The organism is Mesorhizobium sp. Root554 (assembly GCF_001427025.1).
GTDB lineage: Bacteria > Pseudomonadota > Alphaproteobacteria > Rhizobiales > Rhizobiaceae > Mesorhizobium.
The window spans coordinates 3,445,642-3,674,897 of sequence record NZ_LMGA01000001.1; the positions used below are offsets into that span (position 1 = coordinate 3,445,642).

Annotated in this window: 205 protein-coding genes, 4 tRNA genes, 2 pseudogenes and 1 riboswitch (2 of these 212 only partly in view); of the genes and pseudogenes, 121 read left to right on the forward strand and 90 right to left on the reverse strand. The window is 61.9% G+C overall.

Annotated elements, in window-relative coordinates; all coding sequences use genetic code 11:
• Nucleotides 1-158 carry the 5' portion of an acyl carrier protein gene (locus tag ASD44_RS16690; protein ID WP_056114493.1) on the reverse strand. Its footprint begins 94 nt before the window's first position, so 158 of the gene's 252 nt are visible here — the first part of the coding sequence; its start codon is at nt 156-158; the stop codon falls past the left edge of the window.
• Nucleotides 159-511: 353 nt separating this feature from the next.
• Here ASD44_RS16690 and ASD44_RS16695 point away from each other — a divergent pair, with 353 nt between their 5' ends.
• Both ASD44_RS16695 and ASD44_RS16700 read left to right on the forward strand, forming a co-directional pair.
• Nucleotides 512-1,717, forward strand: a complete 1,206-nt coding sequence (locus ASD44_RS16695; protein WP_056116407.1) for a glycosyltransferase family 4 protein — start codon at nt 512-514, stop codon at nt 1,715-1,717.
• A gap of 98 nt (nt 1,718-1,815) precedes the next feature.
• On the forward strand, nt 1,816-2,826 hold the full coding sequence (locus ASD44_RS16700) for a glycoside hydrolase family 5 protein (RefSeq protein ID WP_244478792.1): 1,011 nt from the start codon (nt 1,816-1,818) through the stop codon (nt 2,824-2,826).
• Here the strand turns inward: ASD44_RS16700 and ASD44_RS16705 are convergent.
• From ASD44_RS16705 to ilvD, 5 genes are all read right to left on the reverse strand, one after another.
• Entirely contained in the window at nt 2,823-4,151 is a 1,329-nt protein-coding gene (locus ASD44_RS16705) for a hypothetical protein (protein WP_056206858.1), read from the reverse strand. The two genes, ASD44_RS16700 and ASD44_RS16705, sit on opposite strands and share 4 nt — an antisense overlap.
• Nucleotides 4,152-4,167: 16 nt before the next feature.
• Nucleotides 4,168-6,054, reverse strand: a 1,887-nt coding sequence (locus tag ASD44_RS16710) for a GumC family protein (protein WP_210168690.1), incomplete at its 5' end; no start/stop codon positions are given.
• 325 nt (nt 6,055-6,379) lie between these two features.
• Nucleotides 6,380-7,297 carry a DMT family transporter gene (locus tag ASD44_RS16715; protein ID WP_056114505.1) on the reverse strand — a complete coding sequence of 306 codons (918 nt, stop codon included), beginning with the start codon at nt 7,295-7,297 and terminating at the stop codon, nt 6,380-6,382.
• Nucleotides 7,298-7,327: 30 nt separating this feature from the next.
• A complete protein-coding gene (locus ASD44_RS16720; RefSeq protein WP_056114507.1) occupies nt 7,328-8,617 on the reverse strand; it encodes an amidohydrolase family protein in 1,290 nt (429 codons plus the stop codon).
• A 10-nt stretch (nt 8,618-8,627) separates the two neighbouring features.
• Nucleotides 8,628-10,463 (reverse strand): dihydroxy-acid dehydratase, encoded by a 1,836-nt coding sequence (ilvD, locus tag ASD44_RS16725; protein ID WP_056114510.1) that lies wholly within the window; start codon nt 10,461-10,463, stop codon nt 8,628-8,630.
• Nucleotides 10,464-10,743: 280 nt separating this feature from the next.
• On the opposite strand from ilvD, the pseudogene ASD44_RS18810 reads away from it, so the two are divergent.
• Nucleotides 10,744-10,833 (forward strand): annotated as a pseudogene (locus ASD44_RS18810) (VOC family protein); the annotation flags it as partial.
• 102 nt (nt 10,834-10,935) lie between these two features.
• On the opposite strand, the gene ASD44_RS16730 reads toward ASD44_RS18810, so the two are convergent.
• Nucleotides 10,936-14,019: an efflux RND transporter permease subunit gene (locus ASD44_RS16730; protein WP_056114513.1), complete on the reverse strand. Its 3,084-nt coding sequence runs from the start codon at nt 14,017-14,019 to the stop codon at nt 10,936-10,938.
• Complete coding sequence (locus tag ASD44_RS16735) at nt 14,016-15,224, reverse strand: efflux RND transporter periplasmic adaptor subunit (RefSeq protein ID WP_056114515.1); 1,209 nt, start codon at nt 15,222-15,224, stop codon at nt 14,016-14,018. Before ASD44_RS16735 ends, ASD44_RS16730 begins: the two co-directional genes overlap by 4 nt.
• 156 nt (nt 15,225-15,380) lie before the next feature.
• Between ASD44_RS16735 and ASD44_RS16740 the strand changes: the two genes are divergently transcribed.
• The 4 genes from ASD44_RS16740 to ASD44_RS16755 all read left to right on the forward strand — a co-directional run bounded on the left by ASD44_RS16740 (nt 15,381) and on the right by ASD44_RS16755 (nt 20,474).
• Entirely contained in the window at nt 15,381-15,938 is a 558-nt protein-coding gene (locus ASD44_RS16740) for a TetR/AcrR family transcriptional regulator (RefSeq protein ID WP_056114518.1), read from the forward strand.
• Nucleotides 15,939-16,089: 151 nt separating this feature from the next.
• Entirely contained in the window at nt 16,090-17,118 is a 1,029-nt protein-coding gene (locus ASD44_RS16745) for an ABC transporter substrate-binding protein (RefSeq protein ID WP_056114521.1), read from the forward strand.
• Between the two features lie 57 nt (nt 17,119-17,175).
• Nucleotides 17,176-19,398, forward strand: coding sequence for an iron ABC transporter permease (locus ASD44_RS16750; protein ID WP_056116413.1), 2,223 nt, complete (start codon nt 17,176-17,178; stop codon nt 19,396-19,398).
• A complete protein-coding gene (locus tag ASD44_RS16755) occupies nt 19,398-20,474 on the forward strand; it encodes an ABC transporter ATP-binding protein (protein WP_200946429.1) in 1,077 nt (358 codons plus the stop codon). The genes ASD44_RS16750 and ASD44_RS16755 overlap by 1 nt, the downstream gene beginning before the upstream one ends.
• Here the strand turns inward: ASD44_RS16755 and ASD44_RS16760 are convergent.
• From ASD44_RS16760 to ASD44_RS16795, 8 genes are all read right to left on the reverse strand, one after another.
• Nucleotides 20,464-21,258: an inositol monophosphatase family protein gene (locus tag ASD44_RS16760; RefSeq protein WP_056114525.1), complete on the reverse strand. Its 795-nt coding sequence runs from the start codon at nt 21,256-21,258 to the stop codon at nt 20,464-20,466. The two genes, ASD44_RS16755 and ASD44_RS16760, sit on opposite strands and share 11 nt — an antisense overlap.
• 112 nt (nt 21,259-21,370) lie before the next feature.
• Complete coding sequence (locus tag ASD44_RS16765) at nt 21,371-21,724, reverse strand: formate dehydrogenase subunit delta (RefSeq protein ID WP_056114528.1); 354 nt, start codon at nt 21,722-21,724, stop codon at nt 21,371-21,373.
• On the reverse strand, nt 21,714-22,562 hold the full coding sequence (gene fdhD / locus ASD44_RS16770) for a formate dehydrogenase accessory sulfurtransferase FdhD (RefSeq protein ID WP_056114531.1): 849 nt from the start codon (nt 22,560-22,562) through the stop codon (nt 21,714-21,716). Before fdhD ends, ASD44_RS16765 begins: the two co-directional genes overlap by 11 nt.
• Before the next feature lie 204 nt (nt 22,563-22,766).
• Entirely contained in the window at nt 22,767-25,700 is a 2,934-nt protein-coding gene (fdhF, locus tag ASD44_RS16775) for a formate dehydrogenase subunit alpha (protein ID WP_056114533.1), read from the reverse strand.
• 9 nt (nt 25,701-25,709) lie between these two features.
• On the reverse strand, nt 25,710-27,266 hold the full coding sequence (locus tag ASD44_RS16780) for an NADH-quinone oxidoreductase subunit NuoF (protein WP_056114534.1): 1,557 nt from the start codon (nt 27,264-27,266) through the stop codon (nt 25,710-25,712).
• Nucleotides 27,263-27,742, reverse strand: a complete 480-nt coding sequence (locus ASD44_RS16785) for a formate dehydrogenase subunit gamma (RefSeq protein ID WP_056114538.1) — start codon at nt 27,740-27,742, stop codon at nt 27,263-27,265. Before ASD44_RS16785 ends, ASD44_RS16780 begins: the two co-directional genes overlap by 4 nt.
• A 165-nt stretch (nt 27,743-27,907) precedes the next feature.
• Nucleotides 27,908-28,807 carry a LysR family transcriptional regulator gene (locus ASD44_RS16790; RefSeq protein WP_056116419.1) on the reverse strand — a complete coding sequence of 300 codons (900 nt, stop codon included), beginning with the start codon at nt 28,805-28,807 and terminating at the stop codon, nt 27,908-27,910.
• A 95-nt stretch (nt 28,808-28,902) separates the two neighbouring features.
• Nucleotides 28,903-29,202, reverse strand: coding sequence for a hypothetical protein (locus ASD44_RS16795; RefSeq protein ID WP_156459874.1), 300 nt, complete (start codon nt 29,200-29,202; stop codon nt 28,903-28,905).
• A gap of 217 nt (nt 29,203-29,419) precedes the next feature.
• On the opposite strand from ASD44_RS16795, the gene ASD44_RS16800 reads away from it, so the two are divergent.
• The 3 genes from ASD44_RS16800 to ASD44_RS16810 all read left to right on the forward strand — a co-directional run bounded on the left by ASD44_RS16800 (nt 29,420) and on the right by ASD44_RS16810 (nt 32,343).
• Nucleotides 29,420-30,061: a DUF47 domain-containing protein gene (locus ASD44_RS16800; RefSeq protein WP_056114543.1), complete on the forward strand. Its 642-nt coding sequence runs from the start codon at nt 29,420-29,422 to the stop codon at nt 30,059-30,061.
• A 9-nt stretch (nt 30,062-30,070) separates the two neighbouring features.
• On the forward strand, nt 30,071-31,075 hold the full coding sequence (locus ASD44_RS16805; protein WP_056114546.1) for an inorganic phosphate transporter: 1,005 nt from the start codon (nt 30,071-30,073) through the stop codon (nt 31,073-31,075).
• Nucleotides 31,076-31,155: 80 nt separating this feature from the next.
• On the forward strand, nt 31,156-32,343 hold the full coding sequence (locus ASD44_RS16810) for an Mrp/NBP35 family ATP-binding protein (protein WP_200946480.1): 1,188 nt from the start codon (nt 31,156-31,158) through the stop codon (nt 32,341-32,343).
• An 11-nt stretch (nt 32,344-32,354) separates the two neighbouring features.
• On the opposite strand, the gene ASD44_RS16815 is transcribed toward ASD44_RS16810, so the two are convergent.
• The gene (locus ASD44_RS16815; RefSeq protein WP_056114550.1) at nt 32,355-32,804 is read right to left on the reverse strand and encodes a carbon monoxide dehydrogenase subunit G; all 450 of its coding nucleotides are present in this window, start codon (nt 32,802-32,804) and stop codon (nt 32,355-32,357) included.
• A gap of 173 nt (nt 32,805-32,977) precedes the next feature.
• On the opposite strand from ASD44_RS16815, the gene ASD44_RS16820 reads away from it, so the two are divergent.
• Entirely contained in the window at nt 32,978-34,780 is a 1,803-nt protein-coding gene (locus ASD44_RS16820; protein WP_056114553.1) for an IlvD/Edd family dehydratase, read from the forward strand.
• 65 nt (nt 34,781-34,845) lie between these two features.
• Here ASD44_RS16820 and ASD44_RS16825 read toward each other — a convergent pair whose 3' ends face one another.
• Nucleotides 34,846-35,262 (reverse strand): GFA family protein, encoded by a 417-nt coding sequence (locus ASD44_RS16825; protein WP_056114556.1) that lies wholly within the window; start codon nt 35,260-35,262, stop codon nt 34,846-34,848.
• A 132-nt stretch (nt 35,263-35,394) separates the two neighbouring features.
• Here ASD44_RS16825 and ASD44_RS16830 point away from each other — a divergent pair, with 132 nt between their 5' ends.
• Entirely contained in the window at nt 35,395-36,876 is a 1,482-nt protein-coding gene (locus ASD44_RS16830) for an MATE family efflux transporter (protein WP_056114559.1), read from the forward strand.
• A gap of 8 nt (nt 36,877-36,884) precedes the next feature.
• On the opposite strand, the gene ASD44_RS16835 is transcribed toward ASD44_RS16830, so the two are convergent.
• Together ASD44_RS16835 and ASD44_RS16840 are read right to left on the reverse strand one after the other, a co-directional pair.
• Nucleotides 36,885-38,345: a trimethylamine methyltransferase family protein gene (locus ASD44_RS16835; protein WP_244478847.1), complete on the reverse strand. Its 1,461-nt coding sequence runs from the start codon at nt 38,343-38,345 to the stop codon at nt 36,885-36,887.
• 309 nt (nt 38,346-38,654) lie between these two features.
• Nucleotides 38,655-40,145 carry a PLP-dependent aminotransferase family protein gene (locus tag ASD44_RS16840; RefSeq protein ID WP_056114564.1) on the reverse strand — a complete coding sequence of 497 codons (1,491 nt, stop codon included), beginning with the start codon at nt 40,143-40,145 and terminating at the stop codon, nt 38,655-38,657.
• A 266-nt stretch (nt 40,146-40,411) separates the two neighbouring features.
• Between ASD44_RS16840 and pgi the strand changes: the two genes are divergently transcribed.
• The 3 genes from pgi (at nt 40,412) to ASD44_RS16855 (ending at nt 43,502) form a co-directional block, all read left to right on the forward strand.
• Nucleotides 40,412-42,055, forward strand: a complete 1,644-nt coding sequence (gene pgi, locus ASD44_RS16845) for a glucose-6-phosphate isomerase (RefSeq protein WP_056114567.1) — start codon at nt 40,412-40,414, stop codon at nt 42,053-42,055.
• Between the two features lie 6 nt (nt 42,056-42,061).
• On the forward strand, nt 42,062-42,778 hold the full coding sequence (locus ASD44_RS16850; protein ID WP_056114570.1) for an HAD family hydrolase: 717 nt from the start codon (nt 42,062-42,064) through the stop codon (nt 42,776-42,778).
• Between the two features lie 94 nt (nt 42,779-42,872).
• Nucleotides 42,873-43,502: a DUF2239 family protein gene (locus tag ASD44_RS16855; protein ID WP_056114573.1), complete on the forward strand. Its 630-nt coding sequence runs from the start codon at nt 42,873-42,875 to the stop codon at nt 43,500-43,502.
• Between the two features lie 81 nt (nt 43,503-43,583).
• Here ASD44_RS16855 and ASD44_RS16860 read toward each other — a convergent pair whose 3' ends face one another.
• On the reverse strand, nt 43,584-45,287 hold the full coding sequence (locus ASD44_RS16860; protein ID WP_056116423.1) for a long-chain fatty acid--CoA ligase: 1,704 nt from the start codon (nt 45,285-45,287) through the stop codon (nt 43,584-43,586).
• On the opposite strand from ASD44_RS16860, the gene ASD44_RS18915 reads away from it, so the two are divergent.
• The 6 genes from ASD44_RS18915 (at nt 45,280) to ASD44_RS16890 (ending at nt 51,576) form a co-directional block, all read left to right on the forward strand.
• A complete protein-coding gene (locus tag ASD44_RS18915; protein WP_162246434.1) occupies nt 45,280-45,897 on the forward strand; it encodes a hypothetical protein in 618 nt (205 codons plus the stop codon). The genes ASD44_RS16860 and ASD44_RS18915 overlap by 8 nt on opposite strands.
• A gap of 368 nt (nt 45,898-46,265) precedes the next feature.
• Nucleotides 46,266-47,858 (forward strand): ABC transporter substrate-binding protein, encoded by a 1,593-nt coding sequence (locus tag ASD44_RS16870; RefSeq protein WP_056114578.1) that lies wholly within the window; start codon nt 46,266-46,268, stop codon nt 47,856-47,858.
• 110 nt (nt 47,859-47,968) lie between these two features.
• Nucleotides 47,969-48,976 (forward strand): ABC transporter permease subunit, encoded by a 1,008-nt coding sequence (locus ASD44_RS16875; RefSeq protein WP_056114581.1) that lies wholly within the window; start codon nt 47,969-47,971, stop codon nt 48,974-48,976.
• 3 nt (nt 48,977-48,979) lie between these two features.
• The gene (locus ASD44_RS16880) at nt 48,980-49,897 is read left to right on the forward strand and encodes an ABC transporter permease subunit (RefSeq protein ID WP_056114584.1); all 918 of its coding nucleotides are present in this window, start codon (nt 48,980-48,982) and stop codon (nt 49,895-49,897) included.
• Nucleotides 49,898-49,900: 3 nt separating this feature from the next.
• A complete protein-coding gene (locus ASD44_RS16885) occupies nt 49,901-50,746 on the forward strand; it encodes an ABC transporter ATP-binding protein (protein WP_056114587.1) in 846 nt (281 codons plus the stop codon).
• A complete protein-coding gene (locus ASD44_RS16890; protein WP_056116426.1) occupies nt 50,746-51,576 on the forward strand; it encodes a dipeptide ABC transporter ATP-binding protein in 831 nt (276 codons plus the stop codon). The genes ASD44_RS16885 and ASD44_RS16890 overlap by 1 nt, the downstream gene beginning before the upstream one ends.
• Before the next feature lie 18 nt (nt 51,577-51,594).
• Here the strand turns inward: ASD44_RS16890 and ASD44_RS16895 are convergent, their stop codons facing one another.
• From ASD44_RS16895 to ASD44_RS16905, 3 genes are all read right to left on the reverse strand, one after another.
• Nucleotides 51,595-52,275: an RES family NAD+ phosphorylase gene (locus ASD44_RS16895; RefSeq protein ID WP_244478793.1), complete on the reverse strand. Its 681-nt coding sequence runs from the start codon at nt 52,273-52,275 to the stop codon at nt 51,595-51,597.
• On the reverse strand, nt 52,272-52,700 hold the full coding sequence (locus ASD44_RS16900; protein WP_244478794.1) for an antitoxin Xre-like helix-turn-helix domain-containing protein: 429 nt from the start codon (nt 52,698-52,700) through the stop codon (nt 52,272-52,274). The genes ASD44_RS16895 and ASD44_RS16900 overlap by 4 nt, the downstream gene beginning before the upstream one ends.
• Nucleotides 52,701-52,826: 126 nt before the next feature.
• Entirely contained in the window at nt 52,827-53,297 is a 471-nt protein-coding gene (locus tag ASD44_RS16905) for a MarR family winged helix-turn-helix transcriptional regulator (RefSeq protein WP_056114593.1), read from the reverse strand.
• Nucleotides 53,298-53,423: 126 nt separating this feature from the next.
• On the opposite strand from ASD44_RS16905, the gene ASD44_RS16910 reads away from it, so the two are divergent.
• Complete coding sequence (locus ASD44_RS16910; RefSeq protein WP_056114596.1) at nt 53,424-55,202, forward strand: chloride channel protein; 1,779 nt, start codon at nt 53,424-53,426, stop codon at nt 55,200-55,202.
• A gap of 644 nt (nt 55,203-55,846) precedes the next feature.
• Nucleotides 55,847-57,844, forward strand: coding sequence for a DUF262 domain-containing protein (locus tag ASD44_RS16915; RefSeq protein ID WP_156459877.1), 1,998 nt, complete (start codon nt 55,847-55,849; stop codon nt 57,842-57,844).
• Between the two features lie 113 nt (nt 57,845-57,957).
• Here the strand turns inward: ASD44_RS16915 and ASD44_RS16920 are convergent, their stop codons facing one another.
• Genes ASD44_RS16920 through ASD44_RS16945 form a run of 6 tightly spaced genes read right to left on the reverse strand, consistent with a single transcriptional unit; the run spans nt 57,958 to nt 65,365 of the window.
• Entirely contained in the window at nt 57,958-58,281 is a 324-nt protein-coding gene (locus ASD44_RS16920; RefSeq protein ID WP_156459878.1) for a hypothetical protein, read from the reverse strand.
• Nucleotides 58,250-58,990: a SprT family zinc-dependent metalloprotease gene (locus tag ASD44_RS16925; RefSeq protein WP_056114602.1), complete on the reverse strand. Its 741-nt coding sequence runs from the start codon at nt 58,988-58,990 to the stop codon at nt 58,250-58,252. Before ASD44_RS16925 ends, ASD44_RS16920 begins: the two co-directional genes overlap by 32 nt.
• A complete protein-coding gene (locus ASD44_RS16930) occupies nt 58,987-61,956 on the reverse strand; it encodes a type I restriction endonuclease subunit R (RefSeq protein ID WP_056114605.1) in 2,970 nt (989 codons plus the stop codon). Before ASD44_RS16930 ends, ASD44_RS16925 begins: the two co-directional genes overlap by 4 nt.
• Nucleotides 61,953-63,209: a restriction endonuclease subunit S gene (locus ASD44_RS16935; RefSeq protein WP_056114608.1), complete on the reverse strand. Its 1,257-nt coding sequence runs from the start codon at nt 63,207-63,209 to the stop codon at nt 61,953-61,955. The genes ASD44_RS16930 and ASD44_RS16935 overlap by 4 nt, the downstream gene beginning before the upstream one ends.
• The gene (locus ASD44_RS16940) at nt 63,199-64,725 is read right to left on the reverse strand and encodes a class I SAM-dependent DNA methyltransferase (protein WP_056114610.1); all 1,527 of its coding nucleotides are present in this window, start codon (nt 64,723-64,725) and stop codon (nt 63,199-63,201) included. Before ASD44_RS16940 ends, ASD44_RS16935 begins: the two co-directional genes overlap by 11 nt.
• A gap of 7 nt (nt 64,726-64,732) precedes the next feature.
• Nucleotides 64,733-65,365: a restriction endonuclease subunit S gene (locus ASD44_RS16945; RefSeq protein WP_056116431.1), complete on the reverse strand. Its 633-nt coding sequence runs from the start codon at nt 65,363-65,365 to the stop codon at nt 64,733-64,735.
• Nucleotides 65,366-65,527: 162 nt separating this feature from the next.
• Here ASD44_RS16945 and ASD44_RS16950 point away from each other — a divergent pair, with 162 nt between their 5' ends.
• The 6 genes and pseudogenes from ASD44_RS16950 to ASD44_RS16975 all read left to right on the forward strand — a co-directional run bounded on the left by ASD44_RS16950 (nt 65,528) and on the right by ASD44_RS16975 (nt 70,906).
• Nucleotides 65,528-65,782: a hypothetical protein gene (locus tag ASD44_RS16950; RefSeq protein ID WP_056116435.1), complete on the forward strand. Its 255-nt coding sequence runs from the start codon at nt 65,528-65,530 to the stop codon at nt 65,780-65,782.
• Between the two features lie 544 nt (nt 65,783-66,326).
• Nucleotides 66,327-66,545 (forward strand): annotated as a pseudogene (locus ASD44_RS18820) (integrase); the annotation flags it as partial.
• 18 nt (nt 66,546-66,563) lie between these two features.
• A complete protein-coding gene (locus tag ASD44_RS16960) occupies nt 66,564-67,490 on the forward strand; it encodes a tyrosine-type recombinase/integrase (RefSeq protein ID WP_244478848.1) in 927 nt (308 codons plus the stop codon).
• 40 nt (nt 67,491-67,530) lie between these two features.
• Nucleotides 67,531-67,986 carry a hypothetical protein gene (locus ASD44_RS16965; protein ID WP_056206871.1) on the forward strand — a complete coding sequence of 152 codons (456 nt, stop codon included), beginning with the start codon at nt 67,531-67,533 and terminating at the stop codon, nt 67,984-67,986.
• 294 nt (nt 67,987-68,280) lie between these two features.
• Nucleotides 68,281-68,559: a helix-turn-helix domain-containing protein gene (locus ASD44_RS16970; RefSeq protein WP_056114618.1), complete on the forward strand. Its 279-nt coding sequence runs from the start codon at nt 68,281-68,283 to the stop codon at nt 68,557-68,559.
• Nucleotides 68,552-70,906 (forward strand): PriCT-2 domain-containing protein, encoded by a 2,355-nt coding sequence (locus ASD44_RS16975; RefSeq protein ID WP_082542514.1) that lies wholly within the window; start codon nt 68,552-68,554, stop codon nt 70,904-70,906. The genes ASD44_RS16970 and ASD44_RS16975 overlap by 8 nt, the downstream gene beginning before the upstream one ends.
• A gap of 312 nt (nt 70,907-71,218) precedes the next feature.
• Here the strand turns inward: ASD44_RS16975 and ASD44_RS16980 are convergent, their stop codons facing one another.
• On the reverse strand, nt 71,219-71,545 hold the full coding sequence (locus tag ASD44_RS16980) for a helix-turn-helix transcriptional regulator (RefSeq protein ID WP_056114623.1): 327 nt from the start codon (nt 71,543-71,545) through the stop codon (nt 71,219-71,221).
• 124 nt (nt 71,546-71,669) lie between these two features.
• Between ASD44_RS16980 and ASD44_RS16985 the strand changes: the two genes are divergently transcribed.
• Nucleotides 71,670-71,972 (forward strand): hypothetical protein, encoded by a 303-nt coding sequence (locus tag ASD44_RS16985; protein ID WP_056114626.1) that lies wholly within the window; start codon nt 71,670-71,672, stop codon nt 71,970-71,972.
• 6 nt (nt 71,973-71,978) lie between these two features.
• Here ASD44_RS16985 and ASD44_RS16990 read toward each other — a convergent pair whose 3' ends face one another.
• The 4 genes from ASD44_RS16990 to ASD44_RS17005 all read right to left on the reverse strand — a co-directional run bounded on the left by ASD44_RS16990 (nt 71,979) and on the right by ASD44_RS17005 (nt 74,696).
• Nucleotides 71,979-72,701 (reverse strand): hypothetical protein, encoded by a 723-nt coding sequence (locus ASD44_RS16990; RefSeq protein WP_056114629.1) that lies wholly within the window; start codon nt 72,699-72,701, stop codon nt 71,979-71,981.
• A complete protein-coding gene (locus ASD44_RS16995; RefSeq protein ID WP_056114632.1) occupies nt 72,679-73,230 on the reverse strand; it encodes a Panacea domain-containing protein in 552 nt (183 codons plus the stop codon). Before ASD44_RS16995 ends, ASD44_RS16990 begins: the two co-directional genes overlap by 23 nt.
• A gap of 31 nt (nt 73,231-73,261) precedes the next feature.
• Nucleotides 73,262-73,337: transfer RNA gene (locus tag ASD44_RS17000), tRNA-Thr, on the reverse strand.
• A 405-nt stretch (nt 73,338-73,742) separates the two neighbouring features.
• On the reverse strand, nt 73,743-74,696 hold the full coding sequence (locus tag ASD44_RS17005) for a nitronate monooxygenase family protein (protein ID WP_056114635.1): 954 nt from the start codon (nt 74,694-74,696) through the stop codon (nt 73,743-73,745).
• 414 nt (nt 74,697-75,110) lie between these two features.
• Between ASD44_RS17005 and ASD44_RS17010 the strand changes: the two genes are divergently transcribed.
• The gene (locus tag ASD44_RS17010; RefSeq protein WP_056114640.1) at nt 75,111-76,181 is read left to right on the forward strand and encodes a hypothetical protein; all 1,071 of its coding nucleotides are present in this window, start codon (nt 75,111-75,113) and stop codon (nt 76,179-76,181) included.
• Nucleotides 76,182-76,209: 28 nt separating this feature from the next.
• Here the strand turns inward: ASD44_RS17010 and ASD44_RS17015 are convergent, their stop codons facing one another.
• On the reverse strand, nt 76,210-77,805 hold the full coding sequence (locus ASD44_RS17015) for a cisplatin damage response ATP-dependent DNA ligase (RefSeq protein WP_056114643.1): 1,596 nt from the start codon (nt 77,803-77,805) through the stop codon (nt 76,210-76,212).
• A 2-nt stretch (nt 77,806-77,807) separates the two neighbouring features.
• Nucleotides 77,808-78,818 (reverse strand): ligase-associated DNA damage response exonuclease, encoded by a 1,011-nt coding sequence (locus ASD44_RS17020; protein WP_056114644.1) that lies wholly within the window; start codon nt 78,816-78,818, stop codon nt 77,808-77,810.
• Between the two features lie 129 nt (nt 78,819-78,947).
• Here ASD44_RS17020 and ASD44_RS17025 point away from each other — a divergent pair, with 129 nt between their 5' ends.
• The 3 genes from ASD44_RS17025 to pdeM all read left to right on the forward strand — a co-directional run bounded on the left by ASD44_RS17025 (nt 78,948) and on the right by pdeM (nt 83,313).
• Nucleotides 78,948-79,865: a methyltransferase domain-containing protein gene (locus ASD44_RS17025; protein ID WP_056114647.1), complete on the forward strand. Its 918-nt coding sequence runs from the start codon at nt 78,948-78,950 to the stop codon at nt 79,863-79,865.
• 74 nt (nt 79,866-79,939) lie between these two features.
• The gene (locus ASD44_RS17030; protein WP_082542515.1) at nt 79,940-82,603 is read left to right on the forward strand and encodes a ligase-associated DNA damage response DEXH box helicase; all 2,664 of its coding nucleotides are present in this window, start codon (nt 79,940-79,942) and stop codon (nt 82,601-82,603) included.
• On the forward strand, nt 82,600-83,313 hold the full coding sequence (gene pdeM / locus ASD44_RS17035) for a ligase-associated DNA damage response endonuclease PdeM (protein WP_056114650.1): 714 nt from the start codon (nt 82,600-82,602) through the stop codon (nt 83,311-83,313). The genes ASD44_RS17030 and pdeM overlap by 4 nt, the downstream gene beginning before the upstream one ends.
• 10 nt (nt 83,314-83,323) lie before the next feature.
• On the opposite strand, the gene ASD44_RS17040 is transcribed toward pdeM, so the two are convergent.
• From ASD44_RS17040 to ASD44_RS17050, 3 genes are all read right to left on the reverse strand, one after another.
• Entirely contained in the window at nt 83,324-84,112 is a 789-nt protein-coding gene (locus ASD44_RS17040) for a TIGR02186 family protein (RefSeq protein WP_056114651.1), read from the reverse strand.
• Complete coding sequence (locus ASD44_RS17045) at nt 84,112-85,035, reverse strand: sulfite exporter TauE/SafE family protein (RefSeq protein WP_056114654.1); 924 nt, start codon at nt 85,033-85,035, stop codon at nt 84,112-84,114. Before ASD44_RS17045 ends, ASD44_RS17040 begins: the two co-directional genes overlap by 1 nt.
• Nucleotides 85,036-85,221: 186 nt before the next feature.
• Nucleotides 85,222-89,025 carry a peptidoglycan-binding protein gene (locus tag ASD44_RS17050; RefSeq protein WP_056114655.1) on the reverse strand — a complete coding sequence of 1,268 codons (3,804 nt, stop codon included), beginning with the start codon at nt 89,023-89,025 and terminating at the stop codon, nt 85,222-85,224.
• 431 nt (nt 89,026-89,456) lie between these two features.
• Between ASD44_RS17050 and ASD44_RS17055 the strand changes: the two genes are divergently transcribed.
• The 9 genes from ASD44_RS17055 (at nt 89,457) to ASD44_RS17090 (ending at nt 99,434) form a co-directional block, all read left to right on the forward strand.
• A complete protein-coding gene (locus tag ASD44_RS17055) occupies nt 89,457-89,921 on the forward strand; it encodes a MerR family DNA-binding transcriptional regulator (protein ID WP_056116442.1) in 465 nt (154 codons plus the stop codon).
• Between the two features lie 133 nt (nt 89,922-90,054).
• Entirely contained in the window at nt 90,055-90,312 is a 258-nt protein-coding gene (locus tag ASD44_RS18255; RefSeq protein WP_082542516.1) for a hypothetical protein, read from the forward strand.
• 266 nt (nt 90,313-90,578) lie between these two features.
• Nucleotides 90,579-92,375, forward strand: a complete 1,797-nt coding sequence (locus ASD44_RS17060; protein ID WP_056114658.1) for an acyl-CoA dehydrogenase C-terminal domain-containing protein — start codon at nt 90,579-90,581, stop codon at nt 92,373-92,375.
• Between the two features lie 77 nt (nt 92,376-92,452).
• On the forward strand, nt 92,453-93,625 hold the full coding sequence (locus tag ASD44_RS17065) for an acyl-CoA dehydrogenase family protein (protein WP_156459879.1): 1,173 nt from the start codon (nt 92,453-92,455) through the stop codon (nt 93,623-93,625).
• A gap of 32 nt (nt 93,626-93,657) precedes the next feature.
• Nucleotides 93,658-94,866, forward strand: coding sequence for an acetyl-CoA C-acetyltransferase (locus tag ASD44_RS17070; RefSeq protein ID WP_056114662.1), 1,209 nt, complete (start codon nt 93,658-93,660; stop codon nt 94,864-94,866).
• A gap of 23 nt (nt 94,867-94,889) precedes the next feature.
• On the forward strand, nt 94,890-97,109 hold the full coding sequence (locus tag ASD44_RS17075; RefSeq protein ID WP_056114665.1) for a 3-hydroxyacyl-CoA dehydrogenase NAD-binding domain-containing protein: 2,220 nt from the start codon (nt 94,890-94,892) through the stop codon (nt 97,107-97,109).
• A 120-nt stretch (nt 97,110-97,229) separates the two neighbouring features.
• Entirely contained in the window at nt 97,230-97,775 is a 546-nt protein-coding gene (locus ASD44_RS17080; RefSeq protein ID WP_056114669.1) for a thioesterase family protein, read from the forward strand.
• A 90-nt stretch (nt 97,776-97,865) separates the two neighbouring features.
• Nucleotides 97,866-98,519, forward strand: coding sequence for a helix-turn-helix transcriptional regulator (locus ASD44_RS17085; protein ID WP_056114672.1), 654 nt, complete (start codon nt 97,866-97,868; stop codon nt 98,517-98,519).
• Nucleotides 98,520-98,525: 6 nt separating this feature from the next.
• Nucleotides 98,526-99,434, forward strand: a complete 909-nt coding sequence (locus ASD44_RS17090) for a thermonuclease family protein (protein ID WP_056114676.1) — start codon at nt 98,526-98,528, stop codon at nt 99,432-99,434.
• Here ASD44_RS17090 and ASD44_RS17095 read toward each other — a convergent pair.
• Nucleotides 99,397-101,046 carry a lysine--tRNA ligase gene (locus tag ASD44_RS17095; protein ID WP_056114679.1) on the reverse strand — a complete coding sequence of 550 codons (1,650 nt, stop codon included), beginning with the start codon at nt 101,044-101,046 and terminating at the stop codon, nt 99,397-99,399. The genes ASD44_RS17090 and ASD44_RS17095 overlap by 38 nt on opposite strands.
• Before the next feature lie 145 nt (nt 101,047-101,191).
• Between ASD44_RS17095 and ASD44_RS17100 the strand changes: the two genes are divergently transcribed.
• Nucleotides 101,192-101,605: a tellurite resistance TerB family protein gene (locus tag ASD44_RS17100; protein ID WP_056114682.1), complete on the forward strand. Its 414-nt coding sequence runs from the start codon at nt 101,192-101,194 to the stop codon at nt 101,603-101,605.
• A gap of 21 nt (nt 101,606-101,626) precedes the next feature.
• On the opposite strand, the gene ASD44_RS17105 is transcribed toward ASD44_RS17100, so the two are convergent.
• The gene (locus tag ASD44_RS17105; RefSeq protein ID WP_056114685.1) at nt 101,627-102,463 is read right to left on the reverse strand and encodes a transporter substrate-binding domain-containing protein; all 837 of its coding nucleotides are present in this window, start codon (nt 102,461-102,463) and stop codon (nt 101,627-101,629) included.
• A gap of 256 nt (nt 102,464-102,719) precedes the next feature.
• Between ASD44_RS17105 and ASD44_RS17110 the strand changes: the two genes are divergently transcribed.
• The gene (locus ASD44_RS17110; protein WP_244478795.1) at nt 102,720-104,633 is read left to right on the forward strand and encodes a glycosyltransferase family 2 protein; all 1,914 of its coding nucleotides are present in this window, start codon (nt 102,720-102,722) and stop codon (nt 104,631-104,633) included.
• Here the strand turns inward: ASD44_RS17110 and ppk2 are convergent.
• Entirely contained in the window at nt 104,630-105,532 is a 903-nt protein-coding gene (gene ppk2, locus ASD44_RS17115) for a polyphosphate kinase 2 (RefSeq protein WP_056114688.1), read from the reverse strand. The genes ASD44_RS17110 and ppk2 overlap by 4 nt on opposite strands.
• Before the next feature lie 90 nt (nt 105,533-105,622).
• Between ppk2 and ASD44_RS17120 the strand changes: the two genes are divergently transcribed.
• The 3 genes from ASD44_RS17120 (at nt 105,623) to ASD44_RS17130 (ending at nt 108,831) form a co-directional block, all read left to right on the forward strand.
• Nucleotides 105,623-106,900, forward strand: a complete 1,278-nt coding sequence (locus tag ASD44_RS17120; RefSeq protein WP_056116447.1) for an ATP-binding protein — start codon at nt 105,623-105,625, stop codon at nt 106,898-106,900.
• A gap of 119 nt (nt 106,901-107,019) precedes the next feature.
• Nucleotides 107,020-107,745, forward strand: coding sequence for a phosphate signaling complex protein PhoU (gene phoU, locus ASD44_RS17125; RefSeq protein ID WP_056114691.1), 726 nt, complete (start codon nt 107,020-107,022; stop codon nt 107,743-107,745).
• A 78-nt stretch (nt 107,746-107,823) separates the two neighbouring features.
• Nucleotides 107,824-108,831, forward strand: a complete 1,008-nt coding sequence (locus tag ASD44_RS17130) for a magnesium and cobalt transport protein CorA (protein WP_056114694.1) — start codon at nt 107,824-107,826, stop codon at nt 108,829-108,831.
• A 125-nt stretch (nt 108,832-108,956) separates the two neighbouring features.
• On the opposite strand, the gene ASD44_RS17135 is transcribed toward ASD44_RS17130, so the two are convergent.
• Nucleotides 108,957-109,475 carry a GcrA family cell cycle regulator gene (locus ASD44_RS17135; RefSeq protein WP_056114696.1) on the reverse strand — a complete coding sequence of 173 codons (519 nt, stop codon included), beginning with the start codon at nt 109,473-109,475 and terminating at the stop codon, nt 108,957-108,959.
• Nucleotides 109,476-109,827: 352 nt separating this feature from the next.
• On the opposite strand from ASD44_RS17135, the gene ASD44_RS17140 reads away from it, so the two are divergent.
• From ASD44_RS17140 to ASD44_RS17150, 3 genes are all read left to right on the forward strand, one after another.
• A complete protein-coding gene (locus ASD44_RS17140) occupies nt 109,828-111,024 on the forward strand; it encodes an aspartate aminotransferase family protein (RefSeq protein ID WP_056114698.1) in 1,197 nt (398 codons plus the stop codon).
• 13 nt (nt 111,025-111,037) lie between these two features.
• The gene (gene argF, locus ASD44_RS17145) at nt 111,038-111,949 is read left to right on the forward strand and encodes an ornithine carbamoyltransferase (RefSeq protein ID WP_056114702.1); all 912 of its coding nucleotides are present in this window, start codon (nt 111,038-111,040) and stop codon (nt 111,947-111,949) included.
• Between the two features lie 102 nt (nt 111,950-112,051).
• The gene (locus ASD44_RS17150) at nt 112,052-113,053 is read left to right on the forward strand and encodes an Hsp33 family molecular chaperone (protein ID WP_056114705.1); all 1,002 of its coding nucleotides are present in this window, start codon (nt 112,052-112,054) and stop codon (nt 113,051-113,053) included.
• Between the two features lie 26 nt (nt 113,054-113,079).
• On the opposite strand, the gene apaG is transcribed toward ASD44_RS17150, so the two are convergent.
• Nucleotides 113,080-113,472 carry a Co2+/Mg2+ efflux protein ApaG gene (apaG, locus tag ASD44_RS17155; protein WP_056114707.1) on the reverse strand — a complete coding sequence of 131 codons (393 nt, stop codon included), beginning with the start codon at nt 113,470-113,472 and terminating at the stop codon, nt 113,080-113,082.
• Nucleotides 113,473-113,669: 197 nt separating this feature from the next.
• On the opposite strand from apaG, the gene ASD44_RS17160 reads away from it, so the two are divergent.
• Nucleotides 113,670-114,815, forward strand: a complete 1,146-nt coding sequence (locus ASD44_RS17160; protein WP_056114709.1) for a ceramide glucosyltransferase — start codon at nt 113,670-113,672, stop codon at nt 114,813-114,815.
• 28 nt (nt 114,816-114,843) lie between these two features.
• On the opposite strand, the gene ASD44_RS17165 is transcribed toward ASD44_RS17160, so the two are convergent.
• Nucleotides 114,844-116,031, reverse strand: a complete 1,188-nt coding sequence (locus ASD44_RS17165) for an O-succinylhomoserine sulfhydrylase (RefSeq protein WP_056114712.1) — start codon at nt 116,029-116,031, stop codon at nt 114,844-114,846.
• Between the two features lie 52 nt (nt 116,032-116,083).
• Nucleotides 116,084-116,161, reverse strand: a riboswitch (SAM riboswitch).
• Nucleotides 116,162-116,255: 94 nt separating this feature from the next.
• Between ASD44_RS17165 and ASD44_RS17170 the strand changes: the two genes are divergently transcribed.
• Together ASD44_RS17170 and ASD44_RS17175 are read left to right on the forward strand one after the other, a co-directional pair.
• The gene (locus ASD44_RS17170; protein WP_056114716.1) at nt 116,256-117,350 is read left to right on the forward strand and encodes a 2'-deoxycytidine 5'-triphosphate deaminase; all 1,095 of its coding nucleotides are present in this window, start codon (nt 116,256-116,258) and stop codon (nt 117,348-117,350) included.
• A gap of 58 nt (nt 117,351-117,408) precedes the next feature.
• Nucleotides 117,409-118,176, forward strand: a complete 768-nt coding sequence (locus tag ASD44_RS17175; RefSeq protein WP_056114718.1) for an ABC transporter substrate-binding protein — start codon at nt 117,409-117,411, stop codon at nt 118,174-118,176.
• Between the two features lie 51 nt (nt 118,177-118,227).
• Here the strand turns inward: ASD44_RS17175 and ASD44_RS17180 are convergent.
• Nucleotides 118,228-118,301, reverse strand: a tRNA-Gly gene (locus ASD44_RS17180).
• A 211-nt stretch (nt 118,302-118,512) separates the two neighbouring features.
• Between ASD44_RS17180 and ASD44_RS17185 the strand changes: the two genes are divergently transcribed.
• Nucleotides 118,513-118,857 (forward strand): metalloregulator ArsR/SmtB family transcription factor, encoded by a 345-nt coding sequence (locus ASD44_RS17185; protein WP_056114722.1) that lies wholly within the window; start codon nt 118,513-118,515, stop codon nt 118,855-118,857.
• A gap of 9 nt (nt 118,858-118,866) precedes the next feature.
• Nucleotides 118,867-120,135, forward strand: coding sequence for an arsenite efflux MFS transporter ArsK (gene arsK, locus ASD44_RS17190; RefSeq protein WP_244478796.1), 1,269 nt, complete (start codon nt 118,867-118,869; stop codon nt 120,133-120,135).
• A 22-nt stretch (nt 120,136-120,157) separates the two neighbouring features.
• On the opposite strand, the gene phnF is transcribed toward arsK, so the two are convergent.
• Entirely contained in the window at nt 120,158-120,937 is a 780-nt protein-coding gene (phnF, locus tag ASD44_RS17195) for a phosphonate metabolism transcriptional regulator PhnF (protein WP_056114725.1), read from the reverse strand.
• 63 nt (nt 120,938-121,000) lie between these two features.
• Between phnF and phnG the strand changes: the two genes are divergently transcribed.
• The 20 genes from phnG to ASD44_RS18620 all read left to right on the forward strand — a co-directional run bounded on the left by phnG (nt 121,001) and on the right by ASD44_RS18620 (nt 137,869).
• Nucleotides 121,001-121,468 (forward strand): phosphonate C-P lyase system protein PhnG, encoded by a 468-nt coding sequence (gene phnG, locus ASD44_RS17200; protein ID WP_056114729.1) that lies wholly within the window; start codon nt 121,001-121,003, stop codon nt 121,466-121,468.
• Nucleotides 121,468-122,079: a phosphonate C-P lyase system protein PhnH gene (gene phnH / locus ASD44_RS17205; protein WP_056114732.1), complete on the forward strand. Its 612-nt coding sequence runs from the start codon at nt 121,468-121,470 to the stop codon at nt 122,077-122,079. The genes phnG and phnH overlap by 1 nt, the downstream gene beginning before the upstream one ends.
• A gap of 2 nt (nt 122,080-122,081) precedes the next feature.
• Nucleotides 122,082-123,203 (forward strand): carbon-phosphorus lyase complex subunit PhnI, encoded by a 1,122-nt coding sequence (locus ASD44_RS17210; RefSeq protein WP_056114735.1) that lies wholly within the window; start codon nt 122,082-122,084, stop codon nt 123,201-123,203.
• Nucleotides 123,200-124,078: an alpha-D-ribose 1-methylphosphonate 5-phosphate C-P-lyase PhnJ gene (locus tag ASD44_RS17215; RefSeq protein WP_056114738.1), complete on the forward strand. Its 879-nt coding sequence runs from the start codon at nt 123,200-123,202 to the stop codon at nt 124,076-124,078. The genes ASD44_RS17210 and ASD44_RS17215 overlap by 4 nt, the downstream gene beginning before the upstream one ends.
• Nucleotides 124,078-124,893, forward strand: coding sequence for a phosphonate C-P lyase system protein PhnK (gene phnK, locus ASD44_RS17220; protein WP_056114742.1), 816 nt, complete (start codon nt 124,078-124,080; stop codon nt 124,891-124,893). Before ASD44_RS17215 ends, phnK begins: the two co-directional genes overlap by 1 nt.
• Before the next feature lie 10 nt (nt 124,894-124,903).
• Nucleotides 124,904-125,611, forward strand: coding sequence for a phosphonate C-P lyase system protein PhnL (gene phnL, locus ASD44_RS17225; protein ID WP_056114746.1), 708 nt, complete (start codon nt 124,904-124,906; stop codon nt 125,609-125,611).
• A gap of 2 nt (nt 125,612-125,613) precedes the next feature.
• On the forward strand, nt 125,614-126,351 hold the full coding sequence (locus tag ASD44_RS17230) for a DapH/DapD/GlmU-related protein (RefSeq protein WP_082542520.1): 738 nt from the start codon (nt 125,614-125,616) through the stop codon (nt 126,349-126,351).
• 67 nt (nt 126,352-126,418) lie between these two features.
• Complete coding sequence (gene phnC / locus ASD44_RS17235) at nt 126,419-127,267, forward strand: phosphonate ABC transporter ATP-binding protein (RefSeq protein ID WP_056114749.1); 849 nt, start codon at nt 126,419-126,421, stop codon at nt 127,265-127,267.
• Between the two features lie 27 nt (nt 127,268-127,294).
• The gene (gene phnD, locus ASD44_RS17240; protein ID WP_056114752.1) at nt 127,295-128,284 is read left to right on the forward strand and encodes a phosphonate ABC transporter substrate-binding protein; all 990 of its coding nucleotides are present in this window, start codon (nt 127,295-127,297) and stop codon (nt 128,282-128,284) included.
• Between the two features lie 58 nt (nt 128,285-128,342).
• Nucleotides 128,343-129,161: a phosphonate ABC transporter, permease protein PhnE gene (phnE, locus tag ASD44_RS17245; protein ID WP_056114756.1), complete on the forward strand. Its 819-nt coding sequence runs from the start codon at nt 128,343-128,345 to the stop codon at nt 129,159-129,161.
• Between the two features lie 14 nt (nt 129,162-129,175).
• Nucleotides 129,176-129,883, forward strand: a complete 708-nt coding sequence (locus tag ASD44_RS17250) for a DUF1045 domain-containing protein (protein ID WP_056114758.1) — start codon at nt 129,176-129,178, stop codon at nt 129,881-129,883.
• A gap of 1 nt (nt 129,884) precedes the next feature.
• Nucleotides 129,885-131,021 carry an alpha-D-ribose 1-methylphosphonate 5-triphosphate diphosphatase gene (locus ASD44_RS17255; RefSeq protein WP_056114761.1) on the forward strand — a complete coding sequence of 379 codons (1,137 nt, stop codon included), beginning with the start codon at nt 129,885-129,887 and terminating at the stop codon, nt 131,019-131,021.
• 55 nt (nt 131,022-131,076) lie between these two features.
• On the forward strand, nt 131,077-131,664 hold the full coding sequence (gene phnN / locus ASD44_RS17260; RefSeq protein ID WP_244478797.1) for a phosphonate metabolism protein/1,5-bisphosphokinase (PRPP-forming) PhnN: 588 nt from the start codon (nt 131,077-131,079) through the stop codon (nt 131,662-131,664).
• Between the two features lie 143 nt (nt 131,665-131,807).
• Nucleotides 131,808-132,692, forward strand: coding sequence for a dihydrodipicolinate synthase family protein (locus tag ASD44_RS17265; protein WP_056114764.1), 885 nt, complete (start codon nt 131,808-131,810; stop codon nt 132,690-132,692).
• A gap of 11 nt (nt 132,693-132,703) precedes the next feature.
• Entirely contained in the window at nt 132,704-133,378 is a 675-nt protein-coding gene (locus ASD44_RS17270; RefSeq protein WP_056114767.1) for a GntR family transcriptional regulator, read from the forward strand.
• 85 nt (nt 133,379-133,463) lie between these two features.
• Nucleotides 133,464-134,798, forward strand: a complete 1,335-nt coding sequence (locus tag ASD44_RS17275) for an extracellular solute-binding protein (protein WP_056116452.1) — start codon at nt 133,464-133,466, stop codon at nt 134,796-134,798.
• Nucleotides 134,798-135,721, forward strand: coding sequence for a sugar ABC transporter permease (locus tag ASD44_RS17280; protein WP_056114770.1), 924 nt, complete (start codon nt 134,798-134,800; stop codon nt 135,719-135,721). The genes ASD44_RS17275 and ASD44_RS17280 overlap by 1 nt, the downstream gene beginning before the upstream one ends.
• On the forward strand, nt 135,718-136,539 hold the full coding sequence (locus ASD44_RS17285) for a carbohydrate ABC transporter permease (RefSeq protein ID WP_056114773.1): 822 nt from the start codon (nt 135,718-135,720) through the stop codon (nt 136,537-136,539). Before ASD44_RS17280 ends, ASD44_RS17285 begins: the two co-directional genes overlap by 4 nt.
• Nucleotides 136,540-136,541: 2 nt before the next feature.
• The gene (gene ugpC, locus ASD44_RS17290) at nt 136,542-137,600 is read left to right on the forward strand and encodes a sn-glycerol-3-phosphate ABC transporter ATP-binding protein UgpC (protein WP_056114775.1); all 1,059 of its coding nucleotides are present in this window, start codon (nt 136,542-136,544) and stop codon (nt 137,598-137,600) included.
• Between the two features lie 95 nt (nt 137,601-137,695).
• Nucleotides 137,696-137,869 carry a hypothetical protein gene (locus ASD44_RS18620; protein WP_200946430.1) on the forward strand — a complete coding sequence of 58 codons (174 nt, stop codon included), beginning with the start codon at nt 137,696-137,698 and terminating at the stop codon, nt 137,867-137,869.
• Nucleotides 137,870-137,875: 6 nt separating this feature from the next.
• Here ASD44_RS18620 and ASD44_RS17295 read toward each other — a convergent pair whose 3' ends face one another.
• Complete coding sequence (locus ASD44_RS17295) at nt 137,876-138,523, reverse strand: TetR/AcrR family transcriptional regulator (RefSeq protein WP_082542522.1); 648 nt, start codon at nt 138,521-138,523, stop codon at nt 137,876-137,878.
• Nucleotides 138,524-138,657: 134 nt separating this feature from the next.
• On the opposite strand from ASD44_RS17295, the gene ASD44_RS17300 reads away from it, so the two are divergent.
• From ASD44_RS17300 to ASD44_RS17330, 7 genes are all read left to right on the forward strand, one after another.
• Nucleotides 138,658-139,134 (forward strand): (2Fe-2S)-binding protein, encoded by a 477-nt coding sequence (locus ASD44_RS17300; protein ID WP_056114777.1) that lies wholly within the window; start codon nt 138,658-138,660, stop codon nt 139,132-139,134.
• Complete coding sequence (locus tag ASD44_RS17305) at nt 139,131-140,114, forward strand: xanthine dehydrogenase family protein subunit M (RefSeq protein WP_056114779.1); 984 nt, start codon at nt 139,131-139,133, stop codon at nt 140,112-140,114. The genes ASD44_RS17300 and ASD44_RS17305 overlap by 4 nt, the downstream gene beginning before the upstream one ends.
• A complete protein-coding gene (locus tag ASD44_RS17310; RefSeq protein ID WP_056114781.1) occupies nt 140,111-142,426 on the forward strand; it encodes a xanthine dehydrogenase family protein molybdopterin-binding subunit in 2,316 nt (771 codons plus the stop codon). The genes ASD44_RS17305 and ASD44_RS17310 overlap by 4 nt, the downstream gene beginning before the upstream one ends.
• A gap of 1,570 nt (nt 142,427-143,996) precedes the next feature.
• Complete coding sequence (locus ASD44_RS18525; RefSeq protein ID WP_056206874.1) at nt 143,997-144,842, forward strand: hypothetical protein; 846 nt, start codon at nt 143,997-143,999, stop codon at nt 144,840-144,842.
• Entirely contained in the window at nt 144,839-146,944 is a 2,106-nt protein-coding gene (locus ASD44_RS17320; protein ID WP_056114789.1) for a peptidase domain-containing ABC transporter, read from the forward strand. The genes ASD44_RS18525 and ASD44_RS17320 overlap by 4 nt, the downstream gene beginning before the upstream one ends.
• The gene (locus ASD44_RS17325) at nt 146,944-148,065 is read left to right on the forward strand and encodes a hypothetical protein (protein ID WP_056114792.1); all 1,122 of its coding nucleotides are present in this window, start codon (nt 146,944-146,946) and stop codon (nt 148,063-148,065) included. Before ASD44_RS17320 ends, ASD44_RS17325 begins: the two co-directional genes overlap by 1 nt.
• Nucleotides 148,066-148,163: 98 nt before the next feature.
• Nucleotides 148,164-148,427, forward strand: a complete 264-nt coding sequence (locus tag ASD44_RS17330; protein WP_056114795.1) for a DUF6460 domain-containing protein — start codon at nt 148,164-148,166, stop codon at nt 148,425-148,427.
• Here the strand turns inward: ASD44_RS17330 and ASD44_RS17335 are convergent.
• The gene (locus ASD44_RS17335; RefSeq protein ID WP_056114798.1) at nt 148,411-149,319 is read right to left on the reverse strand and encodes a histone deacetylase; all 909 of its coding nucleotides are present in this window, start codon (nt 149,317-149,319) and stop codon (nt 148,411-148,413) included. The genes ASD44_RS17330 and ASD44_RS17335 overlap by 17 nt on opposite strands.
• 151 nt (nt 149,320-149,470) lie before the next feature.
• Here ASD44_RS17335 and ASD44_RS17340 point away from each other — a divergent pair, with 151 nt between their 5' ends.
• Entirely contained in the window at nt 149,471-150,793 is a 1,323-nt protein-coding gene (locus ASD44_RS17340; protein ID WP_056116457.1) for an MATE family efflux transporter, read from the forward strand.
• A gap of 12 nt (nt 150,794-150,805) precedes the next feature.
• Here ASD44_RS17340 and ASD44_RS17345 read toward each other — a convergent pair whose 3' ends face one another.
• Complete coding sequence (locus ASD44_RS17345) at nt 150,806-151,879, reverse strand: quinone-dependent dihydroorotate dehydrogenase (protein WP_056114801.1); 1,074 nt, start codon at nt 151,877-151,879, stop codon at nt 150,806-150,808.
• Nucleotides 151,876-152,226 carry a DUF952 domain-containing protein gene (locus ASD44_RS17350; protein WP_056114804.1) on the reverse strand — a complete coding sequence of 117 codons (351 nt, stop codon included), beginning with the start codon at nt 152,224-152,226 and terminating at the stop codon, nt 151,876-151,878. The genes ASD44_RS17345 and ASD44_RS17350 overlap by 4 nt, the downstream gene beginning before the upstream one ends.
• A gap of 120 nt (nt 152,227-152,346) precedes the next feature.
• Between ASD44_RS17350 and ASD44_RS17355 the strand changes: the two genes are divergently transcribed.
• Nucleotides 152,347-152,766 carry a hypothetical protein gene (locus ASD44_RS17355; protein ID WP_056116459.1) on the forward strand — a complete coding sequence of 140 codons (420 nt, stop codon included), beginning with the start codon at nt 152,347-152,349 and terminating at the stop codon, nt 152,764-152,766.
• A 187-nt stretch (nt 152,767-152,953) separates the two neighbouring features.
• Nucleotides 152,954-153,613 carry a response regulator transcription factor gene (locus ASD44_RS17360; protein ID WP_056114808.1) on the forward strand — a complete coding sequence of 220 codons (660 nt, stop codon included), beginning with the start codon at nt 152,954-152,956 and terminating at the stop codon, nt 153,611-153,613.
• Nucleotides 153,614-153,618: 5 nt separating this feature from the next.
• On the opposite strand, the gene ASD44_RS17365 is transcribed toward ASD44_RS17360, so the two are convergent.
• The gene (locus tag ASD44_RS17365; protein ID WP_056114811.1) at nt 153,619-157,104 is read right to left on the reverse strand and encodes a PAS domain-containing hybrid sensor histidine kinase/response regulator; all 3,486 of its coding nucleotides are present in this window, start codon (nt 157,102-157,104) and stop codon (nt 153,619-153,621) included.
• Between the two features lie 220 nt (nt 157,105-157,324).
• Between ASD44_RS17365 and mscL the strand changes: the two genes are divergently transcribed.
• From mscL to ASD44_RS17380, 3 genes are all read left to right on the forward strand, one after another.
• On the forward strand, nt 157,325-157,753 hold the full coding sequence (gene mscL, locus ASD44_RS17370; RefSeq protein WP_056114815.1) for a large conductance mechanosensitive channel protein MscL: 429 nt from the start codon (nt 157,325-157,327) through the stop codon (nt 157,751-157,753).
• Nucleotides 157,754-157,861: 108 nt separating this feature from the next.
• On the forward strand, nt 157,862-159,028 hold the full coding sequence (locus ASD44_RS17375; protein ID WP_056114818.1) for a pyridoxal phosphate-dependent aminotransferase: 1,167 nt from the start codon (nt 157,862-157,864) through the stop codon (nt 159,026-159,028).
• A gap of 74 nt (nt 159,029-159,102) precedes the next feature.
• Complete coding sequence (locus ASD44_RS17380; protein WP_056114821.1) at nt 159,103-160,188, forward strand: branched-chain amino acid aminotransferase; 1,086 nt, start codon at nt 159,103-159,105, stop codon at nt 160,186-160,188.
• Nucleotides 160,189-160,292: 104 nt separating this feature from the next.
• Here the strand turns inward: ASD44_RS17380 and hemA are convergent, their stop codons facing one another.
• On the reverse strand, nt 160,293-161,570 hold the full coding sequence (hemA, locus tag ASD44_RS17385; protein WP_056114824.1) for a 5-aminolevulinate synthase: 1,278 nt from the start codon (nt 161,568-161,570) through the stop codon (nt 160,293-160,295).
• Nucleotides 161,571-161,839: 269 nt separating this feature from the next.
• On the opposite strand from hemA, the gene galE reads away from it, so the two are divergent.
• Both galE and ASD44_RS17395 read left to right on the forward strand, forming a co-directional pair.
• A complete protein-coding gene (gene galE / locus ASD44_RS17390) occupies nt 161,840-162,835 on the forward strand; it encodes a UDP-glucose 4-epimerase GalE (RefSeq protein WP_056114827.1) in 996 nt (331 codons plus the stop codon).
• Between the two features lie 72 nt (nt 162,836-162,907).
• Nucleotides 162,908-163,168, forward strand: coding sequence for a hypothetical protein (locus ASD44_RS17395; protein ID WP_056206876.1), 261 nt, complete (start codon nt 162,908-162,910; stop codon nt 163,166-163,168).
• A 48-nt stretch (nt 163,169-163,216) separates the two neighbouring features.
• Here the strand turns inward: ASD44_RS17395 and ASD44_RS17400 are convergent, their stop codons facing one another.
• Nucleotides 163,217-163,690 (reverse strand): ferritin-like domain-containing protein, encoded by a 474-nt coding sequence (locus ASD44_RS17400; RefSeq protein WP_056114832.1) that lies wholly within the window; start codon nt 163,688-163,690, stop codon nt 163,217-163,219.
• Nucleotides 163,691-164,013: 323 nt separating this feature from the next.
• Between ASD44_RS17400 and ASD44_RS17405 the strand changes: the two genes are divergently transcribed.
• A complete protein-coding gene (locus ASD44_RS17405) occupies nt 164,014-164,502 on the forward strand; it encodes an SRPBCC domain-containing protein (RefSeq protein ID WP_056114835.1) in 489 nt (162 codons plus the stop codon).
• A 79-nt stretch (nt 164,503-164,581) separates the two neighbouring features.
• Here the strand turns inward: ASD44_RS17405 and ASD44_RS17410 are convergent, their stop codons facing one another.
• The 3 genes from ASD44_RS17410 to ASD44_RS17420 form a co-directional block, all read right to left on the reverse strand.
• Entirely contained in the window at nt 164,582-165,421 is an 840-nt protein-coding gene (locus ASD44_RS17410; RefSeq protein ID WP_056114838.1) for an NAD(P)-dependent oxidoreductase, read from the reverse strand.
• 7 nt (nt 165,422-165,428) lie between these two features.
• On the reverse strand, nt 165,429-167,033 hold the full coding sequence (locus tag ASD44_RS17415; protein ID WP_082542525.1) for a nucleotidyltransferase family protein: 1,605 nt from the start codon (nt 167,031-167,033) through the stop codon (nt 165,429-165,431).
• A gap of 381 nt (nt 167,034-167,414) precedes the next feature.
• Entirely contained in the window at nt 167,415-168,905 is a 1,491-nt protein-coding gene (locus tag ASD44_RS17420) for a hypothetical protein (RefSeq protein ID WP_056114845.1), read from the reverse strand.
• 460 nt (nt 168,906-169,365) lie between these two features.
• Between ASD44_RS17420 and ASD44_RS17425 the strand changes: the two genes are divergently transcribed.
• From ASD44_RS17425 to ASD44_RS17445, 5 genes are all read left to right on the forward strand, one after another.
• Nucleotides 169,366-170,874, forward strand: coding sequence for an alpha-N-arabinofuranosidase (locus ASD44_RS17425; protein ID WP_056114848.1), 1,509 nt, complete (start codon nt 169,366-169,368; stop codon nt 170,872-170,874).
• 25 nt (nt 170,875-170,899) lie between these two features.
• Nucleotides 170,900-171,997 (forward strand): sn-glycerol-3-phosphate ABC transporter ATP-binding protein UgpC, encoded by a 1,098-nt coding sequence (gene ugpC / locus ASD44_RS17430; protein ID WP_056114851.1) that lies wholly within the window; start codon nt 170,900-170,902, stop codon nt 171,995-171,997.
• Between the two features lies 1 nt (nt 171,998).
• Nucleotides 171,999-172,880 (forward strand): sugar ABC transporter permease, encoded by an 882-nt coding sequence (locus ASD44_RS17435; RefSeq protein ID WP_056114853.1) that lies wholly within the window; start codon nt 171,999-172,001, stop codon nt 172,878-172,880.
• Nucleotides 172,881-172,912: 32 nt separating this feature from the next.
• A complete protein-coding gene (locus ASD44_RS17440) occupies nt 172,913-173,728 on the forward strand; it encodes a carbohydrate ABC transporter permease (RefSeq protein ID WP_056116461.1) in 816 nt (271 codons plus the stop codon).
• Nucleotides 173,729-173,806: 78 nt separating this feature from the next.
• A complete protein-coding gene (locus ASD44_RS17445) occupies nt 173,807-175,117 on the forward strand; it encodes an extracellular solute-binding protein (protein ID WP_056114857.1) in 1,311 nt (436 codons plus the stop codon).
• A 327-nt stretch (nt 175,118-175,444) separates the two neighbouring features.
• Here ASD44_RS17445 and ASD44_RS17450 read toward each other — a convergent pair whose 3' ends face one another.
• Entirely contained in the window at nt 175,445-176,353 is a 909-nt protein-coding gene (locus ASD44_RS17450) for a LysR substrate-binding domain-containing protein (RefSeq protein WP_056114860.1), read from the reverse strand.
• A gap of 110 nt (nt 176,354-176,463) precedes the next feature.
• Between ASD44_RS17450 and ASD44_RS17455 the strand changes: the two genes are divergently transcribed.
• The 7 genes from ASD44_RS17455 to ASD44_RS17485 all read left to right on the forward strand — a co-directional run bounded on the left by ASD44_RS17455 (nt 176,464) and on the right by ASD44_RS17485 (nt 182,607).
• Entirely contained in the window at nt 176,464-177,444 is a 981-nt protein-coding gene (locus ASD44_RS17455) for an SMP-30/gluconolactonase/LRE family protein (RefSeq protein WP_200946431.1), read from the forward strand.
• Nucleotides 177,441-178,268, forward strand: coding sequence for an ABC transporter ATP-binding protein (locus ASD44_RS17460; protein WP_082542527.1), 828 nt, complete (start codon nt 177,441-177,443; stop codon nt 178,266-178,268). Before ASD44_RS17455 ends, ASD44_RS17460 begins: the two co-directional genes overlap by 4 nt.
• The gene (locus ASD44_RS17465) at nt 178,265-179,092 is read left to right on the forward strand and encodes an ABC transporter permease (protein WP_056114867.1); all 828 of its coding nucleotides are present in this window, start codon (nt 178,265-178,267) and stop codon (nt 179,090-179,092) included. The genes ASD44_RS17460 and ASD44_RS17465 overlap by 4 nt, the downstream gene beginning before the upstream one ends.
• A gap of 50 nt (nt 179,093-179,142) precedes the next feature.
• Complete coding sequence (locus tag ASD44_RS17470) at nt 179,143-180,213, forward strand: ABC transporter substrate-binding protein (RefSeq protein ID WP_056114870.1); 1,071 nt, start codon at nt 179,143-179,145, stop codon at nt 180,211-180,213.
• A gap of 86 nt (nt 180,214-180,299) precedes the next feature.
• Nucleotides 180,300-181,199: an NAD(P)-dependent oxidoreductase gene (locus ASD44_RS17475; protein ID WP_056114873.1), complete on the forward strand. Its 900-nt coding sequence runs from the start codon at nt 180,300-180,302 to the stop codon at nt 181,197-181,199.
• A 9-nt stretch (nt 181,200-181,208) separates the two neighbouring features.
• Nucleotides 181,209-181,976, forward strand: a complete 768-nt coding sequence (locus tag ASD44_RS17480; protein WP_056114876.1) for a glucose 1-dehydrogenase — start codon at nt 181,209-181,211, stop codon at nt 181,974-181,976.
• A gap of 232 nt (nt 181,977-182,208) precedes the next feature.
• Entirely contained in the window at nt 182,209-182,607 is a 399-nt protein-coding gene (locus ASD44_RS17485) for a hypothetical protein (RefSeq protein WP_056114879.1), read from the forward strand.
• A gap of 290 nt (nt 182,608-182,897) precedes the next feature.
• On the opposite strand, the gene ASD44_RS17490 is transcribed toward ASD44_RS17485, so the two are convergent.
• The 6 genes from ASD44_RS17490 to ASD44_RS17515 all read right to left on the reverse strand — a co-directional run bounded on the left by ASD44_RS17490 (nt 182,898) and on the right by ASD44_RS17515 (nt 188,763).
• Entirely contained in the window at nt 182,898-183,731 is an 834-nt protein-coding gene (locus ASD44_RS17490; protein WP_056114881.1) for an NADPH-dependent oxidoreductase, read from the reverse strand.
• A 65-nt stretch (nt 183,732-183,796) separates the two neighbouring features.
• Nucleotides 183,797-184,708 carry an aldo/keto reductase gene (locus tag ASD44_RS17495; protein ID WP_162246435.1) on the reverse strand — a complete coding sequence of 304 codons (912 nt, stop codon included), beginning with the start codon at nt 184,706-184,708 and terminating at the stop codon, nt 183,797-183,799.
• A 100-nt stretch (nt 184,709-184,808) separates the two neighbouring features.
• Nucleotides 184,809-185,657, reverse strand: a complete 849-nt coding sequence (locus tag ASD44_RS17500; protein WP_056114887.1) for a fumarylacetoacetate hydrolase family protein — start codon at nt 185,655-185,657, stop codon at nt 184,809-184,811.
• Between the two features lie 81 nt (nt 185,658-185,738).
• On the reverse strand, nt 185,739-187,244 hold the full coding sequence (locus tag ASD44_RS17505; protein WP_056114889.1) for a tripartite tricarboxylate transporter permease: 1,506 nt from the start codon (nt 187,242-187,244) through the stop codon (nt 185,739-185,741).
• A gap of 4 nt (nt 187,245-187,248) precedes the next feature.
• Entirely contained in the window at nt 187,249-187,698 is a 450-nt protein-coding gene (locus ASD44_RS17510) for a tripartite tricarboxylate transporter TctB family protein (RefSeq protein ID WP_056114892.1), read from the reverse strand.
• Between the two features lie 87 nt (nt 187,699-187,785).
• Nucleotides 187,786-188,763 (reverse strand): tripartite tricarboxylate transporter substrate-binding protein, encoded by a 978-nt coding sequence (locus tag ASD44_RS17515; protein WP_056114895.1) that lies wholly within the window; start codon nt 188,761-188,763, stop codon nt 187,786-187,788.
• A 247-nt stretch (nt 188,764-189,010) separates the two neighbouring features.
• On the opposite strand from ASD44_RS17515, the gene ASD44_RS17520 reads away from it, so the two are divergent.
• The 5 genes from ASD44_RS17520 to ASD44_RS17540 all read left to right on the forward strand — a co-directional run bounded on the left by ASD44_RS17520 (nt 189,011) and on the right by ASD44_RS17540 (nt 194,728).
• Nucleotides 189,011-190,111, forward strand: a complete 1,101-nt coding sequence (locus ASD44_RS17520; protein WP_162246436.1) for a LacI family DNA-binding transcriptional regulator — start codon at nt 189,011-189,013, stop codon at nt 190,109-190,111.
• A 75-nt stretch (nt 190,112-190,186) separates the two neighbouring features.
• On the forward strand, nt 190,187-192,325 hold the full coding sequence (locus ASD44_RS17525) for an acetate--CoA ligase family protein (protein WP_056114901.1): 2,139 nt from the start codon (nt 190,187-190,189) through the stop codon (nt 192,323-192,325).
• 28 nt (nt 192,326-192,353) lie between these two features.
• Nucleotides 192,354-193,496 carry a hypothetical protein gene (locus ASD44_RS17530; protein WP_056114903.1) on the forward strand — a complete coding sequence of 381 codons (1,143 nt, stop codon included), beginning with the start codon at nt 192,354-192,356 and terminating at the stop codon, nt 193,494-193,496.
• Nucleotides 193,489-193,923 (forward strand): OB-fold domain-containing protein, encoded by a 435-nt coding sequence (locus ASD44_RS17535; RefSeq protein WP_056114905.1) that lies wholly within the window; start codon nt 193,489-193,491, stop codon nt 193,921-193,923. Before ASD44_RS17530 ends, ASD44_RS17535 begins: the two co-directional genes overlap by 8 nt.
• A 25-nt stretch (nt 193,924-193,948) precedes the next feature.
• A complete protein-coding gene (locus ASD44_RS17540; RefSeq protein ID WP_056114907.1) occupies nt 193,949-194,728 on the forward strand; it encodes an enoyl-CoA hydratase-related protein in 780 nt (259 codons plus the stop codon).
• 103 nt (nt 194,729-194,831) lie between these two features.
• Here ASD44_RS17540 and ASD44_RS17545 read toward each other — a convergent pair whose 3' ends face one another.
• The 6 genes from ASD44_RS17545 to ASD44_RS17570 form a co-directional block, all read right to left on the reverse strand.
• Entirely contained in the window at nt 194,832-196,223 is a 1,392-nt protein-coding gene (locus ASD44_RS17545; protein WP_056114910.1) for an MmgE/PrpD family protein, read from the reverse strand.
• Between the two features lie 72 nt (nt 196,224-196,295).
• Nucleotides 196,296-197,354: an Ldh family oxidoreductase gene (locus ASD44_RS17550; RefSeq protein WP_056114913.1), complete on the reverse strand. Its 1,059-nt coding sequence runs from the start codon at nt 197,352-197,354 to the stop codon at nt 196,296-196,298.
• A gap of 31 nt (nt 197,355-197,385) precedes the next feature.
• Nucleotides 197,386-198,354 (reverse strand): tripartite tricarboxylate transporter substrate binding protein, encoded by a 969-nt coding sequence (locus tag ASD44_RS17555; RefSeq protein ID WP_056114916.1) that lies wholly within the window; start codon nt 198,352-198,354, stop codon nt 197,386-197,388.
• Between the two features lie 20 nt (nt 198,355-198,374).
• Nucleotides 198,375-199,577 (reverse strand): CaiB/BaiF CoA-transferase family protein, encoded by a 1,203-nt coding sequence (locus tag ASD44_RS17560; protein ID WP_056114917.1) that lies wholly within the window; start codon nt 199,575-199,577, stop codon nt 198,375-198,377.
• 4 nt (nt 199,578-199,581) lie between these two features.
• Complete coding sequence (locus tag ASD44_RS17565; RefSeq protein WP_056114920.1) at nt 199,582-201,084, reverse strand: tripartite tricarboxylate transporter permease; 1,503 nt, start codon at nt 201,082-201,084, stop codon at nt 199,582-199,584.
• Between the two features lie 10 nt (nt 201,085-201,094).
• Nucleotides 201,095-201,550 (reverse strand): tripartite tricarboxylate transporter TctB family protein, encoded by a 456-nt coding sequence (locus tag ASD44_RS17570; RefSeq protein WP_162246437.1) that lies wholly within the window; start codon nt 201,548-201,550, stop codon nt 201,095-201,097.
• Between the two features lie 189 nt (nt 201,551-201,739).
• Between ASD44_RS17570 and ASD44_RS17575 the strand changes: the two genes are divergently transcribed.
• From ASD44_RS17575 to ASD44_RS17585, 3 genes are all read left to right on the forward strand, one after another.
• Entirely contained in the window at nt 201,740-202,894 is a 1,155-nt protein-coding gene (locus tag ASD44_RS17575) for a mandelate racemase/muconate lactonizing enzyme family protein (protein WP_056114926.1), read from the forward strand.
• Between the two features lie 129 nt (nt 202,895-203,023).
• Nucleotides 203,024-203,893, forward strand: coding sequence for a fumarate hydratase (locus tag ASD44_RS17580; RefSeq protein WP_056114930.1), 870 nt, complete (start codon nt 203,024-203,026; stop codon nt 203,891-203,893).
• A gap of 61 nt (nt 203,894-203,954) precedes the next feature.
• Nucleotides 203,955-204,533, forward strand: coding sequence for a fumarate hydratase C-terminal domain-containing protein (locus ASD44_RS17585; RefSeq protein ID WP_056114933.1), 579 nt, complete (start codon nt 203,955-203,957; stop codon nt 204,531-204,533).
• A 67-nt stretch (nt 204,534-204,600) separates the two neighbouring features.
• On the opposite strand, the gene ASD44_RS17590 is transcribed toward ASD44_RS17585, so the two are convergent.
• The 13 genes from ASD44_RS17590 to ASD44_RS17650 form a co-directional block, all read right to left on the reverse strand.
• The gene (locus ASD44_RS17590) at nt 204,601-205,587 is read right to left on the reverse strand and encodes an NAD(P)H-quinone oxidoreductase (RefSeq protein ID WP_056114937.1); all 987 of its coding nucleotides are present in this window, start codon (nt 205,585-205,587) and stop codon (nt 204,601-204,603) included.
• The gene (locus tag ASD44_RS17595) at nt 205,587-205,853 is read right to left on the reverse strand and encodes a hypothetical protein (protein WP_056114940.1); all 267 of its coding nucleotides are present in this window, start codon (nt 205,851-205,853) and stop codon (nt 205,587-205,589) included. Before ASD44_RS17595 ends, ASD44_RS17590 begins: the two co-directional genes overlap by 1 nt.
• Nucleotides 205,854-206,129: 276 nt before the next feature.
• Entirely contained in the window at nt 206,130-206,954 is an 825-nt protein-coding gene (locus ASD44_RS17600) for a helix-turn-helix domain-containing protein (protein ID WP_244478798.1), read from the reverse strand.
• Between the two features lie 779 nt (nt 206,955-207,733).
• Nucleotides 207,734-207,809: transfer RNA gene (locus ASD44_RS17605), tRNA-Phe, on the reverse strand.
• Nucleotides 207,810-208,105: 296 nt separating this feature from the next.
• Complete coding sequence (gene yacG / locus ASD44_RS17610; protein WP_056116468.1) at nt 208,106-208,315, reverse strand: DNA gyrase inhibitor YacG; 210 nt, start codon at nt 208,313-208,315, stop codon at nt 208,106-208,108.
• 30 nt (nt 208,316-208,345) lie between these two features.
• Entirely contained in the window at nt 208,346-208,975 is a 630-nt protein-coding gene (locus ASD44_RS17615; protein ID WP_056114943.1) for a Maf-like protein, read from the reverse strand.
• A gap of 25 nt (nt 208,976-209,000) precedes the next feature.
• The gene (gene infA / locus ASD44_RS17620; protein ID WP_006200926.1) at nt 209,001-209,219 is read right to left on the reverse strand and encodes a translation initiation factor IF-1; all 219 of its coding nucleotides are present in this window, start codon (nt 209,217-209,219) and stop codon (nt 209,001-209,003) included.
• A gap of 87 nt (nt 209,220-209,306) precedes the next feature.
• Nucleotides 209,307-209,726 carry a low molecular weight phosphatase family protein gene (locus ASD44_RS17625; protein WP_082542582.1) on the reverse strand — a complete coding sequence of 140 codons (420 nt, stop codon included), beginning with the start codon at nt 209,724-209,726 and terminating at the stop codon, nt 209,307-209,309.
• Nucleotides 209,727-209,775: 49 nt separating this feature from the next.
• Nucleotides 209,776-210,261, reverse strand: a complete 486-nt coding sequence (locus ASD44_RS17630; protein WP_056114946.1) for a UPF0262 family protein — start codon at nt 210,259-210,261, stop codon at nt 209,776-209,778.
• Nucleotides 210,262-210,267: 6 nt separating this feature from the next.
• Nucleotides 210,268-211,560, reverse strand: a complete 1,293-nt coding sequence (hisD, locus tag ASD44_RS17635; RefSeq protein WP_056114948.1) for a histidinol dehydrogenase — start codon at nt 211,558-211,560, stop codon at nt 210,268-210,270.
• Nucleotides 211,561-211,563: 3 nt separating this feature from the next.
• A complete protein-coding gene (locus ASD44_RS17640; RefSeq protein WP_056114951.1) occupies nt 211,564-211,998 on the reverse strand; it encodes a DUF2948 family protein in 435 nt (144 codons plus the stop codon).
• A 101-nt stretch (nt 211,999-212,099) separates the two neighbouring features.
• Nucleotides 212,100-213,401 carry a UDP-N-acetylglucosamine 1-carboxyvinyltransferase gene (gene murA / locus ASD44_RS17645; protein WP_056114953.1) on the reverse strand — a complete coding sequence of 434 codons (1,302 nt, stop codon included), beginning with the start codon at nt 213,399-213,401 and terminating at the stop codon, nt 212,100-212,102.
• A 184-nt stretch (nt 213,402-213,585) separates the two neighbouring features.
• Nucleotides 213,586-213,780, reverse strand: coding sequence for a hypothetical protein (locus ASD44_RS17650; RefSeq protein WP_056114958.1), 195 nt, complete (start codon nt 213,778-213,780; stop codon nt 213,586-213,588).
• A gap of 129 nt (nt 213,781-213,909) precedes the next feature.
• Between ASD44_RS17650 and ASD44_RS17655 the strand changes: the two genes are divergently transcribed.
• Nucleotides 213,910-213,984, forward strand: a tRNA-Thr gene (locus ASD44_RS17655).
• On the opposite strand, the gene ASD44_RS17660 is transcribed toward ASD44_RS17655, so the two are convergent.
• Nucleotides 213,963-214,403 carry a DUF427 domain-containing protein gene (locus ASD44_RS17660; protein ID WP_082542530.1) on the reverse strand — a complete coding sequence of 147 codons (441 nt, stop codon included), beginning with the start codon at nt 214,401-214,403 and terminating at the stop codon, nt 213,963-213,965. The two genes, ASD44_RS17655 and ASD44_RS17660, sit on opposite strands and share 22 nt — an antisense overlap.
• A gap of 235 nt (nt 214,404-214,638) precedes the next feature.
• Here ASD44_RS17660 and ASD44_RS17665 point away from each other — a divergent pair, with 235 nt between their 5' ends.
• On the forward strand, nt 214,639-215,952 hold the full coding sequence (locus ASD44_RS17665; protein ID WP_056114961.1) for an NAD(P)H-dependent oxidoreductase: 1,314 nt from the start codon (nt 214,639-214,641) through the stop codon (nt 215,950-215,952).
• 19 nt (nt 215,953-215,971) lie between these two features.
• Here ASD44_RS17665 and proC read toward each other — a convergent pair whose 3' ends face one another.
• Entirely contained in the window at nt 215,972-216,787 is an 816-nt protein-coding gene (gene proC, locus ASD44_RS17670) for a pyrroline-5-carboxylate reductase (protein ID WP_056114964.1), read from the reverse strand.
• Between the two features lie 386 nt (nt 216,788-217,173).
• On the opposite strand from proC, the gene ASD44_RS17675 reads away from it, so the two are divergent.
• The 4 genes from ASD44_RS17675 to ASD44_RS17690 all read left to right on the forward strand — a co-directional run bounded on the left by ASD44_RS17675 (nt 217,174) and on the right by ASD44_RS17690 (nt 221,869).
• Nucleotides 217,174-217,968 (forward strand): WecB/TagA/CpsF family glycosyltransferase, encoded by a 795-nt coding sequence (locus tag ASD44_RS17675; protein ID WP_056114967.1) that lies wholly within the window; start codon nt 217,174-217,176, stop codon nt 217,966-217,968.
• 189 nt (nt 217,969-218,157) lie between these two features.
• On the forward strand, nt 218,158-219,057 hold the full coding sequence (gene folD / locus ASD44_RS17680) for a bifunctional methylenetetrahydrofolate dehydrogenase/methenyltetrahydrofolate cyclohydrolase FolD (protein WP_056114970.1): 900 nt from the start codon (nt 218,158-218,160) through the stop codon (nt 219,055-219,057).
• Nucleotides 219,058-219,168: 111 nt separating this feature from the next.
• Nucleotides 219,169-220,071 (forward strand): GlxA family transcriptional regulator, encoded by a 903-nt coding sequence (locus ASD44_RS17685; protein WP_156459882.1) that lies wholly within the window; start codon nt 219,169-219,171, stop codon nt 220,069-220,071.
• Nucleotides 220,072-220,183: 112 nt separating this feature from the next.
• Complete coding sequence (locus ASD44_RS17690; RefSeq protein ID WP_244478799.1) at nt 220,184-221,869, forward strand: VWA domain-containing protein; 1,686 nt, start codon at nt 220,184-220,186, stop codon at nt 221,867-221,869.
• Nucleotides 221,870-221,926: 57 nt separating this feature from the next.
• Here ASD44_RS17690 and edd read toward each other — a convergent pair whose 3' ends face one another.
• The 3 genes from edd to zwf are packed head-to-tail and all read right to left on the reverse strand — an operon-like array spanning nt 221,927 to nt 225,972.
• On the reverse strand, nt 221,927-223,750 hold the full coding sequence (gene edd, locus ASD44_RS17695; RefSeq protein ID WP_056114978.1) for a phosphogluconate dehydratase: 1,824 nt from the start codon (nt 223,748-223,750) through the stop codon (nt 221,927-221,929).
• A gap of 49 nt (nt 223,751-223,799) precedes the next feature.
• The gene (gene pgl / locus ASD44_RS17700; protein ID WP_056114981.1) at nt 223,800-224,498 is read right to left on the reverse strand and encodes a 6-phosphogluconolactonase; all 699 of its coding nucleotides are present in this window, start codon (nt 224,496-224,498) and stop codon (nt 223,800-223,802) included.
• Nucleotides 224,499-224,502: 4 nt separating this feature from the next.
• Nucleotides 224,503-225,972: a glucose-6-phosphate dehydrogenase gene (gene zwf, locus ASD44_RS17705; RefSeq protein WP_056114984.1), complete on the reverse strand. Its 1,470-nt coding sequence runs from the start codon at nt 225,970-225,972 to the stop codon at nt 224,503-224,505.
• Between the two features lie 236 nt (nt 225,973-226,208).
• On the opposite strand from zwf, the gene ASD44_RS17710 reads away from it, so the two are divergent.
• Both ASD44_RS17710 and ASD44_RS17715 read left to right on the forward strand, forming a co-directional pair.
• Complete coding sequence (locus ASD44_RS17710) at nt 226,209-227,684, forward strand: aldehyde dehydrogenase family protein (protein ID WP_056114987.1); 1,476 nt, start codon at nt 226,209-226,211, stop codon at nt 227,682-227,684.
• A gap of 24 nt (nt 227,685-227,708) precedes the next feature.
• Entirely contained in the window at nt 227,709-228,455 is a 747-nt protein-coding gene (locus ASD44_RS17715) for an SDR family oxidoreductase (RefSeq protein ID WP_056114991.1), read from the forward strand.
• 35 nt (nt 228,456-228,490) lie between these two features.
• Here the strand turns inward: ASD44_RS17715 and ASD44_RS17720 are convergent, their stop codons facing one another.
• Nucleotides 228,491-229,069: a TetR/AcrR family transcriptional regulator gene (locus tag ASD44_RS17720; RefSeq protein WP_056114993.1), complete on the reverse strand. Its 579-nt coding sequence runs from the start codon at nt 229,067-229,069 to the stop codon at nt 228,491-228,493.
• Between the two features lie 47 nt (nt 229,070-229,116).
• On the opposite strand from ASD44_RS17720, the gene ASD44_RS17725 reads away from it, so the two are divergent.
• A protein-coding gene (locus ASD44_RS17725; RefSeq protein ID WP_056114996.1) for a dihydrofolate reductase family protein crosses the window boundary here: on the forward strand, nt 229,117-229,256 show its beginning. It continues 394 nt past the right edge of the window; only the first 140 of its 534 coding nucleotides appear in the window; it begins with the start codon at nt 229,117-229,119; its stop codon lies beyond the right edge, outside the window.

Consider the following 229,256-nt stretch of genomic DNA (forward strand, 5'->3'; position numbering starts at 1 on the left):
AATTCGATGTCGAAGGCTTCTTCGATAGCCAGCATGATCTGCACCGAGGCGAAGGAGGAAAGGCCGGCCTTATAGAGGTCGGAATCGTCTCTCAGTTCGCCGGCCGCCATGGACAGGCCGCCATGCCTGGCCAGCAATTCACGTATCCTCTGTTTCATCGATGCCCCAACCTCTTCAAGGATCGTCTTGCATGGCCCTCAGGCTTGCAGTCGGGACCATACGGCAAGGTTGATAAGATGGGCTAAAGGGGAATGGATAAGGGTCGTTGAAACAAATCGCTAAATTGCTTTGGGTTTGTAGTTTTACCGGGCTTGTATGCCGGCTCGGGGCCGGAAATTTGCCGAATGGATTGAAGTTCGGTTTACCAAACGGTGTAAAACAATTCTGCCCGCTGCTGTGCGGAAGCTATCTTAACCCCACCTTAAGGATGCGGCGCGCGTCGGTGATGGCGAGCCCGCAGCAGTCCTCTGCCGCCTGGGCGGGAGCATGGCCGATTGCACGGACCGAAAAGATGAACCCGAGGCCTTCATTCAAGTCGGAATTCGCCGATAGCCGCCGGCCGCTCGCCGTGCAGGTGGTGCGCCAGTACGCGCCCAATCGCGGCGGTCTGGAAGACGTGGTGGGTAATCTTTCTGCCGAGCTGCGCAAGCGCGGCTACCGCGTACGAGTGGTGACGCTCGACCGGCAATTCACCGCGCTCGACAAGAAATTGCCGGAACGGGAAATGCTGAAGGGTGTCGAGGTGGTGCGCATACCGTTCCGGGGCTCCACCCGCTACCCGCTGGCGCCGGCGGTTTTCCGCCATCTCGCCGATGCCGACATCGTCCATGTCCACGCCATCGATTTCTTCTTCGATGCTTTGTCATGGGGCCGCTTCCTTCACCGCAAGCCGCTCGTCGCCACCACGCATGGCGGTTTCTTCCACACAAGGAAATTCGGCGCGGTCAAGAAAATCTGGTTCCAGACCGTGACGCGCCTGTCAGCCCTGGGCTATCGCTATCTGGTCGGCTGCAGCGCCCAGGACACCCGCGCCTTCCAGGCGATCGCCGGCGAGCGGGTGGTGCAGATAGACAATGGCGTCAACATCGACAAATTCGCCGGCGCCGCATCGGCCTTTCCCGTTCGGCGCATGGTCACGCTCGGCCGGTTCTCGGCCAACAAGCGTCTCGACAATCTGCTCGATACGATGCAGCGGCTCGTCCGGCTCCAGCCAGACTGGCGGCTGGATATTGTCGGCATTCCCGGCGACGTCACCGAGGCCGATTTGCGGCGGATGATCGGAGAGCGTGGCCTGACCGGCAAGGTGGAATGTCATATCGGTCTGCCGGACAGCGCCATCCGCGCGCTTCTCGGCCACTGTTCCTTATTCGCCTCCGCTTCCGAGTATGAAGGATTCGGTCTTGTCGCTGTTGAAGCCATGAGCGCGGGGCTGATGCCTCTGCTCCACCCCAACACCGCTTACAGCGATCTCGCTTCCAGGCATAAAGAGGTCCGGCTCTGCGATTTCGGTGCGCCTGAAAAAGCGGCGGCTTCCATAGAAGCGGCGTTCGCCGAACTGTTCACCGGCGCCAATGCCTATCGCCTGGCCGCGATGCAGGCGGCAGCCGCCTACTCATGGGAGCGCGTCGCAGACCGATACGCCGAACTATACGGACACGTCCTGAAATCCGAGCCAGCGTCCGAGGAGCAGTTGACGCTCCGGCACAAGCGCATCTGAGATCGGTCTTGCAAAAAAGCCCACAGATCGGTTCGGCAGGCGTGCCACGCACGGGCGATCGGTCGCGCCGCCATTTACTGCGGCTGTCGGCAACGATTGTGGCCCTTGCCGTTACGTTCGATGCATCGGCGAGTTGCCTGCGCGGCATAAACCTTTCGGGGGCCGAATTCGGCGAGCCTCCGGGCGTCTACACCAAGGATTATATCTACCCCAGCGACCGCACGATCGAGTATTTCACCGCCAAGGGCTTCAATTCCGTGCGGCTGCCGTTTCTGTGGGAGCGGTTGCAGCCGGAGCTGATGAAGGATTTCGACGGCGCGGAGAAAGACCGACTCGCCTCTGCCGTGGCCGAGCTGAAGACCGCCGGCATGACCGTCATTCTCGATCCCCATAACTATGCTCGCTATCGTGGTCAGGTGATCGGCTCCGACGCGGTTCCGGAAGCGGCCTTTGGTGATTTCTGGAAGCGGCTGGCGGCCCAGTACAAGAACGACAAGTCGGTCCTGTTCGGTCTGATGAACGAGCCGCACGACATGCCGGCGAGGCAATGGTTGTCGGCTGCCAATGCGGCGATAGCCGGGATACGCGAAGCCGGCGCGGACAATCTGGTCCTGGTTCCCGGAACGAACTGGACCGGCGCGCACAGCTGGGAGAGCGGTTCGCTGGAGGAGGCGAACGCGACCGTCATGCTCGGCGTCAAGGATCCTGGCGAAAACTACGCCTACGAGGTCCATCAGTATATGGACGGCAACTTCTCGGGGACCAGCCCGACCTGCGAACGTGCCGGCGATGCGGTGGCCGCGCTGAAAAGCGTGGGTGCATGGTTGGAGAAGAACGGCAAACGTGGCTTTCTCGGCGAGTTCGCCGGCGCTGCCAACACCGAGTGCATGACCGGGATCGCCAACATGGCGGGCGTCGTCAATGCCGACCCGCAGCACTGGGTCGGCTGGACGTACTGGGTCGCGGGCGACTGGTGGCCGGCCACCGAGCCGATGAACATCCAGCCCTCGGAAGACGGTGACAGGCTGCAATTGAAGGCGCTGGAACTAGGCGGCGGCGTGCCCGCGCCATCGGGGGCATGTCCGGCACTGGAAAAGCAGCCGGGCTAGCGCGCCATCGACATTGATTGTGGGCGCGAAGCGCGATGCCGGGCTGCCGAAAGCCTGTCTTCGGCGGTTCGGCTTGTGTTGCGCCGATACGCGTCGGAGCAACCAAGCAGGAACCACAGCAGCGCCGCCGTCTTGATCGAATAGAACGAGTCGCTGATCAGCATCAGGAGCAGCAGATAGACGATCGCCATGGAGTGAAAGCGCCAGGCCCGCGCTTCCGCCAGCGGCGCGTTGACGAACAGCACCCACAGGGCGACGAACCCGCCAATGCCGAAGGCGGTCAGAGAATAGGCGATGCCGGAATCGGCGGTGAACTGGTCGGTGGTTTCGGTGCCCAGCACGACGCCGGCCGAAAGCTTGGTCAGAATGCTGGCGGTCACGGCGAAGCGACCGGAAATATCGTTCGGCCCGCCGCCGGTCACCGAGGTGATGCCATAGATCGCCAACACCGCGAGCAGGATGAAGGGCAGCACGCTCCAGAAGATGCGAGGAATGTAGTTGTAGAACGGGTAGAGCACGGTGATGAGTACGCAGGTGTAGAGGCCGAAGCGGGCGTCAGCCAGCGCGACCACCACGAAGGCGAGGGCGAACACCCACCAGCGCCCGGCAAATTCCCGTCCGCGGTAGAGCGCCCACGAATAGATGATGACGGCGAAGTTGCCCATCGAGACCGGCTCGAGGAACACCGACGAAACCCGGTGCTGGCCGAGGAAGGGCAGGATGGTGCGCGCCTCGGGCCGCACGCCGGAAATGAACAGCCCCTTGGTCTGGCCGTAGAGCTGGTCGACCGTCACCGTGCCGCGTGCCAGATAGTAGCCGATGACGTTGAAATAGGAGATGAAGGTATCGACCGCGAGATATTCGAACAGGCCGATACCGACGACGATCAGCGCGCTGATGACGACAAGCTTGTCGCCGAGCTTTGGATCGCGGATGCGCGTGCCGACAAAGTAGAACGCGATCGGGATCAGGATGTCGCGCACGGATTTCAGGTTGAACTGGCCGCCGCGCAGTGCGAACAAAAAGATCATGTAGCTGACGAAGACGGCGACCAGCAGGTAGAGCGCCGAGCGCCGCGTCATCGCCAGCAGGAACACCGAGCCGACGATCGCCATCTCCGACAGGATGACATAGTTGTCGTTGATGCCCGTGATGCGCGTGTTGACGAAGCACAGCAGGAAGTTGAACACCAGCGCGCCGACGATCAGCAGGGCCGTCAGCAAACGCACGGCCTGAGGCGCGGCCGGGCTCTCGGCATTGGAGAACGATGCCGCAGGAGCGCTGAACGCCGATAAGGTCGTCGCTTGGGCCCAGTCCCGGCTCATGATTGCCGCCGGTTGGTCATGCCGCCTTCCGGGCGGCGACGAGCGTACCGACCAGCTTTTCGCGCCATGGCTCGATTTCGGCCATCAGCATGTTCAGGGTCGTAGGGTCCGCCTTGCCTTGCGAAAGGATGAGGATGCTGTCGGCATATTTCAAAACGATCGGCAGGATTTCCTCGGCCTCGGTTCCCCATGCATCGACGACGAGGAAGGGCTGATTGTTTTGCGGGGCCGCCTCCGGGACGAGCGCCAGCAGTGTCTTTGCCGGACGCGGCTTTTCGCCCAGCCGCGTAAACTCCAGCAGTTCCGTCAATGGATTGAGACCGTAGCGCGTCAGCGGAGCGACCTTGTCGAGGAAGCCGACCGGTTGACGGCCGGTCAGGGACTGGATCGTCTCGAGCCGCAATGTGCCGTCGCTGAAAAACACGTCTTCCCCGGCGCGGTGCAGCGAGCTGGCGATGTCGGCGGCGGCAAGGTAGCCGGCATAGCCTGGTGTCGCGTTCAGCACGGCCACCGCGGTCGCAGAACCGGCTTCGCGGCGGGAGCGCAACAGTTCCATCGTGCGACCGAGGCTGAGTTCGAGCGGTAGGTCGGCCAGCTTTCCTGTTTCAGATGCGCGGCTGCGTTTTAGCTTGAACATCTGCCGGACATTGTGCGCGAAGCCGGCGCTATCCCGCGCTGCGGGAGCTTCGGCAGGGCGTTGTGCCGGCGTTTGCACGACAGTCGCGGCCGGAGCGCCGCCGGATAGCAGGTCCCGCGCCACGGCGACCACGCTGCCCAGCGCAAGGCCGAACAGCAACGACGCGGCAAGGACGAGCGCCTTGGGCGCCTGCACCGGGGTGGAGGACGGGACCGCTGCCGATATGACGCGCGAATTGCTGCTGTTGATATCCTGTTGCCGGCCAAGCTGCTCGGCGCGGGTCAGGAAGGACTGGTAGACCGTGTTGATCGAGGCGGCTTCGCTTTCAAGCTGTGCCAACCTGATCTTGGCCTTGCCCTTGTCGCTGTTGCTTTCGCTTGTTTCGTCGAAACGGTTCTGCAGTGCGGCCACGTTGGCCTTTGCCCGTTCGTAATTGTTGGCTGCGGATTTGCGGATGCGGCCAAGCTCTTTTTCGATTGTCGTGCGCATGCTCGCCACCTGGGAGCGGATGGCGCGCATCTGCGGATGCCCTTCGCCGAGCGTGGTGGAAAGTTGCGCCTGCTGGTCGAGCAATTGCGCGTAGCGTGCGCGCAGACTGGTCAGCCCGGTCGACTGAAGGGCCTCGGCGATGGCGCCAGTCTCCACATCCGAAAGATTGAGCTGGTTCGCCTGTTCGGAGATCGTCTTCTGCTGGTCGGCCACCTGTTTTGCCGCCAGCAACTGCTGGCTCAGTCCTGCCAATTGCTGGTCGCCGACGAGACCTTGCTGGCCGGTGCTGACAAGGCCGTTCTCGGCGCGGAATCGTTCGGCTTCGGCCAGCGCCGCGATCAATCTCTTGCGCAGCTCTTCCGTCTGCACTTGCAGCGCCATGCTGGCCTTGGTGTCGGCGTCGGATTTGGACGTGCTGGATGTGTCAATGTAAAGCTCGGCGATGGTGTTGGCTATTTTCGCCGCCGCGTCGCTGTCACGGTGTTTGACAGTGACCGAAAAGACCAGTGAATCGTCGGCCCGGGCGATGGTCAGGTTTTTGAGCAGCGCATCGACGACGGCATCCGTCCGGTCACCCTCCGCCTGGGGAGCGCGGCCGAAGATCATCTGGCGCAGGCCGCCGCCGCCAGCCAGATAGCTGTCCTTCGTCAGGTCGAGCTTCTTGACCACCTCGCGCAGCAGATCGCGTGATTGCAGGACGTAGATCTGGCTGCCCACAGTCTGTGCGCTGGCCTGCTGGCCGATGCCGGCGTTGCTTTCTGCCCCGATGACGGGGGGNAGGAATGCGAACGCCAGCGCCACGCACAACAGCGTGGTGAGAATCACATAGCCGGCCCGGCGTTTGAGAATCCCGGGCAATTGAAAAATGTCTATGTTCATCGGACGCCGGAAAACCAACAGTGGCCATCCGTTGGGGCTGGCCGGGCGGCGCGAACAGCAGCCGTTGCTTTCATCTCGAATGGAATAGGCTGGCGGCGTTCGCGTCGCCCCAAATCTTTCAACTTATGATTAATAAACTCATAATTCCGCGTCCCGATCTGCGTTTACGGACACGAAGCAAGCTGCTTTGCAGCGGCAAAAGGGCAAGTGGGGGCGAAAAGCCTTAGTTGATGCTGTTCGGCACGTCTGCCGGCCCATCGTCGACCACCTTTTGTCGGTGGAAGATGAACAGCCCGGCGAGCACGATCACCGCCGCTCCGACCAGCACGCGCGGCTCGGGGAATTGCGAGAACAGGAGCAGCCCCAGTATCACCGCCCACAACAGCAGGCTGTAGTGGAGCGGCGCCAGCACCGAAGCTGGGGCAAGCTTCGCCGCGCGCGTGATCAGCAGATGCGCCACGCAGGAAACGACGCCGAGCAACAGCATCATGCCGGTTTCCGGCAGGGTCGGCGTTTTCCAGGCGAAAGGCACGAGGGCGGCGCCGACAAGCAGCGCGCCGATGGTCTGCCAGGTCACCAATGTGGTGTCGCTGGTGTTGCGCAGCCGACGGTTCAGAACCGTCGAGATGGCGAAGGCGATGCTTCCGGCGAGCGCCAGCATCGACGCGGGCGAGAAGGCGGCCGCTGACGGCTTGAGAATGATGATGACGCCGATGAAGCCGATATAGATCGCGGCCTGCCGCCGCCAGCCGACTTTTTCCCCGAGGAAGAAATGCGAAAGCGCCGTCACATAGATGGGGCCGGCCATATAGAAGCTCATGGCGTCGGCTAGCGGCAGATAGACCACCGCCGCATAGAAGAGGCCGGTGTCCAGAGTCGCCATGACGACCCGCAGCAGCTGCAGCCAGGGCTTTTCGACGTGGAAAAGCTTGGCAGCGCTCTGACGGACAAGCATCGGGCCGAGGATGAAGAACGCGCCGGCGGAGCGGATCAACAGCACCTGCCCGACGGAAAAACTGACCACCATGATCTTGCCCATAGCGTCGTTGAGCGAGAACATCATGTCACCCAGCAGCATCAGTGCGATGCCGGCCAGAAGCGTGTTTGTCGTGAACAGGTTGGAGAGTCGGGCAAAAGCCATGTCGGTCGGATACCCGCTAAGACGCGATTGTCAGGTAGTGCCGCCGGCGTCGTGCCGGCGGTTGACGCTGCCGGGCCGCCCGGCGATGGAAAGACTTGTATCGCGTTTTGGCCGTGTGGCGACAATTTTGCCGCGGGAAATGACGCATAGGCGCTCGGCCCGCAGCCGCACGGCTTCCACTGGATTTTCCGCATCCAGCACGACGAGGCTGGCCCGCTTGCCGACTTCGAGCCCCAGATGATCGAGCCCCATGATGGCGGCGTTGACGTTCGTCACCATGTCGAAGCAGCGCGCCATCTCCGCCGGGCTCGACATTTGCGCCACGTGCAGGCCCATGAAGGCGACGTCGAGCATGTCGGCTGTGCCGAGCGAATACCAAGGGTCGAGCACGCAGTCCTGGCCCCAGCCGACACGGATGCCCAGCGCCTGCATCTCCTTCACGCGGGTGAGGCCACGCCGTTTGGGAAACGTGTCGTGCCGCCCCTGCAACATGATGTTGATGAGCGGATTGGGAATGGCCGAAACCTGCGCTTCCGCCATCAGCGGCAGCAGCTTCGAAACATAGTAGTTGTCCATCGAATGCATGGAAGTCAGATGCGACCCCGCCGTCCGGCCTTGCAGGCCGAGGCGCTGGGTCTCGTAAGCCAGTTGCTCGATATGGCGCGACAGCGGATCGTCGGTCTCGTCGCAATGCATGTCGACCATCAGCCCGCGTTTCGCGGCGATCTCGCACAATTCTGTCACCGAGCGCGTGCCATCAGCCATCGTGCGCTCGAAATGCGGGATGCCGCCGACCACATCGACGCCCATGTCGAGCGCCCGCAAGGTGTTTTCCCGAGCTGTCGGCGAGCGGTAGAACCCATCCTGCGGGAAGGCCACCAGTTGCAGGTCGATATAAGGTGCGATCTGCTTTTTGACGTCGAGAAGCGCTTCAACGGCAAGAAGCCGGTCGTCACACACGTCGACATGCGTGCGGATTGCGAGCAGGCCCATCGAAACCGCCCAGTCGCAATAACGCAGCGCGCGATCGCTGACGGCCTCATGCGTGAGCAGCGGCTTCAGTTCGCCCCAAAGCGAGATGCCTTCCAGCAGCGTGCCCGACGCGTTGATGCGCGGGATGCCGTAGGACAGCGTGGCGTCCATGTGGAAATGCGGGTCGACGAAAGGCGCCGAGACAAGGTCGCCAGAGGCGTCGACGACCGTACCGGCTTCGGCCTCGAGCTGCGGCTCGATGGCCGTTATGGTCTCGCCTTCGATCCCGATGTCCGCCGTTCTGCCGTCAGGCAAGACACCGCCACGAACGATGAGGTCGAATGCCATGCGATCCCGCTCAGTCCGGCACTTTGCGCACGGCGCCCTTGTCGGCGCTGGTGGCGAAGGCCGCGTAGGCGCGCAGGGCCTGGGTGACATTGCGCTTGCGCTTTTCCACCGGCTTCCAGCCTGCCTTGTCCTGCGCTGCACGCCGTTGCGCTAGTTCGGATTCGGACACGGCGAGGTTGATGGTGCGGTTCGGGATGTCGATCTCGATGATGTCGCCGTTGCGCACCAGCCCGATCAGCCCGCCTTCCGCAGCTTCCGGCGAGACGTGACCGATCGAAAGGCCGGACGTGCCGCCCGAGAAACGACCATCGGTCAGGAGGGCGCAGGATTTGCCAAGCCCCTTCGACTTCAGATAGCTGGTCGGATAGAGCATTTCCTGCATGCCGGGACCGCCGCGCGGACCCTCGTAACGGATGACGACGACATCGCCCGCCTTGACCTCGTTGCCGAGGATGCCCTTGACCGCCGCGTCCTGGCTCTCGAACACCACGGCGGGACCGGAAAATTTCAGGATGGATTCGTCCACCCCGGCCGTTTTCACCACGCAGCCGTCCAGCGCCACATTGCCCTTCAGCACAGCAAGTCCGCCATCCTTCGAGAAAGGATGCTCGGCGCTGCGAATGGCGCCCTTTTCACGATCCATATCCAATTCTTCCCAGCGCCGGCTCTGGCTGAAGGCCGTCTGGGTGCGCACCCCGCCTGGAGCGGCCTTGAAGAATTCATGTACGTTCTGGCTTTTCGTGCGGGTGATGTCCCAGTGGTCGATAGCCTGGCCGAGTGTTGGCATATGCACGGTTGGCAGGTCGCGGTTGATCAGGCCCGCTTTGTCGAGTTCGCCGAGGATCGACATGATGCCTCCTGCGCGATGGACATCTTCCATATGCACGTCGTTCTTGGCTGGCGCCACCTTGCAAAGCACAGGCACCCGGCGCGACAGGGCGTCGATGTCTTCCATGGTGAAGTCGATCTCGCCCTCATGCGCGGCGGCAAGGATATGCAGCACCGTGTTGGTAGATCCACCCATGGCGATGTCGAGAGACATGGCGTTTTCGAAGGCTTTCTTGGAGGCGATGTTGCGGGGCAGGGCGTTGGCGTCGTCCTGCTGATACCAACGCTGCGCCAGGTCGACGACCACATGCCCGGCCTCGACGAACAGGCGTTCGCGGTCGGCATGTGTAGCCAGCGTCGAACCGTTGCCAGGCAGGGAGAGGCCCAGCGCCTCGGTCAGGCAGTTCATCGAGTTGGCGGTGAACATGCCGGAGCACGAACCGCATGTCGGGCAGGCGTTGCGCTCGATTTCCGTGACGTCCTCGTCGGAAACGCTATCGTCAGCGGCCGCCACCATGGCGTCGACGAGATCCATGGCGCGCGTCTTTCCGCCGAGCACGACCTTGCCGGCCTCCATGGGACCGCCCGAGACGAAGACGGACGGGATGTTGAGCCGCATCGAGGCCAGCAGCATGCCGGGAGTGATCTTGTCGCAGTTGGAGATGCAGACCATGGCGTCGGCGCAATGCGCATTGACCATGTATTCGATGGAGTCCGCGATGAGCTCGCGCGAAGGCAGCGAATAAAGCATGCCGTCATGGCCCATGGCGATACCGTCGTCGACGGCGATCGTGTTGAATTCTTTGGCGACGCCACCGGCTTTTTCGATTTCCCGCGCTACAAGCTGACCAAGGTCCTTCAGATGCACGTGGCCGGGTACGAACTGGGTAAAGGAATTGACCACGGCGATGATCGGCTTGCCGAAATCGGAATCCTTCATGCCTGTGGCGCGCCACAGGCCGCGCGCGCCGGCCATGTTGCGGCCATGGGTGGTCGTACGTGAACGATAGGGAGGCATTAGCTTGTCCTAGCTGGGGTCAACACGCCTTGCGTGGAACCAGAAAACGAGGCCTTATATACGCGACAGTGCGGCCTTGCCACGGTTTAATTTCACTATCCGTTTTAACGGAATCGACGATTTGCCCTGTGGCCAGTGCGACTGACGTGAAATCGCCCAGTCCGAACAGCCGGCCCGAAAAAAACCGGGACATGCATATGTCGTTCGTCCCTGGCACAACGGCGGCATCTCGCGCTTGTTCCATCGAGTGTCGCCGCAACCGCTTCGGACAGATTCGAGAGACAAGGCGAAAGCCGGCCGGGTGATGGCGGCGATGATGAGGATGGTCAAGGTCGACGTCGCCAAGATCGAGGAAGCGGCAAAAGGATAAGCCGTCATTTGCACGGGCAGCAGATCAGTCCCCCGGACAAAAAAGGCGGTGGATCGCTCCACCGCCTTTATCTTTTCTGGCCGGAAAGTCGGCCGGCGGGACTTAGTCGTGCGCAGCCGGCATCAGCTTGGGATCCGGCTTTTCCGCATGGTGAGGCAAATCCTTGCTGGCGATCAGCGTGTAGAACATCGGCACGACGAACAGCGTGAACATCGTTCCGATGAGGATGCCGGTGAAGATCACCAGGCCCATCGAATAGCGCGCTGCCGCGCCGGCGCCGCTCGATGTGATCAGCGGCACCACGCCGAGCGCCATGGCGGCCGTAGTCATCAGGATTGGCCGCAGGCGCACCTTGGCAGAGGCGATGATGGCGTCGCGCCGGCGCATACCGTGAACGTCGCGCTGCTGGTTGGCGAATTCGACCAGCAGGATGCCGTGCTTGGTGATAAGGCCGATCAGCGTGATCAGACCCACCTGCGTGTAGATGTTGAGCGTGCCAAGGCCGAGGTTAAGCGGCACGATGGCGCCGAAGATCGATAGCGGCACCGACATCATGATGATCAGCGGGTCGCGGAAGCTTTCGAACTGCGCCGCCAGCACCAGGTATATGACCAGAATAGCTGCGCCGAAGGCGATCAGGATCGTATTGCCTTGCTCCTTTTCCTGCCGCGACTGGCCCGAATAGTCGATGAAGAACGAGTCATTCAGGGTCTGGTTGGCGATGTCCTCGATCGTCTTGAGGCCATCGCCCGTCGTCACGCCGGGAAGCGGCAGCGCTGAAATGGTCGCCGAGTTGAGCTGGTTGAACTGCTCGATCGCAGCTGGCGCCGAATTGGTCGAAATTTTCACCACAGCTGAAAGCGGCACCATGTCGCCTGAAACGCTGCGAACGAAATAGTCGCCGAGCTTTTCGGGGTTGTTGCGGAATTCCTGCGGCACCTGCGTGATGATGTCATAGCTGTTGGAATCGCGGTCGAACTGCGCCACTTCGGCTCCGCCGACCAGCAGCGTCAGCGTCCGGCCGATATCGGCAATAGGCAGGTTAAGCGCCGCGGCCCGGTCACGGTCGATCGTTACGGTGACCTGTGGCGCGTCGTAGGACATCGAGTTCTGCACAACGATGAAGCGCCCGGAGGCCTGCGCCTTGTTCTTGATCTGCTCGGCAGCCTCAAAGACTTGCGACGCATCGCCTGTCGATCTCACCACCATGGTGATCGGCAGGCCGCCGCCTGAACCCGGCAAGGTCGGTGGAGCGAAGACGAAGGCCTCCACACCGGCCACATTGCCGAGGCGGCCCTGGATGTCCGCCTGCAGTTCCTTCGAGCTGCGGGTGCGGTCGGCCCAGTCCTTGAAGGCGAAGCCGACGAAGGCGCTATTGGTTGCGCCGCCAAACGCGACAGCCGAGAACTGAGCCCGGGTTTCCGGTATGTCCTTCACCAGGCCGAGGATCTGGTTGACGTAGGTTGCGGTATAATCCGAAGTCGCGTAGCGGGGCGCGGTCACCAGGGAGAGCAGGAAGCCCTGATCTTCTTCCGGTGCCAGCTCGCTGGATGTCTTGGTAAACATGAACCCGGTCACGGCAACCAGCGCGATGACGATCATCAACGTCACCGGACGATACTTCAGCGACCCGCTCACCAGCCGTTCATAGCGGTTCTCGACGTAACCGAAGGTGGATTCGACGATCCGCTGGAACCGGCCCTGCTTGCCATGCTTGAGGATACGTGCCGACATCATCGGCGTGATCGTGACGGCCACGATGCCGGAAATGACAACGGAACCGGCCAGCGTCACGGCGAACTCGCGGAACAGCGCGCCGGTCAAGCCGCCGGTGAACGCGAGCGGTGCGAAGACCGCGGCGAGCGTCAGCGTCATCGCGACAATTGCCGAGGATATTTCGCGCATGCCGTTGAACGCCGCCTGCATGGGCGACATGTGGTCTTCTTCCATGTGTCGGTGGACGTTTTCCACAACCACGATGGCGTCGTCGACCACCAGGCCGATGGCCAGAACCATGGCCAGCAGCGACAGCAGGTTGATCGAATAGCCGACTGCGAACAGAATGAAGCAGACGCCGATCAGGGCCAGCGGAATGGTCACGATCGGCATCAGGACCGACCGGAACGAGCCGAGGAAGAGCAGGATGACGACCACGACGATCGCCACCGCTTCGGCGATGGTCTTGTAGACCTCGTCGATGGAGGCGCTGATCTGCTCGGTCGAATCGTAGACGATCTCGATCGTCATGCCTTGCGGCAGGCTTTCCTGGATCAGTGGAACGATGTCATGAATTGCTTCCGCCGTCGTCAGCGGGTTCGCCGCCGGCGTCGGGAAAATGGCGAGGAAGGTGCCAGGCTTGCCGTTGAAGGTAACCCTGGTGTCCGTGCTTTCTGCTGCCAGCTCGACCTTCGCGACATCGCGCAACCTTACGACATTGCCGTCTTTCGAGCTCAGGGGCAGGGCGCCGAACGCCTCGGGGGTCTGGAGCGTGGAGCGGACAGTGATCGAAGAGACCACGAATTCGTTTTCCACCTTGCCCGGAGCGGACAGGAAGTTGGAAGAGTTGATGGCGGTCAGCACGTCCGACGCGGTGACCCCGCGCGAGGCAAGCTTCACCGGATCGATCCATACCCGCATCGAATAGTCCGCGGCGCCGAAAATCTGCACTTCCGCGACGCCTTCGACGGTCGACATGCGCGGGCGAATAACGCGCTCGATGTACTCGGTCAACTGCTCCGGCGTCATGTTCGGATTCTGCATCGAAATGTACATCATCGCGAACGAGTCACCGGTCCCCTTGACGATGACCGGGTCCTTGGCCTCTTCCGGCAATTGGCCGCGCACGCCCTGCACCTTCGACAGAACTTCCGTCAGCGCCACGTCCGGGTTGGAGCCGAGCTTCATCTGCACGGTCACCGTGCTGGCCGAGGGGCGGCTGCTGGAGGTGACGTAGTCGATATTTTCCGTCGATGCGACCGCACGCGCGATCGGCGCGGAAATGAAGCCCTGGATCAGGTCCGCGCTGGCGCCTGGATAGGCAGTTGTTATCGTGATCGCGGTTTCATCGACCTTGGGATACTGGCGGATCGACAGGTTGAAGATGCCCTGGAAGCCGAGCAGCAGGATCATGCAGGCCAGAACGGTCGAAAGCACCGGCCGGCGAATGAAGATATCGGAAAAACTCATTTCGCCGCACCCTGCGGTTTGGAAAGATCGACGGTATTGTCGACCTTGACGGGAGCGCCGTTCGAGAGACGGTTCTGGCCCGCCGTGACGACTTCGTCGCCGCCGGCAACGCCTTCGGTGATTTCAACCATGCCGGCAAAGCGGCGGCCGGCCTTGACGAAGACCTGGTAGGCGGCGAGCGACGGTCCATCAGCCTTCGGAGCCGCCTGTTCCGCGGGTTTCGCCGCCTCGGGTTTTGCCTCAGCGCTTTTGGCATCCGTCGGGGCCGGCGCCTGCGCTGGAGCTTCAGCCTGTTTGGCCGGACGCACCACATAGACGAAATCCCCGTAAAGGCTCGTCGTCAGCGCTGTCTGCGGAATGGCGATGACGCCGTCTTCCTTGGGGAGCTCTACACGAACCTGGAGGAATTGGCCCGGGCTGAGCTGTCCGTCCGGATTTGAGACGTCGGCTCGCACCGACACCAGCCTGCTGGCCGGGTCGACCTTGGGATCGATACCGGTGATCTTTCCCCTGAAGGTAAGATCGTTGGTGGTCCTGCCGAAAGCGACCGGCTGGCCGATCTTCAATGAATTGAGCTGTTGCTCGGGGACCGTGAAGTCAGCCCGCATCGTATCGAGGTCCTGCAGAGTCGCGACGATGGTTCCAGGCGCGATATATTGTCCCTGCTCGATCCTCGGGATGCCGAGGGTGCCGGAGAAAGGCGCATTGAGCAGTTTCTGATCCGCCAGCGCCTGCAACTTCACAACCTGCGACTTGGAAGTCGAAGCGGCGGCGCGCGCCGTATCGAGCGTTGCGTCGGAGCCGACTCCGCGCCTCTGCAATTCGACCGCGCGGTCGAGCGCCTGCTGATCGAGGGCCGCCTGCGTCTTGGAAGCAGCGAGGTCTGCCTGTTCGACCGCGTCGTCGAGTCGCACCAGAAGCTGTCCGCGTTCGACGTGCTGGTTGGCCGAGAACAGCAGTTCCTTGATGATGCCCGTCGTCTCGACGGTCAGGGCGACGCCGCGTGAGGCTGCCACCGTGCCAATCGCCTCGATGCCGGGGGTCCAGGGCGCGGGTTCCACCTTCGCGGTGGAGACCGTCAGCTGATTGACCGGCATATTGGCGAAAAACTGCGAAATCGCATTGTCACGGAAGATGTTGAAGCCGACGATGCCGCCGCAAATCAGAACGAGCAATACGAAGGCGATAATCAGGCGCTTTATCACGATGGTCCCCTCTCGGCCGGTTACCCGGTTTGGTCTTCCGAACCCGGCTCGGAGTCGGTTTCGGACGTTCGTCTAACTGTACCGTCCGGACGGTCTTGTCAACGGCACCAAAGCTACTGTAGGTAGTCTTGGCTTGCAGACCGGTCACGGAGCGCAATGAAAGTCCAACGCACGAACTCACGGGAGAAAATCCTCGCCGCCGCAGCCGATGTCGCGCGTGAGACGGGGCCGGGGAGTCTCTCTCTCGATGCCGTCGCCGCCCGGGCGGGCGTTTCGAAGGGTGGACTGCTTTACAATTTTCCGACCAAGGCGAAGCTCCTTCAGGCCCTGGTCGAAGACTATCTCTATGATTTCGATCAATCTCTCGAAGAGGCTGCGTCCAACAGCGACGGCAAGGAAAGCCTGCTGTCGCTCTATGTCAGGCTCTCGGCCAGGGAATGCGAGGAGAACGTCTCCTGTCCGTCATGGATATTTTCTGCCGTCGCTGAGGATCCCGATTTCCTTGAACCGATCAAGATATTCAGACGGCAGCTTTTTAATCGGCTGAAATCCGAAACGCCAGACCTCAAGGTTCTGCTGGTGACATATCTGGCCATCGAAGGCCTGCGAAGCATGAACCTCTTCGATTCCAAGGTTCTTTCCGGCGAAGAACGGAAGCTTCTCGTCTCGTCGCTTATATCGATCGCGGAGTCGGCTGGACCCAATCTCCAGTAGCGCTGTCCGCTGAAATGGGCAGAGATCGGTGGAATGGAAAAAATGTTCCACCGAGAGTCTCCTTTGGAATTGCAATTCCCTTAAAATCCCATCAGATTGTTTGTTTCCGGCGTGCTTTTTAGTAAGTCGGCAAATGACAGGGAGGAATATAATGACCAGCAAATCATTGTTGGCTGCCGGTGTCGTCGCGCTCGGACTGTGGGGCGCGACATCTGCGGCGAAAGCGGAAAGCCTGACCGTCTATTGTGGCGTCGATGAAGCCTGGTGCCAACTCATGGCGCGTGCCTTCGAGGAAAAGACCGGCATCACAGTCGATATGACGCGCAAGAGCGCTGGCGAAATCTATGCGCAGCTCCGCGCCGAGAAGGACAATCCCAAGGGCGATATCTGGTGGGGCGGCACCGGCGACCCGCATCTGCAGGCAGCGGAAGAAGGGCTGACCGAGGAATACAAGTCGCCCATGCTCGACCAGTTGCAGCCCTGGGCGATCAAGCAGGCGGAAGCAGCGGGCAATCGCACAGTCGGTGTCTATTCCGGCGCGCTTGGTTTCGGCTACAACAAGGATTTGCTGGCAAAGAACAATCTGCCTGAGCCGAAATGCTGGGCCGACCTGATCAAGCCTGAATACAAGGGGCAAATCCAGGTGGCCAATCCGAATTCCTCCGGCACCGCCTACAACCTTCTCGCCACGATCGTCCAGATCATGGGGGAGGACAAGGGTTTCGAATATCTCAAGGCCCTGCACAAGAATATCAACCAGTACACCAAGTCGGGCTCCGCCCCGATCAAGGCGGCTGGCCTCGGTGAAACGACGATCGGCATCGTCTTCGTCCATGATGCGGTGGCGCAGACCGTTGCCGGCTTCCCGATCGTTCCGGTCATTCCTTGCGAAGGCACGGGCTACGAAATCGGTTCGGAATCGATCATCAAGGGTGCGCGCAACCTCGACGCCGCCAAGAAGTTCTACGACTGGGCGCTGACCGCGGAAGTGCAGTCGCGCGCGCCGGAAGTGAACTCTTTCCAGGTGCCGTCCAACAAGGCTGCAAAGCAGTCCGACAAGGCGCCGGACCTGTCGAAGATCAAGCTGATCGACTACGACTTCAAGAAGTACGGCTCCAGCGAGGAGCGCAAGCGCCTCTTGAAGAAGTGGGACGATGAGGTGGCTTCGCTGCCGCAGTAAAGACCCGTGCGTTTCCGCGAGAACCGCTGGCCGCTCCACCCGACCGTCATCCTCTGGATGGCGGTTGGCTGGGTCGGTTTTGCCCTCCTGCCATGGTACGGGGTCGATGGCTTCTTCGGCCTGTCGTGGCTGTTCGACGGCTATCCGCTCGACAGCGAGGTCGCGCCGGCGCTCTTCCTGAACCTGCAGGGGCAGAAGCTCTGGCTGGCGCCTTTGGGCTTCCTGCTCTTGGCGCCTTTTCTCCTGTGGGGGCGGGCGAAGTCGGACCCACTCTTCGGCAGGCTGCTGATCCTGGTCGGGGCCGCCGGCTTCGGCTGGCTGCTGGTGCAAGGCTTCTCCATCGGCCTGCGCGGCTGGCAGTTCGACTGGCTCAACGGGCTTTTCGGTGAACTTGGCGACCGCCAGTTCGGTATGGGTTACGGCGCGCTTCTGGTGGCCGGCGCTTTCCTGTTCCTGTTTACCCTCGGCGTCGCCGCCCGCGGCGCGATAGGCGGCGATGTCTTCGTCGTCAGTTCCATCGGGTTTGTCGTGACCATGGTCGCGATCTTCATTTTCATGCCGATCCTGCAGATGTTCGCCAATGCGATGGAAACCGACACCGGCTATTCGCCGCTGGTTTTCCTCGGAAAGTTGTTCAGCGAGCGCATCTGGGGGCTGGACTGCGTTTTCGGCGGCACGCGCTGCGGCGTGGCCTGGAATTCGCTGTTGCTCGCAGTCCTGGTCGGGCTGGCGACAACCTTCCTCGGCCTCGTCTTCGCTTTGGTGGTGACGCGAACCGGGTTCAAATACGGCAAGCTGCTCCGCGCCTTGACGGTGCTGCCGATCATCACGCCGGCCTTCGTCATCGGTCTGGCGATCATCCTTCTGTTCGGCCTGTCGGGTGCGGTGACGCAAGGCATCTCCGGCATGCTCGGCATCCAGCCGACGCGCTGGGTCTACGGGCTTCCGGGCTTGCTGATCGCCCAGTTGCTGGCTTTCACGCCCATCGCTTTCCTTGTGCTGATCGGCGTCGTCGAGGGCGTCAGCCCCTCCATGGAAGAGGCGTCGCAGACGCTGCGGGCCAGCCGCTGGCAGACCTTCTGGACCGTGTCGCTGCCGTTGATGCGCCCGGGCCTGGCCAACGCCTTCCTGCTCGGTTTTATCGAGAGCCTGGCCGATTTCGGCAATCCGCTGGTGTTGAGCGGCAATTACGACGTGCTGTCGACGGAAATCTTCTTCGCCATCGTCGGCGCGCAGAACGATGCGGGGCTGGCCGCGATCCTTGCTCTTGTCCTGCTCGTCTTCACGCTGGGCGCCTTTTATGCGCAACGGTTCTGGCTGGGCAAGCGCTCCTACACCACCGTTTCCGGCAAGGGCGATTCCGGCGTGCATCCGCACCTGCCTTCGGCCCTGACGTGGGTGTTGTACGCTATCGCCGGCGTCTGGACCTTCTTCACCGTCGTTGTCTATGCGACCATCTTCTATGGCAGCTTCGTCAAGCTGTGGGGCGTCGATCAGACCCTGACCTTCCAGCATTACATCAAGGCGTTTTCCATCGGCTGGACCGGCTTTGGCCTGCACTGGTCGGGTTCCGCCTGGCAATCATTCTGGACGACGATGGAGATCGCCCTGATCTCGGCGCCGCTGACGGCGGGCATCGGCCTTTTGACCGCTTATCTCTTGGTGCGGCAGAATTTCCGCGGCAAGAACGCCTTCGAATTCGCAACCATGCTGTCCTTTGCCATTCCTGGCACCGTCATCGGCGTCAGCTACATCATCGCCTTCAACGTGCCGCCGATCGAACTGACCGGCACCGGCATCATCCTTGTGCTGTCCTTCATCTTCCGCAACATGCCGGTCGGCGTGCGGGCTGGCGTCGCCTCCATGTCGCAGCTCGACCGCAGCCTGGACGAATCCTCGCTCACGCTGGGGGCCAATTCCTTCCAGACGTTCCGCCGCATCATCCTGCCGCTTCTGCGGCCGGCCATGCTGGCGGCGCTGGTCTATTCCTTCGTTCGCGCCATGACCGCCATCAGCGCCGTGATCTTCCTGGTCAGCGCGCGTTACGACCTGTCGACGAGCTACATCGTCGGCCGCGTCGAGAACAATGAGTACGGCATCGCCATCGCCTATTCGACGGTGCTGATCTTTGTGATGCTTGTGGTGATCGGCCTGATGCAGCTGTTGGTCGGCCGCCGCAACATCGGCCGCAGGGGCGTGCAGAGCAAGGGCGGCTGGAGCGTGCGCACCAATGTCGGCATTCCGACTGGCGGCCAGCAGACGATAGCGGGAGCGGGATGATGGTGGAAATCCGTAGCAACGCGGCTTCGGTGGTGTTCGAGGACGTCACCAAGACCTATCCCGGCGGAACCACGCCTGCCGTCAACGATATCTCGCTGACTATCGAGGCAGGCAAGCTGGTGACGCTGCTCGGTCCTTCCGGCTGCGGCAAGACCACCACCCTGCGCATGATCGCCGGGCTGGAGATGCCGAGCAGCGGGCGCATCCTGATCGGTGGGAAGGATGTCACGCGCTTGCCGGCGACCGACCGCGACGTCTCCATGGTGTTCCAGTCCTATGCGCTGTTTCCGCATATGACGGTGCTGCAGAACGTATCCTATGGCCTGGGATTCTCCGGCTATGATAAGAAGGAAACCACGTCGCGCGCCCATGCCGGGCTGGAGCTGGTCGGTCTCACGGGTTTCGAATCCCGGCTGCCGAGTGAGCTTTCCGGGGGCCAGCAGCAGCGTGTCGCCGTTGCACGCGCGCTGGTTCTCGAACCGCAGGTGCTTCTCTTCGACGAGCCGCTGTCCAACCTCGATGCCAAGCTGCGGCGGCATGTGCGCGAGGAGATACGTGAGATCCAGACCAAGCTCGGCCTGACGGTGGTCTACGTCACTCACGACCAGGAGGAGGCGCTCGCCGTTTCCGACCGCATCATCGTCATGAACCGCGCCGTGATCGCGCAGGACGGCACGCCGCGTGAACTTTACGACGCGCCGAGCAATGCCTTCGTGGCGGACTTCATTGGAGAGGCCAATATCTTCGACTGCGAGATCGTTGCGGTGAACAAGGGTCAGGCCACCGTGAAGCTGGGCTCCGTCGAGCTCAAGATGGCTGCGCGCGATTTTACGCCCGGTCCAGCCAAGCTGGCGATCCGGCCAAGTCGTGTGGAAATCAAAACCGGCGGAGCGGCCAACACAATTGCCGGCAAGCTTGCCAAGGTGACCTATGTAGGCAGCCATTTGGAACTACTGGTCGAAGCCGATATCGGCAACGTCTTCGTGCTATCGCCGGATGTCGATGCATCCTTTGAAGTCGGGCAGGCAGTGGGCGTCGGGTTTCCCAAAGGCGGCCCGGTTCTGATCAAAGCTTGAACGCATCCAGGCTGAACTGCCGAAGTTTCGGGAAGATGCCCTTGCCGGCGCAGATCACCAGCGTTCCGTCCTGAAGGACGGTGGCGGGGTCTGGCTCGACGATGGTCCCGCCTGCCTCTTCCACCAGCAGCAGAGCGGCGAGGCAGTCCCAGGCATTCATGTGTTCTTCCGCATAGCCGAGCAGGCGGCCGGCGGCGACATAGGCCAGCATCAGCGCCCCGGAGGCGTTGCGAAAGAACACACCGCCTTCCGCCATGATGTCGCGCATCAGCGGCAGCACCTTCGCTGCCTCAACTCGATTGGAAAAGCCGATACCGATCGAACCTTCCGTCATGCGGGTGGCCGGGCTGGCGCGCATAGTCTTGCCATTGACGAATGCGCCGCCGCCCTTGCGTCCATAGAAGGTTTCGCCCGAAGAAGGCTCATGTACCGCGCCAACCACGGTCCGGCCATCCTTGGTGCAGGCGATCACCACCGTCCAGGCCGGAATGCCGCGGACGAAATTGGCGGTGCCGTCTATCGGGTCGAGGACCCAGTCATAGCCGGTCGAGCTGGCGACTGGCGCGTGTTCCTCGCCGACGATGCCATCGCCGGGATAAGCTTCATTGATCGCCGCGCGAATGAACAGTTCCAACTCCCGGTCGGCGTTGGAGACGAGGTCCTGGTGTCCCTTGCTCTCGACCGTGAGCTTGTCGACCTCGCGGAAATATTTCATGCCGAGTTCGCCGGCCTGCTTCGCGATATCGACCGCGAATTTCAACCGCGCTTCAAGGTCCTGGCTCATCGTGCTCTCCGCTTCGAGTGCGGAGGCTGATAGCAGAGCGCCGTCATCGGCGGAAGCGATTGCCAGCTAAGAGGATCAGAATCTGCGAGCCGGTGCCACAAATTGCTGTGTGCTATTTTTGTGAGGCGGCGATCTCGGCCTTGGATTCGCCGGCCGCGCTTCCCTTGCCACCGGGCGCGCCGCGTTCCACATCGGCGCCTGCGCCGATGCCCACGCCTTCCGGCGCCGTCGATGGTCGCACCATCGGCGCCGCAGCAAGCACCAGTTCGTCGAAGCCTTTACCGCCTTCATCGAGCAGCTCGAAAAACTGGCGCCGCATTCTCGGCTCCCAGAATTTGTTTATATGCTCAGCGACACCGGCCACGCCTTCCTCGCGCGGTTTCGAACGGAAGAAGGTCGCGATCTGGTTGGCCATGCGAACCAGCTTTTCGGCGGTGCTGGCGGTGTGATGCTCGTCATGCGACATGGTCTGGAACTCCGATGGTCACCCGCTCCGGGTGGGTGAAAAGATCGAAATCGTCGCCGCGCACCAGGGCCGCGAGCGTCATGCCGGCGACCTCGGCGTTGCGGATCGCCAGCGCCGTCGGCGCCGATACCGCGATGATCGCGGGTGACCCGATCGCTGCCGTCTTCTGCACCATCTCGACAGACACGCGCGATGTGACGACGACCGCGCCCGACGCACCGTCAATTCCCGCTTTGGCGAGCGCGCCCGCCAGCTTGTCGAGTGCGTTGTGACGGCCGACGTCTTCTCGCGCCAGCACGATCTCGCCCTTCGAGCCTTTGCCGGGAATGTAGAAACCGGCTGCGTGAACAGCACCCGTCTTTGCATGAAAAGGCTGCTGCCGGGACAGAAGCTTGACCGAGGAAACGATATCGTCGGCGGAAAGCCGAAGTCCCGCCGCGCCGACGGCTCTGACCGAACGCATCGCCTCCTCGATGGATTCGATGCCGCACAGGCCACAGCCGACGGGTCCGGCCAGCCTGCGGCGGCGCACCTCGAAGCGGGTGTTGGCCTTGTCCTTCAGGCGGATCTGGATGTCGATGCCGGCGCCGCCACTTTCACCGGCAAGGTCCTCGATCTCTATGGCTTCGATCTCCTCCGGCAACGCGATGATGCCTTCGGTCAGCGAGAAGCCGAGCGCGAAGTCTTCCAGGTCGGCGGGGGAAGCCATCATCACCGCATGGGTTGTGCCGGCATAGGACAACGCCACAGGTGTTTCTTCCGGGACCATGCGGTCGGCCTGCCTCGTACCATCCGCGCGGTGTGCAAGGCGGGTGGTGGAAGTGAGGGGCGGGCGCATTTTACCCGCCCCCTTGTGGGGGGCCGAAAGACCGGCGGTACCCGTGGCTCGCCCCGGCAAGTTGGCGTGCAAAGCGAAGGCAGTGAGACGGAGTGGAGGGGCAGAAGATCGCACAGGTACGACGCTCGGGTGACAGTGCATCCCTACCCACGGCCTTCGGCGCGACCCTCCCCACCGGGGGGAGGGGGGAACGCTGCGCGCCTGTCACTCCGCCGCCTCGAGATGACCCTTGATGCGGCGGCTGCGGCGGGCAAACTCGTCATACTCTTCCTGCCAGTCGCTCGGGCCGTTGGACGGCGCCACCTGCACCGCGGTCACCTTGTATTCAGGGCAGTTCGTCGCCCAGTCGGAGAAATCCGTGGTGACGACGTTCGCCTGCGTGTCAGGGTGATGGAAGGTCGTATAGACGACACCGGGCGACACCCTGTCGGTGATCAGCGCCCTGAGTGTCGTCTCGCCGGCGCGGCTCTGGATGCGTACCCAGTCGCCGTCGCGCAGGCCGCGGTTCTCGGCATCGTGCGGATGGATCTCCAGCCGGTCCTCGTCATGCCAGACAACATTGCCGGTGCGGCGCGTCTGCGCGCCGACATTGTACTGCGACAGGATGCGCCCGGTCGTGAGCAGCAGCGGAAAGCGCGGGCCGGTGCGCTCGTCCGTCGCGACATATTCGGTGCGGATGAACTTGCCTTTGCCGCGCACGAAGCCGTCGACATGCATGATCGGCGTACCCATCGGCGCCTTCTCGTTGCAGGGCCACTGAACCGACCCGACCTTGTCGAGGAATTCGAACGATACGCCGGCGAAGCTCGGCGTCGTCTGCGCGATCTCGTCCATGATCTGGGAGGGATGGGTGTAGTTCCAGTCCAGTCCGATGGCCTGGGCGAGCTTCTGCGTCGCTTCCCAGTCGGCATAGGTGCTTTTCGGCTCCAGCACCTTGCGCACCATGTTGATGCGCCGCTCGGCATTGGTGAAGGTGCCGTCCTTCTCCAGGAAGGTCGAGCCGGGCAGGAAAACATGCGCGTAGTTGGCCGTCTCGTTGAGGAACAGATCGTGCACCACCACGCATTCCATCGCGGCGAGGCCGGCGGCGACATGCCTGGTGTCGGGATCGGATTGAAGAATGTCCTCGCCCTGGATGTAGATGCCCTTGAACGAACCGTCGACGGCGGCGTCCAGCATGTTGGGGATGCGCAATCCGGGTTCGTCGTCCAGCTTCACGCCCCACAGGCTTTCGTAGATATCGCGAACGGCTTCGCCGGAGATGTGGCGGTAACCCGGCAATTCGTGCGGGAACGATCCCATGTCGCATGAGCCTTGCACGTTGTTCTGGCCGCGCAGCGGGTTCACGCCGACGCCGCGCCGGCCGATATTGCCGGTGGCCATCGCAAGATTGGCGATTGCCATCACCGTCGTCGACCCCTGGCTGTGCTCGGTGACGCCGAGCCCATAATAGATCGCGCCGTTGCCGCCGGTGGCGAAGAGCCGCGCCGCGCCGCGGATGGCCTCGGGATCGACGCCGGCCAGTTCGCCGACAATCTCGGGACTATTCTCAGGCAGTGCCACGAACGAGGCCCAGTCCTGGAATTCGGCCCAGTCGCAGCGCTCGCGGATGAAGGCCTCGTCGAACAGGCCTTCGGTGACGATGACATGCGCCAGCGCCGACAGCATCGCCACGTTGGTGCCAGGCTTCAGCGGCAGATGATACTGCGCCTCGACATGCGCGGAGCGCACGATGTCGGTGCGTCGCGGATCGAGCACGATCAGCCTGGCGCCCTGCCGCAGGCGCCGCTTCATCCGCGAAGCGAACACAGGATGCGCGTCCGTCGGGTTGGCGCCGATGATCATGATGACGTCGCTCTCGTCGACGGAATCGAAATCCTGTGTGCCCGCCGAGGTGCCGTAGGTCTGGCCGAGCCCGTAGCCGGTCGGCGAATGGCAGACGCGGGCGCAGGTATCGACATTGTTGTTGCGGAAACCCTGCCGCACCATTTTCTGCACGAGGTAGGTCTCCTCGTTGGTGCAGCGCGACGAGGTGATGCCGCCGATCGAGGTGCGGCCGTACTGATGCTGGATGCGGCGGAATTCCTTGGCCGTATGGGCGATCGCCTCGTCCCATGATACCTCGCGCCAGGGGTCGGTGATCTTCTCGCGCAGCATCGGGTTGAGGATGCGGTCCTTGTGGGTCGAATAGCCATAGGCGAAACGGCCCTTGACGCAGGAATGGCCGTGATTGGCCTTGCCCTCCTTGTAGGGCATCATGCGGATGACCTCGTCCTGCCCGGCCTCGTTCGCCTTAACTTCGGCCTTGAACGAGCAGCCGACGCCGCAATAGGCGCAGGTGGTGACGACGGAACGTTCCGGCATCCCTTTTTCGAGCACCGATTTCTCGCGCAGCGCGTCAGTCGGGCACGCCTGAACGCAGGCGCCGCAGGACACGCATTCGGATTCGACGAAAGCTTCGTTCATCGAGGCGACCATGCGGCTTTCGAAGCCGCGGCCCTCGATGGTCAGCGCGAAGGTGCCTTGCACTTCCTCGCAGGCGCGTACGCAGCGCGAACAGACGATGCACTGCGCCGGATCGTAAGTGAAATAGGGATTGGATTCGTCGCGCGCGATGTAGTCGATGGCAAGAGAACCGTGCCCCGGCGCTACGCCGCCTCCGGTGGGCTCGACATGGTTGCGGCCCTCGACGCCGTAGCGGTTTTCGGCCAGGCCGACCGATGCCGCCACCGCATCGAACTCGCTGGCGCCGGTGCCGGCCTGTTCGTTCCAGCCCATCGGATGGTCGGAGACGTAAAGCTCCATCACGCCGCGGCGGATGGCATCCAGCCGATCGGATTGCGTGCGCACGACCATGCCCTCGCCCACCGGCGTGGTGCAGGAGGCTGGCGTGCCGTTACGGCCGTCGATCTCGACCAGGCAGATGCGGCACGAGCCGAACGAATCCAGCATGTCGGTGGCGCACAGTTTCGGAATTTCGACGCCGGCTTCCATCGAGGCGCGCATGATCGAAGTGCCTTCCGGCACGGTGATTGACCTGCCATCGACGGTCAGCGTCACCTGCTTCTCGGCGCTGGAGGCTGGCGTGCCAAAGTCGATTTCCTCGACCAGCGATTTGATGTCGGGCATCACGTTCATCTGCCGCTCCTATTCCGCCGCCTGCTGAACCGGCGCTGGTTTGAAATCATCGCCGAAATGGTTGATCGCGCTCATCACCGGGTAGGGCGTGAAGCCACCGAGCGCGCACAGTGAGCCGAATTTCATCGTGTTGCAGAGGTCGGTGACAAGCGCGAGGTTTTTCTCCGGCTCGATGCCGCTGGCGACCTTGTCCAGAACTTCCACCCCGCGCTGCGAGCCGATGCGGCACGGTGTGCACTTGCCGCAGCTTTCGACGGCGCAGAATTCCATGGCGAAACGCGCCATCTTCAGCATGTCGGCGGTGTCGTCGAAAACGGTGATGCCGGCATGGCCGATCAGGCCGTCGCGCTTGGCGAACTCCTCGTAGTCGAATGGCGTGTCGAACAGTTCGCGCGGGAAGTACGCGCCCAGCGGCCCGCCGACCTGCACCGCCTTCACCGGCCGGCCGCTCGCCGTGCCGCCACCGATCCCGTCGACGATTTCGCCCAGCGTCAGGCCGAATGCGACCTCATAAAGGCCGCTGTTCTTGACGTTGCCGGCGATCTGAATCGGGATGGTGCCGCGCGAACGGCCCATGCCGAAATCCTTGTAATACTCCGCGCCCCTGTCCATGATGATCGGCACCGAGGCCAGGCTGATGACGTTGTTGATGACCGTCGGCTTGCCGAGAAATCCCTGGATTGCCGGCAGCGGCGGCTTGGCCCGCACCACGCCGCGCTTGCCTTCGAGGCTGTTCAACAACGACGTTTCCTCGCCGCAGACATAGGCGCCGGCACCGACGCGGATTTCCATGTCGAAGGCGTGGGAAGAGCCGAGCACCGCCGGACCGAGGATGCCGGCCTTGCGCGCGACGTCCACCGCGCGGCGCATCTTGTCGACGGCATGCGGATATTCGGAGCGGATGTAGACATAACCCTTGGTCGCGCCGGTGGCGATGCCGGCGATCGCCATGCCTTCGAGCAACACGAATGGATCGCCTTCCATGATCATTCGGTCGGCGAAGGTGGCGCTGTCCCCCTCGTCGGCATTGCAGACGATATATTTCTGCGCCGCCGCCGTATCGAGCACCGTCTTCCATTTCACCCCGGTGGGGAACCCGGCGCCGCCGCGCCCGCGCAGGCCGGACTCGGTCACCTGAGCAACGATGTCGGCAGGCGGCATCGCCACCGCCTTGCGCAACCCCTTGAGACCGCCATGACGCTCGTAGGAGTCGAGCGACAGCGGATCGATCACGCCGCAGCGCGCGAAGGTCAGCCGGGTCTGGCCGGCGAGGAACGGAATCTTGTCTGGCGAACCCAGCCACCTTTTATGATGCGCGCCAGTTAGGAAGCCGGCGTCAAAAAGGCCTTTGACATCCGAAGGCTTGACCGGCCCGTAGGCGACGCGGCCGTTCGCCGTCGCGACCTCCACCATCGGTTCAAGCGAATACGCCCCACGCGATCCGTTGCGCACGATCCTGGCGTCGATGCCACGCCGGGCCAGTTCCTGCCTGATTGCCGTGGCAACCTTCTCCGCACCGAGCGCCAGCGCGCCGGAATCGTCCGGTATGAAGATGCGCGGGGTCATGCGCGCACCTCGGCAACGATCGCGTCGATCTTTTCGTTGTCGAGCCGACCGATGACCTCGCCATCCAGCATGGCGGAGGGTGAACAGGCGCAAAGGCCGAGGCAATAGACAGGCTCCAGCGTCACTGAGCCGTCCTTCGTCGTTTCGTGAAAGCCGATGCCGAGCAACTGCTTCAGTCGCGCCGCGACCGCGTCCGAGCCCATCGACTGGCAGGCCTCTGCCTGGCAAAGCTTTAGGATGTGCCGTCCGGCCGGCTCACGGCGGAAGTCGTGATAGAAGGTGACGACGCCATGGACCTCGGCCCGCGACAGGTTGAGCGCATGGGCGATGACCGGCAGCGATCCCTGCGGCACATAGCCGAATTCTGCCTGAATGCCGTGCAGGATCGGCAGCAACGGCCCTTCCAGATCCTTCAGATTCTGGACGATGGACGCCGTTCGCGCCTCGATCTCGGTACTTGCAGGCTGCATGGACATGCAGCGCCCTCCCTGGAACCAGTCAATGCCGCGGCCGATGAAGCAGCCGATAGACGGTGCCTTATAAAAGCGCCATCGTTTCGAACGAAAACAGACAAAATCGCATAAATCAATAAAGCCTTTTCGTTGAACGATAGGTTTTTTCTATCAAGGGGCCCTTCTAACTCAATCTTTCACCTTGAAAGCGCCAGCCAGCGTCATCGCCTCTTCCAGAAGCGCCGAAACCAGCGGCGTATGCGGCTCGCGCGAGGCCGCAACAAGACCGACAGCGTGACTGGCATTGGGGTCGACGATGGGAATGGCGCGGATCGGTTCGGCAAAGCCGAAGGTCTCGGCCAGGTTGAGCGGCATGATCGACGACCATTTGCCGGTCCTGATGTGCGAAAACAGTACGATCATCGAGTTCGATTCCAGCGTCGGTCGGACCTCGACGCCGGCTTCGGTCAGATGCTGGTCGATGATGCGGCGGTTCTGCATGTCGGGCGTCAGCAGGCAGAGTGGCAGCCGGCTTACCTCAGCCCATGTCACCCTGTCGCGATCCGAATAGGGGTTTCCCATGGCGGTGATGAGCTGGTAGCGCTCGTTATAGAGCGGCACCCGGCTCACCCGGCCGAGCGGCTCGTTGTCGAGGTAGGTTATGCCGGCATCTATGTCGAAATTGCCGAGCAGCGTCAGCACCTCGATGGAGGTCCGCGACAGGATGGAGAAGGTGACGCCGGGGTGCTTTTCCCGGAAAGGCGTCGTCAGCCGCGCCACCATGGCGAGCGCGGTGGGGATCGCCGCGATGCGGATGTGGCCCGACAGGCCGTGGCGGGCGGCCCGCATCTCTTCCTTCATGGCGCGTGCATCGCCGACGATGCGCTTTGCCCATTGCAGCACCTGCACGCCCTCCGGCGTCAGGCCCTGGAAACGGGAGCCGCGCATCACCAGCATGACGCCGAGCTGGTCTTCGAGCTGCTTGATGCCGGCCGAAAGGGTCGGCTGGGTAATTCCGAGCTGTTCGGCCGCGCGGCCGAAATGCCGTTCCCGGGCCAGCGCAATGAAGAATTCCAGCTTGTCCAGCACGACCCGCAATAGCCCTTGCTCAGTCGGGCCACATCAGCCTGACTGTCCTTACAGTTAACTGCCTTGCTGCGGCGCCGCTAGGTCTGACCCCAGACTCAGCATTCATCCGTGCATATGCCGGGCGGGTCGATATACATGCCCAGGCAATTGCCGTTCTCATCTTCGAAGATCACCACGTCTGGATGCTGCCAGTCGGCCACGAAAAGCGAAACGTCGGTCTTCGCGATGTCCTTGGGGCCGATCTTGAAACGAATGGCGGCTGCCTGGTTTCCGGTTATGCCGGAAACCAGCTTTGAAAGCTGGCTCAGGTTTTCCTTGGCGGCGGCCATATATTTGCGGGCGTTGTCGATATCTGGCGCTGAAAGCTGACGTTGCGATGAACTGGATTGGGCCATCGTCGTTACCATGTGCTGGAGGTCTGGTTACGGTCTGCTGAAAGTCTGCCGGCCCAAAATACCATGGAGGGGGCCGAAATCGTGCATCGTTTTTGCAGTCGGTCCCTCTTGGAAAACGTCTGCATTCCCTTTCTATCCTCAGTTTTCAGCCGGCTATGTGTTTCCCGCATCCATCTGCCGCGCTATGTGCGTAGAACGAAAGTCTGCGGAGAGGGACATGCTGGGCTGGTTTCGGAAACTGCTGCCGCGCGAGGATCGCTTCTTCGATCTGTTCGAGCGCCATTCGCGCACCGTCGTCAGCGGCGCCGAGGCGATGCAGAATCTGCTGGCCGGCGACGATGTCGACCGCTGGTGCGACCGCATCGTCGAGCTGGAGAACGAGGCCGATCTCATCACCGCCGAAGTCCTGCTTGCCGTGCGCCGCTCCTTCATCACCCCATTCGACCGCGGTGACATCAAGGATCTGATCCAGTCGATGGATGACGCCATCGACATGATGCACAAGACCGTCAAGACGGTGCGGCTTTTCGAGAAGCGGGAGTTCGATCCGCTGATGTGCGACATGGGCGTCGTCATCGTCGAAGCCGCCAAGCTGGTGGCCGAGGCAATTCCGCTTCTTTCGAAGCCCGGCGCGAATGCCCCGCGGCTGACGGCGATCGCCGAGGAAGTCATGCGCGTCGAGGGCCGGGCGGATGATCTGCACGACAAGGGGCTCAAGGATCTGTTCAAGCGGCACGGCAAGACCGACCCGATGGCCTATCTGATCGGCTCCGAGATTTATGGCCAGCTGGAGAAGGTGGTCGACCGGTTCGAGGACGTCGCCAACGAGATCAGCGGCATCGTCATCGAGAACGTCTAGGCCGCCGCGATGGATGCCACGATCGCCTTTCCATTGCTGGTCGGCCTCGTCGGCGTGGCGCTGTTTTTCGATTTCCTGAACGGCCTGCACGACGCCGCCAATTCGATTGCGACCATTGTCTCGACGCGCGTGCTCAGGCCGCAATATGCCGTCTTGTGGGCGGCGTTCTTCAATTTCATCGCTTTCCTGTTCTTCGGTCTGCATGTTGCTGAAACGCTAGGCACAGGCATCATCGACGCGAACATCGTGACCCCGGCGGTGATCTTTTCGGCGCTTGTGGGAGCGATCGTCTGGAACATCGTCACCTGGCTGCTCGGCATTCCGTCGAGCAGTTCACATGCACTGATCGGTGGGCTGGTCGGCGCTGGCGTCGCCAAGGCGGGCACCGGCGCCATCGTCTGGGCAGGTCTTGCCAAGACGACCGCAGCCATTGTGCTGTCACCGGCCGTCGGCTTCCTGCTGGCGCTGTTTCTTATTCTTGTCGTTTCCTGGCTGTTCGTGCGCCAGACGCCGTTCGCGGTCGACAGCAGCTTCCGCGTGCTGCAGTTCTTTTCGGCATCGATGTACTCGCTCGGCCATGGCGGCAACGATGCGCAAAAGACCATGGGCATCATCGCGGTGCTGCTTTATTCCCAAGGCATGCTCGGCGACACCTTCTACGTGCCGCTATGGGTGGTGCTGACCTGCCAGTCGGTGCTGGCGCTGGGCACCTTGTTCGGCGGCTGGCGCATCGTCCACACCATGGGTTCCAAGATCACGCGACTCAACCCGATGCAGGGCTTCTGCGCCGAAACCGGTGGTGCGCTCACCCTTTTCGGCGCGACATGGCTTGGCATTCCGGTTTCCACCACGCACACCATCACCGGCGCCATCATCGGTGTCGGCGCAGCGCGCCGCGTCTCAGCGGTGCGCTGGGGCATCGCCGGCAACATCGTCATCGCCTGGGTCGTCACCCTGCCGGCGACGGCGGCCATCGCGGCTGCCACATACGGTTTGACGCGGCTGGCCGGCTGAAGCTGCCGTCTGGCGCTTGGTGCCGCGACGATTCTGTCCTATCTCAGCCGCAGGAAAGCGCTCGAAAGCGCCGAGGAACCATCATGCCCGTCAGCAAGGAAGCCGTCATCGAGAAACTGAAGACGGTGAACGGTCCGGATTTTACCGGCAACATCGTCGATCTCGGGCTCGTTTCGGAAATATTCATCGCCGACTCCAAGGTCTTCTTCTCCATTACCGTGCCTGCCGACCGGGCCAAGGAGATGGAACCGCTGCGCGCCGCGGCCGAACGCGTGGTCATGGCCATACCCGGTATTGCCGGCGCCGTGGTGGCGCTGACGGCTGAAAAGAAGGGTTCGGGCATGGAGGCGCCAGTCCCGCAGCGTCCCGTCCCGCCGCCGCCCGCCGCCCGGCCATCTCCGCCTCCTGCGGCAGCGCGCCCGGCCCCGCACGCACCGAGTTCCCAGACCTCGGGCCGTCGTGGCGTCCCCGGCATCGAGGCGATCATCGCGGTCGCTTCCGGCAAGGGCGGCGTCGGCAAATCCACCACCGCCGTCAACATCGCGCTCGGCCTCGCCGCCAACGGCTTGAAGGTCGGCGTCCTCGACGCCGACATATACGGCCCATCCATGCCGCGCCTGCTCGGCATTCGCGGGCGGCCCGAGACGGTGGACGGCAAGGTCCTGAAGCCGATGCAGAATTACGGCCTCAAGGTCATGTCAATGGGTTTCCTCGTCGATGAGGAGACGCCGATGATCTGGCGAGGGCCGATGGTGATGTCGGCATTGACGCAGATGCTGCGCGAGGTCGAATGGGGTCCGCTCGACGTGCTGGTGGTCGACATGCCCCCCGGTACCGGCGATGCCCAGCTCACCATGGCGCAGCAGGTCCCGCTGGCCGGCGCCGTCATCGTATCGACCCCGCAGGATCTGGCCCTGATCGATGCCCGCAAGGGCCTGAACATGTTCAAGAAGGTGGATGTGCCGCTGCTCGGCATCGTCGAGAACATGAGCTATTTCATCGCCCCTGATACCGGCACACGCTACGATATCTTCGGCCATGGTGGCGCCAGGAAGGAAGCCGAACGGCTCGGCGTGCCGTTCCTCGGTGAAGTGCCGCTGGAAATGGACATAAGGGAGAATTCCGATGCCGGAACCCCTGTGGTTGTGTCCCGGCCGGACGGCGCGGCAGCCCGAACTTACCGCGAGATCGCGACCAATGTCTGGAACCGGCTGCAGGAAGAAAAGACCGTATCCGCAAGTGCGGTTCCGAACATCGTGTTCGAGTAAGGATCGCGAGTCTACCCGCTGACCTTTTCATTGAAAGTGGAGAAGAACTGCCCTGCCAGTTTCTTCGAAGTGGACATGATGAGCCGGCTGCCGAGCTGGGCGATCTTGCCGCCGACATCAGCCTTGGCCGCATATTTCAGGATCGTAGCATCGGGACCGTCCTCGGTCAGGTTCACATCCGCGCCGCCCTTGGCGAAGCCGGCGATGCCGCCCTTGCCTTCGCCCTGGATGGTGTAGGAATTCGGCGGGTTGAGGTTCTTCAGCGTCACCTCGCCGTTGAAGGTTGCCTTGATCGGGCCGATCTTCAGCACCACGATTGCCGCCATCTCTGTGTCGGATTTCATTTCCAGCGACTGGCAGCCGGGAATGCTCTCCTTCAGCACGGCCGGGTCGTTCAACGCTTCCCAGACCTTGCCGATCGGCGCGGCGATGCGCTCCTCACCTTCGATAACCAGAGCCATTGACGCCTCCTTCTGAAATGGTAGCCCACGCCTAGCGCGGCTGAAGGCCTCTGTCCATCGCCCAAAAGTCCACCGCATCGAGGGCACGACCTGTCCGTCCATGCGGCAATCATCGCTCTTGCCGGGCGGACGATGTTGCCATATCCATTTGTCTTACAAATACGGAGTCCAAGATGGCAGGCGCCCCCACCAAGAAGAAGTTCCGCTCGCAGGAATGGCTGGACAATCCAGACAATCCGGGCATGACGGCGCTCTATCTGGAACGCTATCTGAACTATGGTCTGACGCGCGGCGAATTGCAGGCCGGCAAGCCGATGATCGGCATCGCGCAGACTGGTTCCGACCTGTCGCCCTGCAACCGTCATCATCTGGAACTGGCCAAGCGCGTGCGCTCCGGCATCGAGGCTGCAGGCGGCATAGCGTTCGAATTTCCGTGTCATCCGATCCAGGAGACCGGCCGCCGGCCGACGGCGGCGCTGGACCGCAACCTTGCCTATCTTTCTCTCGTCGAAGTCCTCTATGGCTATCCACTCGACGGCGTCGTTCTCACCGTCGGCTGCGACAAGACCACGCCGGCCATGCTGATGGCGGCCGCCACCGTCAACATTCCCGCCATAGCACTCTCCGTTGGCCCGATGCTCAATGGCTGGCACCAGGGCAAGCGCACCGGATCCGGCACCATCGTTTGGGAATCGCGCCAGCGTATGTCTGCGGGCGAGATCGACTACAACGAATTCATGGAGATCGTGTCGTCGTCGGCCCCGTCGGTCGGTTATTGCAACACGATGGGCACGGCCAGCACCATGAACAGCCTGGCTGAGGCGCTGGGGATGCAGTTGCCGGGCTCCGGCGCTATCCCCGCGCCCTACCGTGAGCGGGGCCAGATTTCGTACGAGACGGGCCGACGTATCGTCGAGATGGTGCACGAGGACCTGAAGCCTTCCGACATCATGACGCGCGAGGCGTTCGAGAACGCTATCGTCATCAACTCCGCCATCGGCGGCTCGACCAATGCGCCGATCCACCTCAACGCCATCGCCCGTCATCTTGGTGTGCCGCTGACCAACGACGATTGGCACAAGATCGGCCATGACATACCGCTGCTGGTCAATCTGCAGCCGGCCGGCGAGTATCTCGGCGAGGATTTCCACCATGCCGGCGGCGTGCCGGCCGTCGTGCGCGAACTGATGGACGGCAAGCTCTTGCCGCACCCAAATGCGCGAACCGTCAATGGCAGGACGCTCGGCGAGAATTGTGCCGCTGCACAGAACATGGAAGCCAAGGTTATCCGCACGGTGGCCGATCCGCTCAAGGCGCAGGCCGGTTTCATCAATTTGAAGGGCAATCTGTTCGACAGCGCCATCATGAAGACCAGCGTGATCTCGAAGGAGTTCCGCGATCGCTATCTGTCTAATCCGCGCGACCCGGAAGCCTTCGAGGGCAGGGCGGTGGTGTTCGATGGGCCTGAGGATTATCACGCCCGCATCGACAATCCGGCGGAGCAGATAGACGAATATACTGTCCTGTTCATGCGCGGCACCGGGCCGATCGGTTATCCCGGCGGCGGCGAGGTGGTGAACATGCAGCCGCCGGACTATCTGATCAAGCGCGGTATCCATTCGCTGCCCTGCATCGGGGATGGCCGCCAGTCCGGCACATCGGGCACGCCGTCAATCCTCAACGCCTCGCCCGAAGCTGCCGCTGGTGGTGGGCTGGCGTTGCTGCGGACGGGCGATCGCGTCCGCATCGATCTCAAGAAGGGCACGGCCGACATTCTCGTCACCGACGACGAGATCACCCGCAGGCGGGCCGAACTGCAGAACGAAGGCGGTTACAAGTTTCCAAAAAACCAGACTCCGTGGCAGGAAATCCAGCGCGGCATGGTCGACCAGTTCTCGGAAGGAATGGTGCTGAAGCCGGCGGTGAAATACCAGCATGTGGCGCAGACGAGCGGCATGCCGCGCGACAATCACTAAGGCTTTCCCCGCCCGGCCAGAGCCGGGCTGGAGGTATCAATCGACTGCTTTGTCTTGGGGCTGCCCTACAGATAATTTGTGATCGCCGGTGCTTCCATTTGCTTGTCGCGTTTGCCGTCTTCGTAGATGACCGGCGCGGCGGCGAGTTCTTCTTCTGTGGCGTCGTCCAGGCAGGCAACGTTCACCGCCCAGAAATTGCCGCCCATGAAGTCCAGGAAGCCACGCGAGAACGTATGGGCGCCGCAATGCGGGCACATATAATGGTTGATGTCGCCTTCGGGCCAGTTCGACGGCGTCGCCTGGTAATCGCGCATCGTCTCGCTGCCCTGGGTCACACGTAGCGCCTCATAGCCAGTGAATGACTTCTTGTAGCCGAGCTTCAGGCAGAAGCTGCAATTGCACTTCCTGATGCCTTCGCCAAGATCGAGGTCGGCCTCGAAACCAATTTTCCCGCAATGGCAACTGCCGTGATATGTCTTCATCGCCGATTCCCGCTGTAGCCTTGTTCCTCGGGCTCGAAGTCGAGGGAGGAACCTGCCGTCGATGATGCACATTGAACCCAGCAGCGAAACACGTTTCTCCCTAAAGCCAGTCAGTTCCGATCACATCCTGCCATGACCGAACGATCCCCCGTGCGCCGCCAGACCGTCGATCTCACCAGCGGGCCGATTTCGCGTACGCTGCTGCTGTTCGCCCTTCCCGTGCTCGGCTCCAACGTGCTGCAGTCGCTGAACGGCTCAGTGAATTCGGTATGGGTCGGCCGCTTCCTCGGCGAATCCGCCCTGACCGCCACTTCCAACGCCAATCTCGTTCTGTTCCTGATCCTCGGCACGGTGTTCGGCATCGGCATGGCGGCAACGATCCTGGTGGCGCAGTCAGTGGGCGCGAAAAATCTCCCGGAAGCCAGGAAGATCGTCGGCACCAGCGCCACGTTCTTTTTCCTCATCTCGACGCTGTTCGCGGTGTGCGGGTGGATCTGGGTCGATTCCATCCTCAATCTGCTTGGCACGCCGCCGGACGCGCTGCCGCTGGCGCGGTCCTATCTGCGCATCATCTTCGTCGCCGTGCCGGCTGCGAATTTCCTCAGCTTCGTGATGACCGCCCTGCGCGGCGCGGGAGATTCCCGCACGCCCTTCTATTTCATGCTGCTTGCCGTGGTGCTCGACATCATCCTTAACCCGCTGCTGATCGCCGGTATCGGGCCGTTTCCTGAACTGGGCATCGCCGGCTCGGCGCTTTCGACCCTGATTGGCCAGTCGGTCAGTGTCGTGGCCATCCTCGTCCTGCTCTATGCGCGCAAGCATCCGCTACGGCTGGCTGGCGCCGATCTGATGTTGTTGAAGCCAGATCTGCGGATTTTGAAGATTGTCATCTTCAAGGGCGTCCCGATGGGCCTGCAGATGATCGTTATCTCAGCCGCCGCGCTCACCGTGATGGGGCTGGTCAATACTTACGGCTCGCAAGTCGCAGCCGCCTATGGCATCGCCGCGCAACTGTGGACCTATATCCAGATGCCGGCGCTGGCGATCGGCGCGGCGGTCTCGTCCATGGCCGCACAGAACGTCGGCGCCGGCAAATGGGACCGCATCGGCCGCATCGCGGGGGCCGGCATCGCCTTCAACGTCGTGCTGACCGGAGCGTTGATCAGCCTGCTCTATCTTTTCGACCGGCCTCTGCTGGGCCTTTTCCTCGTGAACGACAGCGCCGCCATCGATATCGCCGCGCACATCAACAACGTCGCCTCATGGTCTTTCGTGCTGTTCGGCATCACCATCGTCATTTTCGCCACGGTGCGGGCCACGGGGGCGGTTATGGCGCCGCTGATTATTCTTATTGTCTCGGTTCTGCTGGTGCGCACCACCTTCGCCTATATGGCCAGGGACTATATGGGGCAGGAAGCGCTGTGGTGGAGCTTCCCGGCCGGTTTCATCGCCTCGGTGATCCTGTCGATTGCCTACTACCGTTTCGGTAAATGGCGGACCATGCACATGATCGAAGGTGAACGGCCTGCCGCCGGTGAGCCGCCGGACACCGGGCTCGGCATGCCGCGTCAGCGCGCGCAGCTCGGCGTGGCGGCGGCCGCAGAGCCGGATTGAAGCTCGCTTCAGCCGCCCATGCTGGCGCGGGGAAGCAGGATGAGATCGCCGAACCGCGACCTTAGCCAGTCGTCCAGCGATCGTGGAATATGCCGCGGGAACCGTTCGGCCAGGATGCGCTGCTTTTGGTCAATGGCGCGCTGCACGATATCCGGTCTGCCAGCCTTCTCCCAGTCTTTCGGCGAGAGGCGATCGGCCAAGGCCGGGCGATGGCCGCGTTCGGGTTCATCGCCGGCTTGCGCATCGCCGCGATAGTGACCTGGTCCACCGAGGCAGACCTCGGCAACGGTGCTGACGCAAAGCGCGTCCTCGCTGACGTCGATGCCGCGCACGCAACGCATGCATTGTCCCAGTATGTCGTTGTCGAGGATCAGGCTTTCCAGGCAGAAGCCCTGCAGGGAGGCATGCATCCCCGCCGCCTCGTAGACCATGTTGAGCCCGGCCAGACCGGCCAGCACATTGCTGATGCCTTTTTCATAGCCGCTTTGAAGGTCCGGCAGTTTCGCATCGGCCATCCCGGCAGGCGAACCGCCTGGAAGATCGTAGAAATGCGCCATCTGCGCGCAGGCGGCGGTCATCAGAGCCTGTTCCGCCGACCCGCCTGCCATCGCGCCGGTCTGCGGATCGGAGGCGAATGGCCAGGCGCCGAAGACCGCCGGATGGCCGGGGCTGATCGCGTTGACGTAGACCAGACCGGCGAGAACCTCGGCCACCGCCTGGGTCACGGCGCCGGCGAGCGATGCCGGGGCGGTGACGCCGGCCTGTACCGCGGACACAAGCAGGATCGGCAAGCCGCCTTCCACACAGGCTTCCAGCACGCCGCAGGCATCTTCGGCGAATTTCATCGGCGGCACGACGAAGCAGTTGGCGTTTGAAACGAATGGCCGCGCCCGGAAATTCGCCTCGCCGCCGGCGATGGCGTAAAGCATTTCGAGCGCCGGCTTCACGTTCTCCCGCACTGTGAACGAAGTGCCGACATGCTTGGCCGTTCCGGATACGCAGGCGTAAAGCGTATTGAAATCCAGCTGCATCGGGTCGGCGATGTCGCGCGCCACCATCGGCCGCTGGAAGAAATGGATGTTGTCCAGCCCGTCGGCGATGCGGGCCGCGTCGTAAATGTCCTGCAGCCGCGATTCCCGATATTCGCGCTTCTCGACATCGACCAAATGCACCGCTGCGCCGGCGGTGCCGTAGTGAACGCGCTTGCCCTGCATCGTCAAATCGTGCCGGGAGTCCTGCCCATGCAGCGAGAAATTGCGGCCGGCCTTGGCGATTGCGTCGAGCACAAGCCGGCGCGGGAAGCGGACGCGGCCGTCGGCGCCTGCAAGCGCGCCCGCCTTCGTCAGCACCGTCTCGCATGAGGGGATGGCATTGGCGAGGCCGACTGTTTCCAGCAGCCGCAATGCCGCATCGTGGATGCGCTCCACATCGTTCTGGCCGAGCGGCCGGTAGCTTCCTCCTTCCGCCATGTCTGTCGCGCGGGAAACGCCTGTCGGAGGTTTGCTGGCGAGCGCCTGCAGCGCATGACGCTCGGCAAGGCGCGGCGGACCTCGGTCGGGCCGCGCCTCCTGCTTCTTGACAGCACCAGGCATCGAACTCATTCCCACTTTTTCGGCAGTGTTCCCCGCGACGGTTATCTCCGTCGTCTAACTGCCCGTTCATTGGAAGACTATGCTGCCATCTCCTGTCAGCTTAAGAGCCAGCATATTTGCGCCGTCTGAGCCAGCAAATGGGACCGGGCGTCGCATGCGCCCGGCTTCCAGGTCCGCCTTGTGCCGTCAGGCCGCCGCGGGCCGCCGCCCGGCCGCCGTCGCCAGTTCGCGGATTCCAGGCTCTATATGCTGCAGCGCGATCGATGAAATGCCGAGCCGCATGAAACGGGAGGGCTGGTCGGTCTGGTCGAAAAAACGGTCGCCAGGCTCGATGATGACGCTGCGGCTGGCAGCCGTGGCGGCAAGTTCACGCGAATCCGTACCGCGCGGGCCTTCCAGCCAAAGCGACGTCCCCCCGGCGGAATCCGTGGAGCGCCATTCGGGCAGGAATGCGGAAAGCGCATGCACCAGCCGCTTGCGGCGTTCCTCGAACGCCGCGGACAGCCGCCGCACCAGCGCTTCATGATGGCCGAGCGACAGGAACAGCGCCACGGCGCGCTGATTGTTGGCCGGCGGATGCCGCAACATGAAGCGGCGCAGCGCCCGCAATTCCGCGATCAGCCCGGCGGAGGCGACGATGTAGCCGAGCCGCAGGCCGGGCGCCAATGTCTTCGACATCGAGCCGACATAGACGACGCGGCCGGACCGGTCGATGCTCTTCAGCGCCTGCTGCGGCGCTTCGTCGAGAAGCTGGCTGTCATAGCCGTCCTCGATGATGATCTGGTTGTGGCGGTTGGCGCGCGCCAGAAGGTCCTGCCGTCGCTCGGCCGAGAGCGGCACCATGGTCGGACAGTGATGGCTCGGCGTCACGAAGACGAAGCCGGCATCGTTGGCGATGGACGAGGTGACGATACCCGACTGGTCCACCGGAACCGGCTGTATGTCTGCGCCGACAAGGCGGAAGATCGACCGCGCGTCGGGGTAGCCGGGGTCTTCCATCGCCACCTTCGAGCCCTTGCTCATCAGAAGCGTCGCCAGCATGTAAAGCGCGTTCTGCGCGCCGAGCGTGACGATGATTTCGTCCGGATTGGCGAAGATGCCGCGCCGTGGCAACAGCCGCGCCTGTATCTGCTCGATCAGCAGCGGATCGTCGCGGTCGACCATGTCGGAGGCCCAGTTGCGGATTTCCAGCACCGCCAGCGCCATGCGGTTGCACTCGCGCCATTCGGCAGTCGGGAACAGCCCCGGGTCGAACTGACCGTAGACGAACGGGTAGGACGATTTGATCCAGTTGTCGTGCTTGGCCGGCGGCGGCATGTCGCTGGCGGCGATCTTGCGCCGCTGCTTCCAGTCGATCTCGTTGGACTGTTCCGGCGTCTTCTGCGGCTTGGCCGGCGTCGTCAGCACTTCCGGATTGACGAAATGGCCGCGCCGCTCGCGCGCCACCAGAAATCCCTGATCGACCAGTTGCTGAAAGGCCAGCACGACGGTGCCGCGCGCCACGCCGAGCTTTTCGGCCAGGATGCGGCAGGACGGCAGCGGCATGGAAGCGGCGATCTGGCGGTCAAGGATCGCGGCAACGATGGCCTGACGGATTTGCGCCTGCAGCGTCTGGCCGGATTCGGCCGATATCCTGAACAGGCCGGACCATATGGCCGTATCGTTTCGCTGTGGCATTGGGGTGCTCCGTCGAGGCTGACCTGCTTGCGCGGCCGATCCATGATTCCGTGGACCAGTCGAATGTAGGCGTGGCCCAAGACATTGCGCCAATCAATAATTCTGATTTTTTCGATTTACGTCGCTGATCCATTGAGGTCGGCCACGTCGTTTCGGATGACGAAAAGCGGTTGAAACGACCGGAATTTCCCACGATAGTCGCGCGCCGTCTCTGCCCGCGCGTCGGGTCGGGCAAAGCTAGTTCGAAATCGATCGCGGAGCCCGCCATGGACCACAAATCTTTCCAGTCCACGCTGTCCGCCCTGCGCGATCGCCGCGCCGGGGCATCAATGAACATGCGCGAGGCGTTCGCTGCCGATCCCAGGCGGTTTGCCGAATTTTCCGCAACCGATGGCGACCTTTTGCTCGATTGGTCGAAATGCGCGGTCGATGGCGAGACCATGCGACTGCTGGAGAAATTGGCCGAAGCTGCCGGTGTTGAGGCAAAACGCGCGGCCATGTTCGCCGGCAAGCACATCAACATCACGGAGGACCGCGCGGTTTTGCATACCGCCCTGCGCGATCTCGACGGCAAGGGGCTTCACGTCGACGGTCAGGACATCAAGAAGGACGTGATGGATGTTCTGGTCGCCATGGCGGATTTTGCCGAATCCGTCAGGGATGGAAAGACCGTCGGCGCCACCGGCAAGAAGATCACCGATGTCGTCAATATCGGCATCGGAGGGTCGGATCTTGGGCCAGCCATGGCTACGCTGGCTCTCGCGCCTTATCACGATGGGCCGCGCAGTCACTACGTTTCCAACATAGACGGCGCACACATCCACGATACGCTGAAGGGGCTCGATCCCGCGACGACACTGTTCATCATCGCGTCCAAGACCTTCACCACCGTTGAGACAATGACCAATGCCGAGACGGCGCGGCGCTGGGTCGAGGCGAAGCTCGGCAAGGATGCCGTCGGCCATCACTTTGCCGCGGTATCGACGGCGCTCGATCTGGTTGCAAAATTCGGCATCCGCGAGGAAAGGGTGTTCGGCTTCTGGGACTGGGTCGGCGGTCGTTATTCGGTCTGGGGCGCTATCGGCCTGCCGGTGATGATCGCGATCGGCTCGGTGAACTTCGATGAATTCCTCGCCGGCGCGCACGAGATGGACGAGCATTTCCGCACCGCGCCGCTGATGCGGAACCTGCCGGCGCTGCTCGGCCTTGTCGGCTGGTGGCATCGGGTTGTCTGCGAGTACCCGGCGCGCGCCGTCATCCCTTACGACCAGCGCCTGTCGCGCCTGCCCGCCTATCTGCAGCAGCTCGACATGGAATCGAACGGCAAGAGCGTCACCATCGAAAGCACGCCGGTGCCGACGCCAACCGGGCCGCTTGTCTGGGGCGAACCCGGCACCAACGGCCAGCATGCCTTCTTCCAGCTCCTGCATCAGGGCACCGACTTCATCCCGGTGGAATTCCTCGCCGCCGCCGTCGGCCACGAGCCGGACCTCAAGCATCACCACGATCTGCTGCTGGCCAATTGTCTGGCCCAGTCCGAGGCCCTGATGAAGGGTCGCACGCTGGAAGAGGCGCGGGCGCAGATGCTGGCCAAGGGCCAGAAACCTGATTTCGTCGACCGGATCGCCCCGCACCGGGTCTTCTCCGGCAACCGCCCCTCGGTGACAATTCTTTACCGCAAGCTCGACCCGCGCACCTTTGGTCGCCTCATCGCGCTCTATGAGCACCGCGTTTTCGTGGAAGGCGTGCTCTACGACATCAATTCTTTCGACCAGTGGGGCGTCGAACTGGGCAAGGAACTGGCGACGGGCCTGCTGCCTGTCGTGGAGGGCAAGCAGAATGCCGCAGGCCGCGATGCGTCCACGGCCGGTCTGGTGGAAACTATCCGCCGGCTGCGTGGATCGGAGTAGGGGCGTTTGGCGGGCATAAAAGGCATCCTGTTCGACAAGGACGGCACGCTTGTCGATTTCAACGCCACTTGGTTCGGCGTCGCGGATTTCATGGCGATGGAAGCCGCCGAAGGCGACCGGCGGCGCGCCGACGAACTGCTTGATGCGGGTGGCTTCGATTTTGCCGCGAAGCGTTTCAGGCCGGATTCCGTCTTTGCCGCCGGCACCAACCGCGATGTTGTCGAACTGTGGTTCCCGCACCTTGCCGGCGACGATTTCGCCGGCACGCTGCGCCACTTCAATGCGACGACAGCATCGCAGGGCGCCGCCATGGCCGTCGCCCTACCGGGGATAGCCGAAGCACTCGCCGCACTGCACGCCAAGCCTTACAGGTTGGGCGTCGCCACCAACGATTCCACCGCCGGCTGCGAGCAGACGCTGCTGGCGCTCGGCGTCGCGCAACTCTTCGATGCGGCTTACGGCTATGATGCCGTGGCGAATCCGAAACCGGCGCCCGATACGGTGGTGTCTTTCTGCGACCTCACAGGGTTGAAACCCGTGGAAATCGCCATGGTCGGCGATAACCGTCATGATCTTGAAATGGCGCGGGCCGGCGGTTGCGGTCTGGCCGTGGCGGTTCTTTCCGGAACCGGCACGCGTGAATCGCTGACGCCGCTGGCGGACGTAGTTCTGGATTCGGTCGCCGAACTGCCGGCCTGGCTCGAAAAGCAGACCCGGGATTGACCGGTTCGGTGTAGTTGCGATCAACTAATTTTATCCGGGTAATATTGACAATGGAATAAAATCCGGGTAAAAACCTCCGAAAGGAGTCCAGAATATGGAAAACACCATCACCGCCTTTTCGGGCGAGCACATGTTCGCGTCCGGCCCCGCCGGCGAAGTGGCGCTGGCGGTCAAGGCGACGCAGGATCTCGACAACGCGACCACGGTTCTGATTTTTGATGACCTCACTGGCCGGCAGGTCGATTTCGATCTGCGTGGCAGCAACGAGGAAATTCTCGGTCGGCTGAAGGCCAAGACACGACAACCCGAGGAAAAATCAGCCGAGGAACAGCCGACCGAAGGGCCGGTCGCAGGTGAATCCCGCCGCTCTTCGGGACGCCCGAAGCTCGGCGTCGTCGCCCGCGAGATCACGCTTCTGCCACGGCATTGGGAATGGCTCGGCGAGCAGCCGGGCGGCGCGTCGGTTACGCTTCGCAAGCTGGTCGACGCGGCGCGCAAGGCAGCCGGCGGGCAAGTCTCGTCCAAGCAGGCGCAGCAGGCCGCCGACCGCTTCATGGGCGCGATGCTGGGCAACCAGCCAGGCTATGAGGAAGCGACGCGCGCGCTTTATGCCGGTAACCGCGACAGGTTCCTGGCGTTGAGCAAAGACTGGCCTGCGGATTTGCGCGACCATGCCCGCAAGCTGGCCAAGCCTGCCTTCGTGGAAGACGGCAGCGCGACCTGATTGGTTCCTCTGACGGACCATTGACCAATGCGAATGCGGCGGCGTTCTTGATCAACCCCTGCCGTCATGACGGGGGCATGACTATCCCCTGAGCTCTCGCCGCAGGATCTTGCCGACCGGCGTCTTCGGAAGTTCGGTACGGAATTCGATGTATCGCGGGCGCTTGTAGCCGGTGAGATTGTCCCGGCAGTAGGCGGTTATCGCTTCCGCCGTCAGCGCCGGATCCTTCTTGACGATGAAAAGCTTCGGCACCTCGCCCGACTTTTCGTCCGGCACGCCGATGGCGGCCACTTCGAGCACGCCCGGATGCTGGGCCACCACGTCCTCCAACTCGTTCGGATAGACGTTGAAGCCGGAGACAAGGATCATGTCCTTCTTGCGGTCGACGATCCTGGTGTAGCCGCGTTCGTCCATGAAGCCCATGTCGCCGGATTTGAAGAACCCGTCCGCAGTCATCACCTTGGCGGTCTCGTCGTCGCGGTTCCAGTAGCCGGCCATCACCTGCGGTCCGCGAATGCAGATCTCGCCGACCTCGCCAAATGGCAGGTCGTTGCCGTCGTCGTCGCGGATGGCGATTTCGGTCGATGGCAATGGCAGACCGATCGTGCCGGTGTAGTCGCCGACGCTGAATTTGTTGGCCGTCGCTACCGGCGACGTTTCCGACAGGCCATAACCTTCCGAGATCGGGCACCCTGTCAGCGCCTTCCAGCGTTCGGCCACCGCCTTTTGCACCGCCATGCCGCCGCCCAACGTCAGGATCAGCGGCTTGAAGTCGAGCTTGCGGAACTCCTCATTGTTCAGCAGCGCGTTGAACAGCGTGTTGAGGCCGGGGAAGATGTTGATCGGATATTTCTTCAGTTCCTTGACGAAGGCGGGAATGTCGCGCGGATTGGGGATCAGGATGTTGTGCGCGCCCTGCTGCATGCCCATCAGCGCGTTCACCGTCAGCGCGAAGATGTGATAGAGCGGCAGCGCGCAGACGAAGGTCAGGTTCGCCGGCTTCGGCTTCACCGTATAGGCGTCCTCCACCCACAGCGCGTTCTGCGCGACATTGGCGACGACATTGCTGTGCAGCAGCATAGCGCCCTTCGACACGCCCGTAGTCCCGCCAGTATATTGCAGGAAGGCGACTTCCTCGGCTCTCGTCTCCACCGCCTTCGGCGTCTGGCCCGCGCCCGCCTTCAGCGCCGCGGCGAATTTCGTATGGCCGGGCAGCGACCATGCCGGCACCATCTTCTTGACCCGCCGCACGACGAGATTGACGATCGCGCCCTTCAGCCCGCCGAGCATCTCGCCCATCGAGGCGACCACCACATGCTTGACCGGCGTCTTGGCGACAATCGCCTCCAGCGTCGCGGCGAAGTTCTCGAGGATGACGATCGCCTGCGCGCCGGAATCCTTGAGCTGGTGCTCGAGTTCGCGCGGCGTGTAGAGCGGATTGACGTTGACCACGATATAGCCGGCGCGCAGCACGGCCATCATGGCCACCGGATACTGCAGCACATTGGGCATCATCAGCGCCACCCGCGCGCCCTTCTGCAACCCCTTGGATTGCAGGAACACGGCGAAGGCCGCTGAGAGCCGGTCGAGTTCGCCGTAGCTCATCGTCTTGCCCATGCAGGTGAAAGCCGGGCGTGTGGAAAACGCCTTGCAGGCATCCCCCAGCAGGTCCCCGATTGAATCGGCCGGCAGCTTTCCAATCTCGGCGGGAACGCCCTTGGGGTAATTGTCCAGCCAGGGCTTTTTCTTCTGGCCAGCGGCGAGCGCGGCAAGGGCCTTGGGCAGTTTCACGGCGACCTTGGCGCTATTTCCGCTCTTTGACGGCACTGGGGACCTTGACGCCGCAGCTTTCTTCGGCGCTTTGACAGTGGCTGTAACCGCCGTTTTCGGTGTTGCCGGCTTTGTCGATGGTTTGGCGGCCGCCGTTTTTACCGGAGCTGCTTTCGCTGGCGCTTTGGCCACCGATGCCTTCACCGCTGGCGCCTTGGATGCTGCGGTGCTTGCTTTTGGCATCAATTGCTTTGCAGCAGGAGGTTTGGCTTTGGCGGCGCTGGTCCTGGTGGGTCCGCCGGTTTTGGCGGAAACCTTTGCAGCAGCGGGTTTGGCGGTCTTCGCCGCCGACGCTTTGGCGGCAGTAGTCGGCTTGGCTGATTTTGTGGCGCTTGTCTTCGGTTCCGCCGCGGGTTTCAGGGCGGACTTTGCGGCGACCGCCACGGGCTTCGCGCTCTTGGCAGGACTTGCCTTGACGGGCCTGGCCGCGATCTTCGCACCTGCTCCAGCCGTTGTCGCGCCTGTCTTCGCCGTGCTGGCCTTGGCCCCGGAGCTTTTCGCCGCATTGCTCTTGGGTGTGTTGCTGGCCGAAGCCGCCGCCGTCTTGCCTGACTTTGCCACCTGATTCCCTCCCTCGATGCCGACCTTGGTCGGTCGGCTCTTTTTGCCGGCGCTTGCCGGACTTTGCGGGGCAAGGCCGAATTCTTGGCCTGGTTCCTCCACTCTATCTATGGCGACAATCCGGGGACAAGCAAGTGGTGCCGCAGGGGTAGCTTGGCAGAGATCCTTGCCGGGGCACATTGTCGGGCATCGATAGCGCTGCCTCGCAGACTCGGGCTTTGCCGGTGGAATGCAATACCCGGTTAAAGGCGGATCGTCGCCGCTGCTTCCGTTAGGGTAAACCGCAGGGTGTTCCAAAGCCAAATGAACGGTGCTTATATGCTGCCTTCACGAGCCTGAAGAGGGGCTTGTAAGAAAATCAGGGAGTGCTCAATGAAAACGAAACTGGCTTTTGCGGCTGCCTTGCTGGCCGCAACCATGCTGGGCGGCGTGGCCAACGCCAAAACGCTCGTCTATTGTTCGGAAGCTTCGCCGGCAGGCTTTGATCCCTCGCCGTGGAGTGGCGGCAACGACTTCGACGCTTCGTCGCGCACCATCTATTCGCGGCTGGTCGAGTTCGACAAGGGCAAGACGACCATCTCGCCGGGCCTTGCCGAAAGCTGGACGGTTTCCGACGACGGGCTGGAATACACGTTCAAGCTGCGTCCGGGTGTCAAGTTCCAGACCACCGACTATTTCACTCCGACCCGCGACCTCAACGCCGACGATGTGAAATTCTCCTTCGAGCGTCAGTGGAAGAAGGACAGCCCCTGGTACGAATATCTCCCCGGCACCGGCTGGGAATACTTCACTGGCATGGGCTTCCCCGACCTGCTGAAGGAAATCGTCAAGGTCGATGATCTGACGGTCAAGTTCGTGCTGACCAAGCCGGAAGTGGCTTTCCTTCCCGACCTTGGCATGGATTTCTCGTCGATCGTTTCGAAGGAGTATGCCGACCAGCTCGAAAAGGCCGACACCAAGCAGCAGTTTACCCAGAAGCCAGTCGGCACCGGCCCTTACCAGTTCGTCGACTATCAGGTCGACGCGGTCATCCGCTACGCTGCATGGGACGGCTATTTCGGCGGCCGCCAGAAGATCGACGACCTGATCTTCGCCATCACGCCCGATCCGGCGGTGCGCGCGCAGAAGCTCAAGGCCGGCGAATGCGATATCATGTCGTACCCGGCGCCCGCCGACATTGAGGGCCTCAAGGCTGACACCAACCTCAATGTCGAGGAGCAGGAAGGGTTGAACATCGGCTACATGGCCTACAACACCACGCTGCCGCCGTTTGACAAGGTCGAGGTCCGCAAGGCCCTCAACATGGCGGTCAACAAGCAGGCCATCATCGACGCGGTCTATCAGGGCGCCGGCCAGGTGGCCAAGAACCCGATCCCGCCGACCATGTGGTCCTACAACGACGCCATCAAGGACGACGAGTACAATCCTGACGAAGCCAAGAAGATGCTCGAGGCCGCCGGCGTGAAGGATCTTTCCATGAAGATCTGGGCCATGCCGGTCAGCCGTCCGTACAACCCGAACGCCCAGCGCGTCGCGGAACTGATCCAGGCCGACTACGCCAAGGTTGGCGTCAAGGCGGAGATCATCAGCTACGAATGGACGGAGTATCGCGAGCGCGGCAAGGCCAAGGACCGCGACGGCGCCTTCCAGCTCGGCTGGACCGGCGACAATGGCGATCCGGACAACTTCCTGTTCCTGCTGGGCTGCTCGGCCATTGGCCAGTCCAACTACGCGATCTGGTGCAACAAGGAGTTCGAGGACCTGCTGCAGAAGGGCAAGGCCACCACGGACCAGGCCGAACGCACCAAGATCTATGAAGAGGCGCAGGTCGTGTTCAAGCGTGAGGCTCCGTGGCTGACCATCGCCCACTCCAAGGTGTTCATGCCGATGAACAAGAAGGTCTCGGGCTTCGTCATGGATCCGCTCGGCATTCACCGGTTCGACGGCGTCGACGTCACCGAGTGACCTTCGGCAATCGAGCGATCGCGGCGCTGGACTCGCGTCCAGCGCCGTTGTCTTATCCGATAAGCGTATCGGTAACGTTCTAGGATTGGTCCTAGCCGGGTTGACTGAACATGTTCCGCTACCTGCTCCATAAGCTGGCGCTGATCGTGCCGACTGTCATCGGCATTTCGCTGGCGGCGTTCGCCTTCGTCAGGCTGCTGCCGGGCGATCCTATCCTGGCGCTCGCCGGCGAACGCGGCGTCAGTCCGGAGCGCTACGCCGAACTGATCGAGCGCTTCGGTTACAACCGGCCCTATATCGTCCAGTACCTCGACTATATCGGCAATGTGCTGACCGGCGACTTCGGTATCTCCATTGCCACAAAGCGGCCCGTGTGGGGCGAGTTCATGGCGCTGTTTCCGGCAACGCTGGAGCTGGCAGTGGTGGCGCTCATCATCGCTGTCGCCATCGGCATCCCGGCCGGCATCTTCGCCGCCGTAAAACGCGGTTCCTGGTTCGACCAGGCCACCATGGGCGTGGCGCTGACCGGCTATTCCATGCCGATCTTCTGGTGGGGGCTGTTGCTGATCATCTTCTTCTCCGGCTATCTCGGCTGGACGCCGGTCTCGGGCCGCATCGGCCTGCAATATTTTTTCCGCCCCGTCACCGGCTTCATGCTGATCGACAGCCTGATCGCCGGCCGGCCCGGCGCGTTCTCGTCCGCCGTCAGCCATTTGATTTTGCCATCCATCGTGCTGGCGACCATCCCGCTCGCCGTCATCGCGCGCCAGACGCGTTCGGCCATGCTGGAGGTACTGGGCGAGGATTATGTCCGTACGGCCCGCGCAAAGGGTTTGGCTCCGCGCCGCGTCGTCGGCCTGCATGCCTTCCGCAATGCGCTGATCCCGGTGGTCACAACCATCGGCCTGCAGGTCGGCACGCTGATGGCCGGCGCCATCCTGACCGAGACGATCTTCTCCTGGCCCGGCATTGGCAAATGGATGATCGATGCCATCGGCAAACGCGACTACGTAGTTGTCCAGAGCGGGCTGCTTATCATCGCGCTGATCGTCATGGCGGTGAACCTGCTCGTCGACATGCTCTATGCCGTCATCAATCCGCGCATCAGGGTGCAGTAGCCAATGACCGATCAGTCCGCAGGCGAAGGCACCGCCGCCACGCTTCCGCCGGAACCGCGCAACCGCGGCCTGGTCGAGTTCTGGCACTATTTCTCGATGAACACTGGCGCGGTGATCGGGCTGGTCGTGTTCACGCTGCTGGTGCTGATGGCGATCTTCGCGCCGCTGGTCGCGCCGCATCTTCCCGACGAGCAGTTCCGCGATTCGTTGCTGACGCCGCCTGCCTGGCAGGAGGGCGGCAAGTCGATGTTCCTGCTCGGCACTGATGCTGTTGGGCGCGACATGCTTTCGCGGCTGATCCACGGCGCGCGCTATTCGCTGTTCATCGGCCTGGTGGTCGTCGTCTTCGCCCTCGTCAGCGGCATCATTCTCGGCGTCCTGGCGGGATATTTCCGTGGCTGGGTCGATGCGCTGATCATGCGGGTGATGGATATCATCCTGGCCTTCCCGTCGCTGCTTCTGGCGCTGGTGCTGGTGGCGATCCTCGGTCCCGGCCTGTTCAACGCCATGCTTGCCATCGCGCTGGTGCTGCAGCCGCACTTCGCCCGATTGACCCGCGCCGCCGTCATGGCCGAGAAGAACCGCGAATATGTCGTCTCGGCCAAGGTCGCAGGCGCCAGTCATCTCAGGTTGATGCTGGTCACCATCCTGCCGAATTGCGTGGCGCCGCTGATCGTGCAGGCGACGCTGTCCTTCTCCAACGCAATTCTGGAGGCCGCCGCGCTCGGCTTCCTCGGCATGGGCGCACAACCGCCAACGCCGGAATGGGGCACGATGCTCGCCTCGGCGCGCGAGTTCATCCTGCGCGCGCCCTGGGTGGTGACGTTCCCCGGCCTTGCCATCCTCATCACCGTGCTCGCTATCAATCTGATCGGCGACGGTTTGCGCGATGCGCTCGATCCCAAGCTGAAGAGGTCGTGAGCGATGCCGCTTCTCGATATCAAGAACCTAACCGTTTCCTTCGACACCTCGACCGGACCGTTCATGGCGGTGCGGGGCATCGACCTGTCGGTCGAGCCACGCGAGGTGCTGGCGATCGTCGGCGAATCCGGCTCTGGCAAGTCGGTGTCGATGCTGGCGGTCATGGGGCTGCTGCCGCCGAGCGCCATCGTGAAGGCGGATCGCATGGCCTTCGACGGCATCGACCTGCTTGGTCTCAGCCCTGCCGCGCGCCGCAAGATTGTCGGCAAGGACATCTCGATGATCTTCCAGGAGCCGATCGCCAGCCTCAATCCCTGCTTCACTGTCGGTTTCCAGATCGAGGAAGTGCTGCGCTTCCACATGGGCATGGACCGGGCCGAGCGCCGCGCCCGCGCCATCGAGCTGATGACGCTGGTCGGCATTGCCGAACCGGAGGAACGCCTGAATTCCTTCCCGCACCAGATGTCGGGCGGCCAGTGCCAGCGCGTCATGATCGCCATCGCCATTGCCTGCAATCCCAAGCTGTTGATCGCCGACGAGCCGACGACGGCGCTCGATGTGACGATCCAGAAGCAGATTCTCGACCTGCTGGTTGGCCTGCAGGAAAAATACGGCATGGGCCTCATCATGATCACCCACAATATGGGCGTCGTCGCCGAGACGGCGGATCGGGTCATCGTCCAGTACAAGGGCCGCAAGATGGAGGAGGCGGACGTGCTGTCGCTGTTCGAGAATCCGAAGAGCAATTACACGCGCGCGTTACTTTCGGCGCTGCCGGAGAACGCTGTCGGCGACCGGCTACCGACTGTTTCGGATATGATGTTCGAACCGGCGCCGGGAGCGGCATGATGGCCAGGATCGTACTCGACGCCCGCAACATTGTTCGGGACTACAACGTCGCCGGTGGGCTGTTCAGAGGGGGGCGCACTGTCCATGCAGTCAAGGGCGTCTCCTTCACGGTGGAGCAGGGCAAGACGCTCGCCATCGTCGGCGAGAGTGGCTGCGGCAAGTCCACGCTCGCCCGCATCGTCACGCTGATCGATGCGCCGACCGCCGGTGACTTGTTCATCGACGGCGAGCAGGTCGATATCGCCCGTCACGGCCTGTCGAAGGAGATGCGCCGCAAGGTGCAGATCGTCTTCCAGAATCCCTACGGGTCGCTCAATCCGCGCCAGAAGATCGGCGACATCCTCGGTGAGCCGCTGAAGATCAACACCGACACCCCGGCGAGCGAACGGCGCGACCGCGCCATGGCGATGCTGAGGAAGGTCGGGCTTGGGCCTGAGCACTACAACCGCTATCCGCATATGTTCTCCGGCGGCCAGCGCCAGCGCATCGCCATTGCCCGCGCCCTGATGCTGAACCCCAGCCTGCTGGTGCTCGACGAGCCGGTCTCGGCGCTCGATCTGTCCGTGCAGGCGCAGGTGCTGAACCTGCTGGCCGATCTGCAGGACGAGTTCAAGCTGACCTACGTTTTCATCAGCCACGATCTGTCTGTCGTGCGCTACATCGCTGACGACGTAATGGTGATGTATTTCGGCGAGGCGGTTGAATACGGGCCGCGCGACGAAGTCTTCTCCAACCCGCGGCACGCCTATACGCAGACGCTGTTCGCCGCCACGCCGCGCGCCGATGTCGAGAGCATCAAGGCGCGGCTGGCAAGGAAGAGAGCGGCCTGACCCACAGGGGCGGGGTCGTCAGACCGTCGTCACCGTGTAGCCGGCCGATCCCGTCCAGGACAATTTCCACCGGGCAGCGGGGCGCACATTCTGCACGACATGCGGCTCGAAGGCGACGAGGCAGGTGCCGCCGCGCCGGCGTACCGATGGATAGACGAGGCCGCGCGACCCTTCGTGCCTCAACTCCCGGGCCAGTTGCTGACCGGCGGGATAGGCCGAGGCCGGGTCAGGACCGAGACAATCCGGCCTTGGCTTCATTTTTCGCAGATCATGAAAATCGCCGATGAACCCGGCGAGCAGCGCCTGGTAGATCGCCTCGTCCTCGAAGCGGCCGATATTGGCGAGTTCGCGGGTGCGGTGAAAGCCCACCTCGGCAATGGCTGTACCCTCATCGAAGGCGGAATACCACGCGCCCCGGTCGCCGCTGTTGAAGCGGTTGCCCTCGGCGCGCGTATAAGTGAAGGCGGCGTTGATATAGGTGCGGCCCCAGGCCTGGAAGATCAGTTCGCGCGGATGCAGCGAGGCGAGACCGGACCGTTCCGCCCGCAGCCGCCGGTTGGTCAAGCCTTCGAGGTCCTCGAGGATTTGCAACTCTTCATCCGTATCGACCAGCACCTTCAGCACCGGAGGCTTGAAGTAGGCGGTCGATATCAGGCGGACGGTGGCCGGCTGGGCGACGGCCGTCAGCGGCGGGATCACACGCCGCCCCGCAGCGCATCGACATAATCGCGCGTTTGCAGGATGGCCGGCAAGCCCGATCCAATCATCACGTCCTTCGGTGTCTGGCCGCCGAAGCTCTGCCCGGCATTGGCCAGCCCAACCCACTCGTCGGCCAGCGGATCACTGAAATAGAGATGCAGTGCCTTGTAGAGCCCGGTGACGCCGCTGATGCGCAAAAGCTGGTCTTTCGACAGGCGTCCCGACCAGTTGCCTGCCTTCATGCGCGCCCAGGTGCGTGGTGAAACGTCGATCAGGCCCGCCGCCTCCTCATTGCGCAAGCGCCATGCGGCGGCAATCCGTGCATAGGCCTTGGCGGCCGTGCCGGCCACCTCCTCTTCGCTCCAGGTAAGGCCCGAGGCAGGACCGTCGAAAGGTTCGCTCCGGGCGGCTCTCGTTGCAGCCAATCGTAACACATTTCTTGCCATGTGGCACAAGATAGCACGCCATATGGCATACTTCAAGCAAAGGCATTCAATCCGGATTTCGCGCCTTCGTCCTCGGGAAATCAAATCCCATGACGGAGGCCGCAATCAAGCGGCCGGCGCGGAACCGTCTTCGTCCCCGTGCCTCAGCAGCCGGCGCAGCATCGGTTCGATGCGGTCTAGTTCGTCGAGATGGGCGGCCGAAAGGTCGGCCAGGTGTTCCTCCGCGCGCGGCGTGAGGTTCAGCACGACGCGGCGGTGGTCGGCCTTGTCCTGATCCCTGGTGATCAGGCCTGCCTCGCAGATGCGGTCGACCAGCTCGACCGCGCTGTGGTGGCGGATGCGCAGGCGCTCCGCCAGCTTGCCCACCGTGACCGGACCCCCGCCGGGATACCCCTTGATCGCCAGCAGCGCCTGGTGGTGGCGTGGGGTCAGGCCGGCAAGCCTGGCCTTTTCCTGGCTGAACTCCAGGAAGAGCCGGATCAGATGCCGGAATTCCGACAGCCTTTCGTAATCCGATTGCCGGATGGCCGGCCGTTTCCTCGAAGGTCTGTCATTCGGGTCCGGTGTATCCGTCATGGCGATTTCCTCGGCAACAAGAGGCTTGAGAATTTATATCGTGTTACGATATAGGTCTACCGCAATGGGCGCGATGCCCGACACCAAACATATGGCCGTTGCGCCTCGAGTAAGAAAGCGGTTTCCATGCAGTCCGGACAATTCAGCCATCGCCGGCTCGGCGATTTCACGACCGACGCCCGTGTCCTGTTCATCGCCGCCATTGCGGTGGTGGTGGCGTCGGTCGCTCTGGTCGCTGGCATCATTCTGTTGAAGCTCATCCAGCTGGCGACCAACATCGCCTATTTCGGGCAGTTCGATTTTTCCGACCTGAAGCCGGGCGACAACCATCTCGGCTATGCAGCCGTACTTATTCCGGTGATCGGAGCGCTGATCATCGGCCTCATGGCGCGCTTCGGCAGCGAGAAGATCAGGGGCCATGGCATTCCCGAAGCCATCGAGGCGATCCTGCTCGGACGTTCGCGGCTCGACGCCAAGGTCGCCGTGCTGAAGCCGCTTTCCTCGGCGATCTCGATCGGCACCGGCGGACCCTTCGGCGCGGAAGGCCCGATCATCATGACGGGCGGCGCCATCGGCTCGCTGATCGCGCAGTTGCTGCCGGTCAGCGACAATGAGCGCAAGACCCTGCTGGTGGCGGGCGCTGCGGCCGGCATGACTACTGTCTTCGGCACGCCGATCGCCGCCATCATGCTGGCGGTCGAACTGCTCCTGTTCGAGTGGACGCCGCGCAGCTTCATTCCCGTCGCGGTTGCGGCCATCGTGGCAGAGGTGGAGCGCACCCTGCTGCACATGCCGGCGCCCCTGTTTCCCTTCGCCGGCAGCATCGACGTCTCGCTCGCCGCCTTGGGCGGCTGGGTCGCCATCGGCGCCGCCGCCGGCCTGCTGTCGACGCTGCTGACGCAGATGGTCTATGCCTGCGAGGATGCGTTCCTGAAATTGCCGATCCACTGGATGTGGTGGCCCATGCTGGGCGGCCTCGTTGTTGGCATCGGCGGCCTGATCGAGCCAGATGCGCTGGGCGTCGGTTACGATAACATTTCGAGGCTTCTGGAGGGCAATACGCTGGTCGCGGCAGCGCTCATGCTGCTGGTGGTCAAGGCCATCATCTGGTCGGTGGCGCTCGGTTCGGGAACCTCGGGCGGCGTGCTGGCGCCTTTGCTGATCCTTGGCGGCGCCATGGGCGCCATGCTTTCGGGCTTCCTGCCCGCGGCCGATCCCGGCCTGTGGGCGCTGCTGGCGATGTCCGCCACCATGGGTGGCACCATGCGCGCGCCGCTGACGGCAACCTTCTTCGCCGTCGAACTGACCGGCAACACGCACATACTGGTGCCGTTGATCGCCGCTTGCGCGACCGCTCATGCGGTCACGGTATTGGTGATGAAGCGATCCATCCTGACCGAGAAAGTGGCGCGGCGAGGTCATCATCTGGTGCGGGAATACCGCGTCGATCCCTTCGCGCTGACGCGCGTCAGCGAAGTGATGACGGCCAAGGTGCAGACGGTTCCAGGCTCCATGACGCTTCACGGCGCGGCGCTGTTCCTGACTGCGCCGGATACGTCGCATCCGAGTTTTCCGGTCGTCGATGACGTCGGCCGCGTGCTCGGCCTGATCGATCCGCCGGCCATCCTGCGCTGGCGCCGCAACGGCCGGCACCGCACGACGACGCTTGCCGAACTGCTTGCCGGCAGCAAGATCATGCTGGCCCATCCGGATGAATATCTCGAGGCGCTTTCGGACAAGCTGCTGACGGCGAATGTCTCGCACCTGCCCGTGGTGTCGCGGGACGATTCCAGGTTGGTCGGCTATATCGGCTGGAAGGACCTGATGCGGGTCCGGTCCCGCCAGCATGAGGCGGAGACCAGCCGTTCGGCGCTGCTCAGCTTCAGAAACCGGAAGGCTGGATAGACATCGGGCGACAATAGCTGGCCTTAGGCGGTCAAGACGTGGAAAGAATTAAGACATCAGCGCTCCGATGGAGAAGCCAAGCGCGACCGGCTCTCCGGTCTGCTGCGTGGAAAGGGAAGTGGTGCCGCTTAGGTGACTCGAACACCTGACCCCATCATTACGAATTGTTTTTCGTAACAATATCAGATGCTTAGACGCTCTACGAAATCGTTGGACCCTACTGGACAAGCCATTGGCCGGAATCCACTTTCAGGAGTTGAGCGATAGCATGGGGTATCACCCTGTTGCCACCCCTTTGATCCCGCGACACTACTAGAAGCCTACAGTTCGCGGTTGGCCCTACTAATCGGCACCGCACCCGCCGGACCTCCCCCCATCAACGGCACTGACAGTTTGGGCCGGGAGCGGGAGTCCGTGGGCGTCGGGATGTCCCGGTTTGTGCGGATTCTTGATCTTGGGGGCTGGTTGCCCAAGGTCGTGAGGTCCGATTGCGAAAGAACCACTTGCCGTCGCAGCCTGCTTTGAACATGTAAGAATCTCTTACACGTTGCCAAACGGGCATTTCCAAGGGGGAGTTGTTGCATGCCGTGCAACAGCTGGTGTGATGCTCTTTCTCCATCGAAGGCGACGGCGGGGAGTTGAGGGTGGCGATTTTAGTGGATTGCGAGCAAGTCATTTGCGATAGACGCGTGAATACTTTTCAAGACGTTGTGGCGCTGGGGGGCGATATGAAGCCGGATAAACTTTCCATCCATGACCTATTTCAGAAAGAACGCAGATACACCGTTCCGCTCTACCAGCGCGCATATGTCTGGAACGAGGATGAACAGTGGCAGCCCCTCTGGGATGATATCGAGCGGCAGGCGGACGCGTGTCTTGCGGCCGACAATGGCGTTCCACGTCGGTCGCACTTCCTCGGTGCAGTTGTCCTAAATGTCCAAAAAATCGTGGGGAGCGCGGTCGCCCGGTCGGAGGTCATTGATGGGCAGCAGCGGCTAACGACATTGCAGGTTTTCGTGGCAGCCCTTCGCGATTTCGCTGATTCCGCAGGATCGGTGCATGCGAACAAGCTCAAACGCCTGACGATCAACGAGGATGAGAAGCCCGGCTCAGAGAGCAGCTTTAAGGTTTGGCCTACGAATGCTGATCGACCACTGTTCCGATCGATAATGATGGCAGGCGGGACCGAAGCCTTGCTCAAGCAGCACGGCTTGACCCAAAAGAGCGAATTGCCGCGATTGATCGGTGCCTATTCGTTTTTTCGACGCCAAGTGGAAAATTACGCGGCGGCCTCCGATGCGGAAGAAAGAGACAGGCGTATTTTCGGGCTACTGCAAGCGCTGAGAACGGGATTGCAGCTTGTTGTCATAGAACTCGAAGAAAACGATGACCCACAAATCATCTTCGAAACGCTGAATGCGCGCGGCCAACCGCTGTTGCCGTCCGATCTAATCCGCAACACAATCTTTCATCAGGCGTCAGTTGATCCTGCACACAGCAGCAATCCGAACTATGCCGACGAATTGTATGAGACCTATTGGCGATCCTTCGACAACGATCGAACCCTTGTGTCCGTCAATGGCGAAGATAGGTATTGGCACACACCTGAACGGCAGGGCCGACTGACGAGGCCGCGCATTGACCTCTTCATTTTCCATTTCCTCGTGATGCAGACTGGACGTGAGCTTTCCATAGGTCACATTTTCCAAGAGTTCCGCGATTGGCGCGACCAGTCAGGCCAGACCCTGGAAGGTTTTCTGGACGAGTTAAAGCGCTACGCGGTCATTTTTCGAGGTTTGATTTCGCCCAATGGCACAGATCAGGTCTCGATTTTTGCGGGGAGATTGCGGTCTCTCGATACGAGCACCGTCTATCCGCTACTGCTTTATGTTCTTGGGCTGCCAATCGAAAAGTTGACCCTTGCTGACCGCAATCAGATTGTTTCGGATATCGAATGCTGGATGATACGGCGCTTTGTCTGCCAACTCACGAACAAGAACTACAATAAGTTCTTTGTTTCGCTCCTTGCTAAGGTCAGAGAAGTTGCCCTTGCGGCAGCGGTCAGCGCTGACGACAAACCTACCAGTGAAAAACTGGCTTCTACCGTACGCGAGGAGCTAACGAGGTCAGACGACGTAACCGTGCGTTGGCCGAATGATACCGAGTTCGAAAAAGGCTGGCTAGAGAAGCCGACTTATGTGAAATCCCGGCCAGATCGAGCAGTCATGCTATTGACGGCCATCGACAACGCGATGCGCACCAACAAGAACGAATACAAGCATGCCCCTGAAGACGTCAGCGTAGAGCATTTGCTGCCTCAGCAAGGAAGCATAATTGACTATCCGTATCCAGCCGAACCGACCGAAACTGACGGGCTGACGCCTGCTGCGAGGCGGCAAAACATCATACATACTGTCGGCAATCTGACCTTGTTAACCCAAGCGCTTAACTCGTCCGTCAGCAACGGACCCTTTATGAAGAAGCGGCCAGCAATAGCGGCGAACAGCGAGCTTCGCCTGAACGCCCGGTTTCAGGATCACGAAATCACGCAATGGCTGGAGCCTGAAATCACCGAGAGGGGGCGTGATCTTTTCGTTTATGCGAAGGGGCTCTGGCCCTTCCCTACTTCATCGGGCAACTGATTTAAGTGCTTGATGCTGTCCGCGCGGCGGGCCTCAAGCCCGTCAACAGGCGAGGCAGATTGCATCCGTGCGGGCGGTTGGCATGCCGCCTTTTTGAGTCAAATCAAGACCCTTTACAGGGCCACCGGTCGATAAATCGACTCCGGCGATATCAAACTTGGAGCGGTAATACCCTTGTCTGGGTTTGACATTCGCAGACCGTATCCCTTTTCCAGCCACGGCAAGATATCCGTCTCCTTGGCCACCCGGACGTAGTCGTCCTCAAAACGGGTTTTCGATACGACGTAGCTGCCGTCTTCGTGCTTGTGGGGGAGGAGAAGCTCTCCCACATTTGCGCCCCGGCTGACGAAGGCATGCAGATGGTGTTTCGGCAATTGGCTGTCCCATTCTTTGCGGTTGTCCCGGTCACCAAATGAACTGGTGCCCCATTCGATCAAGTCTTCTTAGACGATCTTCGTAGTCCGGCATGATCGTTTCCAACGAGCGCCAAAATCGCCGTGAATGATTGTGCTCAAGAACGTGGCAAGCCTCATGGGCAATAACGTAATCAACCAGTGGCATTGGTGCCATGACCAAGCGCCAGTTTAAGCGTATGCGCCCCCGTGCATCGCAACTTCCCCAGCGCTTCGACTGGTCAACGACTTTGACGGTCGGTGTCGGAATGCCAAGCGTCTCTGCGATCATTCGCGCACGGACAGGAAAATGCTGGATCGCATGGGCACGATACCAGTGTCTGAGACCGCTGCGGACAGCAGCGCGTTGAACGGATGCATGACCATTTGGCAGTACCGGCGCGACGAGCGTTGAACCCCTCGCGGCAATTCGGGTCACAACGGCAGTTTCGTCGGGAATGAGCTTCAAGCGATACTGACGGCCCAGATAGTGGAAGGTCTCGCCACTCACAAATTCCTTTGCGACCGGCTGCCCGCCAAGCTCTCTGCACGCCGCCTGTTTGCGAAGCAGCCAAGCGCCTTTCTTGCGAACGATGCCAAGGACGCGATCATCATCCAGGTCCGAGGGTGCGAGGACGCGCACCCCATCAAAGCCAACCGATATCGCTACGGTTTTACGGCGCGATGTCCGCTCAATGAGGAATGCAAACGTTTCGCCGCCAAAGACGATGGAATGATGAGCCGCGTCCGTCATCCCGCATACCGCGCGCGGGCGACATCCATAATCTTTGCCGTCGTGGCTTCGACCTTGTGCGCATCCAATCCCAAGCTGCGCAAATGCTCCTTGATGGATCGGCGCATCTGTCGTTGCACGTCCTCCTTATGATGCCAGTCAACGACCTCGGCATATTCCTCGAGCGCCTTGGTGATACCAGCAGCGCTCCGGGAGCGCTCAGCATCTGGCAGGTCGGTGTCAATGAAGGGCAGGATGGCGACAGCCGTTCCGGTGAGGCCGTCGCTCCTGCCCGCCACGCCCGAACGAATATCTGCGGCTTGCCCCACCATCGCTTCAAGCTGGGTCAACGCGCTGGCGGCGGAAACGCGAGCCTCCCGCCTGTCGTTGACGATCCTCTCTAGCTGTTCCCAGAGAGAAGCGTATGCCGTGGGATTTTCGTCGCGGTGGACGTGGATTTCTTGGCGGATGGCGTGCTCAATCTCAGCCGCCTTTGCATCACTCGACCGAAGGCTTTCCAGATGCGGACGGAAGGCAGGGTCGAGGATGTCAAACTTCACCAGCAACTGTTCGACGCCCGTCACCGAGAGATGGCTGGTGATTATCTCGCCGACTTTCGCGCCGTAGTCTTTGGGGTCAAACGGCTCCTCGTGATAGGCGCGGCGCGCAAGAACACGAATACGCGCGAGCCACTTCAAATCCGAGGGATAGGGCTCTTCCAATGCCTTTGGGTCCGGCAAGACCATGTCCATGGCTTCGGCGAAACGCAGGAAGTCGAGTTCGAATTTGGCCCGGATATCGTCTGGACGCAGCAGTTCGACGCATGCGCCATCATCCTGACGGTCCATTCCTTCGAGCAGACGAATAGCCGCACGATGGCGACTTTCCAGAAGCTGAATTTTCTCGGACAGGGGGCGCAAAGCACTCGCTATGCCGTCCTCGTCAGAGAACATATCCAACGCATCCGAAATACGCCGATTGTCGCCCCAATAGTCGACGACCAACCCATAGGTCTTGCCATCCGCGGTGCGGTTCACGCGGGCGATGGCCTGCAAAAGCGTATGCTCCCGCAGAGGTGCATCGAGATACAAAACCTGTTCTACCGGCGCGTCAAAGCCGGTCAGCAGCATGTCGCACACGACCAATATTCTCAGCGGGTCATCGCGCTTCTTGAACCGGCCAATCAAGGTATCGCGGTCGCGCTTGGATATGTGATGCGCCTGCAACCGGGCGCTGTCGTTGTTGGACGCGGACATGATCAGCGCGCATTCGGGCGCACCAAGCTGCCGCAAAGCTTCGACGTAGGTCACGGCGACGTCTCGGCTGACCGTCACTATTTGGGCTTTGAAACCATTCGGTTCGATAGTGCTTCGATAATGAGCGAGAATATCCCCAGCGATGGCCTCTACACGAACTGGCGCTCCGGCCAGTTTCTCTTGAAGTCGCATGCCGCGCTTCAGCTTCTCAATCTCGTCGTCTGACAGTTCCGGGAACGTGGCCCGAATATCCCGTTCGAGATCGCGCCCATCGATCCGAAGTTGCGCATCGCGCATCTCGTAGTAGATCGGGACGGTCGCTCCATCCTTCACAGCCTGGTCGATCAGGTAGCGGTGCAGGTAATCGCCGAACACCTCACGGGTGCTACGGTCCTTCTTGTCGATGGGCGTGCCGGTGAAGGCGATCATGCAGGCGTTGGGCAGTCCTGCGCGCATCCGGGCGGCGAGCGCGCCATATTGCGTCCGGTGGGCTTCATCGACCATTACGAAGACATTCCGCGCCTTGGAGATGACCGACGAGCGTTTCGGCACGGCGCTGTGAAACTTATGGACGGTCGTCAGAACGGTCGTTCCAGCGCCACCGGACAAAGCTTTGCGGAGCGCGTCTCCGCTTTCGGCCTGTATGGGGTTGGCAAAGCCTGAGCGCTGGAATTGTCCGGTGATCTGGTCGTCAAGGTCGTTTCGATCGGTGACGATAACAATCGTAGGATTTTCGGCTTCGGGCAGGCGACGTAACTTGGTCGCAAGAAACACCATCGTCAGCGATTTACCGGAGCCTTGGGTATGGTGGATGACGCCGCCACGGCGCTGCGGATTGGGTGCGGTCCGGATGCGCTCAATCGCCTTGCCGACGGCAACGAATTGCTGATAGCGCGCCAGCTTCTTGATGCGCCGCCCGTCGATGGTTTCGAACATCACGAAGTTGCGGATGAGATCGAGCAGATTGGCAGGTGCGAGAAGCCCTGCAAGCAAGATGTCCTGCCCGGTTGGCGTTCGACCCAATTGAGCAGCGAGCGCGTCGAGCGTAAGTGGATAGGGGTCTTTCCATTCGGCCCATTGGCGAGCGGGCGTCAGCGTCGTGCCGTACTTTGCTACGTCGCGCGCCAGAGCGATAGAAACCTGCGCCGTCTCGAACAGGCGGGGAGCGCCAAGCCCGGCGAATTCATCGCGGCTTTCATAACGGCGGAACTGACGGATCGCCTCGCCCATCGGATCGGCCAATAACGGCGATTTGCATTCGATAGCAGCGAGAGGAAGGCCGTTCACGTAAACGACGATATCGGGAATGATGTCCTGCCGCGCGCCCTTGATCGCGACTTGCCGCGCGAACTCGAACATATTGGCGGACGGGTTATCGAAATCGAAAAACCGCACATTGCGGTCCTGCCGCCTGCCATCTTCAGTATGGGGGGCAGTCACGCCATAGGTGAGGGCCGTATAGGCGCTTTCATTGGCCTCCATCACATCGACGGCTGTAACGCGCGTGACGGCCGCAACGGCGCGGCGAACGCCATCCTCGCCAAGCCAAGGGTTAAGGCGCTTCAGGCATTCTGAAAGGCGAACCGTCAGAACCGGTTCGGTTGCCAGCCCGTCGCGTAACCGCCGCACCTCTTCTGGAACCAAGAGCTTATAATCGAACAGAACACGCAGCAGATCGACCGCGGGTTCCTCCACCCATTCGCGCTCAAGCTGTTTGCTGGTGTCGCTCATGCCGCTTGGCCGGCTTTGCCGCGATGCCGCGCAATGATGCTGTCTGGAAGGCGAACGCGACCCGAGAGGAGTTCTTGGGCAAGGGACGATTGAGTTTGATAAAGCACGTCTAGTTTTGCACGCTCGGCCGTTAGTCGGGCTTCTATCGTTTCATACAGATCAGCAAAGCTGTCCTGCTCAGCTTTTGGGGGCACCGCAATCGAAAATCGCTTGAGCGTTTTTGAATTGATATTCCATTGAGAAACGCCCGGCGTAGCGAGCGTCTTTAACCTCTCCTGAGTTCGTGGCAGGTTCAAGATGGCATTAAGCCAGTATGGATTTACACTATTTTTCACGACAAGGCGGATCAGATAGCTTGCAAAGACGACCTCCGTGCTTGGGTCATGTCTGACGATCCCTGTTTTGCCAACAAGAGCTTGGCTGTTTGTCCTGTTGAACAGAATGTCACCCTTCTTTATTGAGCATGAGGCGATTTCGGCGGGTGTCACGTCAGTTGACTTCAGCCCGCGGACATCCACGTTTACTTTACCATCCCCGATATCCGGCATCCTCAAGACTGGCACTGTGCCTTTGCCATCCAGTGGGATCGAAAGCCCATATTGGCATTGCCGGACAAGTGAACCGATCGCCTGTACATGCCATTTCGGTTGCTTCTCGCTGCCCTGAAAGTCTCTGGTCAGCTCGTTGCGGCTCTCAACTAATGCCTCAATCAGCGTCCTCGTCTTTGCAATAGCTTCCACCACCACGCCTAAGACCTCGGCAATCGCGCTCTGTTCAGCGAGCGCTGGAAGTGGCATTTGAAATGCCCCCACATCGCGTGGACGAATAGCCGCGTAGTTGGTCGAGCCGACAGCATCGACTTGTCGATGAAGTCGGCCATCCCGAATGATATGATCAAACCAATCCAACACTACCCTGGATTGGTTGATCTCAAATAAGAAGTAGTGACCACTGACAATCGCCCCGTCACTTTCAATTGGTATCAACCCAAAACCACCAACTTTGGCGTCGATTTCCGCAACGAGAAGGTCGTCGGCCCTGCAAAGTTTCTGGCGCTTTGTTTTTATGTAACTCCCAGGCACCTTATCGCGAGGTTCAACGCCTTGGTTTCTCACCCGTGCAGTGACACGGTGATAGTGAGTGCTGTCATCAATTTCGATCCAACTCACGCGTTCGCGAATTACTTCCCGCAGGCGGATGATCGGCCATTCAGCAGCAACCGGGCCAAATCGGGTAAACGCTTTACCCGACATAACCCATCTCCTTTAGAAGGGCGTTCATGCGTTCAGCGGCGGCGTCCCGCGCCTTCTCAGCGTTCCACAGCTTGGTAAGTTCGGCCTGAACATCGATTGGTTTCTCGGGCTCGAGGGTGTCGATGTAGCGCGAGATATTGAGGTTGAAATCATTCTCCTCAATTTCCTTCATATCGACGACGCGACTGAAGCGGTCTTCATCCGTCCAAGCCCTAAAGGCCTCAACGACGCGCGTGATGTTGCCTTCGCCCATGATGTTCTTTTTGGGCCGCTCCTCGAATTCCTTGGAGCCGTTTATGAACAGTACCTTACCCTTACGGGCGGGTGATTTCGCCTTGTTGAGGATCAGCACCGTTGCGGTAATGCCGGTTCCAGCGAAGAGGTTTTCTGGCAGACCAATGATTGCCTCGAACAGATCGGCTTTCAGCATCGCTTCGCGAATGCGGCCATCACCCGATCCACGAAACAGTACGCCATGCGGCATCACCACGCCGCAAAGTCCCTTGGCATTGAGCGTCGCCACCATGTGCTGAACGAAGGCGAAATCACCCATGTTCTTGGGTGGAATGCCATAGATGAAGCGGTTATAGCCCTTCTTCTCGGTGTCGCCTGAAACGTCCTCCGCGCCCCAGCTATCCAATGAGAAGGGCGGGTTGGCGATCACGCGATCATAAAGGAACAGGTTGCCGTCCTGATCGAGGAGGCGAGGATTGCGGATCGTATCGCCCTTTTCAATCCGCGCATCGCGAAGCCCATGCAGCAGCAGGTTCATCTTGGCGATTGCCCATGTGCCAAGGTTCTTCTCCTGACCGTGCAGCGTGATGTTGAGCGCTTCGCCCAGCCGCTTGCCTTCGAGCTTCGCTACATGCTCCGCAACCTGAACCAGCATGCCGCCTGAGCCGCATGTGGGGTCGCTGATGCGCATGCCGGGCTTGGGGTCCAGCAGCTCTACGATTAGCCGCACGACATGATGTGGGGTGTAGAACTCGCCGCCTTTCTTGCCTGCGTCGTCCGCGAACTTGTCGATTAGGTATTCATAGGCGCGACCAAGCATGTCCGGTTCGGACAGAGAGGCATTGGAAAGGTCGATGCGAGAGAAGTGGTCGATCAGACGCGACAAAACGCCTTCGCGGTTTTTGGCATCGCCAAGGCGCGATTCAGAATTGAAATCGATATTGGCCAGCACGCCTTCAATCGAGGGATTGGCGTCCTCAATCGCGGCGCAGGCCTTGTTGAGGTGATCGCCAATGCCGGTCGTCAGCTTTTTGATCGACGACCAACGCGCACGTTCAACCAGAAAGAACTCATGCTCGTCTGGGTCGCTATAGGCGACATCTTCCGGCAGGCCCTGACGGATTACCTCCTTGGCCTCCTCCTCGAAACGATCGGAAAGGCGCTTCAGAAACAGAAAGCCGAAAATGTAGATCTTGTAATCGGAGCTATCGATGGAGCCACGCAGGATGTCGGCGGATTTCCAGAGATGATTTTCCAGTTCTGTGCGCGTGAGTTTGGCCATGTTTTCCTCAATGGTTCTGATTGTCGCCAAACAGGCGAGCGTCAATCAGACGCCGCGCGAGTGAGCGGCGGATTTCGGCAGCCTCTAGGGCGGTGCGGTAGGCGATTTGCGCGTCCTTAACGAGGGCGGCGATGCGCTGCTGTTCGTTCAGCGGCGGCAGATTGATTTCGAGCTTGGCAAGGTCTTTGGGCGACAGGGACAGCAGCGTCGTTGCCCCCCTTCGCAAAACCTCGATCTTTGGGCGAAAGACATCGCTCGATAGGATCGCAAACAGGGCGCCCCCCGTCACATCGGTGCCGGGTCGCACGACGATGATGTTTGCACTGGCGATGGCTCCTGCGGTCTCATCACCCACGAGGCCGAACTTCAACAGCGTCCCGCGTCCGGTGACGAGCACATCGTCGGCCTGAACCGCATAGGTCATAGCTTTGGACAGGGACGAAAAACCGACGGTGTCCAACGCTTCGCGCGGAGCGACAGCGCCGTCCTGAAGGTCGCGCACGCCGATAACCGGAAGCCTTTCCCCCGGACGAACCACCGTTTCCTCGCGCGACACCCCAACCCCGGCAAAAACTTCTGCGACATCGAGCAGGCGCGCGGTTAGACCGATTGGAGTTGCTATTTCTTCGTGTTGGATCATGGGCATAGAATAGCCGTAGCACGCTACCATGTCAAGACAAAATAAAACCGTAACAAGCTACGGCACATGAGTTCAAGATTGGTGGTTGACTATCTGGCGACTCTCCCTCATATAGGGGGGGTCGGGCCTAGAGTCTGGCGTTTGATGAAACAGGAGCAAAGTATGGGATCACGTGCGAGGCCGAGCGGCCTCACAATCAACGAGCGCGACGTGGCGCTTATTCGGGGCATGATCGAGCGGGGCGACCGCCATCACGATATCGCAGCGTTCTTCGGGCTCAATCAGGGCCGGATCGCTGAAGTAAAGGATGGGACGCGGTTTCCGGAAGTTCTGCCGGCGAGTCCAGACGAACTTCCGCCCAAGGGGCCGTATCTCACCCCGAAGGTAACATGGATGGAAAACCGACTGGTCTCGTAAACCAGCCGATTTCCGAATACCTGGGCCGAAGCCCGCTAGGCATGTCTTGAACAACATTACCCTAGCTGGCCCCTCCTTAAAGATCAATGACCCGGCGCTTCGGACGGGTCACATTTCCAGCCCAAGGAGGGCCATCTACATGTTTGAAATCCTTCGCGCGAACGCAGGCGGGTACTTCTGGCGTCTTAAGGGTGCCAATGGCGAAACCCTGTGCCACTCCGAAGTCTACACCTCAAAGCAGTCCGCTCAGACGGGCGTTGATACGGCAAAGAGGGTCGCCCCCCTCGCACAGGTCCACGACCGGACCTAATACATAGGGCACTATCAAGGACGAGCCTCGCGGCCAACGCTGCGGGCTCATTTTCATGCTGCTGGCTAAACTGAACCTGCCGTTGCTCATGTGCGTCTGATCGCGCGTGCGCAGGCGTTGGACGGCGTTTCATCGTGCTGGATCGGGTTGGTAAATGTTATATAAGTATCTGATATTGCTTGTATTTTCAAGATGATTTGGTTAGTTTGAGTTGAGGCCAACAGGAGGTCTCAAATGCCTAGCCTACGTCTTACCCGCCGCGCCATTGACGACATTCCGTTCTCTGCCAACGGCCAAGTCCTCTACCGTGATACGCTGCTTTCCGGCTTCGGTCTTCGGGTCGGCAGCCGCTCCAAGGTCTATTTTGCCGAAGGGCAGGTGAACCGTGACACCCGACGCGTCACCATTGGTCGCGCGGACCTCTTTGCACCGGAGGTGGCCCGCAAGAAGGCGCTCGCCTTGCTGGGCGAAATGGCCGAGGGCCGCAACCCCAATGAAGAAAAGCGCAAGGAAACGGTTGAGCGCGTCACGCTCGCCGTGGCCTTCGAACGCTTTTTCGAGGCGCGCAACAAGCTGTCGCCGCACACCGTCACCAATTACGGGCGCACCGCCAAGCTCTACCTCAAGGCATGGCGCAAAAAGCCCATGAACCAGATCACCCGACAAATGGTGCTGGCCAAGCATCAGGAGATTGCCAAGGCGCATGGCGAGGTGACGGCCAACAATGCGATGCGGCACCTCCGCTCGGTCTATAACTTCATTGCCGCCACCCAGGACGATTTCCCGCCGAACCCGGTGCTGATCCTTTCGCAGGCTCGCGCTTGGTATCGCGAGCGGCGTCGGCAAACTTTAGTCACTGCACTGGACCTGCCCATGTGGTGGCAAGCCGTCATGGCTGAACCGGATTATTCCCGCGACTTTCTGCTCACGGCACTGTTCACTGGCATGCGCCGGGGAGAGCTGATGAAGCTCCGGTGGGACAATGTGGAGCTGCAAGCGCGGACCTTGCACTTGCCCACCACCAAGAATGGCGACCCGCTGAACCTGCCGCTGTCGGCATTCATTGCGGACCTGCTGACCAAGCGCAAGGAGGCGGCGGACGGCTCACCTTGGGTGTTCCCCGGCCCCGGCAAGAACGGTCACCTCGTGGAGACCAAAAAGTTCCTGCTTCGCGTCACCACAGGGTCAGGCGTCAGCTTCACCCTGCATGATCTGCGTCGCACCTTTATCACCATCGCCGAAAGCTTTGACGTTCCCTACTACGCGCTCAAGCGGCTTCTGAACCACCGCGCCAACGGCGACGTCACGGGCGGCTATATCGTGGTCAACGCCGAACGGTTGCGCGTCCCGGTTGAACTGGTTGCGGCCCGGATCTTGGAGTTGGCCAATGTCAGTTAGTGGCTCCACATACCGGACGACCTTGGGCGATGGAACAAGCGTGCTGGAACGTGTTTTGCTCGCCATTATCAATGCCCACACGGATGCCGATACCGAGGGGCGGCAGTGGGAACGGCTGAACGCCGCGATGTCTGCACTAGTCGGGCCAATGACTGCAAAAGAACGCAACCTGGAAAAGGCTTTGATATTCATCGTGCGCGAAAGACAGAGGGACGAATGTGATGTTGAGATACAGGCGATGTGCTCGGGGCCAAGCGCGTCGCGCGCAGAGACACGCTCCGTGCCCACGCTTGCAAGGCTTGCGGCAGTAGAGATTTTAGGCTGCGCAACGCCAGCCGAGAAGGTACCCGCCGTCCATGCGCTCTGTGCAATGTATCAGGACCGATTTGGATTGCATGCTCGGGACTATGATGAGGTCCGCGAAGCTCTCCAATCTGAAGCCGTGCAACACATCTGCGACGAACTGGCGGAATGGGGTATCGCCACCCGAGCATAGTAATCTCAATGGCCTGCTGGCTTTTTGTTTCATTGCCGATTGCCGCAATTGAACGACGGCCAACCTTATGCAATGAAATGTGTGCGGATGAGCTGACATCCATCGCCCGGAGAAGTCCGGTGGCGAGTAACCCCAGGATTGGCGGACATCGCTGAGGCCTGACGGACCATACTCTTGCGGGAGGTTCCTCCCGGCCATGTCAAGTAGCTGAGAACTGAGAACGGGACCGATTGCCTACTCCGGCGTCGTTTTCACCCGTGCGCGCTCAGTCGCGCCATTCAGAAAGCTACTGATATGCAATCAATCAGTCAGCATCGCGCTCGTAAGGGCGCGATCTTTTCTTCGGACCAGCAACCGCAACAGCAGATGGAGCGGTTCCTGACGACCGGGCAAGTGGCCACCCTTACGGGTGTCAGCGAATCCTATCTCGAAAAGGGCCGCATCTACGGCTATGGCCCGCCCTTTATCAGGCTTCGCCCCGGCTCCAAGAGCGGCGCGATTCGCTATCGTCTCAGCGCCGTAATGCACTGGCTTGAAGAACGGCAATGCGACCCGGAGGCGGGTCATGTCTGAGTCGAGCCACAAGACTTTACTCGCCTTCCTTGTCTCCCTTGCCGGTCATGGGCGAACCGACTGCTACAGCCGGTTCAACGTCCGTACTGGCAAGGGGTATCTCTTGGCCGAGGAGGCCCTGAATCAAGATGTTGTCGCCGCTCACCAGAGCGGCGAACAGCCCATCGCCATCTATCTGTTTTCCGGCGAAACAACGCGGCTCGCTGCGCTGGACATCGACAATCATGGTTCGGAACTGGACTGGCAGGAGGTGGCCAAGCGCACCCTGCCGCTTGTCGAGGATTTGCGCTCGCGGGGCATGACGCCTTTCGTTGTGCGCTCTGGCGGCGGTGCAGGCATTCATATTTGGCTGGCATGGCGAGAGCCACAGAATTGTCGGGATGTCCGCCGGCTCCTAGCGCGGATAATGCGCAAGAACGGTTTCAAGCCGGGCACGGGCGGCATAGCCAACGGGGAAATTGAGGTCTATCCGAAGCAGGATACAGTTTCGGCAGGGAAGCTCGGGAATCCCATAGCACTGCCGTTCTCTCGCAGCTCCGTCCCGCTCGATAGCGAGCTTCAGCCACGTTCCCTGAATGGCTATACGCCTGCGGCCATCGCGGAGCTGCATGCGCCGCCTCTCGCAGCGTTGCAATCGGACGATCTTCCGGCTGACGATCAGCCCCGGCCCCTCCGCTATCCTTCGCCGCCGGACGTGGTGCTCAAGGGCGACGAGTCGCAAGCGAACGCCGCCCTTCGGCATGTTTCCGCGAACGACTATGACAACTGGATTCGGATTGGTTTCGTGCTCAAGCACTCTTTTGGCGAAAACGGCTTCCAGCTTTGGAACGAATGGTCGAAGTCGTCTCCGAAATATCCGGGCGAAAGCGAGTGCCGAAAGGTCTGGGACAGCTTCGAGCCCGACGGCACGGTCGGCATCGGAAGCCTGTTCTATCTGGCCCAGCAAGGCGGTTGGAACGGTCCCAGCGAGCCGGAAATCCGTGAGATGAATGCCAAATACGGCATCGTTACCCAGGGCACGAAAACCATGATCGTTGAAAAGCAGATCGACCCCGAGGAGGACAATGCATTCGTGTGGATTTCAAAGGAGGTTCTACGGGATCGACACAGGTCAGAGAGTGTTCTTGTCTCAACAGGCAAAACGGTCGAACAAGTGCCGTTGCCGGTCTATTGGCTCTCCAGTTCCGATGCCGATCACTATAAGCGCATTGACTTTAATCCGAGTCTGCCGCCGGGCCGCAACGGGAATACGTATAACATCTGGACTGGCTTCGCGATCAGGCCGGAACTGGGCGACTGGAGCATCCTCAAGGAACACATCGCGGAGAACATCTGCGACGGTGATGCAGACCTGAATGAATGGCTGCTGAATTGGCTTGCCCTTGGCGTTCAACGACCAGGAGACGTACTTGGAACGGCCCCGGTGCTCTCGGGTCTGCCCGGTGTCGGCAAGGGCATCCTCGCCCATAGCTATGGAAGCCTGTGGGGACGGCACTATACGACCATAACCCAGGAATCGCATGTTAGCGGGCGCTTCAACGCGCATCTGTTCGGACGACGCTTCATCTTCATCGACGAAGGCATATGGGGTGGAAATCGCCAAGATGCCGGGACGATCAAAACGCGGATAACCGAACCCTATATCATGCTGGAGGCTAAGGGCATCGACCCCATTCGCATTCGGAACCGGACAATCTACATGGTGGCCTCGAACGCGGCGTCCATCGTTCCCGCCGATCTTGCGGACCGCCGCTGGCAGATGTTCGAGGTGAGCGACAGGCGGCGCGGCGACCGCGACTATTTTGCGGCTCTGACGGAGCAATTCAACGCCGGTGGCCGGGAAGGGATGCTCTACGACCTGCTGAATCGCGATGTCGCCGCCGGACCGGACCCACGCCGCACGATCAAGACGGCGGGGTTGTTCGACCAGATCCTTCGCGCCCAAGGACCAGAGTTCCGCTACATCTTCCAGATTCTTGATGACGGCTTGCTTCCGCAACCGGACGCCCCCAGCAATGGCCCTGGAGTAACGACCGTGCAAGCGATGTTTAATGAGATGCGCATGACACATCCGGGAGGTCAGTACGTGCATAAGGGCGATTTCGGCAAACGCTTGAGAGCGATCATTCCTGGCATCAAGGATGTGCAGAGCGGCTGGTTCATAGATGGTCACGGGCCGAATGCGACACGGTCGCGGTCAACGCGGTACACCTTCCCCCCGTTGTCCCAATGTCGGCGCGCGTTCGAGGCACATGCCGGCCAGAAAGTACCGTGGTCGAACGATCTCGAAGACTGGCAGGACGGGCGCACAAGCGACTCGGACGGACGCACAAGCGACCCGTTCTGACCCCACGCCGCCAAAAATGGGCGATATGGGCAGCATGGTTGCTTTGCCCATCGCCAGCCCTTGTTGCCGCCGCCCCTAAATGCCCCCCTTTGCCCATACTGACCATATCAACCATATCGGTTGTACTCACTCAGCCGTTGGCCCTGTACCGGGCTGCCACCCGTGGGGCGCAACCTTAGCCACCAACACCTCGGATGGCCTCTGAGCGGCCTTCAGATGCCCGCTGGCGCTGCTTATGCAGTGTGGGGGGGGGCAGCCCCAAGCGCAGGCGTGCTTAGCCTACCTCGGAGGCCATTTGCAGGTGGTGAAACGCTACCCCACAAACGCCTTCAGCATTTTGGCTGCCCGGCCAAGCTGCTCTTCGTTCATCCTCGAAAGGGTGCCGTTGATCTCAGTCAACAGCCGCGCTCTCTCGCCTGTTCCCGGCACGGTGTCGGCACCGAATAGGACTGGCGCGGGAACGTCGAGCACCATCGCTATTTTCTCCGCAGTCTCGAAAAGCGGCGCGGCTACGCCTCGTTCGATTTTGCCGATCGTCTCGCGGGAGACGCCAACCTGACCGGCAAGCTGCTCAAGGGTCCAGCCCTTGGCCTTTCGGTGATGGCGCACATTCGCACCGAATAGTCGCTGAAGCTCCATTGCGCACCTCTTCCTGACGAAAGCGGCAATCGGCTGCGCAAATCGAGAAATGAGAACTTTGCATTCTCACAAACGAGAACTATAACATCCCATATTGCTAAAGTGGGTGTTCTGGTTCTGTATCATGGCGACATTCGACACTCTGGGATATGTCTTCAACTGGCTCTTGCTGATCTTCTTCGGCGGGCAGGCCGTCATCTTCGTGGGCCTCGTGCTGTGGATGGTCTGGACCGACGGCATAAAGCCAAGACTGATCCCCGTTGATGACATCGCGAGCGTGGCCGACGACATCATCGCCCGCTATCCCGACCCCGAGCTTGAGGCTTTCGCCCGCCATGAGCGCGCGTGGTACGATAGCGACGGCGCAGAGCAGACCTATTGGTATCGCGTGCGGAAAGCCGTCAGGCGGCGGTTGGAAGGGCGCTGAGGCGCCTCATCCGAACAGGGGGCCGTGACCACCACCAGCGGCCTTGCGGCGAACCTCGTGCTCGCGTGCCTCGCTGACTTCGCGCCAGATTTCGTAAGTCTCGCTGACCATCTGGTCGAGCTGGTCGAAGCCGAAAAGCTCGACGCCTTCGTCGGTGCTCATCTTCACTGGACGCTGGTCATCAGCGGCGTCGCCGAACTGAACAATGCCGAGCCGAGCGGCGGCGAAGTCGGGATTGGCGACCCGGATATGCTCATGCATCATCGAGAAGACGAAACGCCTCGCCTCTGCCGTCAGGCGCTTGCCGCGCCGGGGATCGATGAAGATCACCAGTGGCGCATCCTCCAGCGCCGTCACCATCGGCAACCAGTACTCCACCTCCTCGCCGACGCTCAGCGACAGGGCGAAGAAAGCTTGAGAGCGGCTGCGCAGCGCATGGGAGCGTGCGAAATCATGCAGCCCCTTGGCGACGAGCAGGTTCGCTCTGCATTCGTCATCGGACGTCGCCTTCGCCCGTATCAGTCGTTCCAGAACCGGCCATGCGGTCGGATCGGCAGTGGCGAACATATCGGGCTGGACATTGAAGATGTCTGCGAACCGGGAGCGTACTGGCTTGTAGGTGATCGTCGGATGCCCGAGCTTGAAATGCTCAAGGGCGCGGCGCTTCTGGTCGGTCGGCAGCGTTGCGACGCGGGCAAGGTCGATCTCAGGTAAGCGGCGTATCTTCATCCGGCTCTCCCGCGACCGGAGCCGCGCCAACGGAAACCTTGTGATTCTTGAATCGGTTAACGATGACATCATCGGGGATTCGCAGTCCCAGCGCAACCGACGTTCGCCCTTTGTCCGCAATGTAGTGCCATGGCGCGTCCTTGGCATGGGAGATGTCCACCAGCCGCCCCGGTGATAGCTGGCCATAGGACGACACGATGCGCGCCAGATGTCGGCGAACCGACAGGTCTTCGGGTAGGCTGAGTGCCGTGCGCTCACCGGTCATCACGTTCTGCCCAGTCGCCCGGAAGTCGATAGGGGAACTGCCAGCCGTCTTAAACGCGGCGTAGGCCGTGGGATGCACCGGGCCGTACTGCCATGCCTCGAAATAGCCGCTGACCAGAGGTCGCTTGCCTTCGATCAGGAAAATGGAATGGGCGAAGTAGAGGAGTTTTTGAAGGGCGAGATTGGTGACCTTGATCCCCGACCTGTCAGCCTCGTCAAGCATGAGGTTGGCGACGGCTCTCGGATCGTATGGACCACCGGTCATCTGCGCACTTTGACTTCCTCGGGCTGGGAAGTGGTGCCGCTTAGGTGACTCGAACACCTGACCCCATCATTACGAATGATGTGCTCTACCAACTGAGCTAAAGCGGCTTAACCCTTCACACTGACCATACTATGGCCCTACTAACTTTCACTCACCAGCCCCAACGCACTGGCTTCGAACGTCATTCTCTAGCGGACCCGCTAATTACGAATGCGATGCTCTACCAACTGAGCTAAAGCGGCCTACCAATTAAGGACCACACTACTATGGCCCTACTAAATCAAACTCTCCAGCTCTAACCAACTGGTTTCGCATCTCATTCTCTGGCGGACCCGCCAATTACGAATGATGTGCTCTACCAACTGAGCTAAAGCGGCCCGGAGGCTGTCGCCGTCCAAGATGGGGCGGTGATAGACGCAACCCCGCGCAAATTCAAGATGCGTTGTTGCCTTTCCTTGGCTCGATCATGGCAAGTGAGCCGTTGGCTTCGCTGCCGCGTCGCGCCCTTGCCGTCAGGCGGTGAGCCTGGCTTTTGCCTGCGCATATTCGCGGGCCAGCCTGTCGACCAGTTCCGCGGCCGGCACGATGGCGTCGACAACGCCAACGCCCTGGCCGCAGCCCCATATGTGCTTCCAGGCTTTCGCCGCGCTTTCTTCGAAGTTCATTCTGGACGGATCCGCCACAGGCAGATTGTCAGGGTCCAGCCCCTGCGCCCGGATCGAGCCTTTCAGGTAATTGCCGGAAATCCCGGTGAACAGGTTCGAGTAGACAATGTCGGCGGCGTTGGAATCGACGATCATCTGCTTGTAAGCCTCAACGGCCCGCGCTTCCTGCGTGGCGATAAAGGGCGAGCCGATATAGGCCATGTCCGCGCCCATCGCCTGGGCGGCGAGGATCGCGCCGCCATTTGCGATGGCGCCGGAAAGCAGCAGCGGACCCTGGAACCAGCGGCGGATCTCCTGCACCAGCGCGAAGGGTGACAGCGTGCCGGCATGGCCCCCGGCGCCGGCTGCGACCGCGATCAGCCCGTCGGCGCCCTTCTCGATTGCCTTGCGGGCATGCCGGTCGTGGATGATGTCGTGCAGCACAACGCCGCCATAGGAATGGATGGCCTGGTTGACTTCTTCGACGGCGCCGAGCGAGGAAATGACGATCGGCACCTTGTATTTGACGCAGAGGCCAAGGTCGTGCTGCAGCCGGGCATTGGATTTATGGACGATCTGGTTTACCGCAAAGGGCGCTGCCGGGCGTCCGGGATTGGCGGCGTCATGCGCTGCGAGCCCCTCGGTGATCTCCGCCAGCCATTCGTCGAGTTGGGCTTCCGGCCGCGCGTTCAGCGCCGGAAAGGAACCGACGATTCCAGCCTTGCACTGCGCCAGCACCAGCGGCGGATGCGATATGATGAACAGCGGCGCGCCGACCACCGGAATGCGCAGGGTTTTTCGCAGGATATCCGGGAATGCCAAGGTGGCCCTCCATTCTGACGTTTCCGTAAACGTAAGGTTCAATACAGGACAGTCGTGGGTGCTGCAAACCCGATTTCGGGCGCCAGCCTCGGGTATTGTCGGCAGGAAAAGTTAAGCCCACTCGCGGGGGAAATGCTTCGAGAGGAGTGAACCCGCTCGGAGCGCGCAATGACTGACGATGTGGCAGCCAGGGGATTGCCCGGGGCATCTCGGGCGTCATGACCTGGAATGGTAAATTTCGACAGTTCGGTGCCGTCTTGCTGGCTTGGCGCTGCCGCGGCCGGTTGCGATGCAGGATTGGCATGTGCCGAGATTTATCTTGCCGGCATGGCACCTTATCCATTGTCGACCGTTGATTGATCGGCTTGCTGGGGCTAACGATCATAAGTACGTGATCGGTGAAGGGAACCGTTCTTGGACGCCATCGAAAAAGCGATTCGCAGCGCCTTCGAGAAAGGCGATGCCGACGACCGGGCATTTCGCGAGAAAGTCTACCGGTCGGCCTTTGCTGCGCTCGACAGGGCGCTTCAGGCCAATCCCGGCATCACGGTGGAAAATGCCATCAAGCGCCGCAAGGCGATGCAGGCCAAGATTGCCGAGATCGAATCGGAATTTCTGCCCGCGGTTGCGCCAATGGGAGCCCATGAAGGTGGCGACGCCCCCTCGGTGGATGCGCCGGTTTCGGCCACCGGCTCCGCGCCGTCGATCGACGAGCGACGCGAACCGTCGCTGGAACGCTCCGCCGCTGGCGGCCGCGTGCTGCCGGACATCGTTCCGGACAGGCCGCTGCCGAGTTCGCAGCGGCCAGAAACCGCAGCCGATGCCGTAGCGCCGGACCGCGATCCGAGCCGTGCGCGCAGGCGGTTCCCGACAGGTGCGCTAGCCGGCGTCGCACTGCTTGTCGCTATCGGCGCGGGTCTGTGGTGGGCGGTTCAGTCCGGCATTCTGAAAATGCCGGATGGAGCCGGCCAGTCGTCTGCGACACAGGCAAGCGGCGTAGGCGGGAACGACGCGGCGCCGCTGAAACCCGGCGAAGCCGACGACACCCGCAACTGGATCGACGTTTTCACGCCAAGCGATCCGACATTGGTTTCGGCGCCCTCCGACGCGAAAGCCGATGTGATGCAGGACGATTCCGGTTCCTTCCTGCGGATACGCTCCGGCAGTTCCGGCTCGGCGGTAAGCTTCGATGTCGGCCAGGGCATATTGGAGCAAATTGCCGGCAAGCACGCCGTGTTCGACATCGTCGCCCGCGCCGAGGACGGCAAGGACACGCAGATTTCGGTGGATTGCAATTTCGGCGAACTGGGCGATTGCGGCCGCAAGCGCTACGCGGTCGGCCATGAGAAGAACGAATATCTTTTCGATGTCCGCTTGCCGGACGTGCACCCCGGCGCAGCCGGAACTATCGCCATCAGCTCCGATTTCGACAAGCAGGGCAAGTCGGTGGATATCTACCAGATACGGGTTTCGGTGGTCGAATAGCACTAAGATTTGTTGCTGGCTGAACAGCTCAGTCTAGCAGCGCCTGCAGCGTCTCGATGCGGTCGGCTTCAGCGGCCGGTTTGTCCCAGCGCAGCCGCGAGATACGCGGAAAGCGCATCGCTACGCCCGACTTGTGACGCGTCGAGCGGTTCAGCCCCTCGAAGGCGATTTCCAGCACCAACCCGTTCTTCCTGTCGGCGCGCACCGATCGTACCGGCCCGAAGCGTTCGATCGTATTGTCGCGGACATATTTGTCGATCTGCTTCAGCTCTTCGTCGGTGAAGCCGAAATAAGCCTTGCCGACGGGCACCAGCTCTTCGCCGCCTTCCGGCCCCGACCAGACGCCGAACGTGTAGTCGGAATAGAAACTTGAGCGCTTGCCATGGCCGCGCTGGGCGTACATCAGCACTGCGTCGACCGTATGCGGATCGCGTTTCCACTTGAACCATGGGCCCTTGGGTCGTCCGGCCACATAGGCGGAATCCCAGCGCTTCAGCATCACGCCTTCGATGATGGGATGCGGCGGCGCCGAGCGTAGCGCCTCCAGTTCCGGCCACGCGGTGAAGGCAACCAGCGGCGACAAGTCGAAGCGCGTGGGTTCGAGCTTTTCGGCGAAGGCCTCGAGCCGCGTTCGCCGTTCGCGGAATGGCAATCCACGCAAATCCTCGCCATCGTGCTGGAGCAGGTCGTAGCAACGCACGAAGGCCGGATAGCGCTCACGTATCTTCGGCGACACGCTCTTGCGGTTCAGGCGCTGTTGCAGATCTGAGAATGTCCCCGTTGCCGAGGGCGATCCGACCAGAAGCTCACCATCCAGCGTGGCATCGAAATCGACGGCGTCGGCGAGATCGGGAAATGCGCCGGCGACATTGTCGCTCGTGCGGGAATAGAGCCGCTTGACGCCACCTTCGGAAACCACCTGAACGCGGATGCCGTCCCACTTCCATTCCGCCGCATAGTCCGCCGGGTCGAGCTTGGCCAGATCGCTGTCCTCGACAGGGTGAGCCAGCATGACGGGCCGAAACAGCGCCTTTGCTGCGTTTTCGGGCTTCGGCGTCTTGCCTTCAAGCCAGGCGAAAAGGTCGCTGTAAGGCGGCGCGAGCCCGTGCCAGAGCTCTTCGATCTCGGCGACATCGGCCTTGCCAAAGTCGGCCAGCGCCTGCTTGGCAAGTCGTGCCGAGACACCGATGCGCAAGCCGCCGGTCACCAGTTTGATGATGGCGAAGCGCGCTGCAATGCCGGAATTGTCGAGGAGCCGGGCCAGCACTTTGGGCCCGTCGGATCGGCTTGCCGACTGCAGTTTTTCGACGACCTCGGCAAGGGTCGGCTCGCGGTTCGGAATACTGTCTTGCGGCGTCGGCCAGACAAGCGAGACCGTTTCGGCGAGGTCGCCGACATAGTCGTAGGAATAGCCGAACAGCACCGGGTCCATGCGCTCGGCCACCAGCGCCCGCAACATGGCCGGCTTGACCGCGGCGATGTTGAGGTCGCCAGTGATGGCTGCCAAGCCTAGACCTCTGTCTGGATCCTCGACCGTGCAGAAATAGTCGCTGAGCAGTTTCAGCTTGCCGTTGCGCGATGGCGTCAGCACCAGCCGGTCGAGGAGTTCGGCGAAGCGGTTCACGCTCAGTCTCCCTCGTCTTCGTAGCCAACGAGATGCAGCGGCTTGGCCGCGATCCCTTCCAGTTCGCACCAGCGCACGAGAGCTTCCTCGCGCCCGTGCGTGACCCAAACTTCGCGTGCGCCGGTCGCGTGGATCGTCGCCGTCAGCTCGTCCCAATCGGAATGGTCGGAAATGATGAGCGGCAGCTCGACCCCGCGCTGCTTGGCCCGTTGGCGGATGCGCATCCAGCCGGAGGCGAAGCAGGAAACCGGGTCGGGAAAGCGTCGCGCCCAGCGGTCGGCAAACGCCGATGGCGGACCGATGACGATGGCGCCGGCGAAATCGCCCTTGCCGCCGCTTTCCATCGTCGCCGGTTCAAGAACGCCGAGATCGATGCCCTGGCTCTGGTAGTAATCGCTGAGTTTTGCCAGCGCGCCATGAATGTAGATGGGCATGTCATAACCGGCATCGCGAATGAGGCGCATGACGCGCTGCGCCTTGCCCAGTGCATAGGCGCCGACCAGATGGGCGCGTTCGGGAAACTGCTCGATCGACTTAAGCAGCCGCGCGATTTCCTCTTGGTCCGGTGGATGGCGGAAGACCGGAAGGCCGAACGTCGCCTCGGTGATGAAAACATCGCAAGGCACGACTTCGAAAGGCTGGCAGGTGGCGTCGGGCATGCGCTTGTAGTCGCCGGAGGCGACGATGCGGATGCCTTCGTATTCGACCGCGATCTGCGCCGAACCGAGCACATGCCCGGCTGGATGGAAAGTAACGGAAACGCCGTTGATATCGGTCGTTTCGCCCAGCGCCGCCGCCTGCGTCGTTCCGGCAAAGTCCTCGCCGTAGCGCAGCGCCATGATGTCCAGCGTCTGCCGCGTTGCCAGCACGGCCTGATGCCCGGATCGCGCATGGTCGGAATGGCCATGGGTTATCAGCGCGCGCTTCACTGGCCGCACCGCATCGATGTAGAAATCGCCGGGCGGGCAATACAGACCTGCGGGGCTGGGACAGAGCAAATCCTTGGCGCGCATCGTTGGAAGATAGGTGTTTATTCCGCAGCGGGAAGCCGTCCGCGCCAAGCTGCTGACTCCGGCTTGCAAATAGGCCTGTACCGGATCATAGGAGCCGCGGCGATCTCCGCTGCCGGAAAACCAGCAACCATGAAACCGCTTCAGGCTTCGTCGGGCGACCTGCTTGCCGATCGGCGTGCCGATTACGCCGAAATGCTCTATGCGTCCGGCGACCGCGCGGCAGCGGCAGAGCTGATGCTCGGCGCGCTCGAGCTTGCGCCGGATTGGGCGATGGGCTGGTTTCGCCTTGGCGAAATGCAGGAGGTCGTTGGTGCGCTCGATGCGGCGGCCGAAGCCTGGCGCATGGTGCTGAAGCTGGAGCCGGCGGACCGGCCGGGAGCGGCGCTCAAGCTGGCGTTGATTGGCAAGGCGCCGCAGGCAGATGCACCCCCGAGTGCCTTCGTCGAAGCGTTGTTCGACCAATACGCCGACAGTTTCGATGCCTCGCTGGTCGACAAGCTGGCTTACCGCGTGCCGGAATTTCTGGCCGAAGCCATCCGCGCCCAGGGCGAGCGCCGCTTCCGCCTGGCCCTCGATCTTGGTTGTGGAACCGGCCTGATGGGTGAAAAGCTCCGGCCCATGGTCGATCGGTTGGAAGGCCTCGACATTTCCGCCGAGATGCTGCGCAAGGCACGCGCGAAGGGCGTTTACGACAGGCTGGAAAAGGCCGACCTGCAGGATTTTCGCTATGATGGTCCTGAGCCGGATCTCGTCGCTGCCGCCGACGTCTTCATGTATGTCGGCGCCCTTGAGCATGTGGTCCGCAAAATTGCCGGCGCGCTGGCGGACAAGGGCCTGTTTGCCTTTTCGGTCGAGAAACTGGCGGACAAGGGTAATTTCGCGCTGCAGCCGTCGCGCCGTTATGCCCATTCAAAGGTCTATCTGCGCCAGGTGCTGGCGGCTAATGGTCTCTCCATATTGTCGCTGGAGGAAAAGACCATCCGGCAAGATCGCAGCGAGCCCGTGCAGGGCCTGATCGTGGTGGCGCACGCCGACGCCCGTCCCTGAGCGGGTTATTCGTCGATCACCTTTTGTTCCAGATTTTGCTTGGCCTTTGACGGGACCCGCGCTACGTCATTTGCGTGACCTTGGTGCCCTCTCTCGTCAACGACAATGCCGCCGCCCTGCTGCCGGACCCTTTCGTCAGATGGTTCGCGCAGAAAGGCTGGTCGCCACGTCCCCACCAGCTCGAATTGCTGGGGCGCGCCCAGGCGGGACAATCCACGCTGCTGATTGCGCCGACCGGGGCCGGCAAGACCCTAGCGGGTTTCCTGCCGTCGCTCACAGAATTGGCGGTGCGGCCAAAACGCAAGCCCGGTGAAGCGCACCGCGGTATCCACACGCTCTACATCTCGCCGCTGAAGGCGCTGGCTGTCGACATCGAGCGCAATCTCGGCAAGCCGGTCGAGGAGATCGGGCTGCCCATCTCGATCGAAACCCGCACCGGCGACACGCCAGCCCACAAGCGCCAGCGCCAGAAGCTTGCACCGCCCGATATCCTGCTCACCACGCCCGAGCAACTGGCCTTGCTGATCGCCGGCACCGATGCCCGCCGCTTCTTCGAGGATTTGCGCTACGTCGTACTGGATGAACTGCACTCGCTGGTCACGTCCAAACGCGGGCACCTTCTGTCGCTCGGCCTGGCGCGGTTGCGAACCTTTCAGCCGGACCTGCGCGCCATCGGCCTTTCCGCCACGGTGGCCGAGCCGGACGAGTTGCGGCGCTGGCTGGTGGGGCAGGATGCCTCCGGGCCCATGGCCGGCCTGATCACCGTCGCCGGCGGTGCCAAGCCGGAAATATCCATCCTCGATTCCGATGAGCATGTGCCTTGGGCGGGGCATTCGGCGCGCTATGCCATCCCGGAAATCTATGAGGCGATCAAACGGCACAAGACCACGCTGCTGTTCGTCAACACCCGCAGCCAGGCTGAATTGCTGTTCCAGGAGCTATGGCGCGTCAACGAGGACACGCTGCCGATTGCCTTGCATCACGGTTCGCTCGATGTCGGCCAGCGACGGCGGGTCGAAAAGGCCATGGCCGATAATGTGCTCCGCGCCATCGTCGCCACCTCGACGCTCGACCTCGGCATCGACTGGGGCGATGTCGATCTGGTCATTCATGTCGGGGCACCGAAGGGCGCGAGCCGGCTGGCACAGCGCATCGGCCGCGCCAACCACCGCATGGACGAGCCGTCGAAGGCGGTTCTCATTCCCGCCAACCGCTTCGAGGTGCTGGAATGCCGCGCAGCGCTCGATGCCAATTATCTCGGCGCGCAGGATACGCCACCGCTGCTGGATGGCGCGCTCGACGTTCTGGCGCAGCACGTGCTGGGCACCGCCTGTGCAGCACCTTTCCACGCCGATCTGCTTTACAGTGAAGTCACAAGCGCCGCGCCCTATGCCTGGCTGGGCCGCGAAACCTTCGATCGTGTCATCGACTTCGTCGCCACCGGCGGCTATGCGCTGCAGAGCTACGAGCGCTATGCCCGCATCCGCAGGACAAAAGAAGGGCTGTGGCGCGTCACGCATCCGCGGGTGGCGCAGCAGTATCGGCTGAACGTCGGTACGATCGTCGAGATGCCGGAGCTGAACGTGCGCTATGTGCGCCAGGGCAGGGGGCTGTCAGGGCGCGGCGGGCCGGTTCTCGGCAAGGTCGAGGAGTATTTCGCCGAGACGCTGAGGCCCGGCGATAACTTTCTTTTCGCCGGCAAGGTACTGCGCTTCGAGGGCATTCGCGAGAACGAATGCGTCGTCTCCAATGGCGGCGCCGGCGCGCAGATCATCGTGCCGAGCTATGCTGGCGGCAAGTTTCCGCTTTCGACCTACCTTGCCGATCAGGTGCGCGGCATGCTGGCCGATCCGGCTCGCTGGAACGTTCTGCCGGAACAGGTGTCGGATTGGCTGCGTCTGCAGAAGGAAAAGTCGGTGCTGCCAAAACGCGGCGACCTCCTGGTCGAGACCTTCCCGCGCGGCAATCGCCACTACATGGTGTGCTATCCGTTCGAAGGGCGGTTGGCGCACCAGACGCTGGGCATGCTCCTGACAAGGCGGCTGGAGCGTGCCAACGCCCGCCCGCTCGGTTTTGTCGCCACCGATTATTCGCTGGCCGTATGGGCCTTGGACGATATGGGAGCGATCTTCAAGGCCGGGCAACCGTCTCTGGCGGACCTGTTCGACGAAGACATGCTGGGTGACGATCTCGACGCCTGGCTGAACGATTCCTGGATGCTGAAACGCATGTTCCGTAACTGCGCGGTCATTTCGGGGCTGATCGAGAAGCGCTTTCCCGGGCAGGAAAAGAGTGGCCGGCAGGTCACCGTTTCGGCGGATCTGATCTACGACGTGCTGCGCAGCCATGAGCCGGACCACATTCTCATGCAGGCGACGCGGGCCGATGCGGCGGCGGGATTGCTGGATGTCAGCAGACTTGCCGAGATGCTCTCGCGCATCCGCGGTCGAATCATGCATAAGGAACTGGAACAGATATCGCCGCTGGCTGTGCCGATCATGCTGGAAATCGGCAGGGAAACGGTCAATGGCGGGGCGAACGAATCGCTGCTGATGGAAGCTGCAGATCTGGTGCAGGAAGCGATGGGGGATGCGGCGCCGGAGGGACCTGCCCGCAACGGACCGAAGGTTACCATCCGCGGCACAGCATCGAAACCGGCGCGCAGCGAACGCCAGGGCGTTGGAACGGCGGACTACGGTCGCCGAACCATTCAGGAAAAGGGCATGAAGCGGAAATGACTGCGGCCGCGCTGGCAAGATCGATAGCCGATACCGGCCTTGTCGGGGTTGCCGGGGAATGCGCGGTCTGCGATCCGCGCGGCGTGCTCTATTTCCCAGATCTCCGGCTGCTTGCCGTGTCCGACCTGCATCTGGAGAAAGGCTCCTCCTATGCAAGGCGTGGCGCGCTGCTGCCCCCCTATGATACCGAAGCGACCCTGCTCCGGCTGCAGGCGGTGATCGCGGACTATCAGCCCGCCATCGTGGTCAGCCTCGGCGATTCCTTTCATGATGGCCAAGGGGCAGAGCGCCTTCATCCAAGCTTCCGGGAACGGTTGCAAGGGCTGATCGCCGGCCGCGACTGGTTCTGGGTGGCGGGCAATCATGATCCCGATGCACCGGCGGATCTGCCTGGCGAAACGGTTCGCGAACTGGCGGTAGCCTCGCTTCTATTTCGCCATGAACCGTCGCGGGCCGCCGTCGAGGGCGAGATTGCCGGCCACCTGCATCCCTGCGCCCGGATCGTTCAGCGCGGCCGCTCGGTCAGGCGGCGTTGTTTCGTCGGCGATGGCGGCCGCCTGATCATGCCGGCTTTTGGCGCCTATACCGGGTCGCTCAACGTGCTCGACCGCGCATATCAGGGGCTTTTCCGGCGCGAGACGCTGATGGCCTATATGCTCGGCGCCGAACGCATCTTCGCGCTGCCCGGCTCCATGCTGCGGCCCGGCTGATCCCGCCGCCTCAATCCCGCTTGAACACCATCCGCCCGAGCCAGCCGGTCGCCATGGCCAGGAGCACACAGAGCAAGCCGTAGCTCGGTCCGTGATTATGGGCGAAGCGGAAGATGGTCTGTTCGAAGCCGGACTTACGGATTTCGAGCTGCGCCGAGGTTTCCTTCACGAAAGCGCCGTTCTTGAACAGGAAGGCCCGCGCCTTGTGGGTGCCGACCGGAACGTTCGGGGCCAACCGCACCGTGGCGCGGAACAGGTTCTGCGACAGAAACTCCACGCCGCCGGGGTTTTCGCTGTAGAGCCCGTTGGCGACCTTGCGTTGCCGCAATGCCGCGGTGAATTCCTGGATCGTCGCTGGTGCTTCCGTCGTATCGGCTGGCCGCATGTAGATGTTGTTGGCGCCCAGCGCGAGCCGCTTGTAGCTGTTGGGATCGGTAATGTCCTGCGTCGCCCGGGTAGTCGCTACGGAATAGGAGACCGGCACGTTCTCGAATGTCTCGGATTCGAGGTTCATCCAGATGCCGAGGACGCGGTCCTTGCGCCGCACCATCACGGGCCTTCCCGGGCCTTCGAGCACCACGACGACGTCATAGCGCCCCTGCCGCGCGAACAGCGGGTCGGCGTCTTCGAGCGAGCCGAAAATGGTCAGGTCGGCGCCTGAAAAGCCGGCGGTGATGGAAACGCGGTCGGTGGACAGCCCGATCTGGATGCCTTCCACATGCGGCGATTGCGCGTTGGCGGGCAGGCCGCCCAACAAGGTCAGTGTAAGCAGCAGGCTGAGCAGGACATGCCGGCGCATCAGCCTATGTCCGCCGTCGTGAGGGAATAAAGATTGGCCGGCGTGATGAACAAGTCGATGGCCAGGCGGATCGCTACCGCCAGCACCAGCAGCGCAAGCAGCGCCCGCAACTGTTCTCCGCGCAGTTTCTGCCCGGCCTTGGCGCCGTACTGCGCGCCAGCCACGCCCCCCACCATCAAAAGGAAGGCCAGCATGACATCGACCGTGTAGTTGGTGCTGGCATGAACCAGCGTCGTATAGGCGGAGGTGAAGATGATCTGGAACAGCGAGGTGCCGATGACGACATTTGTCGGCACGCGCAGCAGGTAGATCAGCGCCGGCACCATGATGAAGCCGCCACCGACGCCCATGATCGAGGACAGGAAGCCAATGGCCATGCCGATGCCGATGACCGGGATGACGCTGACGAACAGCTTCGATGCCCGAAACCGCATCTTCAGCGGCAGCCGGTGGATCCAGTTATGCTGGCCGGATTTCTTAAGCACCGGTGCAGCGCCGCTGCGAGTGGCCCGCAACGCGTTGACGCTCTCGAAGAGCATCAGCCCGCCGACGGTGCCGAGCAGGACGACATAAAGGAGCGAAATGAACAGGTCGAGCTGGCCTATGCTGCGCAACAGCGCGAACACGTAGATGCCGAAAGTCGACCCAACCACGCCTCCCGCAAGCAGCACGCCGCCGAGCTTGAAGTCGAGCGTGCCGCGCTTCATATGCGACAGTGCGCCGGAAAAGGACGAGGCGATGACCTGGTTGGCGCCGGTGGCGACGGCGATCGCGGGAGGGATGTTGTAGAAGATCAGCAGCGGGGTGATGAGAAAGCCGCCGCCGACGCCGAACATGCCCGAGAGGAAACCCACCGCCGCGCCCATTGCAAGCAGCACGAAGATGTTGACCGAAATTTCCGCGATCGGAAGATAGATGCCCACCCGTCTGTCTCGACCAGTTCCACGCCCGGCGCGAAAATGTCCCGCGGAAAGCGCTCAAAAGCTTGTCCGTTCTTGCGCCGGCGGCGCAGCGAAGTCAAACCGCGCTGCGCTGCCGAAACGAAAAACATCTCAATCGGTTAACAGGCGAAAATATGGCGCGCCGTCGAGGAAACGACACCGCCGTCCTTATTTGCGTGCGATCAGCGCCTTCACCAGCTTTTCATCGACCTTTCCGGTCGCCGGCAGGTCGTTGTCGCCTTGGAAGGCGATGATGGCGTCCTTGGTTTTCTGGCCCATGACGCCGTCAGCGCCGCCGGCATCGTAGCCGTTCTTGTTGAGGATGCGCTGGATGTTCTGCACCGCCTTCTTCATGTCAATGCTGGCCGTGGTCGTCGGAGCTTCCTGCCAGGCATCGGGAATGTCGAGGCTGTTGGTGGCTTCGTTCAGCGACTTGGCCTTCCAAAGTTCGGTGGCGGCGCGCGCGCGTTCCAGCTGTTCCGGCCGCAGCGCATTGGCGATCTCGTCGCGCTTGGAAGCGGCATCCTTGTCGCCGGTCTTGGCCACCAGCGCGAACCACTTGTAGGACTCTTCGAGGTTCTGCTGCATGCCGACGCCCTTGGCGGCGAGGATGCCGAGGTTGAACTGGCTGTCCTTGACGCCGAGGTCGGCGGCTTCATGGAACCAGCGCGCCGAGGCTTCATTGTCGCTCTTGCCGTCCGCTCCCATGGCGAACAGCACTGCCAGATTGTGCATGGCGCTGGCGTTGCCCTGTTCGGCGGCCTTGCGGTACCACGACTTGGATTTCTCGATATCGCGCCCGACGCCGATGCCCTTTTCGTAGAAATTGCCGATGCGGTATTCGGCTGGTGCAAAGCCGAGATTGGCCGCGGCTTCATACCATTTCGCCGCAGCCGGCATGTCTTCCTTGACGCCGCGCGCCTCGGCGTAGCGCGAGCCGATCTCGAACAGCGCCTTGGCGTCGCCGCCTGCCGCCGCCTCGCGCAGCGCCGGCGTGCCGATGTCTGACGGCACCTCGAACGTTTTGGCGGCGCTCGCCTGTTCCTGCGCCGGGGGCACGGCGCCTGTGGTGTCTGCCGTTGCGGGCATGGCGGTGGAAGCCGGAACCTCGCTCGCCTGCATCTCGCCCGTCTGCGTTGAGGGCATGGCCGGCGCTGGAACTGCCGTCATGCTCGCCATTTCAATATCGTCTTTTGCCTTGCCTGCAGGAAGGGTGTCGATGGCAGCGTTGCCAGCCGGTTCGTCCTGGCCGACGACACGCACCATCTCCGGCGCGGGCGCCTCCTGCTCCGATGCAAGCGGTGGAGCATTCGAAGCCTCGGCCGTCGTGGCTTCGGCCGCTGGCTCGCTTGTGACGGAGGGGACATCGATCGACGCGACCTGGGGATCGGACAGGAAGGCCTTGCCCAGTTGCAGACCGGCCAGCGCCAGCATGATCGCGGCGGCCGCCATCAGCACGGGCTTGCGCCGCGCCTTCAGGAGATCGCCAAGCCGCAGCGCCTTGACCGGCCCGCCGAGGCTGGACTGCTTCTTCAGAACTTCCGCTTCGGCGGCGGCCGCCTGGGCGGCGCGGCGTGCGGCGGCGATGAAGTCGGATTTGGCCGCGTCGCCCTCGTTCTGCCTCGCCGGTTGACCGCGTTCGTCGCGGACGCGCTTCATGATGGCGCTGAGATCGGGTGCGCCCGAGCCCGGCTCCAGCGGGCGGTTGACCAGTGTCGGCTCCAACGGCTCGTCGAGGCTGACCGCAGGCGCTTCAGAGGCCGGAGCGTTAACGGTAGGCTCGCCGGATGCATCCTTCCTGCCGCTGAGAGCCTTGGCAAGGCCGCCGAGAATGGATTTGCGGCGTCCTTCCGGCTGTTCCTTGGTTTCGACGGCATCGACGTCCACGGCGGCTCTTGCAGCCTCCGCTGCGGCTTCCGCCGGCGTGCGGGCAAAAACGGCGCGTGCGGTCGCCGTCAGGCGGTCATCGTGGTCCATGTCCGCCGAAAAGGGCATCGGATCGTCCATCGCCAGCGTCGGCGCGTCATGGACGGCCAGTTTCGCCGCCGGCAGCTCGTTGCCATTGTCATCGCTGCCGGGTTCCAGCGATCCGAGCCGGTCAACGATCTTCAGCAGTGTGTCGTGGATGGCTTCGAAGGTCTTGGTGTTGCGTTCGTCGGAGCGGCGGGTCAACGTTTCCAGCTGCTTGAGATCCTGGGCGAGGCCGGACACCGCAATGCCTTCGGCGCTGCCGGCGCCCATGGCGCGAACCGCGTTTTCCGCCGCCTGTCGCGCAGCTTCGAGAATGCTGTCGCGGCTCCCGGCGATGGATTGCTCGATCTTCTCGATCCTTGGCGAGATATCCTCGAACTCCGGCAGCGGCGTACCGGGCTTGGAGAGATGCGCCGACAGGCCAGAGACCTGCGCCTCAAGGCTGCGGATCAATTCGGGGTCGATTCCGGCGAACTGCGCCGCGGACGAATCCAGCCGGGTTGAAATGTCGGCCAACCGGCTTTCGAGCCCGCGGATCGCAGCCTCGCTTGCGCTGTCGGTAGAGCGTGTCTCCAGCCGTTGCGCCAGCGCGGTGAAACGGGCGTCGATGGCTTCCATGATGCCGGCGCTGTCGAACGAGGCTTCCGGCGTGTGGCGGTCCAGCCTGTCGGCGACCTCGTCCAGTCGGCGCTCGAGATCGCGGAAAAGCATATTGCCATGCTCAATCGCGTCTCCCTGGCGCCGTTCGAACATGCTGGACAGCATGTCGAAGCGCTGCTCGAGGCCCTGCAAAAGCTGGTCGGCTTCCGGCAGCGCTGCGCCTTGGTCGATCTTGTCAACGATCGAGGCAATCTGCCGGCCCAGCCGGTCTATGGCCTGTTCAGGCAACTGCGCGCGCGTCGCCAGGTCGTCGACGCGATTGGAGAGCGACTCGAGCTGATCCATGACGGCGTTGGCGGGGCGGTTCTCGGCGACTTCCTCGATCTGACGCGCGAGCGAGTCGATACGCTGTTCGATGCGCTCGAAAGGCGCGGGATCGAACATGTTGGATTTTGAGGCCACGGTCGAGGCCACGATGGCGCGGGAGATCTCGTCCAGCCTCTCGTCGATCAGGCCGAAGGTCTGGCTGCCGCCGGCGTTCTGCTGGCTGGTGAAATGATCGACAGCCCCTGCCAGCGTGCGGATCTTGTCCTCCAGCGAGCGCAGCGGCAAGGAGTCCGGCAGGCTGTTGACCGCGCGGCTGATCTGTTCAAGTCGCTCGCTCAGAGCGTCGAGGCCGGCGCCCTTGCCGTCACCCACGAACCGGTCCTCGAAGGCGTTCCAGCGTCGGTCGAAATCGTCCCAGCGGCGGTCTACGGCCTGCACGCTTTCCTCGCGCGCCAGGGTATCCAGTGCGGCTTTGACCTGTTCGAGTTCCAGGCGCAGCAGGCTGACATTGCGGTCTTCGCCCTTTTCGGAGAGCAACCGGATTGCTGCTGACAACCGTTCGAATTCCAGATTGAGTTCCGCCGCGTGTTTCGCCGAAGGACCGGATTGCAGTGAGCGGTCGATATCCTTGCGCAGCGCTCCGAATTCGCGTTGCAGGCCCGAGGTCATCTGGTGACGCAGTTCTTCCCGCAGGCCGCGCAATTCATTGGCGATCTTGCCAACCATGGCGACGCCGTCTTCCTGGCCGCGCACGCGGTCGATGTCGCGCGCCAGCGACTGGTAATTCTGTTCAGGGCGCCGGCCTGACGGCCTTTGCTGATATCGGGGCTCGTCATGGACGCGCTGCGGCCGCGCCGTCTCGAACGAGCGTTGAGCATAAGGATCGGTGCGCGCGTAGCGCGGTTCGCTCTGGAGGCTGTCGCGGCGATCGCCATATTCGTCGGCGTCCTGCCGCGAACGGCCGAGCCTCTGCTCCAGCGTTTCCAGCGAGCGGTTGAGCTGTTCCAGCGTCGTATGCGGCCTGCGCTGCCTGCCGGCATTAAGTGTATCGAGATAGGACCGCTTGCTGTTCATCGAACCGCCTGTTTCCGAATGCCGGCCGGAACCGGTTTCTTCTCAAATCCCGTCGGGGACGAAGGCGGCCGCTTGATCATGCGGCGGAAGATGGACTTTCCCGGGTTCTACCCGCGCTCCGAGAAACCGTGAAAAATTCGATACAGGATAAACACGGGTGACCGACATGCGCACAATTCTCCCATCGTGGTAAACAAGGCGTTAACCAAGCTTAAGAAGCTGAAAGAATTGTGAGGCTGTGCCTCTGTCCTCAGTCCGGGATCGTGCGGCAACATTGCACTTGCGCAGAACGGGCATAATAGATATACGTTTACGTAAAGGTAAGTAAAGCCAACTGGCTCGCTTGCCATCGTTCCAACAGATTGGAAGTCTGCCCCAGCTTCCAAATGGCGACGCCGGCTCTGCCGCGATGCCGCCTCGGGGAAAGCAAAATGACCATGACAATCACGAAGGCCGGTAAATCCGCGGCCAATACGAATACTCTTCCGGATGCCGACAGCGACGAGTTCGTGCGGATCGGCGAGATGGCCAAGAAATACGGCGTCACGCTGCGCACCCTGCGTTTCTATGAAGACAAGGGCCTGCTCAACCCCAAGCGGGACGGCGCGACGCGCCTGTACACCCGCCGGGACAATGTCAGGCTGAAGCTCATCCTGCTTGGCCGCAAGGTCGGGTTCTCGTTGCGCGACGTCAAGCAGATGATCGATCTCTACGATCCGACCGGCTCCAATGCCAAGCAGTTGCGCCTGGCCCTGGACAAGTCGGAAAAGCAGCTCGCCCGTCTCAACAAGCAGCGCGCGCTCATCGACGAGGCGATTGGGGATTTGAGCGGAGCCATGGCTGTTGTCCGCAAGATGCTGGCCGAGCGCTCTTCGCAATCCGGCGCAGCGAGCTAAGCGAAAAGAGGCGCACCGGCATATTTATCGGAAAGCAGGATCAGCTTTTTAGGCCGTGAACCATAAAGCTGCGATAGCGGAGCTCCGTTCACTTGGCGTTGCACCGCGTGCCGAGCAGTCATAATCATTGTGTATGAAAGATCAGCTATTTCGTTTTCAACCTCGGTGGAAAGAAGAACTGGTGGTTTCAGGGAGCGGTGGCTCTTTCGTTCTGGAATTGCCGATGGGCGTTTTGTCGGCCCATCTTCCTACAGAGACGGAATGGGAACGACGCGCGCCAGAATGGGCGCGATCACTTTGGCCGTCGCTGAAGCAGGAACTGGAAAACTGGTGCGGCGAGAACAACGCACAGTTTCACATTGATCCTTCTGCGGACGTTCACCCGCTTTGATTGCAGCTATACGCTTCCGTGTTTTGATTGTGGCTTCGCGCTTTGCACCAGCTTCCATTCGCTGGAGAAGCGGCCGCCAATCCGCATTGAAGTGCCCGCATTTCGTAAAGTGTCATCGCGTGTCGGCGGCGAAGTGACTAGGCCAATTCGCTTGTTTTCCATATTGACGTTTACGCAAACGTCAATATTTTAACGCTGCTTCGAAAATCTGTTTCCGCAGCCTACAGCCTGGCGCGGAATGGGAATGTCTGGGTGGAGGAATAAGCATGCCGATCTATCAAGCCCCGGTCCGGGACACACTGTTCGTCCTCAACGAGGTGCTGGGCTTCGAGCGTTATTCCAATCTGCCGGGCTTTGCCGACGCCACGCCCGACATGCTGGAGGCGATCCTCGCCGAGGGCGCGAAGTTGGCCGAGAACGTCATGCTCCCCACCAACCGCGCTGGCGACATGGAAGGCTGCACCCGCCACGAGGACGGCTCGGTCACCACGCCCTCCGGCTTCAAGGAGGCCTATCGCCAGTATTGCGAGGGCGGCTGGATGGGTCTTGCGGTGCCAGAAGAATATGGCGGGCAGGGCCTGCCCTACGCGCTGCACAACGCCGTCGGCGAATATATGGCGTCCGCCAATATGGCGCTGCTGATGTATCCGGGGCTGACCCAGGGCGCCATCGCCGCTATCCACCAGCATGGCAGCGACGAGCAGAAGCAGACCTGGCTGCCGAAAATGGTCGAGGGTTCATGGACCGGCACCATGAACCTGACCGAGCCGCATTGCGGAACCGATCTCGGCCTGCTGCGCACCAGGGCGGCGCCGGCGGCCGACGGAACCTACAGGATTTCCGGCCAGAAAATCTTCATCTCGGCTGGCGAACACGACATGGCCGACAACATCGTGCATCTGGTGCTGGCCCGCATCGAGGGCGCGCCGGAAGGCGTGAAGGGCATCTCGCTGTTTATCGTACCGAAATTCCTGTTGGATGATGCTGGCAATCCGAAAGATCGAAATGCCGTCTCCTGCGGCTCCATCGAAGAGAAGATGGGTATCCACGGCAACGCCACCTGCGTCATGAACTATGACGAGGCCACCGGCTACCTGCTCGGGCAGGAGAATGGCGGCCTGAAGGCGATGTTCGTGATGATGAACGAGGCACGCCTCGGCGTCGGCCTGCAGGGACTGTCGCAATCCGAGGCCGCCTATCAGAACGCGGTCGCCTACGCGCGGGAGAGGCTCCAGGGCCGTTCGCTGACTGGCCCGAAGGCGCCGGACAATAAGGCCGATCCGATCATCGTGCACCCCGACGTGCGCCGCAATCTGATGACGATGAAGGCCTGGAACGAGGCCGGCCGCGCCTTTATGCTGTGGACGGCGCTGAAATCGGACATAGCCCATCGCTCGCCCGACGAGACCGACCGCCAGACCGCCGACGACCTGCTCGGCCTGATGACGCCGGTGTTGAAGGGCGTGCTCACCGACAAGGGCTTCGAACATGCCGCCATGGCGCAGCAGCTGTTCGGCGGCCACGGCTATATCGAAGAGCACGGCATGAGCCAGTTCGTGCGCGATGCCCGCATCGCCATGATCTACGAAGGCGCCAACGGCATCCAGGCGCTGGATCTGGTCGGCCGCAAGCTGGCCCTGAACGGCGGCCGCGCCGTGCAAACCTTCTTCAAGGAAGTCGGTGACTTCTGCGAGGAGAACCGCGCCGACGAGAAGATGGCGCCCTTCACCAAGGGGTTGAAGAAAGGTCTCAACGATCTGCAGGCAGCGACCATGTGGCTCATGCAGAACGGCATGAAGAACCCCGACAATGCCGGGGCCGCCTCAACCGACTATATGCATCTCTTCGGTCTTGTCGTGCTGGGTTACATGTGGGCGCAGATGGTCAAGGCCGCGCAGGGTGCGCTGGCAAATGGAGCCAATGGGTCGGGCTCGTTCTACGAGACCAAGCTGGTGACGGCGCGCTACTTCATGGAGCGTGTCATGCCCGAAACAGCGACGCATCTCGCCCGCCTTTCCAGCGGCGCCGAGACGATGATGGCGCTGCCGGCCGAGGCGTTCTGATAAAGGAAACTGAAGTTCCGTTCATTCTTGAACGGAATTCTGTATAGTTGTGCGAGCGCGGTAACAGGGAGAAGACCGTGGCAACCAATCCCGCCGAAGTGCTGTCGCTGCCCGCCCCTGCTTGGGCCGGGGAGGATGTCGTCATGCTCTACGACATGGCGCGGCGCTTCATGGCCGAGGAAATCGCGCCGCACTACGACACCTACGAGAAGAACGAGATCGTCGATCGCTCGGCTTGGGAAAAGGCCGGCGCGGCGGGCCTGCTTTGCGCGTCGATGCCGGAAGAATATGGCGGCGCGGGCGGCACCTACGCGCATGAGAGCGCCATCATCGACGCTGTCAGTCATGTCGGCGTCGATGGCTTCGGCATCGTCCTGCACAACGCCATCGTCGCGCCGTATATCCTTCACTACGGCTCCGAGGAGCAGAAGAAGAAGTGGCTGCCGAAGCTCGCCACCGGCGAACTGATCGGTGCCATCGCCATGACCGAGCCCGGCGCCGGTTCCGATCTGCAAGGCGTCAAGACGCGCGCCGAAAAGGACGGGAACCAGTACCGCATCAACGGCTCCAAGACCTTCATCACCAACGGCCAGAACGCCAATTTCGTCATCGTCGTCACCAAGACTGATCCGTCGAAGGGCGCCAAGGGCACGTCTTTGATCGTGGTCGAGACGGAAGAGGTGGAAGGCTTCGAGCGCGGCCGTAACCTCGACAAGATCGGGCTGAAGGCCAACGATACGTCCGAACTGTTCTTCAACGATGTGCGCGTGCCAACGGCGAACCTGCTGGGTTCGGACGAAGGGCAGGGCTTTGTCCAGCTCATGCAGCAATTGCCGCAGGAGCGGCTGCTGATCGGCGGTCAGGCCGTCGCGATGGCTGAACGCGCGCTCGCCGTCACCATAGACTACGTCAAGGAGCGCCAGGCCTTCGGCCAGCCGGTGCTGAATTTCCAGAACACCCAGTTCAAGCTTGCCGAACTGAAGACCGAAACGACGATCGGCCGCGTCTTCTACAATGATTGCGTGGCGCGTCATCTTGGCGCCGGCCTCGATCCGGTCACCGCGTCGATGGCCAAATACTGGCTTTCCGACCTTCAAGGAAAAGTGGTCGATGAATGCCTGCAATTGTTCGGCGGCTATGGCTACATGAATGAATACCCGATCGCCCGCATGTACCGCGATGCCCGCGTGCAGCGGATTTACGGCGGCACCAACGAGATCATGAAATTGCTGATTGGCCGCTCGCTTTAAGCGACAGCCGGACAGGCACAAGGAGAACGAACATGGCAGAAGCTTACGTCTATGACGCTGTCCGCACCCCGCGCGGCCGGGGCAAGAAGGATGGCGCGCTGCACGAAGTGCCGGCCGTTCGCCTCGCCGCCAGAACGCTGGAAGCCGTGCGCGACCGTAACGGGCTCGACACCTCGACCGTCGACGACATCATCTTCGGCTGTGTCGATCCGGTTGGCGAGGCCGGTGCGGTCATTCCGCGCGCCGCGGCCTTCGAAGCCGGCTATGACGACAAGGCGCCCGGCCTGCAGATTTCGCGCTTTTGCGCTTCGGGCCTGGACGCGATCAACCTCGGCGCTGCCAAGATCGTCCAGGGTTCGGACGATATCGTCATTGCCGGTGGCGTGGAATCGATGAGCCGCGTCGGCATGGGCGCTGCCGGCGGCGCCTGGTTCATGGACCCGTCGGTCGGCTTTCCGGGCTGGTTCGTGCCGCAAGGCATTTCCGCCGACTTGATCGCCACGAAATACGGCTTCAGCCGCGACGATGTCGATGCCTATGCGGTCGAGAGCCAGAAGCGCGCCGCCAAGGCCTGGGAAAAGGGCTGGTTCAAGAATTCGGTCATCCCGGTCAAGGACCAGAACGGCCTGACCATCCTCGACCATGACGAGCACATGCGGCCGACCACCGACATGCAATCGCTGGCCTCGCTCAACCCGTCCTTCGTCATGCCAGGCGAAATGGGCGGCTTCGATGCGGTGGCGGTGCAGAAGCATCCCGAAATCGAAGAGGTCAACCACGTCCACCACGCCGGCAATTCCTCCGGCATCGTCGATGGCGCGGCCGCCGTGCTGCTCGGCTCGAAGAAGGCCGGCAAGTCGCTCGGCATGAAGCCGCGCGCCCGCATCCGCGCCTTTGCCAATATCGGCTCGGAGCCGGTGCTGATGCTGACCGGGCCGGTCGATGTGACCGAAAAACTTCTGAAGCGCGCCCGGATGAAAACTTCTGACATCGACCTGTTCGAGCTGAACGAAGCGTTCGCTTCGGTCGTGCTGCGCTACATGCAGGCCTTCGACATTCCGCACGACCAGATCAACGTCAATGGCGGCGCCATCGCCATGGGCCATCCGCTGGGTGCGACAGGTGCGATCATCCTGGGCACGGTGCTGGACGAGCTTGAGCGGCGCGACTTGAACACCGCCCTGGTGACGCTGTGCATCGGCGCCGGCATGGGCACTGCGACCATCATCGAGCGCGTCTGAGTTCGGCCGAAGGGAGATAGAACATGGCTTACAACAACTTCACGGTCGAAACCGACGCCGACGGCATCGCTCTCGTCACTTGGGACATGCCGGACAAGTCGATGAACGTCTTCACCGAAGAGGTGATGATCGAGCTGAACAACATCGTCGATCAGGTGGTGGTGGATGCTTCCATCAAGGGCGTGGTGATCACCTCCGGCAAGGACACCTTCTCGGGCGGCGCAGACATCACCATGCTGCAGAAGATGCTCAACACCTTCGCGCGCGAAAAGACGAAGGATGAGCAGAAGGCGGCGCAGAAGCTGTTCGAGGCTGCCGGCTACATGAGCGGCCTGTTTCGCAAGATAGAGACCTGCGGCAAGCCGTGGGTGTCGGCCATCAATGGCACCTGCATGGGGGGTGCGTTCGAGATGTCGCTTGCCTGTCACGGCCGGGTGGCGACTGATTCCGACAAGGTGAAGATGGCGCTTCCCGAAGTGAAGATCGGCATCTTTCCGGGTGCCGGTGGCACGCAGCGCGTGCCGAGGCTGACCGACCAGCAGCAGGCGCTGCAGATGATGACTACCGGCCAGATGCTGACGCCGCAGAAGGCGAAGGCGATGGGCCTTGTCGCCGAGATCGCCGAGCCGAAGAAGCTGATCGAGACGGCCAAGGCGCTGATCAAGAATGGTCTCAGCCCGGTCGCGCCATGGGACCAGAAGGGCTTCAGGCTGCCGGGCGGACCGATCTATTCGGCTGCCGGCGCGAACCTCTGGCCGCCGGCCATCGCCATCCTGCGCCGTGAGACCTTCGGCAATTATCCGGCCGCCGCGGCGATCCTGAAATGCGTTTATGAGGGCCTGCTGGTGCCGTTCGACACGGCGTTGCGGATCGAGCAGCGCTATTTCACCGAGATCATGCAGACAAAGGAAGCGGCGGCGATGATCCGCTCGCTGTTCATTTCCCTGCAGGAACTGAACAAGGGCGCCCGCCGCCCCGAAGGCGTGCCGGCAACGAAGTTCAGGAAGATCGGCGTGTTGGGCGCCGGCTTCATGGGCGCCGGCATCGCCTATGTCACCGCCAGGGCCGGCATCCCGGTCGTCCTGCTCGACCGCGACCTGGCGTCCGCCGAAAAGGGCAAGGCGCATTCCGAAGGTCTGATCGCCGATCAGGTCAAGAAGGGCCGCGCCAAGCCGGAGGACAAGGACAGGCTTCTCTCCCTCATCACGCCGACCGCCGACTATGCCGACCTGACCGGCTGCGATCTGGTCATCGAGGCGGTGTTCGAGGATTCCGAGATCAAGAAGAAGGCGACCGAGCAGGCCGAAGCCGTGCTGAAATCCTCGGCGGTGTTCGCTTCGAACACCTCGACTATTCCTATCACCGGCCTGGCGAAGAATTCGGCGCGGCCGAAGAACTTCATCGGCATCCATTTCTTCTCGCCGGTCGACAAGATGATGCTGGTCGAGATCATCCTCGGCAAGAAGACCGGTGACAAGGCGCTGGCTGTCGCCATTGACTATGTCCGCGCCATCAAGAAGACGCCGATCGTCGTCAACGACACGCGCGGCTTCTATGTCAACCGCTGCGTGCTGCGCTACATGTCGGAATCCTACAAGATGCTGATCGAAGGCGTGCCGGCGACGATGATCGAGAACGCCGCCAAGGCTGCGGGAATGCCGGTCGGACCGCTGGCGCTAACCGACGAAACCGCCATCGATCTGGCCCAGAAGATCATGAAGCAGACCATCCGCGACCTTGGCGAGAAGGCTGTCGATCCGAAGCAGATGGCGCTGATCAACACGCTGGTCGATACCCATGGCCGCAACGGCCGCAAGAACGCCAAGGGCTTCTATGATTATCCGCCAAAGCCCGCCAAGAAGAAGCTGTGGCCGGGCCTGAAGGACCTCTATCCGCAGAAGAAGGCGGAAGATATCGACTACGAGGAACTGCAGCAGCGCCTTCTGGTCGTCATCGCCCTTGAGGCGGCGCGCGTCATGGAAGAAGGCATCGTAACCGATCCGCGCGAAGCCGATGTCGGTTCGATCTTGGCTTTCGGCTTCGCACCCTATACGGGCGGCGCGCTGTCTTACATCGATGGCATCGGCGTCAAGGAATTCGTCCGTATCGCCAAGGGCCTGCAGAAGAAATACGGGGCCGAGTTCAAGGCGCCGAAGCTTCTGCTCGACATGGCCGAAAAGGGCGAGACCTTCTACGAACGCTTCAACCCCTATGCCAAGGCGGACGTGAAGAAGGCGGCGTAGATCAGCTTTTCTCTCCCGGTTAACGGGAGAGAATGTTGACAGGCAGACAAGGGATACCACCCATCGTCCGATCCTTCGGATCACCTTCTCCATCCCGGGAGAAGGAAACAGGAGCATTGTATGTACGTTTGGGCGCGTCTGGCTCGGGTAGCGGCGACGTCGAAGGGGCGCGGCGAATACCGCTTCGGCGATGAGAGCCGGCTTTCTTTCCGCTGCCTGCCAATCGACATCGACTTCAATATGCATCTTAACAATGCGCGCTACATGATGCTGGCAGATCTCGGCCGCATGGATATTTTCTTTCGCGCCGGGGTCGTGCGCGCCGCACGTGAACATGGCTGGTCGCCCATGCTGGGCGGCGTCCAGGCGACCTTCGTGCGTGAGATCAAGCTATGGCGGCGCTTCGACATCGTGTCTTCTCTGGAAACCTGGGAAGGCACGCAGATCGTCGGCCGCCACCGCTTTGTCCTCGACACTGGCGAAACCGCGGCGATGGTCATGACCACGGCCGGCGTTTATCAGCGAAAAGCTCGCCGCTTTCTGGAAATTGACGAGGTGGTGACGGCGCTCGGACAACAGGTCACGCCGCGTCCGCCAACCGAAGCGGAGCGCATCTTCATGGCTTCCCACAACGGGTTGCGGGCGCTGGCGAAGACTGCCGGCTGATATTCCGCAGACGATGGCCTGCGTGGTGGACAAGCCCCGTTCTCCGCGCTAGAACCGAAAGGTATTTTTTCCTTTTCCAGGGATCGCGCGATGCTTTCGCATGACCGCGTATGGGCCGCCATCGACGCCTTGGCCGAACGCTACTCGCTGTCGGCATCGGGGCTTGCCAAGCGCGCCGGGCTCGATTCGACCGCCTTCAACAAGTCGAAGCGCCTGTCTGCCGACGGCCGCCCACGCTGGCCGTCCACAGAGTCGCTGGCCAAGATCATGGAAGCGACGGGAGCCTCGCTGGAGGAGTTTTTGGCACTGGTGGAAAACCGCATCCAGGCCGGCAATTCGCCGAGGCAGGTCCCTCGAAAATCCGCCGTGCCGCTGGTGGGTTTCGCCCAGGCAGGGGCCGGTGGCTTCTTCGACGATGCCGGCTTTCCGGTCGGGCAGGGCTGGGACCTGGTGGAATTGCCGGCGGAATCGACTGAAACGTCCTATGCGTTGAAGGTCCAGGGCGACTCCATGCTTCCCCTTTATCGCCACGGCGACGTGCTGATCGTCGAGCCCGGCGCGACGGTGCGCAAGGGGGACCGCGTCGTCGTCAAGACCGGCGGCGGCGAGGTGATGGCCAAGGTTCTGGAGCGCCAGACCGCGCGGGCGATCTCGCTGGTGTCGCTGAACCCCGAGCATCCCAACAGGGATCTGCCGATGCGCGATGTCGAATGGGTTGCGCGGATCGTCTGGGCGAGTCAGTAAGACAGTATGAAAGCAGCTCACGGTGCCGTGGCCGGCCTCATCCTGGTCGGCTTGAGTGTGGCCATTCTGGCCGGCAAGCAGGTTGTTGTCGCCGCCCAGGATGTTCCCGTCCTTATCGATGCACCCGAAGACCTTCCGGCGGATATCCCCATGGACGAAGCGGATGCGGCCGGTAGCAATTCGACAGCGGCCGTCGTTGCGTCGTCGCCGGTTCCGATGGCTGCTCCTCAACGTACTTTGGATCCCGAATTGCCCGCCGAGACCGGCCATCGAGAGGGCGCGTTCGAGCGGATCGCGCCGCGTGCGCCGCTTAGCGAACTGGCCCTCGCCGCTCCGCCAAATCCGCCCAAGCAGACGAAACCGGAAGACTGGAAGGGCACCGCGCTGTTCCAGCCCGTCGCCAAGGCGGCCGGACTGATCGACGCCAAGGGCTATTCGGTTGCCGTCTCGGGTATCGACATGGTCGGCCTCGATGAAACCTGCACCGATGCCGGCAAGGAATGGGCCTGCGGCCAGCGGGCGCGCACGGCATTCCGTGGTTTCCTGCGCGGCCGTGCCGTTGTCTGCACGGTGCCGCCGGAAAATGGCCGCGATATCATCGCCGCCGAATGCCGCATCGGCAAACAGGATGTCGGCCAGTGGCTGGTCGAAAACGGTTGGGCGAGAGCCGCCGCAGGTGGCCCTTATATCGAAGCGGGAAAGAAGGCGGAGGCCGACCGGAAAGGCATTTTCGGGCCGCCGCCTGAGCGCATCAGGATGATGCTGTCGCCCGGCGCCAGCAGCCTTCCGGCGCCACCCTCTGTGTCAACGCAAGCCGCTTCGCCGGAAGAAGTCGTTCCGGCTCTGCCCGACATCGCTCCACCGTCCGAACTTTCGGCTACGCCGCAAGTTTTCCCGCCAGCGCCTCGGCGATAAGCGCGCGCGTTTCTTCGATCCCGTAGAGTGCGGCGAAGGAACCGAAGCGCGGGCCGCGCTCCTGCCCGATCAGCACCTGGTAGATCATCTGGAAGAAGGCGACGGATACACCGGGACCGCCTTCCGGCGCCTGCTTGGAGTGGTCCTGGTAGCGCTCGATCTTACGCGCGACGTTGAGGGCGGCATTCTGGATCACCGCGCCATCCGTACCGGCTGGCAAGGCACCAAGGGCGTCGGATAGTTTCGCCAGTGCATCCCGTTCCACCTCGTCGGCCTCGCGGAAAGCCTTGGTCGGCTTCACGAAGTCGTCGAAATAGCGGATGGCGAAGCTGGTCAGCCGGTCCAGTTCCGGATGCGAGGCGGGCGTCACCCCGGGCGCATGGCGCGAAATGAAGCCCCACAGCACGTCCTTGTTCTGCGCGTTGGAGGCGCTGACCAGGTTGAGCAGCAGCGCGAACGGCACCGGCAGGTCGATCGCCGGCGGATGGCCGTCATGCATGTGCCAGACAGGGTTGCCGAGACGCTCCTTCCAGTCCTGCCGGGGATAGGCGGACAGGAACGAGTAATATTCATCGACCGCCTTCGGAATGACGTCGAAATAAAGCTTCTTCGCCTGCCGTGGCCGCTGGAACATGTAGAGGCCGAGGCTCTCGGTCGGCGCGTAGGCGAGCCACTCGTCAATGGTCAGCCCGTTGCCCTTCGACTTGGAAATCTTCTGGCCGTTCTCGTCGAGGAACAGTTCGTAGACGAAATGCTCCGGCGCGCGTCCGCCAAGGATCACGCAGATGCGGTCGTAGATCGTCTGGTTGGTCTGGTGATCCTTGCCGAACATCTCGAAGTCGACGCCGAGCGCTGCCCAGCGCATGCCGAAATCTGGCTTCCACTGCAGCTTCACCTTGCCGCCGGTCACCGGCAGCGTGGTCTCGGTGCCATCGTCGTCGAACGTAATCGTACCGGCCTTGGCATCGACATGCTTCATCGGCACGTAAAGCACCCGTCCGCTCTTTGGCGAGATCGGCAGGAAGGGGCTGTAGGTCGCCTGGCGTTCCTCACCCAGTGTCGGCAGCATCACCTTCATGATGTCGTCGTACTTTTCCGCCGCGCGCAGGAGCACCGCGTCGAAACGGCCGGCCTTGTAATATTCGGTCGCGCTGGCGAATTCGTAGTCGAAGCCGAACGTATCGAGGAAGCGGCGCAGCATCGCGTTGTTGTGATGCCCGAAGCTCTCGTAGTTCCCGCCAAACGGGTTCGGCACGGCCGTGAGCGGCATGTGCAGATAAGGTTCAAGCGCGGCGCGGTCCGGCACGTTGTCCGGGATTTTGCGCATCCCGTCCATGTCGTCGGAGAAGCAGAGAAGCTTGGTCTTGACCTTGTCCTGCGTCAGCACGCGGAAGGCGTGCCGCACCATGGTGGTGCGCGCCACTTCGCCGAACGTGCCGATATGCGGCAGGCCGGACGGGCCGTAGCCGGTCTCGAACAACACGGTCTCCGGGAAGTTTCCGTCCTTGTAGCGGGCGATGATTTTCTTGGCTTCCTCGAACGGCCACGCCTTGCTTTCGCCAGCGGCGGCCAGGAGTTGAGGATTGAGGTCGATGCTGTTTGACCCTGCCATGTCGTTAGTCCCGTGATTTTCGCACGCCTCGTGCGGCTGGCGCATGGTCTAAGCATCGGGGCAGGAGGCGTCAACGATAGCGGACGTTTTTCCTTGCGGCTGCCGGTCCGCGTTCCTACGTGCTTGCCTAACACAGGAGACCTTCATGCCCTCGCTTAGCGCCCTCGACGCCATGATCCATCTGATGGTGATTGCCTCCGCATCGGACAAGGATATGTCCGATGTCGAACTGGCGCGCATCGGCCACGTGATCGACACCTGGCCGGTCTTCGAGGACTTCAAGCACGACCGCCTCATCTCCGTCGCGCAGGATTGCCAGCAGGCACTGCATGGCGAGGAGGGGTTGGAAGGCGTATTGTCGCTGGCCGCCGCGGCCTTGCCGGAGCGGCTGCATGACACCGCCTATGCCGCCGCCTTCGAGGTCGCCGCCGTCGATCTCGAGATGCGGCTGGAGGAGGTGCGGGTGCTGCAGCTCATCCGGCGCGAACTGGATATCGATACGCTGACCGTGGCTGCCATCGCCCGCGGCGCCAAAGCCAGGCTGCGCACACTGACCTGATCGGATCCGCCATATGCTGGATCAGTAGAAGCCGATCGGGAAATAGCGCAGGTAGAGCTCGGCGAAAGTGCCATCTACCGTGATTTCCTGCAGCGCATAGTTAAACGCGGCCAGCAGGACATCGTCCTGCTTTCTGGTGGCGATGGCCATTCCGGCGCCGACATAGTCGGGCGCAAGATAAGGTCCGCCAGCAAAGCGGCAGCAATCGTCGGATTCGGGCGAAGCCAGCCAGAAGGAAAGGCGCAAACCATCGCCGAAGGCGGCGTCGATATTGCCGGCCTTCAGTCCGTCATACAGTTTCTCCGGCGACGGATACGGGATAACTTTCACCGCATCGAAATAGTCCCTCAACATGCGTTCGTGCGCCGATGCGCCTAGGACGCCGACCCGCTTGCCCTGGAGCTTTTCCCAGATGGGCTCGGCGACGGCAGTCGCTTTCGGCATGATGAATCGGGCGGGAAATTGCAGGTAGGGGCGGGTAAAGGCATAGTCTTCGCGGGAAGCGGCCGTGACTGCCGTGCCGGCGACGATGGCCTCGCCTTCGCCGGCCCGCAGCGCTCCATCCAGTTCCTTCCACGGCAAAGCCTGGATCTGGCATTTTTCGGCAACGTCGAGTTCCGCGCAAATGGCGCGCGCCAGATCGATATGAAACCCCGACAGCCGACCCTGATCGTCAAAGAAATTGAAGGGCGGGAAATCCGTGGTGGTGAGGAAGCGAAGCCGGGGAAGGGCAGACAGATCTGGCTTGGGCAACCGTTCCTTGGTGTCCCACAGGACGGGGATCTGCGGCCCTGCCGCAATGGTCTGCGCGCAGGCCAGGGAAGGCGCTGCAAGCGCCAAAAACGCAGTCAGGATCAAGACTCGACCACGCAAGATGAACTCCATTGCAAATGCCGCGCTTTTTGTACAAAAATGATACAAGTAAAATTTTAACAACAAAACTATCGAGGTCGTTGAAGCTTAAAGTGTGACCTTCTGCGTGACGGGCAAACGCCGAAGGGGGTCGGGGGGCAGTATGGGGCTGTTCGAGTTTAGCCACCGCATAGGCGCGTCGCGTGTTGGGCGCAATGCAAGTCTGATCAGGCGCGCGACGAAGCCGAATTACGGTTTCCGCTTGGCGGAAACCTTTTTTCCCGAGATGATCGAATGGCGGGCGGTCCTGGATCGCCTCTCCGTGCCTTTGCGCACCCGGGTCGACATCGCCGCGCGGGCCCGCAGGGAGGGTCGCAGCTTCCAGACCGGATTGACGGCCTATGGCGTGATCGAGGCGACCGAACTCGTCGAGAGCATGGGGGATGAACTGGGCCTCGGTGTCGCTGCCGATATCGATCCGGCGCAGCTGATCGTGAGAGCCAAGGATTGCCTGGGTCTTTTGCGCCGGCCGAGTGCCGGGGTTCCGGTGCGGCTGATAGAGGAGCGGGAGGGACGGGTCGCCTTTTTGGTGCCCGCCCAGACCGTCAGTCCGGCGGCGCTGCGCGACCATATCGGCCGCTTGCCGGTGTTGGCCAGCCGCCTGAAGCTGACCGATGCCGGCAAGCTTCGTGCCGCATTGCTGAAGCGGGCGCGACCTGCCCTGATGAAGATTGCGACATCGGGCCTCTCCGAACGCTTTCCCAAAATGTCGGCGAGCGTCGTGCTTGATGGCTGGCAGGGATATGTGATCGGCACACTTGCGACTTTGCTGCCTGTCGCATTGCTGCTCGCCTTCGGGCCGACCATCACCTTCCTGCACGGTCTGGCGACTTTCTTCTTTCTCGCCTGCGTCGTTCTTCGGCTCGCCGTCGTACTTGTGCCGCGGACGAAGACAGAGGCAGAACCACCGAAGGCGCCTTCAGCAGACGAAGCGCCGATGTTTGCCGTGCTGGTCGCGCTCTACAAGGAAGCGGAAATCATCCCGAACCTGATTGCATCGCTCGACCGTCTTGTCTGGCCGCGCGACAGGCTGCAGATCAAACTGGTCTGCGAGGTGGACGACAGGCAGACACTGGCCGCTATCCGCGCCAATCCGCTGCCACCGCATTTTGAAATCGTCGAAGTTCCGTCTGGAGGTCCGCGAACCAAGCCGAAGGCTCTGTCCTATGCCTTGCCGATGAGCGGTGGGGATTTCATCGTGCTCTACGACGCGGAAGACCAGCCCGATCCCATGCAACTGGTCGAGGCCTGGCGTAAATTCGAGGCCGAGGGGCCGGATCTTGCCGTCGTGCAGGCGCCGCTCGAGATTTCCAACCGCGGCGAAAGCATCATCGCCCGCATGTTCGCTTTCGAATATGCCGGCCTGTTCCGTGGGCTGCTGCCATGGCTTGCTGGCGGGCGCATGGTCCTGCCGCTGGGTGGAACTTCCAATCATTTCAGGCGCCAGGCGCTGGAAGAGGTTGGAGCCTGGGACCCCTATAACGTCACTGAAGACGCGGACATAGCCATGCGCTTTGCGCGTTTCGGTTACCGCGCCGACGTGATCAGACGACCGACCTATGAAGCCGCCCCGACCCGCTTCGCGGTGTGGCTGCCGCAACGCACCCGCTGGTTCAAGGGTTGGTTGCAGACATGGCTGGTCCATATGCGCGACCCGATGCAGTTGATGCGGCAACTTGGACCGGGTTCCTTCATGGTCGCCCAGATCCTGTTTGCCGGCATGCTTGCTTCGGTTCTCCTGCATCCGCTGCTTTTCGGCACGTTCCTTTACCTCGCGGTGGAGATCGGCATGGGCCACTATCCGGGACCGTTCAAGATGGCCCTGCTTGCCGTCGACGTCGTCAACATCGCCTGCGGCTACCTGTCTTTTCTGCTGCTCGGCTGGCGCTCGCTTCGCAAGGGCGAGAGACATGATTTATGGAAGGTCTTTCTGTTCACGCCCGTCTATTGGCTGATGATGTCGGCAGCCGGCTGGCGCGCGGTCTGGCAATTGTGGCGAAAGCCGCATCACTGGGAAAAGACGCCGCACGACAACAAGGGTCGCGTGCCAGAACCGAACCGACCACAGGTGCCGACCCAGACCGCCTCTCCGGTCGCCGGTGCTTTCCGGTCCTAGTCTTTCAGGAAGACAGGGCCCTCGCCGATGATCTTCTTGTCCTCCTTGCCGATCACGTCGAGATCGCGCCCGTCATAGGGCAGTGACAAAAGCAGCCTTCGAATGACGGCGATGCGCGCCCGCCGCTTGTCGTTGGCGCGCACGATTGTCCATGGCGATTCCTTGCTGTGGGTCCTGCGCACCATTTCGTTGCGCGCCTTCGTGTAGTCGTCCCACTTCTCGATCCCCGCAATGTCGATGGGTGAGAACTTCCAGCTCTTCAGCTTGCTGTGACGCCGATCGTGGAACCGCTCCAACTGGGTTTCCTGGCCGATATCGAGCCAGAACTTGAAGAAATGGATGCCGTCATTGACGATCATCCGCTCGAAATGCGGCGTCTCGTCCAGGAATTTCTGGTGCTGCTCGGGCGTGCAGAAGCCCATGACCGGCTCCACGCCGGCCCGGTTGTACCAGGAGCGATCGAAGCTGACGAATTCGCCGGCAGTAGGGAAGCGTGACACATAGCGCTGGAAGTACCATTGCCCGAGTTCCGTTTCAGTCGGCTTTGCAAGCGCCACGTTGCGCGCCGTTCTGGGGTTCATGTACTCGTGGACCGCAAAGATCGTGCCGCCTTTGCCGGCAGCGTCACGGCCTTCGAAGAGGGCAAGCACGCGGGCGCCGGTCGCCTGCATCCAGGTCTGCGCCTTGACCAGTTCGATCTGCAGCGCCTCGAGTGTCTCCTCATATTCCCCCCTTTTCAGTTTCTTGTCGTAGGGGTAGCCGCCAGCGGTCAGCTTGTTGTCTTCGATCCAGTCGGGCAATTCAGGGTCGTCCATGTCGAATTCCCGCGTCTTGCCGTCGATCCTGATCTTGATCGGAGGCAAATCCGAGGATGGCGAATTTTCATTGGCCTTTTTCATGAACACGTACCCTTTTCAGTGCGATGGTTCATGCTATGGGGATGCTCGCTGGCGGTCCAGCGGGAAGTTCGTGGCGCCGGGATGGAGCGCATGGGTGACACCAACAGAGCGGACAGAACGGGCGACGGCCTGCTTCAGCTAGCGGTGCGCCGCCTCTGGGGCAGCCGATGGCTGCTGTCTGGCGGCGTAGCGGGCGTTGTAGTCGCGTCCTCCGTCGCCGGCAGTGCGCTTTATATCGCCCCCGCCATCGTCGTTGTGCTTCTCGCCATCGCCGCTTTTGCGCCCACCAGCGAACGGTCGCTTCCCCTGCCTGGCGCCGGTCCAGCCGAAGCCATGAGCCTGCGCGACCTCTCCGGGGAATATCTAGCCGCCGCCGTGGCCGACCCGCTCATCATCTTCGACCGTTATGGCAGCGTCATCCACGCCAATGCCGCCGCCATGGCCGCCTTTGGCAACCTCGCGCCCGGTCTGTCGCTGCCGCTGAAATTCCGCGCGCCGGAAATGCAGGTACTGATTGAAGCGGTGCTTTCGGGCACTGCCGCCGTCGAAACCGCTGAGTACATCGAGAAACTGCCGGTGGAACGCGCTTATAGGGTCAGCGCGTCTCCCGTTGGCCATGGCACGGAACTGTACGTGCTGGTCTTCAAGGACCAGAGCGAAACCCGCCGCATCGACCGCATGCGCGCCGACTTCATCGCCAACGCCAGCCACGAGTTGCGTACGCCGCTCGCCTCCATCGCCGGCTTTATCGAGACCCTGCGCGGCCCGGCCCGCAAGGACCCCGCCGCGCAGGAGCAGTTCCTGCAGATCATGCAGAACCAGACCGGTCGCATGGCGCGGCTGATCGACGATCTCCTGTCGCTGTCGCGGCTGGAAATGCGGCCCTATCTTGCGCCCGGCAGCCGCGTCGACATCCGGCAGGTCGTCGGCAGCGTCATCGATTCCCTCGGACCGCTGGCGAAGGAAAACGGCATCGTCGTCGAGAAGAATTTCATCGAGGGACCGCTCGAGGTCGCGGGGGACCGGGACGAGCTCTTTCAGGTTTTCGAGAATTTGATGGAAAACGCCTGCAAATACGGCCAATCCGGCGGCCGTGTCGTTGTTTCGATCGACCGCGGCGCGTCAGGTCCGGAACCGAGTGTCGACGTCACCATCCGCGACTTTGGACCCGGTATCGCCGAAGAACACATACCGCGCATCACCGAACGCTTCTATCGCGTCGATGTCGATGCCAGCCGTTCGCAGAAGGGGACAGGTCTTGGCCTGTCGATCGTCAAGCACATCCTGACGCGCCACAGTGCCCGGCTGTCGATCAAATCAGAACTCGGGCAGGGCGCCGCTTTCACCGTCCATTTGCCAGCAAAGTAGATTTGCGGGCCGACAGGCGCTATCTATGGCCGGAAGCCTTCTTCATTCTGTCATGTGCCCGGCGTATCAGCGACAGTTGAAGACACGAATCAACAGCCGCCCTGGAAGAGCTTTCCGCCATGCAGTCAGTGCATATCGTCAGCGCCTATGACGAGGAACTCAAGTACCTGACCAAGCGCATTGCCGCGATGGGCGGCCATGCCGAGCGCATGGTCGAACAGGCGATATCGGCGTTGGTCAACGCTGATCCGGACCTTGCCCAGAAGGTGATAAAGGACGATGTCGTTCTCGATGAAGGACAGCGCGAGATCGACGAAAAGGCGATCGTCATCATCGCCCGGCGCCAGCCCATGGCAACGGATCTGCGCGAGATCATCGGCGCCATCCGCATTTCGGCCGATCTGGAGCGGATTGGCGATCTCGGCAAGAACGTTGCCAAGCGGGTGGTTGCCGTCACGCAGGAACGGCAGTCGAACAGCCTTTTCCGCGGCATCGAAGCGCTGGCGAACCTTGCGCTCCAGCAGTTGAAGGACGTTCTTGACGTCTATGCTTCGCGCAACATCGACAGCATCGGCTTCGTGCGCGATCGCGACGAGCAGATCGACGCCATGTACACGTCATTGTTTCGCGAATTGCTCACCTACATGATGGAAGATCCGCGCAACATCACCCCCTGCACGCATCTGCTGTTTTGCGCCAAGAACATCGAGCGCATCGGCGATCATGCCACCAACATCGCGGAAACGATCTATCACATCGTCACCGGCGACCAGATGCCGGCCGAGCGGCCCAAGGAAGACAAGACCGACCGTGTCGTCCTGCCGGTGCATCAGCCTGCCAAATAGTCGCCAACACCTCGTATTTGCGCTAGGCTTGTACAGGTCCTAGCACCGTACCCAAGGCAATGCCGCGAGGGAGGCGTGATGGAATATGTCCGTGAATTCGTTCCCGCATCTTCGGCCGATGCCATCGTGGCATGCAGCGTCTATACGGCCGGCAAGCGCATAGCCGACATTCCGATCGAAGAAGCGGGCGAATGGTCGCGCAAGAAGGACCATGTCGTCTGGATCGGTCTTCTGGAACCGAACCGCGAGCTTCTTCTGCGGGTAAAGGCCCAGTTCAACCTGCATGAACTCGCCATCGAGGATGCGGAGCATCCGCATCAGCGGCCGAAGCTCGAGCAATATGGCGAGGCGCTGTTCATCGTTGCCCGCACGGCGCAATTGGTCGATGGCAGGGTCACTTTCGGCGAAACGCATCTTTTCGTCGGCAAGGGCTACATCGTCAGCGTTCGCCATGGTCCCTCGACCTCGTACACCACGGTGCGCCAGCATTGGGAAAGCTGCCCTCACGCGCTCGCCAAGGGGGAGGACTTCGTCCTCTACGCCATCCTCGATTTCATCGTCGACAATTACATGCCCGTGCTCGAACAGATCGAGGACGAGGTGGAGCACATCGAAGACAAGGTGCTGGTCAGGCCGATGGTCGCTGGCGACATCGAACGGCTTTACATGCTGCGGCGCGACCTGTTGCGGCTCCGCAATGCCGCGCTGCCGCTGGTGGAGGTTTGCCGCCGGCTGACAAGCGCCGACCTGTCACAGATACAACCAGGAATGCACCCGCTGTTCCGGGACGTCACCGACCATATCCGCACGGTCCAGGAAAAGATCGACAGCCTGCGCGAGGTGCTGGCCTTCGCTTTCGAGACGAGCCTTCTCGTTGGCCAGAGCCAGGAGACGGCGATCACCAAGAAGCTCGCCTCATGGGCGGCCATACTGGCTGTGCCGACCGCATTTGCCGGCATCTACGGCATGAATTTCAACGACATGCCGGAATTGCGGATGAGCTACGGCTATCCGACCGTTCTGACGGCCATCGGCACGATATGCGTCGTTCTCTATTGGCGCTTCCGCAAGAACGGCTGGCTGTGAGGACGGCAGTAGGCAGTAGGCTATTGCTCTTGCGCTCTGCCCGGCTCTGGCAGAGCAATGTCGATTGTCGATTGTCGATTGTCGATTGTCGATTGTCGATTGTCGATTGTCGATTGCCGATTGCCTTACCGGCTGCGCCGGCGCTCCGATGCGGGCTGGAAAGCCACGCGCGAATGATAAGTGCAATACGGGCCACTATCGGCTGAATCGTTGCCACAGAAATGGAACTCTTCGCTCAACGGGTCGCCATTCGGCCATTTGCAGGTGCGTTCGGTCAGTTCGACGAGGTGCAGCCGCCGCGAGATCGGCACGACGACGTTTTCTACAGGGCGGATGTAGTGGCGCGCCACCGGCTCAGCGTCGAACTGCGCCTGCAGCGCAGTGGCGCCGATCGAGGTGGTGACGTGCCGTGTCGCCGAGGCAGCCCGCGTGACCGACTTGGTGATCGTCGATCCTTGCGATGCCTTCTTCTGGCGAGCCGGCGCCGCGGTTGCGCGGCCACGGCTGGAGAGCTTCAGGCGGTGTACCTTACCGATGACGGCATTGCGGCTGACGCCTCCAAGCTGGGCGGCGATCTGGCTTGCGCTCAGACCCTCCGACCAGAGTTTTCTCAAAAGTTCGACGCGCTCGTCGGTCCAGTTCATGAGACGGCACTCCTTTGAATCCACACGGCGCTGGAATCGATTCACGACCCGGCTCACACCGGGCGGACACCACATCTACAGGGTGATTAGATCCGCCGCACGAAATCTAGTTATTTCTTCTTCACAACTACTCTATGCGCTGACTCGGTGACAAGAGTCATGAGGGCAACACGATTCGGTTTTTTCGGTTTTCCCCAACTTGCCGACCTGTTGGCGAACAGGTTCTCCAGAAGGGGTGGACGGCCGGCTTAAAAGACGTTTTCGTTGACTTCGTGACTGAAAAACAGGATAAGCCGCAAAAGGCCGCCGAACGGGCGGCTTTTTGATTTTTCCGGTTCCGGAGACGCATATAATGAGCGGTTCGGCGCTTTACGAGACCTTTGCCCGCATCCCCCTGTCCTTCGACCATGGCGAGGGCGCCTGGCTGGTGACGGACAAGGGCGAGCGATATCTCGATTTCGCCGCCGGCATCGCCGTGAATTCCCTGGGTCACGGCCACCCGCATCTCGTCGCCGCCCTGACCGAGCAGGCTCAGAAGCTCTGGCACGTTTCCAATCTCTATGAGATCCCCGGCCAGCGCCGGTTGGCCGAGCGGCTCGTCGAAGAAACGTTCGCGGACAAGGTGTTTTTCACCAATTCGGGTGCGGAAGCGCTCGAATGCGCCATCAAGACGGCGCGCCGCTATCATTTCGTCAACGGCCGGCCGGAACGGTTCCGGGTTCTCACCTTCGAAGGCGCCTTCCATGGTCGCACGTTGGCGACGATCGCCGCCGGGGGCCAGTACAAATACATGGAGGGCTTCGGGCCCAAGGTGGAAGGCTTCGACCAGGTCGCGCTCGGAGACATCGAAGCGGTGGAAAAGGCCATAACGCCGGAAACCGCGGCCATCCTGATCGAGCCGATACAGGGGGAGGGCGGTATACGCCAGGTGCCGGCCCAGACGCTCAAGCGGCTGCGCCAGATTTGCGACCAGCAGGGCCTCGTGCTGATCTTCGACGAAGTTCAATGTGGCATCGGCCGCACCGGGAAGCTGTTCGCCTATGAATGGAGCGGCGTGAACCCGGACGTGATGGCCATAGCCAAGGGCATTGGCGGCGGCTTCCCGCTTGGCGCCTGCCTTGCCACCGACGCCGCGGCCGCGGGCATGACCGCCGGCGTCCACGGCACGACCTTCGGTGGCAATCCGCTGGCCATGGCTGTCGGCAACGCCGTGCTCGACGTCGTTCTGGAAGACGGTTTCCTCGACGAGGTGAGCCGCAAGGCGCTGCTTTTGAAACAGGGTCTTGGCGCCGTCGCGGACGAGTTTCCTGACGTCGTCGAAGACATACGCGGCGTCGGCCTGATGCTCGGCCTCAAATGTTCGATGCCGAACGTCAAAGTCAACACCGCGTTTCGTGACCAGCATCTGCTGACCGTCACGGCGGGCGACAACGTCATTCGCCTGCTTCCGCCCCTCAACGTCAGCGATGCCGAGATTCACGAGGCGCTGGCGCGTATCCATAAAGCTGCCAAGGCCTTGTCCGAGACAATTGCTGCGGCCGCGAAGTAAGCGAACGAGCCGCATGGAACTACGCCATTTCACCGACCTTTCCACCGTTTCGGAAAGCGACCTGCGCACGATGCTAGACGATGCCGTCGTACGCAAGCAGCGGCTGAAAGCCGGCGAGCGTTCAAAGCCGCTCGATGGCAAGATGCTGGCCATGATCTTCGACAAGCCATCGACGCGAACCCGCGTCTCCTTCGATGTCGGCATGCGCCAGCTCGGCGGCGAAACGATCATGCTGACCGGCGCCGAAATGCAGCTTGGCCGTTCCGAGACGATCGCCGATACCGCACGCGTGCTGTCGCGTTATGTTGACGCGATCATGATCCGCACCACGTCGCACGACCGGCTGCTGGAGTTGACCGAGGCCGCCACCGTTCCCGTCATCAACGGCCTCACCGACGAGACCCATCCGTGCCAGCTCATGGCCGACATCATGACCTATGAGGAGCACCGCGGTCCCGTGGCCGGCAAGACTGTCGCCTGGACGGGAGACGGCAACAATGTCCTGCATTCGCTGCTGGAGGCTGCCGCACGCTTCCGCTTCAATCTCAACATCGCCGTGCCGGAAGGCAGCGAGCCGGGGGAGAAATTCGTCGATTGGTCGCGCCGCAACGGTGGCACTGTCAATTTCACCAAGTCAGCCGAAGCGGCTGTCGACGGCGCCGACTGCGTGGTCACCGACACCTGGGTGTCGATGGGCCAGGAGCACCGCGCCCGGGGCCACAACGTGTTCCTGCCCTATCAGGTCAACGCGACGCTCATGGCCAGAGCCAACCCCGGCGCGTTGTTCATGCATTGTCTGCCGGCCCACCGCGGCGAGGAAGTCACCGATGAGGTGATCGACGGGCCGCAATCGGTGGTCCTCGATGAAGCCGAGAACAGGCTGCACGCCCAGAAGGCGGTGCTGGCCTGGTGTCTGGGCGCTTGATCCGGAGCGACGCGATGCCTATCTGCGCGGCATCACGCACATTGAAGGCGTTTCGAGCCATGCTGGCACCCCGGGCCGCATCGCCGCGCCCGGAGATTGACCATGCTGGAAGCTACGCAATTGACTGACCGCGAACCCAGGCTTGGCGAGTTCGGCCATGCCGGCGACGACCATGTCGTGCCGTTTGAAGTCGGCCCGCTCGACGTGCGCGGCCGTGCCGTGCAACTCGGCCCGATGCTCGACGCCATCCTCTCGCGGCACGATTACCCGGACCCGGTTGCTCGTCTGCTCGCCGAAGCCTGCGTGGTGACGGTGCTGCTGGGAACCTCGCTCAAATTCGACGGCAAGTTCATCCTGCAGACTCGCACCGACGGCCCGCTCGACATGCTGGTTGCCGATTTCACGACGCCCGGCGCGCTGCGCGCTTACGCCCGTTTTGACGCGGAACGGATCGACGAACTCGTCGCCGCCGGCGATGTTTCGGACGAGGCTCTGCTTGGCTCGGGCGTGCTGGCGCTGACCATCGACCAGGGTGCTCATACCCAACGCTACCAGGGTATCGTCCAGCTCGACGGCACCTCGCTGGAAGAGGCGTCGCGCACCTATTTCCGGCAGTCCGAACAGATACCGACCGACCTCAGGCTGGCGGTGGCCAAGCAGGTCATGCCCGGCGGGCGCGAGCAATGGCGCGCCGGCGGTCTGCTGGCGCAGTTCTTGCCGGAAGCGTCGGAACGCATGCGCGTGCCCGACCTGCCGGGCGGCGACGGCGATCCCGTCGAAGCCACGCACGATCCCATCGACAATTCCTGGCAGGAATTGCTGGTGCTGCTGGCGACCGTCGAACGCACGGAACTGATCGATCCGACCGTCGGCGCCGAGCGGCTGCTGTACCGGCTGTTTCACGAGCATGGCGTCCGCGTCTTCGGCGCCGCGCGTGTCATCGACCAGTGCTCGTGCTCGCAAGACAAGGTCCGGGGCATCCTGAAGGGCTTTTCGGCCGAGGAGATCGATAGCAGCATCGAAAACGGCAAAATTCGTGTCGATTGCGAATTCTGTTCGACACGATACGAATTCGACCCTGCCGAATTTGCGCCAGCGCAATAAGCAGGAATCTGCCCGCGGCAAACGGATCAGTTTAGGGTCCGCTTGCCGCGCGGAATGTCGAGCGAGAAAGCGGGAATGGCGATTTCGAACAGTTCGCCGCCCGCGTTTCGCATCGTGTAGCGGCCGACCATGATGCCGGACGGCGTCGAGAGCGGACAGCCTGACGTGTATTGATAGCTGTCGCCCGGATTGAGTTCGGGTTGCTCGCCGATCACCCCATCTCCCCGTACTTCCTTGACGTGGCCCGATTCGTCCGTGATCTGCCAGTAGCGCGACAAAAGCTGCACGAGTTCGTCCGATTGGTTGTCTATGGTGATGCGGTAGCCCCACACATAGTGCTTTTCGGAGGGGTCCGACTGCTCTTCCATATAGAACGGCTGGACTTGCACCTCGATGCTGCGCGTGACCGCCCGATACATTCGCGTCTCCAATGCCAAGCGAACGACTCTTCGGCCGCCGGTGCCTGCAGGTCAACAATATCCGACAGGCCATGTCATCGCCCTGACATGAAACGATGATGTTTTCGCGGCAGCCGCGATCTGGCGACTCGTGTCCGATTGAAGGCATTCAAGGAACGGGGCCGTCAAGCGGAACCGTTGCCACGGACCAGGTGCCCATGGAACTGACAGTCGCAGCTTCAGCCGCCTCTCTCACCCTGATATCCATCAATGTCGTCGGCATTCTTCTCGCTTCTTCCCGGCTCAGGCCACAGGGCGAGTTGCTGGCACCGCAAGCGGACGCGCCGCCGGTCTCGATCGTCATTCCGTCGCGCGGCATGGAATCGTTCACGCAGGAAACGCTGGAGCGGGCCTTCTCGCTGGATTGGCCCGATTATGAGTTGATCTTCTGCATTGCCCATGCCGATGATCCGGTCGCCCCGGTGATCGAGCGTGTCATGGCGCGGTTTCCGCTGGTGCCGGCGCGACTGCTGGTCGGGGACGATCGCTTCAGCGGCAACCCAAAGCTCAACAACTGCGTCAAGGGCTGGAAGACGGCTCGCCACGAATGGGTGATCCTAGCCGATTCCAACGTGCTGATGCCGCGGGACTACGTGCAGCAGATGATGGCGGCGTGGCACGCCGACACCGGTCTCGTCTGCTCGACGCCCATCGGTTCGCGGCCGGACGGCTTCTGGGCCGAGGTCGAATGCGCTTTCCTCAACACCCTGCAGGCCCGCTGGCAATATACCGGCGCGGCCATCGGCTACGGCTTCGCGCAGGGCAAGAGCATGCTGTGGAACAAGCCAATGCTGGATGCCAACGGTGGCATCCATGCCTTGGCAGCCGAGATCGCCGAGGACGCGGCCGCGACCAAGCTTGTGAATGGCCTCGGCCTGCAGGTCAGGCTTGTCAGTTCGCCCTTCGAGCAGCCGCTCGGCCGCCGCACGCTGCCCGAAATCTGGTCGCGGCAGATACGCTGGGCGCGGTTGCGCAGGGTGACGTTCCCACTGTTCTTCGCGCCGGAAATCCTGATCGGCGCGGCGGTTCCTTTACTGCTTGCGCTATGTGCTGCCTGGAGCCTGGGGCTCAGCATTCCAGTTGTCGCGATGGTCGTGCTCGCCGCCATCTACCTGCCGGAATACGCCCTGGCGCTCGCCAAGGGTTGGCAGGCATCGCCGCGTCTGCTTGCGGCGATGCTGGTGCGCGATGCCATCCTGCCGGCGGTATGGCTGCGCGGTTGGCTGGGCGGCGCAGTCAACTGGCGCGGCAACGAAATGGACATCCGCACCAAAGCCGCCGAGGAAGCCATTTCGGGCGTCTGAACGCAGCCGTCCGAAATGGCACCAAAACTCAGGCGCTCGCCAGCGCCTGTTCGATGTCGGCGATCAGATCGTCCGTGTCCTCCAGGCCGACGGACAGCCGTAGCGTCCCCGGTCCTATGCCGAGTTCCGCCCGCGCCTCTTCGGCGAGGTTCTTGTGCGTCGTCGTCGCCGGATGGGTGATGATGCTCTTGGCGTCGCCGAGATTGTTGGAGATGGTGACGATATCCAGCGCATTGGTGAAGGCGAAAGCCGGTTTCTTGCCGCCCTTCAGGTCGAAGCAGATCAGCGTCGAACCGCCGGTCATCTGCTTGGCGATGATGTCGGCCTGCGGATGGTCGGCGCGGCCCGGATAGATGAGCTTCGAAACCTTGGGATGCTCGGCCAGGAAGTCGGCGATCCTCCCGGCCGCTTCCGTCTGCTGGCGCACGCGCAGGGGCAACGTCTCCAGGCCCTTGAGCAGGACCCAGGCGTTGAACGGCGACATGCTGGGGCCGGTATGACGGAAATAGTCGTGCAGGTTCTCGTCGATCCATTTCTTGTCGGATAGCACGACGCCACCCAGGCAGCGTCCCTGGCCGTCAATGTGCTTGGTGGCCGAATAGACGACGACATGCGCGCCGAGTTCCAGCGGCTTCTGCTGCAAAGGCGTGGCAAAGACGTTGTCGACGATCAGCCGCGCGCCGGCTGAATTGGCAATGGCGGCGACGGCGGCGATGTCGACCACTTCCAGCGTCGGATTGGTCGGGCTTTCCAGGAAGAACAGCTTGGTGTTGGGACGCACTGCATCCTGCCAGTTCCTCGTCTGCCTGCCATCGACCAGCGTCGTCTCGATACCGTATCTGGGCGCCAGCGTTTCCACCACCCAGCGGCAGGAGCCGAACAGGGCGCGGGCCGCGACGATATGGTCGCCGGCCTTCAGGCTGCAAAGCACCGCGGCGGTGACGGCCGCCATGCCGGAGGCGGTGGCGCGCGCATCTTCCGCGCCTTCCAGCGCGCACATGCGCTTTTCGAACATGTCGACGGTGGGGTTGGCGTAACGCGAGTAGATGAAGCCCGGTTCCTCGCCCTTGAAACGCGCTTCAGCCTGTTCGGCGCTCTTGTAGTGGTAGCCCTGCGTCAGGAACATCGCTTCCGACAGTTCACCGAACTCGGAACGAAGCGTTCCGGCGTGCACGAGTTGCGTTGCGGGTTTCCAGTTGCGCTTTTTCTCAGTCATGATCCCTGTTCCGACACAAAAAAACCGGCCGCGAAAGTCGCAACCGGTCCTATGGCTCTCGCCGACGGTCCTTTAGCGACTTGTTTAACGTGGCTGCAAGCCGACCGGCCAAATCACCACGGGATAAAGGTCCTTTAGACCTGGGGCCGGCTTGCGTCAATCGCCGGCTTGATTAAGAGGTTAGGCCAGCGGCCTCCGATCGGCCTATCAGCGGAACCAGAGCCTTGCGGCAGACCGGAATTCTCCCAGACCAGGATATAGCGGCGCTGTTTGCGGCCGGCGCGCTCAAGAGCGAGCGCCCGCTCGACGCTGACCAGATTCAGCCGGCCAGCCTCGATCTGAGGCTCGGCGCAACCGCCTACCGGGTGCGCGCCTCCTTCCTGCCGGGACCGGACAGCACGGTCGCCGAGAAGCTGGAACGCCTGAAGCTGCACGAGATCAACCTGACCGAGGGCTCGGTTCTGGAGACCGGTTGCGTCTACATCGTGCCGCTGCTCGAAAGCCTGGCGCTGCCGGGGGAGATTTCCGCTTCGGCCAATCCGAAGAGCTCCACCGGACGTTTGGACATTTTCACCCGGGTCATGACCGATCGCGGGCACGAATTCGACAAGATCGCCGCCGGCTACAAGGGGCCGCTCTATCTCGAAGTCAGTCCGCGGACGTTTCCGATCGTCGTGCGGGCCGGGTCACGCCTGTCGCAAATCCGCTTCCGGACCGGCAACGCTTTGCTGTCGGAAACGGAACTGCACGCGCTGCACCACGCCGAGACGCTGGTGGCGGTCGACCCGCCCAACATCTCCGGCGGAGGCATCGCGCTGTCGATCGACCTTGCCGGCGACAAGGATGGGCTGATCGGCTATCGCGGCAAGCATCACACCGGACTGGTCGATGTCGACAAGCGCGCCGCCCAGGATGTCTCCGGCTTCTGGGAACCGCTCTACAAGAGCGGCGCCGGCGAGCTCGTTCTCGATCCGGACGAGTTCTACATTCTGGTGTCGCGCGAGGCGGTGCACGTGCCGCCGCTCTATGCAGCGGAGATGACGCCATTCGATCCGCTGGTCGGCGAGTTTCGCGTCCATTATGCAGGCTTCTTCGATCCGGGTTTCGGACATTCGGCCGCCGGCGGCACCGGCAGCCGCGCGGTGCTTGAGGTGCGCAGCCACGAGGTGCCATTCATCCTCGATCATGGGCAGATCGTCGGACGGCTGGTTTATGAGTACATGCTGAAGCGGCCTTCGGCACTTTACGGAACCGATCTTGGTTCCAATTATCAGGCGCAGGGCCTGAAACTGTCGAAACATTTCCGCGCCGCGCGCTGAAGCGGCCACGGCGTCGCCGCAGGCACCGAGCTTTGCCGCATCGCGCCAGGAGAAAAGCATGAAAATTTCAGGATTGCTCGCGTCTCTGCTCGGCCTGGCCATGGTCGCCGCGACCTGCCTTCCGGCCAACGCACAATCGAAGCTGAGGATCGCCACGGAAGGCGCTTATCCTCCCTTCAACAGCGTAACAGCGGATGGCAAGATCGTTGGCTTCGACGTTGACATCGCCAATGCGCTCTGCGCGCGGCTGAAGGTGGAATGCGAGATCGTCGCCCAGGACTGGGATGGCCTCATTCCCGGTCTCCAGGCCGGCAAGTTCGACATGATCGTCGCTTCCATGACCATCACCGATGAACGCAAGAAGCAGATCGCCTTCACGCATAAATACTATGCCACGCCCTTTTCCCTTGTGGCTCCGAAGGCCAGCGACCTTTCCGGCACCGTGGCAGCCGCGTTCAAGGGCAAAGCGTTGGGCGCGCAAGCTTCCACCGTGCTCGGCGACTATGCCCAGAAGGTCTACGGCAAGGCCGGCGCCGACGTGAAGCTCTACCCGTCGCAGGAGGAGGCGATGGCTGATCTCATGAACGGACGTCTCGACGCCGTCCTTTCCGACAAGTTCTTCCTGATGAGTTGGCTCAACGGCGTTGACGGTGCATGTTGCAGGATGCTCGGCGATATCGAAGGCACGGCGGCCGAAGCTGGCATCGGCGTTCGTCTGGATAACACCGAATTGCGCGACAGCCTCAACGCCGCGCTGGATGCGATCATCGCCGACGGCACCTACAGGAAAATCCAGGCGAAGTATTTCGACTTCGATATTTACTGACGAAGCCGTGCTTCCGCGCGGGGCGCGCCGTGGGGTTTGAGGATTGGAAGCTGGAGCGGGCAGCGGGAATCGAACCCGCACGAAAAGCTTGGGAAGCTTCCAGGCTACCACTACATCATGCCCGCGCTGGCGGCTTCGTATCATGAGGTCAACCGTCCGGGCAATCGGCAAGATCAAGCTTTGTGCTATCTCGGTGACACCGCGTGCCACCCGGCTGGTCGTAATCGCATCAAAGTCCGAACCGCTCTCCATGTACGGTCGAATTGTCGCAACTCATCTTGCCCGGTCCAGGAAAGGGGAATATCCATATTTCAACATTCATAGGATTATAGAAATATGGAAGAACGTCAGGCCCTGCTGGCCTTTCATGCGCTGTCGCAGGAAACCAGGCTTCGGATCCTGCGTTTGCTTGTTGTCGCCGGCGCCACAGGCATGGCGGCCGGCGCCATAGCCGAAAAGGCGCAAGTCTCTGCGTCAAATGTCAGCTTTCATCTCAAGGAACTGGAGCAGGCAGGGCTTCTCGCCACACGCCGAGAGTCCCGGTGGATCATCTACACCGCCAGATACGATACCCTGAAAGGGCTTATCCGTTTCCTGATGGATGATTGTTGCGCAGGACAGCTGGACGTTGCCTCTCCGCCTCCCGCACCGGACAAGCATCCGCCGATGGCGAAACCGTAGGTGTTGGCAATGACCGCTCCACCCGACCCTGAGATGGTTCCGGTCCGAGTGCCGATTGAGGAAGATTCGACTCCGCTGCCGATTGAAAGGCGATCTGCGATCAAAGTTGTCGTCGCTCTCGGCATCACCCAGATCATCGGCTACGGAACGCTGTATTATAGTTTCAGCATTCTGGCTGACGACATGGCCGGCGATTTCGGCTGGTCCACCGAGTGGATATTCGCGGTGCTCTCGGCAGCCCTGCTGGTGGGTGGACTGGCGGCGCCGCTGCTGGGGCGCTGGATCGATAGGTTCGGCGCGGGGCGGGCGATGACCGCCGGCTCAATCCTGGCAGCAATCGCGCTTATTGCCTGCGCCTGTGCGCCAAACGGTCCGTCCTTCATTCTCGCGCTCATCGCCATCCAGGTAGCGTCGAACCTGGTGCAATATGGTGCCGCGTTTGCCCTGCTGGTGCAGATCGGCCCCGGAACGGCGCAGCGCAGCATCGTTCATCTGACCCTTATCGGCGGCTTCGCTTCAACCGTGTTCTGGCCGGTTACCACGGCGCTGCACGCCTATATGCCGTGGCAGGGGGTCTATCTGATCTTTGCGGCGCTGAATCTGGTTGTCGCGGTCCCGTTACATGCCTGGCTGTCCAAAAGACGGACAACCGTGGCATCGACTGCCGAGCCGCCCGTCCGCCATCTCGCCGGCTCCCTGGGGCCATCGAGGCGACACGCGGGCTTCATCATCATGGTCAGCGCCTTCGCGCTGCAAAGCCTGATCAGCGCCGCGATCCTTGTCCATATGATTCCGCTGCTTTCCGGCCTCGGTCTCGGCACGATGGCTGCGGTCGTTGGCACGCTGTTCGGACCGTCCCAGGTCCTGAGCCGATTTGTGACCATGATCATGCGCCAGCAACCGCCTTTAAGATTGGCGGCAATCTCGGCTGGCCTCATGACCGCCGGGGTGGCGGTGCTTGATGCTGCGACGCCATCCACTGCAGCTGCGATGGCATTCGCGGTCATCTTCGGCATGGGCAACGGCCTGTTCAGCATCGTCACTGGCACATTGCCACTGGTGCTGTTTGGCAGCGAAGGTTACGGTCGCCTTCAGGGCCGCGCCATGGCCGCCCGGCTGATCGTGTCGGCGGTCGCGCCATTCGCCTTTGCCGCAGTCATGGTTCGACTGGGCGTGCCGGCGTCCCTGTTGATCGTCGTGGTCCTCGGTCTTGCCGCCTTGCTCTTGCTGGCCGCCATCGGCCGGCTGGTCAAACAGGACAGGAACGCCGCTACCTGACCCGTCACCCCCTTCGGCGCGGTCAATCGACGGTCGTCTTGCCTTGCGATTCCACCACGAGTTCGACGCGGTCAGCGGGGAACCGCGTTCTCGAATACTGAAAGGGATCGCCCTTCATATCCACGTTGATCGCGTGGGTGACGATCACGACGGCGCCGGGTGAAAGCCGCAGGTCGCGTGCATCGGCCTCGTCGGCGTGGCGCGCCTCGATCCGCGTTGAAGCGCGCAGATAGTCCTCGACGCCGAATTTGCGCAGGGCTGCACTGAGCGACCCCGCATCGGCATAAGCTTCGGCAATGGTAGGGAAACGCTGCGCATCGAACCAGGATGTGGCGCGCGATACCGGCACGCCGTCAGCGCTCCCGCGCGCTTCCACTCTGATAACCTTTGAGCCGGCTTCGAGACCGAGCGCTTTGGCGATCTCCGTGCTGGCGGATTCCTGCACGCCGGCGAATATGTCGGTGTGGCGCTCGCGAGCCTGGCTCCCCAGCCCTGTCGAAAAGCGCGTGCGTTCGCCGATCGGATAGACGAGACGCTTCTGCCGGCGTGCAAAGGTGCCGCGACCATGGACCGGATGCAGCACGCCTTCGTGGGCGAGCGCGGCGATGGCCGCCCGCACTGTGTGCCTGTTGACGCCGAACCGCTCGGCCAGAGCTGCTTCGGGCGGCAGCCGTCCTTCCGCTCCGGCGAGGGTTCCTGCGGCAAGTCCGCCCCGGATGTCATCGGCGATCTGACGCCACAGCGCGACACCAACGCCGCGCTGGATCGCCCGTCTTTTCCCCGTCGTCCCAGCCCCTGTCATGTGTCTGTCATCCCAACCCGCTACGAGTCCGATAAGTCATCGAGTTGTATAGATCAATAGACAATGAAAAACAAGACGCAGGCGGCCGGCGATACAATGGCCAGGCAAAGAAGAATGCGGGTTCTGGCGTTGAGCGACGCTGAAACGCTGCGGTCCCGCTACGCCGCGTTGGGCGCGGAGCCGCCCCATAGCCTGTTGCGTGGACCTGAGACCGGTCTGGTCATGCTGCGCGGCCGCATTGGTGGCACGGGGGAAGCGTTCAATGTCGGCGAAGCAACCGTTACGCGGGCGACGGTGAAGTTGGCGGATGGCTCCGTTGGCCACGCCATGGCGCTCGGCCGGGTGCCGGAGAAAGTCCGTCAGGCGGCGGTGATCGATGCGCTGTGTCAAGACGGCGCGCGGGCCACTCTCATCGACGCCGAATTCATCGCCCCGATCGAGCAGGCGCTTGCGCAGGCCGACGAACGGCGGCGGCGGGAAACTGCGGCCACCAGGGTCGATTTCTTCACTCTGGTGCGGGGAGAAGACTGATGTTCGCGCAACCTTCGGCTCTGGAAGGCGGGTTCGCCCGGCCGGTCATGGATGCTCAGGCGGTGTTCCGCACGGTCATGGATGCCATGGCCAGGCCGGCGCGCGTCGTGCCTTTGAATCCGATGGTGACGCCGCCCGCGCCTCTGTCGCCGGCCGCCGCCGCAATCGCCTGCACCCTGTTCGATGCGGACGCCGATTTCTGGCTGGATTCGCGCCTGGCAAGCCATGGCGCGGTTGTGGACTGGCTGGTGTTCCACACCGGCGCGCGTTCGGCTCCGAAGCCTGTGGACGCTGCTTTCGCGCTGGTCACCGATATTGCGGCCATGCCGCCGCTCGATCGCTTCGCCCAAGGCACGCAGGAATATCCAGACCGTTCAACGACGCTGGTGATGCAACTGCCAAGCCTCGCAGGCGGGAGCGAGATGACGTTCCAGGGCCCGGGAATCAAGGGCCACGCCAGCATCGCGCCGCGGGGATTGCCGGCCAGTTTCGCCGACCAGTGGCGGGCCAACGGCGAGCGGTTCCCGCGCGGGGTGGACGTGATCTTGGCGGATGCGGAAGCGGTCCTCTGCCTGCCGCGCTCCGCGCGTCTCGTCAACGCGGAGGGATAGACATGTATGTCGCTGTGAAAGGTGGCGAAGCCGCCATCGACAATGCGCATAGCCTGCTGGCCGACCGTCGCCGCGGTGACCGCTCTGTGCCGTCGCTGACCCTGGATCAGATTGCAGAGCAATTGGCGCTCGGCGTCGACCGTGTGATGAGCGAAGGCTCGCTCTATGATCGCCGCTTGGCCGCGCTTGCCATCAAGCAGTCGCGTGGGGATCTGATCGAGGCGATCTTCCTCGTCCGCGCCTACCGCACGACGTTGCCGCGCTTCGGTCATTCCGAGCCGGTCGATACAGGCGCGATGGCGGTCGAGCGGCGCATCTCGGCCTGCTACAAGGATTTGCCCGGCGGCCAGCTTCTAGGCCCCACTTTCGACTACACCCACCGTTTGCTCGACGCCGAACTTGAGGGTGACCCGGAAATTCCTGCGGGGGCGACGCGCGACGGCCCTCCGGAAGCCGTAACGCGGATTGCCGACATTCTAGGCGCGGAAGGCCTGATCGAAGAGGATTTTCCGGCCACCGGTCAGCCTGGCGACATAAACCAGACGCCGATGGAATTCCCGCTGTCGCGGGCCATGCGGCTTCAATCCCTGTCGCGCGGCGACGAAGGCTTCCTGCTGGCGCTGGGCTATTCGACGCAGCGCGGCTATGCCCGTAGCCATCCCTTCGCCGGCGAGATCCGCATTGGCGAGGTTGAGGTCGAAGTCTTCCTTCCGGAACTCGGTTTCGCCGTAGCGGTCGGGCGCGTGAAGCTGACCGAATGCCAGATGGTCAATCAGTTCAAGGGGTCGGCGAAGGCGCCGCCGCAGTTCACCCGTGGTTATGGGCTGGTCTTCGGTCAGTCGGAACGCAAGGCGATGGCCATGGCGCTGTGCGACAGGGCGTTGCGTGCGCAGGAATTCGGCGAGGATGTGGTTGCGCCGGCCCAGGACGAGGAATTCGTCGTCTCGCATTGCGACAATGTCCAGGCGACCGGCTTCGTCGAACATCTGAAGCTCCCGCATTACGTGGATTTCCAGGCCGAACTCGGACTGGTTCGCACCATGCGCGCCGAATATGAGGCGGGTCTGGGCGCCCCCGCTGTCGAAACCCCGCCCACCATCGAAATCCGGGAGGCGGCGGAATGAACGCGCATCATCAAGCTTCCAACTACAATTTTGCCTATCTCGACGAACAGACCAAGCGGATGATCCGCCGGGCGATCCTGAAGGCGATCGCCATACCCGGATATCAGGTCCCCTTCGCCAGCCGCGAGATGCCGATGCCGTACGGCTGGGGCACCGGCGGGGTGCAGGTCACCGCCGCCATCCTCGGTCCTGAAGATGTCTTGAAAGTGATCGATCAGGGGGCCGACGACACAACGAATGCGGTGTCGATCCGCAAATTCTTCCAGCGCGTCGCCGACGTCGAGACTACGACGAAGACCGCGGATGCAACGATCATCCAGACCCGCCACAGGATTCCGGAAACGCCGCTGCGGCTGGGGCAGGTGCTCGTCTATCAGGTGCCCATTCCCGAGCCGCTGCGCTTCCTGGAGCCGCGTGAGACGGAAACGCGCAAGATGCACGCGCTTGAGGAATACGGGCTCATGCATGTGAAGCTTTACGAGGATATCGCCCGCAACGGCCATATCGCCACCACCTACGCCTACCCGGTCAAGGTCGAAGGCCGGTACGTCATGGACCCGTCGCCGACGCCGAAATTCGACAATCCAAAGATGCACATGTCGGAAGCGCTGCAACTTTTCGGAGCCGGCCGGGAAAAGCGCATCTACGCCCTGCCGCCCTATACCGAAGTCGTCAGCCTCGATTTCGAAGATCATCCGTTTGAAGTGCAGCGTTTCGACAAGCCCTGCGCTCTCTGCGGCGCCGAGGCCGTCTATCTGGACGAGGTCGTGCTGGATGATCGCGGCGGCCGCATGTTTGTGTGCTCGGATACCGATCATTGCGAAACCCGCCGAGTCGAAGGGCATCGTGGTGAAATGGGCGGGGAGGCAGCGTGATGAGCCCTCTGGTCTCCACTGAAGAAAGACAGCACGAAACGAGCGACCAGCCGCTGCTGTCGGTGCGTTCGCTCGGCAAGATGTATGGCAGCCGCATCGGTTGCGCAGGCATCGATTTCGACGTCTGGCCGGGCGAAGTCATGGCCATCGTCGGCGAGTCCGGTTCGGGCAAGACCACGCTTCTCAATTGCATTTCCACCCGGCTGGCGCCGACCTCGGGCACGGTCTCCTATCGCATGCGCGACGGCATGGTCCGCGATCTCTACCAGCTTGGAGAGGCCGAGCGCCGCTTCTTGCTGCGAACCGACTGGGGGTTTGTCCACCAGAACCCGGCGGATGGACTGCGCATGACGGTGTCGGCAGGCGCCAATGTCGGCGAGCGCCTGATGGCGGTCGGCGAGCGCCATTATGGCCGCATCCGCGAAACTGCGACCGATTGGCTGGGGCGTGTCGAGATCGATGCCAACCGCATCGACGACCAGCCGCGCGCTTTTTCCGGCGGCATGCGGCAGCGGCTTCAGATCGCGCGCAATCTCGTTACGTCGCCCCGTCTGGTGTTCATGGACGAGCCCACCGGCGGCCTCGATGTCTCGGTGCAGGCCCGCCTGCTTGACCTGCTGCGCGGGCTGGTGTCGGACCTCGGCCTCGCCGCCATTGTCGTCACCCACGATCTCGCCGTGGCGCGGCTTCTGTCCCATCGCATGATCGTGATGAAAGAGGGCCGGATTGTCGAACAAGGCCTCACCGACCGGCTGCTGGACGACCCGCAGGCGCCTTACACGCAACTTCTCGTTTCCTCCATCCTGCAGGTCTGAGGCAGCGTCGATGTCACTTTTGCTTTCCGTTTCCGGCCTCTCGAAAACCTTCACCATGCATCTGCGCGGCGGTTTGGCGCTTCCGGTCATCTCCGGAGCCAGTTTCGAGCTTATGTCAGGCCGCTGCGCCGTCCTCGGCGGTCCCTCTGGCGCCGGCAAAAGCTCGATCCTGAAAATGCTCTACGGCAATTATGCCGCCGATGGCGGATCGATACGGGTGCGGCATGACGGCGAGGACATCGATCTGGCGACGGCATCGCCGCGTAAGGTGATCGAGGTTCGGCAGCGCACCATCGGTTACGTCAGCCAGTTCCTGCGCGTCGTGCCGCGCATCGGCGCGCTGGACATCGTTGCCGAGCCACTGGTCGAACGCGGCGTCGAGCGCAGCGCCGCGAGGGAACGGGCGGCGGTTCTGCTGGCCCGGCTGAACCTGCCGGAGCGGCTGTGGCGTCTGCCGCCGGCGACATTTTCCGGCGGTGAACAGCAGCGCGTCAATGTCGCGCGCGGTTTCATCACCGATCATCCGATCCTGCTGCTGGATGAGCCCACCGCTTCGCTCGATGCCGCCAACCGCGCCGTCGTGGTCGACATGATCGACGAGAAGAAGCGGGCCGGTACAGCCCTTCTCGGCATATTCCATGACGCGGAAGTGCGTGCCGCTGTCGCCGATACAATCATCGACGTTGCAGGCTTCGCACCCGACCGGAGGGCTGCCTGACCATGCCGCGCCTGTCAGAAACGCCTCGGATCGATCCAACCGCCGTGGTCGAGGATTGCGAGTTTGGCCGTTTTACCGAGGTCAACGAAGGCTGCCGCCTCTCCGAAACCGTTCTCGGCGACTATTCCTATCTGATGCAGGACTGCCAGACTTGGTGCGTCACCATCGGCAAGTTCGCCAACATCGCTGCATCCGTTCGCATCAATGCCACGCATCATCCGATGACGCGGGCGACGTTGCACCACTTCACCTATCGCGCCGGCGACTATTTCGAGGACGCCGGACACGAGCCGGATTTCTTCGCCGCCCGCCGCGCCAAGCGGGTGGTCATCGGCCATGACACCTGGATCGGCCACGGCGCCGTCATCCTGCCCGGCGTTACCATCGGCGATGGCGCTGTAGTGGGATCTGGCGCCGTCGTCACCCGCGATGTCGCGCCCTACGCGATCGTCGGCGGCGTGCCGGCCCGGCTTATCCGGATGCGGTTTCCGGCCGACATCGCGGCCAGGATGCGCGCTCTGGCTTGGTGGGATTGGGATCATGCGCAGCTACGCGCCGGGTTGGAAGATTTCCGCACCCTTTCTGCCGAGCAATTTCTCGACCGCTACGAACCGGCGGCTGCGCATCACGCGCCTGTGGACGGTCATGAAACTGACATCGGACCGCAATCCTCGCGTCACGGGCGACCGTTAGTTGCGGAGCAGGACTGGGCCCAACCGCTCGGGACATCGGGCGGATAACGGCAACCGGAACGGTTTTTGCCCATCATCATCGTCACCGCCAGCAATCAACAAAGGAAAGACCGCAATGGGTGCCATATCCATCAGAAATCTCTCCAAGACATTTGGCAAGAAGCTGGCGCTGGACAATGTCAGTCTCGACATCGGCAGCGGCGAAATGGTCGCCCTGATCGGCGCGTCTGGCTCCGGCAAGAGCACGCTCATCCGGCATATTTGCGGCCTGGAGACGGCGCAGTATGGCGGCGGGGCGATCGACATCATGGGTTCGCAAATCCAGGGCGGCGGACGGCTGGCGCATGGCGCCAGGCGGCTGCGCCGCGATGTCGGCGTCGTGTTCCAGCAGTTCAACCTCGTCGGACGCCTGTCGGTGCTTTCGAATGTACTGCTCGGCAATCTGGGACGGATCTCGCTTTGGCGGGGCACGTTCGGCCTGTTCACGGGCGAAGAGAAACGAGCAGCGCGTGAAGCGCTGGCGCGGGTCGGCATCCCGGAAGTTGGCTGGCAGCGCGCCTCGACGCTTTCCGGCGGCCAGCAGCAGCGCGCGGCCATCGCCCGCACACTGGTGCAGAAGTCCCGAATCCTGCTCGCCGATGAACCGATCGCATCGCTGGATCCGTCTTCGGCGAGGCGCGTCATGGAAGTGCTGGCGACGGTGAACCGGGAAAACGGCATCACCTGCGTCGTCTCACTGCATCAGGTCGAATATGCCCGCCGCTATTGCCCGCGCACAATCGCCCTTCGCGACGGTCGCATCGTCTTCGACGGCCCATCGGCGGAACTGACCAACGCCATGCTGGTGGAACTTTACGGCGACGGTTCCGAGGAACTGGTCCTTCCGGATATCGAGGCGCCGAAGAAAACCCCGTCCCGTCCCGTCAGGCCGGTTCTGAAGCCAGCCGGCGTGTTTGCAGCCTGAACAATCCCAACCCAAAAGGAAAAATCCATGAACGTCTTTTTGAAGACCTTAGCGGCGGCCACGCTTGCCCTCACGGTGACTGCGGCCCATGCCGAGACGATCGATTTCGGCATCATATCGACCGAATCCCAGCAGAATTTGAAGCCGAAATGGGAGCCCTTCCTGGCCGATATGGCGAAGAGCACCGGCCTCGACATCAAGCCCTTCTTCGCATCGGACTATTCCGGCGTAATCGAAGGCATGCGGTTCAAGAAGGTGCAGTTGGCCTGGTACGGCAACAAGTCGGCCATGGAAGCGGTCGATCGCGCCGAAGGCGAAGTCTTCGTCCAGACGGTCAGCGTCGAAGGCGAGCCCGGCTATTGGTCGCTGATCCTGGCGCCCAAGGACAGCAAGCTCAATTCAGTCGAGGATTTGCTGAAATGCGACCAGTCGCTGAACTTCGGTCTCGGCGATGTGAATTCGACCTCCGGCTACCTGGTGCCGACGACCTTCATCTTTGTGGCCAACAAGGTCGACCCCAAGACCTGCTTCAAGAACGTCACGAATTCCAACCATGAGACCAACGCCATGGCGGTGGCCAACGGCCAGCTCGACGCCGCCGCCAACAACACCGAAAACATGACTTTGATCGAAAAGAACAATCCGGAAGCCTTCGCCAAGATCAAGATCATCTGGAAATCGCCGCTCATCCCGGCCGATCCGATCGTCTGGCGCAAGGATCTTTCCGCGGAGACGAAGGCCAAGATCAAGGATTTCTTCCTCACCTACGGCACCGACAAGTCGAAGGGCGATGCAGCCAAGGAAAGGGAAGTCCTGGCCGGTCTTGAATGGGCGCCCTTCCGCGAATCCAGCAACGATCAGCTGCTGCCGATCCGCGTGATGGAGCTGACCAAGTCGATCGCCAAGATCGAGGCCGACACCAAGCTCTCGGCGGATGACAAGAAGGCCAAGATCGAAAAGCTAGAAGCCGAAAAGAACGGCTACGAAGCCAAGATCAAGGCCAGCAACCAGAGCTGACATCTTCTGACGCTGCGCCGGCCGGAAATCCGGCCGGCGGCATGCATTCGAGGCACACATGACGCATCTCGCCGACAGTCCTCCCCTCAAGGCGCCTCGCCCGGAAATCGCGCGCGACTGGACGCGCACGCTGTGGACAGCCTTCATCTGGATCGCCCTGGCGCTCCTGCTGATCTGGAGCTGGGGGCCAGCCGAGATGTCGCGGTGGACTTATCTGTTCACCGATGCCGACAACATGGCCAGCTATGCGGCGGGTTTTGCGAACCCGAACTTCTCCGAATGGCGCTACTATCTCGCGGAAATGGGCGTCACCATCCAGATCGCGCTGTGGGGTACGTTTCTGGCGGCTGTTCTCGCGATCCCCTTCGGGGTGCTTTCGGCCCGCAACATGGCGCCCTGGTACATCGTCCAGCCGGTCCGCCGCCTCATGGACATATTCCGCTCCATCCACGAATTGGTGTTTGCGGTGCTTTTCGTGGTCGCTGTCGGCCTTGGACCGTTCGCTGGCGTCATGGCGCTGTTCATCCACACCACAGGCATCCTGGCCAAGCTTTTCTCCGAAGCCGTGGAGGCTGTCGATCCTCGGCCCGTCGAGGCGATCCGCTCGACCGGCGCGACTCGCCTGCAGGAGGTCGTCTTCGGCGTCATCCCCCAGGTCATGCCGCTGTGGGTTTCCTATGCACTCTACCGCTTCGAATCGAATGTCCGCGCCGCAACGGTGCTCGGCGTCATCGGCGCCGGCGGCATCGGCCAGGTCCTCTTCGAATCCATTCGCGGCTTCTACTATGGCGAGGCCGCGGCAATGCTCATCATCATGCTGGTGACGGTCTCGTTGATCGACCTTCTGTCGCAACAGCTGCGCAAGCTGTTTCTCTGAAGTGTGAATCGGCCATGCGATACGCCCTGTATTTTACGCCACCTCCCTCGCACCCGCTGACCGCGGCCGCGTCGCGTTGGCTGGGCCGTGACGCCTTCAGCGGCGGCATGCAGCCTTTGCCGCACGTCTCCGGAGTGACCGCGCTGCAGGGAGAACGTCTCGTCGGAGAGCCGCGTCGCTACGGTTTCCACGGCACGCTGGTCGCACCGTTCAGGTTGAGCCCCGCCGCCACGCCGGACCAGCTTGGCCGCTTGGCCGAAACTTTCTGCGCGGATCTGAGACCCTTCGAATTGCCGAAGCTCGAAATCGTGCGGATCGGCCGTTTCTTCGCCCTCTGTCCCGAGCGTAGAGACAGCCGGATCGATAATCTTGCCGCTTCGGCGGTCGATCATTTCAACCCGTTGCGGGCGCCGCTGGACGAAGCCGAAATCGCAAGACGCAAGCCGGACGCCCTGACGGCGCGGCAGCAGGCGTACCTGCTTCGCTACGGATACCCATACGTCAAGGAAGAATTCCGCTTCCACATGACGCTGACCGGCCCGGTCGATGCCGGTGAGGAAGCCCCCGTGCAGGCGGCCCTGCAGGCCTGGTTCGAACCGGTGCTGGCGGAGCCGATATCGATCGAAAGCCTGTGCATTTTCAACGAACCGGAAACGGGCGCTCCGTTCGTCGTTTTGAGCCGCCACGCATTCGCCGCCGCGACGGCGAGAAAGATCGCCTGACATGCAAGAGACCGTCCTCAAAAACGCGAAACTGGTGTTCGAACACGAAATCATTTCCGGCTCTGTGGTTCTCCGCGACGGCATGATCTGCGGTGCCGCTGCCGGGCCGCATACAGGCGGCGAAGACATGGAGGGCGACTATATCGTTCCCGGTCTGGTGGAATTGCATACGGACCATCTGGAATCCCACTATTCGCCACGGCCGGGCGTGCGGTGGGACAGCATGGCCGCCCTGCAGGCGCACGATGCCCAGGTTGTCGGTTCGGGTATCACAACCGTCTTCGATTGCCTGCGGTTGGGCTCGGATGAAGACGGCGGTTTTCTGAAGGGGGAGATGCGCGCCATCGGCCATGCGATCGAGCAGGCAGGCAACGAGGAGCGGCTGCGCGCCAGTCACCTGATCCATCTGCGCTGCGAAGTTTCGGCCGGCAACGTGCTGGAGCATTTCGAGGATTTCCGCGGCGATCCGCAGGTGCGACTGGCCTCGCTTATGGATCATGCGCCGGGTCAGCGGCAGTTCGCGACACTCGACCAGTACATTCTTTACTACAAGAAAAAGGTCGGGCTGAGCGACGCGGAATTCGACCGCTTCATGGCCCGCCGGCAGCAGGATTCGGCGAAATATTCGGCCGGCAATCGCAAGGCCATTGCGCAGGCCTGCAACGATCGCGGCATCGCCATCGCCAGCCATGACGACGCGACGCTTGAGCATGTCGAGGAATCGAAAGGCTTCGGCGTTCGGCTGGCGGAGTTCCCGACCAGCATCCAGGCGGCCCAGGCGTCGCACGAGGCGGGCATGTCCGTGATGATGGGCGCGCCCAACATCGTGCGTGGCAAGTCGCATTCCGGCAATATTTCGGCCAAGTCACTGGCCGATGCCGGCGTTCTGGACGTGCTCTCGTCGGACTACGTGCCGATCAGCCTCATCCATGCGCCGTTCCTGCTGGCTTCGGAGGAGGGCGGCATGGACTTGCCGCAGGCGATCCGGTTGGTGACGGCAACGCCGGCGCGAACCGTGGGGCTGGAAGACCGCGGCCTCATCGCCGAAGGTTTGCGGGCCGATCTGGTCAGGGTTCGCCACAAGCAGGGCGTCCCCGTCGTACGATCTGTCTGGCGAGAGGGGCGGCGCGTTGCCTGAGCGCGATGTCCTTCAGGATGCCGGCCCTGCTTGCGGGCGGACCGGAAAGCTTGTCGTGATTGTCGGCCCCAGTGGTGCCGGCAAGGACAGCCTCATGGACTATGCCAAGACGCGGTTGGCCGGCGATCCCCTTCTCCATTTCGTCCGCCGCGCGGTGACGCGTCAGGTTGACGCCACCGCCGAAGATCACGATGCAATGTGCGCCGCCACATTCGAGGCGGCTGCGGCGTCCGGCGTTTTCGCGGTGACATGGGAAGCCCATGGATTGAAGTATGGCATTCCCGATACGGCGCGCGCGCATACCGCCAATGGCGGCATCGCCGTCGCCAACGGGTCGCGCGGCGCGCTCCCGGCAATCCGGGCGCGTTTCGAGGACATCGCCGTAGTGCTGGTTCACGCAGCGCCAGAGGTGTTGGCTCAAAGGCTGTCGGCGCGAGGCCGTGAAACCAGAGCCGAAATCGTCGCCAGACTGGCGCGCTCCGCCTATGCATTCGAGCATCCGGTTCCCGATCTGAGGCTCGACAACGGTGGCGAACTTGCTGCCGCGGGGGAGTTGCTGGTCGCCTTCCTGCACCGTCTGGCGGGGCAGGCTTGCGGGCGAAATCAGTCCCGCGACCTGCGTGGTTCGGGCCTGCACATCTAACGGCTTCGAAGTCGATAGGCGAAGTCCCAGGCCATTTTGAGCATGTTCACGGCGACCGTGCCGCTACTCCTTCGTCGAAATATCGAGCCTTGACACTACTTGACATGTCGCTAACATGTTAGGTGTGGCATCAGGGCGGAAACATGCGTTCAAAAGAGATTTTCGGATTGTCGGCGGCGCTCATTACGCCTTTTGACGAGGGTGGAGGCATCGACCTTGCCCGCCTTGTGACCCATGCCCGCAACGTGCTTGCGGAAGGTTGCGACAGCGTCACTGTTTTCGGCACGACCGGGGAAGGTTACGGCATTAGCCTGATGGAGCGCGCCGCGGTCATGGGCGCCCTTGCAGGCGCTGGCATCGAGCCTGCCAAAAGGGTCTATGCCGGTGTCATGGCAGTCACCACCGACGACGCGGTCGCCCAATCCCGTGTCGCTCTTGACGCCGGCGCCCGCGGTCTGTTGTTCGCGCCGCCTTTCTATCTGAAAGGCGTCGAAGACGAAGGTCTCTATGCATGGTTTTCGCGCACGATCGAAAAGATCGGCGCTTCGGCACGCGGCGTCATCCTCTACCACATACCCGGCCAGACCTCCGTGCCCATATCGGTGTCGCTGGTGTCGAGGCTGAGAAAAGCTTTTCCCGGCGTCATTTCCGGGGTCAAGGATTCCTCCGGCAGATGGGAGGATGCTGAGGCTTTCCTGGCGGAGCATGGCGATCTGGCGATCCTGATCGGCGAGGAACGGCTGCTGGCCCGCGCCGCCAGGGCCGGTGCAGAAGGCTCGATCTGTGGTCTCGCCAACATGGCGCCGGCGCTGCTCCGCCCGGTGATTTACGAAGGCAAGGACAGCGATAAGGTAGTTCGGCTGGTCGATATGATAACCAGCTTCCCGGTGCTGCCCACGGTCAAGGCTTTGACCGGCCATGTCCGCAAGGATGCCCGCTTTGGCAAGGTGCGGCCGCCGATCAGCGATCTCGAGCCGGCGCTTGCCAAAAAGGCGGCGGACGCCTTTGATGCTATCCTTGCGGCATAGGAAACGACAGGGTGAACAGTCCCGCGGCAACGCCTCCGTCTGAAAGCCAGAACCTCCGGGACAAGGCCTATGTCGGCTACACCAGGAGCCTGCTGGAGCAGCAGATCAAGCCGGGACAGTTCATCACCCAGCGCGAACTGGTCGCGATCACCGGTTTTCCTCTCGGCTCGATCCGGGAACTTGTGCCGCGACTCGAGGCAGAAGGGCTGATCCGCACGGTGCCGCAGCGCGGCATGCAGGTTCCGCAGGTGGATCTCGCTCTGGTTCGCAATGCGTACCAGTTCCGCGCCTTTCTGGAGGAGCCGGCTGCGCGCCTGTTCGCGCGCGACGCTTCCGATGATGCGATCGCCGCCTTGCGCGAAAGCCATGAACGCATCCTGCACAGGCACGAGAACGGCGATGCCGCCAACCTCATGCAAGACGCCGAGGCGGTCGATTTGAGCCTGCATGAGGCGATCATCGGACTGCAGAACAACGAGATACTCTCCAACGCCTATCGCGTGAACTGGCTCAAGATAAAGCTGATCAGGCTGGCGGAAACGCGCCTCTATGTGCCGATGATTCCGGAGGTGATGGGTCAGCATCTGGAGATCATAGCGGCGTTCGAGCGGCGCGATGAGGACGCGGCCGCGCAGGCCATCACCAAACACATTGAAGTCGCGCGGCGGAGGGCTGTCGATATCTGACGAATGCCGCCTTGGGCTGCGCCGGGAGGAGGCGTGTTCGCGGGTCGGTGGAATGTCCACAATTAAAAAAACGATGGAGGAAGACATGACGTTCAAGACATTCAAGCCAAGCAGACGCGAGTTCCTTGCCGGCGCCGCCGGCCTGGGTGCCGCGGGTCTTATCGGCGCCCGACCGGCATTTTCCGCCGAGGTCGACTGGAAGAAGTTTTCCGGCCAGACGCTCGAGGTCAATCTGGTCAAGAGCCCGCGCAGCGACACGCTGCTGAAATACATGTCGGAGTTCGAAGAACTCACCGGCATCAAGGTCAACGCGGAGGCCACACCTGAACAGCAGCAGCGCCAGAAGACGGTGATCGAACTGAGCGCCGGGAAACCCAGCTTCGACGTTGTTCACCTGTCCTATCATGTGCAGAAGCGCCAATTTGAGAAGGGCGGCTGGCTCGCCGATATCGGCGGCTTCGTCAAGGACCCGACGCTGACCGATCCCGGGCTCACCGAGGCCGATTTCGCCGAGGCCGGTCTGGAGTTCGCCAAGGACGGCGATGGCGCGCTGCGGTCGCTGCCGTTCTCGGTCGACTACTGGATCATCTATTGGAACAAGGACCTGTTCGAGAAGAAGGGCCTGCAATACCCGGCGAGCTTCGAGGAGTTGACCAAGGCCGCCGAAGCGCTGACCGACAAGGACGCCGGCACATTCGGCTTCGTTGCGCGCGGGCTGAAGAACGCCAATGTGCCGGTCTGGACCTCGCTGATGCTCGGCTTCGACAAATATACCGTCGATAAAGGCGTGCTGCAGACGGAAACCCCCGAAGCCATCGAGGCGGCGAGCATCTACAAACGCCTGATGACGGTCTCGGCTCCTCCCGGCGTCGCAGGGTTCAACTGGGCGGAATCGCAATCAGCGTTCCTTCAGGGCCGCATCGGCATGTGGTTCGATGGCGTCGGCTTCGCGCCACCGCTCGAAGACCCAAATAAATCGCGCGTCGTCGGCAAGGTTGGTTATGGCGTCATGCCGAAAGGCCCCAAGGCGCATGCGTCGGGCACGTTCGGCGACGGCATCGGCGTCACCGCCGCCAGCGAGAAGAAGGAGGCCGCCTATCTGTTCTGCCAATGGGCTGTTTCGCCGATCATGGGCGCACGGCTGCTGCAGGCAGGCGCCGGCGTGCCGTTCCGCAAGTCCATACTCGGCGATCAGAAAGTCCGCGAGGGCGTCACCATGCCGGGCGAGTGGGTCGACGCTGTCGCGGGGTCCGGCGAGATCAGCCGGCTGGCGCTGCCGGTCATCGTTCCTGTGACGGAATTCCGCGATACTTTCGGCGTGGCGCTCACCAATCTGATTTCCGGCGGCGATCCTGCCGCCGAACTCAAGAAGGCGACGGAAGCCTTCAAGCCGGTGCTTGAAAAGAGCGAAAAGGCCTGATGGCCGACGCGACCGCGCCCACCGCTTACGACGTCGAGGGCCAGCCGGTTCGGCTGGCCCCGAACTACTGGCCGTTCGTCCTGCCTGCGCTGGTTGTGGTGTTGGCTGTCATCGTCTTTCCGTGGGTGTTCACCATCTGGATGAGCGCCAACGAGTGGACGCTCGGCCAACCGCGAAGCTTCGTCGGTGCGGCAAACTACGTCCGTCTCTGGGGCGACCCGCGCTTTTGGGAATCGCTCGTCCACACGCTCTGGTACACGCTGCTGTCAGTCGTTGCGCCGCTGTTTCTCGGCACGCTGGCGGCTTTGATTTTCGATGCGCGCTTTCCGCTGCGAGGCTTTCTTCGCGCCATCTTCGTCATGCCGATGATGGCGACGCCGGTGGCCATCGCGCTGGTGTGGACGATGATGTTCCATCCGCAGCTCGGCGTGCTGAACTATCTGCTGTCGCTGGTGGGCATTCCGGCGCAGGAGTGGATTTTCAATCCCAACACCGTCATCCCTTCGCTGGTCGCGGTCGAGACCTGGCAGTGGACGCCGCTGGTGATGCTGATCGTGCTCGGCGGCCTGGCCTCGGTGCCGCGCGAACCTTTCGAAAGCGCGGAGATCGACGGCGCCAATTATTGGCAGCAGTTCCGCTTTATCACGCTGCCGATGATCATGCCCTTCATCATGGTCGCGGCCATCATCCGCACCATCGATGCGCTGAAGAGCTTCGACATCATCTTCGCCATGACCCAGGGCGGTCCCGGAACGGCTTCGGAAACGATCAACATCTACCTCTACAACACCGCCTTCGCCTACTACGACATCGGCTATTCGTCGGCGATGGCGATCATCTTCTTCATCATCATCGTGGCGCTTTCGCTCGTCCTCCTGATGTTGCGCCAGCGCATGCAATGGTCGGAGGTGAAAGGGAAATGAACAGCAGCTTCCTCAACCGCCTCGGCCTCTTCTTCGTCGCGCTGGTCATGGTCTCGCCGGCGATCCTTTTCTTCATCTGGATGATTTCGCTGTCGCTGAAGTTCGAGATCGACAACGGCGCCTATCCGCCGATCCTGATCCCCGAACGTTTCGCCTGGGTGAATTATGTGCAGGTGTTCCGCGAGAACAATTTCTTCCTCTATCTGTGGAATTCGATCCTGGTGACCGGCACGGCTACGCTGCTCGCCTTGCTGATCGGGGTTCCTGCCGGCTACGGAATTGCGCGGCTCAAAGCCGACAAGGCGGCTGTCGTGGTCATGATCGCCCGCATGACGCCGGGTCTTTCCTATCTCATACCGCTCTATCTGCTGTTTCAGTGGGTGGGTCTCGTCGGCACAATCTGGCCGCAGATCATTATCCACCTGGTGGTGACGGTGCCCATCGTTGTCTGGGTGATGATCGGTTACTTCGAGACAACACCGATGGAACTGGAAGAAGCGGCGAGCATTGACGGCGCCAGCTCCTGGCAGGTCTTTCGGCTCGTCGCGCTTCCCATCGCCAAGCCCGGCATTGTCGTGGCGCTGATCCTGTCGGTGATCTTCTCCTGGAACAATTTCGTTTTCGGCGTCGTGCTCGCCAACCGCGAGACGCGGACGCTGCCGGTCGCCGTCTACAACATGCTGTCCTATGAACAGGTGAGCTGGGGGCCACTGGCGGCCGCGGCGCTGGTGGTGACGCTGCCGGTGCTGGTGCTGACCATATTCGCGCAACGGCAGATCGTGGCGGGCCTCACGGCCGGCGCCGTAAAGGGTGGGTGAGAATGGCCTCTGTTGAAATTCAGGACGTCCGCAAGGAATTCGGCTCGGTCAAGGTCATTCGCGGCGTGTCCGTGGATATCAGCGATGGTGAGTTCGTCGTGCTGGTCGGGCCATCTGGCTGCGGAAAATCGACCCTGCTGCGCATGATCGCAGGATTGGAGACGATCAGCTCAGGGACGATCAGGATCGGCGACCGCGTCGTCAATGCTTTGCGCGCCCGTGACCGCGACATCGCCATGGTATTCCAGAACTACGCGCTCTATCCGCACATGACTGTCGCTGACAATATGGGCTTTGCGCTGCGCATCAAGAATTTCGAGGCTGCGGAAATCGCGAGCCGTGTCAGCAATGCGGCCGCGATTCTCGGTCTCGAAAAGCTGCTCGAACGTTATCCACGGCAGCTTTCGGGAGGCCAGCGCCAGCGCGTGGCCATGGGACGCGCCATCGTGCGCGATCCGTCGGTCTTCCTGTTCGACGAGCCGCTATCCAACCTCGATGCCAAGCTGCGCGTACAGATGCGTGGCGAGATCAAGAGCCTGCACCAGCGCCTCGGCACCACGACGGTCTATGTTACCCATGATCAGATCGAGGCGATGACCATGGCCGACAAGATCGTCGTCATGCATGACGGCATCGTCGAGCAGGCCGGCGCACCGCTGGAGCTTTACGAGTGGCCAGCCAACATGTTCGTGGCCGGCTTCATTGGCTCCCCGGCGATGAATTTCGTTGCCGGCAAGGTTGGGAGCGGCCGCTTCGTCAGCACGAAGGGGTTGGAACTGCCGGTCTCGGCGGCTGCGGCGGGTGCAGCTGAGGGGCGTGATGTTTTGTATGGCATCCGGCCCGAACACATTCATTTCGCGACCGCCGGCATCAGTGGTGAGGCGCTGCTTGTCGAGGCGACCGGGTCGGAAATCTTCACGAGGCTGCGGTGTTCCGGCGAAACGCTCTCCTGCCTGTTCCGCGAACGCGGACTGGCGCTGCGCCTCGGGCAGGCCGTATCGGTCCGCATCGACCCTGTGGATGTTCATCTGTTCGATGCGCAGACGGGTTCCCGCCTCTGACAGAGACGGAACGAAATGCGGCGCCGTCCGTTCGAATTTCGAATGGGAAAAACCCCGCTGGGGTCAAGGCTTCGGACAGCGCTGAAAGGAAGGACATGGCCGACGAGAGCGAAAGGCTTCCGACGCCCGGCGGCGACGATCCGGATGTGCGGTTTCTTGCCGAAAACACCGACCTTTCACCGAAGCAGGCCAGGGAATTGATCGCCGAGCATGGCCACGATCGTAAGAGGCTGCTTGAGATTGCACGCACCCGAAAGGCCGAAGGTTAGCCGGCTTCAGCGCGTTTCGCCTCTCCAGCGCAGGCCATCCATGAGCAGCATGGTCAGCCGTCGGGAACGGTCGCGCCAGTCCGGGCTTTCCGGCGCCGAATAGATGCCTGAAAGGGCATGCAAGATATCCTGGCTGTTGATGTCCGGACGGATCGATCCGCTTGTCACCGCAGCGCTCACCAGCATATCCAACACCCGGGCGACCTTGCCTGACGTATCGGAAAACAGGGACGAATTACTGGTGAGAAGGATGCGCAGGCTTTTGGCCAGCCCGCGCTTGGTCGCTATGTAATCGACGAAACGCTGCATCCACAGCTCCAGCGCCACGTCGGGTTTGTGCTCATGCGCCAGTTCGCCAGCCGCCGCGATCAGGCTCTCGACTTCGCGCCTGTAGACGATTTCTACCAGGTGCTCGCGCGTCGGGAAATGCCGGTAAAGTGTGCCGATGCCCACATCCGCGCGTCGCGCGATCTCTTCCAGAGGGGCATCGACACCCTGTTCGCCAAAAAAGGTCGCGGCGGCCTGTATGAGCTTGTCGCGATTGCGTTGCGCATCGGCGCGCAAAGGCCTTGGCTCGGTGTCAGAGACGGCGTCTGCCCGGCCCGGCTCTTCCGGCGAGGCGGATTCTATTTTGTCCTTGGGCTTGAAACGCATGGTGGTCCGCCCCAACTGTTAAACGGAGGCACCCTCCACTTAGGATTCCGCGTCTTCAAGTCAACATTCGAATGAAGAGCAGGTCCCTGAGGCCGTTTCAACCGTCCGCGTCAAGCAATCGGAGCCAGACGCCCATGAGCAATAAAATCGACATCACTCTAAACGTCAATGGCAGGCCGGAAGCCCTGCAGCTTGAACCGCGGGTCACGCTGCTTGACGCCTTGCGCGAACAGCTTGGACTGAACGGCACCAAGAAGGGTTGCGATCAGGGCCAGTGCGGCGCTTGCACCGTGCATATCGATGGCGAGCGCGTTCTGGCTTGCCTGACGCTCGCCGCGCAGGTCGAGGGCCGCGAGGTCACCACCATTGAAGGTCTGTCGAAACCGGGTCAGAAAGCCCACCCGGTCCAGGCCGCTTTCCTTGAACAGGATGCGTTCCAGTGCGGCTACTGCACGCCCGGACAGATCATGTCTGCGGTCTCGTGCATCCGCGAGGGCCATGCCGGGTCGGATGAGGAAATCCGCGAATACATGTCAGGCAATCTGTGCCGTTGCGGAGCCTACCCCCATATTGTCGCGGCTGTGCGACAGGCAGCGGAGGCCGTGCAATGAGGGATTTTACCTATCAGCGCCCTGCCTCGCTGGCCGAAGCGCGCAATGCCGCCGCTCTCCCCGGCGCCATGCTTCTGGCCGGCGGCACGACATTGCTCGATCTTGCCAAATGCGGTGTGGCCGCGCCGGAAACGGTGATCGACATAAGCCATCTCCCCGGCCTCGCTTCGATCGAGGTCGGCCTCCAAGGCGCCAGGATCGGCGCCTTGGCCAAGATGAGCGCAGTTGCCGACAATGCCGGGATCATACGGGAATTTCCTGCGGTTTCCGAGGCGCTGTGGCAGTCCGCCTCGGCGCAGTTGCGCAACATGGCCACCATTGGCGGTAATCTGCTGCAGCGCACCCGCTGCGCCTATTTCCGCGATCCCTCGGGATTTCCGGCCTGCAACAAGCGTAATCCCGGAAGCGGTTGTTCCGCTCTTGGCGGCGTCACCCGCAACCATGCCGTGCTGGGCGCCAGCCCATCCTGCATCGCAACCAATCCGGGGGACCTCGCGGTTGCCCTGGTCGCCTTCGATGCGCAGGTGGAACTTGGTGCGCGCACAGTTGCGCTGGAGGATTTTCTGCTCACGCCTGGAGACCATCCAGAACGTGAGACCGATTTGCGGCCAGGCGAAATCATCGCCACGGTGTCCATACCTGCATCGGTTGCGGCGCGCCGCTCGACTTATCTGAAGGTTCGCGACCGCCAGTCCTACGAATTTGCCGCCGCCAGCGCCGCTGTCGGCATCGAATTCGAGCCGGACGGCCGCACCATACGCGACCTGCGGGTCGCGCTCGGCGGCGTCGCAACCCGGCCCTGGCGTGCCCGCAACGTCGAGGACGCGTTGAAGGGCAAGGTGCTCGAACCTGATGCCGTGCGCCGCGCCAGCCTGCTTGCCATGGAAGGCGCGATTGCGCAGGCCGACAATCATTACAAGATCGAACTGGCCCCGCGCGTCGTCGCGCGCGCCCTTCTGAAGACAGGAGAACTGGCATGAGCGCTGCCGAAGCCACGCGCCGTTACGGCGATTCATCCGACTCATCCTCAACGGCCAGCGGCAGCGTCATCGGCGCAAGTGTCACGCGCTTCGACGGGTCGGCCAAGATCCGCGGCGCCGCCACCTATGCGCTCGAACACCGCCCCGCCAACGTGGCCCACGCCGTCTTGGTGCCGAGCACCATCGCCGCCGGCCGCGTCCGTTCCATCGGCACGGCTATGGCGGAAGCTGCTCCGGGTGTCTTGAAGGTGCTGACGCCGGACAACGCCCCGACGCTCAAGGCGGCATCCGACTGGCTGGGCAATCCGCCCGCCCGGCCAGACTACCAGCCGCTGACCGCCGAGATCGCCTATGCCGGCCAGTATATTGCTCTTGTCATAGCCGAGACGTTCGAGCAGGCGACGCAGGCTACCCATCTCCTCGATATCGTCTACGAAGAAGCCGATGCCGTGTCGGGCCTTCGGGACGTCGCCGAAGGCGGTGGTTTCCTTGCCGAGCCGATGACGAGGGAATGGGGCGATGCGCAAGCCGCTTTCGCTTCCGCGCCTGTGCAAATCGAGCAAGAATACGAGATGCCGCGCGAATTCCAGATGCCGATCGAGCCCAACGGGTTGATCGCCGAATGGCAGGGCGACAAGTTGACCATATGGGAGCCTTGCCAATGGCTGGATGGCATGGCCCGCACTTATTCCGAATGGTTCGGCATTCCTTTCGAGAATGTCCGCATCATCTCGCCCTATATCGGCGGCGGCTTCGGCTCCAAGGCGTTCTGCGGACCTCATGACGCCATCGGCGCGATGGCCGCGAAAATGCTTGGCAGGCCGGTCAAGCTGGCTTTGACGAGGCCGCAGATATTCAGCAGCATCGGCGGCCGCGCCGCGACCCGCCAGACAATCGCCATCGGCGCGACGAAGGAGGGCAAGCTCCTGTCCATCGTCCATACTGGCGCGAGCGAGACGTCCATCAACGAGACCTGGGTCGAGCCGCTCGGTGTCGTCACGGCGTTGATGTATGCGACGCCCAATTTGTCGTCGCACCAGCGTGTCGTGCGCGTCAATACGGTGATGCCCGGCGCCAAGCGCGCGCCGGGCGAGAACCCCAGCGCCTTTGGCATTGAAAGCGCCATTGACGAACTCGCATACGAGATCGGCATGGATCCGCTGGAAATCCGGCTGCGCAACTATGCCGAGGAAGACCCGCATACGCGCAAGCCATGGTCGACCCGGCAGTTGCGCGAAGCCTTTGCCGCCGGCGCCGAAGCCTTCGGCTGGTCGCGGCGCAAGCCTGAGCCGCGTTCCATGCGCGATGGCCATCATCTGATCGGCTGGGGCGTTGCGGCGGGCACTTACCCCGTGCGCCGTGCCGCCGGTGAGGCGCGGGTGCGGCTGCTTGCCGATGGCACCGTCGAGGTGTCCAGCAGCACGATAGACATGGGGCAGGGTGCCTATACGGTGATCGCCCAGACGGCAGCCGAAGTGTTCGGTCTGCCGCTCGACAAGGTGGCGGTGAAACTCGGCGACTCCTCGCTGCCGCGCGCCGGTGTCACCGGCGGCTCGCGCATGGCCGGCGTCATGACTTCGGCAGTCCACAAGACCGCCGTGGCGCTTCGCGAACAGCTCGTCGAGCTGGCGCTTACCCATCCTGCGTCGCCGTTCCGCGCATTGCAGGCGAATACGCTGACCGTGGCGGATGGAAGGATATCTTCGCCTTTGGCCGACGGGGCGGTGATCTCCATCGGTTCGTTCCTGGCGGCGATCGGCAAGACCGAGATCGACGCCACCCGCGATACGTTCGCAGAAATCGGCATCGATCCCAAGGACAGCTACAAGAACTACACGACGATCGCCATGGCGCCGCCGCCGACGGCCGGTGATTTCTCGCTCCACAGCTGGTGCGCGCATTTCATCGAGGTGCGGGTGGATGAGGATTTCGGCACCGTGCGGGTGTCGCGGGCGGTCTCGGCGTTCGATTCCGGCAGGCTCTACAACCCGCGGCTTGCTGCAAGCCAGATCAAGGGTGGCATCATCATGGGCATCGGTCAGGCCTTGCTGGAGGAAGGTCTGGTGGACGGCCGCCATGCGCGGTTGATGAACGCCAATCTGGCCGACTACCTGATCCCCACCAATGCGGACATCCCGGATATCGAGGTGATCTCCGTCGGCATTCCCGACCCGCATGCTTCGGCATTGGGCGGCAAGGGCGTTGGTGAACTCGGTATCGTCGGCGTCGCCCCGGCGATCGCCAATGCCGTTTTCCACGCGACCGGCAAGCGTATTCGCGATCTGCCGATCACGCTCGACAAGCTGATCTGATTTCGATCTTCCTTGACGATTTCAAAGGCCGCGCTGCTTGATGCAGTCTAGATTCTCAACAGGTGTCCCTGTTTTGAGATTGACAGCAATAATGCAAATTGCAACGCTCAAAAGTGCGATTATTACTTTGCTTGCTTAATATCGGCTGCCTTCAAATAGGAGATCGGAAATGAGCATGGAAAAAGAAATTTCCGCTGAGCGGGATGAACTTGAGATCGTCGAGTTGAACGATAACGAAGTGGCAGAGATTTACGGCGCTCTGCACGCGACTTCTCTTGGCTAAGACGTTCCATAAATTCATACGATGGCCGTCGGTATTCCGGCGGCCATTTCTTTGTGACCGCAACCATCTTGTATGCGGGCCCAGTTGATCGCAAAGCTCCGTCCAATTTTGAAGAAATCGTCCCAGTTTTTAGATTGACAGGGGCGGCGTCGGCTGCAAGCCTGTCTGGGCAAGCACGAACTGCTTGCCGAAGACGACGATCTCTAATCATCGAAGAGGACATGCAAAATGACCAAAATTGAATTGGAAGTCGAAGCCAAGGAAGTCGAGCTTGAAATCGCCGAGCTGACCGAGACTGAAGTCGAAGCCGTTTTCGGCGCCAATCATCCGAAAATCTAACGTCTTCTGACAAGGCGGCGGTGGCCTACGGCCGCCGTTGCTTCACGGCCGACGCAGGTTCGGTCCTTGAAATATGTTTTGAGGACCATCCTGGTGCTTGTGCGAGGTCTTCCGAATTACCGGATGACGATGCGTTGACGCTTGCGCATGGCGGGAAAAGGTTCCGCAGAAAACGTCTAAATTTTCCACTTTAGTCCAAATTTTTAGATTGACACTGACAGGCAGGGCTGCAAGCCTGATGTCTTGGACAGGCGGTCTGTCTGTTCATTGTTACTCTCGCAATTAAAAAGGAGATGCAACATGACCAATGAAACCGAACTGGAAGTCGAGCTCGAAATCGCCGAACTGACCGAGACGGAAGTCGAAGCCGTTTTCGGCGCGAGTCATGCGATCTGAAGTTAGTCGACAATGCAACGGTGGCCTCCGGGCCGCCGTTCGCTTAGGCAGTCACTCCCTACAATATGCTGGGAGAGCTGTAGTCAGGTCCGGCAATAGGCTGTCCGACCTGCTTTCCGCATAGATGCGTTTGAGGACTCGGAGTTCCCCAAGGGAACGTCCAAATTTCCAGTCATTGTCCCATTTTCTAGATTGACAGGATTGGTCGGCGCTGCAAGCCTTCGACCGGGCCGGCATCCGCTTGCCTGTCGATCCATCTCTAGATCCCAGAGGAGAATCACATGAACGAAGTCGTAGAGACCAAGGAAGTTGAGCTCGAGATCGCTGAATTGACCGAGACGGAAGTCGAGGCTGTTTTCGGCGCAGGCCACATCATCTAGACTTTAGATGGCGGCCCGGAGGTTTCTTCGGGTCGTCACCGTTATTAAGGTGAAACGACGGTCTATACCCCGCGCCGGGGTTTTTCGGTACACGTACTGAAATGCCGAGGTACTGGCGTGGCGCAGCGGTCAGCGCGCTTGAACAGAGTGGCTGTGATGAAAAGCGATCCTTTTGGCCGATATAGGTGACGAACCGACAGACAAGAAGTTGGAAAGCAAGCAAAGCCCTAAAGGCCGGGCTTCCTTGTTTCGTATCGAGGCGCTGCAGGCCCGCAACGAATTGCGGGTGGTTGGCGACATAAGTCCCAAGGACGATAACGTCCTTTCCACAGTGGTTTCGGTTGCATCTGTTCTCGGTCTGCTAATCTTCGTATTCTGCCTCATCTATCCCTTTCCCGTCTATGTCGACGCATCCGGCGTGATTGAGCGCACCCCGGCCGATGCGGTCATTTCCAGTTCCATGCCAGGGACGGTTGTCCGGCTCTACGTCAACGATGGACAGGAGATCGCAGGGGGAGCTGCGGTGGCGTGCATTCAGCCTTCGGCACAACAGGTTCGGCCGGCTTCGCAGCCAACCGGCTGCCCCGACATTGGTGGCAACGCCTTCGCTTTGCATACCCCGACTGCCGGGACGGTGTCTCTGGCCTCTCTTCGCGAGACCGATGAAATTGCCGCCAACCAGCCGGTCATTTCCATCCAGCACCCACAGGCGAAACTTGTCGGTTTTGTACTGACGGACCCGCAGAAGGCGACCGCCATCAAGCCTGAAGCGCATGCCACGATATGGCCGGCTGCCTCGCCCCTGTCGCGATCAACCGGGTTCGAAGCGACGGTGACCGGCAACACGATCGATCTTGGCAAGGGAGAAGGCGAGCCTGCGTCTCGGTACCGGATTCGATTGGAAATGGTGTCTGCTCCACCGCCATCGCTTCTTCCGGGCATGCCGTTCCGCGCACGCATTCTGGTCGGTTCGCGGCCGCTTTATCAGTACATCCTGCCGGGTCGGACGGGCGCATGACCTTCTTCGGCAAGCGCGGGTTCCAGACCGTCTTCCAGTCTCGCAATGCCGAATGCGGCCTGGCCTGCCTGACCATGATTGCGCGCTATCATGGTCAGTCCGTGGACCTCGCCACTTTGCGGCAGACGGCTCCGATGTCCAACCGCGGCATGTCGCTGCGTGACCTGATAGATGCCGCGCCCATGGCCGGATTGGCCTGCCGGCCGGTCCGCTGCGATCTTGCGGCGGTGAAGCGGCTACGGCTGCCGGCTATCCTGCATTGGCGTTTCAATCATTTCGTCGTCGTCACCAAGGTGGATGGCGACATGTTCGAAATTCACGATCCGGCGCTGGGGCCGCAGACCGTCGATGCCGCCAGCGTCAGCCGCGCCTTCACAGGCATCGCCGTAGAGCTGGAGGTTTCGAACCCCCTTACCGGGCAACTGCCCAACCGGGGCATCCGGCTTGCCGATCTCTGGCGGCTGGCCCGCGAGCAGAAAGGCATGATGGCGCGCCTGGCCTTCCTCTCGCTGTTCGTGCAGGCGCTGGAACTGTCCGGGCCGCTGTTTTTCCAACTGCTTATAGACCGGGCGGTCTTGTCGCAAAGCATCCCGATCCTGCTGCTGATAACCGGCATTTTCTGCGGCGTCGCCTTTTTCAGCGCCTTTGCCCGCTATTCGCGCAGCGGCGCGGCGATGCGCATTATCCGCGTGCTGGACCTGCAACTCTCGGCCGCCTTGTCGCGTCGTCTGATGGCGTTGCCGTTCGATTTTTTCCTCGCCCGCTCGCCACAGGACATCCTGCAGCGCATCCGCGCCATCCGTCCGGTGCGCGAGCTTGCCTCGGCTGAACTGGTCGAGACCATCTTCGACGCCGTTGGCATGCTTGTCCTGTCGGTCGTCATAATCCTCTACAGCTTTCCGCTGTGGCTGGTGATGATGCTGTTCTCGGCCGTGTATCTCGCTGTTAAGCTCAGCAAACTCGGCAAGACCAAGAACGCCTTGCGCGCCCAGTCCGCCCGCTCCAGCTCCGAAGCCGGCCTGCTGCTGGAAAACGTCCAGGGCGTGGAATCGGTCAAGCTGTTCACTGCCGAGGAACTGCGTCACGTCATGTGGCGCAACACCTACGAGGAACTGTCGCGGGTCGATATCGAGCTGGAATCCTACCGCCAGACCGACAGCTTCGCCGGCGAGATTGTCATCACCGGCGGCCGCATCATCTGCGCCGCGATTGCCGCGCTGTTGGTCATCGAGGGAACGATCTCGATCGGCATGCTGCTGGCGATAGCATTCCTGCAGGCCATCTTCTTCACCAAGGTCCGGCAGTTCATCGACCGCATGATCGACATCCAGAAGATCCAGGAACATCTGGATGAGATGGCCGAGATCATCGACGCCGATCCCGAGCCCCACAGGCTGGCTTCGCCGGCCGTAGCGATGCAGTTGACTGGACAGATTTCCGTCCGCGATTTGAGCTTCCGCTATTCCGAGCGCGACCCGCTTCTGTTTCAGCACCTCTCCTTCGACGTGGGTGCGGGCGAATCCTTCGCCATCACCGGCTCGTCCGGCTGCGGCAAGTCCACGCTTTTGCGGATCATGACCGGGCTCGTGCCGCCCGTGGAAGGCGCTGTTACCTACGATGGCATGGCGCCTTCGGCTATCGGGCTTCTGAATCTCCGCCGCCAGCTTGGCACGGTGTTGCAGAACGACAGCCTGTTCATAGGCACATTGTTCCAGAACATCTCCATGTTCGATTCCAGCGCGGACGAGGAATGGGTGAATGAATGCGCGCGGCTCGCCTGCGCCCACGAATTCATCTCGCGCATGCCGATGAACTACAATTCAGTCATCAGCGATACCCAGGGCGGCCTGTCCGGCGGCGAGAGACAGCGTGTTTTGCTGGCGCGGGCGCTCTACAAGCGGCCTCGCATTCTGCTGCTCGACGAATCCAGCAGCCATCTCGATGCCGAGACCGAACGCCAGGTGAACGAGGCGCTTCGCAGCCTCACCATCACGCGCGTGCTTGTCGCCCACCGCGAGGAAACCATCAAGCTGGCGCAGAACAGGATCGTCCTCGGTCAGTGGCAAGCTGGCCGCCCCGTTGAAGCAGGAGGAACAGGCTGATGACAGTCCAGGCGCAAAGACTTCAGGCCCAGCTTGCCGCTGTGGAAGAGATCGTCGGCCCGCTGAGCATGATCCGCGAAGAGATCGCGAAAAAAGACCTGCCGGCGCACAGCTGCGCCTTTTTGGGCGGCTCGATCACCGATGGCTTCGCAAACAAGAATTCCGACGTCGATATCTATCTGCTCGTAGACAATGACGAGGAGGCAGCCCAAGGCGAACCGGGCACGATGCTGAAGGACGGGAGATTTTGGCAGTTCTATTTCTTGTCAAAATCCATGCTGGACGACTTTCGCCGAAAGATCGCCAACAACACCGTCGCGTCTCTGGTGGAGGACGAACGAGTGACGCTGCATCGCATACTCACCGGCGTCGCCATTTCCGGAGAAGATCGTCTGATAACGGTCCGGCAGGAACTCGACGAGACCCGCCTGCATTACCTCTTGAGCGCGACTTCGTTCGACTTTAGCGGCGGCATGCACAATGACTGCCTGGGGATGAAGGCCGCCGACACGCTGGGTTACCTGCAGTCTGTGCGCATCGGCTACGACTGCATAGCGGACTCGATCCTGAACTTGTGGGGCGATACGGTCGCGCGTCAGAAATGGCGCCTGCGCAGGTTGCAACGGACATTCGGCGACGGACCTTTCCTGGAGGCGTATCTTTCAGTCCTGTGCGGTCCGCACGACAGGTCGCCGGACGGAATGGGCCGGTACATCGACTACTCCATGAGGCTCTGGCAGTTCATGTTCGCGGAGGCGATTCTGGGTTACCTGGCAGGCAGGGATCTTCCTTCGACGATGGAAGGCGCGCGGCGCGACATCAACGATGGTGCAGCTGCGCTGGCGGAATCCCTTGCGTCACCTTCGCGTCATCCCTGCCGCCATCCAGACTATCGGCTGGAGCGCTATGGCGAGGATGGTTTCGTCTCGGCCCGCGCTCAGGCCGAAAAGAAACTATCGCCGCTTCTCGCCGCCATCTGGTGCGCCATGGATGGCAGGCGTGATCCGGAAGCCGTGGTGGAATTTCTCCGCCGCCGCGTGCCGAAGCTGGCGGGATCGCTGACGGTGGAAACAGTCAACAAGGCCGAAGGCATGCTGAGAGCAGCCGGCGTGCTCGCCTGACCGGAGCGGTTCCGTTCGCGGTGTAGCCGGCGACGGCTTGCGGGGCTGGTTGCAAGTGCGTATCTGATTCCAGACCTGTTGAACGATGGAGACGAACCTTGTCCGCATTGGCGCGCTTTCTTGGTGACTCGCCGTTTCGCGTGTTTCTGAAACTGCTGGTCGTCTCCTTTTTGGTCGGGCTGGTGATGAGCGCCTTCGGATGGTCGCCCTTCGACGTGCTGCGGAGCATCCAGGACTTCTTCCTCGACATCTGGCGCATGGGCTTCCGCGCCATCGACAAGTTCATCGGCTATCTGCTTCTCGGCGCGGCGATCGTCATCCCGGCCTTCATCATCCTGCGCCTGTTCAGCTACCGGAAATAACGGCAGCCTCCTCGAACAGGATGGCGTGGCGAGCGGCGAGCGCCGGCACGTCGGTGGAATAGCCGCCGCCAATTACCCCGCAGACCGGAATGCTGGCGTCGCGGAAATGCGACAGAACCATGCGGTCGCGGGTGCGGATGCCGTCGCGACTCAGCGCCAGCCGCCCGAGGCGGTCATCGGCATGGACATCGACACCGGCATTGTAGAAGACGATATCCCATGTCCTGCGACGGGAAAGCTGCGGCAGGATTTCGGCGAGCGTTTCGAGATAGACCTCGTCTTCGGTGCCGTCTGGCAACGCGATGTCGAGATCCGAGGCAATCTTGCGGACCGGATAGTTGCGCTCGCCATGCATGGAAAAGGTGAAGGCGCGGGGTTCGTCGCGCAATATATCGGCGGTCCCGTCTCCCTGATGCACGTCGAGATCGACGACGAGGATGTCGTGCGCCGCGCCTTCTTCCAGAAGCAGCAGCGCCGCCACCGCCACGTCGTTGAACGTGCAGAAACCGGCGCCCTGGGCACGGCGTGCATGATGACTGCCGCCGGCGGTGTTGCAGGCGATGCCATGCGCCAGCGCCAGCCTCGCCGCCATGACGGTGCCGGCGCTGGCCAGTTGCGCGCGCAGCGACACTCGCGGGTCGACGGCAAAACCGATTTCGCGCTCGATGTTTGGCGGAACGGTCGAGGTAATGACCTGATCGACATAGGCGCTGTCATGGGCGAGTTTCAGCCATTCAGGCCTCGCCGGCTCGGGCATGTGGAGGTAGCTCCGGTCGATCAGGTCGCGCGTCTGCAGCGCCTCCATCAGCAGGGGATACTTGCTCATGGGAAAACGATGGTTGGCGGCGAAGCCGGCGTCGTAGCCGGGATGATGGACGATGTTCAGCGGCATTCACTTCGAGCAGGGATACGCCAACGCCGGAATTTTATTGGCAGATGAAGGCAGGTGGTTGCGCTTGCCCCTGAAACTGGGACACATCATCGTTTCGTTCAAGAGCCGGGTTTCGACCTCAGGGATATCCAAGCTGAACCAGATTGAACCGATGGGCGGGCAGGCGCGCGCCTTCACCGTCACCAACCGCCTCGTGCTTGTCATCGCAGTGCCGATGACGCTCGCCTATCTGACGACGCCGTTGCTCGGCATCGTGGCGACGGCGGTGGTGGGTCAGATGGGCGACGCAGCCCTTCTGGGCGGACTGGCGGCTGGTGCGCTGGTCTTCGATGTCGTCTTCACGACCTTCAATTTCCTGCGCTCCGGCACCACGGGTCTTGTCGCGCAGGCTTTTGGCCGGGGAGATGCGCTGGAGGAACAGGCTGTCTTCTGGCGGGCGGCGCTCATAGCGCTGGTGTCCGGCATCGTGCTGGCGGCGCTTTCGCCGGTGCTCACGGCCGCGGGCAAGTGGTTCATGGGCGCCGAGCCCCGCGTCAACGATGCGATGGCGATTTATGTCCATGTACGGATGCTGGGGGCGCCGTTCTCGCTCATCAACTACGCCATACTCGGTTACATTCTGGGACGGGGCGAAGGTACGCTGGGGCTTATCCTCCAATTCGTCCTCAACGGCATCAACATCGTCCTATGCATCATTCTGGGTCTTGAACTGGGGTGGGGTGTCGCCGGTGTCGCATGGGCTACGGTCTGCGGTGAATTCATCGCCATGACCGTCGGCCTGGCAATCGTCATTCAGCGCTTCCGAGCCGCGCCGCGCCTGCCGAAAGGGCGAGTCCTCGATCTCTCGGCATTCCGAGTCATGATGTCGTTGAACCGCGACATCATGATCCGTTCCTTCTCGCTCCTGGCGGCCTTCGCGCTGTTCATCAGGCAGGGCGCCCAGTATGGCACGGTGACGCTCGCCGCCAATTCCGTGTTGATGAACTTCTTTCTCTTTGCGGGCTTCTTCCTCGACGGGTTCGCCACGGCGGCGGAACAACTGGTCGGACGGGCGATCGGCGCGCGTCTTGAGAGCGCCTTTCGGCGCGCCATCCGGCTCACGGTGATCTGGGGCTTCGGCCTGGCCGGGATTACAACGCTGGCGCTGCTTGTCTTCGGAACCGACCTGATCGCGGTGATCACCACCGCGCGCGACGTCCAGGCCGAAGCCGCGATTTTCCTGCCCTGGGTAGCGTTCACGGCGCTCAGCGGCGTGCTCGCCTTTCAGATGGATGGCGTATTCATCGGCGCGACATGGTCGCGCGACATGCGCAACATGATGCTTCTGTCGTTTCTGATTTTCTGCGCGGCGCTTCTGACGCTGGGCCCGGCCTTCGGCAATCACGGGCTTTGGGCGGCGCTGAACATATTTCTGCTGGCGCGCGGGTTTAGCCTGCTGGCGGTACTGCGCATTCGGGTCAGAACGGCGTTCTGACAAGCCAGCTTGTTAGATCTGCTTGCCCGCCCAGTGGTCGAGCCGGCTATCGCGCAGCTTGTCGATCGAGGCGACGCCTTCCTTGTCGAGGATGCGCACCATCCCGTTCAGGATTTGGCCTGGCAGGGACGGCCCGGCATAGATCATGCCGGTGTAGAGCTGCACCAGATCGGCGCCGGCGCGGATTTTCTCCAGCGCCGTTTCGGCGGAATTGACGCCGCCGAGACCGATGATCGCGCATTGCGGGCCAAGGAATTTGCGCATCCTTGCCAGCACCGCCGTCGAGCGTTCGAAAAGCGGCGTTCCAGAAAGTCCGCCCGGCTCGCCGTTGGCGCGGCTGTGCAGGGGTGGCCGCGTCGTCGTCGTGTTGGAAACGATCACGCCGTCGAGGCGCTGCTCCAATACTTCCGCTGCGATGTCCTGCATTTCCGCTTCGGACAGATCCGGCCCGATCTTGAGAAACACCGGCGGCTGCGTGGATGCTGCCGCGCGCGCCGCCATGACTCGCGAAAGCAGTTCCGACAATTGCTCGCGCGCCTGCATGCCGAGCAGGCCCGGCGTATTGGGCGACGAGATGTTGACCGTGAGGTAAGACGCCAGCGGCGCGAAACACGTGACGCCCTTTTCGTAATCTCCGACGCGGTCCGTGCTGTCCCGGTTGGCGCCGATGTTGACGCCAACGATGCCGGGCCGGCTCTTCCGCGCGATCAGTCGCGCTTTTGCAGCGTCATGGCCCTCATTGTTGAAGCCCAATCGGTTGATCACCGCGTCATCCTGCTCGAGGCGGAAGATGCGCGGCTTCGGATTGCCCGGCTGCGCCAGCGGCGTGATCGTGCCGACTTCCGCAAAGCCGAAGCCGAGCGAAAGCAGCCCGTCCGGCACCTCCGCATTCTTGTCGTAACCTGCCGCCATGCCGAGCGGATTGGGAAAGCTCATGCCGCAGATGTCGACATTCAATCGCGTGTCGCGCGGCGGACGGGCGGCCACGGGCACGCCGCACCTCAAGGCTGCAATGGAAAGACCGTGGGCTGTCTCCGGATCGACGGAGAAAAGAAGCTTCTTGCCGATCCGGTCCAACACGCTCATTCCGTCTCCATGTCCGGGAATTGATGCAGGCCGTCCGGCCCGAGAGGCAATGGTCTGACCCAAAGGACCGCATCCAGCCCGAGCGGGCCGTAAAGATGCGGGAAAAGCTGGCCGCCGCGCGACGTCTCGTATTTGAGCGCCGACCCGAGACGATCTGCGTCGATGGCAACCAGCACCAGATCGGTCTGGCCGGCAAAATGCTTGGCTGCGGTTTCCGGCGCCTGTGCGGCGGTGGAGAAATGGATGAATCCGTCGCTGACGTCGATCGGCGCGCCGGTAAAGCGGCCCATTCTTTCGGCCTCGCGCCAAAGGTCTGCGGGCGCAATCTTGTAAATCATTCGCGGCATGGCTGCGCTATAGTCCGAATGTGCGAGCCGGGAAAGGGAGTGTGAAGCTTCATCCCCATTTCCGGCACAAAGACCGGCTAGTTTTTTGGCGATTGATCCTGGAGACCTCGGATGAACGCGATGCTTGTACGATGCCTCATTGTTCCGGCCACCCTGACTTCTTTTCTCGTGGCCTCCGCCAATGCTCAGGATTCGGAGCGCTACCAGCTTGAAAAGTCCGGCGACCATTATGTTCGCATGGACAAAAGCACTGGTGCTCTCTCCACATGCGAGGAGCGTGACGGGCAAATGGTCTGCCGCATGGCGGCGGATGAGCGCACGGCGTTCCAGGACGAGATCGACCGCTTGCAGTCTTCGGTCAAGATGCTGGACGAGCGTGTGGCCAAGCTTGAGGGTTCGCTTGCGGCAAAGCTCGAATCTACCCTTCCCAGCGAGGAGGATTTCGACAAGACCATGAGCTACATGGAGCGCTTCTTCCGCAAGTTTCTCGGCATCGTGAAGGAACTGGAAAGCGAAGAGACGCCGCCGCAAAAGACGTGAAGCGGGCTTCCAGCCATACGGAATAGACCGTGCAGAGCGGTTGCGTCGGCTTGCTGCTTGAAATGACCGTGTTTAGCCGCATAATCCGCCGCGCCGGTGTCAGGCGATGGGGATCATGGGATGCGCGCCTGACAGACGGCCGCAAAATTTGGTAGGGTTCCAGTTCGGAGCCTCCGGGGGAGACAGGATGCCGGCAGGTCACAGCTTCGTCATTGCCGACGATCATCCCCTGTTTCGGGGTGCGTTGCGCGAGGCGCTGGCAGGAATCGGCGATGTCAGCGCCATTCACGAGGCGGGTGATTTCGAAAGCGCCAAGGCGCTGGTCCTTGCCAATGAGGACATTGATCTCGTCTTGCTCGACCTTTCCATGCCTGGCGCCAGCGGGCTTTCAGGGCTTATATCGCTCCGTGGCATCCATCCGACCGTGCCGATGGTGGTGGTCTCGGCACATGACGACCCGGTGACGATCCGGCGCTCGCTCGATCTCGGTGCATCCGGATTCATCTCCAAGTCGGCAAGCATGGACGAAATCCGCCGGGCGGTTCTGACTGTGCTTGCCGGCGACATCGCCGCGCCTGTCGGCGTCGATCTCGGTATCGAGCGCGATCCGGAGATTTCTGAACTCATCAAGCGCTTGCAGACACTCACGCCGCAGCAGACGCGCGTGCTCGGCATGCTGGCCGAGGGGCTACTCAACAAGCAGATCGCTTATGAACTCAGCGTCTCGGAGGCGACGATAAAGGCGCATGTGTCGGCGATCCTGCAGAAGCTCGGCGTCGATAGCCGCACGCAAGCCGTCATCCAGCTTTCCAAGATCGGCGGCGATCCCTTGCAGAGCGGTGGCTGACGCCGCTACTCCGCAGCCGTTGCAGTCGGCCTGATCCGGGCCATCAGCGAGCGCAGGGCCGCGGGCTTCAGCGGCTTGTTCAGCACCGGCACATCCATTTCAGCGGCCGCAGCCCGCACCTCCGAAGAGCGGTCGGCGGTCACCAGCACAGCCGGCAATGATTCGCCATAGGCTGCACGCAGCCTGGCAATGACGCTCAATCCGGTCTCGCCGTCGAGATGATAATCCGCGACGACGAGATCAGGCCTGCCTTCGATGGCGTCCGGATGGCCTACTCCTGACGACGTCGCGACGCGGCATCCCCAGGCCTCGAGCAGCAGGCGCATGCCCTCCACAATGCGGATGTCATTGTCGATGCACAGGACCCGCAGGCCCGAAAGCGTGGCGGGCGAGCGTTGCGCCGGCTTCGCCACCACTTCCGATCGTAACGCGGTTGCCGTCTCGATCGGCATGATGACGGAAAAGCGCGTGCCCTTACCCGGATTGGAAAAGATGCGGATTTCAAGCCTGAGCACCCGCGCGATGCGGTCGACGATGGACAGGCCGAGCCCCAGGCCGGCGGCCTCGCGCGCGCCTTCGTCCAGCCGGGTGAATTCACGGAACACCGCGTTCAGCTTGTCACCTGCTATGCCGATGCCGGTATCCAGGACCTGGACCTCCAGCAGTTCGCCGCGCCTGCGCACACCGACAAGCACGCGGCCACCACGCGTATATTTTATGGCATTCGATACGAGGTTCTGGATCAGCCGGCGCAAGAGGTTGCGGTCCGTTTTCACCGTAAGCGAGCAGGGCATGATGATGAGCCGAAGCTTCTTTTCCGCCGCCATGGGCTGGAAGTCGGTGCCGATCTGGCGCAGCAGCCCGTCGAGACGGAATGCGGTCTCCTCCGGTTTCATGGCGCCGGCGTCGAGTCGGGAAATGTCGAGCACCGCGCCGAGAATGGTCTCGACCGACTCCAGCGACGATTCGATGTTGACCGCCGCCCGGCTGGCTGGACCCTTGCCGGCTTTTTCGATGAGCGACGCACAGTAGAGCCGCGCCGCATTGAGCGGTTGCAGGATGTCGTGTCCGGCGGCGGCAAGGAACCGCGTCTTGCCGAGATTGGCCTCCTCGGCCAGCATCTGCGCCTGCGCCAGTTCCTCATTGACGCGGGTCAGTTCGGCGGTGCGCGTCCTGACCCTCAGTTCCAGGGATTCATTGGCGCGCTTCAGCGCAATGTCGGCCTCGACGCGCGCCGAAATGTCGGCATAGGTGGCGACGATGCCCCCGTCCGGCATCGGATTGGATACCAGCTCGAGGATGCGCCCGGTCGTCTTCATCTCGACCTGCCAGGGACCGTCGAAATTGGTCAGGCGGTTCAGCATGGCCGTTTGACCGGCCGGCGGTATGTCGCCCCGCCGGGCCAGATGCTGAAGGATCTGGTCCAGCGAGACACCCACCTGGCCGAGATCGTCGGGCAGGTCGAACAGCATCCGGTACTGCCGGTTCCAGCAGATCAGCCGGAGATCCTTGTCGAAGACGGTAATGCCTTGTTCCATCTGATCGAGAGCCGTCTGCAACAGATCACGGTTGTGCTGCAGCGCTTCCGTCGCATCGTCCAGCAGCCGGAACGCATCCTTGGATTCGCGGTCGTTGCGGCGAAACAGCAAGGACAGGATGAGCCGGGCAGACGATGAGCCGACGGCGCTGGCCAGAAGCTGCTCCGAAAAGCGGATGACGTCCATGCTTGCCTGCTCATTGCCGTGCAGGATAAGGCCGTTGTTGCCTTGGTATGTCTGGAAGGAACGTTCGGTGCGTTCGACGCCGAGATAGCGCGAGATGGTGTCCTTGAGATCGTCTACCGTTGTCGTTGTGCGGAAGCGGCGCAGGTTCGGCATCGGCCCCGTCTCGCGCGGCACGAAGATCGATGCCTGGATGCGCTCCAGCGGCACCGAAGTCCGCGACAGCGAACCGAAAAAGAAGAACAGCGCATTGACCGAAAGGCTCCACAGCACGCCATGGTTCAGCGGCTCGGCACTGGTGCCGAACAAGGCTTGCGGCCGCAGCGCCTCGATCCCGAACAGCCCGTTGACGACGATGGCATTGTCCGGCGCCGCCAGCGTCGGGAACAGCAGCGTGTAGCCCCACACGATGATGCCCGCGGCCATGCCGAGTGCTGCGCCCCGCCCGTTGGCGCCGCGCCAGATCAGTCCGCCAATCAGGGCCGGTGCGAATTGCGCAATCGCCGCAAACGACATCAGGCCGATCGACGACAGGCGCGCGCTGTCTGTGCTGGCGCGATAGTACAGGAAGGCGATGAACAGCAGGATGAAGATCGAGGCTCGGCGTACGTTGAGGATGAGCGTCGACCAGTCCTCGTTTTCCGAGGTCGAGGTTTTCAGGACCCGACGCACGAACAGCGGAATGATCAGGTCGTTCGAGATCATGATCGAAAGGGCTACGCTTTCCACGATCACCATGGCGGTTGCCGCCGACAAGCCGCCGATGAAGGCAGCCATGGCCAGCCCGTCATGACCGCTGAGCAGTGGCAGGGACAGCACGTAGAGATCGCTCGACGTGCGTCCGCCGACCATCGCCAGACCGGTCAGCGCGATCGGCAGCACGAACAGGTTGATGGCGATCAGATAGAGTGGGAACACCCAGCTCGCTGTACGAAGTTCGTGCTCGCTGCGATTTTCCACGATGGTGACATAGAACTGGCGCGGCAGCATCAAGATGGCGAAACCGCTGAGACCCGTCAGCACAAGCCAGGTGGCGAGCGATGTTCGATAACTCATCGCGTCGCGCACCTGCGGATCTGCCGCCAGGATTTCAAACATCTTGGCTGGGCTGCCAAATATGGCGAACGTGACCATCAGCCCGATCGCCAGGAACGCCGCCAGCTTGACCACCGATTCGACCGCCACCGCCAGCACCAGCCCGTCCTGATGCTCCGTCGCATCGGCATGGCGCGTGCCGAACAGCACCGCGAACAGCGCCAGCAGCATGGCCACGATCAGCGATATGTCGCTGACGAACGGATCGAAGGATGGCGGTGCGCCGGTATAGTACTCGACCATGAGGCTGACCGAGCCTGAGATCGCCTTCAATTGCAGGGCGATATAGGGCACGGCGCCGATCATCGCGATCAGTGTGGCGATTGCCGCCACGGTGAAGCTCTTGCCGTAGCGTGCGCCGAGGAAATCGGCGACCGAGGTGATTTTCTCGGTCTTGGCGAGGCGCACGATGCGGGAAAGCAGCGGGAAACCGAACAGGAAAACCAGCATCGGTCCGATATAGATGCCCAGAAATTCAAGTCCGCGCTCGGAGGAGAGACCGACCGAACCAAAGAAGGTCCACGACGTACAGTAGATGGCAAGACTCAGCGCATAGATGAATGGCCGCGGACGACCCGGCCCATGGGCGGTCGAACGACGGTCGCCGAGACTGGCGACGACAAAAAGAAGCGTCACATAGGCGAGTGCTATGATGACGATGAACCAGCCCTGCACGCCGGTGCTCCTCCAACAGCCAGCCTCCCGGCTCGGTGGAGGCAATCACAGCTTCGAAGCCAAGTCCACTGGCGCGTGCCTTGTCAAAAGGTCTTCTTGGCCGCGTTATTTTTGGGTTTTGCAATCTATGGTTTTTGTTATGGTGCATTTGGCCGCGATTGGAGCGGGATAGGGAAACGACCGTCAATCTTCTGAAGCTGGACGGAGCAAGAGGGACAAAATGCTGAAAGAATTCCAGGAGTTCATCTCCAAGGGCAACGTCATGGACCTCGCGGTCGGTGTCATCATCGGCGCTGCCTTCGGCAAGATCGTCGACTCGCTTGTCAACGACATCATCATGCCGATCGTTGGCGCGATTTTCGGCGGCCTCGATTTCAATAACTACTTTGTCGGCCTGTCCTCCACGGTCACCGCCACTTCGCTCGCAGCCGCCAAGGAACAGGGCGCGGTGTTCGCCTATGGCAGCTTCATCACCGTGGTGCTGAATTTCATCATTCTGGCCTGGATCATCTTCCTGATGGTCAAGGCGGTGAACAACATGCGCAGGCGCCTCGAGCGTGAGAAGCCGGCCCCGCAAGCCGCGCCGCCGCCGGCAGATGTCGCTTTGCTTACCGAGATTCGCGACCTGCTCGCCAGGCGCCCTGCCTGAACAGCTTTTCTGTTCTGGACCAAGACCCCGGTCGTTTTCGGCCGGGGTCTTGTATTTTCGCGGAGCCGTAAACCGGCTAGCACTTAGCCAAGATGCATCGGTCAAAACATGGTCCTGTTTGAATCCCTTCGCGCCCAGGCGCGCGCAGCCCCGGAAAGCGGCATCGTCGCGGTGATGAACCGCGGCCGTGGCCGCGACGGCATGATTCCGCTGTGGGCGGGCGAGGGCGACATGCCGACGCCGGCATTTGTCACCGAGTCCGCACGGCAGGCGCTCGCATCGGGCGAAACCTTCTACACCTGGCAAAAGGGCATACCGGAACTGCGTGACGCGCTGGCGCACTACTACCGCCGGCATTTCGGCAAGGCTTTCGCCAGCGAGGAGTTCATCGTTACCGGTTCCGGCATGCACGCCATCCAGCTCGCCATCGATGCGGTGGCGGGCGCTGGCGATGAAGTGATCTATCTTTCCCCTGCCTGGCCGAACTTTGCCGCCGCTGCCGCGATTGCCGGGGCGGTTCCGGTTCCGGTGACGTTGGACAATGCCGGAAACGGATGGTCGTGCGATCTCGAGAAGATCGCCGCCGCGATCACGCCCGCCACGCGCGCGATCTTCGTCAACACGCCGTCCAATCCGACGGGCTGGACCGCCGACCGCGAGACGCTGAAAGCGATCCTCAATCTGGCGCGAGCGAGGAAGCTCTGGATCATCGCCGACGAGATTTATTCGTTGTTCCACTATGGCGGCGGCAGGGCGCCCTCCTTTCTCGACGTCGCGACCGATGACGACCGTATCCTCTTCGTCAACAGCTTCTCCAAGAACTGGGCCATGACCGGCTGGCGCATCGGATGGGTCAAGATCCATCCATCGCTGCAGCAGGTCTTCGAGAACCTCGTTCAGTACTCCACCTCGGGCGTCGCGCAGTTCATGCAGCGCGGGGCGGTGACGGCGCTCGACGAAGGCGACGCCTTCGTCTTCGAACAGGTCGAGCGCGCGCGGCAGGCGCGCGATCTGGTCTGCGGCATTCTCGGCCAGACGGGCAGGGCGCGCTTCACCGTGCCGGCCGGCGCTTTCTACCTGTTCTTCGCCATCGATGGCATCGACGATTCCCGCAGCGCGGCATTCGACATCGTCGACAACGCCAATGTCGGATTGGCGCCCGGCTCCGCCTTCGGTCCGGGGGGTGAGCCGTTCCTGCGTCTTTGCTTCCATCGCCGGCTTGACCAGCTCGAAGAGGCGGCGATGCGGCTGGCGGACTGGATGCGGCGGCTTTAAGGATGCGACCGAATTCCGGCCTTGCCTTTGCACGCGAAACGCGCAAATCACGTCCGGTATCAGAGAGTAGACCCATGACAGACAAGACCGCGATCAAATCCATACCCCATGCTTCACCAACATCCGCCGACGCGCGCGCGGCGCGGATGGAAAATCCGGGGTTCGGAAAGGTATTCAGCGATCACATGGTCACGGTGACCTGGACCGCCGACAAGGGTTGGCACGATGGCGAGCTGAAGGCACGCGCGCCTTTCTCGATCGATCCCGCCGCAGCCGTCCTGCATTACGCGCAGGAGATTTTCGAGGGCATGAAGGCCTACAGGACGGAAAAGGGCATCGTGCTTTTCCGGCCCGAGGAGAATGCCCGCCGCCTCGCAATGTCGGCCGAGAGGCTCGCCATGCCGGCCGTACCGGAAGATTTGTTCCTGGATGCGGTCGAAGCGCTGGTGCGCGCCGACGCCGATTGGGTGCCGGGGGGCGATGGCAGCCTGTATCTGCGGCCCTTCATGTTCGCCAACGAGGCGTTTCTCGGCGTGCGTCCGGCAACGCAGTATATCTTCAGCGTCATCGCCTCGCCGGTCGGCTCCTATTTCAAGGGCGGCTACAAGGCGGTGTCGGTCTGGGTTTCCGACGATTACACACGCTCCGCGCCGGGTGGCACGGGTGCCGCGAAATGCGGCGGCAACTATGCCGCCAGCCTGGTCGCGCAAGCCGAAGCCTCCAGGCACGGCTGCGACCAGGTTGTATTCCTCGATGCAGCCGAGCATCGCTGGGTCGAGGAACTGGGCGGCATGAATGTCTGCTTCGTCATGGACGACGGTAGCCTGATCACGCCGCCGCTGGGTGGCACCATCCTGCCCGGCATCACGCGTGACTCGATCCTGACCTTGGCTCGCGAAAATGGCTTGCGCATCGAGGAAAAGCCCTACTCTTTCGACGAGTGGCGCAAGGACGCCGAAAGCGGCAAGCTGCGCGAGGCCTTTGCCTGTGGCACGGCGGCGGTCGTGGCCGGCATCGGCACCATCCGCTTCAACGGCGGCTCGTTCTCCATCGGCAACAGCGGCGACGGACCGGTGACGGCGCGCCTGCGCAGCGAACTGGTCGGCATCCAGCGCGGCACCGCTGCCGACAAGCATGGCTGGGTGCGCCCGGTCCTCTGAGGCGTCGCCACCGGCATAGCCTCTCCAGACAATGAAAAAGGCAGCCGGGTCACCCTGGCTGCCTTTTGTCTCGATCCTGACCTTAGGCTGGAATGACTTGCCGTTCAGCCCCCCGACTTAGGCACCAGCAGCGGGATGATGCGGTCGCTCTTGGCGACGGCGGGGCGTCCCGTCGCGCCATAGGGAATGCCGAGCGCATCCCAGGTCTCCACCAGCGCGTCCTGCAATTCTGCGATCAGTTGGTCGGAATGGAACGGCGTCGGCGTGACGCGCAGCCGCTCGGTGCCGCGCGGTACGGTGGGATAGTTGATCGGCTGGATGTAGATGCCGTGGACGCCGAGCAGGCGGTCGCTGGCCATCTTGCAAAGCTCGGGATCGCCGACCAGAATCGGGACGATATGCGTCGGCGATTCCATCACGGGCAGGCCGGCGGCCGAGAGCACTTCCTTGGTGCGCGTCGCCTGCCGTTGCTGCGCATCGCGTTCGGTCTGCGAGGTCTTGAGGTGACGGATGGCCGCCGTGGCCGCGGCCGCGATCGCAGGTGGCAGCGCGGTGGTGAAGATGAAACCCGGCGCGTAGGAGCGCACGGCGTCCAGCACCGTCTGCTTGCCCGTAATGTATCCGCCGAGCGTTCCGAACGCCTTGGCCAGCGTTCCTTCGATGATGTCGATCCGGTCGGCCAGCCCCTCGCGTTCGGTGATGCCGCCGCCGCGCGGTCCATACATGCCAACTGCGTGGACCTCGTCGATATAGGTCATGGCGTTGTATTTTTCCGCGAGATCGACGATCGCCTCGATCGGCGCTATGTCGCCGTCCATCGAATACACGCTTTCGAAGACGATCAGCTTGGCGCGTTCACGGCCGGCCTGTTGTAGCAGGCTTTCCAGATGCGCGACGTCATTGTGGCGGAAAATCTTCTTCTCCGCATTGGAGCGGCGCACGCCCTCGATCATCGAGGCGTGGTTCAACTCATCGGAAATGATGAGGCAATTGGGCAGCAGGCGCGCGATGGTCGAGATGGCGGCCTCGTTCGAGACGAAGCCGGAGGTGAAGACCAGCCCCGCCTCCTTGCCATGCAGGTCGGCGAGTTCATGCTCGAGCTCGACCAGCGGGCGATTGGTGCCGGAGATATTGCGGGTGCCGCCCGCGCCGGTGCCCATGCCGCCGGCAGCGGCTTGCATTGCGGCGATAACGTCCGGGTGTTGGCCCATGCCGAGATAGTCGTTCGAACACCAGACGGTGATTTCCTGAGCGCGGTCGTTGGCGCGCCACAGAGCACGCGGGAAGCGGCCGGCGATGCGTTCCAGATCCGCGAACACCCGATAGCGCCGTTCTGCGTGCAACTGGTCGATCGCTTCTTCGAAAAACCGTTGGTAGTTCATTCCGACATTCCAGTATCAGGCTCAATGGCAGGCGGAGGGGCTAATTTTTGGCCGGATAATAATCATTGGTCCGGGCCGCGTCCATCATGGCGTTCGGTCAAAATGCCACGCCCCATTATCGCCTAACGCATGGCTGTGGTTCGGTATTCCGGTTGACCGCGCACATTGGTATTTGCACGCATTGCCATGGCTTCTTAAAGGTTTTGCGGCATTTTGGGCACCTTCGCGGCATTTGAGACAGTTTACGGCACAACAAGGGTAGCGGCGGCATGGCGGTTCTGGTCACGGGCGGCGCGGGCTATATCGGCAGCCACATGGTCTGGGAGTTGCTCGACGCCGGCGAGCGGGTGGTAGTTCTCGACCGCCTGTCCACCGGTTTCGAATGGGCGGTGGCGCCGGAGGCGAAACTTATCGTCGGCGATGTCGCCGACCGCGAACTTGTCGCATCGGCCATTCGCGAGCACGGCGTCGATTCCATCATCCATTTCGCCGGTTCCATCGTTGTCCCGGAATCGGTCGCCGATCCGCTCGGCTATTACGAGAACAATACCTGCAAGACGCGCACGCTGCTCGAAACGGCAGTGCGTTCCGGCGTCGCCAACTTCATCTTCTCCTCCACCGCAGCCGTCTATGGCGGAGCCGGCATGGAGCCTGTGCGCGAGGATGCCCGCCTTGCGCCGGAGTCGCCTTACGGCCTGTCAAAGCTGATGAGCGAATGGATGTTGCGGGACGCCGCCGCCGCGCATGGTCTGCGCTACACCGCGCTGCGCTATTTCAACGTCGCCGGCGCCGATCCGAAAGGCCGCACGGGCCAGTCCACACCCGGCGCCACCCATCTCATCAAGGTCGCCTGCGAAACGGCGCTCGGCAAACGTGCATCCATGCAGGTGTTCGGCACGGACTACCCGACGCCGGACGGCACCTGCATTCGGGACTATATCCATGTCAGCGATCTCGCAGCGGCGCATCGGCTGGCATTGCAGCGGCTTCGGGAAGGCGGCGCGAACCTGGTGGCGAATTGCGGCTATGGCCATGGCTATTCGGTGCTCGATGTCATCGACAGCGTGCGCCGTGCTTTCGGCCACGACTTCGATGTCCGCATGGGGGAACGCCGTCCGGGCGATGCGGCCGCGGTCGTCGCCAATTCCGATCTGGCGCGTGGCGAACTGGGCTGGGTGCCGCGGCTCGACGACCTCGATCTCATCGTCAACGACGCGCTGCAGTGGGAGCGGCTGCTGACGGGCAAGAATTCGGCGCGCGGCTGACGCGGGGCGCAGATCGCGAGGAACTTAAGCGCCGAGGCCGGGTTGTCCTGCATACAGCCACGGGAGCCCATGATGGAACCGAAAGACGCTTACGAAACCGGCGCGCGGAAATATCCGGCGGCCACCGGTCCCGATCCTCACGACGATTTCTCGCAGGACGCGGCAGGCAACAAGCCGCCCGCCGAAGGGTTTGGCAACGCATCTCCCCGCGGCGACACGGATGACAAGACACGCCATTCCGAAGGCCGCGACCCGCCAAATGCCACCGCGCCGAAGCTGCCGGGCGGCACTGCTGGAGCACCCGCGCCGGGTGCGCCCGAACGTAAGCTATGAAAGACGTTGTGAGACGGGAGGCCCGGCGCAAGGCCGGGCCGCGGCAGCCTAGGACTTGTTGACCGAAGTCACCGCGAGATTGGTGAGCTTGTTGTTGGTCGCCTTTTCCTGGTCGAGTATTTCGCTCAGCAGCTTGTGCGCTTCGTCGTGGCCAAGAACCTTCGCCCATTCCCGCAATGAGCCGTAGCGGGCAATCTCATAGTGCTCCACCGCCTGGCAGGCAGCCAGCAAGCCGGCATCCAGCGCCGTGCCGGAAGCTTCTTTCATGATCCCGTCGGCTTCCTTCAGCAGGCCCTCGATGGCGTCGCATTTTTCGCCCTCGGCCTTCTTGCCGATAGACGTGAAGACCTTCTTGAGCGTTGCGATCTGGCCCTTCGTCTCTTCAAGGTGGTCTTCTGCGGCCTTTTTCAGCTTGGCGTCCGTCGCCGCCTTGGCAACCTTGGGCAGCGCCTTGGTGATTGCGTTTTCAGCGTAATAAATGTCCTGAAGCGTATGTTCGAAAACATCGGCGAGCGTTTTCATGAAGTGTCCTCCTTGCCGGAACTGGCAGGGCAAAACGAACGTCGCGATTTAAGGTTCCTAGGCTTTTCCAGCAACCGGTCCGATACGATTGATCGTGGGAAGCCGCCCAGGTGGATTCCTTCAGATAGGATGAGATCGGTGGATTTGCGGGTCGTTGGACATGTTCGGCCTGATATTCAGCCTCTGTGAGGATGAGCGCCCAGCGACTTGTGTTGAAGGCTGGGTTGGCGTCGATATAGCGCCGAATCCCGCCAGACTTGTAACTCTCGACCGCCGCGGCGATTGATCATAGTCGGGTCCTCAACTTAACCAGGAGCGATCCCATGAATACGCAGCAGAGCTACACCACGAGCTTTTCGGTTGATCAGACGCCGGAGGAGGTCTTCACAGCCATCAACAATGTCCGGGGCTGGTGGTCGGAAAACGTCGAGGGTGCGACCGATCAAGTGGGCGTCAGCTACAAATACCGCTTCCGCGACCTGCACCGTTGCGAGATCGAAGTGACGGAACTGGTCGTCGGCAAGAGGGTTGCCTGGCACGTCGCCGAGAATTATTTCAGCTTCACCGACGATGACACCGAGTGGAAGGATACCGATATGGTGTTTGACATCGCCCGGCGCGACGGCAGGACCGAAGTCAGGTTCACCCATGTCGGCCTCGTCCCTGAAAACGAATGTTACGACGCCTGCACCGACGGGTGGCGGACCTACATCAACGGCAGCCTGAAGGCACTGATCGAAACCGGCAAAGGCAATCCCAATATTGGTGAGGCCATCACCGGAAGCGAGCTGACGCTGGCCGGGGCGGAGTAAATTCGCCGACCCTGAAACAGAGCCCGGTCATGACCGTGGCTCTCTTTCGTTCATGAAGCAGCCGGGCGCCGCTCGATCGCTACCAGGTCGGCGGGACAATCCGCTTCAGCAGCGACGGCAGCTTTTCAAACGAGACACGCGCGACAAATGCCTGGAATTTGCGGGTGGCAGTCACGCGCACCGTGTGTTGATCCTGGGGGGAATAACCCAGTTCATCACGCGTATTTTGGATATCCCAGCGAGACCCGGTTATCGCCGACGTGACATTGTACACGCCGTAGCCGGGGCTGGGACGTTCGATCGCCAATTGGAACGCCTGGCACATGTCCCGGTCGCTGAGCCAATGACTCTGCTGCCAGTCGCCGCGTACCATTTGAACGCTGGGGCGATTATTCTGCCGAAGACAGGCCCCCAGCCGTAGAACGACAGTTTCGATTCCGTAGTTCTCATGAAAGCTGCGCCCGACGCGCTCGCCGAAGGTCTTGGTCGCGCCATAGGCATTCATGGGCGAAGGGGTCGTGTCGCCCCGAATGATGTTGTCGGCAAATCGATATCCGGCCATCGGCCAGACGGAACTGGAAAAAATGACCCTTTTTACGCCCTGCTTCTGGCACGCGCAGTAAAGGTTCAGAAGCCCATCGACATTCGGACCGATGGCGTCACCCCAGGATGCGTAATTTCTGGCGTAGGCAGCCAGATGCACCACGGTGTCGATGCCGCTCAGGTATTTACTCCAGGTTTCCGGCGCATCCGTCAGGTCAGCCTTATGGATCCCGCCGCTGCTCGCCTCCTTGTCGAGCCCGGTGATATTGTATCGTTCGAGCTGTTGCAGGTGACTGTACAGTTTCTGCCCGATGCTGCCGGATATGCCGGTTATCAGGATGTTTTTTGGCGGTTCGCCGTCGCTTTCGAAAGCCATTTTTGTTTCACTCCGCCCGAATGACCAGCGGGCCTTTCGAGCCGGCGGTGTAGAACGCGAACCCGGCATTGTCGGGGAAAGCATAGTACGATCGACGGATCGAGAATTCGAGGACGATAGGAAGCGACTTGGTCCAGCCCTCCGCGCTCGGCGAAGCCATCAGCAGTTGCAGCATATTGCCACCTTCATGCTCCAGCATCGCTGCGCAGCTCCCGTCGGTGACGCTGTCGGGCGGCCCCAGCCCCCAGCCGGACAGATGTCTGAGCGTTACCGTTCCGGCCCTATCGAACACAGCGACATAACCAAGTCCGGGATAGGGATCGCCGCCGTCGGGACGGGACAGCGAAACGCGCAAAGCATGGCTGCCAATGAAATCCAGCGCCCCGGCGGGGTAAATGATCTCCACGGCCATGCGGTCGTGGACGAGATGAATGCGGCATCTCAGGTCGATACCGAGTTCATTTTCGATCGGGTTCTCCTGATCGGGCGCCAGACTTTCCGGTTCGCCGGCGACCGTGAGGAAAGGACCATTTTCAAGGTAGCGCCTTGCCCGGTGCTGCCTGCCTACGTGCCATGCGCCCTTCATGTTTGGAGACAGCAGAATGTCCCAGTTCAAATAGGGAAACTTGGCGGGCGAAGGAAGAGAGACGGGAGCGCCCGTACTCCAGAACGAATCGGCGGAAATCGGTAGCTGAAGGCCGCTATCAGTCACGGCGCTGACGACGTCGCAGATACGCTCCAGACAGTCATAGTCTTCTGCAAGCTTGATTGTCTTTGCCCAAATTTCCTTTGGCAGCAAATTAATGCAGCAATAAATATCCATTATATCTCTTAAACCAAAGAAATCGCTGTGCTCGAGGTCCTTGTATTTATCCATGAAGAAAAGCAGGAGGCCATAGTCGTAATCGGGGCCAAGTGCTTTGAAGCCGTCGAGATCATAAGGCTTGCGCCGCATCAGGATCGCCGTCTGGCCCGATCGTGAAAGATAGCGAACAGAGGTATGAATCTCGATGAACACAGGCACGTCATCCACGGTGCGTCCATAGCCCGCGAGCCCGCGTCTGCTGGTTGTCTGCAGCGGAAAATCCGGGCACTCGGGCGCGTTTCCGTCGTAGAAATATTCAAACCCGTCCTGTTTATATCCGCGGTCGCGCAGCAAGCGATCGACCTGCGCTGCCTGGTGCGGCTCGATCAGGATGTCGATGTCTGAGGCATCTCTCGCATAGCTGTCATTGTACAGCATCGCTGACAGAAACGGCCCTTTGAACGGCGAGCATGGAATCTGCCGCAAGCGAAAAAGATCCAGAATTTCGACCATCTCTGCAGCGAAGATGCGTCCTCGCTGCTTGGCAGATTCAGCATTATATTGAATATCGTTTCTTATACTCAATAGATTATAGTCGGCACCCAATTTAGCAAACAAATATGATAAATGATATTTTTGCAGTAATCCGACCAGATTTTTCTGCTCATCTGCAGAAATTTCATTCGAAACGGGCGCGCTCTTTCCCGTTCCGACAAGGACCACAAAATTCTGCAAAGCAGACAGGGCTGACGAAGTCTTGTCGTCGCGCTGGGTAGGGGACGTCTTGCTGACCAAATAGGCATCCATGTGTCATATCCTCCCAAATAGACATTTCTATTTTTGGATGCTTTATCATTTTATATTGTATATTATATTTACCGCCGCATCCACTGCAAATCATTGCATCGGTATAGTCAAGCTGCCTTTGATATGCCTACTTGACGATATCGCAGACCATGCAAGTCGAGCTTGTTGTTCGGGCCGCTGTTTACCCACGATGTAGCACCTAATCTTGGATTATATCACGTCAATTTGCTTTGTTGAATGATTTTGCTGCGGAGCATTTGGCGGCAACGCGAATCAACGCAGCCGCCGCAAGAGGCGGCGCTGCGCTTTTCATCGGGTTATTTGAGACCGGTTGTGGCAGGAGGCGCGCAATAGGCGACAAATTTGTCGCCGGCGGACAGATCACGTCAGCCGGATTCGCAGCGCCGCCATGTAGCCGCGCTCGGATTCCCATGGCATGGCAGGCGCCGACACGGCGACCACCATGTTCAGCTCATCATCGCGCTGATCTTCCGGGAGTCTGTATTGCAGCCGCATCATCCTCGAACCCGGTTCGTAGGAACTGCCGACCATGGCCTTGTAGGCGGCCTCGGATCCGCAAAGATACTCAACTTCAGGAGTATAGAGATTGTCCCATTCTAGGCATTCGCCGTTGAGTTCGAAGTAGGAGCGATATTCTATGTGAATCTCGACGCCCGCCTTGAACGCCAGGGAAAGCACCAGCCCGTCGCGGCTGATTTCCAGCGTGTGGTTGTCGAGCAGCGTATGGCCGACAAGCACGACGCCGATCTCTTTTTGCACGGCCGGATCATCCAGCGCGAAGACCTTGCGCTCGCCGTCGGCCAGCGTCATCGCCGGAACCTTGAGGCTGTCGGTCACCTCGTGCGTCGGGACGAGGATTGTCAGGTCGCGCACCGCATCGCGGGTGAAGGGCAGCCAGAAGCCGCCGGCCACCAGATGCAGCATCCAGTCGTCCCCGATGGCGCTGGACTCAACATCGCCGAACGCCTCGCGGTAGATCGCCGAAAGCCTTGTGTCGCCGAGGATCTCCTCGGTGTTGCCGGCAAACCACCGTAGCGCGTCCCGCAAGCCTTGCCGCTTGATAAGCTCGATGAACTCCGCCTTCGAAAAACCAGGATCATCCAGCGCATCCCGGACCTCGCAGAGATCCGACAAGCGCTGCGGCGGATGGTTTTTGAGATACCATGCCGCCTGCGTGACGAAGTCCCGATGGCTGGCCGCCAGCGTGATGGTCGCGGCCGTGGTCCGCGACGGCACGAAGAAACGTGCGCCGTGTGGGTCGACCGCCAGGCCATTCGCGATCAACTCCGCGACGGGCAGGCCGGTTTCATGAGCGCGGTGGGTGCTCAGCGTGCATCCGCCGCCGTCTTCAACCAGATGCGTTATGTAGGGCGTGATCTCCCAGGCCGGGTAGTAGCGGTGCAGGTCGATATGCGCGCCTTCGAAATCGAGGTTGGCGACTTCGTGCAACGGCAGCCGGTCTCGGAGATGCGGTATATTATCAGCGTTGACCCGCTCGAGCAGGACGCTTGGCTTCGATACGGCAATATCCAGATCGCCGGTCGCCCGGATGTTGAAGTCATTCGTATAGAAAAAGCAATGACATTTAAAAAGAACGACATCCATGTCGTAGCAGTAAAGCTTTATAAATTTGGCGAGCTTTTCCAAAAGGAAGTTAAAATGACCGGTCCACTTGTCATAGGTTTCCAGGGCGATTTGCCGAACTTCGCCGAATGCTGGATCTCCGGTTTTGTCGATAGCGGTAATAAGCCGCCCGACAACACGCTGCGCCAGCAGGAAATCGACAGAATCCCGCGGGTTTTGCAGGAGGCATGACGGCGGATCGCTGCGAACTCCGGCAGTGAAGGCCATCAGATGGGCCGCTGTTTCGCGATCTCGTATAGCTACGTATTCTTCAGCCGGCACGCCAACCCCCGTTGTTGATAACGCCCTATGCAAAAGGCAATCCTGAAGCCTTCGTCAGAATGGACCTGATGAGGCGATAGTCTCAATTTGTCGCAAAAATCTTGTATTGGCGGTATTTTTGATACGCGGCAACATGCCGGTACGATGCCGAAGTGTCCAGCCTTAAGTCGTGGATTATGGGTGTCCCAACAATGCGCCGGCGACGCGAAAAGCGGCTTTGAACCGGTTGTTGCTGGCGCCGAAGGTGCGTTCAACGACGTGACAGCCCGACCAGATCGTGGCCGCCATCGGTCGTTCGGATAGACGTTTCCGCGCTCATTTCGTCCGTCAGATAATCCTCGACGCTCGCACCGTCCTGTGCAATTTATTGATATGAATCTCCTTTTCGAGCACGCGGGGAGCACGTATGCGCGCAGTCGGAACCGCTCACAGCGGTTACGTCGTCAGTACTGTTGATCCCCGGCTTTATGGCTCCTTCGTTGAGCATCTTGGTCGTGCCGTCTATTCCGGCATCTACGAGCCGGGCCATCCGACGGCCGACAAGAACGGCATGCGGCAGGATGTCATCGACCTCGTCCGTGAAGCCGATGTTCCGATCGTCCGCTATCCCGGCGGCAATTTCGTTTCGGTCTATAACTGGGAAGACGGCATCGGTCCACGCGAGGAACGTCCGGTGCGTCTTGACCTCGCCTGGCACAGCTCCGAGAGCAACCAGGTCGGTATCCACGAGTTCGCCGATTGGGCAGAGGCCGCCAACACAAGCATGATGCTGGCCGTCAATCTTGGCTCGCGCGGCCTCGAATCCGCTCGCGCCTTCCTTGAATACGTCAACCATCCGGGTGGCAGCCACTGGTCGGACCTGCGCCGCAAGAACGGCCGGGAAGATCCCTGGAACGTCAGGATCTGGTGCCTCGGCAACGAGATGGACGGCTCCTGGCAGATCGGCCAGAAAACGGCCGACGAATATGGCCGTATAGCGTTTGAAACCGCAAAGGCCATGCGCGCCTTCGACAAGTCGCTGGAACTCGTCGTCTGCGGCTCGTCATCACCGAAGATGGCGACCTATCCCGCCTGGGAAGCCACGGTTCTCGACTACACCTACGATGTCATCGACTACATCAGCCTGCACATGTATTTCGAAAATCACGCAGGCAACACAGCAGATTATCTTGCGCAGAACGCGCGTCTCGACGACTACATCACCACCATTGCCGGCGTGATTGCTTATACCAAAGCCAAAAAGCGCTCCAAGAAGGACGTCTACATCAGCTTCGACGAGTGGAACGTCTGGTACCACTCGCGCGAGGCCGACCGGAAGGTGGTGGAAGGCAGAGCCGGCTGGCCGCATGCCCCCACGCTTTTGGAAGACATCTACAATTTCGAGGACGTGCTGCAGGTCGGTTGCATACTCAACACCTTCATCCGCCGGTCGGACGTCGTGAAGGTCGGCTGCCTGGCCCAACTCGTCAACGTCATCGCCCCGATCATGACCGTTCCGGGTGGCCCGGCCTGGCGGCAGACGACCTTCTTCCCCTATGCCTACGCGTCCAGATATGGCCGCGGCAAGGCGCTGAACCTGTCGCTGGAGTGCCCCGGATATTCAACCGGATTCGCCGCAAGCGTTCCCTACCTTGACGTCGCCGCCGTGGAAACCGGGGCGGACGGCGCGCTGACCTTGTTCATCGTCAATCGCCACCAGACGGAAGCGGTCGATCTGGAACTCGCACTTGAAGGTTTCGGCGACCGCAAGGTGATCATGGACAAAGTGATGGAGGGGCACGATTTGCGCGCCGTCAATGGTCCGGGCGCCGAGACGATAGCGCCCAGGGATGCCTCGGGCGCATCGGCAGCGGGCGGCCGTCTTGTCGCCAGCATCACGCCGCTGAGCTACCGGATGATCCGGCTTGGGGCCTAGGCCGGCTCGGCTGGGAGGAGGAACAATGTCGGCATCCATCGAAATCACCGACGTCACCAAGCGTTACGGCGAACTGACGGTGCTGGACGATATTTCATTGTCCATCAGGGCTGGTGAGTTCGTCGTCATCCTCGGCCCGTCGGGCTGCGGGAAGTCCACGCTGCTGCGCATGATCGCGGGCCTTGAGGACGTGACGAAAGGCTCGATCTCGGTGGGCGAGCGACGCGTCGATACGCTGCCGCCCGGCCAGCGCGGCGTTGCCATGGTCTTCCAGTCCTATGCGCTTTATCCGCATATGACAGTGGCGCAGAATATGTCCTTCGGCCTCGAGAATATCGGGTTGCCGAAGGCGGAAATCCAACGCCGGGTCCTGCAGGCGGCGGCGACGCTCGAAATCGCCCATCTTCTCGGTCGCAAGCCGGCAAAGCTGTCGGGCGGCCAGCGCCAGCGGGTGGCGATCGGGCGCGCCATCGTCAAGGAGCCGAAGGCCTTCCTGTTCGACGAACCGCTCTCGAACCTCGATGCGGCTCTTCGTGGGCGCACCCGGCTGGAGCTCGCCCAGCTCCACACCCGGCTCGGCAGCACGATGATCTTCGTGACGCATGATCAGGTGGAGGCGATGACGCTCGCCGACCGCATCGTCATCCTGCACAACCGCAGGATCGAGCAGATCGGCACGCCGATGGAGATCTACCAGCGCCCGGCGAGCCGCTTCGTCGCCGGCTTCGTAGGCTCGCCGGCCATGAACTTCTTTCCCGTCGAAAGCGCCACGAGTAATGGCGAGATGCTGACGATCCAAACCGGTGGCTTGGGGAGTGTTGGGGCTGTCATCCGCCCGCCTTCGCGCTTTTCGCTGAGCGGCGCAAGCCTCGGCATCCGGGCCGAAGACGTCACCGTGTTGCCGGCTGGCCAGCCGGGCATTCCGCTCAAGGCCGAAGTCGTCGAGCGCCTTGGCGACCGGACCCTGATCTACGGACATCTCACGGATGGAACGAAGCTGACGGTCGAAGCCGACGGACGCAGCGAAGCGCGCAGCGGCGATATGGTGCAGATCGCGCTCGACACTTCGGCCATTCATCTTTTCGACGCCGCCGGCGCCGCCCATCATGGGGAGGGCGGTTGATATGGCCGAAAGCTATCGCCGCAGCCAATGGAGCAATGGCCTTTTCGTTCTTCCCTATCTCGCCGTCTTTGTCGTGCTGCTCGCCTTTCCACTCTTCTGGGGCGTGTGGCTGAGCCTGCACAAGGTCGATCTTTTCGGGCCAGGCCGGTTCGTCGGCCTTGCAAATTATGGCCGTGTCCTGGTCGATCCCGTTTTCCTGCAGGCGCTGCGCAATACCATTGTCTTTGTCCTGGTGAGCGTTCCGGTGCTGGTGGCGCTGGGGCTGTTTCTGGCGCTCGCACTCAACAGGACGACGCGCATGACCTCGTTCCTGCGCGGCCTGTTCTTCTCGTCTTCCGTTTTGTCGGTGACCATTGTCACGCTGATCTGGCGCTTCGTCTTCATCCCTGGCGACGGACTTCTGGCCGTCCTTTCCGAGGCTTTGAGCGTCCAGCCTGTCAACTTCCTGTCGACGAGCGGCTGGTCGCTGTTTTCCGTCGGTGTCGCCACCGTGTGGTGGTGTATCGGCTTGCCGATGATGCTGTTTCTGGCTGCCCTGCAACAGATTCCGAACGATCTCTATGAAGCCGCGGCCCTTGACAATGCCAGCCCCTGGCGGGTGCTGACGCGCGTGACGGTGCCTTCGATCGCCCGCACCATCATGCTGGTCGCGGTCATCCAGATCGTCATGCAGTTCCAACTGTTCGGTCAGGCGCAACTGATGACCAATGGCGGCCCGAACGGCACGTCGCGCCCGCTGGTCATGTATATCTACGAGGTTGGCTTCCTGCGATGGGACGTCGGCAAGGCGGCGGCGGCCTCCGAACTCTTGTTCCTCATCATTCTTGTGGCGGCGATGGCGCAGTATGTGGTTTCGGCCCGCAAGTCGGAGGCGTCCGAGTGAGCGCGGATCGGTCCACCTATCGTCCCGAAAACATGACTGCCAACCGCACGCCGCTGACGATTGCTGCCGTCCTGTCGGTCGCGATGATGGCGCCCGTCGCCTGGCTCCTCGGCCTGTCGATAAAGGACAATATGGAGTTGAAGCTCGGAACGGACTCCGTTTTCGAGCTGCCCTACACGCTCGTCAACTACCTGAACATTCTACACTCGTCTCAGGTCTTCGGCTGGTTCTTCAACAGCCTCGTGGTCGCGACCGGGCAGACCTTTGGCGTGCTCGTCCTGTCGTCGCTCGCCGGCTACGCTTTTGCCCGCCTCGAATTTCCGTTCCGCAGGACGATCTTCGTCATCGTGCTCTTCGGTCTCGCCGTGCCGGAGCAGGCGGTCATCATCGCCCGCCACCAGATGTTCAACTGGGCCGGCCTGCACAATTCCTATGTCGGCCTGATCCTGCCCGATCTGTCATCTGCCTTGGGGGTCTTCCTGATGACCCAGTTCTTCAAGGCGATCCCAAGGGAGATCGACGAGGCGGCGCTGCTCGACAATGCCTCGCCGCTGCGCATCTTCTGGAAGGTGCTCCTGCCGCTGACGCTGCCCGCCCAGGCGACGCTCGGCATCTTCACCTTCCTGCGCGCCTGGAACGACTACTGGTGGCCGCTGATCTCCGCCACGAAGAAGGAGATGTTCACGCTCACCATCGGCATTGCTTCGTCGCAGATCAACTTCGCCCAGACCGAAGGGCTCGGCTTCCTCAGCGCCCAGGCCGTCTTCGCCAGCCTGCCGGTGCTGATCGTCTACCTGATTTTTCAGCGCCATATCGTCACCGCGGTTTCAGGTGGCGCCGTGAAGTGATTGCGGCCGCGGCCGGGAGCAAACCGGCCGCGGCAAGTTCAACCGGGGGCAAGGCCCCTTCAACCGGAGAGACAGACCATGAGACGTTTTCTATTGAGCACGGCAGCCCTGATCGCTTTGAGCTGTGGCACCCCGGCGCAGGCCGAGACGAAGATCGAGCTGCAGCGCTTCTTCGGCGCCTGCGATGCTGACTACGGAACCGTCACCGACGTCTCCAAGGCGGTCGGCGAATGCGGCATCATCACCTCGCTGGTTAACAAGTTCGAGGCGGACAATCCGGATATCGACGTCAACGTCACCACGGTCGAATGGCCGGGCTACGACCAGCTTAACGCCCAGCTGGCTTCGGGCGCTGCGCCGGACGTGGTGTCGATGCACTATTCCGCCATCTCCGACTACCAGTCGCGCGGCCTGATCGATCCTGTCGACGAGGTTCTTTCCGCCGAGGGCATTTCGCCCGACAGCTTCACCGACGCCGCCCGCGACGGCGTCACCAAGGACGGCAAGATGTTCGGCTTGCCCTTCGACAACTGGACAATGCTCTTCCACGTCAATCTGAACCTGATGAAGGAAGCGGGCCTGGTCAACGCGGACGGCACGCCGATCCTGCCGAAATCGGCCGACGAACTGATCGCCCAGGGCAAGCAGTTCAAGGAAAAGACCGGCAAGCCCTATCTCGTCCAGATCTACGCCAACGAAACCGCCGCCTACACCCGCATCCTCTACACGCTGCTCCAGCAGCAGAATTCCGATTTCTTCGCCGATCCAACCAAGATCAAGCTCAACACGCCGGAAGCCAAGGCCGCCCTTGAATTCATGAAGAAGATCAAGGACGAGGGCCTGACCACGACGGGGCTCGACTATGCGGCCGCCGTAACGGCCTTCCAGAATGGCGATGGCGGCATTGCCGTCAACGGCACCTGGCTGATCGGCGACTACGTCGCCCAGTCGGAAAAGGAAGGAACCCCGCTCGCCAACGGCTACACCGTCTACCCGGTTCCGCAGCTCTATCCCGGCCGCGACAGCACCTATGCCGATGGGCACAGCTGGGTTCTGCCGCACAAGGATCGCACACCGGAGCAGACGGCGGCGATCGGCAAGCTCTTCAAGTTCCTCGCCGACAACGATTACGAATGGGCCCGCACCGGCCATTTGCCGTCCGTCAAGGCCGTCTTCGACAAGCCGGAATTCAAGGCGCTGCCGCATCGTGAAAACATCGCGGAGATCGCGCAGACCGGCCGCTCGCTGCCGGCCGCCGTCCAGCGCCAGTTCCCGATCCAGGATATTATCGGCGAGGAAGCCGGCGCAGCCATAAACGGCGACAAGTCCGTCGATGATGCCCTGACCAGCGCGGAAAGCCGCATCAACGATCTGCTCGCCAACCTCTGATCCGGCAAGCAGATGACGTCATTGGGTGTAAGCGCCGGAAGTAAGTGCTTGCGCCGAGCAGATAAGGTCACTTGGGTTCACTGGAGCCTTCGTCCCTGACATTCGCCATGGACAGGTCTGCGCGTTTGTCATACCGCACTGTGAATAAGCCCGCCCCGAAAACTTCGGGGCGGGCTTATTCAATTTTCCGGCACGTATCCCGTCCGCTTCGACGGCGAGACGTGATCGCCAGCTGTGCATTTCCAGCTGCTGCATGGTCACCTCGTAGCCGATCCTGTCCGGTGATGATGAACGCGTTACCGAACCCATCTGGCGATGGAAGCGCCGTCAGGTGCTTCCAGAAGCCGATGTCATCAGACCCGTTTGCACCGCTTTCGCGGCGGTTTCTTCCAAGACATGCAGGAACGCCCTGGCAAGGCGGGTCGGCTCCTGCGCCGGCGGCATCAGGATGCGGGCAACCACGTCGACCGCCGGCATGAATGGGCGGACCTCAAGATCAGGAAACGCCCCGTTGACCAGCGAATAACCGTCGACAACCGCGACGCCGGCGCCAGCCGCGACGATGCTGCAGGCAGTCGCGGACTGGATGATTTCAATCGCAATCTGTCGTTCGATCCCGGCCTGCCGGAACTGTTCATCGATCTCAAGGCCGATGGGCTGGGTGCGGCTATAGCTGACAAGCGGGTAAGGCTTTAGATCGTGCGGACCCACGGTCTCCAGAGCGCACAGCGGATGTCCCGCCGGCATGACGGCCTTCAAGCGTGCTGCGCAAAGATCGCGCCCCTCTGTACCTGCATGGTTGGTCGGCATCAGCACGAGGCCGAAATCCGCTTCGAGATCGGCCACCATTCGCACCACCTCGTGATTGATGCCCGTATAAAGGACCACGCGTGCCGCCGGTCGCCGCCGTCGGAAATCTTCGATCGCCGGCGGCACAAGGCTGTGCGCGAGCGTAGCTGTCGCGGCGATGCGAACGTAGCCGGAGCGCGCGTCACGGTAGTTTTCTGCCGCCCGGCTCACGGAATCCATGCCTCTGAGAGCCACAAGAACGTTCCCATAAAGCGCGCGGGCCTCCTTGGTCGGGGTCAACCTTCCACTTTGACGCCGGAACAGCGGGAATCCGAGCAGGCCTTCGATGTCGCGGACGCTCTTGCTCACGCCAGGTTGCGAAAGGCTCATAGCCCGCGCCGCCTGCGTCAGGGTGTTCGCCTCCATGACGGCCCGGAAGATCATCATTTGTCGAAACGTCAACATGAGCGCACGTTATACCTTCGAAGCCAAACGGTATTGGACGAGTATGGACTTGCCCGGCACTCTGCACAAAACAAAATATTGGGGAGGGTCGCTTGGTCACCAGAGCGGCGGTGCGGGCAGTCACATCGGGGCTGGAATTTCCTGAAGGGCCGGTAGCGCTTGACGACGGCACGCTGCTTGTGGGCGAAATGGCTGCCGGGCGCATCACCCGCATCGCCCCGGATGGCACCAAGAGCACCCTTGCCGAAACGGGCGGCGGTCCCAATGGTCTGGCTCTTGGCCCTGACGGATGCCTCTATGTTTGCAACAATGGCGGCCAGAACTGGACCCGGGAGAACGGGCAGCTCGTCGCGCTAGGTCAAGCGGACGCCTATGCGGGCGGCCGCATCGAAAAGATTGACCTCGCCACCGGTCAAGTGTCGGTCCTCTACGATCGCGGTCCGTCGGGTCCTTTGCGTGGTCCCAACGACATCGTCTTCGACAGGGATGGCGGGTTCTGGTTCACCGACATGGGTAAGCGCCGCAAGCGCGACATGGATTATGGCGGCATCTATTATGCGAGCGTCGATGGCGCGCAGATCCGCGAGATCGTCTATCCCATGATGCAGCCCAACGGCATAGCGCTCTCACCGGACGAGAGCAGGCTCTACGTTGCCGAGACGAACACGGCGCGCGTGTGGAGCTTCGATCTGGTCGGACCGGGCGAGATAGCGCCCGCACAGCGCCACGCTCGCGGCATCGAGCAGTTGCTGATTGGTTTGCCTGGATATCAGCTCCTGGATTCCATGGCGATCGACGCTCAAGGCAATGTCTGCATTGCCACAATGATCAATGGCGGCATCACGGTCGTCTCGCCGCGCGGACACCTGGTCGAGCACATCGCCATGCCGGATCCTTTCACCACCAACATCTGTTTCGGCGATCCGGACATGCGCACGGCTTTCGTCACCTTGTCGGGCACGGGCGTACTTGCCGCATTCGAATGGCCCCGACAGGGTCTGGAGCTCAACTTCCAGAATCGTTCCCTTTCAATGGCGACGCAGCCGCGCACGAAGGAGCAAGTCAGGCGATGACATTCGTTTCAGCCCACTCGACCCCTGCAGTCGACACTGCGGTTGAGCACACAACACAGGCGATGATCGCGGTACGGCAACTGCGTCGCACCTATCCCACGGCCGATGGCGGCGAAGTCACCGCCCTGGTCGATACGGACCTGCATGTCAGCGACGGTGAATTCATTGCAATCGTCGGGCCGTCGGGCTGCGGCAAGAGCACGTTGTTGCGACTTCTGGCTGGCCTCGACCTGCCTGATAGTGGCCGCATCGAACTGAACGGCCATATGGTGAGCGGGCCGTCTCGTGATGTCGGCGTCGTCTTCCAAAATGCCACGCTGCTGCCGTGGCTCACAATCGCGTCCAATGTGAGCCTGCCGCTGCGTGTTGGCGGCAAGCAGCGCGGTCCGGCGCTAGGCACGGAAGAATTGCTGGACATGGCCGGGCTGGGCGGCTTTGGGGCCAAGTATCCCAATGAACTGTCGGGCGGCATGCAGCAACGCGCCGCCATATGCCGGGCCCTCATTCGCCAACCCAAGGTTCTTTTGATGGATGAACCCTTCGGCGCGCTCGACGCGCTGACCCGAGAGCGGATGAATGCCGAACTGCAACGCATATGGCTGGCGACCGGCAAGACCATTGTGCTGATTACCCATTCGATTTCCGAAGCGGTATTCCTTGCCGATCGTGTCCTGGTCATGTCGCCGCGCCCAGGCCGGGTCATCGCCGATCTGACGGTCCCGCTCGACCGTCCTCGCGACTTCGCCGACGCTGTCGGCCATCCTGCCTTCATTGAGCTTTCGCACCAGGTCCGCAAGCTGCTGAACGAGGGAGAAGGCAAATGAGCAGGATCGCCGATGCGTCGATGAATTCGGCGCCGCAGGAGAAGCGCCGACCCAACCGCAAGCGATGGCCGGGCCGCAGCAGCCTCATCAGCATGGCAGGGCTCGCCGTCGTGCTCGGCGGCTGGGAACTGCTCGTCCACGGCACGGGTATTCCCAGCTATGTGCTGCCATCGATCGAGGATGTGGTTCGGTCGCTCGCCGACGGTCTTCTGGTGCCTGTCACGGATCGCTCCGGCTACTACCTGCCACTGTGGAGCACGCTGTCGAATTCGGCGATCGGCTATTTCATCGGCGGCTTTCTCGCCATCGTCCTTGGCTCCCTCATGGCCGAATTCCGCACGGTGGAAAAACTGTTGATGCCTTACGCCTTCGCGCTGCAGTCATTGCCGAAGGTCGCCATCGCTCCGCTGATCGTGATCTGGTGTGGATTCGGTGACAGCTCCAAGATCGCGATGGCTGCGCTGCTGACGTTCTTTCCAGTCCTGGTCAACACCTTTGCGGGGATCCAGTCGACTGAGCGTGGGCGCCTCGACCTCATGCAATCCCTGTCGGCCTCCCGCCTCGAGACCTATTGGAACGTCAAACTCCCCTCTGCCGCGCCCTACATCTTCGCCGGCCTCGAAATGGGCATCGTCTACGCCCTGCTCGGAACCATCGTGGCGGAATATCTCGGCGCGCAGCAGGGGATCGGCGTCACCATCATGCAGGCCGAGGCCGTGACCGACGTCCCAACGGTTTTCGCGGTGCTGGTGATCCTTGGCGCGGTGGGGGTGGCCATGCATCTGGGGATCAGCTGGCTCAAGGCCCGTATCATCCGTTGGTAGATGCGCTCGCCGCGGGGTTTCGATCGATAGAATTATCAAGGGAGGAAACTATGAACAACACGCGTCGCGAATTTCTCAAACTGGCAGCGGGTTCCGCTGCGATGGCCCTGGCCGCGCCGGCTTTGGCTCAAGGGACCCTGCGAAAGGTCCGTTGGGGCATCAGCGTCACCGCCATGAATGTCTCCGTGGTGAATTCCATCATCGCGGAAGGCCTTGGCTACAATGCCGAGGAAGGGTTTCAACTCGAACCGATCATGCTCGGATCAAACTCCAACGTGCAGATCGCGCTCGACAAGGGCAATGTGGAGTTTGGCGTAGGCACCGGACCTTTCCAGTTGCCGCTCTTTGCCAAGGGTGAGTTGCCGCCGATCCAGAATTTCTACGAATGGTGCTACCCGTACCGCTGGGACATCGCCGTCCTGCCGGACTCCGAAGCCAAGACCTACGCAGATCTGAAGGGCAAGACGATCGGGGTGTCGGCGCTTGGCACGACCGATTATCCGATCGCCCGCGCGGCACTGACGAATGTCGGCGTCGATCCCGACAAGGACGTTTCTTGGGTCGCGACGGGCGCTGGCGTCCCGGCGGGCGTGGCGCTGCAACGCGGCACCATTGACGCACTGGCCTATTTCGACACCGGCTTCGGGCAGGTGGAGGCGGCAGGAATACCGATCCGTATCCTTGCGCGTCCCGAGAAGACGCCGATGATCGGCGGTCTCTACGTTTCCGCCAATCGCGACTTCATCGAAAAGAACCAGGAGCTTGCCGTGGGCTTTGGTCGGTCCATCTCGCGGGCTTCACAATTTATCCTCGCCAATCCCGAGGCCGGGGCCAAGGTCTTCCTCAAGATGTATCCGGAACTGGCTCCGCGCGGCGCGAGTGAAGAGGATGCGCTCAAGACGCTGCTCTATCCGATCAAGCGCCGGATGGCGCATTTCGAGCCACCCTATCCGGATACCAAGATGGGCTTTATACATGCCGACGAACTGGTGCGTGAGGCGAAGTTCCTGGGTCTGGCGATAGACAAGGCCGATGAGATTGTTCGTACCGATCTTATTGACAGGATCAGCGATTACGACGTGGAAAAAGTAAAGCAGCACGCCGCTTCCTATAACGGATAGGGGACGATCGAACCTCGCGGAAGGCGGCCGTTTTGACGCCGCCTTCTGCCGCAGTTCAATCCGGGTCGAACAGTGGAGCAGGATCAATGACGGCACGCATCAGCACGGGTTTCATCGGTCTTGGCATGATGGGACACGGCATGGCGCGCAACCTTGTGACGAAAGGGTTTCCCCTGACTGTCATGGCGCACCGCCGCCGTGATGCGGTCGATGACCTGTTGTCCCTGGGCGCCAGCGAGGTTGCGACGCCGGCCGAAGTTGCCGCCGCCTCGGATATCGTCTTCATCTGCGTCGGCAGTTCCGCGCAGGTCGAATCGCTGGTGCGGGGCGAAGCGGGCCTGGCAATCGGCGCGCGCCCAGGCCTTACCATTGTGGACTGCAGTACGTCCGATCCGAATTCAACCTTGATGCTCGCGGCAGAACTTGCGCTTTTGAAAGTCGATTACGCCGACGCGCCACTATCCCGCACGCCAAAAGAGGCGATGGATGGCACGCTCGACTGCATGGTTGGTGCTGACGATGCGGTCTTTGCCCGCATCGAACCCGTCATTGCCGCGTGGGCGGGCAAGATCGTGCACGTCGGCAAGGTCGGTGACGGCCACAAGATGAAGCTGCTCAACAACTTCGTTTCACTCGGCTACGCGGCGATATATGCCGAGGCACTGGCACTCGGGAGGAAGTCTGGCATCGAGCCTGCGACATTCGACAGCGTCATACGCGGAGGCCGCATGGACTGTGGTTTTTACCAGACCTTCATGCGCTACGTGCTCGACCGCGACGAGAACGCGCACAAATTCTCCATTGGCAACGCGGCCAAGGACTTGCGCTATCTGGAGGCCATGGCCGATGCGGCTGGATTGGCCAATCCGATCGGCAACGCCGTCAAGAACACTTTCGCCGGCGCCGCGGCAACGGGCCGTGCGGACCACTACGTGCCGATGATTTCCGATATTGTCGCTGCTGCCAACGGAACAAAGCTGGATTGAGAATCGGATATGCGCACCAAGCCCTTTGACCTCGGCGGACGTCGGGCTCTTGTCACCGGCGGCTCCCGCGGGATCGGCCTTGCCATAGCCCGCGGCCTAGGAATAGCCGGGGCGGAGATCATCCTGAACGGTCGCAACGCCGAGGCGCTTGCATCCGCAGTTGCGGACCTCTCATCCGAGGGGATTGTCGCCGCATACAGTGTCTTCGATGTCACGGATCGCGCGGCGGTCGAGCGTGCGATCGCCGTGATCGAGGACAGGCATGGTCCCGTCGACATCCTTGTCAACAATGCCGGCATGCAGCATCGCGGCGCGCTGGAAGATTTTCCGGAGGACGCCTGGCACAAGCTGATGGCACTTAATCTCGATGCGGTCTTTTTCGTCGCGCAGGAGGTCGCCCGCGCCATGATCCCGCGGCGACGCGGCGTCATCATCAATATCGCGTCGGTCCAGAGCGAGTTGGCGCGCCCCGGCATTGCGCCCTATACCGCCTCCAAGGGCGCCGTGAAGATGCTGACCAAGGGGATGGCGACGGATTGGGGTCGCCACGGCATCCGTGTCAATGCCATCGCACCGGGTTATTTCCGCACCGAGCTTAATGCGGCACTGGTCGCCGACCCTGCTTTCAGCGCCTGGATAGAGGATCGCACGCCGCTGGCGCGTTGGGGTGACGTGGAGGAACTGGCGGGAGCGGCGGTCTTCCTCGCATCGGACGCTGCGACCTATGTGACGGGCCACATCCTGGCGGTCGATGGTGGCATCACCGCGCGCCTTTAAGGCCGATGACGTCAGCTTCCAATGGCACGCGAAAGGCCGTTGGAGTGAAACGTCGTGTCCCGGCTTCGCCGCTGTCCGACGTCGGCGCGTCCGCATAGGTCTGCCGAATCCTTGCGGCGATCACGTAAGTCGTTCATCGAATTGTTCGGCGTGGCGAAACGCGGGAAATTGATCGCCGATGCACTCGCAGCCAAGATGCTGGTCCGTGGCGGACAAGTCATGAGGTGTTCCGATGCTCCTTCGTTTGCTGCTCGCTGCTGCCTGCGTATCCGTCAGTCCTGTGATCGCTCTTGCGGGAACGGACGACGTTCCGGAACGATTGCAGGGCAAGTGGGTAGATCGCGGCGAGGCTTGCGGCGCGAGCGGCAAACCTATCGTGATTTCGGCAACATCGGTAATCTATCCCGATGGAAGGTTCAGCGATGTGTACTTCGCATCCGAGGAAAGCCTCATTCGCATTCGCGAAGAAGGGACCAACTACGAATATGTCGAGCGTGAGGATCTGCTGGTCTTGCATCCAGAAGGCTTCGGCATGGGCAGCTCTTTCCCCATGGTGCGGTGCCCGGAGCCTACGGGCAGCGCCAGCCGTCGCTGCGGCTGGTTGGCAAATCTCACACCGGGTGACTGGTAGCTGGTTGATCGCGACAGGACCTGGGTTCTGGCGAAACAGGGCGACGATAATCCGGCCACGACGGCCGTAATGGACCGTGTGCCTGGGTTTGATACCGAGCAGTTTGTTTCAACAGTGACCACCACGGCTATGGCTGCGCTTGTCTAACCAGTGTTGCCGACCGCACCGTGGGACGCATTACCTCCATCGCCACTAGCCAACGCTTGCCACTCGTCACCTGTGAAGCCGACGCGGCTTTGCCTGTATTCGGAAACTGGTAGATCGCTTCGGCATCTGCTTCCATCGGCAATTCAGATCAGAGGAAATCCCATCTGCCGCAAGGATTCCCGTAGCACGTCGCGGCCGTGCAGGCTTTTGGCGTCCTTGAGCCTGTTGGTTATCTGCGTCGTCCAATTGATCGCGTCCAATGCCTGCTCCCGCCTGAAAGCGGCAAGCCGGGTCTCGTAGCCGCCGATGGCTTCATCCTGCCCGCCGGCATCATAGCGGTCGCGGTGAAGGACCGCCTTTTGCGGCAGCCGCGGTTTGACGGCGGCCGGGCGGTTCGGGTTTGGTCGGCCAACGCACAGGCCGAATATCGCGAAGCATCTGCTGGGAAGGCCGAGCGTCGTTGCCACCTCGAGCGCCTTGTTCCTCATGCCGCCGATGCAGACGGTTCCAAGACCCAGAGATTCCGCCGCGACCAGGGCGTTCTGGGCCGCCAGCGCGGCGTCGATGACACCCAGCAGCAGGCTTTCGAGGAAATCCAGGCCCTCCATATTCATCTCCCGGCGCTCGCCGAAGGCGGCCACCCGCGACAGGTCGGCCAGAAAAACCAGGAACAGGGGCGCGGCTTCGATGTGTTTCTGGTTGCCGGCAAGCATCGCGAGCCTGGCCTTAACGGCCGGATCGGTGACCGCGATCACGCTCCATGCCTGCAGGTTTGAAGATGTCGGCGCAGATTGTGCCGCGGCGACAAGCGTCTCCAAAGTCGCTTCCGGGAGCGCATCGGGTAGAAAGTCGCGAACGGACCGGTGCTTCAACAGACATTCGATGGTCTGGTTCAGCGCAGGCAGGTCGAAGGATGGCGCTGCCCGGTAGCGGCTTTCCAGAAGGCTTGCGAAATCGACGCTGGTAGGTTCGCTCATATCCACTCCGTTGATCGTCACATAGGCCTTGTGAAGGACATCGTCTCCGCGGCGGACCTCGATTTTCAGACAGGATCGCCGGTGGCCGTCCGGACGTGACGGAAGATATCTCCAAGACGCTGCACGACAGAGGCCGGAAGCGGCTTGCCGCAGATCGATTTGATGTTCTGCTCCAGGTGGGTCAGATTTCCGGTCCCCGTCATGACAACCTCAATGCCGGGCGTGTGCCGGCAAAACCGATAGGCGGCCTCGGTAAGCGAGTGGGCGACGCCACCGCCTAGCAGGAAGCCGAACGGCGCCTTGCGGTCGAGCTGCTCCGGATCGATTTCTCCCTGTTCAATCAGCCTGTCCACAAGGATATTAAGGCTGTCGGAGTGCGCGAGCGCACCGCGAACGGCATACATGCACATGACGCCCAGCCTGTTTGATCTGGCGGCGGGCAGGATGAGCTCGGCCGCCGACGGATTGACGAAATTGTAGCCCATCATAAGCACGTCCCAGACGCTGTCATGGACGGCGCGCCGCATGACCTCGCGTTCGGTATCGACGCCAAAGCCTTCGGTTATGCCGAGGAAGCGGATTTTGCCCTCGTCCCGCAGCCGCAGCATTTCCGGCGCGAGGTGGTTCAGGCAGTATTCGTACTGGTGCGGGCGCACCCCATGGAGGTGCAGAATATCCAGGCGGTCGGTGCGCAGCGCCTTGAGGCTTGCCTCCACACTGTCCCGAACCATGGCGGGCGCGATGAAATCGCTGCTTTCGTAGGAAGACCCCGGTACCGTCGGGCGGATCTTGCTCGAAACCACGACCCCATCCCTCAGTCGCGCCAGTCCGGCGCCCACTGCGGTTTCGGTGCCATACACCGGGGCTGTGTCGACGATGGTTATCCCGCGATCAACGGCAGCGCGAACCAGATCGGCGGCCTGGGTTTCCGTGGCGCCGGTCCGCAAGCCCAGGCGGCTGTGGCCGCCCGCGCCCAAGGCGACGACGCTGACCTGAAGTCCGGTTCGCCCAAGTGTCGTTGTTTCCATGGGATTTTGGCTTGCCATCACGATGTTCGGCCTGCTGGCCCTGCCTTGTTCAGCGGGCTACCGCGACGCCGTTGATAAGGCAGCCGACCGCGCCGATATCGACCTCTACGCGGTCGCCATCCTGCAGGTAGACTGGCGGTTCACGGCGATCTCCGACGCCGCCGGGTGTGCCGGTGACGATCACGTCGCCGGGCGACAGCGGCGTAAACGCCGAGCAATAGGCGATGAGCTTTTCGATCGGGAAGATCAGGTCCGAAAGCGTGGCGTCCTGCATGGTCTTGCCGTTGAGGCGCAACCGGATGGGAAGTTGCCGGTAGTCGCCGATTTCATCCGGCGTAACCAGTGCCGGTCCAAATCCGCCAGTCGCGGGGAAATTCTTGCCCGGCGTGAACTGGCTGGTGTGGCGCTGCCAGTCGCGAACCGAACCGTCATTGTAGCAGGCGTACCCGGCCACGAAATCCAGTGCGCCTTCCTCGGATACTCCGTGAGCCGGTGCGCCTATGATGACGGCAAGTTCGGCCTCGTAGTCGAAGCGGCTCGAGAAGGAGGGCTTGAGCAGCGGTTGTCCGTGACCGACCTGCGAATCCGCAAAGCGCGTGAAGAGTGTCGGGTATTCCGAATCCGGCCGCTTCGTCTCGCGCCGGTGGTCTTCGTAATTGAGCCCGACGCACAGGATCTTGCCCGGATTGGGAATGACCGGAAGCAGGCTTAGATCGGCGAGCGGCAGGTCCGCCGGCGTGCCCGTCCATTCGCCGGCACGCGCCAGCAGGCCCGCGGCGATTGCCTGTTTCAGCGTGACAATCTCCGGCGCCAGTTTGCCCGTCAGGTCGACGACGCCGTCGCCGCGCAGCAGCCCGAAGCCGTGCCGGCCGTTGTGATCGAAACTTATGAATCTCATACCCGTCCTTTCGATGGAAAAAGAATGGCTCTTGAGCCGGGCGCATTGCGGACCGTTTGACGCCACATTCTGCCGCTGCCATCAGGCCTCCTCGACAAAGGCCTCCTTGCGGCCACGGCGGATTTGCGGCAGCAGCACGATCAGGCACATCACCGCCGCGATGGACAGCATCGCGACGGAGAGCGGGCTGCGGTAGAAAATCGCCAGATCGCCATTCGACAACAGCAGCGCGCGGCGGAAGTGCTCCTCCATCAGCGGCCCAAGGATAAAGCCCAGAAGCAGCGGCGCCGCTTCGGCGCGCATACGCCAGAACAGGCAGCCCAGCAGCGTGAATCCCGCGGCGAAATAGATCGGCAGGACCCGGTTCTCGATGCTGAAGAGGCCGACGCAACACACTGTGAGAATGATCGGATAGAGAATCCAGTAGTGCACCTGGATCAGCCTCACCCACAACGGAATGAGCGGCAGGTTCAGCACCACCAGCATCGCGTTGCCGATCCACATGGAGGCGATCAGGCCCCAGAAGATTTCCGGGTTCGAAACCATGACATAGGGACCTGGCGCGATGTTGTGGACCATCAGCGCACCGATCATCAGCGCCATCACGCCGTTGCTGGGAATGCCGAGCGTCAGCATCGGGATGAACGAGGTCTGGGCGCCGGCATTGTTCGCAGCCTCCGGTCCGGCCAGACCCGCCACGGCGCCGTGGCCGAACTCCTCCGGCCGTTTCGAAACGCGCTTTTCGACGGCGTAGGACGCGAAGGACGAGATCATCGCGCCGCCGCCGGGCAGCAGGCCGAGCACCGAGCCGATCGCCGTGCCCCTGACCACCGGGAACGCCGCCTGCATGAACTCCTTGCGGGTCATCCAGAGATTGCCGAACGAGGGCGCGGTCACATCGCGGGCCTGGTCGTTGCGGATATTGGCGACGATGTCGGTGAATGCGAACAACCCCATGGCCACGGCGACGAACTCGATGCCCTCCGTCAGGGCAAACGAGCCGAAGGTGAAGCGGTAGGTTCCGCTGTTCACGTCGGCTCCGACAAGACCGAGGATCAGGCCGGTCAGGACCATCGCCACGCCCTTGATGAACGAGCCGTGTGCAAGCAGCGTCGCGGCGGTCAGTCCGAGCACCATCATCGCGAAATATTCAACCGGACCGAACAGGAAGGCCACTTGCGCCAGCACCGGCGAGAACGCTGCGATCAGCAGTGTCGCCACCGTGCCGGCGAAGAAAGATCCCAATGCGGCTATGGCGAGAGCTGAGCCGGCGCGTCCATTGCGCGCCATCTGGTGCCCGTCGAGACAGGATACCACCGCTGAGGATTCGCCGGGCAGATTGACCAGAATGGCGGTGGTGGAGCCGCCATATTGGGCGCCGTAGTAGATGCCGGAAATCATGATCAGGCCGGAAACCGGCTCGAGCGCGTAGGTGAGCGGCAAAAGCATGGCAATCGTCGCCAAGGGGCCGAGCCCGGGCAGGATTCCGATCGCGGTTCCGACAAGAACGCCGATGAAGCAGAAGGTTAGATTGGTCAGCGAGAGAGCCGCCTCGAAACCGATGTCGAGATTGTGAAGGAATTCCATCGGATCAAACCGCGATCATCGGCACGGCAATGCCGAGGAAATGGACGAACACAACGTAGCAAAAGACAAGCAGGCCGGCGCTCAAAGCGGCTGCCCGTTTCCAGGTGAAGTGTTCCGATGCCCACAGCGCAATCACCACCTGCGCGGGAATAGCCGCGACCAGACCCACCGGCAGCACCAGGAATGCGAAGACCAGAAGCGATGCCGTGATCATGATCACGGGTCCGAGCGGGAGGCTCTTCGACTTTTCACCTCTCGCCAGCAGACCTTTGGTCAGGATCACCAGGCCGAGGATTGCCAGGATGGTCCCCAGTATCAGGGGAAACATCCCCGGGCCCATGGTGGCGATGCTGCCCAGTCGGTACTGCAAGGACAAGCCTGCAGTAAGGATCCCGAACAAAGTGAAGAGTATCCCGGCCTCGACATCGGCCCGTCCGTTTAATTTGGAAATCACCTTACCGACCTCACCTGACGTCCTCTGACCCGCTCAAATCGGCGTCGTGTGCAAAGAGCACTCGACGCCGATCGATAATTCAAAAGCTCACTCGGGCTTCAGTCCAATGCTTTCGACGATGGCCTTGCTGGTTGCCATCTCCTTTGCCAGGTAGTCTTTCGCCTCGGCCGACGTGCTGGCGATAGCCTCGATGTTCTGGCCTGCGAGCCTGTCCTTGACGTCTTGCTCGGCGAATATTTCGGTGAGGGCGCCGTTCAGCTTGTCGGTAATCGCAGCCGGGGTCCCGGCCGGTGCGATCAGCGCCAGCCAGTTCTGATACTCGAACCCCGGAACGGTCGCGGCAATCGGCGGGATTTTTTCCGTACCCATGGGCTCGGTGCCTGTATGAGCAAAGAACTTCATCTTTCCGCTTTCGACGAACGGGCGCACCGTCTCGTAGCCTGAAAACACCATGTCGACGAAGCCGCCCGCTACATTGTTCAGGCTTTCGCCCGCGCCCTTGAACGGGATCTCGCGAATCTGAATGCCTGCTTTTTCGTTGAAGAGGCCCAAGGCCAGCTGGGCGCTGGCGCCGCGGCCGGATGTGCCGGCGGTCAGTTTGCCCGGATTGGCCTTGGCGTAGTCAACCAGTTCCTTTACATCCTTGAAGGGCAGGTCGCTACGAACGCCCAGCACGAAAGGGTAGGAGGTCAGAATCGAAACCGGCGTCAGCGACTCGGTCTTGTAAGGCAGGTTGGCATAAAGAAACGGGTTGTTGGCGAAGGCTCCCGTGACGACGAGGAATGTATAACCATCGGGTGCGGAGTCAGCCAGCAAGGCCGTGCCGATGACGGAATTGCTGCCGGGATGGTTCTCCTTGATGATCGGCTGGCCGAGTTTCTGGCCCAGCTTGTCGGAGAAGGCAGCGGCCACGGCGTCCGTGCCGCCGCCGGGGGCGTAGGGAATGATGAATTTGATCGGCTTGTTCGGATAGTCGGCGCTCTGCGCGCTCGCTGCTCCGATCGAAACTGCCGAAGACACGACCATGGTCGCGGCCAGGGCCAAGGTGCGGATAATCTGTCCCATTCACTCCTCCAAGTATTATGGACTTTTCAGTATTTTGCCGGGGCTGAGCAGCAAGCGACGCATACCGGCGCAGCAGGGCCCGCGGCGGTCTCCCTTGTTGCCCACGGGCCATCGCAGCAGGCTTCTTCAAATACGTTAGCGAAGAAAGACAACGTTGTCTATCCTGTTTTAACAGGCTATGTTCGGCCATACTGCAGCGGGCTTCGGCCGCATCGGACACCCCGGCGCCAACAGCATGGATAGTCACTTGAGCAGAGCGACAGACGACAAGGACACAAAGAACGCGACCCTGATCGAGGTGGCGAAAGCGGCGGGCGTCTCCGTCAGTACGGCTGCGCGTGTCATGCGCAATTCCGGCTATCCGGTCGATCAGAAACTGAAGGATAGGGTCAGTGCGGCGGCAAAGCTCGTCGGCTATGTTCCCAATCTCGTGGCCAGGCGGTTGCGCGGTGGCAGACAGGGTGTGGTCGGGCTTGTCATCGGCGATATGCTCGACTCGCACTACGGCATCATCGCCGAAAGCGTCACCGAACGAGCAGAGACCGCTCACTCGACGTTTGCCATCGTCTGCAACATGCAGCGCGATCCGCTGCTCGAGATCAAGTATCTGCGCAAGCTTCTGGAATATCGGGTGGACGGCGTCATCCTCGCCGGCGGCGGGTTCGACCAATGGACGCATCAAAAGGCCCTTGCGGATACCGTCGAGGAACTGAACCGGGCCGGCACCATTGTCGCCTCGCTGATGCCTAGAAACATAGAAGTTCCTGTTTTTTCAGCAGATAATGAAGCTATCGGCATAACCAAGGCAAAATTCATCGTCCAGAATGGGCACACCAAGATCGGCATTTTGCTTGGCCCGGCCCGCAACGACATGACCAAGCAGCGGATGCAGGCGATGACCAGTTATCTGTCGGGGCATATGGTCGATTATGCGATCGCCAACATCGATTCGACTCCCGAGGCCGGAGCGCTCGGGGCTGCCGAAATGCTGGCCCGCAATCCCGACTTCAGTGCGCTGATCTGCGGGTCCGACGCGATCGCCTTCGGAGCGATAAATTACCTTCGAGGCGAGGGGATCGACATTCCCGGGCGGATTTCGGTGATGGGGCTTGGCAATACGCGGCTGGCGACCCTATGCACGCCTCGACTGACGACGGTCGAGATGAACTTTGACCGGGCAGGCAGCGCGGCGCTGGATTTCATCATATCGCACGATGCCTCAGCCGCCGGCGATCCGGGTGCGGTCATTCCGCATTCATTGGTCATCGGCGAATCCTTCGCCGGGCTCAACGGTTCGGGAGGACTTATTGCCGGGACCGCACAGCCGCTGGGCGCGGCGCCTCGCTGATGGCTTGTTCTTGACAGCGGCAAATTCGCAGATTAATGCCAAGACAACGTTGTCTTTACAGGTCTCGCATCGAAAATGCTTTTGAAGTCCGCTCCCTGCTCGGCTCCCGCGCTGTCTTCTCCCAAGGTTATCGCGGTCGCCGGAGCTTCCGACATCGAGGGCGGCAATTATTACGGCGCCAGGGTGCTGGCAAATCTGGTCGAGGGCGGCGCTAAAGCGACGATCTATCCGGTCAATCCCAGGCTGGCAGGCACTAAACTGCTCGACCTGCCGGTTTATGCGTCCCTTTCGGATCTGCCTTCGCCTCCGGACACGGTTTTCGTGGTGACGCCTATCAAATTCGTCCTTCCGACACTGGAGGAAGCTGCGAAACTGGGGGTGGCGACGAGCGTCGTGGTGACGGCCGAGGGCGGCAATGAAACCGAACGACGCCTATTCCGCCAGCGGATATCCGAGATCGCCCGAACGTCCGGGATGAGGATCATCGGGCCGAACTCGATGGGGCTGATGAACGGCACGCTCAGCCTGAATGGGAGCTTTGCGTCAGGGACGGTCGGCGGGCGTATCCCGCCAGGCAGTATCGCATGCCTCTCCCAGAGCGGCGCGACGCTGTCGGCCATGCTGCAGTGGTTCGGCAATTCCAAGGTCGGCTTCTCTTGGCTTGTCAGCACCGGCGACGAAAGCGCGACCGGTGTCGAGGAGCTGATGCAGGCGATGGCCGACGATCCGGAGGTCCGGTCGATCATGCTGTTCCTGGAGGGGATCGGCGATGGTGTTGCCTTCCGGCGAGCGGCACTGGCGGCCAGAATGGCCGGCAAACCGGTGACCATGCTGCAGGTGGGCAAGTCCGAAAAGGGCAGGGAGGCCGTCCAGTCTCATACCGGCCGCGTGGCCGGAACACGTGAGGTCTACGCCGCGGTGGCGCGGGAGACGGGCATCATCGAAACCGAGAATTTCGTCGAGTTTTTCAGCATTGCCCGAACGATGGCGCAGCGCCCGCAGCGGCCCGGTAATCTGCTCCGCAAGCGGCGGGCGGCGGTCATCTCGGTTTCCGGCGGCGCGGCTTCGCTCAGCGCAGATCAGGTCTACGCGCTTGATTGGGAAATGCCGGAGTTTTCGTCGTCGATGGTCGCAGCGATCGCGGACGCCACCGGGCAATCCGGGGTTCACAATCCTGCCGATATCGGTGGCGCCTGGCGCAACCCCGAAAAGATGACCCGCGCGATCACCGCGATCGCAAAGGACGAAAGCATCGACACCATCTTTCTTTCGATGGGAGCCGGCGGCGTCTTCGCAGAGGGCGTGGCGGAGGCGATCGTCACGGCAGCCAAGGCCATCACGCAGGATTTGTTCGTCGCCTGGGTCGGCATGCCGGATGCGGTCAAGCAAATCTTCGACAGCGCCGATGTCCCGGCTTTTGCAGACTTTCCGCTGGCGGTGCGCGCAGCGGAGGCGTGTGCGAAATTCAGCGAAAGCCAGGCAGGCCGCAAGGATGCGGCGGCGCTGCTCGAGATACTGTCCGGCGCCCCGACAGACACGCCGCCGGCAACGGCTGCCGCTTCGGGGATATGGACCGTTGTCGAGGCGCTGGGTGACCTGCGCGAGGCTGGCTTGCCATGCGCTGCTTTCAATGTCGTCGAGGCGCTCGATCCAGGCGAGGCCGCAAAACGCGCCGGGCGGATCGGCTTTCCGGTGGCGCTAAAGCTCAGCTCGCCCGATCTGAATCACAAATCCGACGATGGCGGGGTTGCCATACGCCTGGCCGACGGGCCGGCAGTGGAAGCCGCGGTAGAGGCCTTCAGGAAAATCGCCGAGCGCAAGAAGCTGACCGGTAGCTCCGTGCTCATCCAGAAAATGGAACAGGGGCTCGAACTTCTGGTGGGCATCAAGCGCGATCCGTCCTTTGGCCTGGTTCTGGTTGTCGGCCTCGGCGGCACATTCGCGGAAATTCACGGCGAAGTCGCCGCGACCGTGCTGCCGACGACCCCTTTCATGCTGCGCGATCTCCTGTCGAGGAATAAAAAATTGAACACGCTTCTCGACGGTTACCGCGGCCAGCCCGCAGCGGACCGCGAGGCGCTGGTTTCGTTCCTGGCCAGTTTCGCCCGTTGGGCGCTGGATAAAGGCGAGGCGCTGCAGGAGGTCGATCTCAATCCGGTCATGATATCGGGCGGGCATATATCGATCGTCGATGCGCGTGCCGTCTGGCACTGATCAAGCAAGAAAACGAGGAGGACGGCCGGTGCTCGGCAGAACAGAACAGGCCTGTATTACAGGCGTCGGCAATACCGAATATCGCAAGAAGATCGACCGCCCGGCAGAGATTCTGGCGATCGAAGCCGTGCTGGCGGCGGCTGCCGACGCGGGCATCGATCCGAAGCAGATCGACGGGATAATCCCCTATCCGGGCCATATCGGTGACGACGTCATCCAGGCGGAGCTGGGTCTGAACCCGCGTTTTCGCGTCATGATCGACATGGGTGGCTGCAGCGCTGTGTCGGCGCTTCGGGTCGCCGCGATGGCGGTGCTGAGCGGCGCGGCCAATCATGTGCTGCTGTTCCGCGGTCTCAAGGGAAGCTCCGGAGCACGCAAGGCCGACCGCCCGTCCTTCCTGCCCGGACAGCCTTTCCGCCGCCACCTTGAATATGTGTACGGCATGAATACGCCGGCACAGCGCTATGCGGTGCTGTGCCAGCGATACAAGCATGAATACGGGCTGGAACGCCGCACGCTCGGCGAGATCGCGCTTGCCGCCCGCACCCATGCCAACCTGAACCCCAATGCGCAGATGCATGGGCGCGATCTGACCATGGACGACTATCTCGGCGGGCGGCTGATCGCCGATCCCTACACGCTTTTCGACTGTTGCCTTGAAACCGACGGAGCCAGCGCGGTCATCGTCTCCGCCCGCAACGAGGCACGCGACATCCGCATCCTTTCGGTTGCCGAAGCGCAAGGCGCTTCTCCCGACGATACATCCAATCGCGATCCGTTTCTGGACATCGGGCTGACGCAGGCAGCCAACCAGGTCTGGAACGACCTTGGCATGGGGCCGCAGGATATGGACGCGGCGATGGTCTACGATTGCTTCACCTTCGAGGTGCTGCATCAGCTTGAGGAAGCGGGCTTTGCAAAACATGGCGAAGGCGCCGCCCTGGTCGCCGACGGTGGCATCCGGCTGGGCGGAAAGCTGCCGGTCAACACGCATGGCGGGATGCTGTCGGAGGCGCACCAGGCGGGTCTCAACCACGTCGTCGAGGCCGTGCGCCAATTGCGCGGCGAATGCGGCGTCCGCCAGGTCGAAAACGCCCGCCTTGTCGCCGTGACCGGCTGGGGACAACTGGGCGACGGCAGCTTCGCCGTGCTGGGAGGACAGAATGTTTGAACTTGATCAGGTCCCGGTCCCGGACCTTGGCAATCCGAATTTCGCGCCTTTCTGGGAGGGAACCCGCGCCGGGGAGTTGAGGATCCAGAAATGCAGCCGTTGCGATGCTCATCGCTGGCCGCCACGCATCACCTGCCGGAACTGCGGGTCGACCGATGTCGAATGGACGCGCGTCGAGCCGCGCGGAACGCTCTATACTTTCACGATCGTCGGCCGCCCCACGGCAAAAGGATACCCGTCCGTGCCCTACACGGTGGGGTTCGTGACGCTCGACCAGGCGCCCCGGGTGCGCATCGTTGGCAATGTGGTCGAGATCGATCCATCGGCCGTGACAATCGGCATGGCGCTCAAGGGCCGCTTCGTGCCAGCCGGGCCAGACGGTGAGATGACGCTCATTCACTGGTCGCCGGCAGAGGCCGGAGCCTGAGGGCTGGCCAAAAGGGAGGTAAGAGATGGACGGACTGCTCTACAGCAAGGTCGAGGACAGAGGCCGTATCCGGATCGTGACGATCAACCGGCCGGAAGTGGCGAACGCGCTCAACCGGGAAGCCAGCCACGAACTTGAAGCGGTGTGGAACGATTTCGCCGCCAATGACGATCTGTGGGTCGGCATCGTGACGGGCGCTGGCGATCGCGCCTTCTCCGCCGGCAACGATCTGAAGGCTCAAGCCGCCGGCAAGCGTGGGCCGCGGCCGCATACCGGCTTCGGCGGTCTTGCCATGCGCTTCGATCTGGCCAAACCGGTCATCGCCGCCGTCAACGGTCTTGCGCTCGGCGGCGGTTTCGAGCTGGCGCTGGCCTGCGACCTGATCATCGCGTCGGAGAACGCCTATTTCGGACTGCCGGAGGGCAAGGTCGGAATGATCGCTTCCGGTGGCGGCGTGCAAAGACTGCCGCGCATTATCCCGGAGAAGGAAGCACTGGGCATCATCCTGACGGGACGCCGTGTCACGGCGGAGGAGGGGCGCAAGCTCGGGTTCGTCAACGAAGTCGCCCCGGTTTCGAAGGCGCTGGACGTGGCGCTGACCTGGGCGGAGCAAATTCTCGAACAGGCCCCCGTCGCCGTGCGGGCTGCCAAGGAGGCCGTCCATGCATCGCTGGACAAGCCAACGCTCGAGGAGGCCATCAGGACGGTCTACCCCATTCACTCGACCTTGAGCGACACGGAAGACTTCATCGAAGGGCCGAAAGCTTTCGCTGAAAAGCGAAAGCCGGTCTGGAAGAATCGCTAGACTGACGGCAGCGTCTGAACGCTCTGCGAGACGCAAACGAAGGTGAAGTTGCTGCCACGCGACTCCTGGGCGAGTGTTCCTTCTTCTGGAGGACTACATTGGTTCAGGAGGCAATCGATCGCAGCGGTGCGAGAAGAGAACCCACGTCGGAAACGGTGTCTATGGTCAAGATCTTGTCTATGAGATCGTCGGCCGCGGACGCAGTGATGACGCCTGCGACGTTGGCCTGGAACTTGTCGACGAGGACTTCCTTCGATGCCGGGTTTCTTGCCGTACCGGGCATGTCCACGACGGTGTGCTGCAACGTGCTCCCGTCATTGAATACGATGGTGAGGACGCCGCGCGAGCGTGAAGTGTCCGCGGCCGCGATCGGATCGGCGATGTGGACGACCTTGTCGGCCAGAGCGTTGATACGCGGGTCCTTCAGGCTCTCCGGCGAAAAGGCGTTCTTGTCGAAACGGCCCAGCACCAGGGCTTCCGCAACCGTATGCTGAAGGCTTATCCGTCCGTGCCACGAGGTTGCCGGCCGGCGCTTTTCGCTGACAGGCTCGCAAACCGTGTGGAACGAGCGCGGCATGATTTCGCAACGGATCTGGGCAATCGCGTCCAGATCGAGGGGATGGGAGGCGCGCAATGTCAGCGCTGCCAGGATGAATGGCATCAGCGTATAGGCGACCGGATAAAGCTTGGTGGCGATGTTCAGCACCTCCCATCGTGATCCCAGTCCGTCAGTCACCTGACCGAAACGAAATTCAGGCTGGGACTGCACATAGCTCCTGAACCAACCGAATCGGCCTTCGAAAACCGCGCTCGGTCCGGAAATGCCTTGCCTGGCCAGGGCTGCCGAACGGATAGCGGCGGCGGCCGCGAACCCGACGTGAAGCGTCTTGGTCGAGCTGCCGTCTTCGAAGGAAGCTATCGAGCCGGCTGACAGGCTGGCTGCGGTCCCTACCGCATGGATGGTCTGCTGAACGGAAAGACCGTTCAGCCGCGAAACCGCATAGGTGGCCCCGAAGACGCCATAGAGGCTCGTCGGATGGAGGCCCAGCTCATGCATCCTGACTGGAGACACCAGCCCAAGGCGGCACAGGATTTCCGATCCGACGATCATGGCCTCGAGCAGTTGCCGCCCGGACAGGCCATTGGCTTGGGCAATGGCCAGCGCCGGCGATGCTATCACGCCGGCAACATGAATGTTGCTCGCCACATGCGTATCGTCGAATTCGAGGACGGCCGAGGCGACGCCGTTGATGAATGCAGCGCCTGCCAGAGAGGTTTCGCGATTTCCCATGAGAGAAAAGGCGCCGTGGCCTCCGCCGTCTGCCTCGTCCTGCGCGCGGATCGCTGCCGAGACGCTTGGATGATCCCACGATGCGATGACAACGCCCAGTATGTCGAGGAGCCGGAGCTTGAGCGCATCGACGACGTCCTGAGGCGCGTGCTCCAGAGAAAAATCATGCGCCCACGCGGCGAGTTCGGCATTGAGTGATTTCATGTCCGCAGAATAACCCCTGATGGAAAGATGCGTCCCGCGAGAACACGCATGAATGCACCGCGTTGCGTGCCTTCACGGCGAGCTCAAGTTTCTCAGAAACTCCGGAACGTCCACGTTCAAGCGGCGCGCGCGCGCGACAAGCGCGTCGGCGACGGGGCCCGCAATTTCGATCGTGCCGTCGTTGTGAGCGAGCGCCTCGGCACTGCGCTCTCCTGGTGTGAACAGCCTGTCGACGCCCTCGGCGCGGCTGGAGGTTCTTACCCTCTCGATTGCCCGCGCCGTTTCATCGAGAAAGCCGTTGAGATCCCGGAAGCGCGAGACGTCGAGAACGATGAAGATATAGGACGAGGACGGTGGAGGGGATGCTCCCGCGGCGTCTGGACTGGAGATCCAGCTGTCTCCGCCCGAGAAAAGCCTTGCCATGAGATCGATGACGAACGACAGGGCAAAGCCCTTGGCTCCGGCCATCGGCAGCAGGAACCCAGCCATCGCGGCTTCCGGATCCGTCGTCGGGTTTCCCGACGAATCGAGCGCCCAGTCACCGGGTATGGGTTTTCCGATGGCCTTGGCATGACGAATGCGGCCGTACGTTCCGGCGCTCGTCGCCATGTCCAGGACAATCGGTCCCTCGGCTGCGGGAATGCCGACAGCCAAAGGATTGGTGCCGACCAGCCGCTCGATGCCGCCGGGAGCGGGCATGACCGGCCTTGTGTTGCCCATGGCGACCGCCGCGCAACCGGCTTGCGCGGCGATGCGCACATAGCGCCCCATAACACCAGTATGCTGGCCGCGTCGCACGGCAACCGCCGCGACGCCATTTTCGCGCGCGGCTTCTATGGCGATGCCGATCGCTTCCTCCGCAGCAAGATGCCCTTCCATATCGCCCGCGTCGAGCACGATGGCGCCGCCCGAACGACTGACGACGATCGGGACCTCGGCCGTCGACATGGCGCCCGATGCAAGGCGAGCAAGATAATTCTCGGCTTGCAGGACGCCATGCGACGGGCGTCCGGAAAGGTCAGCCTCGATCAAGGCGGCTGCGACCCGCCCGGCGGCATCTTTCGACAATCCGCACGCATGAAAAAGATCCTGCAGAAACCGGTCGAGATCCTTCGACGGAACGTTTTTCATCACGGTTACCAAAGCCTCCCGGTCAACCGAGTCATTGTGCCTTGATGCCTGCTTCCGAGATCACTTTGCCGAATTTTTCGTAATCATCACCGATGACGGCGCCGAATTTGTCGGGCGTGCTGGGGTCTATCTTGGTTCCGACCTTGGCGAAAAATTCCTTCGCCTTGTCTGTCGCAAGATAAGCGAGGATGGCTTCATTGAGCGCCTTGACGATCTCCGGGGGCGTTCCCTTCGGCGCGACGAATCCGTTCCAGGCCGTCAACTCGTAGCCGGGGACCTGTTCGGCGACGGCGGGAACTTGAGGCAGAACCTCGGAGCGCTGTGCGCTGGTTACGGCGAGCGGGATCAGTTCGCCGGCATTGATATGGGGCACGGCGGTCGTCAGCGTATCGAAGGCGAATGGCACCTGATCGGAGATCAGGGCGGCGAGCAGATTGCCGCTTCCGGTGAACGGGATGTGGACGGATTCTCCCTTGATGGCCTGCAGAAGCATTTCCATGGATAGATGCTGGCTGTAGCCGATACCGCCGCTGCCATAGTCGAACTTTCCGGGGTTGGCTTTTACCTTCTCGATCCACTCGGCAAGCGTCTTGACCCCGAATGACGGGTTCACGAGCAGGACGTTCGGCGCCGACGATACCTTGGCGATGGGAGCGAAGTCGGTGACGGGGTTGTAATTGACCTTGGGGTTCAGCGAGGGAAGGATCGAGAAGGAAGAGAAGACGAAACCGATCGTATAGCCGTCAGGCGCGGCGGCCTTGACAGTCGTCGCGGCCAGCGCACCACCTGCGCCTGGCATGTTGTCGACGACGAAGGTCTGGCCGAATGTCTTCCCCAACTGGTCGGCAATGAGCCGCGAGACCGTATCGGCGGTGCCGCCCGGGGATGAGCCGACGACGATGTGGACGATGTCCTTGGGATATTTCGCATCCTGCGCGCTGGCGCTGGAAAGGAGAGCGAGGCTCAGGCAAATGGACGTTACAAGCGATGCGACTTTCATGAATTTCCTCCCGTCGTTTTTCAGATTGTGCCGGCCTTGCGAAGCGCGGCGATTTCTTTTGCGGTGTAACCGAGTTCATCAAGCAGATGCTCGGAGTGCTCGCCCATGCGCGGCGGCGGGCGGTCCATGCGGGCGCCGCCATGCGCGAGTTTGAACGCGGCTTTCGGCACGGTTATCGAGCCGGCAATTCCCGGCTCGTTGTCGAAACGATGCAGAATGTCGCGGCTTTGCAGTTGCGGGTGGGCGAGTGTCTCGGGCAGGGTCCAGATACGCGCGGCGGGTATGTGGTTTGCCTGGAACCATTCCTCCCACTGCTGCGCGGTTTTGCTGAGAAGGATCGGCTGCAGCACCTCGCGCTCGCGCTGCGCGTCCGCGCGCCGCTGCTCGTTGTCGGACTTGACGAGTTCAGGATGTCCCAGCAACTCCCATAGCCGGCGCTGCTGCCGCAGATTGATGGCTGCGAGCTGTAGCTTGCCGTCCGCGGTATCGTAGAGGCCAACGGTCGCGAATTCATGTTGGTTGCCGCCGGCCTTCGGCTCGCGGCCTGAACGACTGTGGTTGGTGAGGTGCGCGCCAAGCAGCATGAGGGCTGTATCGAGCATCGACAGGTCTATATATTGGCCGTTACCGGTCCGCTCGCGTTGCAGCAGCGCGGCGGCAATGGCGAAGGCCCCCATAGCGCCGGTGGAATAGTCGATTGCCGGAGTTCCCACCTTCATCGGTACGGTTTCAGCCGTGCCATTGACCATCATCATCCCGGACACAGCCTGGATGACCTGGTCGTAGCCGGTTTGTCCGCAGCGAGGACCTTCCTGTCCGAAGGCGGATATCGAGGCATAGATCAAGCGCGGGTTCAAAACGCGCAGATCCGAATATCCGAGACCCAATGCCTTCATTGCGCCGGGCCGGAAATTCTCCACCAGCACATCCGCCGTCGGCACCAGGCGGCGGAGAACGTCGCGTCCCGCCTCGCTCTTCAGGTCGAGTGTCAGTGAGCGCTTGCCGCCGTTCTGTATGATGAAGTGCGTCCCTATCCGATCCTTCGACAGGGCAGGATCGACGCCGTCGGTGCGGGTCTGATCGGGATCGTGGGGGTTTTCAATACGGATGACGTCCGCGCCGAAGACGGCGAGCTGATAGGTCGCGAACGGGGCCGCCAGCACATGCGTGATATCAAGCACCCTGATCCCGTCGAAGGGTCGCATCGAATGAACATCGGACATGGTCTCAGTCCTCGACAAAGACTTCTTCGCGGCGTCTTGCGATGGCCGGCGCGCAGATTATGAGCAGCGCCAGCACCGCCGCGACAAGGAAGCCGAGACTGATAGGCTCGGTGAGGAAAACGGTCGGATCGCCGCGCGACATCAACATGCTGCGCCTGAGTTGCTCTTCGAGCATCGGGCCGAGGATGAAGCCAAGCGTCAACGGCGCAGGCTCGCAGCCAAGCTTCATGAACACGTAGCCGAGAAGGGCGAAGAGCCCCAGTTCGCCCATGGAAAACAGGGTCCCCGAGGCCGAATAGATGCCGACGGCGCTGAAGGCCATGACGGCGACCACCAATACGGGATAGGGGACGGTCAGGAACCGGACCCACAGACCCACGAGCGGCAGATTGAGAAGCACCAGCATCAGGTTGCCGATCCACATCGACACGATGAGCCCCCAGAACAGATCGGGCTGTTTGACGATGATTTCCGGGCCGGGCTGGATGCCTTGGAGGATCATCGCGCCGATCATGAGCGCCATGACCGCGTTGGAAGGCAGGCCCAGCGTCAACATGGGAATGAAGGCCGTCTGCGAGCCGGCATTGTTGGCACTTTCGGGCGCGGCCACGCCTTCGATGGCGCCGTGGCCGATCTCGTCGCGGTTCTTCGAGACCTTCTTCTCGACGATGTAGGCTGCGAAGGAAGACAGCATGGCGCCGCCACCGGGAAGGATGCCGAGGGCGGAGCCGATCAAGGTGCCGCGGATCGTTGGGGCAATGATGCGCTTCAGATCGCTCAGCGAAGGCATGAGCCCGGTCACCTTCTTGGTCAGGACCTCGCGGGTCTGATGTCCTTCAAGGTTTTTCAGAATTTCGGCGATACCGAACAGACCGATGGCAAGCCCGACGAAATCGACGCCGTCGGCAAGTTCAAGCATGCCCATATTGAGTCGGGCCGTGCCCGAATAGATGTCGGTGCCGATAGTGCCCATGAGAAGGCCCAGCAAGACCATAGCGATCGCTTTGAGCACCGACCCACGGGCGAGGACGACGGAGGCGATAAGCCCCAACACCATCATCGAGAAATAGGAAGGCGGCCGGAAGGCCATCGCCACCTTGCTCAGAGGCGCGGCAAAGAGCGCGACGATCACCGTTGCGATGGTTCCAGCGAAGAAAGACGACAGGGCCGCGGCCGCCAAGGCTGGCCCCGCCCTTCCGTTTCGCGCCATCTGATACCCGTCCAGCGTGGTGATCGCGGACGAAGCTTCGCCGGGGAGGTTGAGCAGGATCGCTGTCGTGGATCCTCCGTACTGGGCGCCGTAATAAATGCCGGCCAGCATGATGAGCGCCGAGGCCGGCTCCATCGAGAAGGTTACGGGCAGCAAAATTGCGATGGTTGCGAGCGGGCCTACGCCAGGAAGAACCCCGACCAGCGTGCCCGCCAGCACGCCCACGAAGCAGAAAAAGATGTTGTTCACCGCCAATGCGACGTGAAACCCGAGTGCGAGATTAGAGAGGAAATCCAAAATGTGTCTCCTAGCGCAGCCAGTCGCCGAGCAATGGGAGGCCGATGTCGAGCCCAAAGCTGAAAATGCCAACGCAGACGGCCGTGACCGCTGCCGACAGAGCGACGGAGCGGATTGGGGTCATGCCCTTCACCGCCATCGATGCACACAGGCACAGCCCGAGCAGCGCAATCACCAGACCCAGCGGCCGCATGGCCAGACCAAAAAGCAGGAGCCCCAGGGGAAAAAGGATCAGGGCTCTCCACGGCACATTTTCCAGGCTGACGGTCTCGTTCTGCACCCGCCAGCCCTTGATCGCTATGACGACACCGAAAACGAGGAGCAAAAGGCCCACGGCGGCGGGGAAGAAGCCTGGTCCCATGCGGAATGTCGTTCCAAGCGCGAGTCCTGAAAAAGCCGAGGCGGCAAACCATGCGCCAAACCCGGCGAACAGCAATCCGGCGGCCATGTCGGCGTTGAGCTTCAAATTCTGCATAAGGAAAGGGGCATTCTTTTTTGGAGAGGGCGTTTGATAAATTTCCGCGATGATAGATCAGTCATTTGGATCGATGAGAGCTAGTCTCGGGCCGTTTCGGCAAGCGAAATCTCGGGAGAGACACTGAACGACGATGTCGCGCTGCAGGCACATTGGCTGCCGCACCGGACGAGATTGGGAATGCGAGATTTCAACATGAAGATAACCCGTGTCATTTGCCACGCCTATCGCATGCCTCTCAAGACGCATTTTGCTTCCAGCAGAGTGAAGATGACGCATCGGGAACTGGTTGTTGTGGAACTCCAGACCGACGGCGGCGAGAGGGGAGTGGGCTGGGCCACGACGGCGGGCGTCGGCGCCGCGGCGGCCCACGCCCTGATCATCGGTTACCTCGCTCCCATGCTGGTTGGCTCGGATCCCCGCAATAACGAACGGATCTGGCAACAGCTATGGATGGAATGCCATGCCGCTGGGCCGGGCGGCATCACCACGCTTGCGCTTTCCGCCATCGACATCGCTGTGTGGGACCTGAAGGCAAAGGCGGCTGGCGAGCCGCTTTATCGAATGCTCGGTGGCGCCAGACAAAGCGTGGATGTCTATGCCAGCGCCATAAACCTGGGTCTGTCGACGGCCGAATTGGTGACGCAGGTCCGCCACCAACTGGCCGACGGCTACAAGGCATTCAAAATCAAGGTCGGCCGACCTGGACCTTACGACGATCTCGAACGATGCAGGGCGGTACGCGAAGTTATTGGCGACGAGGGCGTCCTCATGCTGGACGCCAATCAGAAGTGGTCGTTACCCGAGGCGCTCCAGCGCATCCGCATACTCTCGGACGTCGGGCCGCTTTTCGTCGAAGAGCCTCTGCTGTCCGATACGATCGACCCGCATGCGAAGCTGCGCGCGGCGACGGGCGTCCCGATCGCCGTTGGCGAGCAGCTTTGCAACCGCTTTGAGTTCTGGAACTACTGTCGTGAAGGCGCCGCAGATATTCTCCAGCCGGACGTGTGGAAAGTCGGAGGGATCACCGAGTTCCTCAAGATCGCGGCGCTTGGCGCCGCCATGGGGATCCCGATCTCCCCGCACGGGGCCATGGAGATTTCCGTTCATCTGGCAGCCGCCCTTCCCAACGCCATGCATGTGGAGAATATTTTCGGTCTGAATCTCTTCGACTTCGGCGCGAGCCGCCAAGCGCCCGATATCGTGAAGGGGAGGATTACGCCATCCGATACTCCAGGTCATGGCGTGGTGTTCGCGCGCGAGGCATTGACGGAACATCGGCTTGTTCCCGGCGAAACGATAGAGCGCAGTCCGCTCTACCTGCCGTTGGCATGAGATATCTGCCGGTCAACAGCGAAGTCGGTGCGATGTTCCGGTCGTCGAAACGGTCGCGCGGCCGGCTTGCCTCATGTTCACGGGTAAGCCGAGAGAATATGCAGGACTGTTCCGGTCCGGGAGGTTGGCTTGCCGATAACCTATGACATCGTCCGCAAGGCGGCGCGCGACCTTTATGGCTGGTCGCTGAAGAAGGTTCCGGACGATACTCTTGCCGCGCTCGCCGAGGCCAGAACGCGCGAGACAAATCCCGCCTCGCAAAAGACGCTGGATTTCATGCGGGCGGCGGCGTTGGCGGCGGAGCGCGAAGATCGCCACGCCTGCTCCGATGCCGGGTTCCCGACATATTTCGTCAAAGTCGGAACGCGGCTGACGCTGGATGGCGACATCCGTCGTGCTTTCGTCGACGGGTTCGCCGACCTCGTCGCGACTATCCAGCCACCGATCCTGAAGTTCATCACCCATCCGCTTACGCTTGAGCGCAGCTATGAGGGTAGGGACATGCCCATCCTGTCCTTCGATATCCTCGACGGTGCGGACTACATCGAAATCACCTGCTCGCCCAAGGCGCTTGGTTCCGGGCGCTGGGCCGACCTGAAGGTGTTCAGCTACCCGAAGATCGCCGAGATCGAGGAATACTTCATGCAATGCGTGCTGGCGGCCGGCTCGCAGCATTGTCCGCCGGTGGTGATCGGCATGGGCATCGGCGGTTCTTTCGACCACGCGGCCAAGATGGCCAAGCGCGCGACGTTGCGCAGGATCGGCAGCGTTCACGACGACCCGATGGTCCGTGACATGGAAACGCGCCTCCTGGCTGCCGTCAACAGGACCGGCTTCGGACCGATGGGCACGGGGGGCGATACCACCGCGCTCGCCGTCCACGTCGATTATGCACATGGGCACGGGTTCGTGCCGGTCGCCGTCTGCTTCAATTGCTGGATCAACCGGCGCACCACCCTGCGGATTGCCGACGACGGGACGGTAACGCGAGTTGAATAGCGCCGCAGATAATATCCGCCGTCTCACGCTGCCGCTTTCACGCGTCGAGGCGAAGAGCCTCATGGTAGGCGAAACCGTCCTGCTCGACGGTGAGGTCGCCGCGACGGCAGGACTCCCGGCGCACCAACGCCTGCTCGAAGCGCTCGACGGCAAACGGCAGATGCCGTTCCCGCTCGCTGGCGGCGCCATGTTCCATCTTGGCAGTTCGTGCCGCGAGGAAGCCGGCCGTTGGTTGCCAAATTATGTGAACCCCACGACCTCGACTCGGTTCGATGCGTTCATGCCGCGCATCATCCGTGAGCTGCAGCTGACCTCGATAGGCGGCAAGGGTGGTATGGACAACGCTTGCGTGGAGGCAATGAAAGACGCGGGCTGCGTCTATTTCTCCATGCCCGGCGGAGCTTCGCCTTTGCTCAGCAATGGGGTCGCTGAACGTATCGAGACCGGCTGGAACGATCTCATCGAGCAATTCCGCCTTTCGCGGTTCCGCCTCGACGGTTTCGGCCCGGTGACGGTCGCCATCGATGCGCATGGCCACTCGATTTATCACACGCTGCAGGAACAGGCGGCGAACCGTCTGCCGGACATCCTGAAAGGTCTGGAAGAAGCCCGTCGTTCGATCGACTTGCGACGACGCTAGCCGGCCAATCTCAAATCGGGTGCGATGCGGATGGCATGGGCCTGAAGATCGAGCGCATGGTCGACGGTCAGCATCTCACGGTTACAACGATTTTGCCGATCTGCTCATTTCGGTCGAGCATGGCGTGGGCAGCGGACATATGGTCGAAGTCGAAGACTTCGTGGATGCGTGTGGCGATCGTGCCGGTCTCGATCAGGGGCCAGACCCGGCTGACGAGTTCGCACGCTATGCGGCCTTTGTACTCTGCCGGGCGCGGGCGCAGTGTCGATCCCGTCAGGGTCAGCCGCCGGCGTACCAGGGCGCGCGTGTTGACTTCCGACACCTCGCCAAGATGGCTGGCCAACAACACCAGACGGCCGTCGAAGTCGAGCAGGTCGAGTTGCTGTTGCGTGTAGGGCCCGGCCTGACCGTCGAGCACCATATCCATGCCCTTGCCGCCCGCCGCAGCACGGATCTGGTCCGGCCAGTCAGCATCGTGGTAGTCGACGGCTGCCTTCGCGCCAAGTTCCAGGCAGACCGCGCGCTTTTCCTCGGTTCCGGCAGTGGCATAGGTTTCCGCCTGGAAGAGATGACGCGCGATCTGCAGCGCGGCGATGCCGACGCCGCTGGTGCCGCCCTGAACCAGCAGGTGCTCGCGATGGCTAAGGCGACCGAGCCAGACGACATTGTTCCAGGCGGTGAAGAAGACTTCCGGCAATGACGCGGCCTCAACCATGCTCAGGCCTTTGGGGATGGGCATGGCCTGCACGGCGGGAACACAGCAGAATTCCGCGTAGCCGCCGCCGTTCGCAAGAGCGCAGACCTTCATGCCGAGCAGCGCCTCGTCAACGCCGGCGCCGATAGCCTCGACTGCCCCGGCGATATCGAGCCCGGGCAGATCGCTGGCATTTGGTGGTGGAGGATAGAGGCCCCGGCGTTGCTGGACGTCGGGCCTGTTCAGGCCGATGGCCTCCACGCGGACAAGGATTTCGCCGTCCGCTGGAACCGGCTTTTCCCTATCCACGATTTCGAGGACTTCCGGGCCGCCCGGGCGGGTTATCGCGATCGCCTTCATCACGAAGCGCTTACGCCTCGCTCCATCCGAGCGGACCAGTCCGCGCCGTCGAGCGCGTTGCGGGGTGCGGCGCCTTCGGCTGCGGCGACTGCATCGCGCGCTTTTGTCAGTTCCGCGGAACCTGATGAAATCAGGGCGCGCATGGTGTGGGGCGTGGGGCCAAGGACCGCCGCTTCATAAGCATCGGCCAGTGCGATCGCCTCGCTGTCGGAAACGCGCGGGATCCGTACGGGCTCGCCTTTGGGGTGGATGGTGTCAAACTTCATGAATGTTTACTCCAGCCCTTAAGCTCAAACATCTTTGCGGTGCATTCAAAGGCGGTGGCGGACCGTTCCGACAGGCGAAATCCGGAATGCAGCGGCATCTGCCCAAGGCGGCGCAGTCGAATTGCGAAAATCCGCGCCCGTCGCTCCTTGGCGGTGTTGGAAAACTACCTTCCGGCTTCGGCCAGCGGATCCAGTCCTTTGCCTACAACCGTCGAACCCTCGGTTTCCTGGAAAGGTCGGGTTGACGGCAGTTCGACATCTTATTGTTTATAAGGATCAGACAATGGCGCGCAGTTGTTCGGAGCCGGCCTCGGTGCCGCGCAGCCTTTCGGTATCGGCAGTGATCTGTGCGCTCACCTGCTTCAGCTTGACCGCATAATCGCGAAACAGTTCGTGAGACTTGATGGCAGAGCGAAAAAACGTCATGCCGAGAGTGGCCCGTACCCTGCCGTCAAGAAAAATCGGCACCGCGAGCGTGTTTGAATTCCGCGGCTCGGCGCGAGTGTCGCGCAAGGCGTAACCGGCGCGGCGAATGGATTTGACCAGCATCTTCAAATAGTCCTTGTCGGCGGCGATCTTCGACGCCATCGGGTCCTCGCTGCGCGCCGCGATCTTGGCAAAAGATTCGATTTCCTCGTCGTTGCAAAAAGCGAGATAGGCGCGTCCGAGCGCTTTCGTGAACAGGTTGAGATGCATGTTGATCGTGGAATGGAAGGGGGACATGGGACTGTCAGGTACAGTCGAGAGGCGCACGACCATGGAGTTGGCGTCGAGGACCGCGATCGATACCGGCCAGTGCAGTTGACGCGTAAGCTGAATCGCCCACGGACGACCGGCTTCGATAAAGAGCGGATCGCCGTGATATCCGCTCGATAGCGAACTGACGAGCGACGTCAGTTGATATCCCGAATGGCGCTCGTCGTTGATGACATACCCGGCGCGCACCATAGTCTTGAGGAAACGCACGAGTGTCGGCTTGGGCAGGCCCGTATCGCGATAAAGGTCCAGAATGGTCGAGTTGGGCCTCCGGTTCATGCAGGACAGGATTTGCAAGGTTCTCTCGGCCGCCCGGATATATCCGCCGTCTTCTTCCTGGGACAAGCCGCGTTCCTTCCGTCAGCCAATTCAGAGATCTGTGAGGCAAGCATAGAAGATGAGCTCGCGAAGGCGCAAGGCGTTAAGGCCGTGCCTGCCAGGGCTCTCGCGCCCATCAGGAACTGACGAACCAGAAGCCGGCTTTAATTGGTGCAATTGCAAGGCTTCAATCATAGCGGTGGGTCAATCCCGGCGCGCTAAGTCGCTTTGCTCTGAGTCGAGTTGCGAAAAGGCACATCGTGGGTTTGCCGATACCGGTCATCTTCATCGCAAGTTCGGTGGTGATGGAGATTTCTTCCGGTCCCGCGCGCACGAGATCGGCATCCTGCAAAACGGGATCGTCACGCGCGGTCCCGCTTTGAAGTTATGAGGATCATTAGTACGGCAGCTCGGTCTGGCTGTCGCCGACGGGCAGGATGAAGATCATGCTTTGGCGCTGGGTCAGCTCAATCGGCATGATGTCGAAGGCGAGCAATCCGCCCCCATTATTGCCCTTGCGGGGCCAGATGGTACCGATCTCTTTCGGCTTTCCGAATTGGTCTCGTCCCTCAGTGTCTGTACCTTCCTCGGTGCGGCAGCCGTTGCGATAGGATTTCGGCTTTTGGCGGCTACAAGATCGCCCGCAATGACCGGTTTGAAGGCGCCAAGCGGGCATTCGCCAGCGAAGGCTATCGTCGGCTTTTGCTCAGAACTGCCAGTATTTTACCCATATGAAACCCATCACGATCTTCCGCGCTTGAGGGCCAAAAGCCATCCTTCAATCTTTTGATTTCATTGGATAAAAATGGTGCCCAGGGGCGGAATCGAACCACCGACACGCGGATTTTCAATCCGCTGCTCTACCAACTGAGCTACCTGGGCCTGTCCGGGAAGCGGTTTGACGCCGCTTGCGGAAGCTTTGCCGGGCGTTGCGTACCCTCGAAAGCGCGTGGGTTATAGCACGAGAATCCGGCCTGTCCAGCGCTGCCGAGCCGATTTTCCACGATGCATGAAAGACCGCTCCGGCCGCCGTACCATGGGTTCCGCGTGAGAAATTCGTGCCGGTCCACGCCGGGATGCTCGCGCTTGATATCGATGGTGGAAAAGCAATCGTCGCGGAGATGATTCAGCAGCCTGGCGGCTTGGAGAAACGGGGGCAGCGGACAGCCACAGCCAGCCTACTCCTCGGCTGGTTTTGACGCGGTTCCGTCCTCGTCGTCCTCGTCGTCGCGCACCGGGATGGCGTAGGCGCCCTTCAGCCAGCGGTTGAGATCGACGTCCTTGCAGCGCGGCGAGCAGAACGGATAATTTTCGCGCGTCGAAGGCTTGCCGCATTCGGGGCAGGGGCGGCGTGGCCTCAACGGGGTTACGGCGCTGTCTTTGCTGATCATGGTCTTGCCATGCCGTTTCCGTGTCGGTCAGGAAAGGCGGCTGGACGGCCAGCCGCGGTGGATGTCGAAGCCTTCGCCCGCCAGCAGGGCCACCGCTTCATACAGCGGCAGGCCCACGACATTGGTGAACGACCCGACCATCTTGACGATGAAGGAACCGGCGAAGCCTTGCGCGGCATAGCCGCCGGCTTTGCCGCGCCATTCGCCCGACGCGATGTACATGTCGATCTCGGCGCGCGGCAGCCGCTTGAAGCGCACCCGTGTCTCGACAAGACGCTGCCGCACCTTGCCGCCTGGCGCAATCAGGCAGACGCCCGTGTAGACCCGGTGCGTGCGGCCGGACAGCAATTGCAGCGAGTAGGAAGCGTCGTCGATCGTTTCCGCCTTGGGCAGGATGCGGCGGCCGACCGCCACCACCGTATCGGCGGCAAGCACGAAGCCCGGCTGGTAGCCGGCCTCGCCCATCAGTGAAAGCAACGCTCTTTCGGCCTTTTCCTTCGCCAGCCGCTTGGCGAGCGAGCGCGGATGTTCGGCCCGCAGCGGTGTTTCGTCTATGTCGGTTGGCAGGATCCGGTCCGGCTCGATGCCGGCCTGCTGCAAAAGCTCGATCCGGCGCGGGGAGGCCGAGGCAAGCACAAGCTTCTGCGAATTGGCCATCGCGATTCCAGCCGGAACGGACGCGTTACTTGAAACGATAGGTGATACGGCCCTTGGTCAGGTCGTAGGGGGTCATTTCGACCAGAACCTTGTCGCCCGTCAGTACACGGATGCGGTTCTTGCGCATGCGGCCGGCTGTATGGGCGATGATTTCGTGTTCGTTTTCGAGCTTCACGCGGAACATCGCGTTGGGCAACAGTTCCGTCACGACACCCGGAAACTCGAGGACTTCTTCCTTCGGCATTCGAACCCTTTGGTTTGGATTGGTTTCCAGCGACCCGGCTGGAATTGGCGCGGAACCTATATGATTATAGTGGCTTTGTGAACACGCTTAATCGGCCTCGCCGCCTGCCACCGCAGAAAGGAAGCGGGCGGCGATCCGCGCCTTCAGCCGCTCGCGCACATCGCGGTAGGACGCCATGATCTGATCGCGGGTGCCGCTGGCCGCCGTGGGATCGGGTGTCGGCCAGTATTCCACCTCAACGGCTGCCGAACGGGTCAGTTCGATGGCAGCGTGGTGCGCCTCGGGAGTCAGCGTGATGATCAGGTCGAAATAGTCGTCCTCCATCTCCTCCATGGTTTTCGAATGGTGATTTTCGAGCGAAAGGCCGTCCTCCGCCAACACCGCGTCGACGAAAGGATCACGATCGCCGGTGCGTACACCGGCGGAAGCGACGAAGGTCGCGGAGGGCAGCATGCGCCGCGCCAGCGCCTCGGCCATGGGCGAACGGACCGCATTCATGCGGCACATGAAGAGGATGGATTGCGGGATGCGTTCGCCTGACGCCACGGCTTTCCCGTCACCCGCGCCAGTGAAGGACACAGACCAGCGTGAACAGCCGGCGCGCCGTACCGAAATCGATGTCGATCTTGCCGGCCAGCCGCTCCTTCAGCGTTTGCGAGCCTTCATTATGCAGTCCGCGCCGGCCCATGTCGATGGCCTCGATATGGCTCGGCGTCGAGGAGCGGATGGCGTCGTAGTAACTTTCGCAGATCAAATAGTAGTCCTTGACGATGCGCCGGAATGGGGTCAGCGACAGGATATGGGTGACCACCGTGTCGCCGTCCTCGCGGCTGACCGCGAAGACGAGACGCGAATCCGCCAGCGACAGCTTCAGCCTGTAGGGCCCGCTACCATCGTCATTGACGGGCTGGAAGCTGTTTTCCTCGATCAGGTCGAAGATCGCTACCGCGCGCTCATGCTCGACATCCGGCGTCGATCGGCCGATCGATTCGTCGAGCTCGACATCGATGAGCCTGGCGTTGTTCTGGCCGGAGGGCGACATCGGTGCCTACATGTTCAGCCGGATCGCGACGGAGCGGCCGTGCGCGTCGAGGCCTTCCGCCTTGGCCAGCGCGATGGCCGCTGGCGCCAGGGCGCGAAGCTGGTCGGGGCCGAGCTTCAATATGGACGTGCGCTTGACGAAATCGAGCACCGAAAGGCCGGAAGAGAAACGCGCCGAACGCGCCGTTGGCAGAACGTGGTTGGAACCGCCGACATAGTCGCCGATCACTTCGGGTGTGTGTCGGCCAAGGAATACGGCGCCGGCATTGCGCATCTGCGACAGGAAGCCTTCCGCATTCTCGATGGCCAGCTCGACATGCTCGGCGGCGATACGGTCGACCAGCGGCAAAGCCCGATCGAAATTCTCCACGAGGATCACCGCGCCGAAATCGCGCCAGCTCGCCGCCGCCGTTTCGGCGCGCGAGAGGGTCTTGATCTGGCGCGCGACAGCTTCTTCTACACGGCCGGCGAAGGCCGGATCGTCGGTGATCAGGATCGATTGCGCCGACACGTCGTGTTCGGCCTGCGCCAGAAGGTCGGCGGCGATCCATTCCGGATCGTTGCTGCCGTCCGCCACGACCAGCACTTCGGAAGGGCCGGCGATCATGTCGATGCCGACCGTTCCGAACACCTGCCGCTTGGCCGCTGCGACATAGGCATTGCCCGGGCCGACGATCTTGGCCACCGGCTTGATCGTCTCGGTTCCATAAGCTAGCGCCGCAATAGCCTGAGCGCCGCCGACGCGGTAGATTTCGGAAATGCCGGCGAGATCGGCCGCCACCAGCACCAGCGGATTTACCGCGCCGCCGGAAGCCGGAACCACCATGACGATGCGTTCCACCCCCGCCACCTTGGCCGGCACGGCATTCATAAGAACCGAGCTTGGATAGCTGGCCGTACCGCCCGGAACATAAAGACCGACCGCCTCGATGGCCGTCCAGCGGGAACCCAGTTCGACGCCGGCGGGATCGACATAGCGGTCGTCCTTCGGCCGCTGGCGCTCATGGTGCGAACGGATGCGGTCGCGGGCGAATTTCAGCGCCTCGATGGTATCGGCATCGGCGGCTGCATAAGCCCCGGCGATGTCTTCCCGCGACACGGCAATGCCGACGGCTGAAAGATCGGCCCGGTCGAATGTCTTGGTGTAATCGATGAGCGCGGCGTCGCCTTCGGCGCGGACGCGGGCGATGATTTCGCGCACCGTCGCATCGACATCGGCCGACACTTCGCGCTTCGTTGTCAGGAAGGCGGCGAAGCGCCGTTCGAAACCGGCATCGGACTGGCGGAGCGTGATGGCCATCGCTCAGGCCTTGTGGAAGGGGCGGGACGTGGCCTGCCAGGCACCGCCGAGATCGGCCAGCCGCGCCTCGATGCATTCGACATCGAGCATGATGGCGCCGCCGCCGGAGAAGATCAGTTCGACCAACCCGGACGGCGCCTGCAGCGGCACAAAGCTGACGGCGAGCAGCGACAGCACCTCGTCCGGCTTGTCGCGCGCGATCCCGCTGGTCTTGGCGCCGATGACACGGTCGAAATGCAGCACGCTCTGCCGCCGCTCATTATGCCGGCGGAAGAGGCCGGATTTCACCTCCCAGGCGAAACGGTTCATCGGCAGCACGAAACGCTGCCGCGCCGGCAGATATTCCAGGTCGCCGATCTTCATCACCGCGTCCTGCACATGCGCGGAAATGATGTCGAGGTCCTGTTCGTCGAGGGCGGCTAGCTTGAGTGCGGACATAGGGATTTCGCACCTGCGAAGGTTTCGATCGCCTTTCTGTTAGGCGGTCTTTGCGGGCCGCGCAACCGTGGTGGGCGCAGCCCGGCCTCAACCGATGGCCGTCAGGCCGAAATGCGCTCGATCACCGCGCCACAGCCGGACAACTTCTCTTCCAGCCGTTCGAAGCCACGGTCCAGATGATAAACGCGGTTGACGGTGGTTTCGCCTTCGGCCGCGAGGCCGGCGATGACCAGCGACACCGAAGCGCGAAGGTCCGTCGCCATCACCGGTGCGCCCTTCAGCTTCGACACGCCCTCGACGATGGCCGTCTGGCCGGACAGCGTGATGTGGGCGCCGAGACGGGCGAGTTCCTGCACATGCATGAAGCGGTTTTCGAAGATCGTCTCGGTGATGCGCGACTTGCCCTTGGACATCGTCATCAGGCCCATGAACTGCGCCTGCAGGTCGGTCGGGAAGCCGGGGAAGGGCTCGGTGGTCACATCAACGGGGGAAATGCCGCCGCCGTTGCGTTTGACGCGGATTCCTTCATTGGTCGGCGTGATCTCGGCCCCGGTCTGGCCGATGATATCGAGGGCGGATTGCAGCAGGTCGGGCCGCGCGTTTTGCAGCAGCACATCGCCGCCGGTCATGGCCACCGCCATCGCATAGGTGCCGGTCTCGATGCGATCGGGGATGACGCGCACGCTGGCGCCGGTCAGGCGGTCGACGCCGTCAATGGTGATGGTGGAGGTGCCGGCGCCGTGGATTTTCGCGCCCATGGCGTTCAGGCATTCGGCGAGGTTGACAATTTCCGGCTCGCGCGCGGCGTTCTCCAGCACCGTCTCGCCCTTGGCCAGGGCCGCCGCCATCAGCGCGACATGGGTGCCGCCGACAGTCACCTTGGGAAAGGTGTGGCGATTTCCGACAAGCCGGCCATTTCGCGCCCTGGTGATGACATAGCCGTTGTCGATGTCGATTTCAGCGCCGAGCGACTGCAAAACCTCCAGCAGCAGATCGACCGGGCGCGTGCCGATGGCGCAGCCCCCGGGAAGCGAGACCTTGGCCTCGCCCATGCGCGCCAGCAGCGGGCCGATCACCCAGAACGATGCGCGCATCTTGGACACCAGATCATAGGGCGCAGTGGTGTCGACGATGTCGCGGGCGGAGAAGTTGATGGTGCGCGAATAGCCGCTCGGATTGCCGTTCTGATGGTCGCGCTTGCCATTGACGGAATAGTCGACGCCATGATTCCCGAGAATACGAGTCAACTGCTCCACATCGGCAAGATGCGGCACGTTCTCCAGCGTCAGCGTCTCGTCGGTCAAAAGCGAAGCGATCATCAAAGGCAGCGCCGCGTTCTTGGCGCCGGAGATGGGGATGGTTCCGGCAAGCTGGTTGCCGCCGACAATCCTGATACGATCCATAAAACAACGTCCCCTGGCCGGGTTTTCCGGCTTTAATCGGTTGAGCGTAGATCGGTCCGTCTAAACCATTGCCCGATCCGGTTCAAGAAATAGGATTGCCTGGAGTGATGGCGCAGAGGAACTGCGCAATGTTTTCCGCGCGCGTTGCTCAAAACCGACAGTCTGGGTGTGGAACGGTATCGCCCTAACCATCGCTGCTGTCTTCCGAGGTCTCGATGCCCTCTGGGCGCATGTTTGCCTGTCCGGTCCGGCGCGATCGCACCTGCGCCTTGCGTTTTGCAAGATTGGCGCGCAATTGCTCCGCCAGCCGCGCCTTGCGCTGGTCGCCCTGACTTTTGGGCGCGGTGGCCGCCTTTGATGTCCTGGGGTTGTCGCTCATCGTCCGTTCCCATGCCGCGCAGCAAGAGCCGGCATTATGGCGCGGTCATGTCGCAAACGGCAGCACAAAAGCCCACAACACACAACTTGCGCTCAAGGGAGTGATGTGGCAGAAGCGCCGCGTCCGGAAGCTGCGGTAGCTCAGTGGTAGAGCACTCCCTTGGTAAGGGAGAGGTCGAGAGTTCAATCCTCTCTCGCAGCACCAGTCCATCGTCCACCGATAGCCGATGTACGGCCCAGCGCTGGCCTGCCAACGGGCGGTTGGTTGGTTATCTCGACCCGATCCGGATAAAAGGCCACATGATCTTTGATCGCGGCGACTGCCTCGTGGGGTTTGTCGTATTGCCACACCGCGTTCTCGCCGCCCTTGCCGACGACGATGGTGTAGTACGAGCAGTCTCCTTTATAGGGGCAATGGGTGGTGTGGTCGGTGCGCTTGAGCAGCGGCACATTGACATCTTTCAGCGGAACATAGTGCACAGGCGGATAGTCCGCCTCCTTGAGGATCAGCCCGTCCTTGGTGTCCGCGATGATCTGCCGCGCAAAGGTAACGATGATTCGGTCCGGGTTGCGCTCGATTGTAATGGGATGGTCGGGGCCAGGGTTTTTTACCGCTTTATCCATGCTCAATCTCCACTGTCGTGAGCGACAGTTTCTTACCAACGCCGTCGCTGCTCAATGAATTAAAGAACATTTTCGGCGTCTTCAACAAAATCCAGACGCTTCCCGCTTCAGGCGATCTGCAATCGTGACCAGCCGCCAACGGGCGACAAGAATCTAGAGCAAGGCCTGTTTCGTTGACAAGTAAGGGGTGTTGGCTGCTATTGCGGCCACAATCAAAGCCTGTCCGGAACTTCTCATGACCAATGTCGCCCTGACGGGGCTTGCCCGAGATCTTGCACGACGCGCCGCCGAAGGGCGTCCGGTCCGCATAGGCGTCATCGGTTCGGGGGAGATGGGCACCGATCTTGTGACCCAGGGCATGCTGATGCCCGGCATTTCGGTCTGCGCCGTTTCCACGCGCCGTCCGCATACCGCGCGTGACGCCATTCGCATCGCCTATGGCGACGAGGCCATGGCCTGCGAGGCCGACACTCCCTCAGGCGTCACAGCGGCAATCGAAGCCGGCAGGATCGCCATCACCTCGAACGAAAACCTGGTCACAAATCCGCTGATCGACATTGTCATCGACGCGACCGGCAAACCCGGCGTCGCCGCCGATTTCGACCTGATGGCGATGGAGCACGGCAAGCATCTGGTGATGATGAATGTCGAGGCCGACGTCACCATCGGCTGCCTGCTGAAGCAGGAGGCAGACCGGCTGGGTGTCGTCTATTCGGTCGGCGCGGGCGACGAGCCTTCGTCCTGCATGGAACTGATCGAATTCGCTTCGGCGCTGGGCTACACCATCGTCTCCGCCGGCAAGGGCAAGAACAACCCGCTCAATCACGATGCGGTGCCGGACGACTATCGCGAGGAAGCCGCGCGCCGCAACATGAACCCGCGCATGCTGGTGGAGTTCGTCGATGGCTCCAAGACCATGGTCGAGATGTGCGCCATCGCCAACGCCACCGGCCTCGTGCCGGACGTGCCGGGGATGCACGGACCCAATGTCAACCGCGACGATCTCGCCAAGGTGCTCATTCCGCGCGAGGACGGCGGCGTGCTCGGCCGCAAGGGCGTGGTGGACTATACGATCGGCAAGGGCGTGGCGCCGGGCGTCTTTGTCGTCGTCGAGGCGACGCATCCGCGCATCATCGAGCGCATGGACGATCTGCATATCGGCCACGGTCCCTACTACAGTTTCTTCCGGCCTTATCACCTGACCTCGCTTGAGGTGCCGCTGACCGCCGCCCGCATCGCCTTGTATGGCCGTCCCGACATGGTGCCGCTGCCAAGGCCGGTGGCGGAAGTCTGCGCAGTCGCCAAGCGCGACCTGAAGGCTGGCGACACCTTGGATGCCATCGGCGAGACATGCTATCGCTCATGGACGATGACCGTCGAGGAAGCCCGCGCCAGCCGCGCCGTGCCTGTCGGCCTGCTGGAAGGCGGCAAGGTGCTGAAGCCGGTCCGCAAGGGCGAACTTCTGACCGTCGACAATGCCGCTCCGGACTCGACCACCCGCCTGTTTGCGCTGCGCAAGCGGCAGGACGAGATGCTTTACGGAACTTGATCGTTTCCCTTGTTAGGGATTATTCGCCAAGTTCCATCGATCTGACCCTTGCCGCCTCGACTGCCTCGATCACCAGCGTCTTGAGCCGGTCTTCGCCCATCAAAACCCCGAGCGCCGCCGCTGTGGTGCCGTTCGGGCTCGTCACCTGCTGGCGCAGCGTGCCTGGATCGTCCTTGCTTTCGGCTGCCAGCGACGCCGCGCCATAGACCGTTTGCCTGGCCAGCAACTTAGCTGTTTCCGTAGGCAGGCCGGCTTCCTCGGCCGCGGCCGTCAGGCACTCGATGAAATGGAAAACATAGGCTGGGCCTGAACCGGACACGGCGGTCACCGCATCCATGAGGCTCTCGTCGTCCACGGTTGCCACTTCGCCGCTCGCCGACAGCAGGTCGGCGATGAAGCCTCTCGTTTTCGCTGAAACCAGCGGACTGGGGTATACCACCATCATGCCCTTGCCGATGGCCGCCGGCGTGTTCGGCATGCAGCGCATGACCGGCGTGCGTGTGCCCAAAATCTGCTCGAACGTGGCGACCGGCGTGCCGGCCACGACGCTCAGGAACGTCGTGCGTCCATTGCCGAAATGCTTGTACTCTTCGGTTACCTTGCGGATCACCTGCGGTTTGACCGCCAGAACCACGATTTCGGGGCTTGCGCCGGCGGCGATCGCACTGGCCTCCGAAACTGTGGGGCAGCCGAGGTCCTCAGCGCGTCGGCGCAAGGTTTCGTTCGGTTCGACCACAAGCACGTCTGTAGCCTTGAGCTTGCCGGATTTCAGCCAGCCGCCGAGCATCGCGTAACCCATATTGCCGCAACCGGCGAGAACGAGCCTGATCGTCATAATGTGGTCTCCTGAGCCGAAGCCCTGCTTAGACTTTTGCTTTAACCGCGGGAAGCCCGAACCGAAGATGCGCGGATATGGCTGCTGCTCGCACCGCCTTGTCGGCGGAAAGGATTTGTTAATCACCTTGCGCGGCAACAGCATCTCACTCGGTGTTTTCAACCCAAGATTGCCGGGTCTTAATCAAGGGTTCATTGCGTTTTGCTACCTGCATGAAGTGGATTGAGAGAGATGCATCTGCATTTGGTACTGTTTCCTGTTCCGTCAGCGCGTCGGGCTGACCCGATGTCTGTCATCCTGCTCGTTCAGGATGTGGCGGCGCGCGGCTGTGCGCCTGCTGGGATGATCCCGGGCAACACTGCAACACTTTCCCGGCGGGCTTTTTCATGAACATGCACGCCGTCCACGCTGCCGCAGGCGAAAGGCCCGTCAAATCGATCCTCGGCATCCCCGTTCTCAGCATCGGTTGGGACGAGGCGATTTCGCTGCTCACCGGTCTGCTGCGCGAGCGCCGTTTCACCAAGATCACCTTCCTCAATGCGCACAATGCAAACATTGCGTGTGCGGATCCGGCTTTTGCCGGGGCGCTTGAGGATTTTCTCGTGCTTCCCGATGGCATCGGCGTCGATATGGCGGCGAAGCTTCTTTATGGCGCGCCGTTTCCAGCCAATCTCAACGGCACCGATTTCGTCCCGGCTTTCCTGCAGGCTTCCACCAAGCCGCTGACGGTCGCGTTGCTGGGGGCCTCCCGGGCCAATGCCGAGGCCGCGTCGGAACGGCTTGCCGCAATGACGCCGCAGCACAAGCTCGAAGTCATCCACGACGGTTTCTTCACGCCCACGCAGGAACCGCAGATCATTCAGCGCATCGCCGACCTGCGCCCCGATATTCTCCTGGTCGCCATGGGCGTGCCGAGGCAGGAACTCTGGATCGCCAATCATATCGACGCGCGCCATTGCACCTTGCCGATCGCGGTTGGCGCATTGCTCGATTTCCTCAGCGGCACCGTGCCGCGCGCACCGCTGTGGATGCGGCGCCTGCGGCTGGAATGGGTCTTCCGTCTTCTGGTGGAGCCGGGACGGCTGTGGCGGCGCTATGTGGTGGGCAATCCGTTGTTCCTGTGGCGCGTTCTGAAGCAGAAACTGTCGTCCGGCTCAGGCGCCGTTCGCAAAGAGAGCTGATCGCCACTGCGCTGGCGAAATCCGCTCCGCTGCGCGCCAAAATTCCCGTCATTTTTGATGTGCCAGACCGTTCGCTGCTGGAATCCGGGCAATTTCGGGTTTACGGCATCAAAGGGCGCATTGTCGGGATTGCCGGCGTCGTTTTTCGTGACAATGGCGTTTCGAACCGACTGACCTGCAGGATATCCCATGGCTGAAACTATCGATGGAAAGAGCCTAGCCCTAGAAGTGGTGGCCAAGGTGAAGGCGCTTGCCGCCGATCTCGCGGCGAAAGGCAAGGGCGTTCCCGGCCTCGCCGTGGTCATCGTCGGGGAGGACCCGGCCAGCCAGGTCTACGTCGCCTCCAAGTCCCGTACCGCCAAGGAATGCGGATTTCATTCCGTCCAGCACACGCTGCCGGAGACGACTTCCGAGACCGAACTTCTCGGCATCATCGCAAACCTCAACGCCGACGCGGCCATTCACGGTATACTGGTGCAGCTGCCGCTGCCGGCGCATATCGATGCCGGCAAGGTCATCCAGGCCATCGCGCCGAACAAAGACGTGGATGGCTTCCATTTCGTCAATGTCGGCAAGCTGACCACTGGCGAACTGGCTACGGCTTTCGTGCCCTGCACGCCCGCCGGCTCGATGCTGCTGATCGAGCGCGTGCGCGGCAAGGATTTGTCAGGCCTCAGCGCAGTGGTGCTCGGCCGCTCCAACATTGTCGGCAAACCGATGGCTAATCTGCTTCTGGCCGCCAATTGCACCGTCACCGTCGCCCACAGCCGCACCAGGGACCTGCCGGCGCTCGCCAGAACCGCCGATATATTGGTGGCGGCTGTCGGACGGCCGCAAATGGTCAAGGGCGATTGGGTCAAGCCCGGCGCCACCGTCATCGATGTCGGCATCAACCGCATTCCGGCGCCGGAGAAAGGCGAGGGCAAGACCAGGCTCGTGGGCGACGTGGACTTTGCCGAGACAGCGAAGGTCGCCGGCGCGATCACGCCAGTTCCCGGCGGCGTTGGGCCGATGACCATCGCCATGCTCATGGCCAACACCCTTGTCTCGGCCTATCTCGCAGCCGGTCTGGACAGACCAACTTTCTGACCACGAGGCACCGCTTTGCCGCCATCCTCTCTCTCTGTAGAACAGCCGTTCGCGGGAGGCCCCGTCCAGGGCGGCAGGCAATTCGCCTTCCTTCTGGTAGACAAATTCCCGATGTTCTCGCTGGCGGCGGCGATCGACACGTTTCGGTCGGCCAACCGCCTGCTCGGCCGCGATTTCTATGGCTGGACCACGATCTCTGCCGATGGCGAGGCCGTCATGGCGTCCAACGGCCTGCCGATCAAGATCGACTATTCAGTGGCCGACATTCCGCCGGTCGATATTCTCTTCGTCTCAGTCGGTCTGACCACGGAATTTCCGGGCAAAAGCAAGGTGCTTTCAGCTCTGCGCGGTTGGGGCCGCCGTGGCGGTGCGCTCGGCGCGCTGTCGGTCGGCTCCCATCTTCTGGCCGAGGCCGGCCAGTTGGACGGTTACCGCTGCACCATCCACTGGGAAAACCGCGCCGGCTTCATGGAACGGTTTCCGGACATAAACTGCACTGGCAACGTCTTCGAGATCGACCGCAAGCGCTACACCTGCGCCGGCGGCATCACCTCGATGGATCTGATGCTGGAAATCGTCCGCGGCGATTTCGGCCCTGGCCTGGCAAATGGCGTCGCCAATCAGTTCCAGCATGAGCGCATTCGCTCGGCAGGCGACCGCCAGCGCGTCGGCCCCGAGCGCGACCTGACCGGCAAGTCCGACAAGCTGCGGCGCATCGCCGAGCTGATGTCCGATCATCTCGATGAACCGCTTTCGGCCGTGCAGCTGGCGAAATCGGCGGGCCTGTCCGTCCGTCAGGTCGAACGTCTGTTCCTGCGCCATCTGAAGGTGACGCCCGGCCGCTACTACATGCGGCTGCGGCTCGAACGGGCGCGCGAACTGCTGCGGCAGACCAACATGCCGATCCTCGATGTCGCCATCGCCACCGGCTTTACCTCGCATTCCTATTTCGCCCAGAGCTACCGGCTGCAATTCGGCCGCCCGCCTTCCGAGGAACGGCGCACGACCTATTGATCGCTGGGGAAGTCAACGTTGCATGTTTTAAACAAGTCGCTGCCTTGTCCGCGTCCGGAGGCTCCTTTAGCCTGCGCCGCTGTCAGATGCGGGGATTCGGATGTCGTTGTTCATGAGATCGCTTGCGGCGCTGTGCCTTGCGGCGTTTTACACTTCGGCAGCGTCCGCCGCCGACCGCGTCATCATCGTGCTCGATGCTTCCGGCTCCATGTGGGGGCAGATCGACGGCAAGCCGAAGCTGGAAATCGCGCGCCAGTCTCTGCGCACGGTCTTGCAATCCGTGCCAGGCGATCGCGAAATCGGCCTGATGGCCTATGGCCACCGCGACAAGAATTCGTGCCAGGATATCGAGCTGATCGTGCCGCCGCGCGCAGGCTCGGCCGGGGCCATCGCCTCTGCCGCCGATTCGATGAAGTTCCTTGGCAAGACGCCGCTGACCGATGCCGTCAAGCAGGCCGCCGAGGCGCTGAAGTATACCGAAGACAAGGCGACGGTCGTTCTCATCACGGATGGTCTTGAAACCTGCGAGGGCGACCCGTGCGCGCTGGGCCGGGAGCTGGAGGCGGCCGGCGTCGATTTCACCGTCAACGTCGTCGGCTTCGGCCTGACGGATGCAGAGGGCAAGCAGGTCGCCTGCCTCGCTGAAAGCACCGGCGGCAAATACATCCAGGCGTCCGACGAGAAGTCTTTGCAGCAGGCGCTGGCCGAAACGGTCTCTGCGCCGAAGCAGGCGCCATCCACGCCGCCGGCCTCTTCACCAGCACCGGCGCCGGCGTCTGAATCCGCTCCGGCTCCGGAACCTGTTCCGGAGGCACAGAAACCGGAGTTCAACTTCCTGCCGACAACCGTTTTTTCTGCCGGTGGCGATCCGGTGACGGATGGCAACGCCTATGAAATCTACAAGGCCAAGGACGACGGCTCGCAGGGCGAGTACCTCACCACGGAATATGGCGCCTACAAGGGTGACCTCGACCCCGGCGACTACCTCGTCGTCGCCCGCAATGGCGAGGCGAAGGTCGAGCAGAAGCTCAAGGTCGAGCCGGGGCAGGTTTACAAGCAGGTCTTTGTCCTCAATGCCGGAACGCTGGTGATACGGCCGCGCGCAAGCCAGGGCGCTGAAATCAATGTCAGCGCCCGCGTCGATTTCGCTTATCCCGGCGGCACCACCACCACCTATGGCGAAACGAAGATCGTCGTGCCGGCCGGCGAGCAGAAGGTCACTGTCGGCATCGGGCAGGGCAACGCGACGGAGACCGTGCAGCTTGCGGCCGGCCAGACGGTGGAGAAGGATATCGTCGTTGGCGTCGGCCGCGTCGTCATCAACGCGTTCTATGCTCTGGGCGGCGACAAGATCGAGATGCCGGGCCTCGCCTTCCAGATCGTCAAGGCCCAGAAGAAGACCGACGGCACCCGCCAGGACGTCGAGCATTCCTACGGGCCGGACAGCACATTCGACCTGCCGGCCGGCGATTATGTCGCCGTCGCCACCGCCGACCTTGCCAGTGTCGAGCAGCCCTTCAACATTCGTGTTGGCGAAACCAAGGAGGTCGAGGTGGATATGAATGCCGGCGTGCTGTCGATCAGCGCTCCCGGAGCTTATTCGATCGAGATCGTCGCCGCGAAAAAGGATATCCAGGGCAATCGAACGTCGCTGGGATTGAACTATGGCGACAAATGGAACCAGACAATGAAGGCGGGCGACTACGTCGTCATTCGTCACCAGCCTGACAATGGCGGCGAGCGGGAAAGACCGGTTACGGTCAGGCCGGGCGGCCGGGCCGAAATCACCGTTCAGTAAGGCGGCGTTTCATGAAAAAGGGCGTTGCGAGGCGCCCTTTTTGCCGGGGATCAGCTCTCAGACGTTGCCGAACGCGCTCGCTCCATGGTCGGCGCGCGCGGCCAGTTGCCGGAAGCCTGCGAACAGATCGCGGCCCATGCCGAACTCGTTGCCGCTCAGATCGGCGCTGGCCGGATGGCGCAGGGCGAAGTCGCCCGCCGGCACCAGCACTTCCAGCGTGCCGGCCTCGCCGTCCAGCCGGATGATGTCGCCTTCCTGGATGCGGGCGATGGGTCCGTCTTCCAGCGCCTCGGGCGTTACATGGATCGCCGCCGGCACCTTGCCGCTGGCGCCCGACATGCGCCCGTCCGTCACCAGCGCAACGCGCTGACCACGGTCCTGCAAGATGCCGAGCACCGTGGTCAGCTTGTGCAGTTCCGGCATGCCGTTCGCCTTCGGTCCCTGGAAGCGGACAACCGCGACGAAATCGCCGGTCAGTGTTCCGGCCTTGAACGCGTCGTTCAGTTCCTGCTGGCCGTGGAAGATCTTTGCCGGCGCCTCGACGACGCGGCGCTCCGGCTTGACGGCGGAGGTCTTGATGATCGCATGGCCGAGATTGCCGTTCAGCACCTTCAGTCCGCCAGTCGACTGGAATGCCTTGGTGTAGGGCACGAGAACCTTCTCGTCGCCGCTTTGCATCGGCGCTGGCTGGCGCGCCACCGCGCCGTCCGCGCCCAGTGTCGCCTCGACCGTATAGTGCCGCAGGCCTTCGCCCCATATGGTCTGCACGTCTTCATGCAGAATACCGGCGTCGAGCAGTTCGCGGATCAGGAACCCCATGCCGCCAGCGGCATGGAAGTGATTCACGTCAGCCAGCCCGTTCGGATAGACGCGCGCCAGAAGCGGCACGGCTTCGGAAAGGTCGGAGATGTCCTGCCATGTCAGCTTTATGCCAGCCGCCGCCGCCATCGCGATCATGTGGATCGTGTGGTTGGTCGAGCCGCCGGTGGCGTGAAGGCCGACCAGACCGTTGACGATGGAACGTTCGTCGATCATGCGGCCGACCGGTATGTAGTCGTTGCCGAGGGCGGTGATCGCCAGCGCGCGCTTGGTCGCCTCGCGGGTCAGCGCCTCGCGCAGCGGCGTGTTCGGGTTGATGAACGAAGCGCCGGGCGTATGCAGGCCCATGATCTCCATCAGCATCTGGTTGGAGTTGGCGGTGCCATAGAAGGTGCAGGTGCCGGGGCCGTGATAGGATTTCGATTCCGCTTCGAGCAGTTCTTCCCGCCCGACCTTGCCCTCGGCATAAAGCTGACGCACGCGCGCCTTTTCGTCATTCGGCAGGCCGGTTGTCATCGGCCCGGCGGGAACGAAAACAGCCGGCAGGTGCCCGAAGGTCAGCGCGCCGATCAGAAGGCCGGGCACGATCTTGTCGCAGACGCCGAGGAATATGGCCGCGTCGAACATGTTGTGCGAAAGCCCGACGGCGGTCGCCATCGCGATCACGTCGCGCGAGAACAGCGACAGTTCCATGGCTGGCTGGCCCTGGGTGACGCCGTCGCACATGGCCGGCACGCCGCCCGCCACCTGGGCGATGCCGCCCGCCTCGGCCGCAGCCTGCTTGATCAGCGCGGGGAACGTCTCGAACGGCTGGTGCGCCGAAAGCATGTCGTTATAGGCGGTGATGATGCCGATGTTGGGAACGCGGTCACCGCCCAATGCCACCTTCTCCGAAGGGCTGCACACGGCAAAGCCATGGGCGAGGTTGCCGCAGGACAGAACGGCGCGGTTGGCGACCTGGCTCGACGCCTCGGCGATACGGCCAAGATAAATCTCTCGCGTCGGTCTGGAGCGTTCCCGTATACGGTCCGTGATGGCTTCGATGTCACGTCTGGCGGTCATGGCTATGGTCCTTGTCGGGCCTCGCCACAGGCAGGGCCCGTTTGGTCGGTCAGGGCGCCCAGAAAACCTGGACGGTTCGGGGCGAAGCTTCGATAACGGCGCGGATGGGCTTGATCTCGCCCGCTCCCATGACCGTCTCGAACACCTCGCGTTTCTCCTCCCCTTCGATATGCAATGCGAGAAAACCGGCGGCGACGATCGGTGCAAGCGACAATGTCAGTCTCGGCTCGCCAGCGCTTTGCGCCTGGACCGGCATGACGAACTCCCCCGATGCGGGGTCCAGCAAGACGTCAAGATGCTCCGCGTCGGGAAAGAATGAGGCGGTATGGCCATCGGTTCCCATGCCGAGCACGACGGCGTCGAAGGGCAGGGGTAGTTTGTTGATCGTTGCGCCGGCCTCGGCCGCCGCTACGGCGACATCTTCGTCCGCGTGGTAAAGCGGCACGAAGCGCGCTGCCGCTGCCTTGTTCTGCAAAAGGTTCGCCGCGACCAGCGCAGCGTTCGAACGCGGTGAGGTTGGCGGCACGAACCGCTCGTCCACCAGCGTTACCGTGACCTTGCTCCAGTTGATGTCGACTTTGGAAAGGGCGGTGAAGAACCGGCCGGGCGTGCTGCCTCCGGAAACCGCGAGTACGGCTCCGGCCTTGCTGTCAACGGCGGCCTGCAACAAACCGGCGATACGCGTTGCAAAGGCCTCGGCGAGGCTTTGCCGGTCGGGGAAGGCATTCCATTGATAAGTTGCGGACATCCCTTCAGGTGCTTTCGTGCCAGGTGCGGCCGTCGCGTTCGATCAACGCGATGGAGGCGGACGGACCCCAGGTTCCGGCTGTATAACCCTGCGGGTCCTGGCCGTTCTGCTCCCAGGCATGCAGGATGGGATCGATCCACGTCCAGGCTGCTTCCACCTCGTCTCGGCGCATGAACAGCGTCTGGTTGCCCCGGACGACGTCCATGACCAGCCGCTCGTAAGCCTCCGGCGCGCGACCCTGGAAGGATTGCGCGAAGCTCATGTCCAGCGGAATCTGGCGCAGCCGCATACCGCCCGGGCCGGGATCCTTGACCATCAGGAACTGCTTGACGCCTTCGTCCGGCTGCAGGCGGATGACGAGCTGGTTGGGATTTACGTTGCCCGCGCTCTCGCCGAAGATCGAATGCGGGATCTGCTTGAACTCGATGACGATCTCGGACACGCGGGTGGCGAGCCGTTTGCCGGTGCGCAGGTAGAAAGGCACCCCGGCCCAGCGCCAATTGGCGATTTCAGCCTTGATGGCGACGAAGGTTTCGGTGTTGCTGTCGTTGCCGAGCTCCTCGACATAGCCCTTTACCGGTCCGCCGGCGGAAGCACCGGCGCGGTATTGGCCGCGCACCGTCGATTTCGGCGCCTCGTTGCCGTTCAGGCGCTTCAGCGCCCGCAGCACCTTGAGCTTTTCGTCGCGGACCGCGTCGGCCTCCATCGAGGCGGGCGCTTCCATCGCCACCAGGCAAAGAAGCTGGAGGATGTGGTTCTGCACCATGTCGCGCAGCGCTCCGGCCTTGTCGTAATAGGTGACGCGGTCCTCGAGCCCCACGGTTTCCGCCACGGTGATCTGGACGTGGTCGATATGGGCGGAATTCCAGAGCGGCTCGTAGAGCATGTTGGCGAAGCGAAGCGCCATCAGGTTCTGCACCGTTTCCTTGCCGAGATAATGGTCGATGCGGAAGATCTGGTGTTCGTGGAAAGCCTCGCCGACGAGGTCGTTCAGCGCGCGGGCCGAATCGAGGTCGCGGCCGATCGGCTTTTCCAGAATGATGCGGGAATTCGCCGTCACCATGCCGTGTTCCTGCAGCCGGTGCGAGATGTCCCCGAACAGCGACGGCGCGACGGCCAGATAGAAAGCGCGGATGCGGTCGCTGTCGCCAAGCGCCTGCTTCAGATCGCCGAAACCCTCGCCGCTCCGCGCGTCGGCCGAAACATAGGAAAGACGCGCCAGCAGCTTGTCCAGCTCGCCGGCGTCGATGTCTTCAGCCTTCACATGCTGGGTGATGGCCTGTTTCGCGAAGGCCCGGAATTCCTCGTCGCTCATCCTGGTTCGCGAGGTGCCGATGATGCGCGTCGGCTCGGAAAACTGGTGGTCGCGCTGGCGGTAGTAGAGGGCGGGCAGAAGCTTCCGCTCCGAAAGGTCGCCGGTGCCACCGAAGATGATGAAGTCGAAAGGCTCTACGGGAATGATCTGACTGGTCATGCGCTGCTTGTTCCAAACCGTCCGGTTTTCCGGCGGATATAATCTAATCGATTTAAATTTGCCAGCCCAATTCGGCTGTTTCTCGCTTGCACGTCATCGTTTGCTTGCGCCACGGTGTCACATCAGCCGCTCATTATTGGACCAATGTGGACAGGGAATGACGCGCAATAGTCTTCAGTGCTTGCGCCGGCAACACAGATGTCGGATGCAGGAAGCTAAAGGGAGCAGATACCGCGATGGACGTGCATCTTTCGACGACGGTCGCCGAAGGCGTTGCTTTCCGGCAGTTGATCGGCGGCAAGGCCGTCGATGCTGGGTCCGGCGCGCGCATCGACGTTGTTTCGCCGTCGACCGGACAGGTCTTCGCCTCGATACCGGCCTCGGATGCCGCCGATGTCGACCGCGCGGTCAAAGCCGCACGCACGGCATTCGACAGCGGGCCGTGGCCGAAAATGTCCGCGGTCGAACGCGGACGTCTGCTCACCCGCCTCTGCCAACTGGTGGAAAAGAACGGCAGCGAACTGGCCGCGCTCGAATCGCGCGACACCGGCAAGCCGCTCCGGCAGGGGCGGGCGGATGTCGTCGCCACGATGCGCTACTACGAATTCTACGGCGCCGCCGCCGACAAGATCCACGGCACCACCATTCCGTTCCTCGACGGCTACACGGCGCTGACGTTGCGCGAGCCACATGGCGTCGTCGCCGGCATCATCCCGTGGAACTACCCGCTGCAGATTCTCGCCCGCGTGGCTGGCGCGGCGCTGGCCATGGGCAACACGCTGGTGGTGAAGCCCGCCGAGGACGCTTCGCTGACCACGATCCGCATGGCGGAACTGGCTCTGGAAGCAGGATTTCCGGAAGGCGTCTTCAACGTCATCACCGGCTATGGACGCGACGCGGGCGCGGCGCTGTCCGCTCATCCGTTAGTCGACTATGTCACCTTCACGGGTTCCACCGGCACCGGCACGGCCATCCAGCAGGCCGCGGCGCAGAACAATCACGGCGTCACTATGGAGCTCGGCGGAAAATCACCGCAGATCGTCTTTGCCGATGCCGATATCGAGAAGGCCGCGCCGGTTCTGGTCAACGCCGTCATTCAAAATGGTGGGCAGACCTGCTCGGCAGGCAGCCGCATTCTCATCGAGCGCCGCATATATGACGATCTCGCCGCGATGCTGGCGACGCGCTTTTCGGCACTGGTGGCGGGGCCGCACGATGCCGACCTCGATCTCGGCGCGCTCGTCAACAGCAAGCAGAAGGCGCGTGTCGCAGCCATGGTTTCCCAGGCCGAAGCAGCTGGCGCGCAGATCCTGGCTCGGGGCACGGTTCACAAGGATGCGCCCTCCGGCGGATTTTATTTCGCGCCCGCCTTGTTCGGCGGCGTCGATCCTGCCTCCGCATTGGCGCAGGAGGAGGTGTTCGGCCCCGTCCTGGCGCTGTTTCCCTTCGACGGTGAGGAGGAAGCGATCCGCCTGGCCAACGGCACCGACTACGGCCTCGTGGCCGGCATCTGGACGAAGGACGGCGGCCGCCAGCATCGCGTCGCCAAAAGCGTGCGGGCCGGGCAGGTGTTCGTCAATGCTTATGGCGCGGGCGGCGGCATCGAACTGCCGTTCGGCGGCTTCAAGCGGTCCGGCCACGGACGCGAGAAGGGCTTCGAAGCGCTCTACGACATGTCCGCCACCAAGACGGTGGTATTCCATCATGAGTGAAGTCAAACAAGCGGCGAGGATCGGATGCGTCTGAAGGACAAGGTTGCAGTCATAACCGGAGCGGCATCGGGTTTTGGCGAAGGTATGGCCCGGCGTTTCGCCGAGGAGGGCGCCAGGGTTGTGATCGCCGACCTCAACGGCAAGGCCGCGGAGCGCGTGGCCGGTGAGATCGGCAAAGCCGCCATCTGGACGCAGACCGACGTTTCCCAGCGCGCCGAGTTCGACGAGATGATCGCCGCGACGCTGGATGCGTTCGGCCGCGTCGACATCATGGTCAACAATGCCGGCTACACCCACCGCAACGGTGATCTGCTTGAGGTCGATGAGGCGACGTTTGATCTGGTCACCGCCGTCAACATGAAGGCAATCTACCACTCGACGCTGTGCGTGGTGCCGCTGATGGAAAAGCAGGGTGGCGGCGTCATCCTCACCACGGCATCGACGGCAGGCCTCAGGCCGCGGCCAGGACTGACCTGGTACAACGCCTCCAAGGGCTGGGCGATCACCGCGACGAAGTCGATGGCGGTGGAACTCGCGCCGAAGAAAATCCGCGTCAACTGCCTGTGTCCGGTGGCGGGTGAGACCGCGATGCTTGAAAAATTCCTCGGCGCCGACACACCGGAAATTCGGGCGAAATTCCGCGCCTCGATTCCGCTCGGCCGGCTGTCAACGCCACTCGACATCGCCAACGCGGCCCTCTGGCTTGCATCCGACGAAGCAGCCTTCATCACCGGCGTCGCGCTGGAGGTGGATGGCGGTCGCTGCATCTAGGTTTTTGGCGGCTTTGTCGATTTCAGCTGGGGTTTTCAACGGGGCGCGTTGCGGTTCTTCGCCAGCGCGCTTCCGCACCAGTCTTCCAGCGCTTTGCGGATCGCTACATCGGGCGCGCCATTTCGCGTAAACGCCCACCAGGTCTGGGCGCCAAGCCAGACGCTCGCCATCTGCCAGCCCAGGCGCTCGCCTTCCTGAGCGGCGTCGAGGCGTCTTCCCAGGATGTTGGCGAGACGCGTTCCCCAGTCAGCCCCTCTCGCGCGCAGGACTGGATTGCGGATGTCTTCGCGCAGCAGAAGCAGGCCGTCGGTCGCGTTTTTCTCGGCGGCCTCAGGCGGCATCAGGCGGAGCAGGATACGGATCGCGCCGTCCGGTGTCAGCGGTTCTTCCGCGTCCGCGTCCGCGGTTTCGGCATCCAGCCGATCCCATGCGCGCAATAGCGCCGCCTCGAGCAGAGCATCCCGATTACCGTAGCGTTGCACCAGCGTTGCTGGCGAAAGCCGGGCAGCTTGTCCCGCGCGGGCGAAGGTCAATCCCGCCGGGCCGGTTTCGGCAATCAGGTCCAGTACAGAATCCAGCGCTGAATCGTCGGAAATGCTCTTGGTTCGTCCCATGGTCTAATATAAATGAATATTCGTTTATATTGCAAGGAGCATGATCAGTGGCCAAAATCCTGGGGTATATCGCCGTCAGCCTGGATGGCTTCATTGCGACGAAAGATGACAGTCTGGATTGGCTGTTCAAGTACGATGACATGGATCTCGGCGAGCACGACTATCGCCTGTTCCTGCAGGGCATCCG

Bases quoted from the DNA above. Each gene is read 5' to 3' on its own strand.
- ASD44_RS16875 (WP_056114581.1), top strand. From the start codon at position 47,969: ATGTTCCGCTACCTGCTCCATAAGCTGGCGCTGATCGTGCCGACTGTC.
- ASD44_RS17285 (WP_056114773.1), top strand. From the start codon at position 135,718: ATGAACAGCAGCTTCCTCAACCGCCTCGGCCTCTTCTTCGTCGCGCTG.
- ASD44_RS17435 (WP_056114853.1), top strand. From the start codon at position 171,999: ATGGCCGAAAGCTATCGCCGCAGCCAATGGAGCAATGGCCTTTTCGTT.
- ASD44_RS17335 (WP_056114798.1), bottom strand. From the start codon at position 149,319: ATGCCGCTGAACATCGTCCATCATCCCGGCTACGACGCCGGCTTCGCC.
- ASD44_RS17300 (WP_056114777.1), top strand. From the start codon at position 138,658: ATGAGCAATAAAATCGACATCACTCTAAACGTCAATGGCAGGCCGGAA.
- ASD44_RS17075 (WP_056114665.1), top strand. From the start codon at position 94,890: ATGGCTTACAACAACTTCACGGTCGAAACCGACGCCGACGGCATCGCT.
- mscL (WP_056114815.1), top strand. From the start codon at position 157,325: ATGCTGAAAGAATTCCAGGAGTTCATCTCCAAGGGCAACGTCATGGAC.
- hemA (WP_056114824.1), bottom strand. From the start codon at position 161,570: ATGAACTACCAACGGTTTTTCGAAGAAGCGATCGACCAGTTGCACGCA.
- ASD44_RS16720 (WP_056114507.1), bottom strand. From the start codon at position 8,617: ATGGCATTCGACCTCATCGTTCGTGGCGGTGTCTTGCCTGACGGCAGA.
- phnK (WP_056114742.1), top strand. From the start codon at position 124,078: ATGAGCCCTCTGGTCTCCACTGAAGAAAGACAGCACGAAACGAGCGAC.
- ASD44_RS17375 (WP_056114818.1), top strand. From the start codon at position 157,862: ATGGTCCTGTTTGAATCCCTTCGCGCCCAGGCGCGCGCAGCCCCGGAA.
- ASD44_RS17265 (WP_056114764.1), top strand. From the start codon at position 131,808: ATGCGTTCAAAAGAGATTTTCGGATTGTCGGCGGCGCTCATTACGCCT.
- ASD44_RS17040 (WP_056114651.1), bottom strand. From the start codon at position 84,112: ATGCGCCGGCATGTCCTGCTCAGCCTGCTGCTTACACTGACCTTGTTG.
- ASD44_RS17545 (WP_056114910.1), bottom strand. From the start codon at position 196,223: ATGAAATCACTCAATGCCGAACTCGCCGCGTGGGCGCATGATTTTTCT.
- ASD44_RS17445 (WP_056114857.1), top strand. From the start codon at position 173,807: ATGAGACGTTTTCTATTGAGCACGGCAGCCCTGATCGCTTTGAGCTGT.
- ASD44_RS16765 (WP_056114528.1), bottom strand. From the start codon at position 21,724: ATGTCGCATGACGAGCATCACACCGCCAGCACCGCCGAAAAGCTGGTT.
- ASD44_RS17025 (WP_056114647.1), top strand. From the start codon at position 78,948: ATGAAACCGCTTCAGGCTTCGTCGGGCGACCTGCTTGCCGATCGGCGT.
- phnE (WP_056114756.1), top strand. From the start codon at position 128,343: ATGACGCATCTCGCCGACAGTCCTCCCCTCAAGGCGCCTCGCCCGGAA.
- ASD44_RS17185 (WP_056114722.1), top strand. From the start codon at position 118,513: ATGGAAGAACGTCAGGCCCTGCTGGCCTTTCATGCGCTGTCGCAGGAA.
- hisD (WP_056114948.1), bottom strand. From the start codon at position 211,560: ATGGCCATCACGCTCCGCCAGTCCGATGCCGGTTTCGAACGGCGCTTC.
- ASD44_RS16950 (WP_056116435.1), top strand. From the start codon at position 65,528: ATGGGATCACGTGCGAGGCCGAGCGGCCTCACAATCAACGAGCGCGAC.
- ASD44_RS17395 (WP_056206876.1), top strand. From the start codon at position 162,908: ATGGAACCGAAAGACGCTTACGAAACCGGCGCGCGGAAATATCCGGCG.
- ASD44_RS17070 (WP_056114662.1), top strand. From the start codon at position 93,658: ATGGCAGAAGCTTACGTCTATGACGCTGTCCGCACCCCGCGCGGCCGG.
- ASD44_RS17440 (WP_056116461.1), top strand. From the start codon at position 172,913: ATGACTGCCAACCGCACGCCGCTGACGATTGCTGCCGTCCTGTCGGTC.
- ASD44_RS17715 (WP_056114991.1), top strand. From the start codon at position 227,709: ATGCGTCTGAAGGACAAGGTTGCAGTCATAACCGGAGCGGCATCGGGT.
- ASD44_RS17490 (WP_056114881.1), bottom strand. From the start codon at position 183,731: ATGAGCGAACCTACCAGCGTCGATTTCGCAAGCCTTCTGGAAAGCCGC.
- ASD44_RS16945 (WP_056116431.1), bottom strand. From the start codon at position 65,365: ATGATCCAACACGAAGAAATAGCAACTCCAATCGGTCTAACCGCGCGC.
- ASD44_RS16840 (WP_056114564.1), bottom strand. From the start codon at position 40,145: ATGCCACAGCGAAACGATACGGCCATATGGTCCGGCCTGTTCAGGATA.
- ASD44_RS17720 (WP_056114993.1), bottom strand. From the start codon at position 229,069: ATGGGACGAACCAAGAGCATTTCCGACGATTCAGCGCTGGATTCTGTA.
- ASD44_RS16910 (WP_056114596.1), top strand. From the start codon at position 53,424: ATGCAGTCCGGACAATTCAGCCATCGCCGGCTCGGCGATTTCACGACC.
- ASD44_RS17135 (WP_056114696.1), bottom strand. From the start codon at position 109,475: ATGAACTGGACCGACGAGCGCGTCGAACTTTTGAGAAAACTCTGGTCG.
- ASD44_RS16990 (WP_056114629.1), bottom strand. From the start codon at position 72,701: ATGAAGATACGCCGCTTACCTGAGATCGACCTTGCCCGCGTCGCAACG.
- fdhD (WP_056114531.1), bottom strand. From the start codon at position 22,562: ATGCGCCCGCCCCTCACTTCCACCACCCGCCTTGCACACCGCGCGGAT.
- ASD44_RS16905 (WP_056114593.1), bottom strand. From the start codon at position 53,297: ATGACGGATACACCGGACCCGAATGACAGACCTTCGAGGAAACGGCCG.
- ASD44_RS16985 (WP_056114626.1), top strand. From the start codon at position 71,670: ATGGCGACATTCGACACTCTGGGATATGTCTTCAACTGGCTCTTGCTG.
- ASD44_RS17625 (WP_082542582.1), bottom strand. From the start codon at position 209,726: ATGTGCCGCATGAATGCGGTCCGTTCGCCCATGGCCGAGGCGCTGGCG.
- ASD44_RS17690 (WP_244478799.1), top strand. From the start codon at position 220,184: ATGAGATCGCTTGCGGCGCTGTGCCTTGCGGCGTTTTACACTTCGGCA.
- ugpC (WP_056114775.1), top strand. From the start codon at position 136,542: ATGGCCTCTGTTGAAATTCAGGACGTCCGCAAGGAATTCGGCTCGGTC.
- ASD44_RS17340 (WP_056116457.1), top strand. From the start codon at position 149,471: ATGGGCGGGCAGGCGCGCGCCTTCACCGTCACCAACCGCCTCGTGCTT.
- ASD44_RS17310 (WP_056114781.1), top strand. From the start codon at position 140,111: ATGAGCGCTGCCGAAGCCACGCGCCGTTACGGCGATTCATCCGACTCA.
- ASD44_RS16785 (WP_056114538.1), bottom strand. From the start codon at position 27,742: ATGTCCATGCAGCCTGCAAGTACCGAGATCGAGGCGCGAACGGCGTCC.
- fdhF (WP_056114533.1), bottom strand. From the start codon at position 25,700: ATGAACGTGATGCCCGACATCAAATCGCTGGTCGAGGAAATCGACTTT.
- ASD44_RS17540 (WP_056114907.1), top strand. From the start codon at position 193,949: ATGGACGGACTGCTCTACAGCAAGGTCGAGGACAGAGGCCGTATCCGG.
- ASD44_RS17500 (WP_056114887.1), bottom strand. From the start codon at position 185,657: ATGAGATTCATAAGTTTCGATCACAACGGCCGGCACGGCTTCGGGCTG.
- ASD44_RS17575 (WP_056114926.1), top strand. From the start codon at position 201,740: ATGCGAGATTTCAACATGAAGATAACCCGTGTCATTTGCCACGCCTAT.
- ilvD (WP_056114510.1), bottom strand. From the start codon at position 10,463: ATGCCTCCCTATCGTTCACGTACGACCACCCATGGCCGCAACATGGCC.
- ASD44_RS17555 (WP_056114916.1), bottom strand. From the start codon at position 198,354: ATGAAAGTCGCATCGCTTGTAACGTCCATTTGCCTGAGCCTCGCTCTC.
- ASD44_RS16730 (WP_056114513.1), bottom strand. From the start codon at position 14,019: ATGAGTTTTTCCGATATCTTCATTCGCCGGCCGGTGCTTTCGACCGTT.
- ASD44_RS17595 (WP_056114940.1), bottom strand. From the start codon at position 205,853: ATGAAGTTTGACACCATCCACCCCAAAGGCGAGCCCGTACGGATCCCG.
- phnD (WP_056114752.1), top strand. From the start codon at position 127,295: ATGAACGTCTTTTTGAAGACCTTAGCGGCGGCCACGCTTGCCCTCACG.
- ASD44_RS17355 (WP_056116459.1), top strand. From the start codon at position 152,347: ATGCTTGTACGATGCCTCATTGTTCCGGCCACCCTGACTTCTTTTCTC.
- ASD44_RS17405 (WP_056114835.1), top strand. From the start codon at position 164,014: ATGAATACGCAGCAGAGCTACACCACGAGCTTTTCGGTTGATCAGACG.
- ASD44_RS17085 (WP_056114672.1), top strand. From the start codon at position 97,866: ATGCTTTCGCATGACCGCGTATGGGCCGCCATCGACGCCTTGGCCGAA.
- ASD44_RS17410 (WP_056114838.1), bottom strand. From the start codon at position 165,421: ATGGCTTTCGAAAGCGACGGCGAACCGCCAAAAAACATCCTGATAACC.
- ASD44_RS17710 (WP_056114987.1), top strand. From the start codon at position 226,209: ATGGACGTGCATCTTTCGACGACGGTCGCCGAAGGCGTTGCTTTCCGG.
- ASD44_RS17140 (WP_056114698.1), top strand. From the start codon at position 109,828: ATGAGCGGTTCGGCGCTTTACGAGACCTTTGCCCGCATCCCCCTGTCC.
- ASD44_RS16940 (WP_056114610.1), bottom strand. From the start codon at position 64,725: ATGGCCAAACTCACGCGCACAGAACTGGAAAATCATCTCTGGAAATCC.
- ASD44_RS17165 (WP_056114712.1), bottom strand. From the start codon at position 116,031: ATGACTGAGAAAAAGCGCAACTGGAAACCCGCAACGCAACTCGTGCAC.
- ASD44_RS16995 (WP_056114632.1), bottom strand. From the start codon at position 73,230: ATGACCGGTGGTCCATACGATCCGAGAGCCGTCGCCAACCTCATGCTT.
- ASD44_RS16925 (WP_056114602.1), bottom strand. From the start codon at position 58,990: ATGACGGACGCGGCTCATCATTCCATCGTCTTTGGCGGCGAAACGTTT.
- ASD44_RS16795 (WP_156459874.1), bottom strand. From the start codon at position 29,202: ATGGCCCAATCCAGTTCATCGCAACGTCAGCTTTCAGCGCCAGATATC.
- ASD44_RS17080 (WP_056114669.1), top strand. From the start codon at position 97,230: ATGTACGTTTGGGCGCGTCTGGCTCGGGTAGCGGCGACGTCGAAGGGG.
- ASD44_RS17560 (WP_056114917.1), bottom strand. From the start codon at position 199,577: ATGTCCGATGTTCATTCGATGCGACCCTTCGACGGGATCAGGGTGCTT.
- ASD44_RS17660 (WP_082542530.1), bottom strand. From the start codon at position 214,403: ATGGATAAAGCGGTAAAAAACCCTGGCCCCGACCATCCCATTACAATC.
- ASD44_RS18620 (WP_200946430.1), top strand. From the start codon at position 137,696: ATGGCCGACGAGAGCGAAAGGCTTCCGACGCCCGGCGGCGACGATCCG.
- ASD44_RS17615 (WP_056114943.1), bottom strand. From the start codon at position 208,975: ATGGCCAATTCGCAGAAGCTTGTGCTTGCCTCGGCCTCCCCGCGCCGG.
- phnF (WP_056114725.1), bottom strand. From the start codon at position 120,937: ATGACAGGGGCTGGGACGACGGGGAAAAGACGGGCGATCCAGCGCGGC.
- ASD44_RS17585 (WP_056114933.1), top strand. From the start codon at position 203,955: ATGGTAGGCGAAACCGTCCTGCTCGACGGTGAGGTCGCCGCGACGGCA.
- ASD44_RS17120 (WP_056116447.1), top strand. From the start codon at position 105,623: ATGGGTGACACCAACAGAGCGGACAGAACGGGCGACGGCCTGCTTCAG.
- ASD44_RS17090 (WP_056114676.1), top strand. From the start codon at position 98,526: ATGAAAGCAGCTCACGGTGCCGTGGCCGGCCTCATCCTGGTCGGCTTG.
- ASD44_RS17665 (WP_056114961.1), top strand. From the start codon at position 214,639: ATGACCAATGTCGCCCTGACGGGGCTTGCCCGAGATCTTGCACGACGC.
- ASD44_RS17425 (WP_056114848.1), top strand. From the start codon at position 169,366: ATGCGCGCAGTCGGAACCGCTCACAGCGGTTACGTCGTCAGTACTGTT.
- ASD44_RS17175 (WP_056114718.1), top strand. From the start codon at position 117,409: ATGAAAATTTCAGGATTGCTCGCGTCTCTGCTCGGCCTGGCCATGGTC.
- ASD44_RS16825 (WP_056114556.1), bottom strand. From the start codon at position 35,262: ATGAAGACATATCACGGCAGTTGCCATTGCGGGAAAATTGGTTTCGAG.
- ASD44_RS16830 (WP_056114559.1), top strand. From the start codon at position 35,395: ATGACCGAACGATCCCCCGTGCGCCGCCAGACCGTCGATCTCACCAGC.
- ASD44_RS17420 (WP_056114845.1), bottom strand. From the start codon at position 168,905: ATGGCCTTCACTGCCGGAGTTCGCAGCGATCCGCCGTCATGCCTCCTG.
- ASD44_RS16935 (WP_056114608.1), bottom strand. From the start codon at position 63,209: ATGTCGGGTAAAGCGTTTACCCGATTTGGCCCGGTTGCTGCTGAATGG.
- ASD44_RS17230 (WP_082542520.1), top strand. From the start codon at position 125,614: ATGCCGCGCCTGTCAGAAACGCCTCGGATCGATCCAACCGCCGTGGTC.
- galE (WP_056114827.1), top strand. From the start codon at position 161,840: ATGGCGGTTCTGGTCACGGGCGGCGCGGGCTATATCGGCAGCCACATG.
- ASD44_RS17650 (WP_056114958.1), bottom strand. From the start codon at position 213,780: ATGAGCGACAACCCCAGGACATCAAAGGCGGCCACCGCGCCCAAAAGT.
- phnG (WP_056114729.1), top strand. From the start codon at position 121,001: ATGAAAAACAAGACGCAGGCGGCCGGCGATACAATGGCCAGGCAAAGA.
- phoU (WP_056114691.1), top strand. From the start codon at position 107,020: ATGCAGTCAGTGCATATCGTCAGCGCCTATGACGAGGAACTCAAGTAC.
- ASD44_RS16855 (WP_056114573.1), top strand. From the start codon at position 42,873: ATGGAAAACACCATCACCGCCTTTTCGGGCGAGCACATGTTCGCGTCC.
- ASD44_RS17325 (WP_056114792.1), top strand. From the start codon at position 146,944: ATGACAGTCCAGGCGCAAAGACTTCAGGCCCAGCTTGCCGCTGTGGAA.
- ASD44_RS17640 (WP_056114951.1), bottom strand. From the start codon at position 211,998: ATGTCCGCACTCAAGCTAGCCGCCCTCGACGAACAGGACCTCGACATC.
- infA (WP_006200926.1), bottom strand. From the start codon at position 209,219: ATGCCGAAGGAAGAAGTCCTCGAGTTTCCGGGTGTCGTGACGGAACTG.
- ASD44_RS17360 (WP_056114808.1), top strand. From the start codon at position 152,954: ATGCCGGCAGGTCACAGCTTCGTCATTGCCGACGATCATCCCCTGTTT.
- folD (WP_056114970.1), top strand. From the start codon at position 218,158: ATGGCTGAAACTATCGATGGAAAGAGCCTAGCCCTAGAAGTGGTGGCC.
- ASD44_RS17525 (WP_056114901.1), top strand. From the start codon at position 190,187: ATGCTTTTGAAGTCCGCTCCCTGCTCGGCTCCCGCGCTGTCTTCTCCC.
- ASD44_RS16800 (WP_056114543.1), top strand. From the start codon at position 29,420: ATGCTGGGCTGGTTTCGGAAACTGCTGCCGCGCGAGGATCGCTTCTTC.
- phnL (WP_056114746.1), top strand. From the start codon at position 124,904: ATGTCACTTTTGCTTTCCGTTTCCGGCCTCTCGAAAACCTTCACCATG.
- ASD44_RS16745 (WP_056114521.1), top strand. From the start codon at position 16,090: ATGACCAGCAAATCATTGTTGGCTGCCGGTGTCGTCGCGCTCGGACTG.
- argF (WP_056114702.1), top strand. From the start codon at position 111,038: ATGGAACTACGCCATTTCACCGACCTTTCCACCGTTTCGGAAAGCGAC.
- ASD44_RS17535 (WP_056114905.1), top strand. From the start codon at position 193,489: ATGTTTGAACTTGATCAGGTCCCGGTCCCGGACCTTGGCAATCCGAAT.
- ASD44_RS17470 (WP_056114870.1), top strand. From the start codon at position 179,143: ATGAACAACACGCGTCGCGAATTTCTCAAACTGGCAGCGGGTTCCGCT.
- ASD44_RS16695 (WP_056116407.1), top strand. From the start codon at position 512: ATGAACCCGAGGCCTTCATTCAAGTCGGAATTCGCCGATAGCCGCCGG.
- ASD44_RS17450 (WP_056114860.1), bottom strand. From the start codon at position 176,353: ATGATGATCTTCCGGGCCGTCATGGAGGCGAACACCCTGACGCAGGCG.
- ASD44_RS17255 (WP_056114761.1), top strand. From the start codon at position 129,885: ATGCAAGAGACCGTCCTCAAAAACGCGAAACTGGTGTTCGAACACGAA.
- ASD44_RS16815 (WP_056114550.1), bottom strand. From the start codon at position 32,804: ATGGCTCTGGTTATCGAAGGTGAGGAGCGCATCGCCGCGCCGATCGGC.
- pdeM (WP_056114650.1), top strand. From the start codon at position 82,600: ATGACTGCGGCCGCGCTGGCAAGATCGATAGCCGATACCGGCCTTGTC.
- ASD44_RS17685 (WP_156459882.1), top strand. From the start codon at position 219,169: ATGTTCTCGCTGGCGGCGGCGATCGACACGTTTCGGTCGGCCAACCGC.
- ASD44_RS16890 (WP_056116426.1), top strand. From the start codon at position 50,746: ATGGCCAGGATCGTACTCGACGCCCGCAACATTGTTCGGGACTACAAC.
- ASD44_RS16760 (WP_056114525.1), bottom strand. From the start codon at position 21,258: ATGAGCCAGGACCTTGAAGCGCGGTTGAAATTCGCGGTCGATATCGCG.
- zwf (WP_056114984.1), bottom strand. From the start codon at position 225,972: ATGACCAGTCAGATCATTCCCGTAGAGCCTTTCGACTTCATCATCTTC.
- ASD44_RS17305 (WP_056114779.1), top strand. From the start codon at position 139,131: ATGAGGGATTTTACCTATCAGCGCCCTGCCTCGCTGGCCGAAGCGCGC.
- ASD44_RS17280 (WP_056114770.1), top strand. From the start codon at position 134,798: ATGGCCGACGCGACCGCGCCCACCGCTTACGACGTCGAGGGCCAGCCG.
- ASD44_RS17210 (WP_056114735.1), top strand. From the start codon at position 122,082: ATGTATGTCGCTGTGAAAGGTGGCGAAGCCGCCATCGACAATGCGCAT.
- ASD44_RS16885 (WP_056114587.1), top strand. From the start codon at position 49,901: ATGCCGCTTCTCGATATCAAGAACCTAACCGTTTCCTTCGACACCTCG.
- ppk2 (WP_056114688.1), bottom strand. From the start codon at position 105,532: ATGAAAAAGGCCAATGAAAATTCGCCATCCTCGGATTTGCCTCCGATC.
- ASD44_RS17215 (WP_056114738.1), top strand. From the start codon at position 123,200: ATGAACGCGCATCATCAAGCTTCCAACTACAATTTTGCCTATCTCGAC.
- ASD44_RS17250 (WP_056114758.1), top strand. From the start codon at position 129,176: ATGCGATACGCCCTGTATTTTACGCCACCTCCCTCGCACCCGCTGACC.
- ASD44_RS16705 (WP_056206858.1), bottom strand. From the start codon at position 4,151: ATGAGCCGGGACTGGGCCCAAGCGACGACCTTATCGGCGTTCAGCGCT.
- phnC (WP_056114749.1), top strand. From the start codon at position 126,419: ATGGGTGCCATATCCATCAGAAATCTCTCCAAGACATTTGGCAAGAAG.
- ASD44_RS17160 (WP_056114709.1), top strand. From the start codon at position 113,670: ATGGAACTGACAGTCGCAGCTTCAGCCGCCTCTCTCACCCTGATATCC.
- murA (WP_056114953.1), bottom strand. From the start codon at position 213,401: ATGGATCGTATCAGGATTGTCGGCGGCAACCAGCTTGCCGGAACCATC.
- ASD44_RS17275 (WP_056116452.1), top strand. From the start codon at position 133,464: ATGACGTTCAAGACATTCAAGCCAAGCAGACGCGAGTTCCTTGCCGGC.
- ASD44_RS16820 (WP_056114553.1), top strand. From the start codon at position 32,978: ATGGCAGGCGCCCCCACCAAGAAGAAGTTCCGCTCGCAGGAATGGCTG.
- ASD44_RS17480 (WP_056114876.1), top strand. From the start codon at position 181,209: ATGCGCACCAAGCCCTTTGACCTCGGCGGACGTCGGGCTCTTGTCACC.
- ASD44_RS17460 (WP_082542527.1), top strand. From the start codon at position 177,441: ATGACATTCGTTTCAGCCCACTCGACCCCTGCAGTCGACACTGCGGTT.
- ASD44_RS16870 (WP_056114578.1), top strand. From the start codon at position 46,266: ATGAAAACGAAACTGGCTTTTGCGGCTGCCTTGCTGGCCGCAACCATG.
- ASD44_RS16980 (WP_056114623.1), bottom strand. From the start codon at position 71,545: ATGGAGCTTCAGCGACTATTCGGTGCGAATGTGCGCCATCACCGAAAG.
- ASD44_RS16715 (WP_056114505.1), bottom strand. From the start codon at position 7,297: ATGGCTTTTGCCCGACTCTCCAACCTGTTCACGACAAACACGCTTCTG.
- ASD44_RS17345 (WP_056114801.1), bottom strand. From the start codon at position 151,879: ATGAGCGTGTTGGACCGGATCGGCAAGAAGCTTCTTTTCTCCGTCGAT.
- ASD44_RS17050 (WP_056114655.1), bottom strand. From the start codon at position 89,025: ATGAACAGCAAGCGGTCCTATCTCGATACACTTAATGCCGGCAGGCAG.
- ASD44_RS17485 (WP_056114879.1), top strand. From the start codon at position 182,209: ATGCTCCTTCGTTTGCTGCTCGCTGCTGCCTGCGTATCCGTCAGTCCT.
- ASD44_RS17380 (WP_056114821.1), top strand. From the start codon at position 159,103: ATGACAGACAAGACCGCGATCAAATCCATACCCCATGCTTCACCAACA.
- ASD44_RS17320 (WP_056114789.1), top strand. From the start codon at position 144,839: ATGACCTTCTTCGGCAAGCGCGGGTTCCAGACCGTCTTCCAGTCTCGC.
- ASD44_RS17150 (WP_056114705.1), top strand. From the start codon at position 112,052: ATGCTGGAAGCTACGCAATTGACTGACCGCGAACCCAGGCTTGGCGAG.
- ugpC (WP_056114851.1), top strand. From the start codon at position 170,900: ATGTCGGCATCCATCGAAATCACCGACGTCACCAAGCGTTACGGCGAA.
- ASD44_RS17060 (WP_056114658.1), top strand. From the start codon at position 90,579: ATGCCGATCTATCAAGCCCCGGTCCGGGACACACTGTTCGTCCTCAAC.
- ASD44_RS16750 (WP_056116413.1), top strand. From the start codon at position 17,176: ATGGCGGTTGGCTGGGTCGGTTTTGCCCTCCTGCCATGGTACGGGGTC.
- ASD44_RS17515 (WP_056114895.1), bottom strand. From the start codon at position 188,763: ATGGGACAGATTATCCGCACCTTGGCCCTGGCCGCGACCATGGTCGTG.
- ASD44_RS17055 (WP_056116442.1), top strand. From the start codon at position 89,457: ATGACCATGACAATCACGAAGGCCGGTAAATCCGCGGCCAATACGAAT.
- ASD44_RS16970 (WP_056114618.1), top strand. From the start codon at position 68,281: ATGCAATCAATCAGTCAGCATCGCGCTCGTAAGGGCGCGATCTTTTCT.
- ASD44_RS16805 (WP_056114546.1), top strand. From the start codon at position 30,071: ATGGATGCCACGATCGCCTTTCCATTGCTGGTCGGCCTCGTCGGCGTG.
- ASD44_RS17295 (WP_082542522.1), bottom strand. From the start codon at position 138,523: ATGCGTTTCAAGCCCAAGGACAAAATAGAATCCGCCTCGCCGGAAGAG.
- ASD44_RS17630 (WP_056114946.1), bottom strand. From the start codon at position 210,261: ATGTCGCCCTCCGGCCAGAACAACGCCAGGCTCATCGATGTCGAGCTC.
- arsK (WP_244478796.1), top strand. From the start codon at position 118,867: ATGACCGCTCCACCCGACCCTGAGATGGTTCCGGTCCGAGTGCCGATT.
- ASD44_RS17465 (WP_056114867.1), top strand. From the start codon at position 178,265: ATGAGCAGGATCGCCGATGCGTCGATGAATTCGGCGCCGCAGGAGAAG.
- ASD44_RS17590 (WP_056114937.1), bottom strand. From the start codon at position 205,587: ATGAAGGCGATCGCGATAACCCGCCCGGGCGGCCCGGAAGTCCTCGAA.
- proC (WP_056114964.1), bottom strand. From the start codon at position 216,787: ATGACGATCAGGCTCGTTCTCGCCGGTTGCGGCAATATGGGTTACGCG.
- ASD44_RS16975 (WP_082542514.1), top strand. From the start codon at position 68,552: ATGTCTGAGTCGAGCCACAAGACTTTACTCGCCTTCCTTGTCTCCCTT.
- pgi (WP_056114567.1), top strand. From the start codon at position 40,412: ATGGACCACAAATCTTTCCAGTCCACGCTGTCCGCCCTGCGCGATCGC.
- ASD44_RS16835 (WP_244478847.1), bottom strand. From the start codon at position 38,345: ATGGCGGAAGGAGGAAGCTACCGGCCGCTCGGCCAGAACGATGTGGAG.
- ASD44_RS17020 (WP_056114644.1), bottom strand. From the start codon at position 78,818: ATGCGCGCCAAGGATTTGCTCTGTCCCAGCCCCGCAGGTCTGTATTGC.
- edd (WP_056114978.1), bottom strand. From the start codon at position 223,750: ATGACCGCCAGACGTGACATCGAAGCCATCACGGACCGTATACGGGAA.
- ASD44_RS17100 (WP_056114682.1), top strand. From the start codon at position 101,192: ATGCCCTCGCTTAGCGCCCTCGACGCCATGATCCATCTGATGGTGATT.
- phnH (WP_056114732.1), top strand. From the start codon at position 121,468: ATGTTCGCGCAACCTTCGGCTCTGGAAGGCGGGTTCGCCCGGCCGGTC.
- ASD44_RS17415 (WP_082542525.1), bottom strand. From the start codon at position 167,033: ATGGATGCCTATTTGGTCAGCAAGACGTCCCCTACCCAGCGCGACGAC.
- ASD44_RS16960 (WP_244478848.1), top strand. From the start codon at position 66,564: ATGGCCGAGGGCCGCAACCCCAATGAAGAAAAGCGCAAGGAAACGGTT.
- ASD44_RS16930 (WP_056114605.1), bottom strand. From the start codon at position 61,956: ATGAGCGACACCAGCAAACAGCTTGAGCGCGAATGGGTGGAGGAACCC.
- ASD44_RS17675 (WP_056114967.1), top strand. From the start codon at position 217,174: ATGAACATGCACGCCGTCCACGCTGCCGCAGGCGAAAGGCCCGTCAAA.
- ASD44_RS17400 (WP_056114832.1), bottom strand. From the start codon at position 163,690: ATGAAAACGCTCGCCGATGTTTTCGAACATACGCTTCAGGACATTTAT.
- ASD44_RS16880 (WP_056114584.1), top strand. From the start codon at position 48,980: ATGACCGATCAGTCCGCAGGCGAAGGCACCGCCGCCACGCTTCCGCCG.
- ASD44_RS17095 (WP_056114679.1), bottom strand. From the start codon at position 101,046: ATGGCAGGGTCAAACAGCATCGACCTCAATCCTCAACTCCTGGCCGCC.
- ASD44_RS16780 (WP_056114534.1), bottom strand. From the start codon at position 27,266: ATGACCCCGCGCATCTTCATACCGGACGATTCCGGCGCGCTGGCGCTC.
- ASD44_RS17130 (WP_056114694.1), top strand. From the start codon at position 107,824: ATGGAATATGTCCGTGAATTCGTTCCCGCATCTTCGGCCGATGCCATC.
- ASD44_RS18255 (WP_082542516.1), top strand. From the start codon at position 90,055: ATGAAAGATCAGCTATTTCGTTTTCAACCTCGGTGGAAAGAAGAACTG.
- apaG (WP_056114707.1), bottom strand. From the start codon at position 113,472: ATGTATCGGGCGGTCACGCGCAGCATCGAGGTGCAAGTCCAGCCGTTC.
- ASD44_RS16755 (WP_200946429.1), top strand. From the start codon at position 19,398: ATGGTGGAAATCCGTAGCAACGCGGCTTCGGTGGTGTTCGAGGACGTC.
- ASD44_RS17505 (WP_056114889.1), bottom strand. From the start codon at position 187,244: ATGGAATTCCTTCACAATCTCGACATCGGTTTCGAGGCGGCTCTCTCG.
- ASD44_RS17475 (WP_056114873.1), top strand. From the start codon at position 180,300: ATGACGGCACGCATCAGCACGGGTTTCATCGGTCTTGGCATGATGGGA.
- ASD44_RS17550 (WP_056114913.1), bottom strand. From the start codon at position 197,354: ATGAAAAACGTTCCGTCGAAGGATCTCGACCGGTTTCTGCAGGATCTT.
- pgl (WP_056114981.1), bottom strand. From the start codon at position 224,498: ATGTCCGCAACTTATCAATGGAATGCCTTCCCCGACCGGCAAAGCCTC.
- ASD44_RS16740 (WP_056114518.1), top strand. From the start codon at position 15,381: ATGAAAGTCCAACGCACGAACTCACGGGAGAAAATCCTCGCCGCCGCA.
- ASD44_RS17350 (WP_056114804.1), bottom strand. From the start codon at position 152,226: ATGCCGCGAATGATTTACAAGATTGCGCCCGCAGACCTTTGGCGCGAG.